A 230,686-nucleotide genomic window follows, 5' to 3' on the forward strand; every position below is an offset into this window, starting at 1 on the left:
TCTTTTTATTCCTATATAAAACAAATACTTATTTTTTTTAAAAGTTGGCATTATGCCTGCAAAGATAACCTGGAGTTTATCTGAACTCATGTTTAAAAAACTTTGAGGTGGATTATGAAAACTAACAGATTAGCTTTAATTGTCGGGGTTAGTGCCGCAGTAATGGCGTCATCGGTCTCTGCAAGCGAATTACGTGGCGATGTAGACGTGTTGTTACAAATAGGTCAAGGCTGTGCAATAAACGGTGTTGTAAATGCAGGAGCAGGAGTGAATAAGTTCGGTACAGTTGATTTTGGCGAGCAAAGTAATTTAGCGCTGTTTGTTGATGCTGAATCGACAAGATCAGGGGGAGCTGGCGGATTAGAACTGACTTGCAATACGAATTTAGCTTATGCAGTCTCGCTAGATGATGGAGTGAACGCTCAGGCGGGGCAACGTCGGGTGACCAGAGGTGGTCTGGATTTTGTGCGATACGAACTGTATCAAGACGCTGCACGTTCAGTGCGTTGGGGGCAAGGTCCGCAGGCTAGAGCTTTGACTGGTACCGGAGCTGCTCAGCCCTTAACTATTTACGGTCGTGTTTTAGCAGGACAAGCAACTCCAGCTGCCGGTAACTATATTGATACTGTGCGTATGACTATTTCATGGTGATGTTATAGGTACCTGAACAGAAACACTGTTCAGGTACCTCTCTTCATCGACCTGAGGAAAAAGTCATGCATGCAAAAATTTTGATCGGTCTGTTAAGTTTGTCACACAGCTTTTTGTATGGTGAACAAGTACAGGACGTAAGCGAAATAAGCATCCAGATATCTCAGGGGTGTGTGTTGGATAACGGTAGTGGCGGCAATACTTTTGGCACGATAAATTTTGGTGAGCACACTACACTGTCAAACGGTGTAGAAGCTACCTCAAGCCCTGGTAATGGTTCTATAGGGTTTCGTTGCTCTCCGAATTTAAGTTTTAGAGTTGAGCTGGGCAATGGCCAAAACGGTACTAATAGCTTTAGCAGAAAGCTCGTTAATTCAGCAACCAACGAATTCGTTCCATACCAGCTATACCAAGATGCAGGTCGCAGTGTTGTTTGGGATAACACCAATGCCGTAACAGGTACTGCCACTGGTCATCAACAATGGTTGCCCATTTATGGAGCTATATCTGCTCAAACGAACACTCCTTCAGCTGGAATATATCGGGATAAGATCGAAGTATTGATGATTTTTTAAGGAGCGGCATTATGAAAACTATGCGTATGCTTGTCTTTGGTTCTCTCATCTTGATTAGTAGCCTTGGAAATACTGCCGAGCTACAGATCTCTCCGGTAAATATTGATATTCCATCCGGTGAAAAGTCTGCATTATTGACGTTACAAAATAACAGCGAGAAAACGATCAAAATTCAAGCTAGGGTCAGACCTTGGGAGGGGGATGAGGACATTAAGCAACCCCGAAACATCGTATTAAGTCCTTCATCTTTAACTATCCTGCCTGGCAAACAACAGGTTGTAAGAGTAGTTAATGTTGGACCTGCCAGTAATCCTGACCGAGAGCAACTATATCGGGTCTTCTTAGACGAGATCCCTGATTTAGAGCAACCACCAGAGAAGGGTTTAATACTACAGGTTCGATACTCTTTACCCCTATTTATTGGCGGGCCTGACTTATCGACTAGTCGAACAGATGATAGTGAAAAATTAATCAGTATTTGGCAACAGTCTTTAAGTTACAAATTTGATGTGATGACCAAGCAATTAGTATTCAACAACCGTGCTGCTGGACATGCAAGAATATCCAAAGTCAGAATTATTAACACGGAAGGAAAAGAAACTGCAGTCTTTGCTGGGTTACTGGGTTACGTTTTAGCACGCAGTGAGGCTGCTTTTTCAGTCGCTGAAATTCCGATAGCCGATGGTTCGCAATTACACGCTGAAGTCAATGGTGTATCTCTAGAGGTCCCCGCTGACGGGAGGTAAGTATGCGTAACTTAAAACTTTTTGCGCTTTTCCCAACTGTATTCTTTAGTGCGTCCATAAGTGCTGAAACCTTATTTTTAGATGTATTTTTAAATGGGGTCAAAGTTAAAGAGTTAGTACAGTTTGAACATGAACAGCAGCATTTTTGGAGCGAAGAAAATATTTTCTCAGAGACAAGCTTATCTGATTATGCTGAAGGTCTAAGCGGCCGTATCGATTATTGCGCACTGAGTTCAATTCAGTGTGAATATGATATCTACTCACAGCGATTATATCTAACTGCCGAGTTAGGGTTATTTCCAGCACAGCGTATTGTTGCTCTTACCAAGAATCAACTCTCGCCAACCAAGTCATATGGCGCATTATTGAATTATGACACCTACGTACGTGATTTCAGTGGTGGAGCTCAAACAGCAGATGTACTTCAGCAGTGGCGTGGTTTTGGTAACTTTGGCATTGTTGAAACAACTGCAAATTATCGAAAATATTTCGGTAGTGATGTAAGTCGAATCATGAATGAAGGCTTTGTGCGTTATGACAGTTTTTGGCAATACAATGATGAGGCAAACATGCGTTTTTTGCGTGTTGGTGACATGATTAGTGGGTCTAGTAGCTGGGCACGTCAGGTTCGAATGGGGGGCGTGAAGTTTTCACGTCGCTTTGAGTTGGATCCACAATTTGTGCGCTATCCCTATCCTGAGTTTGCCGGTAGTGCAGTACTGCCATCCGATGTAGAGATCTTTGTTAATAATGCAAGACTTTTTGCTGGACAGGTCGCTCCCGGCCCCTTTGTATTAGATAGTGAACCCTCAATTACAGGTTTAGCAACAGCCACAATTGTTACAACTGATCTGAACGGGCAAGCCGTAAGTCAAGAAGTTGAGTTTTATATTGCCCCTGATTTGCTACGCAAGGGTATATTTGATTATGACCTTAATTTAGGCGTGTTAAGGCAGGGATTCGGCATTAGTTCGTTCGACTATGGCAGCAGTACAGTAGGCATTGCAGATTTTAGATATGGTTTATCCGATGCTCTAACATTGGGAACACATATAGAGTTTGGTTCTGGTGTATACAATATTGGTAGTGGAACAGACTTTAATTTAGCAAATTTAGGGGTCATATCACTTGCCGCAGCTTATGGTGAAAGTAAACAAGATAGTGGCTGGTTAGGTTTATTCGGTTATCGTTTTCAGACTCGTAATTGGGGGGTAGCATTTAAGTACAAACAACAACAACAAACTTATCAGGACATTGGCACAACTCAGCAAGTGCAACAAAATAAACGCGAGATACAAGCCAACGCCGCATACTCATTCAATAATGGTATTTCGATGGGTACGGGTTATTTCATTCTAGAACCATTTGAAGGGGAGAAACGTCGTTTACTTTCAGTGTTTTACAACCAATCTTTTGAATCGGCATCGCTATCTGCATCATTAAATTGGGATGCTGAGTTATCGGCGACAAGTTTTGGTATAAGTTTGTCTGTCCCTCTGGGCAGTCGTTACCGTGCTAATGTGAATGCGCAAAGAGATACCACGGGCAAAATAAATACGTTAGTCACGGCTAGTCAAGCTCGCGCCAGCAACCAAGGGTTGCGTTGGGTAGCAAGCACTGTTGTCGGTGCTAGTGACTACTCAGCTAGCGGAAGCTGGAAGGGCAGAACTGCTGAATATTCAGGGGGAGTTTATGATATAGGAGAAAGCAAAGGTTACTATGCACAAGCCTCTGGTGCGGTAGTATGGTCTGACAATACCCTGTTATTAGGAAACCGCATCGCTGATTCTTTTGCCATCGTCTCAACAGGAGGGTTAGCCAATGTTCCTGTTGTCGTAGAAAATCAGTTAGTCGGTGAGTCAGATAGTAACGGCTTACTGCTAGTCACTGGTCTTGCTTCTTACAACCCCGTCAATATAAGTATTAACACCAAACCACTCCCTCTTGATACGAATGTTGTGAATGACCGTGTCACTGTTGTGACAGCCTCTGGCCATGGGGCTAGAGTTAATTTTGAACTTTATCAAACTCATGCAGCGATTATTATTGTGCATGACATAAAAGGGAAACCTTTACCTGTAGGCACAACTGTTATGCTGAATAATGAAGAGGTTCCATATTTTGTTGGCTGGGATGGCGAGTTATATCTGGAAAAACTGCAAAAAACGAATACCGTGACCTTAAAAAATGGGAAGTTTAGCTGCGTTGTCGAATTTAATTTTGACGTTATACCAGATGATATTCCGGTATTGGGCCCTTTTGTCTGTAGTACTCAGGAGAATTAATATGTCTACTAAATGTCTAATTGCAGTTACATTTTGTGTACTATTGGCGAGTTTTCAACTTCATGCAGGTTGCGTCGTAGGCGGAAAGTCGGCACAGAGTTTAGGTACTTTCCCATCTGCACAAATTGCAACATCATCACTATCAACAAGTTTTAGCTCAAATTTCAGTTGCAGTGGATTCGTTAACTTACTTGATTTCAGTCGAATTGATGCGACTTTAGTAGCCGCTAACTTTCAGTTGCAAAACGTTAACGGTAACACTATCCCTTATGTGTTGTATACGGATGCAGCCAGAACTAGCCCCTTCGTACTAAATAGTACAAAAAACTTTGGCTCCTTTAATCTTATTGATTTATTAGGGTTATTTGGTGCCGATGGCACAATTCCTTTATATTTAAATACTGCTGTTGCTAATGTAGCGGTGGGAACCTATACCGATACTATTGCTATCTTGTGGAGTTGGGATTACTGCTCTGGTATAGGTTTACTTGGTATTTGCATTGGCCGTGATACTGGTAGTGAAACCATTCTAGTCAATGTACAGCTTACTGTTTCGGCTAGCTGCAGTGTCCACACAACAGATGTATCACTTGGCAGTCTATCGTATTTGGGGACTGTGAGCAGTGCCATACTACCGCTAGATATCAATTGCACAAAACAACTTAGCTATCAATATTATGTTGATGCTGGCGACAACTTCTCAAACGGCCTACGTCATATGGCATTAAATACCAATATTATTCCTTATGTAATTAAGACAAGTGACGGCAGTACCTTCGTAGGCCCAGATATTGACCAAAGTATTTCTGGACTTGGAAGTGGTCAGGCACAGGGAGTTCAGCTTTTGGTGTCTACCATTCAAGAAGACAGGTTCCCGGTTCCTGGCCTGTATCGGGATCAAGTTAGAGTTATAGTTAAGTTTTAACGGGCTTTTATTACAACCTTACTAGCTTGGCTGAACGTGCTGATGAGGTCACAATACATTCGACAATTTAAGCTAGTGTGACAGTTTAGACTTGTAACGAAGTCAGTCTGTCACCAGGCTTTCATTTTACGATAAATAGTTGATGCACTGACACCAAGATAAGCAGCAGCCAAAGGTATATTGCCGTCACATAGGCTAATAGCTGATAAAATAGTATTTTTTTCAACCACCCATAAAGGAACGATATCATGGTGTGATGGTGGGGTCTTGGAATCTTGCTTGTTCATGGTTTTGGACAAGGCAACAGTAGGCATAACAGATTGATTCTGCCCCAAGTTGCCAGGCAACATTGATGATGTAACCATGTCGGCATCATGGATCACAACAATATTTTCAATAGTGTTTTGTAGCTCGCGGATATTGCCTGGCCAGTCATAATTCAAAAAAAATTGCTCAACTTCTGGCGAATATTGTTGGAACGATTTACCATTTTCGGCAGCCTTTTTTTGTAACAGGTGCTTTGCCAATAACAAAACATCATTACCTCGCTCACGTAACGGTGGCAGCTGTACCGGGATCACATTTAGTCGGTAATATAAATCCTCTCTAAACCTTCCCTCACCTACTTCGGCTGCAGGGTTACGGTTAGTGGCACAGACAATACGTACATCACTTTGTTGTAATTCATTGCTACCGACCTTGCAAAAGGTACCAGTTTGTAAGAAGCGCAGTAATTTTGCCTGTAATGGTAACTCCATCTCACATATTTCATCTAAAAATAGTGTACCGCCATTCGCTACTTCAACTGCACCTTTTCGCTCGGTCAGGGCGCCACTGAATGCACCTTTAACATGACCAAAAAACTCTGATTCAAACAGTTCTGTCGGGATTGCAGCGCAGTTTATGGCGATAAAAGGTCCCTTGCTCCGAGCTCCTGAATTATGTAAAGTTTGTGCGCACACCTCTTTGCCTGTCCCACTTTCACCCGTAATAAACACGCTTGCTTTGCTACGAGATGCACTGTTTAACAAACGAAACACTGTTTGCATTGCCAGAGATTCACCAATAACATCCTGTTGTAGTAACAGTGAAATTTCATTGTGGTTGAGCGCTTTTATCTGGTTTTCTTTGAGTTGATTATTCGCATTTATTACTGATGTCACCAAACGCTCTGCGGTAAAGGGTTTTTCAATAAAATCAAAGCCTCCCAAGCGCATGGCCTCAACCGCGATATCAATAGAGCTATTGGACGTTATAATCACAACTTGTGCAGATATACTTTGCTTTTTTACGAACTTCAACACTTCCAACCCACTGATATCCGGAAGCTTTACGTCTTGAACAATAACATCTGGCATAGTGTGTTTAATTGCAACTAAGGCAGAATAACCATCAATAAAGTGCTGTGTATTGAAACCAGCTTTTTCTAACTGCTTACAATACAAAGCGCCGCTGGACTGGCTATCTTCGACTACATAAACGAGTGTGTCTTTGTTTAATTTACTCATGCAAGTTATTCCTTATCGCCGGCTCTGCGAAACGGTCCTGATACAGCAGCAAAGTTTGGTGACCAATTTTAATCAAATTATCTGTGAGTTGAAGACGCTGTGTGGGTGTTAACAAGGGGGCTTCATGCAACTCATTGGAAATAAATGCTAGTCTGCTTGCACCATACAAAGCCGCTGAATTTTTTAAAATATGTACAGCATCAATAATATCTAACGTCTGCTGCTGTTCAGTTGCTATTCTGATTTTTTGGAGTAATTGTTGAAGTTCGCGGATAAATACATGCGTTAATTGCCAACATATATCTGAGCCTACATCATCACTCATCGCCTGAATTGTGCCTTCATCGAGTAAAGGGATCGTGAGTAGTTCGATATCCGTCATAACGCTTTCCTTTGAACTGTTATTTTTATCTTTTCATCCCAATCCAAAATAGACTGAGGCATCTTTGATGCATTACTGATAAATTAGCGTAAAAACCCAGCTAAAGTTTGTCATTTGATAATTTAGTTTGCACCTTGCATAGCAAATTGCAAATTAAATGCCCGTTTTATGATGCCCACATTTTAAGGCTGTTAGTTAGTGTATCTGGTTTACCCAATAGATATCCCTGCACAACATCGCAACCAAGTTGGCCTAGTATCTGCAGTTGAGTTTCTGTCTGAACCCCCTCGGCAATAATGTGCAAGCCTAATCGTTGCGCCATCGCAATAACGGCACTACATAGGGTGAAATCATCATCATTATTTGCTATGCCTTCGACAAAGCTTCGATCGATTTTTAGCCCATCAATATTAAATTTTCGAAGCAAGCTCAGTGACGCAAAACCAGTACCAAAATCGTCCAACCATATGTTTACTCCTTCATGTTTAAAAGCATCAAAAGCCTTGGCAATTTGTTGTGGATTGTTGATTAACGCAGTTTCGGTCAGTTCTAGTTTTAACGCCGAGGGAGGGATAGCAAATTTATGAAGTAGTGACATAATCAGTTCAAATATGTCGCTGTGCAATAATTGTACGGGCGAGACGTTTAACGATAGGCAAATATCACCAAGACCGTGGTTTAGTATACATTTCATATCCAATAGCGCTTGATGGATAATCCAGTTACCTAGTTCTAGTATTTGCCCTGTATGTTCGGCACAGGGTATAAACCTATCCGGTGGAATCACGCCAAATTCGGGTGACTGGCAACGAACCAGAGACTCAAAGCCAACAACTTTACCTGTGTTCACAGATATCAAGGGTTGATAGACCATACTGAAATGTTTGTTTTGTAGTGCTTGGTTTATGATTTTACTAATGCTATCCCAATCGGAGGTTTCCCTATCAGGACAAAATACGATTTGCTGTGTTGACATGATAACAGGCTCCTAAATGGGCTATGAAATTATCCGTAGTCCAAGCTGGAGCATTTAACGAGCCAACTTTTTACTTTGCATTATTTTTACAATGAGCAATGTAGGGCTTATCTTAAGAGATTACGTCCAATGATAATCTTTTTTGCTAAGCTTTTGTAACTTACTCATCCCTGCATGTCATTTGGTGACTATCCTTGTAATAAAGCTTATTAGCGTTAGGAAATATCATGATGATCTGGCTGTTTCTTTTGTTTTCTATTGTTATGTGTTTTTTTGCTTGGGGTATTTGGTTAAAAAAGCGTACATCTTTAACTCTGGTTGCTGGTTCTCATAACGACGTTTCAGATACGGTAACTGCAATTGAACATGCTCTACTGCAATCGAATCTTTCAGCTATTGTGGCGATCAATACACATGACAGGATTATAGAGTTCAATCCCAGCGCAGAGCGGTTGTTTAAGCTCAAGCGTCAACATGTATTAGGCTTAGCTATGGCTGAAATTATTATCCCTGAGCGGTACCGGCAGATGCATTATGCTGGTATGAAGCGCTATCAGGAGTCAGGTAGTGGTCCAGTTCTGAGAAAACGTATTGAAGTCAGTGCGTTAAATGCTGATCATGACGAGTTTCCAATAGAGATGGAAATTACGCCAGTTGAAAGTGCCAATGGCACTATTTTTGTTGCGGTAATAAACGATATTTCCGAGCGCGAAAATAGCAGAAAGAAAATTGTTGACACGTTAAAACAAGCAGAAGAGGCAAACAGAGCAAAATCAAGGTTTTTAACCTCTGTCAGTCATGAAATCCGCACACCATTACATGCAATACTCAGTTTGATTGAGTGTTTACAGCACACCGCATTAAGTGATCTGCAGCTGAAATACGTCTCTACTGCTCAGCAGGCTGGAGATAGACTACTCAACATGGTCAATGACATCCTTGATCTTGGACAGATTGAGGCAGGTAAACGCGAGGTACACTTGTCATGGTGTCGTCCTAAAGCAATACTTGAAGAGCATCTGGATATTTACAGACAAAGCTTGTCCGAAAAAGGCTTAGAAGTATACTTAATTGAGTCCGATGTGCCTCGCGCAATCAATACAGATATCACTATGTTGCGGCAAATTTTGAGTAACTTGCTGAGTAATGCTTGTAAGTATACTGAAGTTGGTGGAGTGACTGTTCAGAGTTGGAGTCTGCAAGAGACTCTTCACAACGAGACAAAAACCTGGTGGTGCTGTGAGGTCACAGATACAGGTAAAGGCTTAACAGCGGAACAGATCAAAGCGCTATTTCAGGAGTTCACTCGTTTCCATCAAGATGGCTCTTCCTCAGGTACGGGCGTAGGACTCATGATAAGTCGTTTATTGGCACAGCAGTTGGGTGGAGAATTGACTGTGCAAAGTACCAAAGATGTTGGAACAACCTTTAGATTGGCTCTGCCAATTACAGGGGATAGGCCAAAACGACAGTTTAAGCAGCTACAGCAATTATCGATTTTCCTGTATTCAAATAACCCGCGATGGCTGAGTTGCTTTATGCAGCAATTGGCGAACTTAGGGGTAGCGCAGCAACATATAATCACGAAGCACGAATTTCAGCACCTGCCAGACCATGCAATTGTGATTGTGGATACGCAACCCAATAGTGCTGAGTTGCCTTTTGACCCATTACAACTTAGCGCTGAAGAGCAGCGACTTTGTATAATCAGCGCCGGAGATGATTTGACATCGGCTCTTGCTGCATGCCCACGCCATTTTGCTTTTATAAGTCAGCCTTACCGCCGTCAGGATATCATTGCTGCGCTGCGGGCTGCGCGTTCACAGCGAAAACAAGCCTTTGTTTTAGAGCGAGCCACTAAACCTCTACTTATGTTATCACCACCTCAACATAACCGGGCCTTCCAAATCCTTTTGGTTGACGATAGTGAAGTAAACCGTTTAACAATCAGCACTTTCCTGGGTTTAGAAGGTATTCGAGTCACTGAAGCTGCAAATGGAGAAGATGCAGTAAATATTTTACGGAATGCACACTTTGATCTCATCCTAATGGATATGCGAATGCCCGTTATGGATGGCATACAAGCAACACAGATTATCCGCAACGAGCAACTTGCTATCGGAACTCCCATTATAGCGTTAACTGCCCATGTCCAAGAAAACGAGAATCAACGATGCATCACTGCTGGCATGCAAGATTTTTTAACAAAACCAATAGGTAAATCAATGTTAATTAAGCGGGTAATGCACTGGCTAGCCAAACCTTCTGCAGATGACAGTAGTTTCAACTCAGAAAATACTTCGCAGATAATGGGAGTACTTCTTGAAGAGAGTATTTTAAGACGTTTGCAGCATGATTTACCTGTAGAAAAGTTTCAGAGCCTATTGGACATATTTTTATCTGGCATAGAAAAGCAAATTTCCCAAGTTCAAGTCTTTCTTCGCGATCAGAACTATGAACAGATTGAAATTTTAGCGCATGCGATGAAAAGCAGCGCTTATGCATTTGGAGCGACAAGACTGTCTTATTTGGCAAAGTGCATTGAAGAGGCATGCCAGCGACAACAGCTCACGTTGCTAAAGCAGTATTGTATGTTCATAGATAATGCACGCCAAGAGACGGAGACCGAATTTAAACGAAAAGGTTACTCTCGTGCCAGTGAAACCCAGCGTTAGAAGCACTGCAAATGTTTAGAAAAGCCGTTAAGCTGCGTTCTCGGACTCAGTAAGTAGGCTAAACCAAAACACAGCTCCACTATTCTTTCCGGCTCGATAGCCGATATTTCCTTGCATTGATTCGACCAGCCCCTTGCTGATCGCCAATCCTAGTCCTGAGCCTTCAAAAGCTCGATTTGTTGCACCGTCTTGTTGACTGAATTGAGTGAATAAATAAGGTAAAAATTCTGTTTTAATACCTGGGCCCTGATCCTCTATGGATATGATAACGACTTTATCTTCACGTTTTACATCCACCCTGACTAGAGTATTGGGTGAAGAAAACTTAATGGCGTTAGATAACAAATTTGAGATGACTTGCATAAAACGCAGTTGGTCGACCAAGACCTTAATTGGCTGTTTCGGGATACTCAACTTCAGGGAGATCCGTTTGTCTGGCAGATAAAGTTGATTTTCTGCAATCGCCTCTTCAAGTAAGGGCTGTAATAATAAAGATTGCATGTTAACTGACAGCTTGTTTGTTTTTAGTTTTGAAAAGTCCAATACCTCAGTGACCAGGCTTTTTAGCCTGTTCGCGTTGTTGACCGTTATGCCTATCAGTTTTTTCGCTTTTTCAGGAATCTCACCCAACTTACCTGAGCTTAATAAATGCAGACTCCCCAGAATAGAAGTCAGTGGTGTCCTCAGTTCATGACTGATTGTCGCAATAAAGTCGTTCTGCAGTTTTTCATAGTTCTTTCGCTTGCTGATATCGCTGATTAGCAAAATAAACTGCATGTTACCCAAGACCAGGGATGAATTAAGTTGTCTGATTTGCAGCTGAACATCAATGTTTTCGCCAGTATCTCTGAGCAACTGAGTTTCGAATGTCGCGGGCAATAAAGTGGATTGTGAAGAATCAGAGTCAGTGCGAAGTACTTCATGAATGCTCTGGTCAGAAGCCAGATCCTGACTAAAAAAATTCAACACTGATTTATTCACTAAATCTGAAACCGGTTGTGCAAATAAGATCTCAGCTCCAGAATTGGCAAAACAAATGTCGCCATGTTTTGATATAGCTAAAATAGCAACGTCCTGGGCGCCATCAAGCACGGTTTGAAGCATATATTTGTTAGCTTCAGTTTCTTTTATAAGGAGCTGCATCTGCTGTCTGGCATGGATTAACTCTTGTTCAAAGCTTGCCCTTTGCTCCGCCGGAAGAATAACCCAGCGATAACAGCATTGTTGCTCAAAAGTACCCTCTTGAACGTTAAGTAACACTGGCAAAGGTGCGAGCGGCTCTCGCTTAATTTTCAGATAGAGCTCGCTCACAGCTCCGTTTTTTCGTAACAAAGGCCATAAATGTGTTTGCAGAAAGATGTTGGCTGCAGGTGGAAAAAGTTGCTCAATTTGAAGATGGTGAGTCTGATCTGAAATAGAAAAAGTAGCTAACGCATATTGGTTAATAAATAAAATCGCTCCATGCAGGTCTGTCACCACAACAGAACATGGCAAAGCATCCAGCTCAGTTGACCCACTCAAGAGTTTAACTCCGTCTCGAGGTACTGATTGATAGCATCAATCACTAAATGCGGATGACTCATATGAGCAGCGTGACCAGATACATCCAAGACTTGTAAGCGACTATCTTTAATCTGTTGCTGGACATAGCGACCAACTTCCAGAGGAGCAAGCAGGTCGTGCTGATGCTGCAAAATAAGACTCGGGACAGTTAGTTTGGCAAAATCCGCTCTATTGTCCGCAAAAAAAGTTGCTTGTGCGAAGTGCCGGGTGATCACCGGATCGGTGGAACAAAAACTATCGGAGAGCTGGCCTGATACTTTTGGATCGTTTTCCGCGCCAGCCACTATAGGGCCCAAATAACTCGCCCAGCCTAAGTAATTCTGGTCCATCAATTCAAGCAGACCGTCAAGATCTGCTTTGTCAAAACCCCCATGATAATCCGGTGGCATATTCATAAAACAAGGAGATGGCCCAAGCAGAATCATTTTATGAAAGAGCCCTGGTTTTGCGTTCGCTGCCAGAATTCCTATGCTACAACTGACAGAATGCCCAATGAAAATGACATCACGTTCAAGTTTTAACGCATCGCATATTTCGAGCAGGTCCTGAGCATAACCATCGAGAGTTGAGTAGCGTTTAAAACTATAGTTATTAATTTCTGACTGACCGCTACCCACAAAATCAAATACAATCTGGCAGGTGTTTTCCCTAAAAGCGGGGGTAATTGCTTCCCACATCGTTTGACTGCAGCCAAATCCGTGTGCGTAGATGAGTACAGGCTTGTTCATATCTCCGATGATCTGAACGTTATTACGGCGCAAAATGGTCATACAAAACTCCGGATTTCACTGAAATATGGCTCTGTGCAATCTAAGCTGACGTGTCAGTTTAATGAACTGAGGCAATCTTTTCTCTCACTATTTGGCTTAATTGATTAAGCTATTATCAAATATATCGTTTTTTTTGATTTTAGGCTAAGACTTCATCACATAAATATGGGTTGAAGTGGTCGATGTCATTTACTTAGAAGAGATTAAGTCAATGCTTGCACTAAAGCTTTAAACAAAGCTATTGTGCATTAAATAAGTTCATTGTCTTTAGAGACTTTGCCGCAGGTGAGCAATTTAAGGAGCGAGATCGACCATGGAGTCATTTACAAACCGCACACCCAAGTTCTGGACTTACTTAATATGTTCTCTATTTGCATCAGTGATTATTAGTGCGGCATTCGTTACTAATGCGTTGCGCAATACTCAGTATCAAAGCCGATATGATCATATATATGCTGAAGAACTCAATACTCTGGAAAAAACTAAAGCAGAATTAATGCAACAGGCATTAATGACGGCGCAACTTGTAGAGAAAAATCGGTTGGTTACAGAGTTATTGGTTCAGGCCTCCATTTCTTATCAGAATTCTGCGCTTGAGCAAGAGTTGCGTCCTATCAGAGAACAACTACATCAGATTGTTACTCCCTATTGGCAATACCTTCATCAGCATGGCGTAAAGCAACTGCACTTTCATTTGGCGCCTCAGGCATTTACTTTATACCGAGCACACAAACCAGAGTTTCATAGTGATGTGTTGGCTGATGTTCGGCCTTTAGTCGTTGAAGTATTGAAAACAGGACAAGCTTTTAGCGGATTGGAGATTGGTCGTAACGGTTTGGGCTTAAGAGCTGTTGTACCTATGAGCCAAAATAATAAAGTGATTGCAGCCATCGAGGTTGGCTATGGTCTATCAGGCACTTTAAGTTCAAAGCAAAGCTCCCTGCCTGGTAAAAGCTCTCAAAACTCTGGTATGGCATTTATCATTAATAAAACCTTACTTGAGGTCTTGACTGACGATCAGCGAGCTAAATTCAGTGCAGGCAGCACGTTGTTCTGGAGTACTGAAGATAGCGCCTTACAAGAAACAGCGCTTCTTCAGCATATCCCGGAAAAGGTCAACAGCTCTGCCTTTTTATCAGTTCAACAAGACGGCAGGACTTTCCTTTTAACGTTGATGCCGTGGCCTGAATTTAAACAATCCGGCTCTGAAGCAGGCGTTGTATTGGTGAATTGGTTAGATATCACGTCTATGCAGCGTGAAAAATCACGTAATGATTGGATTCTCAACATAATCTGGCTTATTGCACTTTTGATGGGGCTGGCATCTGTATATACGATCAGCACTAAACTGCAAAAAAGTACTGCCCGGTTCATGGAGCATAGACAAAAAGAGCTGTTGTGGTCAGAGAAAAAACTAAGGGCTTTGTTTGATTTGTCGCCCGACTCTATTTTACTCAATAGATTATCTGACGGTGTTTATCTGGAAGCAAACCCGGCTATGGAAAAACTAACCGGATACAACTTTGAGGAACTTCAACAACTCAGCTACTTTGATTTGACACCAGAAGCTTTTGCCCCCCAAGAACAAGAACAATTGCGCCTGCTCAATGAAACAGGTCGATATGGCCCTTACCGTAAACAATACCGTCATAAGAACGGCCATCTTGTTGATATAGAGCTTCGCGGCGTTAAATTTGTCAGTCCGTCTGGTGAAGAAATGATTTGGTCTACCATTACTGATTTGACAGAAACCTTAAAATTGGATCGTTTAAAGCAGGATTTTATCTCTACCGTTAGCCATGAGTTGCGAACTCCGTTGACCTCGATCAATGGTTCATTGGATTTACTCCTCAGTGGTGCCGCAGGTGAATTACCAGCAAAAGCCGAGAAACTTCTGGGGATAGCAGTTAAAAACAACAAAAGATTGATTGCATTAGTCAATGACTTATTGGATATGGAAAAGCTTTCTCAAGGCAAACTTGCATTTCATGCTGAGTTTGTTAGCAGTTCGTTGTTGCTACACAGTGCACTAGAGCATAATCAGCCCTTTGCTCAGCAGCATAAAGTAGAATTGAAACTAGGACACGTAGATGATGTTCTTCTACATATAGACCCTGCAAGGATACAGCAAGTGTTAGCAAATCTGATTTCTAACGCTGCCAAGTTTTCTCCCCAAGGCTCCATCGTATCTGTCTATAGCGTGTTAAAGCCACAGGTATTGCGTATCGCCGTAGCTGATCAGGGACGTGGCCTGACTGCAGAGCAGATTTCACGGCTTTTCCAGCGTTTCTCTCAATTAGATAATGGTAATAACAGAGAAACGACAGGCTCAGGACTTGGTCTTGCCATTAGTCGGGATATCATATCGCAAAGCAACGGACAGATAGGCGTAGACTCCGAATATGGTGCAGGCAGTACATTTTGGATTGAATTACCTCTGGTAGATAAGGCAGAACAACCGATTCTTACCAAAAAAATTCTGGTCGTTGAAGATGATGCTGATACTGCTTTTACCATTCAGGAATTACTTGCTACGAATGGCTACACTGCAGATGTTGCCCATACACTGGAGCAAGCCTGGCTATTATTACAACAACGCACCTATGATCTTATTACTTTGGATCTGAACTTAAATGGCGAAAGTGGCAGTGACTTTTTTCTACGATTACGAGACTCTTCAGACTACGCGCATCTGCCTGTTCTGGTGATTTCTGCTTATATCCATCAGGGAAAGTTGGCACTTAATGCGATAGCAAATACGGTAGATTGGTTGGAGAAGCCTGTTAATTCAGAAGTACTGTGCCAGAAAATAGAGTACTTACTATCCTTGGGCAACTCATCGGGTTCGGCTTCACGTATTCTTCATGTTGAAGATGATGAAGACATTGTATCTATTTTGAAAATGCAACTGGAACCCATCTATCATTACCATCATGCAGCCAGCCTCGCAGAAGCACGATTAAAGCTCAGAACAAATCAGTATGATCTGGTGTTATTGGATATAGGATTACCTGATGGAGAGGGCTGGCAGCTGTTTCCGGATCTGGAGCTATTGCATGGAAAAGTTCCTGTGATTATTTTCTCAGCTCAGGATATTAGCGTGAATCAACGAAATCAGGCGACAGCGGTGTTTGGCAAAACCAAAGTACAGCCTTCGGCATTAGTTGAGCATATAGCGCAGATGCTAAATGCTGGACAACCTTGAAGTGGAGACCTTATGCAATTAGAAAAAGTGTTACATGTCGAAGATGATGAATCAATTCGAATGATTGTCGAAATGGCCTTGGTCGATTTATCTGGCTTGACTTTGGTCAGCTGCGAAAGTGGATTTGATGCTCTTGCCCAAGCTTCGCATTTTGAACCAGATCTGGTGTTGTTGGATGCGATGATGCCTGGGATGGATGGCCTTCAAACCTTGATTGAGCTCAGAAAACTGCCGGGCTATGCCAAGGTTCCTGTCGTGTTTATGACTGCACGTATTCAACAAGCTGAAAAGCAACAATATATAGATGCTGGCGCTGTTGCTGTGATAGAAAAACCTTTTGAAGCTACTCAGCTTGGCGATCAACTGGACGCTATTTATCAAGGTCTTGTTATGTCTGAATAACTATTTGTACGAGATTTTTTCATGCAAGTTGCAGCGCTGCCGTTTACGGAATAAGAAAGATGTGTGGTGCTCCTTTCATAGGATTCATGAAGGCAGTACAGCTATTAACAGATGGTAAGCTCATAGCAAGGATTTGTTTTAATAATAGTTAGCACGTTACTTTTTGAATGTCGTTTCAGGCAATTTGCGACTATATTCGATAAGCAACAGGCTAGCCATACAGCAATACTTTTTCCATTACTTCCAGTGTGTTGCTGCGCTATCTGCTGATAAATACAAGGAATAGGCATTGAATAAGCAGGCTGAAGTTTTATTGAAATACCGATGGTCTTTGCTGGTCTTGCTGGTTGGCATCACGCTTAGTGTGTTACTGGGATACCAAACCCGGAGCAACAATATGCTGCGTATTAATCAGGCTATGCAAGGGGCGCTTGCTCTCGTCTCAGAGGACATCTTAACCAAAGTAAAGCTATACCAGTATGGTTTACGCGGTGCCAGAGGTTCAGTATTAACAGCAGGTGAGCATGGCATCAGTCGGGCACTATTTTACCGCTATAGTTTAACGCGTGATGTTGATCTCGAATTCCCCGGCGCTCGAGGTTTTGGTTTTATTCGCAGGGTGCCTGTCAGTGAGACACCGCAGTTTTTAGCAAATGCGCGTGCAGACGGCTGGCCTGAGTTTAGTATCAGGGAACTATCGCCGAACTCAAAAGAGCGCTATGTGATTCAGTACATTGAGCCTGTTGAACGAAATAAAGCTGCAGTGGGTTTGGACATCGCCTCAGAGCATAATAGATACGCTGCCGCAACATCGGCAATGCTGAGTGGTGAAGTCAGATTAACCGGTCCCATTACTCTGGTACAGGCATCAGGTTTACCACAACAATCATTTTTAATACTGATGCCTCTGTACCGCAGCGTGAAAACACCAGAGACTGCGGTAGAGAGGGAAAAACAAGCTTTTGGCTGGAGTTATGCTCCCCTGATCATGAACGAGGTATTAGCTCATGTCAGAGTGGATGCCAATCAATTTATACTTAGCCTGGACGATGTGACTGAACCAGAAACTCCGGTTCGTTTTTTTAATAATGCTGTGGATACAATGGGCTTGTACCCTGTAAATGCTGTACAAACTATCTATGGACGTAGCTGGCGCTTTAATATGGCGGCTCAACCTGCACTTATTCAAAGCATGCATTTACAATCCCCTGTTAAAGTAGGTTTATTCGGCACCATGGCTTCTTTGCTACTGGCGCTGCTTGCTTTTTTAGTTGAGACTAATCGAAAAAATAGAGAACGATTTTTTGTGCAACAAGCTAAAGAGCTTGAACTGCGAAAGTCTAAATATTTAGCAGAGGCGGCAAATAGCGCTAAGTCGATGTTTTTAGCCAATATGAGTCATGAAATCCGAACACCGATGAACGCGGTACTAGGGATGCTGCAGTTGATCAAATCTACAGAACTCTCGACTCAGCAACACGAGTACACCAGTAAAGCGCAGATCGCAGCCAAATCCTTGCTGAATTTAATTAACGATATTCTTGATTACTCCAAGATTGAGGCCGGTAAACTCGAACTGGAGCAACAACCATTTAACACCGAATCATTGCTTAGAGAACTTGATGTGGTGTTATCTCCCAGTTTAGGCAAAAAAAATATTGAGTTGCTGTTTGATATTGACAGTGCTTTACCAACTGCTGTAGCAGGCGACAGGCTAAGATTGCAACAAGTGTTAGTAAACCTGACCAGCAATGCGATTAAGTTTACAACTGAGGGGGAAGTGGTTCTTCAATTAACGCTGTTGCAATTACAAGACAAAAAAGCGCGGGTCCGTTTTAGTGTTCGTGACACCGGTATTGGTATTAGTTCATCTCAGCAGCAGCGTATTTTTGAAGGATTTACTCAAGCCGAAGCCTCAACAACCCGTCAGTATGGCGGCACAGGTCTTGGTCTGGTGATCAGCAAGCGTATTGTTGAGTTGATGGGGGGAGAGTTGCAGTTGCAAAGTGAGCTAGGCAAAGGCAGTCGTTTTTGGTTTGACCTGGAGTTTAATGTCGCCACTGAAGTTGAGGACGAACGTCTCGCCTCTATCGGTGCTGATACTACCGTATTAATTGTTGATGACAATGCTGCTGCTTTGGAGATATTGCAAAAAACAGTAGAGCAACTTGGTGCCCGTGTCATGGTAGCGAGTTCAGGTGAAGAGGCGTTGGACTGTGTTGAGTATTGTTTTGCAACAAATCAAACTCTGCATGTGGTATTGATGGATTATCGAATGCCAGGCATGAATGGCCTAGAAGTGGCACAGTGCATCAAAGCAAAATCCGATGCAAGCAATTTGCCTGTGGTGATTATGGTCAGTGCCTTTGGCCGCGACGAAATTATGAAAGCGCAAACTACAGAAGTGCTTCCTTATGCGGCTTATCTGACGAAGCCAGTCACATCACAGCAAGTTGGCTTGCTTATTGAACGAGCCATCTCTGGAGATATACTAAAACCCTCTTTGCGAGTAACGCCAGAGCTAAGTGCATCTCCTTTACAAGGCCTGCGTTTATTATTGGTGGAAGACAATGAATTTAATCGTGTAGTGGCTTCTGAGCTGCTGGAACACGAAGGCGCTGCAGTGGATATGGCCGTCGGTGGGCAGGAAGGTATTGATGCAGTTATTAAAGGGAATATCAGTTACGACCTGGTATTGATGGATGTTCAGATGCCTGTCATTGATGGCTTAGAGGCCACACGTCAAATCCGTGCTGATGCGCGCTTTGCATCACTGCCTATTATCGCTATGACAGCTAATGTTTATACATCTGATCAAGAAGACTGCATTAATGCTGGAATGAACTGGCATTTAGCCAAGCCTTTTGATTTAGATAAAGTCATTGAAACTATTTTATTTTTTACCAACAAGAACCTTGATAAAGATACTCATCTTCTTCTTTTATCCGATGAATCAACGGAGCAGCCGGTTCATTCGGCAAGGCTTTCTGGTGATGCGGCAGATAGTAATAGTGTTGATAATGAACGTCAGAAAGCTCCATCCGAAACGGTTAACCTTGCTCAGCCTGAATTGCAAGAAATTCATTTTGAGAAAAAAAATCTTGACGTGTTGCTTAAGCCTTTTGGTGGGAAAGAGGCATTCTTCAGACGGTTAATCCATGTATTCGAAGCAAACTTTACCAGCCAGCTTGTCAGTCTGCAGGAAAAAATCAAACAAAACGATCACCACGAAGTTCTGGCTATCTTGCATGCCATCAAAGGAACCTCAGGCACTATAGGTCTTGCAACTGTATATCAGGTCATTTGCCTGCTTGAAACTCAGCTTAAACAATATTTTAACTCAGAAGAATTCGAACTTAGCCCTCTTTATTCTGAACTTCCAGAGCGCTTAGACTTTATTGCACGGCAGGAGTTGTCAGATATTCATCAGCTGCTTGCAAAAAAGGAGGCTAAAACTTCTGAAGCTGCTTTACCCCCAGCTTACGATAAAGATGACTTAGTACAAATGCTCGAGACACTCAGGCCATATTTGCAGACTGCTAATATGGAAGTGTTAACTTTGTCTCAGCAGCTGAAAGAAAAACTTGTTGGTCACGAGCAATGGCTCAGTATGACAAAAGACCTTTTTGACACGATAGAACAGTTAAATTTCGAGCTGGCTGTACGTGAGTTAAATAGATTAAGCAAATGATGGCAAACGAAACGTCATTACAGTGAACAGATATATAAGCCAAAGTAGACAAGAATAAACAGGCTGGGCTATGCAATTAGAAAAGATTATGCACGTATTTGAAGCTAATCAGCTTGGCGATCAATGGACGTTATTTATCAACGCTTCTATGCGCTCGCATAACTATTAACACTGGAGTCGTTCATGCAAATACCCGAGTTGCCCTTTACAGAACAAGAAAGACTTTTGACGCTGCAATTAACAGGGTTGCTCGACACTGAGTCAGAGCCTCGTTTCGATCGACTCACACGCCTGGCACAAATGACCTTGGGTACGGAAATTGTGCTTATTTCTCTGGTTGATGCAGAACGTCAATGGTTTAAATCTAAACAAGGGCTGGATGCCTGTGAAACGACAAGGGATATTTCATTTTGTGGCCATGCAATTTTAGTTGATGGTATTTTCGAAATTCCAGATACCCTGGCTGATGTTCGTTTTGCAGATAATCCTTTGGTTTTAGGTGCTCCCTTCATTCGGTTTTATGCTGGAGTGCCTCTGTTAAGACGTGGTCATGCAATAGGAACACTTTGTTTCATTGATAGTCGCCCCCGCCACTTTTCAGACAAAGAAAGAGAGATCGCGGCGGAGTTCGCCAAAGTAGTAGAGCAGGAAATTCAGGACAGGCTTCAGCAAGAAGCGCATCAGCAGTTGGCTGCAAGCGAGTTAATGTACCGCTCAGTGTTAGAAGGAACAAGGATAGGCACTTGGCAATGGAACGTGCAGACAGGAGAAACCCTGTTTAACCAGCGCTGGGCTGAAATTGTTGGGTATGTACTGGCCGAACTGGAACCTGTTTCAATCAATACCTGGCTAAATCTGGCACACCCTGATGATTTACCCGGATCTGCCCAACAGCTGCAGGCTCACTTTGATGGGGATACTGCGTTTTATGATTTTAAGTGCCGGATGAAACACAAAAACGGCCATTATGTGTGGGTACATGACAGAGGTCGGGTCATCTCATGGACTGCAGATGGTAAGCCACTGATGATGTACGGCACTCATGCGGATATCACTGAACAAAAAAATAGTGAGCTCGCTTTAGTGCAAAGTAGAGACCAGTTTCAGACCCTAGTCTCTAATATTCCGGGCATTACGTATCGATGTCAGGTCGATGAAAGCTGGACTATGTTGTTTATGAGTTCTCACATCGATCCGCTCTCCGGCTATCCGGCCTCTGACTTTATTAACAATGCAGTGCGTAGCTATGCCAGTGTGATCCACCCGGATGATAGGGACTGGTTGGAAGAGAGCGTTGCAAAAGCTCTGAACAATAAAAAAAGTTGGGTACTAAATTATCGTATCTTACATGCTGATGGTTCAGTTCGCTGGGTAGAGGAAAGAGGTGCAGCTGAGTATGATGATGCAGGTAAGGCACTATTCCTCGACGGCTTTATTCTTGATGTTAGTAAAGAAAATAAGCTTCAGGAGCAGCTAGTAAAGCTAACCCAGCAATTGCCGGGCGTTGTCTATCAATTTCAGTTATGGCCAGATGGCCGCACAGCGTTCCCTTACGCCAGTGCCGCTATTGAATACATCTACGGACTAAAAGCCGAAGATGTCATTCACGATGCATCTCCAGCTTTCGCTAAGATATATCCGGACGATTTACCTTCCGTAGCAAAAAGTATCGAAGATTCACGTCTTGGTATGACTCTCTGGCAACATGAATATCGGGTATTCAAAAAAGATGCTTCTCTGATGTGGCTATCAGGCAGAGCAACGCCAGAGTTACAGTTGGATGGCAGTACCTTATGGCACGGTTACATTCAGGATATAACTCAATCGAAAGAATACTACCTTGAGCTTGAAGCGCTGAATAAGCAATTGCGGTTTACACAGCAGTGCCTTGAGCTTGCCAGCGACCAAGCAAAAATTGGTTATTGGCGGGCTTCGCTGAAAAACGGATCGCTATGGTGGTCTCCCATTATTTATCAAATATTTGGTTTTGACCCTAATGAAACCACACCCAGCGTTACATTGTTTAGAAGCACCTTACACCCTGATGATGTGGCTAAAGTGGAACAAAGTGAACAACGTGCAAAAGAAACAGGTATTCATAACGTGGTACATCGAATTGTGCGCCCAGATGGTGAAATTCGCTGGGTACATGAGCTGGCTCAACTGCTTCCTGAGGAAAAAGACCCTGATTTGACATTGATAGGTTCAGTGCAAGACATCACTGAGCGTATGAAGTTACAACAAATAAAAGACGAATTTATCTCCACGGTAAGTCATGAACTTCGTACGCCCCTTACCTCAATCCATGGCGCATTAAATTTACTGACGTCCTCTAACTTAGTGCAACTTCCACCAAAAGCCGAGAAGTTATTAGGAATTGCAAGTAGCAACTGTCAGCAGTTAAGTCGCTTGATTAATGACTTATTGGATATTGAAAAACTAGTGGCTGGAAAAATGTTGTTCGATATAAAGCGAATAGAGCTTTGGCCAGTTCTGCAAAAAGCGCTAGATAATCATCAACCTTATGCTGCACAGCAAAATATTCGTTTGCTATTAACAATTGGTACAAATGCAAAGCACATTGTGATCTCTATTGATGAACACCGATTGATGCAGGTATTAACCAATTTACTTTCAAACGCAGTGAAATTTTCGCCTTTAGGGGGCGATGTTGTCTTGTCTGCTAAACGCATTGCAGATGAAGTAGAAATCTCAGTGCAAGATAGTGGCCCCGGTATTTCTGAAGACTTTAAACACAAAATTTTTCAGCGTTTTTCTCAAGCCGACGCCAGCAGCGCCAAGATGAAGGGGGGGACAGGTTTGGGGTTAGCGCTTTGCAAGGAAATAGTCGAAGCTATGCATGGCTCTATAGGTTTTGAGTCCGAGTCTGGTTGTGGCGCAAGATTTTATATCAGCTTCCCATTAAGACATTGATAGTCTAGCCTGATACTACAAGTTCGAAGGAGTAAAGAATTTGCCCACTAATAAATCGCCCGAACAACTTCAACAAGCAATGGAAAAACTACAAACGAGGTTTTTGTCTAAATTACGTTTAAAGGCAGAACTATTTGCTGATATATCTCAGCAGTTGGAATCAGGTATTCTCACTACTTTCCCAGAACTTATTAGTGAAGCTCATCAGTTAGCTGGCTCCTGTGGTACTTTTCAGTTTAATCATCTGGGCATACTGGCCCGACACATTGAAACCATAGCTTTGAGTGTTGATGCTTCAGAGAAACTGCAGGGGGACAGGCTCAAAAGTTTGATTGACTCGTTGAAACTTTTTGTTAACGAGGTTGAACAGGTTCTAATAGGACCCAGAAACTTCTCAGCGAATCTTTTACCCGAACTCGAGTTGTTACAAGACGTGTGGTTAGTTCTCAACCCTTCGGCTTTGCGCGATGAACTATGTGCTCAGTTAAGCGCCTTTGGTTACCCAGTCAAAATTTTTTCAACTTTTGGGGAATGCATTGAAGCGCTAAGGATCCAAACGCCAGCTTTATTGTTTTCTGAAGCAGTGTTAGCTGACCAGCTTTTGTTTGACCAAAAAGAACTCATCGGAATTATGAACGAGCAAAAACGCTGTCTCATGGTTTATTCTGCAACAGACAGTTTTGATTTAAGGATCAACGCGGTCAGACATAAGACGCATGGCTATTTTGTCTCGCCTCTGGATATCCCAAGTATGATGCAGAGAATTACCCGGCTCTTTGATGACAGTACATTTTCAGATAAGAAAGTGAGTATTCTCGATGATGACCTTTTACTCGCTGAGCATTACAGCTGGGTGCTTGAATCTGCAGGTATTGAAGTTCAGGTGATCCGGGACTCAAGATTAGTCATACCGGAGTTACTGTCTTTTAAGCCAGATGTTCTATTACTTGATATGCATATGCCGGAGTTTTCTGGCGCTGAAATTTCAGGTGTCATCAGGCAGTACGAGTCTTTAAGTAGCCTTCATATTGCATTTTTATCTGCTGAGCGTGATATTCAATTGCAGTTACAGGCTTTGTCTTACGGTGCTGATGATTTTATTACTAAACCAATCTCAAATGAACACTTAATTACCGCCGTTAAGTTAAGGCTTGCGAGAAACAGAGATATTAAGTCGTTAATCGAGCGGGATAGCCTGACAGGTTTGGTTAAACACGGCAGTATAAAAGACGCTGCATTGATTGAGTTTGATCGGATGCGGCGTTCTGGTGAGCACTTTTGTATAGCGATGATTGATTTGGACCATTTTAAAAGTGTGAATGACTCTTATGGCCATGCTATTGGTGATGTTGTGATAGGGACTATTGCGACCTTACTTCGAAAGAGACTTCGACGTAGTGACAAGGCTGGGCGTTATGGCGGTGAGGAGTTTATGGTCGTATTGCCTAAATGCAGAGCTAACGACGCTAAGTTGCTCATAGAATCTATTTTACGTTCTTTTAGGGATATTCATTTCAGTGCAGGGCAGCAATCCTTCTCCTGCACATTCTCTGCAGGTATCGCCTGTAGTTCAACAGGCTATGCAGATGCGGATATGATGATGAAAGCCTCCGATCAAATGCTCTACAACGCCAAACGCAGCGGTAGGAATCGAGTGTGCGTTAATACTGAAGGCGAGTAATAGAATAGCAGCACATCATTTACATAAAGTTATTTAATGACATCTAATGATTCAAACTAGGCAGTTATGCAATCTAAACCAGAATTCATTGTATGATTGTTATTCGCTCAAAGCAGAAAACAGTTTAATGAATAAACTGGGTCATTCAATGCAGATGACATGTTATCTACCTAAATATCCTCGGATCAAATTCAAACTCTAGTTTCTCTGCCGCTGCCAGTATCTCGCTTAGCGCCTGATGCTTTGGATTGACGATATAATTGTGATCGCGGGGTGATATGGAGGAGGGGACTTGTAGCGCGGCGTAGTCTGGATCTTGCTGGTTCAGAAACTCGTCGCCAATCAGTTGTGTGCTTTCGTTTGCGGGAATAGTCCGCCAGTTGGCTGGTAAATCTTCCTGCTCTAACTTCGCAATCAACTGCTCTGGCATATCAATAGCGTACAAGTCGTAAAGCTGGATCACGGCCGGGTCTCTGGTTAAGTGGACAAATACTTCCAAAACACAAAGCGATTCGGAGCCCGCAAAGTACAAAGCTTCTGTGCCTTTGCTGTTCCAGCGGCCACCATAAAGTTTCGCGCCTGCCGGGCTAAAAGGTGCTTCAGCGAATTTTTTCTGCGTCAGCCTGTAAAGCTTCATCAGGAAAATACACCATGTTCCACCCGGCCAATCAGGTCTTTGACTATCTCGAAGTCGACTGTGGTGGATACCATGTCTAAAGGTCTTTTACCGTCTAAACCATAAACACTGCTTTTCATCCACTCAAGCGCACGTTCTTCATCATTAAATAGCTCGGTGGCCAGTTTCATCAGCATGGCGAGGCGATACATGGCATCACTTTCCTGAGTGCTGAAACGTTCGCTATTTTTTAGTCTGCGCTTGATGGTACTGACTGGGATATGAGTGATCTGGTGGAACTCGGTTTGCGACAATCCAGCTTTGGCGACCAGGTTACGATACACCACAGGCTTAAAGCCCTGATGTACAGCCTCAGTGCGAACTGTTTTAGCGTCTTCGATGCCAAGGCTAAACCAGAAGTTTGTTTTATGGTTTTGTGTTGGCTTAAAACTTTTAAGTTCGATGGCAGACATCAGCAGTTACCTTCGCTTTGTTTATCTTGGTTTTATTTGGTTGGTCCAAATGGTCTATTCATTGTGGTTCATATGAGCCATTATTGCAACTTCAGCACAGCCGTTGTGAAGTTACCATCATTCTGAATTTGCATAAATCGAACGATTCGACTATTTTGAACGATAACTTGTTCATTTTTGGAGCCAGCCGTGATTTCTTTAACTGCAAACGAAGCGAAAACTAAGTTTGGTACTATGTTGCTTACTGCCCAATCCGAGCCCGTAGAGATAGTGAAAAACGGTACTTCTGTTGCATTTGTAATTTCAGCCAAAGAATATAAAAAGCTGGAAGATATGAAAATGGAACTGGTCAAAGCTCGTTTTCAGAATATCAGTGAAGAAGATCTGCAGGATGGTCAAAGCTTTTTTGACGAATTGGATTCTGGAAAATATGACTGATGGCAAAAACTCCGTTTTTACTTCGTGGCCATGCCAGAGCTGATTTGGTGGCTATACGTAAATACACAATTGAAACTTGGGGCAATGACCAGTGGTTGAGCTACAAAAAAATTCTGCTGCAAAAGCTGCAAAGCCTTGCCGATCATCCGGAAATAGGAATTCAATTAAAAGACGTTGCTGACAATGCCTATAGGTTTCTGCTAAAAGATCAGGTCGTGTACTACCTGAAGCGAAAATCAGATGTGGTTATTGTCTGCATACTGTCCAATAGCATGGCCCCTGAGCAGCACTTATTGCGCCAGCAGGAATTAACTCAGGATTAAGTTCTATTTTCTTAAAATTTTACCTCTTGGTCTATTCTCCCTACATTTCCAACAAAACCCAATAGGCGTATGCAACTCACTGTGGCAAAATCAGTTTTATAGCTAAAACAGCAAACTAATAAAGACTAACGGAGTACTGTCGCATTGGCACTTGAGCCTGGTTTTTTAGTGATCCATTCCAATCAGCTGGAGCAGCTGCGTGCGCTTCTGGTTCAGTTTTGTCAGCGTTATCCGCTCTCTCCCTTGGAGCTTGAGCAGGTGCTGGTGCAGAGTAATGGTATAGCTCAGTGGCTGAAACTAGCCTTTGCTGCGTCCCCCGATGAAGCCGATCCTTTTGCTCGTGGTTTGGGTATAGCTGCCGCTATGCAGGTGCAGTTGCCGGGCCGTTTTATCTGGAGCATGTATCAGTTGGCGCTGCCAGAGCAGCAACTGCCTGATTTATCGGTCTTTAGTAAAGACAGTTTACGCTGGCGTATTTTCCGTTTATTGCCCGAATTAGTAGCGCAAGATGAATTTGAGCTGCTGCGCCGTTTTATCAGTGACGATAACGATCAACAAAAACGCTCACAGCTGGCATTGAAACTGGCGGATTTGTTTGACCAGTATCAGGTGTACCGTGCCGACTGGCTGGCCGATTGGGCCAAAGGGCTGTATCGCTTAGCGCAAATGGATGGCGATGCGAAAGTGATGCCGGATGATCAGCTGTGGCAAGCCAAACTCTGGCAGGCGATTTTGGCGGAGCTGCCAGCAGAGCAGCAGCAACAAAGCCGGTTTTCTTTGCATCAGCTTTTTTACAGCAAGTAAAAAGCTGGAAAAAAGCGCCAAAGAATTTACCACGCCGGGTCATTATTTTTGGCATCTCGTCTTTGCCGCAACAAATGCTGGAAGTCTTGTCGGCTCTCGCACCTTATTGTCAGATTTTATTAGCGGTACTCAACCCTTGTCAGTTGTATTGGGCCGATATTATTGCCGAAAAAGACAAAGTCAAAGCTGCGCAAAGACGTCAGCCGGAAAAGGCAGGTTTTTTACCTTTTGCCAGTGCCGAGCAGTTATCCGGTCAGGCGCAGCCTTTGCTGGCTGCATGGGGTAAACAGGGGCGCGACTATATTCGCCTCTTAGATCAGTTTGACGAAACTGCCGCTCATAAAGAGTTATTTGCCCATCAAAAAGTCGATTTATTTGAATCGCCCAACACCAATCATTTATTAGGTCAGTTGCAGGACGATATTTTGCAGCTGCGGTCCATCACAGAAACCCAAAGCCAATGGCCAGCTTTAACGGCGCAAGCGGCGCGCAGTATTAGTTTTCAAAAAGCCCATAGCCCACTTCGCGAAGTGGAAATTCTGCATGATCATCTGCTGCAGCTCTTTGCCGAAAACCCAGAGCTTGGCGCTAAAGATGTGATGGTGATGGTGCCGGATATTAATTTGTATGCGCCTTTGATTGAAGCCGTATTTGGCAAAGTGCCTATGGGCGATTTGCGCTATATCCCTTACAGTATTTCCGATCAAAACAGCAAAAAGCAGCAGCCGTTATTGCAGGCGTTAGAAGTACTGTTAAGCCCGGAGCAGCAACGATTAAACGCCAGTACCGTCTTCGATATGCTGGATATCAGCGCTTTGCAGCAAAGGTTTGGTTTAAAAGCCGCCGCTTTACCCAAGATTAAACAGTGGATTGAAGGGGCTGGTATTCGTTGGGGGCTGGATCAGCAGCATCGTCAGCAACTGGGCTTACAGCATGGGTTTGAGCAAAACAGCTGGCTCTTTGGTATTCGCCGTATGCTGCTGGGTTATGTGGCGGGCGATACAGCGCCATGGCAAGGTATAGCGCCTTATGCTGATGTGGCAGGACTCGAAGCCGCCGAACTTGGCCCTGTGTTGGTGCTGCTGCAAAAAATTGACGAGCTATGGCAACAACTTGTGCTAAAACGCAGCCCGGCCGATTGGCATTTACTCTTTACTCAGCTGCTACAAGACTTTTTTGCGCCCGACGAGCTGGAAAGTCAGCAGTTAGTTCAACAGTTACAGCAGCAACTGCAAAGCTGGCTCGACAACACCACAGGCGCTGAACTTGAAGAAGAATTAACTTTACAAATTGCCCGTCAGGCTTTGTTAGAACCCATGCAGGCCGGCGGTTTGCAGCAGAAATTTTTCAGTGGTCGCGTCAATTTCGCCACTTTGCTGCCGATGCGCTCTATTCCTTTTGCGGTGATTTGTTTGCTAGGCATGAACGATGGCGCTTATCCACGGGCGCAACAGCGGCAGGACTTTGATTTAATGGCGCTGGATTATCGCAGTGGCGACCGCTCGCGCCGTGATGATGACCGCTATTTATTACTCGAAGCTTTATTGTCGGCCCGCCAGCAGTTTTATATCAGCTGGGTAGGTTTTAGTGTGTTTGATAACAGCGCCCGCGCGCCTTCAGTGTTGGTTAGTCAGCTGCGTGATCATTTGTCTACAGGATGGTCTATGGCCGATGGTTCTGATCTTTTAGAGCAAATCACTGTCGAGCATCCGTTGCAGCCTTTTAGCCGTCGTTATCGTGAAGCAGGATCTGACCTTGTGAGCTATCAGCAGGAATGGGCCAGCTTGCATCAAAAAGCCGCTGTGGCAGAGCCGGGCGAGGCGCTTGAAAAGCTTGACGATTTGCACTGGACCTTAAAACAAGCCAGCGATTTTATGCGTGAGCCGGTGCGGTTCTTTTTTAATGAACGCTTAAAAGTACTACTGGAACTACCGGAACTGGCCAGTATTAACGATGAAGTCTTTGCTTTGGAGCCGCTCGAGCGCTGGCAAATGCAGCAGCAGTTGGTGGCGGAGCTAAAACGCAGCGTTGAACAAGATGGGCAGTGGCAACCACAGGCGGAGCAACAGCTGGAGTTATTCCGCTTGCAAGGCCGTTTGGCTGTGGGTTCTGGCGCTGTGTTAATGCAACAGGATTTGGTAGCAGGGCTGGACGAGCTGGCCTCTGGCTATCAGCAGTTTTTAGCCGCTTATCCAACTGCGGACACCAGTTTTTATTCACTACGTTTTGTTTGTCAACACGGCGAGCTGGCTGAGCAGTTAACAGGTTTTAGGCGAAGTGCGGACAACGCAGCTTTGGCTTATGCCGAGTTGTTGCCGACTGCCTTAATTAAAGACCGCAGCCTTGTCTGGCGCAATTTAATAGCGCCTTATTTGAAGCTGCTTTTGTGCTGTGCCAGCGGTGTGTCTGTGACTATTTATTTACTCTCCAGAGTGGGACAGTTAGTGCTGCACCCTATTGAAAAACAACAAGCAGAACAGCAGCTCAGTCAGATTTTGCAACTGATGCAACAGGGCTTATCAGCGCCTTTAGCGCTGGAGTTTAATGTTGGAATCGAACTTGTGAAACAGCTGGAAAAAGGTGCGGCTTTGAATGATGACAAGCTGCTGTCGAAGCTGGAGCGTTTGTATACAGGCGATGACTTCAACGCAGGCGCTCTGCAACGTAGCCCTTATTTGCAGCGTGCTTTTGCCCAGTTTGATGCGCTTTGGCAAAACGGTCAGTTAGAGAAAAATGCCAGTGCTTTATACGGGCCATTACTCGCCGTCAACTACAGCGAGGTGTCGGTATGAATACCTCTATAACACCAGCTATCGCCAATCTGGATTTATTGTCCTTTCCGTTATCTGGCAGTCAGTTGATTGAAGCGAGTGCTGGTACTGGCAAAACCTTTACCATAGCGGCTTTGTATTTGCGTTTGGTGTTGGGCCATGGTTGCGATAAAGCCTTATTACCGCCTGATATTCTGGTGGTGACTTTTACCGAAGCTGCAACCCAGGAATTAACCGAGCGTATAGGCCAGCGTTTAGCCGACGCCGCCCGTTACTTTCGTGAGCAAGCTGAAGAGGCGGATCCGTTTTTACAAAGCCTGCGCAGCGAATTTACCAAAGAGCAGTGGCCACATTGTGCCTATCAGTTAGAGCTGGCGGTGCAGTATCTGGATGAAGCTGCTATTTCGACTATTCACGGCTGGTGTAATAAAGTGCTGGCCGAATTCGCGCTGTCCAGCGGTTATTTGTTTGAACAAAATCTGGTGACAGACGTCGAGCAGTTGCAGCTGGATGTGATCCGCGATTACTGGCGAAATTTTTATTACCCCTTGCCGGAAGAGCATATAGCGACTGTCTGCCAACAGCTGCAAAACCCTGAAATTTTGCGCAAAAAAATTCTGCCGCTGATAAGCCACCTGTCGTTATTTACCGAACCTGCAACACCCGCTGTGTTATTGCCTGAAGTCAAAACACAACGTAAGCAAAAGCTGGCAGAGTTAAAAGCACCCTGGAATAACTGGGTCAGCGAAATCCGCATTTTGCTGCATGGGGCTATAGAGCGTAAAGAAGTGGATGGCCGCAAATTGCAGGCGCGTTATCTTGATAGCTGGTTAGCCAAATTAGTGGCCTGGATAAGTGACCCTGAGATGGTCGATCCGGATTTACAAACAGGCCAAAGCCGCTTAACGCCAGAAGGTTTGGCTGAGGCCTTTAAAGGCCCAGTGCCGCACCATCCGGCTTTTGAGGCGATGGCAAAACTGGCCGATGAACTGGCGGCTTTACCGGATCCACAGCAGGATTTAGTACTGCATGCCGCCTTTTGGTTTGCGCGGCGTTTTCATCAGTTGCAGCTAGAGCGCTCAGAACTGGGTTTTGATGAGTTATTAAGCCGCTTGCAGCAGGCGCTGCAAAAAGACCAGGGGGGTTTATTGGCTGAGCGGCTAAGGCGTAAATTCCCGCTGGCCTTGATAGATGAATTTCAGGACACCGATCCTGTGCAGTATCAGTTATTTGATGCCATTTATCAGCTGGACCAAAACAGAACAGATTGTGGCATTTTATTGATAGGCGACCCAAAACAAGCCATTTACGCCTTTCGCGGTGCGGACATTTATAGTTATTTAGCCGCCAAACAAGCTACAGCAGGCAGGCATTTTCAGCTGCCGAAAAACTTCCGTTCTACCCATGCGATGGTCAGCGCGGTTAATCACTTATTTAGCTATGCCGAACAGCGCGCTTTAGGCGCTTTTGTACTGGGACGGCCTGATTTATTAAGTTTTTATCCGGTAGAGGCGCAAGGGCGCAAAGAAAGGTTTGTTGCAGAGCAACAGCCTGTCACGGCGCTTGAGTTTTGTATTAAAGAGTCACCGGATGGTAAAGCCTTTAGCAAAGGGGCTTGTCTCTTAGAAATGGCGCAGGCCTGTGCTGAGCAAATCGCTATGTTTTTAACGGGTAGCGCTGGTTTTGTGCTGGATGACGAATTCACGCCTCTTAAAACCAGCGATATAGCGGTGCTGGTGAATAACCAGCAGGAAGCCAATGCCATTAAAAAAGCTTTGGCAGAGCGCGCTTTGGCTTCGGTGTATTTATCCGACAAAGGCGCTGTATTTGAAAGCCCGGTGGCGCTGGATTTATTGCTGTGGCTGCGCGCCTGCGCTGAGCCACAACGTGAGGCTTTAGTGCGCTCTGCTTTATCGAGCTGGAGCTTGTCGTTAAGTTATAGCGAGCTTGAGCAACTGCTGCAGGATGAGCTGTTGTGGGAGCAGCAACTGGCGCGTTTTTCCAGTTATCAGCAACTCTGGCAACAGCAAGGTGTGCTGGTGATGTTATGGCAGCTGATGCGTGATTTTGGCGTGGCTGAGTTTTTACAGCAGCAAGCCTCAGGCGAGCGGCTACTGACCGATATTCTGCATTTGGCGGAGCTTTTGCAACAACGCTCTATGGAGCTGGAAGGTCCGGCGGCGCTTATTCGTTATTTGGCTGAGCATTTGGCGGGGCAAGGCGATTTAGCAGCTGAGCAGCAAAAACTGCGTCTGGAAAGCGATGAAGCTCTGATTAAAATTGTCACCATTCACAAATCCAAAGGCCTGGAATACCCGCTGGTATTTTTGCCTTTTATCGCTTTAGCCCGCGCTGTGGATGCAGACAAAGGCCCTGTCACTTACCATCAGGATGATGAGCTGACTGTGGTGCTGCAAGCGAACGAGCAGCAAGCCCAACAAGCAGAGCGGGAACGCTTAGCCGAAGATATGCGCAAGCTTTATGTGGCCTTAACCCGAGCCCGGCATTATTGCTGGGTAGGGCTGATGCCGGTGAAAGAACAAAGTGCTATAGGTTACTTGTTATCTGATGATGCGCTGGTGTCGTCTGTGGCTTTGCAGGAACAGTTATCGCCATTACTGAAACAGCCTGATATTGGTTTGGCAACCAACTTATCAGAGCAGCGGACTCAAGTCGCAGTGCTTGATCAGGCAAGCGAGCTATTGCCTTATGCCCAAATGACCCGTTCAGTGAAAGAGCTGTGGTGGATAGCCAGTTACAGCGCTTTGCTGGAGCAACATCAGCACGACAGTAAAGCGGCTGAGTTATTTCAGGAATTGCAGCAGGAGCTGGCGCCAGAGCAAGTGCAGGATGATGCTGAGCCAACAGAAGCCAAAGTCATGACTTTGGCTCAGGGTTTTGTGCGCGGCAGTCAGGCCGGTACTTTTTTACATGATATGTTGGAGTGGGGCGCAACCCAGGGATTTGATCTATTGGCGCAGCGGCCGGAGTTATGGCAACAAGGACTACTCCCATTAATGCAGAAATATGGCCTGTTGCAGCAATTGCCAGAGCAGAGATGGCAAATCCGGTATTGGGCAGAGCAACAAGCACCTTATCCTGAAACTAAGCATTTGGCCGAAGCCTTAGTGCCATTACAGTGTTGGCTGACAGAGCTTATTCAAACACCGCTGTGGCAGAACAACAGCGCCAGTTTAAGCAGTCTTACACAAGGCAGCTACCGGGCTGAACTTGAGTTCTGGCTTGCGGTACAGCACTGCAGCAGTGCGCAGTTGGACGCTTTAGTGCAGCAGTATTTGTGGCCTGAATTATCACGGCCAGCGCTTCGAACCACCCAGTTGCAGGGCATGCTGAAAGGTTTTATCGACTTAACTTTAGAGCAGGATGGCAGATACTGGGTGCTGGATTATAAATCGAATTATATAGCCGATGGGCACTACGACAGTCCTGCTTTAATACAACAAATGCTGGCACACCGCTACGATCTGCAGGCCGCTTTGTATGCCGTGGCTATCCATCGTTTATTGCAAAGCCGCTTGGCGGACTATAAGCCACAAGAACATTTAGGTGGCGCTTTGTATTGGTTCCTGCGTGGTGGTGAGGCAGCAAACAAAGGTGTGCTTGCTGTGGATATTCCGCTGGAGCTGGTGAACAAGCTGGATGCTCTTTTACAAGGGCAATTGGTGGCTAAGGAGCTAGCCCATGTCTGATTCAGAATTATTGGAACTGCAGATGCAGGGCAAAGAATGGCGGGCTTTGGATAAAGCACTGGTGACCTTTTTTCGGGAGCAACAAAAGCTGCCCGCAGCGCTGGCGCTACTGATTGGCCAGTGCAGCTTTGCGCTTGCTCAAGGCCATTTGTGTTTACCACTGAAACGTATGCCGCAACAGTCTGAACAAGACTGGCAGGCGTTGATGGCGTTGTATCCGGATTTATTTCAGCTGAGTGAAGATAACAATCAGCCTTTTGTTTATGCCAATAACGCTTTGTACATGAGGCGTTATTTTAGTTATCAGCAGCAAATAGCGCTTTATCTGGAGCAAAGCAATGAGCGTAGCCAAAAGCTTAGACAGGCTATCAATCCGGCTCTGCTGAACCAGTTACTGGAGCCGTTATTTCCTGCAGCGGCGGCCACAAGCGCTGCACCTGACTGGCAACGTTTGTCCTGCGCTATAGCGGCTAGCAGCAGTTTTAGTGTGATCACAGGCGGCCCTGGTACTGGCAAAACCACCACAGTGGTTAAGTTGCTATTGGTATTGCAGCAGTTGCAGCAGCAACAAGGCGCAGCGCCTTTGACCATTCAACTGACAGCACCCACAGGCAAAGCTGCAGTGCGGCTTCGAAGTTCTATTCGTAACACCTTAGATAAGCTGCCAGCATCGGCAGAAATCAAAAGCCAGGTGCCAACCGATGTCTCTACGTTGCATAAACTATTAGGCGCGCGCGCGCAAAGCCGGCAGTTTAAACAAAATGCGCTTGAGCCTTTGGCGCTGGATCTATTAGTCGTAGATGAAGCCTCTATGCTGGATGTGGAGTTGATGGCGGCTTTATTGTCGGCTTTACCAGCTCATGCGCGGCTGATTTTATTAGGCGATAAAGACCAGCTGGCTTCAGTAGAAGCAGGCGCTTTAATGGCCGAGCTGTGTCAATGGGCAGAGCAGGGGCATTATTGGCCTGCAACGGTCGACTGGCTTAATCAGCTGTCCTCTGCAGCTGTTCCAGAGCCACTCATCAGCCAACAAGGCAAAGCGCTGGAGCAGCAAATTGGTATGCTTCGAGTCAGCCATCGTTTTGACCCACAAAGCGGCATCGCCAAACTAGCCACTGCAGTGAATAACGGTCAGAGTGCAGAAGTGACCGCTATTTGCCAGGCTGATTATGCCGATCTGCAGTATCTGGAGGCGGCTGAAGTCAGACAACTGAAGCAATTTGTCTTAACTGGACAGGTCAAATCACAGATCAAGGATGCAGCAGGTTTTAGTTTTTATCTGCAGACAGTAGCGCAAAGCCCAGCTTTGGATGCTTCAGAGCAGGTGATAGAAAACTGGGCACAGCAAGTGCTAACTGATTTTTCCGCATTCCAATTGCTGTGTGCTGTGCGACAAGGGCCTTTGGGCGTAGAGCAGGTCAATCTGAGTGTAGAGAAAATGCTGCATCAGGCCGGGTTAATTCAGCAGACTAGTCAGCAAAGCAGCCAGTGGTACGCCGGACGACCAGTGATGGTGACGCAAAACGATTATGCGCTGGGGCTGATGAATGGCGATGTCGGTATTTGTTTACTGCGGCCTTATCAGGGTAAATTGATGTTAGCTGTAGCTTTTGCATCAGAAGACAGCAGTAAAATGGTGCGTTGGGTGTTGCCAAGCCGGTTACAGCAGGTCGAAACCGCTTATGCTATTACTGTACATAAATCTCAGGGCTCAGAGTTCCGCCATGCAGTGCTGGTATTACCGGATCACTTCAGCCCTGTATTAACCCGTGAGCTGATTTACACCGGCATCACCAGAGCTGCGAAATTGTTTAGCCTGGTCTGTGGCAAAGCCGATTTGCTTCGTCAGGCGGTAGAGCAAAAAGTGCAGCGTCATGGTGCAGTAAGGCTTTAAGAGTGTTCCTGCCGGATTTGTTGCAACAACTGGTTAAGTTGCTCTGCTGGCCAAGAGTTGTCCTTCAGCGCTTTTTCAGTACTTGCAGCTAAAGCACTGATATGGGTAAAGCCAAAGCAGGCCGAAGTGCCTTTAATTTTGTGCAGCAAGGCCATTGTAGCTGTAAGATTGCCCTGCTGCACCAGTTGCTCCAGCTCCAGCGCTACGCCTGGTAGGGTGTCTTTGTACTGGCTGGTCAATTCATCTAGTTGCTGCTGCACATTGGTCTGAGCCCGTACAGCGTTTTTAGTCGGCAAGAATTCTGCAATTTTGTCGTATAGCACCTGGGCTTGTACAGGTTTTGTCAACACGGCCTGGCAACCCGCCTCCAGACAGAGTCGGCGTTGCTCTGCCTGTACATCGGCGGTCAGTGCCAGGATTGGCATCTGATAGCTTGGCGTCTGAGTTCACGTGACGCCGTCAGACCATCCATCACAGGCATGTGCATATCCATCAGTATTAAATCAAATGGCTGTGTTGCTACTTTGTGTAGTGCATCCAGACCATGCATTGCGGTTTGCAGTTGTAATCCTGTAGCGCCAAGTAAAGTGCTAAACAATAAACGTAAATCAGCCACATCATCTACTATCAGCACAGTACCCGTCAGTTCTGGGACCTGCTGCTGGACCTGCAGCTTGCTACTTTGCTGCACTGGCGCTTTGAGCAGCAATTCGGCCTGCACCGGCAGAGGGATCCGCAGGAAAAACTGGCTACCTTGCTGCGGCGTACTCCGTAGCTCCAGTTGATAGCCCATTAAATCGGCCAGTTGCTTGCAGATATATAGCCCGAGGCCTGTGCCACCAAACTGCCTGCTAATGCCTGGGTCGCCTTGTTCAAAAGCTGAAAACAACTTTTGCTGCATTTCCGCGCCGATACCGGGCCCGGTATCGGCGATGCACAAGTGCAGCTGGCCTTGTTTCATTTCGGCAGAAAGTCGTACTTCGCCTTGCTGGGTAAATTTTAATGCGTTACCAAGCAGATTCATCAGAATTTGCTTCAGGCGCAGCGGATCGCTGTACAAAGTTTTAGGCAAGGGATAGCGGCTTTGCAAACTAAAATTCAGCCCTTTGGTTTGTGCCGCGGGCAACATGCTTTGATGTAATTCGTTCAGTAGCGATTGTAATTCAAAGTGCTGTAATTCCAGTGGCAGTTTGCCTTCCTCCATTTTGGCTGCATCCAGAATGTCATTAACTATTTGCAGTAAAAACCTGCTCTGGCTGTCTATGGTTTGTAGCTGAGTCTGTAGCTGAGCTTCATGGGGTCTGGTGAGCACCTGTTGAATAAAACCCAGAATAATAGTCAGAGGTGTGCGCAGTTCGTGGCTCATATTGGCTAAAAAACGGGTTTTTGCTAATGCCAGTTGCTGGGCTTTGTCGCGTTCTATCGACAGTTCAGCTGTGCGCTCAGCGACACGTTGTTCCAGCTGCTGGCTCAAATTGGTTTTTTCTTCCAAAGCAGATTGCAAGGCTTGGTGACCAGCCTGCAGACGGCTTTGCAATGAAGTAAAACTGCCAAGTAACTGTTCAAATTCTAATGCCGAGTTGTCGAGTCGTTGCTTGGGTGAGCCTGAAGAGCCCAATTCCATGCTTTCAATAGTTTGGATTAATTGTTGTAGAGCTAGGGTGTAGCCTGAGGCAAAACGTTTACTACTGCGTGATAAAATTTCAATACCTGCCAACATAGCTAGCAGTGAAATTAAAGTCAGAAGCTGGTAATAAAATGCCAAATGACTGTGATCCCAAAACAGTAACAAAGTCCAGTTGGTGCCTTCAACCGAGCTATTCAGCCTGATTTTTCCTCCGGATTGATTAAAATGCAGATGATTTTCACGATGAAAAGGTGAATGTGTAAGGTAGGGCTTGGATTCAGCCAGCTCTACTGTCGTCAGATCGGTTTTTTGTCCTATTTCGTTTTGATCAGCTAATCCCCAGATTTTAACCCCTTTACCATCCGTCAGGAGCAGTTGCAGCTGCGGATCCTTTTGGGATACCTCCAGAGCTGTGGTGAGCCTTTGCAGTGCGACTGAAAGCTCCAATACGCCATCAAATTCTTGCTGTTGATACAAGGGCATACTCAGAGCGAATAAAAGATCCTTACCCAATCTTTGTCCCTGGAATACGTCACTAATATAGGGTAAGCCGGTTTGCTGTGGTTTGAGGAAATAGTCGCGATGGGTGACTGAGTATCCTTTGATATCCTGATCAATCTGTTCTTTAAAAAAAGCTGTGACTTTACCGTACTTATCTGTGCGCAGCGCCGAGATAAATTCAGTCTGGCTTCTGACTAATTGCCGCAGGCTTGTTTCATCACCAACCAGGCGGGCATAACCAGAGGCCAGATTTAATTCGGCCTGATAAGAGGATAGTCTTTGTTTTAATTGATTGCTGATTTGTTGTTGCTGCCTGGTCAACTCAGAGACCTGAGCTGATAAATTCAGCACCACAGAGCCATGTAGTAGTACACAAATCATCAGTGCCCATGGAATGGCAGCTATTAGCGCAATACGGCTGGCAAGTTGAGTTTTTAGTGGCAGTTGGCTTTGAATAGCAAGGCTTGCTGCTTGAGTTTTAAATAACCGGGCGCAGCGTTTCAGTACCAATAAAGTGCAGCTTAATATCACGGCGCTGGAGAGGACCCAAGTCCAGGGTTGTGGTTCGGAAGGAACCAGAGACAACAGCGCCGAAGTACAAAAAAAATACAGCACTATAGCGGCTGCTCTTTTGCGCCTGGTATTGGCTAGGGGGGAAAACACCAGAAGCTGTAGCAAGGAGCATAACCAATAGACCGGCGCACTCAACGGCAGTAAGACCAGACCAGCAGAAGATAGACCCCAGATCAGTCCAAGACGTTGCATCACTACAATAAAAGCTAAATTACCGAGCAATAAAGGGGTATTGAGAGGCAATTCCAGTGCCAGTAAATTAGCTGCAATGCCAAACAGACTTAATCCGGCGGCATAAAACAGTTGGCGTAGAAAGGACGGCTCAGAATGGCGTTCATTCCTGTCGTGAATCAAAATCCATTCCATTCGAAAAATATGATACCCAGATACTAGAAGATCCTAAGCTGTAATTCACGGTCTGTTGTTAAATTATTTTCAGAGAAATACCAGTTTTTGCGGTTATCTCATCCGCTTATGTTGTATTAGGGGTGACAAGAGTGAACCAGATGCTGATAATAAGCTTCTTGTCTAAATTTCCGGGCTAAAAACCTGAATTATGGTGTGCAAATGGATTTTATAATTTTACTCAAGGCTTTATTGTTGGGGATAGTGGAAGGCTTAACTGAGTTTCTGCCGGTTTCCAGTACAGGGCATTTGATTGTTGTTGGTGATTTAATTAACTTTTACAATGAAGGTAAAGTTTTTGAAGTTGCCATCCAGCTTGGTGCCATTTTGGCCATAGTTTTTGAATATCGCCAGCGTTTTATCAATGTTGCCACTGGTATTACGCACGACAAAAAAGCACAAAATTTTGTTCTGAATTTATTTATCGCTTTTCTGCCAGCCGCTGTAGTCGGCTTGTTGTTTATTAAATACATCAAACTCTATCTGTTTAACCCTATTACGGTCGCCACTATGCTAGTGCTGGGCGGCTTAGTGATTTTGTATGCGGAGCGCAGAACTCATCAGGTGAAAATTCATGATGTCGACCACATCGGCTGGAAAGATGCGTTAAAAGTGGGTTGTGCTCAGATTATCTCGATGATCCCAGGTACTTCACGTTCTGGCGCCACTATCATCGGTGGCCTGTTTTTCGGTTTTGATCGTAAAGTTGCAGCTGAATTTTCGTTCTTCCTGGCTGTGCCTACTATGTTTGCGGCCACCTTTTACGATATTTACAAACACCGCGATGTACTGAATTTTGATCAAATGCCAATGTTTGTCGTAGGTTTTGTTGCTGCTTTTATCAGCGCTCTGATAGCGGTCAGGACTTTTGTCCGTTTTGTCTCTAACCACAGTTATGAGATTTTTGCCTGGTATCGGATAGCTTTTGGAGCCTTTATTCTGGCTAGCTGGCAGTTCGGTTGGGTTAGTTGGTCTTAATACTTGCTTGCAGCTCTGTCCATGCCGGATAGAGCTGCAGCGATTCCACTATATGTCTTTCATCTTCATCCAACTCATAATCTTTATGCTGTGCTGCTTTGTGAGCAAGCCAATGCACTACACCCGGTAATGAGCTGCAATCTGATAGTTCCTCAGGCAAAATAACGGCCTGAACCAGTGTTTGTTCAAAGCCCCACAAGGTCAGTAAATAAGCGGAAATCATTGAAAAGTGACAGGAGTCTTCATCAGCCATAGAAGGTTGTTGCAGATGTTCTGCCATCCAGCCCAGACAATCAAAGAGGGATACTAAAAAAGCATAGTCTTGTATCTCAGTGCCAAGATTTGCCTCTTTGCATAGATAGCGCGCAAGGCAAGCCTGATGAAAAGCTTGTTCAGTTATTCGTTGGTATGGCGTTGTACTGATATGGCTTTGGTAAGCCACACCGCTTTTGAGTGCCAACACCACAGATTTAACCATATCAAGCCCAAGCCTGTTGATGGCCTCAGTCAAAGAAAGAGTGGGGCGGGAAAAACCGAGAAAAGCGGAATTGGCTAACTGCAGCAGCCTACTGCTAACGACAGGATCGTGACTGACGAGTTCCGCCAGATCTCTGAGCTGGAATTCGTCTTTGTGCAGCATGGCTTCTATTTTTTTGTATAAAGGTGGTAACACAGGCAAAACAGAAAGACGCCCCAGGTAAGCACGCTCAGCTGCAGAGAAGTTCAGCACACGCAATCGCTCTGCACAGGAAAAGACCTGCTGTAGTTGCTCGTCCGTAAAAGGCTTAGCTAAAAAAAAATGGATAAGGGCTGTGTCCTGTACCAATAAATCCGCAGAGTTGTCTGCTGTCAGTATGCACCGCAACGCGATAGGGCTAAGTTGTTGTACTTGCTGAAGTACTTGTTCACCTTGAATGCCCGGCATCAATCTGTCTGTGAAGACTACATCAGGCATGAGGCCTTTTGATAAAAGTTCTGTTAGCTGATAGGGATCCTGTAAGGTTTCGACAGCCCAGTTCGGTAAAATACGACTCAGTGTACGTCTCAGCGCCCTTAACAGCAATTCGTCATCATCAATCAGCAGCACCACAAAGTCTTTATCAGGCATCTTTTTACTCTCCTGCAAAGGGCTGTTGTTTTAGCATAGCCACAAAGTCTTTTTTTGTCAGAGGTTTACTGTAGTAATAACCCTGAATAAGGTCACAATCCATTAGTTTGAGCAGTTGCTGTTGTTCTTGCGTTTCTATACCTTCGGCAGTAACCACCAGGTTCAGATCATGGGCCATACGGATAATATTCCTGACCATACCTTGGCTTTGCAAGTCGCTGCTCAGTTCAGTGATCAGAGAGCGGTCTAATTTCACTTCATCTATCGGCAGTTTAGTCAGGTATGCAAGCGACGAGTAGCCAGTACCAAAATCATCCATCGAAATACGGACACCTATCTGATGCAACTGCGACAAGACAGTATAACTTAACTGCAAATCTTCCATCAGATAAGTTTCGGTGACCTCCAGCTCAATTTGCTCCGGTTTAATCTGATAACGGCTCAGTAGTTGTTGCAGTTCTGCACCGAAACCTGGCTCTTGTAACTGTCTGCCTGAGACATTGATACTAAGCCGTTCCAATTCCAGACCCTGGTGGTAAAAGTCTGCTAAGGTACTCAGGGATTGCTCTATTACCCAAAGTCCGATACGGATGATTTGTCCATCGCGTTCAGCAATAGGGATAAATAGTGCAGGAGAGATACTGCCCATCTTTGGATGATTCCAGCGCAGTAACACTTCTGCCTGGCGGATTTTTCCATCGGTCAGACTGATTTTGGGTTGAAAATTAAGGCTAAAACCGTTGTTGTCTATATTGCTGTACAGCGCATTACTAATTTCAAATTGCTGTTTTTTGCTGTCCAGGATCGCCTGTTCAAAGCGCATATAAAAATGATGTTGATTATTTCTGTTAGTCCGGCAGGCTAAGTTGGCATATTTCAGCAGTTTTTCAGGCGTTATGGTATCAATGGGCGCTATGGCATAACCCAGATTAAAGTTCAGCTGCACTAACCTGTCGTCATGCATCAAGGGGTTATCAAAAACAGACAAAGACTCACTGATTTGTAGCTGTATCGCCATTTCGTCTGCGCAGTGGCTGTAAATCAGCGCAAATTTATCGCCTGACAAATACACCAGATGCTGGCCGGGCTCGAGCTGCTGCTGTAACAGATTGGCGACCTTGTTGATCAATAAATCCGTCTTGTAATAACCCAGAGCATCGTTGATCAGGCTGAAATTATCTATGTCCAGCACAGCTGCTGCGGTCAAACCTCGTTGCTCTGCAATGTAGCGGTCCAGCAATTGACAGGCTTGCTGGTGGTTCAACAAGTTACTTAGGTTGGATAAATCAGAACTAAATTGTGGCAGAGGTTCTAAACGTTCCAGCTTCAATAACAGCTGGTTTGGCATGGATGATCTGTGGCTTAACTCTATTTCATGATGCTGGTGATCCAGACAGAGCAAAGTCGTTTGCTGGTGTATCAAAAACTGAGCCAATTGTTCAGTAGGGAGCTCGAGCAAGAAATTGACTAGGGGTTGCTGATAGAGACTATTCCCATCCAGTTGCCAAAGTTTTGTCAAGGCTGCGTTGACGCGAAGAATCTGACCTTGTGGATCCACTTCTAGCAAGGCATCCTGACTACTAATCAATAACTGTGTATGCAGATCAGGCTGAGCGCGCCTCTTGTATTCCAGCTCCGCCAGTTGGATTTCGGCCAGCAACAGATGGTCTGTCCATGGTTTTTGTAAAAACTTGTAAGCAATACCGGAGTTCAGACTTTCTACCACGGCATCAAAATCGGCATAGGCACTTAAAATCAGCCCTACTACCTGAGGCGAATGCTTCTTCACAGCTTTGAGTAGCTCATTACCGCACATTAAAGGCATGCGAAAGTCGGATAAAATGATCTGCACAGTATTGTCAGCCAACAAAGCCAGAGCCTGAGCACCGCTGCTGGCGGTGATGACCTGATAACCAGCTCTGCTGATTAAGCGCTCCAGGCTGCGCAAGACTGCAGCTTCATCATCAACGATCAATATTTTGCTTTGCATCTGTTGCCCCCGCAGCTTTTAAGTGATGAGCTGCTGAATTGCTTCAACTAAGTTGGTATTGTCAAAAGGTTTACTCAGGGTGGCGTCCGCGCCGATGGTGATAGCTTTATCCAGATCACTTTGCGCTAAGCCTGAGATCACCAGAATTTTTGTTTTAGTTAACTCCGGATCTTCACGAATATATTTCAGTACTTCGAAACCATCCATGCCTGGCATCTGCAAATCTAAAGTCATTACTGCGGGTTTGTATTGCACCAGCAGTAATCCAGCTTGAAATCCATCTGCAGCTAACATGACGTCAAATCCGCTTTGTTGCAATACCCTGAATATAGCTTTCCTGTAAGAGGCTTCGTCATCCACCACTAAGATTCGGGTAGCTGCCGTTAAGGAGGCAGGGATTGGAATTTTTTGCTGATTTAAAAAGCAAATAAAGTCTTCCAGTACTACTCTGTAGTTACCTCGGCCTGGCAGCTTAAAACCTTTTAGTTGTCCTGAAGCAATCCAGCGGCTGACTGTTCGCTGGTGCACGTCACAATACAAGGCTATCTCACCCGGTGTCAGAGTTTTCATCTGTTTAATTCGACCTTATTCTTGCACTCTGACCAAACCTAGCATAAGTTTAAGACAAATGCGACAAAGAAGACAAATGAGATATTTATTTCAACGGGGAATTCATTATGACGACGTCAGAACTCTCAGTTAGCCTTCAGACTAATACCGAACCCAAAGCTTCTATACTTTGTGTCGACGATGAAATCAGTATATTAAAATCACTACAACGTTTACTGATGGCGTCAGGTTTTGATGTGGTTACCGCAACAGGCGGGGAGCAGGGGCTATTGCTGCTTGAGAAACAAGAGTTTGCCGTCATTATCAGCGATATGCGAATGCCTGGTATGACAGGCGCTGAATTTCTCCACCTTGTCGCTGAGCGTTGTCCGGATAGCCAACGTCTGGTGCTGACAGGTTATGCCGATATAGATTCAACCATAATGGCAATCAATCAGGGCCAAATCCAGCGCTATATCCAAAAACCCTGGCGCAATGAAGAGTTGATAGTTCAGGTTCGAGAGTCGGCGGAGAAATATGGCTTAGTCAAACAAAACAAAGAGTTGCAGCGCAGGCTAAGTACTCAGAACCATAAACTGAAAGAGTTAAATCTTCAGTTGGAGCAACATGTACAGAAACGTACCGCGCAACTAAGGCAAGTGTTAAAACAGATGGAGCAAGACCATCAGTCTGTGCTGGATTTGTTGTTTAACTTCATCAGTGTCAATCCACATTTGAACGGCCACTTTGCGCAGCACATTGCCAGGACCTGCCATTTGTTGTGTTCGCATTTACAACTGGATCCAAAAGAACAAAAACAAATTGTGATGGCAGGGCTTTTATCTCAGCTAGGTTTGCTTGGTATGGATACTGAGCTTTACAGCAAACCATTTCGTAATCTGGATGGTAATGAACGCCAGCAGTTTTATACTCATCCGGCTATGGCCCAATTAATGTTATTACCAGCAAGCCATTTGGCCCTGATGTCAGACGTTATTTACCACCAATATGAACGCTACAACGGCTCGGGCGTGCCAGATCATTTAGTTGGTACTGATATACCGCTAGGGTCACGTATTCTTGCCCTTGCTCGTGATTTCTGGCTGATGATTGATAAACAGGAAGGACAACAGGACAGTGCTTTTGCCAATGCAATACAGCAATTAAAAATGCAACAAGGTAGCTTTTACGATCCTGTACTGCTGAATATCCTGGCATCCTTGCCTGTTGAGAAGCTGGCCGGTGCAGAAATTATTGCATCCTCGCATGTTCAGGTCTCTACCGACGAACTCAAAGTTGGTATGGTATTGGAGAGGCCTTTGTATAACGAAAGCAGGATTTTATTACTGCCTCAAGGTCACGTTTTCACGGGGGCCAGTATCGCTAAATTGTGTCAGATTGAAGCTAAACGTGAGAAAAAATGGACACTTTTGGTGTCTGCGGCTAAAGCTACAGCAGAGTAAAGTTCATGTTTGAAATCAAAACGGCGCAAAGTAACGCCAGCTCAGCGGAAGCCCTATGGCTGGATTTACAGCAGCAATTAGCCGGACAAGACTATCAGTTTGGCTTTGTGATGGGGCACCATAGTCGTATTCCCTTGCTTGCTGATTTACCTATGTGTAATTACGCTGCACATTGGATAGGTGGTAGCTCTTGTTTTGGAGTGATTACAGAGCACGGCGTGTTTTTAAAACAGGACAGTGTTGCTGTATTGATGATCCGTGATGAAGATGGTCATTACGGCAGCGCCAGTGCTGTCATAGAGCATCAGGATATAGCCAAAGCGACACAACAAGCCCTGACTCAGGCGTTGCAAAAAGCCGGGCGACCTTATCAGGTCCCTGAGTTAGTCTGGTGTATGCAGCCACCAGGTACTGAAGAGGCGGTACTGGGGCAAATCGAGAAGTTGCTTGGAAAAAAAGTGCCTGTGTACGGCGGTAGCAGTGCGGACGACGATGTGTCTGGACTTTGGGTGCAATACGATGGTCAAGCTATTTATCAGCAGGCCGTGGTCATTGCAGTGTTGTATCCTTCAGTCGCTATCAGTCATTTTTTCCACTCTGGTTATATTCCAACTCAACACAAAGGTATTGTCACTAAGGCACAGGGGCGCTTGTTGCATGAGATTGACAACAAACCTGCGGTAGATGTTTACAGCAGTTGGTTAAACAAAAAAATCACTGCTAACTATATGCAGGAGACCACTCTGACTCCTCTTGGCTCCGTTATTGAGCAAGACCAGCTGGATTTACCTTTGTATATGCTAAGTTTACCTATAGATTTTCATTCGGATGGCACCATAGAACTTTTTGCAGAAGTCGAGGAAGGCAAAGAACTATGTTTGATGAGCAGTGAAACGCCTCGGTTATTGAGCAGGACAGGGACTATGTGTGATTGTGCGCGGTCCGTCTTACCGCAGCAGAAGGTCAGTGGCGGTATCATTATTTTTTGCGGTGCATGTTTACTCAGTATCAAAGAGCAGATGGGGTTAGTCTATGAAAATGTCTGTACTTCGCTGGATGGTGCTCCGTTTCTGATCGCATTTACTTTTGGTGAGCAAGGTTATGCTGTGGATCAGACCAACAGGCATGGTAATTTGATGTACGCTACTGTGTTATTCGGAGAGGACGATGCCGACTGTTGAAAAGCTTAGGGAAAAAGTACTGGAGCTGACCTTTGAGCGCGACAATGCTTTACTGCATGTCAGACTGAATCAATTGCTGCAAAAAGGTCTGGATGCTATTTTAAGCTCTGATACTCTGGAAGATACCTTCAGTAAGTTTTTTGGTGTGATGGCAGAGGGAATACAGTTTGACAGCGCTGTGTTATTGAGACTTGAACCTGCTCATTTCACTTTGTTGGCTAGACAAAACTCGCCTGACTGGCCCGAACAAGCGGATATTGGTAGTGACACTTTACTTGCAGCCTTATACGGCCGCCATTCCGTTGCAGTATTTAATTTGCTGGCGCTGCCGGTTTGGGGTGAGCAAATCAGTCATTGGTGGCCAGCTATTCATTCGGCTTTGTTACAGCGGATCCAGACCAGGGATCAGCAATTTTTATTGATACTGGGCTCACATTCTGTGGCTGCATTTGGTCCATCTGAGGAGAAAATCGCCAGCCAGTTTATTAGCTTTGTTGCCAGTACTATTGCCAGTGTTGAAAACAAAAAGCTTTACATGGCATCTGTGTCACTGAAAGAGAAGCAACAACGTATAGAACAAAGTTTGCTGCAATCCGAAAAAATGGCATCTCTGGGGCAATTGGCCGCCGGTGTAGCACATGAGCTAAATAACCCGATAGGTTTTTTGCTTAGTAATATCAATATGTTTCAGACCTATTTATCTATTTTTAAAGCCTTGCTGGGTAACCATCAACTGCTTGATGACCAGAATCAGAGTGAAGAGGTCAAGCAACAGGCCAGGCGAGAACTGCAAGAGCTCTATCAAAAGGAAGATGTCGCATTTTTGCTTGAGGACAGCGATACGCTGATTGCTGATTCATTGGAAGGGGCGATACGGGTAAGAGATATAGTGCAAAGTCTGAGGCGTTTTTCTCACCCTGATACCGATCAAATTGAGCTGGTGGATTTAAATGAAAGTGTCGAATCGACCATCAAAATTATTGGTGGGGAATTTAAACATGCGTTACGTCTTAATAAACAACTTTCCTCAGGTCCTTTGCTAGTCATGGGGAAATCAAATCAGATAAGCCAGGTTCTTCTGAACATTATGATAAATGCCAGACAGGCTATTCATCATGATCATGGTGAGCTACGCATTAGCTCTGGGGTGCGGGAGAGCGAAGCTTGGGTTGCGATTGAGGACAATGGCTGCGGTATCGAGCCTGTGCATATTAACAGACTATTTGAGCCCTTTTTTACGACAAAAGATGTAGGTAAAGGCACTGGTCTTGGCCTATCGCTTTGCCACAGCATTATGGTGCAGCACAGTGGTCATATTGAAGTGCAGAGTGAAGTAGGCAACTACAGTCGCTTTACTTTATATTTTCCATTGGCTGGTCCTGCTGATCATCGGTATTAAACTCTGGTATTTTATGTAAGGGTAAAGTGATCACAAACTCAGCGCCCTGGCCAGGGGGGGAGCTGACACTAATGTTGCCCTTGTGCTTCTGAATAATACTATAAGACAACGAAAGGCCAAGTCCTGTGCCTGTGCCAACTGCTTTGGTGGTAAAAAAGGGTTCAAATATTTTTTTCAGATGCTGCGGTGCTATACCTGTGCCTGAGTCTCTGACGCTTACCTTTGCTGCATCATTTTCAGTGAAAATCCGAATATAAATGTCACCCGGTTGCGCCATGGCCTGGGCTGCGTTGAGTAACAAGTTCATAAACACCTGATTAATTTGCATCGACTGGCAATACACTAAAGGCATGTCTGGCTGATAATCTTTATGCACTGTGGCTTTGTATTTCAATTCATTGTTGATAATACGCAGGGTGCTTTCCATACCATCGATCAGACTGGTTTCTTTCCATTCTGAGCTGTCGACATGCGAAAACTCTCTCAGGCTTTTGACTATGGACATGACTCTGGCTGAGCCTTCGAGAGATTCAGCTATTAAATCTGGCATATCCTGCAGTAAAAAGTTTAGGTTGTGTTGAGTCTGGTAGTTCTGATAACTGGTTTTTAGTTCCGCTGATGCACTTTGTTGTAGCAGTTTACCTGCAAAGTCCAATGCAGCCACTAAGGTCTGACTATAGTGCTGCAAGGTCTCCAGATTCGATGAAATAAAGCCTATAGGGTTATTTATTTCATGCGCGACTCCTGCTGCAAGTTGACCTATGGCCGCCATTTTTTCGGCTTGTAGTAGTTGATTGTGTGCTTCTTCCAGCCTGTCTATTAACTTGGCCTGAGCTGCATGTTCTAGTTCCAACTGTTGTAGGGCTGTTTTTAAAGCCATTGAATAGGAGGCGGCTGCTGTTGCATCCGTTACGGCCAAAAATATGTGCTGAACTTCTCCATCGTCAGAAAAGATCGGCACTATCTGCATATTTTGATACATCAGGCCTTCATCACCTGTCACTGGCCTTGAGCTTTTTAGCTGAAAAATATGTGGATGCTGTTCCCAGTAGGTAAAACTAATATTCTTTAACAGCAGAACAGAATCTAATTTACGTTTCAAAAATTTTGCTTTGAGCGGAAACAAGTCCAGCAGATTTTTGCCAACAAGTTCTGCCGCCGGCATCTTGAGTCTATCCGCAAAAAAATCATTCCATATCACGATATGGTAATCTGGTGTGAGTAGGCAGGCTCCTACGGGGAGTTGCTGGATCAAACGTAATGCGAGTTGCTCATCAGACATATAATACCCCGTCTGCGACTTATTGAAGTAACAAATCCAATTGAGTTGTTAAAGGACCAACTGAATCCTGTTGCAGGCAAAATAGCACTCTGGATTGAAAGTCCGTGTTAGTTAAAACAAAACTCACTTCAATCAGTAACGCCTGCTGCCAGTGTAACTGTCCTGCAGACCAGGTGTGCAAAGTGAGCAAAGTGGGGGCTGCCAGATGAGTTTTAAAACCAAGCTGCGTTGTGAGCCCTTGTAAGCAAGCTCCTGCAAGTATATTGGTTAATTCCAGAACAAGCTCCTGAATATCTTGCTCTCCCAAAGGTGAGTCATAGTGCATAAGTTCTCCCAAGGCGTCGCAACCTGAATCACTGATCAGAGAGATCATTTCACCGTTTAATTCCCCCCAGAAAGACTGTTGGGCCAGATGTTGTTGTGCAGTCAACAAGGTGACAAAATCTTCAGAATTCGTTTGGGTAATATGAGGGATTGAAAGTTGGACATGAGTTTCAATTAACCTTGCCAGCGAATCCGCAGCTTGCCCCATGGATATGTTGACTATTTCTTGCAAAGCATCACGCTGAATCTCTGATAAGAAGTCTGTGCTCATATCAATCCAAGCTCTTTGAGAGTGGCAGCAAGTAGTTGTCCGTCCAGAGGTTTTTTCAGAAAACGAAAAGCGCCCAAAGCACTTACCATTGCCTGAGCTTCTGGCTGAATGTCTGCACTAATCACAATCACAACGGCTTTTTCGTGGTGCTCTTTAATATGTGATAAGACTTGATAGCCATCCATTTCGGGCATTTGTAAGTCAAGAAAAAGCACTTCAGCTAAACCTGACTCTACGGCAACTATTGCTTCTTTGCCATTTTTGGCCTCGTGAACAACTACATCCCAACCCGGTGGCAGGGCTCTTTGAATCGTTTTTCGGGATAACGCGGAATCGTCCGCGATAGTGATGGGGATTGGCATATAAAACTCCTCGGCCTTTTTTATTTAGCGTAGTCCGAAAAGTGAAAATTTGAAAATATTGATAGTAGTATTTTGAATAAAATAAAAGTAGTAAGCTGATATCATAGTTAAAAAGCAAAACCACCTGCTTTGGAAGGCGGTTTCGCTTTTTATATTCCGTTAAACTTCCGTCTAACGGCCGAGATACTTATCCAGAGTTTTATACAAGCCCTGCCACATGGTCTGGTTTTTCTGCTTCAGTTTGGCAGCGTTCTCGGCCAGTCTAGGTTTAATTTCTGCTTTTTCAGAGAGCAACTGGCTGATTTTTTGTGTCAGACTGACAGCAGAAAGTTTTTCCAGACAGTAATCTGCCATACCAAAATCAGACATCATGGCGTGGTACTTATGACTCCAGCTGGTGGCGATACAAGGCACACCCTGACTCAGTGCATTAATAGCTCCGTGGAAACGTGAGCTGATAGCGACAGAACTTTGGCCGATAAAAGCTTTCACGGCTAATGGATCTTCAATCTGAATAATCTCACAAGGCGCTAAGCGAGCAATTTCCTGACACAGCAGCTGATCTTCTTTGCCTTCATGATTGACCAGTACTACGGCGTAACCTAATTCCACCAACTGATTGGCCGCAGCAGCAAAAGCTTCGACATAGTTAGTGCGCTCCGCTTCAGCGTTAGCGTGGTTAAACTTGGATACTACTTTGCTATTAGGAATAAGAGCAGCAAATTTGCCTTCAATTTCAGGCAGAGCTGCAGTGCTGTGGCCTTTCAAACCTACGGTAAAATCAGGAGTTAACTTCACAGTATCCGGCAGATTGGCTTCACAGCTTTGTAAATGGCTGAACGATACCGGATCGCGCACATAAATCAGTGCAGCGCTGTGAATAATGTCGCGCATGGCTGCTTTACTTTCTTCGCTGCTAAAAGGACCAAAAGCCTGAGGCATAAAGACGAAAGGCTTGCCCGCTTCTTTAAAACGTTTGACTTCCCGGGCCGTATTTTGCAGAAACTTCAAAGGCCACTGATCGCCATAGGCAAAACCGCTGGCTTCTAAAATCACGTCCACATCACGCTCTGTGACCATGCCGTAGCGTTTCATCAGATTACGGACTGAGCCTGGTAACTTGCCAAACCATGGAGTTAAATCCAGCGCTTTACGGCGGAAGGATACTTTTTGCCATGCGCCTAATAAAGCACGTTCACGGTAGGGCAGGTTAGGGCCTGGCGATAACACCAACTCTGTGTTATTTAAGGTTTTTAAGCCTTGCAAACAGGCCAATAGCATCAGGTAGGCGCCTTTATTGCGGAACTGCACCCCTTTGATTTCAACTAATAAGGCTTTGGATTCAGACATAAGTTAATAACTCCGTAGCGGTTTTCTTCTCGGAGTGAGGGATCAAGGCCTGTGGATCAGGATAACCCACAGCAATCAGCATCACGACTCGTTCGAAAGGTTGTAATTTCAGTAAGCGGCCAATTTTGGCTTCGTAGTTTTCTATATCAGGCCAGTTGATAGAACAAGAGGCCAGTCCCATAGTTTCCAGCGCCAACATCAATTGCATATTGGCGAGGCTGGCGTCGATATAAATCACATGGCGATCGCGCTCAAAAGGATAAGCGCTTAAATCACCAACCACAGCAAGCAGAGCAGGAATGCCATTGGCGTAACCTACAGTACCCATAGGCAGGTTAGCTAACTTATTCAGCATTTCACCTTCTGTGGCGGCAATGTAGCGAAATGGCTGACGGTTACAGGCACTGGGTGCCTGAGCAGCTGCGGCAACCGCTTGTTCTAAAACAGCTTTAGGCACACTTTGTGGCAAAAAGGTACGGACTGAACAGCGCTGCTGGCACAAGATTAAAAACTGTTCGTAGCTGATATCAGCGCGAGGTCTTTGTTCGTAGGGTGCTGGTGCTGAAGGGCGGCTTTGTGCTAAACGTGGGGTGATCTGGGCTTTTAAGGCGGCAAAAGTAACAGGTTGGCTGGCACCATCTGGCCATTGTGTCACAGAGAAGTAGCTATCCATTACATCGTGACAATATTTCAGCAGCACTAAATCTAAGGCCTGGTGATCGGCCAGCAGGTTTTGTAATGCAGTTAAAGTTTCGTCAATATAGTCCAGCGCAAACAACGACTTGCGTGGCACCATGCTTAAACCTTTTTCCAGCCGGTGAATATTACGGCGTAAAATTACGGTCGCAATACTGCTGCTTTCTTCGTGCAGGTGATAATGATGCCGGCCCGCTGCTGTGGCATGTTGCTCACGGCGAAAATGCGGGTTAAAAAATGCGTAATACAGCGTTGCTGCCAGACGGCTTTTGGCTGCGTAAGGTAACAAGACCTTGTCGAGCTTTTGCCTGATTTGTTGGAGTTGTTTTTTCATACCGTCTCTTTCTCTACCACCATACCGGAGGCTTTAACCTTCATCAGTTGCCATAACTGACGACGGGTTCTGCCGGAAAAAAATAAAAAGAAAAATGAAGCGTAGGCATAAGAAATAAGCGTTGCCCAGGCTGCACCATCAATACCCATAATCGGAATTAGCCACCAGTTCAACAGCACATTTAATACGGCGCCTATGCCATGACTGGCTAAAGATAAAGGCTCCTGACCTGTGATAATTAAATGTTGTCCAATCAGGTAGCGGATAAAAATAAACACACCGGCCCAGATATGAATTTGTAGTACTGAAATACCTGCCTGAAACTTGTCACCAAAAATCAGCGGTACCAGAGGTGGCGCTACGATGAATATCACCACAGCAATGCTTAATGCCATCGCTAAAAAGTAACCACAATATTTGCGTAGCAACACCAGATAGCCTGACCAACTGCTCTGATGACTTTTCAGTAATTCAGGATAATACCGCACAGCTAAGGTCGCTGGTATGACATACCAGAGTTCGGAAATACGGCTGACCGCGGCATACACGCCCGCAGCTTCTATATCAATCATACGTTCGATCATAATCAGATCAATACGCAAATACACCACAGATAAAATGCCTGAAACCCATAACCAGCTGGAACGGCGTAATAACTCTTTACCCTGTTGCCAGTTAAACCAGGCTGGTGTCAGACGACCATGCTGTTCTGTTGGGACGGCCCGACTTTTGTTATGGCCTTTATAAATCTGGTACTGCAACACACCGACGGCGGCAAACTCCAGACCTACTACCCAAAACAAAGCACCAATGCCCATGCCATACCAAAGCACCGCCAATTTGGCGATCAGACCTAAAATCCCTAATCCCAATTTGCTGTAGGCGAGGGTACGGAAATGGCCTAAGTAATTCTGGTGGTATTCAAATAAAATAAAAGCGTTAAACAGCTGGCCGACAAAAAGCACCGCAGCACCTAGCTGATAAGGTGCAAACTCTGAGGGTAAATACCAGCTAAAACCAATAAACATCAGAGCGGCAAACACAAAGCCTGCGATCAGCCGAAGCCAGGTTGCAGTAAATAAAATTTGCTGACCAGTGCGCAGGTCGGGGGCTGATTGCACTGACTTTTGCACCAGATTGTTTAAGCCTAAATTGGCTAAGGGCGCTAAAAATGCACTCCAGGTCATCACAATAGAATAATAACCTGTGGCTTCAGGACCTAGCATCCGTGCCACTATGATGGTGATTAACGCACCGGCCGCCAGTTTAACCAGACGTTCACCTAATAAAGCAACGGCTTTAGCTTTGGCGACTTTGACTAAAAACTTAACCACGTCGTTTCGCTTTGTAACGTTTTATAGCACGAGTAATGCGCCAAATATGCTGCAAAGTGTATGAATAAACACTGAACACTATCAGGAACAAAATTAACATAATTAAATCAGGCACCATCAGGTATTCCCCAACCACACCAATAGTTGCCAACGACTGGAGAAGCTGCTGATGACGACCAGTGCCTGACGGGAATTTAAACCAAGGCGCAGGAAGATATGATGCAAATGTTCACGGTCGGCTAAAAAAGGTGACTGACCCTTACGGATACGGCGTAGCATAATAGCCACCATATCCATCAGCGGCACAGCAATAACCCACAGGGCTGTGATAGGGCGAAAACTGGCGGTGTCGCTTTGAGTGCCTATGATCAGTAACCAAATCACGGTTAAACCAATCAGCATACTGCCGGCATCGCCCATAAAAATTTTGCCTTTGCCTTTCCCTACCACGTCGAGGTTAAACAGCAAATAAGGAATCAGCGCGAACACCAGCACCATTGGCAAGACCGCGTGTTCCAGTTGTCCACCCATGCCCATCATCAAGGTGACGGAGACAAAAGTAACACCACTGAGCATGCCTGCCAGACCGTCTATGCCGTCAATCATGTTAAACGCGTTAATAGCGGCAATCACAGCTATCAGTGTAACGGGGATGCCTATATAGCCCAATGTGACATCGCCCAGTGCAAACAGATTACCTAAATTGCCCAGATGCAGTTGCAAGCCATACACCATGGCAGAGCCTATCAACAGCTGCACACAAAGCCGTAATTTGACGCTTAAATCCATAAAGTCATCAAATACTCCTAAAATCACAATAGTGCCGCCGCAGAGCAGGTAGTAATAGTGAATATTATCTGGTAAACCAAACCAGGCCAGGGTCAGGCCCACACCAGTGAAGATTGAGATACCACCAATCAGCGGTACTGAACCCACGTGTTGTTTGCGACCCGCTGGCTTGTCCACTAAACCCACTTTGACCGATAAAGGGATTAAAATAAAAATAGCAGTGAGCGTAAGAACAAAGGTGGTAATAAACAGCTGCAGATGTTCTGTCATGTGATTTCCATCGGGTTTTTGGCCTGAATTAATACCAAGGGGCACAAACGAAATTGGCCTGATTATAGGTGAAGAAATCAGGGCTGACTACGGCGTGTGGGAGATAAAATTGAAAGGAATAACGACTTTGTCTGAAAATAATGCTCTAATTGATATTTATGCCACACTTGTTGTCTCTCAGTTAGGTTTTGATTGATTTTTATGCTGTGAATCAAGATGTTGGCATTTCTTATTTATCTAAGAGTCGTTATTGTTTCTGGTCTTTTATAAGGCTTGACTCTCGTTGTTGAAGCAGGATATTTGTTGTGACTAAAGCCGTATTGATTATCACCAATATGGGCCCAAAGCCCTCTGCGCCTTTTCAGGGGCAGTTTGTCAAAAATCAGATGCTGGCGCTGAAAAAGCGTCAGGCTTTATCTTATTTCTATATGAGCTGGCATAACGACAGTCTGCTCAACCGTCTGCTGAAATACCCGGTGCTGTTCTTGCAGTTTTTCTGGTCTTATATTCTCAGCTTTAAAAGCTTTGATGTGATTCACGTGCACTTTTTCTATCCGACCATTTGGCTGGCGCTGATGTATAAATACCTGCGTAAACCTTCGGTTAAGATTGTTGTCACCTGCCATGGCAGTGATATTTATCATTATCAGCCTTTTGGTGCTCTGTATCGCTGGTGTTGTGGAGCTGTAGACCAATGGATTTTTACCAGTCAGAAACTTCAAACTAAAGCCTACACCTCAAAGCCGAACGCTATCGTGCTGTCCGCAGGGATAGCTCAGATCTATGCAGATGCAATGCAATTAAGCAGGGCTGATAAAGATATTGATCTTTTGTATGTCGGGGCCCTGGATAAAAATAAAGGCATGGACAGATTAATAGCCCTGTTGCCGGATTTAACAGATAAACAAATTTGTGTGATAGGTGCAGGTCCATATCAGACGCAATTTGAACAATTAACTCAGAATTACCCGAATTTACAGCTTGAAGCGGGTCAGAGTGCTGAGCGGCTTAAAGCCTTTTATCAGCGCAGCAAATGTTTTTTAAGCTTGTCGCGCAATGAGTCTTTTGGTTTGGTGATGACCGAAGCTATGGCCTGTTATACCCCTGTGATTGCCACTTTAACTGATGGCTCGGCAGAGCAATTGGGAGCCGATTCATTCTGGGTGCTGGAGCAAACAGACGAGGCTCATTTACTGCAACAGTTCAGACAAAAAATTCAGCAGCTATTAAGTTTGTCAGACTCAGACTACACCGCATTGCAGCAGCTAGGTCGTCAGTACGCAAAAGACTGTCTGGTAGACGATGTAGCGGCAAAAATACATGGCTTGTATCAGGCGTTAGCGCCTGAGTAACGACGATAGGAAAAGGTGAATCTAAAGATGGCGATACAACCTGAAGTGGTACAGGTAGGTGGCATTGGGGTCATGGCGTTTGGCAATATGGCTGAACTGGTCAATTATGTCATACAGGATGACGGTACGGTGTTTTCTGGTTCTGCGATAGCGATGAATCCCGAGAAGGTGATAGCGGCCAGCAAAAACCCTGAATTGATGGCCATTCTGAATAAAGCCGATATTCGTTATGCTGATGGGATGGGGGTCGTCAAGGTGATGCGGCGCAAATTGGGCCGTAAAGTAGAGCGTATCCCGGGTTGTGAGTTATGGCAGGCCTTGATGGCAAAAGCGGCTGTGACTAAAACTCCAGTATTTCTGGTTGGCGCTAAACCGCAGGTGATGGCTGAAACTGTAGAAAAACTAACAGCAATGGGTGTCAATATAGTGGATTCCCAGGACGGTTATTTTAAAGATGAAAACGAGCTGATTCGCCGTATTGCGCAAAGTGGGGCACGTATCGTTACAGTGGCAATGGGCTCACCCAAGCAGGAGTTGTTTATAGGTAAATGTCAGAAGCAGTTACCTGACGCCTACTACATGGGCGTGGGTGGTACCTATGATGTATTTACCGGCCATGTGCAACGGGCTCCGGCTCTGTGGTGCAAATTACATTTAGAGTGGGCCTACCGGTTGTTATCGCAGCCATCCCGTATTGGTCGTCAGACGAATCTGCTGACCTACGCCTGGTTATATGTAACCAACAAGCTCTGATAAAAACGATTAAAAACAGAGAGAAGCATAGTGCAGCAACAGTCCGATTTACCTTTGATCAGCGTCTATATGCCCACTTTTAACAGAGTGGATATGGTGCAGCGCGCTATCAGCTCCGTGCTGGCGCAGGATTATCCTCATTTTGAACTTTTGGTGGTGGATGATGCCTCCACAGACGCAACCTGGGACACCTTAAACAAGGTGTATGCCGATGAACCCCGTGTACGTTTGTTCCGGCAAGAAAAAGGACAGGGCGCTTGTGCGGCACGTAATTTGGCGATAGCCGAAGCCAAAGGTGAGTTTGTCACCGGCCTGGACGATGACGATGAGTTTCTACCCAACAGGCTGAGTTCCCTGTATCACGCCTATGATGACCAGTATGCCTTTGTCTGCTCCAGCTATTTTTGGGATTACGGCACTATACGTAAACAGCTGTATCCTGATGCTGCTGTGGTGGGGCTGAATGAGCTGTTGGACGTGCACTGTTTATCCAATCAGGTGCTGGTCAAACGCAGCCGTATGCTGGCACAAGGCGGCTTTGATATAGCTCTTGCGGCGTTTCAGGATTATGACATGTGGATCCGTCTGGTAGCTGCATACGGTAAAGCCTTACGGTTGGCTGAAGCAACGTACGTGGTGCATGTAGGGCATGAACTGGGCCGTATTACTACCTCACCTAAACGTTTGGCCGCGCAAAGTTATTTTGTCGAAAAACATCTGCCACTGATGAATGAGCGCAACAAGCAGAACCAGCAGTTTTATCGGCTGGTGATGGAGCAGCAGCAGCTTTCTTTGCCTCGCTTATTGTTTTTCTGTCGTTACGGTTTATGGTCGACTAAAATCCGCTATTACCTGAAACAAAAGCTGCAGTGGGCTATTAAGTTTCGTCAGCAATTGTTGAGCAAAGGCGTTAAAGGATTATTTTCGAAAAAATGAATCAGACTTTGGTAACTCAAGCTAATTTTGTCAGCCTGAGCGCTTTATTGTTTAAGCGTTTTTGGTTATTGCTGGTCGCTGCTTCAGTGTTTGGTGCAGCTGCTTTGTATGTGTTTCAGCTCAGTGCGACAGAGCGTTATCAGGCTACAGCTGTGGTGACCTTAACGGATTGGCAAACAGAGCGTTTAACCAGACGTGATGATCCGGCTGATAAAAATCCCGCGAACGTAGGCGGTGCTTCTGCAGATGAAATGTCCAGAGCCTTAGTCTTGTTAAACGATGCGGATTTTTTCCAATCTTTATCGCATTCAGCCAATGCAGAGCAATTGAGTGTTGAACATAAAAGACGGGGGAATCTGGTGACCTTAAAATGGAACAGCAGCTCAGCGCAAAGTGCTGCAGCTGAATTGACCTCGGTGCTCACGCAGTGGGACAAGCTGTGGCGTATGCAGTTTCTCCAGCAAAAACAGCAGCAATTACAGAATTTACAGCAACTCAAGAGCAGTGAGCTGGTAAAACAGCAGCAACATCAGCTGCAATTTGAAGTGGAGTATGCTCAACAGGCTGAACCTTTTGCATTAAAGCAACTGCAAAGTCCTAAAGCTCCGGAGTCTAGTCTGCGTCCTGCGTTATGGTTGATGTTGGTCTTTGGCGCGTTGTTGGGGTTTAGCTGTGCTTTTATTCTGTTGATGTTATGGCGGCTTTAATGCGGCTTTCGAGTTATTTTCAGCAGGTACAGGCGCTGGATAAGCTTATCCTGTTGCTGTGCAGTTGTTATCTGTTGATTGACGCCTGTAACGGTTTTTTATTAAATCAGTTTGGTCGCAGTTTTGGTTTATCTGCCTTGTATAAAGTGCTGATGTTAGTTCTGATGCTGGTATCATTAAGTTGGCGCAGCGGTAAAACCTTTTTACTCTTTCCTGCACTTTTTATCCTGTTATTACCCGGAGCTTTTTATAGTTGGTTGCACCTTGGAGGATCCTTAGCCCCAGACCTTGGGCTGATCCTGAAACTAATTTCGCCTCTGATTGCGTTTTATTATTTGTTGAGTCTTTCTCAATTAGATAAACACTTTGCACTGAAATTTCTGCATCAGGTTTTTGTGGTCAACTACCTGATTGTGCTGGTGAATTTTATTTTTGGCGCTTTTGGCTATGGCTACACTTCTTATTTACCGCAACAGCATTTATCTCAGGTCGATTTAGGCAGCAAAGGATTTTTTAACGCCGCCAACGAGCTTTCCGTGGTACTGCTGGTGTTATCCGCCTGGTTGTTGCAGTACTACTGGCAACAGCACAAGCTGATTTTTCTGGCTGTAGCTGCTACTTCAATCTGGTGTGCCAGCTTAATGCTCACCAAAACCGGTATGCTGGGGACTCTGATCCTAGTGCTGTTTATTCCGCTGATGCCCTGGTTTATCCGTTTAAACTGGAACCGTCTTGCTCTGGCGACCTTGCTGCTAGTGGTTGTTGCGGCTTTGGTCATTTGGCAAGCGCCGTTGTTGTTAGGTCAGCTAGGTCTGGCGGAAAAATTACAGCATGTTTATCAGCAACAAGGTCTATTGGGCGTCCTGCTGTCGTCGCGCGATAAATATGCAGCCGAAATCTGGCAACTGGTTAGTTTTTACTACAGCGATGTGCATCGTTTGTTCGGTGTAGGTTTAATTGGGGTGTCTGAGCATCTGTGGAAATTTTGGGCTGAGTCTGATCCTTTTGATTTATATATTTTTTATGGTGTAGCAGGTTTAATGTTTTTCAGCTGGGTCTTTATAGGTTTTATTGCTCAGAATTTAAAATTGTGCAGACTTTATTCTTCTGAGCTCGCAGCCACGTTGGTGCTGTTGAATCTGTTATTGCTGATGGTGGCCTGTATTGCTGGCCATGTGATTAGCTCAGGTATGCTGTGGCCGGTCTGGGGTTTATTAACGCGGCCGCTTTGATCCATGGGCAGTCTCAAGCTACACCTAAAAAGACGGAGCTTGCGCATGTTACGCAGTGATTTTGCCCGCAAGCTGTTGAACAACAGTCTGGCTCATGGCCTGAACTTTGGGTCACGCTGGTTACTCAATCTGGTGGTGGCCCGGCAACTGCTGGCCAACGATTTTGGTGTATTCAGTTATGTCTACATGCTGGCAAATCTGTTTTTCCCGACCATAGCTTTTGGCGTTAGTTTTTACCTGATCCATTACTCAGCCAAACAGCAGCAAATCAGTTTGTTGTTTAACAGTCTGGTTTTGAGCTTTATCGTATTTTTGGTGTTGTGTCTGGGCGTCGTTGGCATTGACTACTGGATCAACGACACTGTGCCTTATTACCTGTATCTGCTTAGTTTATTGATTGGTTTAGTTTGGGCCGTTAGTCAGGCGATATTTTGTTACCTTAAAGGTCGGCAGCAGTTTTTTGTCGAGGTAAAATCTCAATTTGTTGGCGCCTTAAGTTTACTGGTGGTGGTGGCTTTACTGTTTGCCGGTGTGATGACACAACTGGATGCCATGCTTGAGGCTGTGCTGATGGCCAGTATGGTGCCTGTGCTGATGGGGCTGAACGTGCTTTGGCCTGAGATCAAAACAGGAATAGGCGCTTATTTACGTAATTTTTCCAGTTACTTTGGCTGGCAGGATATCAGGCATAGATTGCATTTTGCCTTACATGATGTGTTTGCCATCATTATGACCAATATTCCTTTTATTTTTCTGGCCTTGTTTAGCACCTTACTGGCACTTGGGCAGTTCAGAAAGTTGTTTATTTTGTTTATGCCGATCACGTTATTGCCGGTGATTTTTTCTCAGGTATTTTTAAGCCGGTTAAGCCGCTTGACGGAACTTGCCGACAAACTGAAGTTTTTCCGCAAAGTCTTTGTGTTTACTTTACCAGTGTTGTCTTTACCTTATTTGCTGATGTGGCCGCTGGGCGATTGGTTGTATCACATCTCCTTTAACGAAGCTTTGGACCCTGCTCATTTGTTGATGTTGCATCTGGTACTGGCAACCTTGTGGATCACCTTGCTAAAAACTTATTTTGAAGTACTGCTGACGTCCTTGGGAGCGAATCACTACAAAGCTATGTTAGTGACTTTAGCTGTAGTGTTAACAGCTTTAGGCTATTGTTGGTTTAACTATAGTCTGACGGTAGAGATAACAGCCTGGTTGTTTTTAACCGGCAATCTGCTTATTACCTCTATGCTGGTGGTCACTTGTCTGTGGCAAATCAAACGCCAAAAAACTGCGTTGCCCCCACAGTTATAAAAAAGCCAGTCTGATACCAGACTGGCTGTTTCAATCGAATCGGCTTAGTGTGCTGAGCGCAGTGGGCCGACCACGTTAATCAGGCTGTTCTTGCTAAAGTCCAAATCGCCGAAGCCTTTGTGGTTTACCAGAATGACGATGATGTCAGCCTTTAAACCTTGTTCCACAGATACCAATTCAACATTAGACGCCAGTTTATTGGTTTTTTCTACGTTCGGCTCAACGGCATAAATCTTACCCTGATAAGCGGCTGCTAAATCGTTGACTATATGTAATGCCGGGCTTTCACGTAAATCGTCGATATCCGGTTTAAAGGCCAAACCAAAACAGGCAACCGAAGGCTTATGCAGAGCGTGGTTTGCCACTGTAGATAATATCTTCTGCAGTACCCATTGAGGTTTAAAGTCGTTGACTTCGCGGGCTGTACGAATGAGTTTGGCTTGCTCTGGCGCTGAGTGCACGATAAACCAGGGATCCACGGCAATACAGTGACCACCTACACCGGCGCCTGGTGTCAGAATATTTACGCGAGGGTGGCGATTGGCCATTTTAATCAGTTCCCAGACGTTAATCTTCAGCTCGTCACATATCAGCGATAACTCGTTGGCAAAAGCGATATTGACGTCACGGAAAGCGTTCTCCGTCAGTTTAGACATCTCTGCGGTACGGGCATCGGAGACTAAACATTCACCTGTAACGAAGGTTTGATATAAGGCTTTGGCTTTTTCAGAACAGGCTGGAGTTAAACCACCCACAATACGGTCGTTGGCAATCAACTCGTACACAACGCGACCTGGCAGCACACGCTCAGGGCAATAAGCCACATGAATGTCAGGTTGTGAAGAATCAGTAGGCACAGTTAAATCAGGACGGGCTTCACGGATCCATTGGCAGATTTTTTCTGTGGTACCGACCGGACTGGTCGATTCCAGCACCACTAAATTACCTTTGGCCAGCACTGGCGCAATAGATTTCACTGCCGCTTCCACATAAGTTAAATCAGGTGACAGATCATCAAAAAAGGGCGTAGGCACCGCGATCATAAAGGCGTCAGCAGCTACAGGGCTGGTTTGAGCTGATAAATAACCGCCTGTCACCGCGGCATGCACCAGCATATCCAGTTCAGGTTCGACAATATGAATTTTACCCTGATTGATGGTATCGACTGCGTGTTGATTCACGTCTATACCAATCACGCGCAATTTGCGTGATGCCAACATAGCGGCCGTCGGCAGGCCTATATACCCTAAACCAATCACTGATACCGTTTTAAACATAACGAACTCCATTAACCTTGTTGGCTATTTCTTTGCTGACATCTTATCACAGCACGCAAGAAAGCTTAGATGACAGATAGCTGCTGTTGAAGAAAATTTTTAATAAAATAACAGTGTTAGCTGAATGGCTGCTTAGTGACTCTGTGGTATCGTGGCTAACAGTTGCTGATAGAGTTCAGTGGAAGGAATCAAAGTGAAAGATTTTTTAGAACCCTTTTTATACCCACAGAATCTATTTCTCTGGTTGTTTTTTTTCGCCTGCCTGTACTACCGCCGTAAAGGCTTATGGTTGCTGCTGATTTGGTTTTATTTAACTGGCAATACGTTGCTGGCTAATCAGGTGCGTGACTGGTACAACACGCAAATCAGTACGGCAGAACTGCCTGCTAATTTTAGTGGTGACTATGTGCTTTTAGGCTGTGGCGGCAATGAACACAGCTTACCGGATTGTGCCAGCAATCGAATTAACCAGTTGGCTTTGATGATTAATGCACAGCAGCGGCCTGTGAATGTCTATATGACGACCTTGTACTGTGCGCCTTACGAAGCGCTGTTAAAACAAAAAACCGAATATGCGGCTATCCAGTGTTTTGATGGTGGGCCAACCACCTATCACGAGTTTGGTTCTTTAGAGCAAAAGCTAGATAAAACCAAAAACTATCTGTTTATCAGTAGTGACTATCATGCGCTTCGGGTGAAAAAATTATCACAAATGCATCAACTGAATGCGCAGGTGTATGCCGCTTCCAGTGCGACCTTCAGACCAGTTAATTGTGGTTGGAACTGCTTATTGACGGTGAATTTATCAAACTATGATTTGTTTTCGAAGCTAGCAGCGGAGACGGCCAGTTTGCAGGTGTACTGGTTGACCAAAGACTGGACCGATTGGTATACCCCGCGTTCTTGACGAGAGCTGCGGTAAGGATTTCGACGAATGCAAGGGCGACCATAAAGGTCGCCCCTAGATTTAATTACTGTGGGTATAGATAAGAAATGTGGTTAACGGGCGTTACGGATGATTTCCTGTGCCATTAAATCTGCCACTTCGTTAGTCGGTTTTTGCTGTGCATCAGCGCGTTCAAAGATAGTGATCAGCGTTTGGTAAATCTGGTTTACTTTGGCGGTAGACTCTTCAGCGTTGTAACCCTGCTCACGCATTTCCATTGCGACGTTGATGATACCACCGGCATTAATGACGTAATCCGGAGCGTACAAGATACCTTTTTGACGCAACAGTTCGCCGTGACGGCTTTCTTTGAGTTGGTTATTGGCGCAACCTGCAATAATTTTGCATTTCAGCTGAGCAATAGTGATGTCGTTGATAGTGGCACCTAAAGCGCAAGGTGCGTAGATGTCAGCATCAACTGCATAGATTTCATCTAAGCCCACAGCTGTGGCATTAAACTGAGCGACAGCGCGACTGACGGCGTCCTGATTGATATCTGTCACAATAAGTTTGGCACCTTCTTTGTGCAGGTATTCACACAGATAAAAACCAACACTGCCTAACCCTTGTACCGCAACCGTCAGGCCAGTTAAATTATCACTACCAAACTTGTGTTTCGCTGCAGCCTTAACTCCTCGGTAAGTTCCAAGAGCAGTAAACGGGCCTGGGTTACCGCTTAAGCCTTCTAAGCCAGCCACATAAGGAGTTTCTTTGTTGACCATCATAATGTCGCCAGTGGTGATATTGACATCTTCCGCGCTGACATAACGGCCACTTAACGAATGCACAAACTGGCCAAACTTACGGAACAGAGCTTCAGATTTGATTTTTTTCGCATCACCAATAATCACGGCCTTACCACCGCCTAAAGGCAGGCCTGCCATGGCATTTTTATAGGTCATACCGCGGGATAAACGTAATACGTCGACTAAGGCATCTTCATCAGCGACATAATCCCACATACGGCAGCCACCTGTTGCTGGACCTAAGGCTGTGCTGTGAATAGCAATAATGGCTTTTAAACCAGTGCTTTCATCACTACAGAATACAACTTGCTCATGGTTATCAAATTCAGGATGGTTAAATACAGCCACGACTTGTTCTCCGTTGATATAACTCACCATGCCACAGAGGGCAGGGCGTAAGGGCTTTTTTGCGCCGCGGAATGTACCACTTCACTGCAGCTTTCGCCATCGATCTGTAAAAACAAAATCTGGTAAGACCAGGTGATTGTCGACAATTTCAGCCAGCTCTTGATTGTGTGGATTGAGTCACATAAAGTATCGCCACTTGGAGAGAGGGAAAAGAACAATGGCAGAACAATTAACAGCAGAACAGCAGGAACAGGCAGCAAGCGAGTGGGTTCGTACTCAGTTCCAAAAAGCAAACCAGTATCTGGCCGAGAAAGGCATATTACCAGACAATGTCGCAGTGTCTGAATCTCGTTATTTAACACCATTAATGGCGGTATGGAAGATTACAGCTCAGGATCGTAAGCAATACTGGGTAATAAGTGGTGATTTACCTACAGATCATATGGCCATATCCGCAGCCCAAGATGCGCGCGAAGCTGTACGGGCTTTTTCTTTACAATGGCAGTTGAAAGCTGAGCAAATCATGAATTCAGGTGCTATCGATCAAACGAAGAAGGATTTTGCTAATCTGCTGGTCCATCGTGCTCACGGTTTATATGATTTATTTGATAAAGAAGAACTTTGGGTTAAGCAAGCTTAAGCGAGTAAACAGTATATAAATCTTTACAATGCTTCAGGCTGCATTTTGAATGGTCACAGATAGAGTGCGATACAAAATCTGAGCACAAAAAAACCGCCATTGAAGCTGGCGGTTTTTTATTGGACCAAAGACTTGGTTTATTCCGTAAAATACCAATAGCCTTTGTTAATGAGCAACGTGATCAACTGTAAGCGACCCTGATCGGCAGCAAAATGCTGGCAATCCTGCTGACTGAGGCTGACTTGGTCTGTCAATTTTTTAACGGTTTCAAGTTCAATCGCAGGCACTAAAAAACGGTCGCCATTGATAAAAAGTTGAATATCTTCAGCGGTATTTGCCTGGTAATACAAAGTGCGCAGGCCGCCTAATTTGGCCAGCACAGAGCCTTCTTCCAAATACTCAGCTATCTCATCGGCTTCATAATGTGGATCGGGTTCTGTAGCGTCCAATTCATGTTTGGCATGACTGATATAACTGCCGAACCACTGCGCTGCGAAGTCTTTGTCATCCACTAACTGGCGCAACAACGTTTGCACCTGAGTTAAATCCTGGTCGCTGATAGCACCCACAGAATCAGGCACCTGACGAGATGGATCCGTAAAGCGTTTGCCTGTGATGTCCTGGTCAATCAGGTGATCGGCCAAGCCTGTCAGTAAATCTTTTTGCGCAGGTGCCCGGAAACCGACCGAGTAGTTCAGTGACGGGTCCAACGAGATACCATCGTGTGGGCAACCTGGTGGAATATATAAAATATCGCCAGGTTCAGTGATCACATCAATACAGTCGATAAAAGGCGTGACCTGCAATAAACGTGGGTGGGGGCAATGCTGTTTTAAGCTGCTGTCCGGCATACCGACACGCCAGTGACGTTTGCCCTGACCCTGGATAATAAATACATCGTATTGGTCCAGATGCGGGCCTACGCCACCACCTGCGGTAGAAAAACTCACCATCAAATCATCAATACGCCAGTTCGGAATAAAGCGAAAGGGCTCTATCAACGCAGCAGACTGCGGGTGCCAGTGATCCACCGCTTGAACTAATAAAGTCCAGCCTTCTTCACCTAAATGACTGAAATCTTCAAAAGGACCAGTCTCCATATCCCAGACTGCGTTTTTATTGCTGACAATACGGGATTCAATTTCTTCTTCACCGGCAAGGCCAGCCAGCTCGTCCGGGCTGATCGGGTCGATAAAGTTTTTAAACCCCGCTTTGATAAGCAAAGGTTTTTTCTGCCAGTACTCCGCTAAAAACTGTGCCGGAGTTAATTCATTTAAAAATAATTGGTACATAGTTCTGGTTCACCATAAAAACAGGGCGATAAAATCGCCCTGTTGAAGTATCTGAAGCTTTGGCACTACCCTAAGTCATTGGAATTGCAGGGAGGCGACAAGTGCGCGAGTCCCCATGAGCATAGTAGTCCTATGTGATTGGGGCGAGGCACGCAGTCAACAAAGCTGCAGCTTCAAGGACGACGGGTAGTTTAGTCTAACAAGTCGACAAGTTCGATAGCCGCACCCAAGTAGTTATCAGGACGCAGCGCTTTTAATTCTGCTTTTACTTCTGCAGGCAGCTCTAATTTATCGATAAAAGCAGCTAAGTCTGCTGGCGTGATACGTTTGCCGCGGGTCAGCTCTTTCAGCTTTTCATACGGCTGTTCAATGCCATATTTGCGCATCACTGTTTGTACCGGCTCTGCCAGTAATTCCCAGTTCTGATCCAATTCACTTAGCAGATTAGCTTCGTTGACTTCCAGTTTGCTGATGCCCTTTAAGCTCGCGTGATAAGCAATAACCGTATACGCAAAACCTACACCTAAGTTACGCAGCACAGTCGAATCTGTTAAGTCACGCTGCCAGCGTGATACAGGAAGCTTAGAGGATAAATGCTGGAATATGGCGTTGGCCAGACCCAGGTTACCTTCTGAGTTTTCAAAGTCGATTGGGTTGACTTTATGTGGCATAGTGGACGAGCCAATTTCGCCGGCAATAGTGCGCTGCTTAAAGTGACCTAAAGCAATATAACCCCAAACGTCACGGTCAAAGTCGAGCAGAATAGTGTTAAAACGCGCAATAGCGTCAAACAGCTCAGCAATGTAATCATGCGGCTCAATTTGAGTGGTGTAAGGGTTCCAGCTTAAACCTAAGCTTGTGACGAATTCTTCAGCAAACTGATGCCAGTTTAGGTTCGGGTAGGCTGATAAATGCGCATTGTAGTTGCCGACAGCGCCGTTGATTTTACCCAACAGTTCCACTTTGGCAATTTGCTCACGCTGACGCTTTAAACGCATGTACACGTTCGCCATCTCTTTACCTAAGGTAGTTGGAGAGGCTGGCTGACCGTGAGTTCTGGCCATCATAGGAATGGCTTTGTACTTTTGCGCTAAAGTTTTGATTTCACTTAATAACTGATCGCAAAGTGGCAACAGCACTTCATCACGTGCTGCACCTAACATCAAACCGTGCGACAGGTTATTGATATCTTCAGAGGTACAGGCGAAGTGAATAAATTCACTGACCGCTGCTAATTCAGCATGGCTCGCTACTTTTTCTTTTAATAAATACTCAACCGCTTTGACGTCGTGGTTGGTGGTGCGCTCAATATCTTTGACACGCTGCGCATCAGCAAGGCTGAAATTGTCGACAATTGAGTTGAGCAGCGCGTTGGCACTGTCTGATAAAGTCGGAACTTCAGTGATAGCTGCTGTGGCTGCTAATTTTTGCAACCAACGCACTTCCACAGTCACCCGGAATTTGATTAAACCATATTCACTAAAAAACTCACGCAGCTCGCTGGCTTTTGAGCCATAGCGACCATCTACAGGGGAGATGGCGGTTAATGCTGATAATTCCATTAGGTGCTCCTATGAATGGGTGGGGGCAATAGTCTGTAAAACGGATTTGGCTTCGTTCAGCAGTGCTTTGCGTTTGAAAATAAAATGCAAACGACTACCACCGGCCTGACGCCATAACACCACAGCGCGGATAGCGGCCAATAATAAAGCGCGAACTTTATGCTGCACCAGTGGTTGTTTCAGCAATTCTGGCTGACCAGCGACCTGAATTCGGGTGCCTAAAGAGCTGATGCATTCGACATAAATATCAGCCAGATTAGCAATGATGTTTTCATCGGTAATAGCAAAATGCTGCAGTTGCTGCTCTAAGCGGGATAAGCGTTTACCCAGGTTATCCAGATTATCGCGGTTTTTTGTCAGCTTACGCTCCAGTGCAATGACGGACACCACATAACGGGTCAGTTCGACATCTTTGCGCTGATTGTCACCTAACTGATCGACCAGGCACTGATAACCAGTTTTGAGGTTCGCGATATCCTTACCATAAATATCCAAAGGTTCAGCCGGCGATAAATTAGCGATACTGGCTAAACACAACTGCAAATCAGGCAGAGCTACATCATTGCTGCGTGTGACCTGCTGTAAAAGCTTGAGTGCCTGGCACATACCGGCCAGAGCAAGGGTTTGAGTCTGAATACTGTGTTGCATAAGTTACTGTATGGCCGAATTAATAATGCCACCACCCAAACAAATCTCGTCGCTGTAAAACACAGCAGACTGACCTGGGGTCACGGCTTTTTGAGGCTGATCAAATACCACAACCACAGTGCCATCTGGCATAGGGGTCAGGGTACATGGAATATCGGTCTGACGATAACGGGTTTTCACCGTACAGCGCAGCATCTGCTGCGGGCCTATGCGATCCACCCAGTGCAGTTGATTTGCCACTAAGCCTTTGGAGAACATACTCGGATGGTCATGACCCTGAGCGACAATAAGACGGTTATTGACCAAATCTTTTGCCACGACATACCAGGCTGATCATCACCATCTTTTAAGCCACCAATACGTAAACCTTTACGCTGACCTAAAGTGTGATACATCAGGCCGTCGTGCTGGCCAATTTTATCGCCGTCTACTGTGTAGATATCACCAGGCTGGGCTGGCAGATACTTTTGCAGGAAATCTTTAAATTTACGCTCGCCGATAAAACAAATGCCTGTGCTGTCTTTTTTATCGTGCGTAATTAAGCCTTGTTCTTCGGCAATAGCCCGTACCAGAGGTTTTTCCAGATGACCGACAGGGAACAGGGTTTGCGCCACATGTTCTTCACCTATGGTATAGAGGAAATAGCTTTGGTCTTTATTGGTATCCAGGCCCCGCAATAATTGCCAGTGGCCTTCGACTTCACGGCGCTGCACATAATGGCCTGTAGCGATAAAGTCGGCACCTAAAGCTTCGGCGGCAAACTCAAGGAAAGCTTTAAACTTAATTTCCTTGTTGCACATAATATCCGGGTTCGGCGTACGGCCAGCTTTGTATTCCTCGAGGAAATATTCAAATACATTGTCCCAGTACTCAGCGGCAAAGTTCACTTTATGCAGTTTGATACCCAGCTTGTCACAGACGGCCTGAGCATCTTTTAAATCTTCAGCAGCAGCGCAGTATTCGCTGTCGTCATCTTCTTCCCAGTTCTTCATAAACAGGCCTTCGACCTGATAGCCTTGCTGCATCAGCAGGTAGGCGGACACTGAGGAATCAACACCACCGGACATACCGACAATGACTTTTTTGCTGCTGTTATCTGACATTACACCGCACTTTTTAATGGCTGGATGGGAACGGGCGCGGATTATAGCACCAAATTCTTTGCCAAAAAATGTTAATCAAAGCGAATGTGTGATGGCATTTCTAATCTGACACAGTGGTAACAACTGCTTTTGTTCAAACTGGGAGATGGCATCCAACACGAGTTGACTGCGGGCGGGCAGGACATGGCTGCGTAATTCTTCCAGACTTAACCAGTGCAGTGCCAGAATATCAGTGTCTTGTGGCTGATACAGCGCTGGTAATTCATCAGGCGTAAATACAAAATTGACCCGCACATAAAAATGACCATTCGCCGCTTTAAGCTGAGATATCCCCAACCAAGCACTGGGTTCCAGATTCAAGCCTGTTTCTTCCTGCAATTCGCGTTTCACCGCACTGATTAAATCCTCATTTTCTTCAACATGGCCAGCCGGCTGATTTAATACCAAACGATCAGAGCTTTTGTCTTTTTCTTCCACCAATAAATAACGACCCTGAAAATACAGCACTGCTGCGACAGTTAAATGCAATAAAGGACGGGACATAAACAACAGGCTCCTGATATGAAAAGATCAAATAAAAACACGGCGAAAAAACAGCAAAGTCATCTATTTATGCCATATATGGACAAAAAAACCGATCTTTTGTTGTAATTGCAGCAAAACGCCCATAAATCGTTACAGTTGCTCAAGTGGTCGGGCCGCGGAACTGTGTTTTCTGTCTGACATTTCAGTAATATAAAGCGCGACAGGATGTGAGCAGCTACTACTTCTGTCTTAAAGCGCATGTCACTGACTAGGCTCTTAGAATGAGCGCTGTTATACTCGGGCACCACGAGTAACTGTAACGTTTTAAACAGCACAGGCACGTCAACGAGGATGTGGCTGGCTAACAACTCAATTTTTGCTGTAAATTCAGGAAACGATATGACCACCTCAAAAATTATCTACACTATTACGGACGAAGCCCCGGCACTGGCCACTTATTCTTTTTTACCTGTAGTTGAGGCTTTTGCCAAAACTGCAGATATCGAAATAGAAACTCAGGATATTTCTCTCTCTGGCCGTATTCTTGCCTTGTTCCCTGAATTTCTGACCGAAGCACAGCGTCAACCTGATGCTTTAACAGGTTTAGGCGAGCTGGCAAATACACCTGAAGCCAATATCATCAAGCTGCCAAATATCAGTGCTTCTATTCCACAGTTAGTGGCAGCTATTAAAGAACTGCAAGCTAAAGGCTACAAACTGCCTGATTACTCGGAAGATCCAAAAACAGCGGAAGAAAAAGAAGCCCGCAGCCGTTACGACAAAGTCAAAGGCAGCGCGGTCAACCCTGTACTGCGTGAAGGTAACTCTGACCGTCGTGCTCCTGCTTCTGTTAAACAATATGCCCGTAAAAACCCACATTCTATGGGCGCCTGGAGCAAAGAGTCGAAATCTCACGTGGCTCATATGAGCGCAGGTGATTTCTACGGCAGCGAAAAGTCAGTGACTATTAAAGACGCTGGTCAGGTGCGTATTGAGCATGTAGCCGCTGATGGCAGCGTGACTGTACTGAAAGAAAAAACTTCAGTAAAAGCCGGTGAAATCATTGATGCTTCTGCCATGAGCAAAAAAGCATTACGTGATTTTATCGCCGCTGAAATTGCTGATGCCAAAGCCAAAGATGTATTGCTGTCCGTGCATTTAAAAGCCACCATGATGAAAGTGTCTGATCCTATTATGTTTGGTCACGTGGTCACTGTATTCTTCAAAGACGTGTTTGAAAAACACGCCGCCACTTTCGCTGAATTAGGTGTCGATGCTAACAACGGTTTAGGGGATGTTTACGCAAAAATTGCCAAGCTGCCAGCCGATAAAAAAGCGGAGATTGAAGCCGATATCAAAGCTGTGTATGCCAAACAACCAGCTCTGGCCATGGTAAATTCTGATAAAGGCATCACCAACCTGCATGTACCAAGCGATGTCATTATCGACGCTTCTATGCCTGCCGCTATCCGTTCTTCTGGCCAAATGTGGGGCCCGGACGGCAAATTAAAAGACACCAAAGCTATTATTCCTGACCGTTGTTATGCTGGTGTGTATCAGGAAACCATCAATTTCTGCCGTGAACACGGTGCTTTTGACCCTCGTACTATGGGCTCAGTACCAAACGTCGGTTTAATGGCGCAAAAAGCCGAAGAATACGGCTCACACGACAAGACCTTCGAAATTAAAGCTGATGGTCAGGTGCGTGTTGTAGATGCTGCAGGCACAGTGCTTATTCAGCATAACGTTGAGCAAGGCGATATCTGGCGTATGTGTCAGGCCAAAGATGCTCCAATCCAGGATTGGGTGAAACTGGCGGTCAACCGTGCCCGTTTAAGCAAAACTCCTGCGGTATTCTGGTTAGACAAAAACCGTGCTCATGACGCTCAGCTGATTGCAAAAGTAGAACGTTACTTAAAAGATCACGACACCATCGGTTTAGATATTCAGATCATGTCGCCGGAAGAGGCCACCCGTCATACCTTAAAACGTATCAAAGCAGGTCTGGATACCATTTCTGTCACAGGCAACGTGTTACGTGATTACTTGACCGACTTATTCCCAATTCTGGAATTAGGTACCAGCGCGAAGATGCTATCTATCGTGCCTCTGATGAATGGCGGCGGTTTGTTTGAAACGGGCGCTGGTGGTTCTGCTCCTAAGCACGTTGAACAGTTTGTTGAAGAAAACCACTTACGTTGGGATTCGTTAGGTGAATTCCTGGCTCTGGCTGCCTCTCTGGAGCATTTAAGTCAGGTTACGGGCAATGCCAAAGCCCAGGTTCTGGCAGATGCGTTAGACCAGGCCACAGCTAAGTTCCTTGATAACGATAAATCTCCAACCCGTAAACTGGGTCAGTTGGATAACCGTGGCAGTCACTTCTATCTGGCATTCTACTGGGCTGAAGCTCTGGCCGCACAAAGCAAAGACGCAGCCTTAGCGGCCCGATTTGCGCCGCTGGCCAAAGCTTTGACAGAGAACGAAGCCAAAATTGTGCAGGAGTTAAATTCCGTGCAAGGCAAAGCGGTAGATATAGGCGGTTACTACAAGCCAGACGACGCATTAGCGTCTAAAGCCATGCGCCCAAGCGACACCTTTAATCAGGCATTAGCTGCACTGTAATTTCGGACAATCATCCTATGTAAATAAAGGCGCTTTGTGCGCCTTTTTACGTAGATATTCCTCAAAGTAATTGATGTTGCCGCTAGGCGGCAAACGCGCGAGACCCCAGGAGCACAGTTGTCCTATGTGCATTTGGATTGATGCGAGAACTCGCATGTCATGTCTGGTGAGTATTTTCAAGATAACAGGGGCGAGGAGTGCGGCCAACAACGCTGCCGCATCAAGTACGAAAGGGAAAAAAACATCTGGAATGTTTTTCACTCACATCATCCATGATGTTCGCCTTCGGCAGCTAAAGCTGTGCAAAACGGCTATCCTGCCGTTTTGTTAACAACGTGAAGCGTTGGCCCGAACGGGTGAGCGCCAGGGATGGCAGCGAATAAAGAAAAATGCCGGCTTATGCCGGCATTTCATATGGATAGTGAGCTTTAGAACCTTATTCAGGTTTATGGCCTTCTGGCAGTGCAATATTTACTGCATGTAACCCTTTTGGGCCCTCAGACAGGTCAAACACCACATCCTGGCCGGCCTTCAGCGTACGGTAGCCATCCATGTTAATGGTTGAATAATGGGCGAAGATATCTTCGTCACGACCATCTTCACGAATAAACCCAAATCCTTTGGCATTATTGAACCATTTCACTTTACCGGTAGCCATACTACTTCCTTCTCTAAGTTAGCTAAATTCTGTATTCTAAGACGGAGCAACAGGGAGCTGCGGGCAGACTCCACCATTTACTGTAGATAATTTGTGCAGCTAGTCAAGTTTTTTACACCCTTGTAAAGCGGCGTTGCAGGTACTATCTATAAGATAAGGCATACAGAGTGGCCGCAAAGCCTGTAGTGGCTTTGGGTCCGGTGAAAAAATTCATCAATGCAATTTTGATGCTTTGAACAGGCGTGGCTATAGTTTATGAGCGGTTATAAAGAAAACAACGTAATAGATCACGGAGTGGTGGAGAAAACCCGGCAACAGGTGAAACCTCCTTCCATGTATAAAGTCATACTTCATAACGACGATTACACCCCGATGGATTTTGTCATTGATGTGTTAACCCGGTTTTTTAATATGCAGTATGAAAAAGCCAGTGAAATTATGTTGAAAGTACATAATGAAGGTATGGCGGTTTGTGGCGTGTTCACAGCCGAGGTTGCGGAGACCAAAGTTCAGCAAGTGTCCATTTATGCGAAAGAGCACGAACATCCATTGTTATGCACTATGGAGCGGGCTTAACGCCAAACAACTGCTGTTGTAACTCAGGTGGATTAGGAGTGATGTTGTATGTTGAACAAAGATCTTGAGTTAACCTTAAATCTGGCGTTTCGGTTTGCGCGGGAAAAACGTCATGAGTACATGACGGTGGAACATTTATTATTAGCGCTGCTGGACAATCCGGCAGCAGGGGAAGCATTAAAGTCCTGCGGTGCCAATATAGACCGCCTGCGGCTTGACCTGTCGCATTTTATTGATTCAACCACCCCCTTATTGCCAGAAGATGACACAGACCGTGATACGCAGCCTACGCTCGGATTTCAGCGTGTGCTGCAACGTGCCGTGTTCCATGTGCAGTCCTCGGGCAAGTCAGAAGTCACGGGCGCTAACGTACTGGTCGCTATTTTCAGTGAGCAGGAATCTCAGGCTGTGTATTTGCTGAAGAAAATCGATATCAGTCGGTTGGATATCGTTAACTATATTTCGCACGGCGTGATTAAAACCGAAAAAATCGAGCAGCAGGACGAGCAGCAAGATGAAAACGGTGATGTGCAGATTGAAGAAAATAAATATCTGGAAAGCTTCACCGCCAATCTGAATATTCTAGCCAAAAATGGCCAAATTGATCCTTTGGTTGGCCGTGATATGGAGCTGGAACGTACTATTCAGGTGTTGTGCCGCCGTAAGAAAAACAACCCGTTACTAGTGGGTGAAGCTGGCGTCGGTAAAACTGCTATTGCCGAAGGTCTGGCCTATCGTATTGTCAATAATCAGGTGCCCGAAGTCATTGCCAATGCCACTATTTATTCGCTGGATATGGGCTCTTTACTGGCGGGTACCAAATACCGGGGTGACTTTGAGAAACGCTTAAAATCCTTGCTGAAAGAAATCGAAAACGAAAAAGATGCAGTGCTGTTTATTGATGAAATTCATACCGTCATCGGCGCAGGTGCGGCATCCGGTGGTGTGATGGATGCTTCTAACTTAATTAAGCCGCTGTTATCCAGTGGTCGTTTGCGCTGTATCGGCTCTACCACTTATCAGGAATTCAAGAACATCTTTGAAAAAGACACAGCGCTGGTGCGCCGTTTCCAGAAAATTGATGTAGTAGAACCTAGTGTGGATGACACTACGCAAATTCTGCTGGGTTTAAAAGAACGTTACGAAGCTCACCATGGCGTGCGTTATACCCAAAAAGCGCTACGTGCAGCAGCTGAGTTGTCTGCGAAATACATTAACGAGCGGCATTTGCCGGATAAAGCCATAGACGTGATTGACGAAGCTGGAGCCAGCCAGCGTTTATTGCCTGTATCTAAACGTAAAAAAGTCATTAATGTGCCGGAAATCGAACACATTATTGCCAAGATGGCGCGTATTCCTGAGAAGTCAGTGTCAGCCTCTGATAAAGATGTGCTGGCGAACTTAGACCGCAACTTAAAAATGGTGGTCTTTGGTCAGGATGAACCTATTGAAGTGTTAACTTCGGCTATTCGGTTATCCCGCTCAGGTTTGGGCAACGAGGAAAAACCTATAGGGAACTTCTTATTTGCAGGCCCAACAGGGGTAGGTAAAACTGAAGTCACGAAGCAACTGGCCAAAATTATGGGCGTGGAATTACTGCGTTTTGATATGTCCGAGTATATGGAGCGTCATGCGGTCAGCCGCCTTATTGGTGCGCCTCCTGGTTATGTCGGTTTTGATCAGGGCGGTTTACTGACCGATGCTGTGTCCAAACACCCGTACTCCGTCGTGCTTTTGGATGAAATCGAAAAAGCGCACACCGATATCTACAACATTTTGTTGCAGGTGATGGATCACGGTACGTTAACTGACAACAGCGGCCGCAAAGTCGATTTTCGGAATGTGATTTTGGTGATGACCACCAATGCCGGTGTGCAGGAGACGGTGCGTAAAACCATAGGCTTTAAACAGCAAGATCACAGCCATGATGCGTTAGCCGAAATTAACCGGACTTTTAGTCCTGAGTTCAGAAACCGTCTGGATGGCATCATTTGGTTTAAACATTTATCCCGCGACATTATTCTGCAAATTGTCGATAAGTTTGTCTGTGACCTGCAGGTGCAGCTGGATAAAAAACAAGTGTCGATGGAACTCAGTGGTGCCGCCCGTCAATGGCTGGCCGATAAAGGTTACGATCAGGCGATGGGGGCTCGCCCTATGGCGCGGGTGATCCAGGAGCAACTGAAAAAACCTTTAGCCAACGAAATATTGTTTGGACGACTGGCGCATGGCGGTGATGTGCGGATTGATCTGAAAGGCGACGAGCTGGAGTTTGATTACAACGAAGAAGAAATACTAGCTTAAGACAGCATCACGTAGTGAGAATACGAAAAAACCCGGCTTGGCCGGGTTTTTCTTTATGAAGCAAATAGCATTTTAATGCTATCTGGTTCCGTCAAATCTTAACGTTGACGGAACACGATGCGACCTTTGGTCAGATCGTAAGGAGTTAATTCAACAGTGACTTTGTCACCTGTCAGAATGCGAATGTAGTTTTTACGCATTTTGCCTGAAATATGGGCAATAACTACGTGGCCGTTTTCTAACTCGACCTTAAACATGGTATTTGGCAGGGTATCTAAGATAGTCCCTTGCATTTCAATTACGTCTTCTTTCGCCATTCAGCGTGCCAGCCTCTTATTTAAATTCATTAGTTCAAAAAACTGCCGCAGATTTTGCCGAAAAAGGGCGGATAAGTAAAGCAACATAGACAGATTTAGCGAAATGAGAGCCATTCTCCGGCTATAAAGCGTTGTTGTGGTAAAAATTTTGCCTTGTAACTCATTTTTTGACACTGCTGGATGTAATAGCCCAGATACACAAAACGGATGTTTTCTATTTTGGCCAGCTCAACTAAGGTCAGGATAGCTAAAGTGCCAAAAGCCAGTGCATGATCTGTCTGATAAAAAGTGTACACAGCGGAGAATGCATCGGCTGTGCAGTCGACTACTGTGACTGCCACCAGTTGATCGCCCAGATATTGCTCTAAAAATTGTATTTTCAACCAGGTGGCTTGCCACAAATAAGCCATTTGTTCCGGACTGGTCGGGGACATGGATCCGTCGGCATGTTTACTGTCGATATAAGACTGGTAGAGCGCATAATATTTTGCTGTGCAGCTGCTCTTGTCTTCAGTCTGTACCCACTGATAACGCCAGTCACTGCGTTTTGCTTTATTCCAAAGCCGACGTTGACTGTTGTTGAATTGGAATTCCTCGGCTATTAGCCTGACCGACTGACAATGCTGGCAGCCTTCACAATAGGTGGTATAAATTTGTTCACCGCTACGTCTGAAATTTAATGTCAAAAGTTGCTGGTAAAATTCTGGATTTAAAGGCTCATCCGGCAGCGTAAAAAGCAGGCGCTCCTGGCGGTCGGGCAGATAATTGCATGGTTGTTGCTGACTGACCCCAAGCTTTAAGCCCGACATTTTAAAACTCCAACTTTAGATCTTGCGCTTTCCAGCTACCGGCAGGGCAAAACAGGGCTTTGTGATTTGCCAGCAGCGTCAGATAGGTTCTGCGAGACAAAGGTTCTGCTCCTAACTGCTGTAAAAAAGGATTCATCATCTGACAATCAATATAGCCTGTGGCAAAAGTCGATAAATGCTGCTGTAGGGCGACAAGCGCGACTTTTGCTGTATTTGGCTGAGTATTGAACATGGATTCGCCACAAAATAGCTGACCGACCATCACACCGTAACAGCCACCAACCAGCTCACCTTCAGACCAGACTTCGATACTGTGGGCATGACCTTGTTGATGCAAAGCTACATAAGCCTGTTGAATATCCGGTACTATCCAGGTGCCTTGTTGTGAGGGGCGTGGTGCGCTGCAAGCTTTAATGACCGCAGAAAACGCCTTGTTTACGCTGATGTCAAAACTGCTGTGATGCAGCACCTTGCGCAACGTACGGTTAGGCTTTAATGCTCCGGGCATAAAGATGGCGCGTTGTGACGGGCTCCACCATAACAGCGGATCTCCGGGGCTAAACCAGGGAAAAATGCCACTGTGGTAGGCTTTGAGTAAACGTTCTGGTGACAAATCACCGCCCATAGCTAATAACCCGTCCGGCTCAGTCAAAGCCTGACTGACCGGAGGGAATTCAAGCGAGCTGTTGGATAACTCAGGTAAATAAATCACCACTATTTACCCTTTATAAGTCCGCGTGAAATTACTTGGCCAAAGCGTCTAAGTAACGTTCTGCATCTAAAGCGGCCATGCAACCCGTACCCGCCGAGGTAATAGCCTGACGGTAAATGTGATCCGACACGTCACCAGCAGCAAACACACCTTCAATGCTGGTTTGAGTCGCATTACCTTCAGTGCCACTTTGCACTTTCAGGTAACCACCATTCATCTCCAGCTGACCAGCAAAAATATCGGTGTTTGGTTTATGACCTATCGCAATAAAGACACCAGCAACAGCGACATCTTCAGTCGGCTGGCCATTGGTAGATTTTAAACGCATGCCGTTCACGCCCATATCATCGCCCAGAATTTCTTCCAGCTCACGGTGCGTGTGCAGAATAATATTGCCCGAGGCGACTTTCGCCATTAAACGGTCCACCAGAATTTTTTCCGCTTTGAAGGTATCGCGACGGTGCACTAAATGCACTTCTGAGGCGATATTGGCTAAATATAGCGCTTCTTCGACTGCTGTATTGCCACCACCTACCACTGCAACTTTTTGATTGCGGTAAAAGAAACCATCACAAGTGGCGCAGGCAGACACACCACGGCCGTTGTAGGTTTGCTCTGACGGCAGACCTAAGTACTTGGCTGAAGCGCCTGTGGCGATAATCAGGGCGTCACAGCTGTACTGGCCGTTGTCACCGGTCAGAACAAACGGACGTTGCTGTAAGTTCACTGTGTGAATATGGTCAAACAGAATTTCAGTGTTGAAGGTTTCTGCATGTGCTTTCATGCGATCCATCAGCGCTGGGCCTGTTAAACCGTGCGGGTCACCCGGCCAGTTTTCTACTTCAGTTGTTGTGGTTAACTGACCGCCCGCCTGCATACCGGTCAACAGCACCGGATTCAAATTAGCGCGCGCAGCATAAACAGCCGCAGTGTAGCCCGCAGGGCCAGAACCTAAAATCAATAAACGGCTGTGTTTAATAGTAGACATGCATTACTCCGGCATTTTTCTGTGGTGTATTCAGTTGAATCCTTAATGGGGCCGATTTTATGGCATTGCAATAGCGAGATAAAGCACAACTGCATTTTTTCCAATTCGGGATCTGGTAAGGATGCCATGCTATGGTATTGTTTGTTTACACCTATTTGCTGTTGTCCTTTTGCCGAGGTTTAAATTGCACTTTATTTCCCTGTTCTTGGTTATCGCAGAGACCTGAATACATGATGAGCAGGTTGTTGCATTTTCTGTTTATGTTGTGGCTGTTGTGCTGCAGTTTTATCTCGTTCGCACAAACGCACTTTACCCGCCTGAGCGTCGATGACGGCTTACCCAATGCCAGTATTTACCGGATAGTGCAGGATAAGGACGGTTATATCTGGTTGGGGTCAACCAACACGGGCTTATTGCGATACAACGGTTATGAATTGGAAGCTTTTGATGTACTGCCGGCCTCGGTCAGTAACAATATGCTGGTGCCCGATATTGATGCGCTCCTGATGGATCACAAGGATCAGTTGTGGATTGGCACCTGGGGGATGGGGTTGAGTAAAGTAGACACCCGAACAGGTGAAATCTCGCATTATTCTGACCGGCCTGAAAGTGCCTTCGTATTAACCAGTAATTATATTCAGAGCTTATTACTGGATAAGTCTGGTGTGTTGTGGATTGGCACCAATAAAGGGCTGCAACGATTGCTACCTGACGGAACTTTTCAACTGGTAGGTCAAGCCGATTCGGCTCAGCCGCTGATCAACCAACGGATCTGGGCGCTGGCTCAAACCGAAGATGATACCGTCTGGATTGCAACGGGCAGTGGCCTTCATCAGTGGACAAAACAAGACGGACTCAGTGAGCCTTATCAGGCGTTTGGTCAACACAGTGTCAACAATGAAATACGTACTTTGTTTGCCCAAGGGAACAAGGTGTGGGTAGGAGGGCGTAGCTCACTATTTCAGTTTGATCCTGCTTCATCTGAGTTTAAGAGCATTCCTTTTTTTGATAACGCCGTTAGTCCTATTATTAATGTGCTGGAAACCGATCAGCAAGGTAACTTACTGGTGGGCACCTTTGATGGTATTTATAAAGTCTCATTAACCTCAGGTGTCTTTGAATCTTTTGCCGATGGTAGACAGTTACTTCAAGGCATCAATGTGCGCTCTTTACTGGTTGATCGCAGTGGGTTGTTGTGGGTCGGCAGCCGGGAAAAGGGGTTATTTTATGGCAGACATCAGCCCTCGGCCTTTAGTGACTTAACCCAGTGGGGGCCTGCAGCGGCTACTTTAGCAAAACAGCAACTGACGGCTGTAAAGGTGGAAGATAACTTTTTATGGCTGGGTAGCTCCGATCAGTTTCATCAAATCAACAGAAAAACAGGTGCTGTGTTATCTCTGGCAATGCCTGCCCGAGTGAATGCTATCACCAGATCCACTCAGGGAGAGCTTTACATAGGTTCAGATAACGGTTTATGGCAATTTGATGAGGATACACAACAGCTGGTGCAGCTGGACTCGGGGCAAAGTCTCCAAGGTACTCCATGGCAAAACGTACGGGATCTGGTGAGTTTACCAGATGGCAGCTTGTATCTTGGCTTATGGCAAAACGGTCTGATGCGCTGGGATCCGGCAGGCAATCATCAGTTCTGGTTAGAGGACATGGCGCAGCAAAAAGTAGGTGACGCCGTGCAGGTGGTGCAGGAAATCCAGGGCAAAATCTGGGTTGGTACCCGTTATTCCGGTCTCTTTGTGCTTGACCCTTCCAGTGCTCAATTGCAGTCGTTAGCAAACTTAATTCCTGTGGCACAAGCTCTTGATATTCAATGCATAGCGCAAGGGCCTGACGACACAGTGCTGCTGTGCAGTCGCAGTGGGCTGGTCAGTCTTGATCCAAAGAACCCTGGTATCTCAGGTTTGGGAGATAGTATTTCCGCTGCTAAAGCAGAATTGTTGGGAGCTTATACCGATGCGCAGAAAAACATCTGGTTGCTTTCAGCTCAGGGGGTGAGTTTAAAACCTTACCAGCAAGAACGCCTGATCACCTTTACTGAGCAGGATGGTTTGAATAATAAGGAAATGATTTTTAAAGCATTTTCGGTATCTAAACGCGGGAACTTGTACTTGGGGACTGCAGGTGGTTTGTCTATTGTTCATGCTGAATTGTTGTGGCTGAATCAGCATAAAAGTACAACCCAAGTATCAGGGATATGGATTGATCAGAAAAAACTCAAACTAGGCATTATGCAAGGCTACAGCTCTGAAATTGAATTAAAACCTGGCGAAAGCATTAGTCTGGAATTGGCAAGCCTTGATTACCATGACCCGAAACGTAATCAGTTTATTTACCAATTGGCTGGTGTAGATACTGACTGGCAATACAGTACTGGCTACACAAAAGTGAATTACAGCCAGTTAGAACCCGGAACTTATCAGTTCAAAGCCTTGGGTTCAAATCAACATGCGTTGTTTTCCGATAAGCCCTATCTGCTTACTATTGAAGTATTGCCCTTGTGGTGGCAACGAGGCTGGGTGATAGCAGGGCTTGGGTTGTTGCTCCTGCTGCTGCTACTCGGAGGCCACGCTTACCGACTACGCCATATGCGACAAATTAATAAGCTGTTGCAGCACTCAGTGCAGGAAAGAGCATACAACCAGACTGTCCTGGAAACCATGGTGGAAGAGCGGACTAAAGCCTTGCAGGATAGCTCTGCCACTTTGTCTCTACGGACCAGGCAGTTAGAAGTGAGTTTGTCGCAGTTGGCTGAAAATAACAGAGAACTCAAACGGCTGAATACCTTAAAAGATGAGTTTATTTCAACCGTCAGTCACGAGCTACGCACGCCTTTAACTTCTATTCGTGGTGCTGTGGGTTTGCTTGCGAAAAAAGTGGTAGCCGAGGGCTCTGAGCATTACGAGCAATTGTTACAAACCGCGCTCGGTAATAGCGAACGTTTGTCTCAACTGATTAATGATTTATTGGATCTACAGAAGTTTGAGTCCGGTAATTTTAGCTTATCCTTTGCGGCAACTGACATGAAGCAACTGGTGTTACAGGCATTGGATAGTATTGCCCCTTATGCGGCCAGGTATCAGGTGAGTTTTCAGACTGAGTTGGCAGAGTGTCAGGTGGTGGCTGATCAAACCAGAATACGGCAAGTAGTGGATAACCTATTATCAAACGCCATTAAGTTTTCCACTTCGGGACAGACAGTGGCGGTGAAGTTAACTGAGCTGGTCGGGCGTATTCGTTTTGAAGTACAGGATCAGGGGTGTGGTATTCCTCAAAATTTCCGCAGCCGTGTTTTCGAAAAATTCTCTCAGGCAGACGGCTCTACCAGCCGCAAAGCCGAAGGCACAGGGCTTGGGTTAAATATCTGTAAGACCATTATCAGTGCGCACCATGGCGATATTGGTTTTGAAAGTGAACCCGACCATGGCGCATTATTTTGGTTTGAATTGCCCGTTGCACAAGCTTAAACCTGACGTTGGGGTAATACATACCAATACACCGCCAGAAAATGGCAAGTGCTGCCAGCAAGCACAAACAAGTGCCAGATCAGGTGGTGCATAAACAAGGTTTTTTGCACATAAAACAGCACGCCACCTGAGTAAAACAAGCCTCCTGCCAGTAACCACCACAAACCAGCCACGGGGACATGGCTCAACATAGGATCAATAGCGATCAGTACTATCCAGCCCATGACCAGATACAAAGCGATAGAAAGTTTTTGATACTTAGCACCGGTAAAGAGTTTTAACAGTACTCCGGCACAGGCAATGCTCCACACCAGCGTAAATAACCACCAGCCCCAGTTGTCTCTTAAACTGACAAGCGTAAAAGGGGTGTAGGTTCCGGCGATCAGAACAAAAATGGCGGAATGATCGAGTTTTCGAAGCCATAATTTATGTTTCAGATCCTGCACTGAGTGGTACACAGTCGAGCTGCCGTATAACAAAATTAAACTTAACCCAAAAACCCAACTGCTGACCTGACGCCAAAAATCGGTATTCGCCGTGAGCTCCAACATCAGATATAACCCCAGCAGGCTGGCTAAAACTCCAAGACCATGACTAATGGCATGACTTAACTCTTCTGATGCACTGTATTTGGTGGCTGCTTTCATATTCTGCTTTATCTGGACTGACCTCAAAGCACTATGGTAACACCGGGCCGATCAAAGCAACCAGTGCAATTCGTTATTTTCATTGGATAAAGGTAAACTAGCCGCCTTTGTATTTTTACAGTGAACAGTAGTTTTTATGGCTGTGCTTTTAGTGGTCGGTTATGTCTGGCCTGAACCTAATTCTTCTGCCGCGGGCAGCCGGATGCTGTCGTTGCTTTCTATGTTTCGCGAGCAGGACTGGACTATTATTTTTGCCAGTCCAGCGGAGAAAAGCCCACACCGTTTTGATTTAAGCCAGTGGCATATCGCTGAAGAGCAAATTCAGTTAAACGACAGTAGTTTTGACGAGCAACTCAAAGAGTGGCAACCCGACATAGTGATGTTTGACCGTTTTATGCTCGAAGAGCAGTTCGGTTGGCGGGTCGAGCAACAATGCCCGAACGCTTTACGGCTGTTGGATACTGAAGATCTGCATTTTTTACGTTTAGCCCGCCAGCACGCTTTTAAAGCGGGCAGGGCAGTGACACTGCAGGATTTGCACTCTGAACAGGCGCAGCGTGAAATCGCCGCTATTTATCGCTCTGATCTGACGTTGATTATTTCAGAAGCCGAAATACAGTTATTAACTGAGCATTTCAAAGTGCCGGCTGAGCTTTTGTGTTACAGCCCATTTTGGTTGGAAACTAAAGCCATTGAAGATTTACCACGATTCGAACAGCGCCAGCATTTTGTTTCTATTGGTAATTTTCGCCATGAGCCAAACTGGCAGGCGGTACTGTGGCTCAAACAGCAGATTTGGCCTTTGATCCGCAAACAACTGCCCAAAGCTGAACTGCATATTTATGGCGCTTATCCGCCACCTAAAGCCACACAGTTGCATCAGCCGAAAGAAGGGTTTCTTGTCAAAGGCTGTGCAGAAAATGCGGCAGAAGTGGTTAAACATGCCAGAGTTTTATTGGCGCCTTTACCTTTTGGGGCTGGTTTAAAAGGTAAGTTTATTGATGCAATGGCGCAGGGCACACCTAATGTCACCACAGCTGTAGGCGCTGAAGGCATGGTGCATCAAGGGCAATGGGCCGGGCTTTTGGCTGAAACTGCACAAGAAATAGCAGATGCGGCCGTGCTGTTGTATCAGGATGAGCAGTTATGGCAGCACAAACAGCAGCAAGGTTTTGTTATTTTGGCAGAACGTTTTGCCAGCCATCAGCATCAGCCCTGCGTCTGGCAGCAAGTGATGGATGTGCAGCAACAGCTGTCACAGCACAGATTAACCAACTTCACCGGCGCTATGCTCAGACATCATCAGCATCGCAGCACGCAATTTATGGCGCAGTGGATTGAAGCAAAAACTAAACTGGCAGAGCTGAAACAAAGCTCTGCCACGCAGGAGACAAAAGATGAGTGAAATCAGCCGTCAGGCGCTAATTCAACTGCTTGATCAGGAGCTACAAAGTGGTCTTATTAAGGACTATTGCCCTAATGGCTTGCAGGTTGAGGGCAAAAGCCAGATTAAAAAGATTGTCGCGGGTGTCACCGCCTCTCAGGCCTTGCTCGATGCAGCTGTGGCCGCTGGTGCTGATGCCATTATGGTGCATCATGGTTATTTCTGGAAAAACGAAGACTATGCCATTACTGGTATTAAAAAACGCCGCTTACAAAGCTTGCTCAAGCATGACATCAGCCTGATCGCCTACCATTTGCCTTTGGATGTGCATCCGCTGCTTGGCAATAACGCTCAGCTTGCGTTAAAGCTGGGGTTAACCAGTTGGCAGGCTGTGCCCGGTGTCAGTCCATCAGGTGTACTGATGCGTGGCACTTTAGCAAATCCTATGACCAGTCAGCAGATTGCAGACAGGCTGCATCTGGAGCTTAACCGCTTACCTCTGCTGCATGCAGTCTTGGATAAAGCAGTGACTGAACTGGCCTGGTGCACGGGCGGCGGCCAATCTTATATCGATCAGGCTTATGCTGCTGGTGCAGAGCTTTTTATCAGCGGTGAAGTGTCGGAGCAGACTATTCACAGCTCACGTGAGCTTGGCATCGATTTTATTGCCGCAGGCATCACGCCACAGAACGCTATGGCATTAAAGCGCTGGCTGAATTTGTGCAGCAGCGTACTGGTGTTGTCTGTGAATTTATTGATATCGATAATCCGGCTTAGGGCTATAAGTAGTGAGTAATTTGTGGTGAGTAAAAAACAGCAGGACCGTAATTTTGACGGCATAGCGGGCAAATTTCAGAAGAATATTTATCAGACTACCAAAGGCCGTTTGCGTCAGGCGGTATTGCTGCGTGATTTTGCTGAATGCGCCGATTTAGCCACACCAAGCCGCATTCTGGATGTAGGTGCAGGACAGGGCCAATTGGCGCTGGCGTTGGCGCAGCAAGGCCATCAGGTGACTTTAACTGACTTGTCGCAGGATATGCTGGATATGGCGCTTGAGGATGCAAAAGAGCGCGGTGTAGACACACAAATCCAGTGTCATCCGTTGGCGTTACAGCAGTTATCAGAGCAACAATGGCCCGCTTTTCCTGTGGTGCTTTGTCATGCTGTCCTGGAGTGGTTGCATGAACCTGCTGAAGCTATCAAACAGCTGCGTGCTTTGGTGCAAACAGGCGGGCTGGTGTCGTTGATGTTTTATAACAAAGATGCCAAACGCCTGAGCAATATTATTTATGGCAATTTTAACTATGTGCTGCGCGATTTAGCCTTTAAGAAAAAAGTCAGTTTAAGTCCACAAAATCCGCTGCAGCCAGAGGATGTCTATCGTTGGTGCAAAGAGGCAGGCTTTATCATTGAAGGCAAAACCGGCGTGCGTTGTTTTCATGATTATCTGCGTGACCGCTCCGAGCAGGAAACTGAATTCGATAAGCTGTTACAGGTCGAACTGCAGTACAACAGGCAAGAACCTTATGCCTCAATAGGGCGTTATCAGCACTTGTTGCTTCGCGCTGTATAACGAAAGCCTAAGACGGGGTTAGATCAGGTTGTTAATAATCTGAGCTAACCCCGTTTTTATTTGCTGAAAATTTAAAGTAAAAAAACAGTTGCAGTGTGGAATAAAGCTGTTATGATTGATTTCGTAATGCGAACCGTTATCATTTGCAAAATGCGTAATCAAGTGGGAAGTCTGCGCCCTGCCAGGAAGGCAGCTTGATTTCGTAGGCGGGTAATTGTTGTGTTACATGTTGTGACCCTATGACAACAGCGATGTTGTCGAACTCCGAAGTCTTTGCCCATCCAAAGACCACGTTCTGGCCCGGCCTTATAAGCCGGGCATTTTTTAATTTATGAACCGGACGCGCAGTTCTACTGCTTTAATCAAATTCAAACTTATAAAGAACATCCACCGCGCTATCCAGGCCTTGCACGGCCTCCAGATAAAGGTTCTTCATCAACTCGTACCTTAAGGTAAATTCACCTAAAGAGTTAAATATACCGACGCCATATTTTAATTGCAGTTTGGGTGATAAATAGCCGCTGACGGTAACCTGAGAATCATCCCCTGTGCCTGCTGTATCGAGTGTGAATTGCTCAAAACCAAAAGCTTTGCCTAACTGACTGACCATGCCATTACTGTTAGCTATGCCCAGACCTATCAAGCCACTGGTTAAAGGGTTACTTCTACTATCACCACTGCCGGACAAATCCCGGCCCATCAACAGATAAGATAAAGCGTTCGCCTGAGGTTTGGAGGGTTCAGAAAATATCACCACTGAAGCTTGATCGGCAGGGCCGTTTACTCTGATACCTGCTATCACATCATCTTCAGTGGAAGAGGGGTTGCGAATGGCCTCAATATTTAAAAATGGCTGATCGGCAGGACCATTAAATATCAGTTTGCCTTTACGGATCAGCAAATCCTGGCCGTAAGAGCGGAAGGTTCCATCCAGAATATTCACTTCGCCTTTTAAGCGTTGTTGTGGACCATTCTGGCTAAACAACAACTGACCTTTGAGCCGACTCTTTAAACCAAAAGCCTGCAAATTGACCTGATCGCCTAAAATCAGTCGCATTTCGGTGACTAGTTTGACTGCACTGGTTGTAGCACCACGCCTTACTTCTAGCTCCTTGTTTAGCAGAATTTCATCATCCGAAACTTGTACCGCATTTTGTGGCAAGTCGTCTATGGCTAGATCGGCTCTGGGGATCTGAATCGTACCTTGCACCGCAACGACTTGATTCTGTGCCAGTACCGTCATCTCTGGATTGATATAGACTATGCCCTGCGGCAGATTCAGCGGCAGTTGTTGCCCGCTTAACGCTAAACGAGCCTGATAGTTGGCCAAGTTAAACCAGTCAGCATAGCCTGACAATTGTGCTTTACCTTCACCACTTTGGATCTCTGCCGTCAGCAGGGCTTTTTGTTGTAAAAAGTCCAGCTGCAGATGGCCTTGCTCTATATCCAGCGGGGCATTATGACCTTGCAGTTTCATCTCACTGACTTTGATCTGCCCCGATAATAAAGGCCGGCCTAAAGTACCGCTGGCACGGACCTGGCCATCCAGAGTGGCAAAAAATTCACTTTGTTCTGGTAATAAGGTGCGTAAAAAACTCAGATCCAGTCGGGTTAACGTCAGCTCTGCTTCCAGCTTTTTGTCTGCTGCAGTGAAGTCGGGCAGGGAGGCTGAACCTTTGAGTGAACGGTCATCACTAAACTGTATTTGCCAGTTCGTGGACAGCTTTTTAGGGGTCAGTACCAGTGCCGCATCCCAGCTTTGCCACGGCAGTTGTAAAGGATTGACATCGGTTTGTTGCCATTTTCCCGCTGTGCCTGTTAATTTTACTGTTGCATTCAGACCTTGTTTTTTACTCCAGCTCAACTGCAGATTTGCATCGGCTTCGCCCGTCAATCGTTGTGATTCGCCAATAAAAGGTTCCAGCAAAGCCAGCTGAAACTGTTGCAACCGTACCGCCAGGTCACCCTGGCTGCTGCTGATATTGCTGGCTTTTTCCAGGCAGAGTCTACCTGGCTCTGATGACCAGCAATGAGCTGGCACACTGAGTTGCTGTTTTGGCCAATCCAGCGTCATCAGTATCGTGTCGGTTAAAGCCCAATGGCCAACAGGAGTCTGCAATTGAGTTTGTTGCAGCTCTATGTGCCACTGCTGTTTAGGCTTTGCCGTGGCTGCAGCCTGTAGCTGTGCTTTGTAGTCGGCACCGTCCAGCTGGATTACCAAATCGCTGCTGTTTTTATTGCCCGTCAGCAGCAACTGGGCTGAATTCAGTGGTTGTCCTGACAGCGTGCCTTTACCCAAGGTCAGTTCCAGTTGATGATCCAGATTATTGCTGTTGATCAATGCATTCAGGCTGATGTTTTGCAGACGCATTAGCTTTTTATAGCGCAGCTTCTCACCCTGCAGCTTGATATCCAGAGCCGGGTGTTGTTGTGGGCCTGTGACCTTGGCATCGGCCATTAGGCTGCCTTGAGCGCCCTGAATGGAGCTTGCCAGATCGGCAACCTCCACAGACAAGGCCATTTGCCATTTGTCTGTCACTTGGCCTTCAGCGGTCACTTTATTGGAGCCATGCTGCAGCACCAGTGTCTTACTGCTTAATTGCTCAACGGTCAGCTCTTTACCTTTGGCCTGTAATTGACCCGATAAAGACAGCGGTTGCTGCCGCACCTGCCCCTGAATGGCTAAAGTTGGCAGTTCAAGCTGCCATTGTTGCTGGTGGTAACTGGCTTTGAGTTTGATATCGCCACTGAGTTGGCCCGGATAATCTTTTAGCCATGGCTCCAACTGCATTTGATCAAGCGACAGAGCTGCATCCAGCGCCAGTTCTTTGGTTAAATCCAAAGCACCTGTACTGCTCAGATTACCCCGCGCGGAATTCAGCGTGAATCCAGACCAGCTCAACACCGGGGCTTGCCAGTGTGCATTGAACTGCAATTGACTATCGGGCAACTGAGGAAGTTGTTGCTGGCTTTGTAAAGTGAGTTTCAAATCCGCTAATGAACCTTCCGCATCAATCAGCAGTTGCTGCATTTTGTACAAAGGTTCGCCTTGCAGTGGCCACTGCAGGCTGCGGGCCTTTAAGTGCAGTTGTATCGGCAGTCCAGCGGTCAGAGGGGCCACTTCCACTTTGGCTGTAGCTTGCTGAGTGCCTGTCAGTTCAAGGCCTAGCTGCAATTGGTCCAACGAACCGGCTATGCTGCTATTGAGTACTAAGCCAGAGCTTTGGGCTCTGACAAAGCCCTGCAATGCAAAGGGAGTGGAATTGGTCAGACTCAGTTGTGCTTGCGCATTAATAGCGTTGTCTTGCAAATCCGGCTGGATTATCCACAGCTCTGTCAGTTTAAACTCGGTGAGTTCAAACTGATCCGGATTGGCTTCCAGTGAAAAACTAAGCTGCTCTGCCGAAAGTTGCTGTGCACCTGTGACTTTAGGCTGTTGTAATGTGAGCTTTTTTACGCTCAGCCACAGCGGCAATTCAAGGCGCGTCAGTTGTGGCACCTGATAATGCCACCAGGCCGCACTGTTGGTGGTTGCGGTACTGGCTTTTGTTGTGCTGGTTGAAGTGCTGTTTTGTGCTAAAGACTCTGGCAGATGCAGCTGCAATTGATCCAATAGCGTATCGCCCAGCGATAGGTGCTGACCAGCTAATTTCAGCTCTGTACTCAAGCTATTGAGGCTAAGCTGCAGTTCACCTTGTTGTACCCTCAAATCAGTGATCTGTAGTTGCTTAATACGGACTTTGGGTAGTTCCAGTACTGTATCAGCTTGCTCTGGTGCAGTTTCTGCTAGGGTAGACGAACTAAGTACCAGGTTCACACCTTGTGCTGTTGCGCTGTCCAGACAAATCTCAAACCGGCCTAAACAATACCAGCTCACTTTAGCTGCAAGGCTGTTGATCTGAAGTGTTACACCGTCCTGCTGAAACTGCAGTCCAGTCAGTGTAAAACCTTCGGCCAGCGTGCCACTGATTTGGGCTATTTGAACTGGGCTGTCGTCCGGTAACAAACGGTTCAGCAGTTGCAGAGGTTTGTTGGTATAAAACAGCACAATCAGGCTGAGCAACAGCACTAAACTGGAGCTTAAAAGGAATTTCTTCCAACTAAAAGCTGAGCTGACATTTTTTACATCAGGCATGGTAGTGCGCTCTTCGCTGCCATTGATACTCATAATTCCGGCCCCAAACTAAAATGCAACTGCAGGGCCTGATCGGAGGGCACATCCAACCCCCATGCAATATCAATACGAATAGGGCCAACAGGGGAGGCCCAGCGCACACCTAAACCTACACCACGGTAAATATCGGCTTTGTCATTCCAGGCACTACCGGCGTCAAAAAATGCTGCGGCCCACCAGTTACCTGACACTCTGTGCTGGTATTCAAGTGCGGCTGTCGCCAGATAACGTGCTCCTAACAAATTGCCTTCAGTATCGACTGGAGAAATGGATTCGTAGGAGTAACCACGAATACTGTTATCTCCACCTGCAAAAAAACGTAACGAAGGGGGAAGTTCGGTGATGGCTTCCATTAATACGGCACCTGCATCTACCCGTACCAGATAACGTTGATCATCGGAGAAAGAGCCTATCCAGCCAACCCGACTACGCACACGGACAAAACTACTGTCGGAGCCCCAGGCGGGATCTGAAACTTCAGTGCCAATTAAATATCGACTGGCTTCAGCGGGCATACTGCCACCACTGTCCCAACTGCGGCTGAAACTAATACCCGGCATAATCAAATTTGCACTGCCAGAGTCTGTGCCCTGCACATAATCTTCATATAACCAGCGTATTGACGCTGTTCTGTACCACGCATCCTCCAGCAGCCAGTGTCGTTCCAGCGAGGTATTGTATTCCTGACTGCGAGTATCTTCTAAGTCTTTATTTTTTACACCGAAATTGAGTTTATAAAAATCTTCAGTGACGTTTTTCTTCGGCCATTTATACCCGACTTCCACTGTTTGTTCAGGAGCAGATAAGGCCATTTTACTCGACAAACTGTGACCTCTGTCATTCAACCACGGCTTGTTCCAATTCAGTTTAATACGAGGCCCCAGATCGGTGGAGTAACCCAGACCTGTCTCTACGATATTACGGATCTGAGGCTCTACCTTGACCTGTACCGCCAGATGTTGATCAACAGTTTCCGGATCGTCCACTGTGACGTCTATGCTGCGAAACCAGTTGGTTTCAGCCAGACTTTGGTTGAGCTCACCCAGTTGACTGGACTGATAATACTCGCCGGGTTTGAACGGCAGCATGGAATGCAAGCGCTCCTCACGAATTTGGCTGCCTTCGAATGTCACCTCACCAAAGTGATAACGTGGGCCTGAGTCAAACTGAATATGAATAAAGCCCTGAAGCAAGCGCGGGGCGACGGATAGTTCTTGTTTGACAAATTTCGCCTGAAAATAGCCCCGGCGTAGCGCTAGCGAGTTCAGCTGATTTTTGATTTCTTCATAGCGGCCATGATGCACTCTGTGATTCACTTTTGGCCCTATCTGTTTGACTAATTTGCCAAATTCAGGGTCTGTGGCAGCTTCGCCAGTAATCTCTACTTTAACTGATTTGAGCCGTACAGCCTCGCCCGGTGTAATGGTCAGTCGTAGTTTTTGTTTATTTTCCTTACCGACCAGACTGGGTTCGATGCTCATGCGGTAATAACCGACGGCGCGACCCGCGAGTTTGACATCCTCTATAACTTTGGTTTGAAAACGTCTGGAACCCAGGTTGTTTTTTGCAGGCAGCCTGTCTAGGTACAGTTCAATATTATCGGCAAGGGAGCCTGAAACGCCCTTGAGTTCAATTTGGGGATGCGCTGCGGCGGCAGAGGCGGCAAACAGAGCCAGAGTGGCCAGAGTCCTGTACAACAAAATGCGAACTATCCTTCGTGTTAGAACCGGGTCAGTGGCACCCGGTTGTGTTCTAAGAGTATAACAGTCACACGAAGTTCAGTACGTTTTCAACAGCTTCCCAGACCAGTTGCTTGTTTTTTATTCTTTCACGCTCGCAAACAAAAAGGTTTTCATCAGCAAACACCCTTTTGTTTTTTTACCCTAGATCCGAATGCCTGGCTCATATACCCCGCAAGCTGCACTTTTTGCTGATTGCCTTTGTATTCATTACTGATTTATCTGGCGTTCGGACCTGGTCAGTCGATCTGCCTGTGAATTAAGAGCGGATTTCCCCGTCACTCGGGCCTAACAGAGCAAAAATCTGACCTGATTGAACCTCAAAACTAATACGGCTGACCGCTTTGACAGTGCAGTAACTTTTTTCTATCTGGTATGGATAAATCCTTATCAAGCGGCGCCTGCACGCTAGTGGCTCACGCATATCAATGCCATCGCTTTTGTCAAAAGAGTGACGTGTAACCATTTATTAAGCGAAACGCGACGTTTTTTGTCAGCACTTTGTCATCTGCCTACAGTACACTGAACAGCAGGACGGGTAATGGTGATATGGACGGATGAAGATAAGCATGGCTCATACCATAGTGTTGCTGCCTGGGTTGGATGGAACCGGGATTTTATATCAGCAACTGGCGCAGCAGTTAGCTCCTGAGTATGAACTTCAGGTGATCGCTTACCCTCTGGATCAGCTGTTGGATTACTCCGAGCTACTTGACTTTATCCGGCCGCAATTGCCGGAGCATCCTTTTGTGGTGTTGGCTGAATCTTTTTCCGGACCTTTAGGGATTTTGCTGGCTGCAGAGCAGCCACACAATTTAACAGCTCTGGTGTTGTGTGCCACGTTTGGCCGCAATCCTTTACCCGCGTTCAAAGGTTTGATTCATGCGGTGGACAAACTGCCGTGGAACGAGCTGGTTCATCATTGGACAGCCTTGTGGTTACAAGGGCGTTATGCCAGTGCAGAGTTATCTGCGTTGCTGGAAAAAGCCCTGACTATGGTGTCAGAGCCGGTAATTAAATACAGGGCTAAACAAGTGTTGCAGGTGGATGTACTGAAAGAATTTGCGACTTTAACTTTGCCACTGATGTATTTGCAGGCAAGGCAAGACAGGTTGATTTGGGCTTTTAATGCGAAAGCCTTGTTACAGTTGCAACCTGATATGCAACTGATCCGTTTGGATGCACCACATTTTTTATTGCAGGCTATACCAGAGCAGGCTGCGGCACAGTTGAAGCAGTTTATTCAACATCAGCTCAATCCCAGACAAGCCACTGAAGATGCGGTTCTGGCATAAAAGTTTTGATTTACAGAGAGATAAAACCTGTACTGACTCTGCCAAGCTGGGTAAAGCAAATCAATGAAATCCTTGTGCACTGACTCCGGTAGGATCAGAACAACGGAGTCAGCAGAACCTCTGTTTTTACGGCAGTTCAGGGATAAAAAACCAGTCAAATACTAATTCGTCGGTGTTTTGTCCGCCTGTGCAGTCAGTAAAAACAAGATCTTATCCATATTCAGCTTTTCATACGGCATTAAACGTTCAGGTTTACCTTCACGCCTGATAGACAAATGGCCTGCCGTAAAGGCCAGCACCGCAGAAGACGTGGTAATGGTATTGCCTTCGACTTTGTAATGGCAGTGGGCCAGATCTAAAAAAGCTAAAATACGATTCCGGATACTGATCATCATGGATTGAGCTCCTGTGTAGCGCTTTTTAATAATATTCCCTTGTGGTGAATTACTTCTCTCACTCCGGGAGGAGTTCTCATGCACAGGCTCAGACAAAAGCACCGTCGGCTTTGTTCCGCCGCTTGGTAAAAAAGTTTGAAAATAACGATGAATCTCGGCTGAATTCAGTTGAATGGTGTAAATATTGCGATTGATTAAATAAAGCCCTTAGTTTATTAATATGCCTGTAACATGATTAACCTCTAATGTTTACCCGTTAAAATTATAAATAACTCAAAAGTGAACTCCATGAGCATAAAAAACCTATGTGCTGTTGCCGTTGCGCTGGCACTCAGTCCACAACTGCACGCCGAATTACTGATTTCCGAATATGTTGAAGGGTCTTCCAATAACAAAGCCGTAGAACTGGTGAATCTGGGCAGTCAGACTGTTGATTTAAGCCAGTACAAACTGCAGATGTTTTTTAATGGCAACACCACTGCCGCTACCACTATAAATTTAACCGGCAATCTGGCACCCGGTGCTGTCTATGTGATTGCCAACAGTAATTCTGTTGCTGCACTGAAAGACAAAGCCCAGTTGCTCAATAGCTCATCCTGGTACAATGGTGATGATGCGCTGGTGTTGTCCAAAGGCGATCAGGTCATTGATTCTTTTGGTCAGGTTGGCTTTGATCCGGGCAGTGCGTGGAATAGCGGTGGTGTTTCGAGTATTGATAAAAGCTTAAGACGTAAAGCGTCAGTCACTACAGGGGATATCACAACCACTGATGTATTTGACCCTTCATTGCAATACGATCAGTTTGCACAGGATGATTTCAGCGACATTGGCAGCTACAAGGGTTCAGGTTCAGGCACACCGCAAGAGCCTGTTTATGTGCATGGCCAATGTGGTGATGCAACCACGCTGATTTCCGCCATTCAGGGCGAGACAGATGTATCTCCTTTGAAAGGTCAGACTGTGTCAGTCGAAGCCGTAGTGACTGCCAGTTTCCAGGACAGCTCCGGTTTAAAAGGTTTCTTTATTCAGGAAGAAGCTGCCGATCAGGATCAGAATGCGACCACCTCTGAAGCTGTGTTTGTCTATGATAACCTGTCTGGCAAAGCCGCAGTAGTTGGCGACAAGGTTCGGGTTAGTGCTTTGGTTGAAGAGTCTTTTGGTCAGACGCAACTGGCAAAACTGGTGGATTTAACCTCTTGTGGCGCAGGTGAAGCTGTAGCTGCGGTACCTGTTACTTTACCTGTCGCCAGTTTAAGCCAATTTGAAGCCCTTGAAGGCATGAAAGTGCGTTTAGCAGAGCCTCTGGTAGTGACAGACAACTATGGTTTAGGCCGTTACAATGAGCTTGGCTTGTCGTCTGAGCGTTTGTATCAGCCGACACAAATTGCATTGCCGGGTGATGCGGCTAAAGCTGTGATGGCAGCCAACAGCCTGAATAAACTGGTACTGGACGACGGATCTAACCTGCAAAATAAAGATACTTTGTATCCTGCTCCGGGTTTATCCGCCAGCAATACAGTGCGGGTTGGTGATGAAGTTTTACCTTTTGATGCAGTGCTGGGTTACGGTTTCAGTAAATACCGGGTTCACCCATTAACTGAACCTGTATTTGTCAGCAGCAATCCACGCACAGAACAACCTGCGATCAGCAAAGGCGATTATCGTATAGCCAGCATCAATGTGCTGAACTACTTCAATGGTGATGGCGCAGGCAATGGTTTCCCGACCTCGCGCGGTGCTTCTACAGCTGTTGAATTTGCCAAACAACGCGACAAAATTATTACCGCCATCTCGGCGATGAACGCCGATTTGGTCGGTTTACTGGAAATTGAAAACGACGGCTTTTCCGAGCAATCGGCCATTGCCGATTTAGTGCGCGGTTTAAATGCAAAAGCCGGTGCTGATGTCTGGGCTTTTGTTGATTTTAGCGTTACGAAAGTGGGCACCGATGAAATCACTTCTGCGATGATTTATCGCAAAGACAAAGTCGTACAGGCAGGCACAGCCGCTATTGGCAATGCGGCTCCTTTTGATTACGGCAACAGACCTTTAATCAGCCAGAGCTTTAAACTGCAGCAATCCGGTGAACTGCTGAATTTGACTGTGGTGCACTTAAAGTCCAAAGGCAGCTGCCCGAGTAATAAAGCTGATCTGGCGAACATCGACTCAGGTGATGGTCAGGGCTGCTGGAATGGTTTACGTCTGCAGGCTGCAACAGCCATGGGCAACTGGCTGGCCAGTTACCCAACAGGTATAGAAACAGACAACAGCGTGATTGTGGGTGACTTTAATGCCTATATGCAGGAAGACCCAATCCGCGCGATGAATGACTCAGGTTATGTGCAGGTCAGTCAGCAGGTGCATGGCAATAAAGTCAGCTCTTACTTGTTTAATGGCGAATCGGGCACACTGGATCATGTATTTGCCGCAGGTGACATTAAAAACCGTGTCGCTGAAGTGACTGAGTGGGCTATCAACGCTGATGAACCTGTGATCCTGGATTACAACGAAGAGTTTAAATCTGAAGTTGCCAAAGCCAACTTCTATGCGCCAGGCCCATTCCGCTCTTCGGATCACGATCCTTTGGTGATGTCGGTGTATTTTGCCAAGCCAGTTGTGCAAGACCAGTTTTTCCTGCTGGATGAGCAAGCCGCCGCTGGCACTGTGGTAGGCCAGATTGTGACCAGCTCTGCGGTAACTATTACCGGTTACCCGTTATCAGGTGAGCAGGCCGACTTATTCAGTGTCAATGCCAACGGCCAGTTAGTGGTAGCAGCCGGCGCCGAACTGGATTTTGAAAGCCGTCAGGTGCTGCGTTTTGAACTGACCGCAGAAACTGAAACAGGTCTGCTATCTGAACCTGCCCGCATTGAAGTGCAACTGAATGATTTACCTGAGTTGCCTGTGATTCGCTTAGAAGGCTTGCCCACTGTGATTTCCGACAGTATTCGTCCCGGTACTGTGCTGGCGACAGTCAAGGCTGAAGCGACAGGCAACAACGCCAGTATTCAAAGCCTGGAGCTGATTGACAACAACAAATACCTGATCTTTAACAAGGGTCAACTGACCCTGAAAAAGAAATTGAACGCTAAACATCAGCCTGAACTTAAATTCAGCATCAAAGCGACAGACTCTTTGGGCGTCAGCACTACTGTCCATTACGTTATTGAAGTAAAAGACAGCAAAGGTAATGCGGTAGTACAGTGGGTGATTTCGGTGATTAACGCTGTATTGGGGTGGTTATTTGGTTAATTCCTGTCTGAATCAGACTTGCGTCTAGTGAGACAGCCACCTGCGGGTGGCTGTTTTTTTGAATGCTCATCTGGGTTATTTTGTGTTACAAGGAATCTAACAGGTTAGCCAGAGTCTGGTTAACCCAGATCTAACGCGTTCATGCAGCTCAACTGCTTAGTAAAAGGAAAATTATCAGGTGAAACCACAGTATTGGGTAGCTCTTGTGAGTGTAGTTATGTTGCTTGCCGGATGTTCTTCAACTCCCCATAAGCGCTCTGAGGCGAGGGCCGTGTTTAAGGCCTGCGTGCATCCGGATCAAAGCAAACAATTCAGTTATCGCAAAGGTCGTCCTATGCAGATAGAGCAAAAAGTGATGATGCAGCGTATGGCAGAGGAGCGCTCTATGCAAAGACGAACCAGGCCTATCAATATAGACAGATATGACAAAGAACCGGGCGAAGGACCTTTGTACGACGAACTGGCTGAACTGATGGAAACAAAACAGTTTTGCAAAGAAGGCTATTTTGAACTCGACAGCAGTTTTGAGCATGGTTACGAGCGAATTATTGGCGAATGTAACGACAGCGCCACAGAGCAAGAGATGCAAAAACTGCCAGCTTGTGGGCCAGAGGACAGGCTTTAATACAAGAGTGAATGCACTGTGGCTCTCGGGTTCCTTTGCATTGACCTGAGCCACCAGATTTACTTTAACCAGAATGAAAAGTGAAATGCAAAAAAGAGGTGAACAGATTCACCCTGTCACATCAGTTGCCCCTAAGCATTTGCCGTTCGTCGCAAACGTGCTCCATTCTGATATCTTTGACCTTTACTTGAGTTAAATCAATATCAAAGACCTGATCAGTGATCATAATCAGGCTTTGGAGTGCTAGTAATCTGTTGATAAACCTCTGGTTCCATACGTCAGTGCCTATATCTGGTCCGGTCTATGTTTTTAACGCTAAAAGTGATAAAAATGATATTAAAGTTGTGCGCATCATGGTATAAATGATAAAAATGCTAAGTTAGGGGCTTTAATTTATGAACTTCAATAGTATTCGCGTGAAAAGCAGTATTCCAACCCTATTGATGGCGATCACTGTGCTTGTTGTGATCACGCTTTTTAGTTATCTCAATTCATTGCAGCGACGTGCGTTGAGCATCGAGGACGAAAATTTTTTGCCGGCCGTATCTACGGTACTTAATGCTGATCGGGATTTGTATCAGGCGAAGTTAGCCTTAGCAATCTTAAAAAGCGGTAATACCAAAGAGGGGGATGCTGCAAAAGCAGACTTCGATGAGAATGCACTTCAGGTCCAACAGCGTTTTAACGAATATTTGGGATTTTTGTCTGACTATCCAGAGATCGCAGTAAAATTTGCAGATTTTGAAAAGAATTATCAAAGCTGGCGGCAAAGCGCCGTGGTTCTTTTTAATGCGCAGACTGAGCTTGAATTCAATTCGTTGTTATCAGTGGAAGATGGCAAATTCGCAGAATTGAGGAAAATACTGAATCTGGCAGGCGAAGTCGCTTTGGAACTGTCAGAGCAGGAACAAGCCAAGTTAGATGCGCAAATACAATGGTTTACCAACATAACATACGGCTTTGCTTTCATATTGTTGCTGATTTCCAGCTGGTTTAGTTATAAAGGCCCACGCGATCTGACCCGACAAATTAATGCACTGACTCAGCGTCTTGGTGAAATAGCGAGCGGTGATGGTGACTTAACGGCGCGTCTTCAGATCAGCAGTAAAGACGAATTTGCCGATTTAGCTGTGCAGTTCAATAGTTTTATTGCCAATCAATGCGACATGATTGCGGCTATTTTGCAGCAGGCCCGTCAACTTAGTCAGTTAACTACCCAGTTGTCTGATTCAGCAGTAAAAACCAATGCCATTACCTCGTCGTTGAATATTGCCTCTGATTCTATTGTCAGTGCTGTGCACGAGATGACATTAGCCAATAAAGAAATGGCACAAGTAGCCACAGAAACAGCTCAGGAGTCAGATCAGGCACGTAAAAGTGCAGGCCTTGGTCTGGAGGTTGTAGCCAAAGTGACTCATAGCATGGATAAATTAACTGCTGATGTAGATGCTGCTTTGGGATTCTCCACCGATCTGGAAAAAAGCTCGGGCACTATCAGTTCTGTACTTGAAGTGATCCGTAGTATTGCCGAGCAGACCAATTTACTGGCATTAAATGCGGCAATAGAGGCTGCTCGTGCAGGCGAACAGGGCCGAGGTTTTGCGGTGGTGGCAGATGAAGTGAGAACTCTTGCGTCAAGAACCCAACAAAGTACCAATCATATTCAGGAGATTATTGTCCAGTTACAAAACCGGGTGTCTGAGTCGACTCATGCCATCACGAGCGGTAAGCAAAATGCCGATTTGACTGTGGAGAATTTTGGGCAGGCTGAGCAAGTGTTCCATCTGATTATGCAATCTTCAGTGCAAGTCAACGATATGGCTATTCGTACCGCAGCAGCAACAGAAGAGCAGGCTGTGGTATCGGAAGAGATCACTAAGAACTTATACGCATTACACGACCAGGCCAGCGCAGCTGGTGATGTAGCCAAAGAAAACAATAAATTATCGGCGGAGATCCGGCAGTTATCTGACGTACTTTTTAATCTGGTGGGTAAGTTTAAAATCAGCTGAGTGATCCGGCTAAAGATGCTTCAAAGCCTGCGGCAGAAAGGTTGCAGGCTTTTTTCTGCAATAAAGCAACTGACGTTTTTAAGAGTCAAAGATTGCGGTTCACAACCCAGCTGATCACCATAACGAGGGCTCAGCAAGTTGCTAACACTTTGAGTTTGATTGGCTGGGCAACGCAAAGCCGACACTGTTTAGCCAGTCTAAAGCGTCTTGCTGATGGGTGAACATCTTTTTTGGGCTCGTATCGCTTGCTTGGTTTATCAGTTTATCTAATTGATGTTCCCTGAGGTGGCTCGGCTGAAAGACATAAGCTGTATACTTCAACTGATGCGATACACACCAGCTCATCAGATCTTTCATTACTTTTTCAAAATCCGGTGTGCCTAGTTGCCACTGGTCCAAAAAGACCATCCGTGCCCATGGTTGGCCATTCATGGATAGCGCCAGATCTTTTAACTGAGTTGCGTAATCCGCTGCAGTATCCGCTCCATGCACCGTATACCTTTGCAACTATCAGCTGATTTTCCCGCCAGAGTGTAAAATGTCCGTGGTAATTCATTCTTTGCATTTCTTCCTTGGTAAGCGCTCTGTTCTGAATACTCACTATGGAACAGGTCGTCCGATCCAACAAGGGACAATTTTGCCGCAAAGTGGCGAGATCGGGCAAAACTGAGATAAGCTGGCTATTTACCGCTTGTTTTCGGGGATAGTATGCAATTATCTGATGTGGTTATTCTTGCTGGTGCCCGCACTGCTATTGGTAGTTTTGCTGGTGCGCTTTCGTCCTTAAGCCCTGTACAGCTGGGAACTGCTGCAGCTAAAGCGGCCATAGAGCGCAGTGGTGTGGCTGCTGCGCAAATCGATCATGCTGTCTTTGGTCATATTATTACCACAGGTCCTGAAGATGCTTATCTAGCCCGTCATATTGCGCTGAATTCTGCTATGCCTGTCAGCAGCGCGGCTTTTAATGTCAATCGTTTATGTGGTTCGGCGCTGCAAGCTGTGATTTCTGCTGCTCAGCTTATTCAGTTGGGGCAGAGCCAAATCGCTTTAGCAGGTGGCGCTGAGAGTATGAGCAATGGCGCTTATTTGTTGCCTGCGGTGCGTAAGGGCTTGCGCTTGGGTCATGCTGCGGTTACAGATTTAACTTTAGGTATTTTGTCCGACCCCTTTGGTACTGGTCATATGGGCCTGACGGCCGAAACTATTGCTACTCAGTATGGCTTTAGCCGGGCAGAGCTGGATAGTTTTGCTGCAGAAAGCCAGCGCCGAGCTGCGTATGCCCAGCAACAAGGTTATTTTGACCAGCAAATTACGCCGGTTTTAGTGCAATCGCGCCAGTCTGAACTTTGGATCGATAAGGATGAACACCTAAGGCCGCAGACTACGGTCGAGAGCTTAAGTACTCTTAAAGCTGCGTTTAAAAAAGACGGACTAGTGACCGCGGGCAATGCTTCAGGTTTAAATGACGGTGCCGCAGCTTTGGTGCTCACCAGTTTGCGTGAGGCGAATCGTCTTGGTGCAAGGCCGCAGGCCCGCATCGTTGGTTATAGTTTTGCCGGTGTTGAACCTGCCTTGATGGGATTAGGGCCGATACCTGCGGTACAGAAACTACTGACACAGACGGGTATAGCGTTGAGTGATATTGATGTGATTGAATCCAATGAAGCTTTTGCGTCGCAAGCGATGGCTGTCAGTCAGACTCTTGGTTTTGACCCTGCTACAGTAAATCCAAACGGTGGCGCTATAGCTTTAGGGCATCCGGTTGGCGCGACGGGTGCCATATTGGTGGTGAAAGCTTTGGCAGAATTACAAAGAACCGCAGGGCGTTATGGCCTTGTCACCATGTGTATTGGCGGGGGACAGGGCATAGCGCTGTTGATTGAGCGGCTTCATTAGTCGCCAGCAACAGAACTTGATCCTGGTCACAATCAAAGGTTGTAAAAAGGGTTAACCTGATCTGGTGTTTAATTAAAATTGGACTTTTATGCGTTGCCACTCAGCCGAACAAGCTCTTTCACTGATCCAAAATGGTGAAACCATTTGGTGCCACTCTATGGCCGCAACCCCTTATGCCATGCTCAATAGTCTGGCTAAAGTTGCGCTTGATAAGCAGAATTTAACTTTGCTTAGTTTACATACCGAGCATAGCGATGTACTAGCAGCTCCTGAGCTACAAGGGCATTTACGTCAGCGGGTATTTTTTGTTGGCCGCCCCAGCCGTCCCGCGGTGAATGCAGGATTGGCCGATTATGTGCCGGCTTTTTTGTCGGAAATACCCAAGTTGTTCCGAAGCGGAGAACAACAGCTTGATACCGCCATTATTCAGGTGTCACCACCGGATAAACATGGCTTGTGCAGCCTGGGGATTTCAGTGGAAGCGACCAGAGCTGCGTTACAATCGGCGAAAAAAATCATCGCGCAAATTAATCCCAATATGCCGCGCACTCACGGCGACTCTTTTGTGCATCTGTCTGACTTTGCTGCTTATGTTGAACTGGAAAGTCAAATTCCTTTGCATCTGCCCGCGGTACAGGATCCGATCACAGCGCAAATAGGCCGTCATGTTGCGACTTTAGTTCGGGACGGCGATTGCCTGCAGATGGGCATAGGCGCAATTCCGGATGCGACTTTGGCTTGCCTTGGCGACCGGCAGCATTTAGGGATTCACACCGAGATGTTTTCCGATGGTGTATTGCCGCTGCTGGAAAAAGGCGTGTTCACCAATCGCAATAAGAAAAAACATCCGGGCAAAATAGTGACGACCTTTGCGATGGGCAGCCAGGCCTTATACGACTTTGTTGATGACAATCCGGAAGTGGTATTTTTGGATGTAGCTTACACCAATGACACCGCTGTGATCCGGCAAAACCTGCAGGTGATGGCTATAAACAGTGCCTTGCAGGTCGATTTGTCAGGTCAGGTCTGTGCTGATTCGCTTGGAACTCGCATTTATTCCGGCGTAGGTGGTCAGATGGATTTTGTTCGTGGTGCGGCTCTATCAGAAGGCGGACGCTCCGTGATTGCATTACCGGCTACAGCGGCTGGAGGCACAGTGTCCCGTATCAGTTCCCTGTTAGCTCCAGGTGCAGGCGTAGTTACCACCCGTGCTCATGTGCATTATGTGGTGACTGAATATGGTGTGGCGAATTTGCGTGCACGTAGTTTAACCGAACGAGCCAAAGCTTTAATTGAGATAGCAGCGCCACAATTTCGTGAGCAGTTGGCAAAAGCCGCTTATGGCGATTGGGGTTTGCTGGTTTAACTTTTAATTTAACATCGAGCCTGAACAAAAACTGCAGCCTTTTAATGAGTCTTGGTTTGGGTCTGCTAGCGGCTCTGTGTTACCTTTTGCTTTGACACTCAGCTTTGATAACTCGAAGACTGACCATGAACAACTTTAGGGATTATCAGATGAACTATAACAAAATCATGCTGGCGTTAAGCCTTGGCGGTGCTTTGGCTTTAACGGCCTGTAAGCCTGCGCCAGAGCAGAAGACAGAACAACAGACTGCAGCAGTCACAGAGCAAGCTGCTCCTGCCGGATCAGCAACAGCCTTAGTTTCAGGCTTTGAAAAACGCCTGGATATTTACCGTACTGTAGATTTAACCGCAGATTTATCCGCTGTATCAGCCCAGCATAAACAAATGCTGGGTAAATTAATTGAAGCTGCAGAAATCATGGACCAGTTATTCTGGAAACAGGCTTTTTCAGAGGATAAACAAAGCTTTTTAGGCAAAATTACCGATGCCAAAACCAAAGCTTTTGCCGATGTAAACTATGGCCCATGGGACAGATTGCAAGGCGATGAGGTGTTTTTAACAGGCTATGCCGCTAAGCCTCTGGGCGCGCAATTTTATCCTGCGGATATGAGCAAAGAAGAGTTTGAAAAAGCCGACTTTGCCGACAAAAACGGCCTGTATTCGATAGTGCAGCGCGACAAAGACGGCAAATTAGTGGCCGTGCCTTATTCACAAGTCTACAAAACTGAATTGACAGCAGCAGCGGATTTATTAAAACAAGCCGCGGCTTTATCGGAAGATAAAGACTTCGCTAACTACTTGACGATGCGCGCTGAAGCCTTAATGACGGATAAGTACCAAGCCTCAGACTTTGCCTGGATGGCGATGAAAACCAACCCTATTGATTTGGTGATAGGTCCTATTGAAACCTATGAAGATCAATTATTTGGTTACCGCGCTGCTTTTGAAGCTTATGTATTGGTGAAAGATTTAGCCTGGAGTGAGCGTTTGGCTAAATATGCGGCCACTTTGCCAGCATTGCAAAAAGGCTTGCCTGTACCTGAGCAATACAAAACTGAAAGCCCGGGATCGGATGCCGACTTAAATGCTTATGACGTGATTTATTACGCTGGTCATTCCAACTCAGGTGGCAAAACTATCGCTATTAACCTGCCCAACGACGAGCAGGTACAACTGGAAAAAGGCACCCGCCGTTTGCAGTTAAAAAATGCGATGCAAGCCAAGTTTGAACATATTATGTCGCCTATTGCCGACTTACTGATCGCGCCATCACAGCGTCAGCATGTGACTTTTGATGCCTTTTTTAACAACGTCATGTTCCACGAAGTGGCGCATGGTTTAGGTATTAAAAATACCATCAACGGGAAAGGTACTGTGCGTCAGAGCTTAAAAGAGCTGTCGGGTGGGCTGGAAGAAGGCAAAGCCGATATTTTAGGCTTGTATATGATTTCCCAGCTGTCAGAGCAGGGGTTATTGCCTGACGCCAAAATGGAAGATTTTTATACCACCTTTATGGCCGGTATTTTCCGCTCAGTACGTTTTGGTGCTTCAAGCGCCCATGGCAAAGCCAATATGGTGTGTTTTAACTATTTTGCCGAGCAAGGCGCTTTTGTCCGTAATGACGATGGCACCTATCAGGTGGATTACGTCAAAATGAAACAGGCGATGACGTCGTTGTCACAACTCATCCTGACGTTACAAGGGGATGGTAACTACGAAGGTGTAGCGTCTTTGATGGCGGATAAAGGCGTGATTAAACAGCAATTAGCCGATGATTTAGCCCGACTGACTACGGCTAATATCCCGGTGGATATTATCTTTAATCAGGGTAAAGGCGTATTGGGTTTGTAGCATAACAGGGTCAGAGCTTAGGCTCTGACCCTCTATGTTTTGCGGTGAACAGCATCAAAAGTGCTGAATTATTTAAAATTTATGGGGCAATTTCCATAAACAATAATCCTCTAATTAGCCATCTATCCTACTGAGTTCCCCATTTATCCCGTTTTTCCTGTTCAAATTTGGCCTGAGCTTTGTGCTGCGTTACCCTAGATAAGCGTTCTATACCCAAAGTAATGTTTGTCCTGGACAGACACAACAGCTTAGTCAACTCCGCTGTTGCTGGTACTTAGGTATTTCTTCTCACTACTTACCAAAGGTTATTCAATGGTTAAGCCCACACTTCTGGCTCTGTCTATTGCAGCGGCCTGTCCTTCTATTGTGTATGCAACGGATAGTTTAAATACTGCAGAGCAGCAGGACTTAGCGACACAACTACAACAACTGAAACTTCAGGTTGAGGCTTTGGAAAGCCGTTTAGCCAAAAAGTCTGAACAAGAAGCTGAAGACAACGATCAGCAAAACATAGCAGCAGCCGAAGCTGAAAAACCGGACGCTGAAACAGCGGCAGATGGTATTGAGGTGGGTGGCGCAGTACGCACCAATTTCAGTTACACCTCCTATGATGAAGGCAATAAAAACCGCGGTGGTGATTTTGACTTCGACCTGCTGCGCTTGGATTTTCGTGGCACAGTCGGGGATGTCAGCTTAAATGCCGAAATCCGTTTTTTTGATTACATGACAGCCGTAAAAAAAGCTTATGTGGCTTATCAACTGGACGAGCTGTGGCAAGCCCAGTTGGGGATTACACAGGTGCCTTTTGGCAACTGGCCTTACAACTCCAATAACTACTTTTTTAGCAGCAATTATTACCTGGGTTTAGAAGACGACCACGATTTGGGCCTGCTGTTTAAACGCCAGCTTTCTGATCAGTGGCAATTGGATATCGGCTTTTTCAAAAATGATGAACTCGGTGGCATAGATGGTTATGTCTCAGATAAAACCGACCGCTATTCCTACGATATAGTGGGCGCTCGCGGAGCGGCCGAAGATATTTACGGCGAACCTATTCAGGCGCTTGCTGAAACCAATACCCTGGTCAGTCGTTTTGGTTATCACCTGACGCAAGGTCAGTTAACTACTGAACTTGGTTTTTCCGTCTTGTCCGGCAAGCTGCACGATGGTGTGCGTAATGCCGGTGATTCCCAAGCCTATGCCTTACATCTGAATAGCCGTTATCAGCGCTGGCAGCTACAACTGCAACATAGCCAATATCAGTATGATCTGGATGGTATAGAGCGCATTGCTGTAGGGGCTTATGGTTTTTATGACTCTATAGCAGCAGAAGCAAAATCAGCTACAGTCAATCTGGCTTACGATTTGCCAGTGCAATGGGGCCCTGTGACTGATGTGCAGTTTTATAACAACTACAGTTTGGTGTATGACAAATCCGATCAAAGCCGCACTACTTTGATGAATGTCACTGGTTTTTCTCTTGCAGCAGGTTCACTTTTTACCTACATCGATTATGTGCATGCCCGCAACCAGCCTTTTGTCGGCGGCAGTATGGCCGGCGACAGTGTGGAGGAGGAACAACGTTTTAATATCAATATTGGCTATTACTTTTAGCCGGTCTTTTTCCTGACATTTTAACCGCGAAGCCCGCAATAACTGTTCACTCAAAAGGGGAGCAGTGTAGGCGAACACTAAAACTACAGCAGGTACAGAATGAACGAACAAAAAGATCCAATGATCCCTGATGGCAAGGTGAATGCCATCGACACCGACTACCAGGTCGGGCAAGACAATATACTGGTAAAACTTGGCCCCTTTGGTCTGGATATTCATAACAGAGTATTTTTGATTTCAGGCCTGAGCATTGTGGCTTTTGTCATTATTACCTTGTTATTCCAAAACCAGACAGCCCCGGTATTTTCTGCCATGCGTGGCTGGCTGACCAGCAATCTGGACTGGTTTTTTATCAGTGCGGCTAATATTTTTGTGCTGCTTTGTCTGGCGCTAATTGTGTCGCCTTTGGGCAAAGTCCGGCTGGGAGGAACAAAAGCCAAACCTGATTACAGCTATCTCGGCTGGTTTTCGATGCTATTTGCCGCCGGTATGGGCATAGGGCTGATGTTTTATGGCGTGTCAGAACCTTTGTCGCATTTTAGCAGCGCGTTAAGCGGGCCTGTACTGGAAAATGGCAGCCGCACCGACTGGGCGCCACTTGCTGGTGCTACCGGCGACTCGGTCGAAGCGGCACGTTTGGGTATGGCAGCTACTATTTACCACTGGGCGCTACATCCATGGGCTATTTACGCCATTCTTGCCCTAGGCTTGGCACTATTTTCTTTTAATAAAGGTTTGCCACTGACCATCAGGTCGGTGTTTTATCCTTTGTTAGGGGAAAGAGTTTGGGGCTGGCCGGGCCATTGCATTGATATTCTTGCGGTATTTGCCACCTTATTTGGTTTGGCTACGTCTCTGGGTTTAGGTTCTGCTCAGGCTGCTGCCGGTTTGCACTTGTTGTTTGGTGTGCCAGAAGGCCAGACCACGCAGATAGTGCTGGTGGTGGTGATTACGCTGATTGCGTTAGTCTCCGTGGTAGCAGGGCTGGATGCGGGTGTAAAACGTTTATCTGAAATCAATATGGCACTGGCTGCTTTGTTATTGCTGGCGGTGATTGTGCTTGGGCCAACGCTAGTGATTCTAAGTGGCGTACTGGATAATCTGGGTGCTTATTTGCAGCATTTACCTGCGCTTGCCAACCCGGTCGGACGCGAAGATACCAACTTCTTGCAAGGCTGGACGGCCTTTTATTGGGCTTGGTGGATCAGCTGGTCGCCTTTTGTCGGCATGTTTATTGCCCGTGTATCCAGAGGCCGTACTGTGCGTGAGTTTTTAATTTCAGTGCTGCTGGTGCCTTCCTTTGCTTGTGTGCTGTGGATGACTGTGTTTGGTTCTACCGCTATCCATCAACTAGTACAGGATAGTTATCAGGCTGCTGCTTCGGCTGAATTGCCACTGCAATTGTTCCAGATGCTGCAGGCGTTGCCGCTGGCTAATATCACCTCCTTTATTGCCATAGTGCTGGTGGTGGTGTTTTTTGTCACCTCCTCTGATTCTGGTTCGCTGGTGATCGATACCATAGCGGCAGGAGGGAAAGTCGACGTGCCTGTGGCTCAGCGCGTGTTCTGGTGTACCTTCGAAGGACTGGTCGCTATCGCACTGGTGCTGGGAGGCGGTTTAGTGGCCTTACAAGCCATGGCGGTATCGACCGGCTTTCCTTTTGCTTTGGTGTTATTAGCCTCTTGTGTGTCTGTTGTGATAGGGCTGAGATCAGAACCTCGTGGTTAACAACTCAAGAAGGGGGAGGGCTTAGCCTCCCCATTGAAGTTTTAAGGCAAGCGGATGCAAATAGAACAAGTAGAGATCCTGAATTTTTTAAAACGCTTTAGCCCTTTTAAAGAGTTGTCGGATGATTTATTGCAGCACACTGCGATGCAGGTGGATATTGGCTATTTTAAAGCCGGTACGCCTATTTTGCGTTTTGGTGAGCCGCTGCAAGCTTTGCATCTGGTTCGTAGTGGTGCCGTTGAAACTTACAGACGCAATGGCGTGTTGTACAACAGACTCAGTGAAGGCGGTATTTTTGCAGAGCAAGGTTTGCTGCGTGATAAAAGCGTGATTTTCCCTGCGACAGCTATCGAAGATAGCCTGATCTATTTTATTCCCGCTGAGTGTTTTGACCTGCTGTATCAATCCGATGAAGTCTTTGCCGACTATGTCGAGATAGGCGACACCCAACGGAAAAAAGGCGGGGTCTTAGCCGACAAAAGCAGTAATGATTTAATGAGCTCTGAGGTGCGGCAGTTAATTAGCAGGCCTGCTGTGACTTTAGCCGCAGATGCCACAGTGCAGCAGGCTGCCCAGTTGATGCAGCAAGAATCTGTATCGTCTTTGTTGATTGTCTCCGATGACTCTGCGGATGCGGCTTTGGTCGGCATAGTCACAGACCGTGATCTACGCAACAGACTGATAGCTGTAGGATTGGATTATCAGCAACCTGTATCCGTCATCATGACGACAGAACTGGTGTGTATTGAATCAAACCAGTTTGTGTTTGAGGCCATGTTAGTGATGCTGCGCCACAATGTGCATCATTTACCTGTATTGGCTGGCGGCAAGGTACTTGGCATTATCACTATCGCCGATGTGATCCGCTATGAGTCACAAAACAGCCTCTATATTGTCAGTAGTATTTTCCGCCAGCAGACCGTGGCTGAGCTACAAAGCCTGAGCACTGAATTAGCCTCCTGTTTTGTCCGTATGGTCAATGAAGATGCCAACTCCAGAATGATTGGTGCTGCTATGGCGGTGACGGGCCGTAGTTTTAAACAACGTTTACTGGAGCTGGCAGAGCAACAATTGGGACCACCTCCTGTGCCTTATTGTTTTCTGGCGTTGGGCTCTATGGCACGGGATGAACAGCTGATAGTGACGGATCAGGACAACGCCTTAGTGCTGCACAATGACTATGACCCAGAGCTACATCAGGATTATTTTGCTGCGTTGGCGCAGTTTGTTTGTGATGGTTTAGCCGCTTGTGGTTACAGCTACTGCAGCGGCGATATTATGGCGACCAACAGTCAATGGCGACAGCCGCTGCGGGTCTGGCAGCAGTATTTCACCGACTGGATTGAACAACCTGATGCGCAGCGATTGCTCAACAGCGGTATATTTTTTGACTTAGAAGGGGTCTGGGGCCAGGTGCACTGGGGCGATCAACTAAATCAACAAATCAGACGCCAGGTCAAAGCCAATCCGGATTTTTTAGCCTGTATGGCCAGAAATGCCATCAGCCGGACGCCACCTTTAGGTTTCTTTAAGGATTTTGTGCTGGAAAATGATGGCCAGCAAAATAACTCACTGGACATTAAGCGCAGAGGCACAGCACCTTTGGCCGACCTGGTCCGAGTGCATGCATTATCTATTGGCTGCACTGCCACTAATACCTACGAGCGATTGTTGGCAGTCAAAGCGGCGGGCATATTACCTAAGGGCAGGGCGGATGACTTGCTAGATGCGCTGGAGCTGATAGCTATGGTACGAATTCGTCAACAAGCCAAAGCGATACAAGCGGGCAGAGTGGCGGATAACAAAGTTAAACCTGAAGAACTCTCTGCATTTGAGCGTAAGACCTTAAAAGAAGCCTTTCAGATTCTAAGCTACGCGCAAAAGTTTCTGAAGTTTCGCTACGCCGGCGGGCGACAGTAACAGAGGTGTCATGTTTTATCTGAAAAAGCAGGAACTAACCACAGATCCACTGCAACTGCTAAGCAAAAACTGGCAAAAAACCATGCAACAATTGGAGTTATCCGCCAAGGATGCCAGATTAAGGGCTTTTTATCAGGCTGGCGCTGTAGCTGCTGGTACTGCGTTGCAGGAGCTCTCTTTTGTTGCTCTGGATTTTGAAACCACAGGCCTGGACCCGGTGCGTGACGGCATTGTTAGTATAGGCTTGGTGCCGCTGACGTTAGAGAGAATTCAGAGCAGCAAGGCGCAAAGTTATCTGGTCAAACCCAGAATACAGCTCAAAGACAGTTCGGTGATAGTGCACGGTATTACCGATAGCGTCATAGCGCAGGCACCTGATCTAGAGCAGTATATTGAACCTTTATTGCAGGCGTTAGCCGGAAAAGTGGTGCTGGTGCATCATCTGCCTATAGAGCGCGCTTTTTTGTATCATGGATTAATGAGCCGGATAAAAGAAGGTGTCGTATTTCCAATGATTGATACATTGGCGTTAGAACGGGGTTTTACACAGTCTGGATTAAAAGGCAGGTGGCGAAGTATGACAGCACAAGCTAAGCCATCATTAAGACTCGCAGACTGCCGGCGGCGTTATCAGCTACCTGCTTATCAACCTCATCATGCGGTGACAGACGCCATGGGCTGTGCTGAATTATTTCAGGCTCAGGTGGCACGGCATCTTTCGGCATCAACTCCAGTGGGCAAACTCTGGAGTTGATGCCGTTCTAACCTGTTGGTGCTACTGAGGTTGATAAGGCAAAGAAGAGTGGTGCAGTACTATGCGTAATTTACCATCTGCATCTTTTTTAAAGCCCCAGCTTTTATCTACCGTAGTGACTTTGCCATTTTTATCCGTCAGCATCACATGACCCGTGGTTAACGCCATATCACCATTGATATAAACCGCGGCGTTTTTATAGTCATAGGCTGTCCAGCCTTTGAGTGCAAAACCTGTGTCTGCAGGAAAGTTTTTGTCATCGCCAACAAAATAGGCTAGTGCTCCCTGATAAGTGGTACGGAAAGTTTGTCTACCTGTGGCCAGGGTTGGCTTAAATAACACAGGAGTGATGTTGTAACCATAAGCCGTGTCCAGCACAGTTTTTGCGGTAATTTTTGCTTTTTCAAGTCCGGATTTTTCGTAATCAGAGCTGATCTGGATCAGTGCTTGCCCCCAGGCGTCCTGAGCCGCCTTTAATTCGGCTTCCGTGATGGCTGTGTTGGCATAAGCCAGTGGAGCGTACCAGGCTACAAAAGTCAGTCCAAGTATGCTGGTTATTTTAAGGTTCATATTTTTTTCCTTGCTGTATTCAATCATTGGTCTGGGTTCAGTATCTGCCAGTCAACAGAGTAATTTGCTGCATCTACCATGAAGTTTGCCTGCACTGAAGATTAAAAACAGATGAACAAAGCAGTCTTTAGCTCTAACTTGCATTACTCTGTTTGCATCAATGAGCATGGAACCGGAGGGGTTGTGTTTCGAAGTAAACTGTATCTTGCGTTTTTTTTGTTGCTGGCAATCACCTTGGTGCAGGCAGGCCTTGCGATATGGGCTTCCGGTGTGGCCAGTTATCATGTAGAGCGCAGTCGGGTAGCCAATCAGATGTTGGCTGAATTTATTACACTTGGAGCTGACAAGCAGCGGCTTAAAGTCTGGCTGGCCCAGTCGTTGCTAACGAAAGACAGCACTGTAGAGCAACGGGATCAATACCTTGGGCAAATGCAGCAAAGTCTGGCTGATTTAAATACCTTGTTGCAGCATGATCAGCGGTTGTCGGAACATCCGGATGACTTTGCTGCTATAAGCCAGCAGCTAAAGTCCCTGTCTATTCTTGAGACGAACGTCGCAGCTTTGGAACAAAGTTTAAAGAATAAACAAGTCCGACCCGAGCGCGAAGCGCAAATATGGCGGTTGTTGATCCAAACTTTCGATAATCTGGAAGGGCTGGACTTGAAGCATCTGATTGCTGACTCTATTGAATTACAACGCCAGCGCTCAGAGCAAGCCGAAGAAAAAGCGGCAACAGCATTGCAACAGGTCAAAGTTCTGGTCGTGGTTGTGTCTTTGTTTGGCGTGGCTTGTGCTGTCAGTCTTGCACTTGTGTTATCCAGAGCTTTGTATCAGCCAGTGCAGCAGTTACTGACAGGCACTTCAGCTCTGGCTGATGGCCAACTAAATTACCGTTTGCCAGAGCAGGGACCGGCTGAGTTCAGCATGCTTGCCCGAAGCTTTAATCTGATGGCTACAGGTTTGGAGCGGGCCAGACAACAAGAAGAAGATCATACCCGCAGAGTGGAGCTTGAGGTCGCAGAGCGCACGGCTCAATTGCGACACGCACTTGAACAGTTACAGCATGCAGAACAGCAACAGCAACGTTTTTTGGCTGATGTTAGTCATGAGTTGCGTACTCCTGCGACAGCGATTCGGGGGGAAGCCGAAATTAGTCTGCGTGGCGCTGATAAAACCGCTGATTTTTACAAGGACAGCTTGCTGCGCATCGCTCAAACCAGTGTGCAGTTGTCCAGTCGTATTGATGATCTACTGATGCTGGTGCGAGGTGCACAACAACTACAGTTGCGGCCCCGGACTCTGACCCTTGGCGAGTTATGGCAACAGATCACTGTATTAGCCCGGCAGTTGTCTGCTAGTCAGTCAGTGCAGATCCAGTGTGCAGAATTGCCTGCTAACGCAGCCACAGCGTTGTTGTGGCTTGATCTGGATAAGTTGCTGCAGGCATTACAAATTATCCTCGACAATGCAGTGCGGTACAGCAGTACAGGGCAGCAGGTTGAATTAAGTGTTGTAGTGGCAGAGCAATGTGTTATTCGGGTGCAGGACCATGGTATAGGTATTTTGCCTGGTGATTTACCTCATGTATTTGACCGCTATTTCAGAGCAGATAATGCCCGCCAGCTCAGACCTGACGGACTGGGGATAGGTTTATCATTGTGTCAGACCTTAGTACAAAGCCAGCATGCAGAGCTGACAGTGAGCAGTGATGATCAACAAGGTACTTGTGTCAGAATTATTTTACCTTTAGTTGAAGAGGACAACGCATGCATATCCTGATCGTGGAAGATGAAAAAAAAGTGGCAGACTTTCTGATCAGGGGACTGAAAGCCGAAGGTTATTTTGTCGATTGGGTTGGCGATGGCAGTGAGGCTTTACCTGCATTACTGGCGCAACAACCACAGTTGGTTGTTCTGGATCGGATGCTGCCCAAAATGGATGGTTTACAAATCTGTCGGTTAATACGTTCCCAACAGTTATCGGTAAAGGTACTGATGTTATCGGCTTTGGCTGAAGTCTCTGACAGGGTGGATGGTTTAAAAGCTGGGGCTGATGACTACCTGGTGAAACCTTTTGCTTTTGAAGAATTATTAGCAAGGATTGAGGCGTTATCTAAACGTAATCCTTTTGCTGCGGTTCGGCGCCAACTGACAGTAGGTGATTTGGAATTAGATTTGGATTCTATGCAGGCCAGACGACAAGGCCAACTACTGCAGCTGACCGCCAAAGAGCTGGCTGTGCTCGAGCTACTGATGTCCAGTCCACAAAAAGTATTTAGTCGCGAGCGGGTGCTTTCAACGGTATGGGGTATTAATGAAGACCCGTTGACTAACGTGGTGGATGTTTATGTCAGGCGTTTACGAAAAAAAGTCGATGAGCCTTTTGGCCAAAGTTATATCAGAACGTTAAGAGGCATAGGGTACTATTTATCAGACGAAAGCTGACGTCATCTGACTATCAGCTCAACCGCTTTCTATGCTAAAACGGCTGAGCTGAAGTTGTGTTTAGGATCAGGCAGGTTCTGTTTCTGTCGAAACTTGTTGTTCAATTTCACCCGCTACCGGAATTTTTTCACATAAAATCCAGTCTTTTTCATCGACCCAGTTTTGCGCGCCACCAGCTACAGTACGGATAGGCACTATATAGCGGCACGAAGTCTGAGGTTTTACCGAAGCGAAAATTGGCACAAAACCAAAGTTCAGTGCGGTTTCAATCAGGGCCTGCTGGTTATGTGGGTCAATATCGGCTGCTTCGTCGATATAAATTGGAATACGGTATTTACCGCGTTCGCGTTCAGCCAGCAACTGGCGGATAAATAACATACCGCACAATAACTTGATGGTAATACGGGTACCGTTGGAGCCCGCCGAGTCAATTTTGTCGAAAAACTCCACTTCACCGGCGCGGTTTATTACTTTAAAACGGATATCAAACAAGTCCGATAAAGTTAAACCCCCTTTTTCGCTGGCCGCCTGAATTAAATAGTCTTTCGCAGCCTGCACTTCACGTTCGTTGCTACTGGCGTTTGGCGCTAATAAATCCAGTGTATCGCCTTGCTGGTAGGCTTCTGAGGTGGTCAGGATAGTGTCGATATGGCCAACCAATAAAGCGCGGTCAACAATTTCAATTTTAAAATCCTGTAAGTTGGAAATCTGATGACGCCAGATGCCGCGGTTAAAGCTATTCAGCTCCCGGTGCAGACGGTTTAAGTCATCGCGTAAGCCTTTGAGTGTGGAGGCGACTTCAGTCAGCGCAACCCGGGCACGACGTTCAATGGCTTCGCGCTCCTTGTCCAGGTGATGGAAAGCGCTGATAAGTTTCTGGAACTTCAGCTCTTCGTCCGTCTCGACTTCAAACTTGGTAATACCGGCGTTAAATATAAACAAGTAGGTATTTTTGATATTCACATCAATCAGTTTCAGCTCATTACACTGCTTATTAAAGTCGCGTAATACGTCGGCTAAGTTGTCAAAATCCAGAGTCACTTCAATAGGATAAGGCGTTACTTTGCCAGAGTAGAAATCGAGCTGGAAGTCGATACGCTCTTTTTTCTCCTGCTCAATTCGCTCCGCCTGACGCTTAATTTGTTCCTGCTTATTAGAAACTAAGTTGCGACGGTCGGACAGGGTAGAGGCCTTGTGCTGTACTTCAGCCAACTGTTCCTGCAGCTTGTCTTCTTCAATTTCAAGCTCTGATTGCAGCGCCTGTTGCTCGTCACTGATGTCCAGCATTTGCTGGTAGCGGCCAAACTTTTTGATGTCTTCTTCAGCTTGTAATAGATCCTGATACAAACGGTCTTTTTCGCGGGTTTTACCGGCCAAATCGCCAGCAACAGCTAGCTGCTGCTCCAGCGTATGTAAAGTTTGCTGCAGTGCATCAATTTGCTCTTTTAGCTGGATTTTGTTCTCTAAACTGTTTTGCTCAACAGGTTGCAGGTGATGCAGGTCTATCACTACACCAGGTAAATGCAGTTTGCCTTGTTTAAAGCAATCGGCGATTTTTTCCAGCTGCTCTGAAAACAACGCATCGTCCAGAATTTCAATATCACCGCCACCTGTGGTGGATAGCGACAACAAATCCGGGTTTAAAATGCGGGTGATTTGCTGAACTTCCGGCAAGCTTAAATCTTCGCGTAAGCGGGAGTACAGGTTAAATTCGAGGTTCTTCAGCTGTAGCTTTAAGCTTTGCAGCTGTTTGGCACTTTGGCTTTTCTGATGCGCCAAAGTGGTGGCATTGACCTGGCTGGCGCCTTGTAAGCTATGACTTAACTGCTCGTAGGCAGCGCGGATATTGCTTAAATTGGTCTGCAAAGTGGCTTCATTACTTAAGCTGAATTTTTGATGCAACGCATCAAATTCGCCAAACCACTGTTGCAGTTGCTGCTGACGACCTGACAGTTCTTTAATTTGGCCAACATACAAACGTTGACGTTCTTCCAGTTGGCTTTTCTCAGCCAAAAGACCAGTCAACTGCTCGTTCAGAAGCTCTTGCTGATCGTCAAAGTAGCTATGAAATTCAGTTAAAGCCACATCCAGCTTAGGGGCATAAGTCGCTAAACGACCTTTTAATACTGAGCGGTTGTCGAGCAGGCTTTCAAGGGCTGTGACGGCTTCCTGCTGGTTTTCCAAGGCTTTAAGTTCACGTCTGTCTTTATTGACCTTTTCAAAGGCGTTGTGCCAGACCTGATAAAAATCGACCTTAGGGTCGCCTAAATGCCGGGCAAAGACAGGCAATAACAGCCGTTTGACATCCTGCGCTGTTAAGCGGTGCAGGTTTAGAATGCGACGGAAAATGTCTTTGTAGACGGGCGCATCCGACACGTTAGCCAGTGGGATCATCCGAAGGTTAATGCGACTGTCAAAAGGCGTAGCGCCACCCGTCAGCATAGCATTGAGTTCAGACTGTTTTAATTCAATAGGATCAAAACCTAAGCTGCGTAAATGATGGTCCAGCTTGTTGTAACGCACATAACTTTTGCCATCTAAATAATGGTTTAAGTCCAGTTTGCCTTTGTAGCAAAAATACTGAAACGCATAACCTGCAATTTTACCGCGGCCTGCTACACCAATGACGACAGGGCCGTCTGGCAAATTGGCTTCGAGCAGTATGTAGCTTTGGTCAGTGCCGAAATAAAACTTACGGGTTTCGTCTAAGTCGTGGCCGTCCCATTCTGTTAAACGCAAATCGTTAATCAGTGGGAACTGCAGGGCGTTAATCACCGAACTTTTACCCGTATTATTCGGGGCGCAAATAGAGGATGAATCATCCAGCGGGATCACACATTTGGCGTAGCCCGCTGTATTCAGTAGCGCCAGTTTGGTTAAGCCATATAGTTCTTGTTTTTGTTGCTCAGACATCTGCGTTCTCCTCTGTGACTGCGCTGTGATCCACATCCATTAACGCATCTAAATAACGATACACAGGGGATAATAATTTGATCTGATCGCCGCTTGGCCGTGCCAGGCCATAACGTAATAAGCGGTTGGCAATTTCACGTTTCATGTCGGTGACTGAGAATATTTCCAATTGTTCGAATAAGTGGTATTGCTGCTGCAGCAACTGGCCCCAGATTTCTGTGGTGATTTCATGTTCAAACAAGGCGCGCAACGGGTCCTGACCTTTGTCGGCATAAAACTCGACCAAAGCAAATAAGGTCAACGCAAACAGACGGGAAATTTTACCCATGCTGGCGGTGGCGTCGTCGACTTCAAAATAAAAGAAACCACGACTGTCGCGTTTTAATGTATTGCCTAAAGCGCCAAACAAGGCGGTATAGGAGTCTTCCTGCAGATCCAGTTCCTGCCATAAGGCAAAATCCTGTTCGCTGATATGGTAACCGTTCGACAGCTTTTTGCTGATTTCAGCCAGTTGGGTCAGTTCATCTAAATTTAATTGCATTTATAAAGTCCCGGCTTCGCTGCTTTGAAAAGGATGTAAGGTCAGCTTGTAGCCATTGAGTGTCAATTCTGTGTGGTGTTCGCTGTGTTCTAACGTCAGCTCATCTGAGCGTGAAAGCTCCTGATACAGGAAAAGCAGTTCATCCACTGGTAGTTCAGGGTAGCTCTCAGCCAGCCAGCGACTTAAATCCGGTAGTTTTTTCAGTGTTTTAGCTTTGTGCACTACGTCTTTAAGTTCAGGTACCTGCATCAGCATGCTGTGATTGCTGAGAATTTCTTCCGGTAGCTGATAAGCATCATGTTCGTACTGACACAGCTCCGCCATATAGCTGGTGATTTGATTAGCAGAGCCTAAAGAGAAACGCTGGCTGTCAGAGCTGATGGCTGGTACTAAAGGTTCTAACGTCAGATCTATGCCTTTTTTACGCATCTGTCCTAATAAGAAACTGGCGTTACGGGACAGCAATGTATTGCGGCGCAGCTCATCCCTAAGCGGCATCAGCAAGTCAGCACAGCGGCTTAAACTTTCACGGCCGACCTGGTTCATTTCAATCAATCGGGTGCGCAGCTGAATGAGTGTTTCTTTTTCAGTGTTCAGTGTGCCTGTGACTTCGATAATTTGCAGCAACTCGCTGAGCATAACCTCAACAGCTGAGACGGTAAGCTGGAAAGGGCCATTGATATCGACCAATGCCAAAACAGGATCGATGTAGTCATCAAAAGCATCCATCACAGCAGCATAACGCCGCGCTAAACTCAACTTGCCTTCATCTGCTTTGGCGCGTTCTACTAAAGACAAAATGGCGCTTTCATTCTGGCCAAAATGTTTTAGTACTTCACGGATACGTTCGTCCATGACACGGGAAAAACGACGCAGCTCACTGCTATCACGGCTTTGGGCAGCCTCCTGCATACGTTTGGATAAACGTTTCAGCTCCAGAATACGGCTTTCAATATCGGTCGCAAGGCCTAATTGCTGCTCCTGCATCAGTTGCTGAGCAAACTCCAGCACGGAGCGATTTAGCTCCAACTGACTGGATTTAGCCAGCGGGATCAGAATTTCCAGTTGCAAAAAACGTTGTGCTTCACGGAACACCTGTTCACTACTCATGCCATTGTTGTGGCGCAGGATCAGATGCTGTACATCCTGAAAACTGAAGTTACCGCTGATACTTCGTTCAACCAACTGCTCAATGACAGTCCAGTGCTCATCTAAGCAGCGGATAATTTTACGTGGCGCTATCATTTGTCCTTTCTTTTCATGCTGATCATAAATATTTCACAAATGTGACTTTGGTAGGGTAGTGGCATCTGGCGCGGACTGGTAGAATACCGCCCCGCAAATTCCTTCCTTTTCCACAACTTTAAAGCTGGTACTACATCATGGTAAGCGCAGTAATTTTGGCTCTGGTGGCAATAGCCTTTGTGATGATCGTTATAGAGGATATTATCCACGTAAACAAGGCAAAAACGACACTTTTTTTCGGTACTCTTTGCTGGATCCTTGCTTTTATCTTTCCAATGCACGGTGCTACAAGCAGCGAAATCAGCGAGCAGCTGAATCATAACTTACTAGAAATCGCTACGTTGTGGCTGTTTTTAATGTCAACTATGACTTTTGTTGCATATCTCAATAGCAAAGGCTTTATTTCTCAGGTCGTTCAGCGCTTATTGCCAGCTGAATTATCAGAGCGTCGCCTGATGTTTATTATCGCGGTATTCGCTTTTATCTTCTCGTCTTTTGCCGATAACGTGACTGCCACGCTAGTGGCTATTGCGGTGATTAGCAGTATCAAGCTGGAAGTGAAAAAACGTATTCAGTACGCCACTTTGATTATTTTTGCAGTGAATAGTGGCGGCGTGTCATTGATTACAGGTGATGTGACGACGCTGATGTTCTTTTTAGCGGGTAAAGTCACTATTGCTAACCTGCTGCTGCTGATCTTGCCTTCGCTCTTTGCTGTCGCTGTGCTGGCGATTTTATTATCCCGCAAAATGAAAGGTCGTATCGTGCTGGACAAATCACCTAAGTCGATTGAAAAAGCGGATGTGATTATCGCCGCCATTTTTGCATCCACTATAGGCTCTACACTGCTGTTTAATATTCTGTTTCAGATCCCACCTGTACTGACTTTCCTGTTTGGTTTAGGTGTGATGTTTCTGGCCGCTCAGTATCTGCTGCGTAAGAAAACCGGCGTCAATATTTTAAGTTATATCCGCGAAGTCGAGTTTGATACCTTACTGTTTTTCTTAGGTGTTTTATTGTTGGTTGGCATTATGAAAGAAATCGGTGTGCTGACCAATATCACCCATCTGTATCAGTATTTAGAGCCTGTACAAGCCAACTACCTGATGGGCTTAATGTCAGCTCTGATTGATAACGTGCCTTTAACTGCGGCTTTATTAAAAGCAGATTTAACCATGACGACTGCTGAATGGCTGACATTGACGTACGCGACTGGGGTAGGTGGTTCTATTTTGATCATAGGTTCAGCCGCCGGTATTATTGCCATGAGTAAAGTAAAAGAGCTGACCTTTGGCACTTACTTTAAAATGGCGGGTTACCTGCTTGGCTGTTACAGCCTGGGTTATGTTGGCGTCTATTTTGTTGGGCAGACCTTCTTATCCTGAGCAACAACACAGCCTTAAGCTGTTGCCGTTTTTTGTAATTGAATTAAAGAAAACGGCAAAGACGGCTAAACGGCTATTGCCTTTTGTAAGAAAGTCACTTAAGCTCAGCGCCGTCAATCATACGTGATTATGAGATACCTGACGTAATTGGAACTGTGACGCAGCAATGTAGGGGCGGGGTTTATCCCCGCCCGTCTCGCTAACAAAGCTGCAGCTTCAAGAACGTCGGGTATAGACCAGAAGAGGAGCGTTAACCAGGTAGAACATCTCAGGCTGCTACAAGCCGCAGGATGTTTGAGGGGGATTAACGCCGAGGATCAGATGCTGTAGCGGCAGATGATTCGGTTGTTAAGGCTGAATCCTTACGACTGTCACCTGTTTTTTGTGGTGGAGAGCTTCTGGCCTTTGTGTGTCTGTGATCAGTTGTTTGCAGCATCGAGCCTGCATCACAACTTTATTTACTGCCTGCAAATGCCATGCTCTGCCTTATGACTTTTTGAATAAGGAGAGACTCGAATGTCTAATCAACTTATCGTCGCCAAATTTGGCGGAACTTCAGTGGCCGATTTTCCGGCTATGTCCCGTTGTGCTGATATTGTGTTAGCCGATCCGAATATCCGTCTGGTGGCTGTCAGTGCCAGTTCAGGTGTGACTAACTTATTGGTCGATATCACCAAACAAACCGAAGTTCAGGCCCGTTACACCTCCTATGAGGGCATAGAGCGTATTACGCTGGCTGTACTGAATGCTTTGCAGCAACCTGAAGCTGTGGCTGCACAAATCAACACCCTGCTGGATGATTTACGTAATCTGATTGAAACCGGTGGCGCTGTGTATTCTGGTGCGCACAAAGATCTGATCCAGTCTTTTGGTGAGCGTTTAAGTTCGGTGTTATTTACTCAGGTGTTAGTGGAACGCGGCGCAGCAGCAGAGTGTTTTGATGTGCGCCGTGTGCTTCGTACCGATAGTCGTTTTGGTAAAGGTGAGCCGCAAATTCACCTGATTGCTGAATTAGCGCAAAGCCATTTGCAGCCTTTGCTGTCAGAACAGATAGTAGTGACCCAAGGTTTTATTGGTGCTGATGAAGCAGGGCAAACTACGACTCTAGGCCGTGGCGGCTCTGATTACAGTGCAGCCTTGTTAGGTGAAGCTTTAAACGCGCACATTGTACAAATCTGGACTGATGTGGTGGGTATTTTCACCACAGATCCACGCCTGACCTCAGATGCCCGTTGTATCAATGAAATCAGTTTTGATGAAGCGGCTGAAATGGCCACTTTTGGCGCCAAAGTATTGCATCCTGCGACCTTAATTCCGGCGATGCGTCGCAATATCAAAGTTTTTGTCGGCTCCAGCCGCGAACCAGAAGCCGGTGGTACCTGGATTGCAAAATCGGTTGAACATAAACCAGCCTATCGCGCTATAGCTTTGCGTAAATCCCAGACGCTGATCACAGTAAAAAGCCCGGAAATGCTGCATGCGGCAGGCTTTTTAGCCCGGGTTTTTGATATTTTAAGCCGTCACCAGATCTCAGTCGATTTAGTGACGACGTCGGAAATTTCGGTGGCTTTAACGCTGGACGAGTCTTCAGGGAGTGCTTTTAATTCTGCGATTGAACCTGCACTGGATGAGCTCAAAGCATTCTGTGAAGTAACGGTAGAGCAGGGCTTAAGTCTGGTGGCTGTGATAGGCAATCATCTGCATAGCACCAAAGGCGTAACGGGTGAGCTGTTTAGTGCATTGGAGCAAATTAATATGCGGCTGATTTGTCATGGTGCTTCGCGCCATAACCTGTGCTTTTTAGTACAGGATGCGTCAGCTGCTTCAGTAGTAAAAGAGTTACATCAGAAGTTATTTAACTAAAAATCAGAATGGGGTCAAATCACATTGTTAACAATGATTTGACCCCAATTTAAATTAAACAAACAGCTGCTTCATATCCTGATAAATCACAGTAAATTCAGGAGAGCGGTAGAAATCTACACCTGTAATTAAACCGCGATCCGCAAAAGGTTTTAATGCCAGACGAGGTTCTGTTTTATCTTTGCAATGGCCTTTTTGAATAGTGGCTATTCGGATAAAGTCGAGATAATTCACTTTATCAGTATGTGGCAATTTGGTGTTCCATTGTTCAGCTACTTCTACCAGCTCGTCCGGGAATTCCCATTTACGTAAAATGCTGCCACCTATACCGCCAGCTAAATCTGTGATGCAGCCTGCGATAAAGTCTTTGTCACCAAACTGATCCATATGTTTTTCGGCTTCAGTCAAAATAGGCAAAGCGCCGATGTTATGAATTAAACCAGCTAAAGTCATAGTGTCAAAATTCACCGGGCTGACTTTTAAGTTGCTGTTGTAAAGCTGCATAGCTGCAAGCGCTACGGCCGCTACTTCTAAGGTGTCTTGCCATACTTTGCTCATCATGCCTTTAATTAAACTTGAATGAGAAACAAACAATTGCTCTACCGCCATAGCAGTCACTATGTTTTTGATATAACGTAAACCAATACGTGTCACTGCCTGATGCAGGGAATTGACATGAACAGAGCGGCCTAAAAAGGCGCTGTTAGCGATTTTCATCATACGTGCTGACATGGCAGGGTCGTGCGAGATAATGTCTGCCATCTGGTTTAAATTCACATTTGGATCTTCCGCCATTTTACGAATTCGTAAGGCAATTTCAGGAAGACTTGGCAGCACCAAGGTATCATTCTGGATTTTTTCAACCAGCAAGCTTAATAACGCGTTTTCGTTTGACATAAACTGCAACCCTGTGACAAAAAAGGAGAACTAACTGTGTGGTGTCTTTTATTTTGTTGTAGACGAACAGCTTTATTAGTAGCGAATTTTATTGGCTTTGCCCAGTAGTAAAGCAAAAGAATTTTTCATTTCGTCCATATTCCGGGAATTATTCAGCGTCTTTACCCTGAATTTGAAACAACTTGTCACGGATTTGCCAAAATCGACCGTCCTTGCGCGCTATGATAGCCTCTGGCGGTTGAAATCTATGGGCTTGTTGCAGCACTTTACTGACCGTGGTTTCCGTAAAAGGTCTGTGTCTGTCTACCAGGTGAGGTGGTACAAACAAAGTTAAAAACTTTTGTTTTTGCGCTTTGGTCTGCAAGCTCCAGTATTCGGAAATTTCGGCGCCTTCAGCGGAAAAGTAACTCACTTTGAGTGAGGTTTTACCTTCTTTACTCTGATGGCTTTGCAGCTGCATTCGTGTGACATATAGTACCAATGCGTCTTTTAAGCTTAAGGCTTCTTTGAGTTTCTTATCCGGGTCGACCAGCACCAGGCCGCAGTCACCGCAGTTGCGGGCTGCAATATCATTTTCAGCGCCACAGTCCGGGCAAAACTTGGCTTTAAAGCGATAACCGCAGGCTTGAGGTTTGGCGTTTTCATCCTCCTTGTAGCCCTGACAGCGACGGCCATAGTGTTCCACTACTAAGCCTCTATCCTCTGTTTTTCCCCAGAAATTATTAAAAAAGCCACAGAGTGGGCAAGGCACTGTCACCAGCTCTGTGCCGGGGGCTGGCCGCAGCTCACCGATATCGGGCTGCTCCAGATTAAAGCGGTTCCCGGCATAATCCAAAACCAGACAGTCAGTTTTTCCTGGGCTTAATCGAAGCCCCCGACCAACAATTTGCTGATACAAAGTGACAGATTCAGTAGGGCGTAAAATAGCGATTAAGTCGATATGGGGCGCATCAAAACCAGTCGTTAATACAGCCACATTGACCAGGTACTTCAGTTGTTTTTGTTTAAAGCTATGGATCAGCGCATCCCGCTCTTTTTGTGGGGTGTCGCCTAATATCAGCGCAGTTTCTGCGCCAGGCAAATAACCTAAAATCTCGCGGGCATGGGCTGTGGTCGCGGCAAAAATCATCACGCCAGTGCGGTTTTTCGCATGTTGTATCACTTGCTGAATGATTTGTGGGGTAGCGCGCTGCTGCTGATGAATACGTAAATCCAGATCAGCTTCTTTAAAATAGCCACTTGCTGTCGGTTTTAAACCGGCGAAGTCGTAACTTAATATAGGCGCATCCATCAGTACGGCTGGAGTTAAATAACCTTCGCCTAATAAAAAACGGATAGGTAAATCAAAAATGCAGTATTTAAAAAAGCGGGGGTCTTCGGTACGAATAAGGCCCCGGCTATGGTACTGGTAAATCCAGCCGGAACCTAACCTGTATGGAGTCGCCGTTAACCCCAGCACTTTCAAATCCGGATTTTGTGTTTGTAACGCGCGAATCACTTTTAAGTAACTGCTGTCCTCGTCATCACCCACTCGGTGGCATTCGTCTATCACCAATAAGCTGTACTGTTCAGTAAATTCAGCCAGGTTGCGCGCTACTGACTGCACTGAGGCAAACACTACTTTGGCTGCAGTTTCTTTGCGGCCGAGGCTGGCAGAAAAAATGGCGGCTTCTAAACCATAACTTTGGTATTTGGCATGGTTTTGTTCCACCAGTTCTTTGACATGAGCCAATACCAACACCCGACCACGTGCCAGGCGGGCCAATTCAGCTATCACCAAACTTTTGCCTGCGCCCGTAGGCAATACCAGCACTGCAGCATCAGTTTTTTGGCGAAAATGCACTAAGACAGCTTTAACAGCCTGTTGTTGATAGTCTCTAAGTTGCAGCATTACAGAGATTTACGCAGAAAGAAGGGGCCAGTTACAGCCCCTTGGTGACTTAAGCTGATGATTACTGAATACCGTGGTTGGAAAAAACAGTAGCACGGTCAGCTAAAAAGGTAATTTTGATATTTTTTTCATCATCACCCCAGCGGCAGCTCTTTGTGCCGATCGCTTCGTCACAATGAGTCGCGGCTCCTAATATACCGGACACTTCGTCGTAGGTCATACCAGCTTTGACTTGATTGTAATTGTCTTGAGTCAGTTTGCTACAAGCTCCCAGCAGGCTGAGTGCAGCTAACAAAACCATGATTTTTTTCATAACAGATTCCTTGTGTTATTTAATTGTCTAAAGTGTTGCCGTCCCTGTTGATTCGGGCGGAGTAAAACGTTTCACCTGAATAATCACACCTAAACGTGGATGATCCAAATAATGAATTTGGCCTAAAGTTAAGCGCGCACTTTGTTTAATGGCAATTTGGGCTGGCTGAGCGGCGTCGTCACTCTGGCGCAAATAAAAAGTACCATCAAACTGGATAAAGCGACCCAAACGTAGTTGAACTAAAGAATCAAATTGCCACGGGCTGTACCATAATTGCAAGCCACTTTGACCTTGTTGCACAGCCGCTAACTGTTGCTGTACTTGCTGCATCAAATCAATGTTTTGTTCAGTTTGGGTCTCTGTTTCATTCTGGTATATACCTGCATACCAACGACTGCGGCTGTTGCGGCCTGACACTAAAGGCTGGCGCCATGCTGTATGCAACAGAAGCTGTTTACCCGCTTCGCGTTGTAATTGATAGGCCAGGTTTTTCAGTTGTAACCCATCTGAGCCTACCAGATAGGCCCCCTCTTTAGCCTGACCATCACCGGTAAAGGTGGCTGGAATTTGCGCAGGTGCAGGTAACTGTAAGGCTAGCTCTTCTGTTGTTAATGGCCTGCTGATTAACTGGCCATCTGCATCCCACTGTTCCATCTGACAATTCTGAACGTTCAGTTGATACAAAGATGCAGCTACAGCTGCGGTGTCTGATTGCACATCAAGAGCGTCAGGCTCAGCAGTTACGGCTTGCTTATTTTGCTGATGTTCACTTAATAGTTGCTGAATTTGTTGCTGTACAGTCGCAGAAACTGCGGGAGAGGCTGTGCTTGACGTGACAGAATTAGCAGTACAAGCAGGTATGGCTTTAATTAAATCAGCCAATGCGGGTTGCACCAGTGGACGCATTAAGTCCATAGCATTGCTGGTTTTAAGCTCTTGAGTTGGTGCGTCAAACTGCTCTTTTAAACTTTTATCCGCACTTCGACTAAAAGCGATCAGTTCAATTTCATACCAGCTATTGGCAAAGGCTGTGCTTGTGGTGAATAAAGCCACTAACGTCAGTCCCAGCGATGTTAAACGCAGAGGTTTCATGATGCTCCTGTCTGATGTTTAGCAAAGTCATCCAGCATAAAGCTGACAAAGGCGAATCTGCTATTGGTATCAGGTAATTCTTTGATAAATTTCAGTTTATTGCCACCTTCGAGCTTAAAGACTTTCGACTGAGTCTGAATAAGCTGAATAATGTAAGATGGGTTTACTGAGGTCCGTTCGGCGAATTCTAGCACACCACCTTTGCTGTTGGCTTCCAGTCGTTTAATTCCAAGCTGTTGCGCCTGCATTTTTAACTCTGTAATTTTGACCAGATTTTTCGCAGCATCCGGTAATAAGCCAAAACGGTCGATCAATTCCACTTGCACATCATCCAGTTCCTGTTCATCGCGACAGGAGGCTAGGCGTTTGTAAAAAGATAATCGTAAACTAACATCCGGTATATACGAATCTGGCAGCAGGGCAGGCAGTTTCATATCCAGCTCAGTTTGTTGGGTTAGAAGTGCATCCAGGCTCGGCTCTTTACCCGCTTTTAACGCTTCTACCGCTTGCTCCAGCATTTCCATATACAAACTAAAGCCAACAGATTCAATTTGGCCACTTTGCTCATCACCTAAAAGCTCACCGGCTCCACGAATTTCCATATCCTGACTGGCGAGTGCAAAACCAGCACCTAAATCTTCTAAGGCGGAAATGGCTTCGAGGCGTTTTTCAGCATCTTTGGTTAAGCGTTTTGGTGGCGGCGTCAGTAAATAAGCATAAGCCTGATGGTGCGAGCGACCGACCCGGCCTCTAAGCTGGTGCAACTGCGCCAGACCAAAGTTATCTGCTCTGTTGATAATAATGGTATTGGCGGTGGGCACGTCTATGCCCGTTTCGATAATGGTCGAACACAGCAACAGGTTAAAACGCTGATGGTAAAAATCAGCCATGATTTGCTCCAGCTCGCGCTCCCGCATCTGGCCATGGGCTATACCAATTAAAGCTTCCGGCAGCAATAAGGCTAAGTCAGCTGCAGCTTTTTCTATGGTCGCCACGTCATTGTGTAGGAAATACACCTGACCACCACGGGATATTTCCCTAAGCACAGCTTCACGTATTAAGCCTTCTTCATGCTCACGTACAAAAGTTTTTACGGCCAGACGTTTGGCTGGTGGCGTGGCGATAATGGATAAATCGCGCATACCAGACATCGACATATTTAAAGTACGCGGAATAGGGGTAGCCGTTAAGGTCAGGATATCGATGTTGGCCCGCAAGGCTTTGATTTTATCTTTTTGCCTCACGCCAAAACGGTGTTCTTCATCAACAATCAGCAGGCCCAAGTCTTTGAACTTGATATCGTCCTGTAATAATTTGTGAGTCCCGATCAGGATATCGACTTTGCCTTGTTCGGTCTCTTCCAAAATGGCTTTTTGTTCTTTGGCGCTGATAAAACGCGACAACACTGCGACTTTAACCGGCCAGTTGGCGAAACGATCACGGAAGTTTTCAAAATGTTGTTGTGCCAATAGCGTGGTGGGCACTAACACCGCTACTTGTTTATTGTCATTGACTGCAACAAAAGCTGCGCGCATCGCGACTTCTGTTTTACCAAAACCTACATCACCACAGACTAATCTGTCCATGGCGCGCTCGGCCTGCATATCGGCCAGCACTGCGGCTATCGCATCGAGCTGATCCACTGTCTCCTGATAAGGGAAACCATCGGCAAAGATGTCGTATTGCTCAGCGTCCAGTTTGAAGCCATAGCCGGTCTGAGCTGCGCGCTGGGCATACACATCCAACAATTCTGCGGCCACATCCCGCACTTTTTCTGCGGCTTTACGCCGGGCTTTTTCCCAGCTGTCGTTGCCAAGCTTGTGCAGCGGTGCGTTGTCTTGATCCGAACCTGTATAACGGCTGATTAAATGCAAAGACGACACAGGCACGTACAACTTACTGCCACCTGCGTACTCAATGGTGACGAACTCTGCACTAATGCCTGCAGCATCCAACACCTGCAAACCCTGATAACGACCTATACCATGTTGTAAATGCACCACAGGTTGACCCACAGACAACTCGGCCAGATTACGGATGATAGTGTCGCCAGAGATTTGTTGACTGTGTTTGCGTTTGCGTCTTTGGGTAACTTTTTGACCAAATAATTCGTTTTCACTGACTAAAGCTAAAGGCTCTTCACCTGTTTTGATCTTGGCTGCTTTCGCAGGTAAAGAGCTGGCTTGCAGCAAGCAGCCTTGCGCTAACGAGCCAATGACTATGCCCAAATCAACCTGATCAGTTAAAAACTCTTCGACACAAGCAAATTGCTGCAATCGAATTTGATTGCGTTGCATCAGCTGCAACAAGCTTTCGCGCCGGCCCTCAGATTCTACGAAAAACAGCACTCGCCCTTGCTGTTTCTTGATATCAATAATAAATTGCTGCAGCTTTTCCAGTGGATTTTTCAGCTGGTGATTGACCGTCAGCTCAGGCAAATCAGCCACAGCAGCGTTGGATTGTCCAGCGCGTTCCGGCAGTTCAGCCCGACTTAAACGCAAGCGCGGCCACTGCTTTAGCTCTGCAAAAAATTCATCAACCGCTAAATACAATTCCTGCGGTTTTAAAATAGGCTTGAGTAAATCTATCGCTCTGTCCTGATAACGACGTTGTAAGTCGTGCCAGAAACGCGCTGCCGCAGCTTCCAAATCACCCACAGCCAGCATCACGGTTTGTTTGGGTAACATCGAAAATAACGGTACTGTTTGTTCTGCAAACAACGGCAGGTAATATTCAATACCAGCAGGCATCAGGCCTTGGCTGACTTGCATATAGAGTGATTCTTTTTCGCTACGCGCCGGAAAGCGTTCACGATAACGAATACGGAAACGTTCTATCGCTGCTTTATCCTGCGGGAACTCGTGGGCAGGCAGCAGTTCAATTTCATGAACTTGCTGCACAGTGCGCTGATTATCCGGATCAAAGAGGCGAATACCGTCAATTTCATCGTCTAAAAAGTCAATCCGATACGGCAGGGTGCTGCCCATTGGATACAGATCGAGCAAGGATCCTCGCACCGAAAACTCGCCATGTTCCATCACCTGATCCACAGCACGATAACCCACAGCGGCCAATTGCTGACGCAGTGCTGTTAAATCCAGCTGCTGGCCTTTTTTCAGTACCAGACTGTATTGCTGTAAATAGCTGGCATCAGTTAAACGCAGTAAGGCCGTATTCAGCGGCACTATCACTATGCCATGCTGTAAACGTGGCAAGCTGTACAGGGTTTTTATGCGCTGAGAAATAATATCCTGATGGGGTGAAAATACATCATAAGGCAAGGTTTCCCAGTCAGGGAAAGTCCAAACCTCAGCAGCATGTTCATGGAAAAAAACCATCAACTCCTGCTCCAAACGCAGTGCAGTGGTGGTGTCCGGCACTATGACGACATAAAGACCTTTCTGACGCTGATACAGCTGATAAATAGCCCAGGGCAAGGCAGCGCCGGATAGACGGCCCCATTGTTTTACATCGTTGCTGGAGGTAGGGGCTGGTAATGCTTCAATACGGATCATCAGGGAAATTCTTTACTCGTTATAAAAAGACCGCATGTTAGTACGGCCTGTTGGTTTATTTAGTTTCAACATTGCTCAATCTACACCCAAAGTAATTGGAGTTGCACAGAGGCGACAAGAGTGCGAGACCCTAGGAGCATAGTTTACCTATGTGACCAGGGCGAGAGCACGCAGTCAACAAAGCTGCAGCTTCACGTACGATGGGTATTTTACTGCTGTTGAGTCTGCTGCGCTTGCTGCTGACGCAATTCAGCTTTGCGTTTCAGTTGTCTGGATTGTTCATGCAAGCTGGCTCTGACCACCATGTCTCTGTCTTCATCGCGTATGCGGCGAAATAAAATTTTCACCAGATACTGCGGTGGCTGTCCAGGTTCTGCTTCTTGCTGTTCAGTCACTTGAATGACCTGACCCAAGCAATACAAAGCACCGTCGTTGTTATCTAAAAACAGTTTTACTTCGTAAATTTGGTCTTGTTTTATCACCTCATTCGTCCACACCTGAACACCAGAACCGCCATAACTGAAGGTATGAAAACGTTGTTTGGGGTCGTCTTGCGAGCGCAACACATAATGAGTCAGTGCATCCAGTTTACGGGCTTGTTGCTGTAAATACAGTGCTAAGTCGCTGGATAAATCTTTTATTGCATTCAAAGTGCGAATCGAGGAGTTGTTTAACTGGCTTAGTTCACTGGTCATTTTAAACGCATCAGGGATAAGGCGTAAAAAGCCATCCTGATCCGGCAGCGGCCCGGAAAATGGCACTAAATTGACAGTCGTCTGATGTTCAATCTGAAAGTAATCCGCAAATTCGTCTGCTAATTCTGCGGCTAGGGTTGTATTGCCAGGCTGTTGCATAAGGATACCTCGGGTAGCAAGCTTGTAACCTTAACGGATAATCACTATTATCGCAGCAATTTCTTCATCAACCCAAGTGGAAGTCTGTGAAAAGCCTGCAATTCCCCCTGAGTGTCCGTATCGGTTTGCGTTATAGCCAAAGCCGGAAAGGTCATGGCTTTTTATCCTTTATTACGCTGTTTTCTGTCACAGGTATTTTTTTAGGGGTAATGGCACTGACTATTGTCAGCTCGGTCATGAACGGTTTTGAAGCTGAACTAAAAAAACGCATCCTTGGTGTGATCCCGCATTTAATAGTACAAAGCGAAGCCACTCAGCAGGTGGATATAGCAGCTTTACAGCAACAATATCGACAAATTCTGCAGGCTACGCCTTATTTGCAGCTTGAAGCCTTAGCACAAAGCCCGGGTCAACTGACGGCTGTTTTATTGCAAGGTATTGAACCTACCCAAATCCCCGCCTTTTTACAGCAGTCTTTGGTCGCCGGTGCTTGGTCTGATTTAACAAAACAGCCTTATTCAGTGATCCTGGGGGCAGGTCTTGCCGATGAGCTAAAGGTTGGACCTGGTCAGCAAATCCGTTTATTACTGGCCGAAGGTGGCAGTTTTACGCCTATGGGCTGGTTGCCACGCCAGCGACTCTTTACGGTAGCAGGCTTAATTAATACCGGCTCTGAAGTGGATAATGGCGTGGCTTTGGTGCATTTACCTGATTTAAAACGTCTTGGCAGCAAAGCCAAAGATGCACCGCTGTGGCGTTTAAGTTTAACAGAGCCCTTTGCCGCACCTGCTTTAGCCAACGAAATATCGAACTTTCCTGCCGTCGCTAAAGTGACAGACTGGCGCGACAGTCATGGCAAATTATTCTCTGCAGTGGCAATGGAAAAAGCCATGATGTGGCTGATGTTATTGCTGATAGTGGCCGTAGCTGCTTTTAATATTGTCTCAGCGCTGGTGATGATGGTGACGGAAAAACAGCGGGAAGTAGCCATTTTAAAAACTCAGGGCATGACAGATACTCAGCTTTTTACTGTCTTTGCCGTGCAAGGTATGAATAACGGCCTGCTCGGTACATTAACTGGTGCTTTGGCAGGTATTGTTATTGCGTGGCAACTGAACGGTATTTTGTCACTGTTGGGCATTAGTGTGGTCGCTGGCGTAGCTTTGCCGGTGGATATTCAGCCCGTGCAAATTTTCTTTATCGTAGTCTGTGCTTTAGTACTGACGGCATTGGCCGTGGTCTATCCAGCCTGGCGTGCGGTGCAAGTGCAACCGGCAGAGGTTCTTCGCGATGAATAGTTTCCTCGTCGTACTTGAAGCTGCAGCTTTGTTGACGGCGCGCTTTCGCCCCGGTCACATAGGTGAACTATGCTCCCGGAGGCTCAATCACTTGTCGCCGCGCTGCAACTCCAATTACTTAGAGGACACCTCGTCATTGGGTTCAGCAGCTTTGTTGCCTGCGCGCTTTCGCTCAAACACCGGTTTATCTACAAGACGGGCGGGTACAAGACCCGCCCCTACAGTGTCGTCGCGCTGTACTTTCAATTTTTTGGATAGGATCTAATGACCAGTATTTTAACGGCCCGTCAAATCAGCAAAAGTTACACAGATGGTGCTAATGTCACGCCTGTGTTGCATCAGGTCAGTCTTGAAGTAAAAGCCGGCGATATGCTGGCTATCGTCGGTAGCTCTGGCTCTGGCAAAAGCACCTTGTTGCATATACTGGGTACTTTGGACCAGCCAGACAGCGGTGAAATGGTGCTTTTGGGGCAATCTGTCGCTAAGTTATCGGCCAATGCCAAAGCTAAACTGCGTAATGAAAAACTGGGTTTTATTTATCAGTTTCACCATCTGTTGATGGATTTTACTGCGCTGGAAAATGTGGCTATGCCATTACTTATTCGTGGTGAATCCAATGAAAAGGCAGAGCAAAAAGCGACAGCTATGTTAACTCGTGTCGGTCTTGCGCATCGTATCAAACACAGACCTGCTGAACTCAGTGGTGGTGAACGTCAGCGTGTGGCTATAGCCAGGGCATTAGTTGGGGAACCTGCGCTGGTGCTGGCGGATGAGCCTACGGGTAATCTGGATCATCAAACCGCTGAGAGTATTTATAAGCTACTGCGTGAATTAAACCGGGAGCTGAAAACCAGTTTTATTGTGGTGACTCATGATTTGGCGCTGGCGAAGAAACTGGATCAACAGTATTGGATGCGGGATGGTCATTTAGGTAAAACGATGGATGGCTTACCTCATGGCTAGTTTGTCCTGGCAACTGGCACAGCGTTATCGCAAAAGCCGTAACAGCAACGCTTTTATTCGTTTTATCGCGGCATCTTCCACTATAGGCATAGGTCTGGGAGTTGCTATTCTTATTCTGGCCTTGTCAGTGATGAATGGCTTTGAGCTGGCATTAAAAGACAAGCTGTTGTCTGTGATCCCTCATGTTGAGTTGCAGGCGGTGTCTGACCCCATTGCCAACTGGCAGAAGAAAATCAGGCCCTTGCAACAGCATCCCGGCGTGGTGGCTGGTGCTCCTTACATCAAGACCAATACCATGATCCGTAGCGGCGCTAAGGTCAAAGCGGCCAATTTACGCGGTATTGATTTGCAGTTGGAGCAAGGCATCAGCGCGTTAGGCTCTTTTGTGGTGGCTGGGGATTTAAGCCACATCAGCGAATATCAGATTGTTTTGGGCAAAGGCATAGCGGACGAAGTGCAAGCGAAAGTAGGGGATGAAGTACAACTGATGCTGCCGCAAGTGACAGCAGACGGTAAGCTCGCCAGCCATAAGCATGTCAGCTTAACACTAGTCGCTATCGTCAGTATTGGCGGTCAGCTGGATTATCAGCAAGCCTGGGTTGATATTCATGCTTTAGGACAGTGGCTGAATTACCCACCAGGTGCAGTGCAGGGCTTTGCTTTTAAAATTGCTGATATTTTTAAAGCGCCCACTTTGTCACGTGAGCTTGGCAATATGGCCACTGATTATGTCTACATGCTGGATTGGTTCCGTACTCAGGGCCATTTGTACAATGATATTCAGATGGTACGCAGTATTTTGTATCTGGTGTTAGTGCTGGTATTGGCTGTGGCCTGTTTTAATATTGTTGCCACTTTAGTGATGGCGGTACGGGAAAAACAAGGTGATATCGCTATTTTACTGACCATGGGTATGCCGAGGCGTCGCATTGTTAAGGCGTTTATGTGGCTTGGCTGGCTAAACGGTTTAACCGGGACTTTGGTCGGTGGTGCCGTGGGGCTAGTATTGGCCTGGCAAATAGAGCCGCTGTTTCGTTTAATCACCAGCTTAACCGGCTTTAGCTTGCTCGATTCCAGCATCTACTTTGTCGATTATGTACCTTCTCATATTGAGCCGGTGCAAGTGGTGATGACCATAGGCATAGCCTTGGTTATGAGCTTGCTGGCCACTATTTATCCTGCGCTTAGCGCCAGTAAAGTACAGCCTGCTTTTGTCTTAGGACAACGCTAGCTGATAAACAACGTCAGAGTCAGTCGGATTCAATCTGACTCTGACGTTGTTGAATACGATCCTTCCAGGCTTTTTTCGCCGACAAGCACCAAAAGTAATCCACCAGTACATAACCTAAGGCGGACAAGGTAGAGCCCACAATAAGGCTGCCGAGCAAGAAGGGTTTACCTATGGTATCCAGACTATCGAGCAACCAGCTTAAACTTACCTGAGCTTCTACATGATGACCAGGATGACCTAAAATCAGCGCTCCTAACTGATAGCAGACAAAAAATATCGGCCCCATGGTCAATGGATTGGTCAGCCAGACCAAAGCGGCTGACAAGGGTAAGTTGACTCTGAACAAAATGGCCAAAGCAGCGGCTAGTACCATCTGAAATGGCATAGGGATCAGTGCAACAAACAAACCTACTGCAAAAGCACCACGGGCTGAGCGGCGGTTAAAATGCCACAAATTGTTGTCATGCAACAAAGTGCCAAAGATCTTTAGCGAAGGGTGTTGCTTGATTTTTTCTGTATCTGGTAGATATTTCTTAATTAGATTCTTTGCCATTACAACTCATTAATGAATAATTAACGTGAACCGTTTTTTCATTGGCGTGATCAGCGGATGCCTATTGTCATTATTTTTACCAATAGTGCCAGAGCTTTTGTGGCTTATTTTCCTGCTGTGCTTGATCCTGATCTGCATTTACTATCGTTTGTTGTTTTTCACTGGTCTTTGTTGCGCTTTAAGCCTTTGGTTGTGGCAGGTACAGCAGCATCAATCGCATACTGAACTGTTACTTCACTTGTCCGAACCATGGCTCAAAGGTCAAGTTGTCAGTATCAGACAACAGGATCAGGACTTCAGCAGATTTTTATGGCAAATCAATGAAGGGCCACAGCAAGGTTACTTAGTAAGAATGCGCTGGCAGCATGCACCAGAGCTGTTGGGGCAGGGGCAAGACTGGTGGCTGAAGGTACGCTGCAAAGCCGTAAGGGCGCCAGCCAATCCTGGTTCAGTGCATATTGAAGCCAATGCTTATGTGCTGGGTATTATTGGTAATTGTGTGGTGAAAGATGGACTGTTACTTAATGCAGACTGGGATCATCGTCAGCAGTTGTATCAGCGCTTGCAGCAAAAAATTGGCGACCTGCCATCTTTTTCACTGATCACAGCTTTTACTCTAGGTGAACGGCCTTTTAGTGACGAGTTGTGGTTGGGGTTACAAGCCACAGCCTTAGGTCATTTAATTTCGATATCCGGTTTTCATATTGGTCTGCTGTTTGGCTGGGTCTATGGCTTGATGTTGTGCTTCGCCAAAATGCATATCCAGCTGCTGTGGTGCAGAAAAGCAGCACCTTTTGTCGCTCTCTTCGCTGCATGGTATTACAGCTTATTGGCAGGTTTTGCCATCCCTACGTTACGAGCTTTACTCGCTTTGGCTTTGACTGTGTATTTGCTGCAGCAGCACAGGCGCTTAAGTTATAGCCAAAGCTGGCTTTTGGTCTGCGGGCTTTTGTTGTTAATTAATCCTTTATGGGTGATGAGCATTAGTTTTTGGCTGACGCTTTATGCGGTGGCTTTAATTTTTTTATTTGTCTGGAGTTATCCGCTGACCGATCGTAGCGACTGGGGCGTCATCAAGCATGCTTTAAAATTTCAGGCGGTAATGACGCTGTTAATGAGTGCGCCTACTTTATTATTTTTTCATGGTATAGCGCCTCTGGCGTTGCTGTCGAATCTGATTTTTGTGCCCTGGTGCTCGCTTTTGGTGATCCCTTATCTGCTGATTGCTTTACTACTGGAGCTGATTTTGCCTGCAGAAGTACTCTGGCACTGGCAACTGGCGGATCTGTTGTTATCTCCTTTACAGCAGTGGCTGATGGCAGGAGCTTCTATGGATTATTGGTGGTTACTACCGGCGCAAACGGTATTTTCTGCCCTTTGTATCGCCTTGTTATTGCTCGCGTTATTTTTTCTGCCCGCTGCTGCACCAAACTACAGAATGGCGCTGCTGTTATTGCCTTTTATTTTTTTGTTGTGGCCCAAAGCAGCGCACTGGCAATTGCATGTTATTGATGTCGGGCAGGGCACGGCCGTGCTGTTGCAAAAAGGCGATAGAGGCTTGTTGTACGATGTTGGGCCTGTGTATGGCAGTTTTAATGCCACCGAAGCTTATGTGTTGCCTTATTTGCATTATCAGGGGGTACGGCAACTGGATTATTTAGTGTTAAGCCATGCCGATACTGATCACACAGGCGCTTTTGCTGAAGTGTTAAAGTCTTATCCCGGAGTACAATTGATTGCTGACTTTGACACAGGCTTCCCGCAGCGTCCTTGTTTATCTTTGCCTGCTTATTATCTGGATGCAAAGCTGTGGTCTTTTCGAAGTCAATTCCAGACAGAGGAAGGTAATAACAGCTCTTGTGTGCTGGCAATAATAACAGCCGGATGGCAAACCTTGTTGACTGGCGACATAGCACATAGCGTCGAAGCTGAGTTATTAATTGCTCAGCCCAACTTAAAGGCCGATTTGTTGTTGCTGGGGCATCATGGCAGTAAAAGCTCCAGTCAGTTGAATTTCTTAAGCAGCATACAACCACTATTGGCGCTGAACAGTGCCGCTGCCAATAATGCCTACGGTCACCCCAGTGCAGAGGTGTTGGGGCGACTGGCATTGCTGCAAATTCCACTACTCAATACTGCAGATCAAGGCGCTGTGCGGATTGAAATGACTGAGCAACAGCTCCATATCTGGCCCTATCGGCAGCAGCCTTTGCCATTTTGGCTGCAAAAGCAGTGAACAATTGCTGAAAGCGCCTGCACAACAAGGTAGAATGGCGACGGTTTTCTTATTCTTTGGGGTTAAATTTGTCTTCACAAACAACGGGTTCAATTAGTACCTTTAAGCGCCTGATGCGTTATTTAAAACCCTACAAAGCGGGGTTTGCTCTGGCGATGTTTGGTATGGCGGGTTACGCCTGTGTCGATATTTATTTTATTTCTCAGTTTTCCAGCTTTATTGACCGTGGGATCACCCAAAAAGATACGGCTTATTTAGCCTGGGCTCCGGTTTTTGTCGTCGGTATGTTTTTCCTGCGTGGTGTGTTTCATTTTATCTCCAGCTACTGCCTGAACTGGGCTGGTACTCATATCGTCAAAGACTTACGCCAGCAACTGTTCCGTCAGATGATTGCTTTGCCTGTCAGTTACCATGACAAACACTCGACGGGCGAGCTGATTTCAAAAATCACCTACGATGCTGAACAAATTAAGCAAGCGTCCAGCAAAGCCTTAGTTGTGCTTATTCATGAAGGTGTGTTTGTTTTAGGTTGTTTAGGCCTGATGTTTTACAACAGCTGGCAGCTATCCTTGATTTTTTTAGTCATAGCACCTGTGATTGCCGTCATAGTAGCGCAGGTATCGAAACGTTTTCGTAAAATCAGCAGTAATATGCAAAATGCGATGGGTGATGTCACCACCAGTTCAGAGCAGATGCTGAACGGCCATAAAGTGATTTTATCTTTTGGCGCAGGCGATTTAGAAAACAACAGATTTAAAGCCGTGAATAACCGCAACCGGCAGCTGGATGTAAAGATGGAAGCGACGCGCGCTATCAGCGTTTCGCTGATCCAGCTGATTGCTTCTTTTGCTTTGGCTTTTGTGATTTATTTAGCCAGTTTCCCGGCTATGCTGGACACCTTAACGCCTGGTACTTTCAGTGAGATGATCACGGCCATGATGTTGCTGTTAAAACCGCTAAAACAACTGACCACAGTCAATAGTGATTTTCAGCGCGGTATGGCAGCAGCGGCTAACGTCTTTATTGTTTTGGATGAAAAACCAGAGCAGGACACTGGAACCATTGAACTGAAACAGGTGACAGGTGCTATTGCAATTAAAGACTTAAGCTTTCACTACCCTGGCCATGAAAAACAAGTGCTAAAGCAGATCAATATCAACGTTGAACCTGGTCAGACAGTGGCTTTAGTCGGTCGCTCTGGCAGCGGTAAAACCACTATTTCCAGCTTATTGCCACGTTTTTATGAAATTGAGCAAGGTGAAATTTTACTCGATGGCATTAACACCAAAGACTGCACGCTGGATTCATTGCGCTCACAAATGGCTGTGGTATCGCAGCATGTGGTGCTGTTTAACGACACCATCGCCAATAATATTGCTTATGGTTATCGTGGTGAATTAAGTCCTGAACGTTTACTGGAAGTGGCAGAAAAAGCTCATGTGATGGAATTTGTGCAGCAGATGCCGGAAGGGCTAGATACTGAAATTGGTGAAAACGGTGTGACTTTATCCGGTGGTCAACGCCAGCGTATTGCTATAGCCCGGGCTTTGTTACGTCAGGCTCCTGTGCTGATTCTGGATGAAGCGACTTCTGCGCTGGATACAGAATCAGAGCGTAAAATTCAGGGCGCATTGGATGAATTGTTTAAAGGCCGCACCAGTATTGTTATAGCGCACCGCTTGTCCACCATTGAAAATGCCGACCAGATATTGGTGATGGATCAGGGCCAGATTGTCGAGCAGGGCAACCATCAGTCCTTGCTGGCACAAAATGGCTACTATGCTCAGCTGTATAAAATGCAATTTAGCGAAGTCGGATGAACTGGTGGGAGAAAGGCTGGTATCGCCAGCACTCTTTTACATTACTGTTCTGGCCACTGAGTCTGCTCTATCGGCTGGTCGCTGTGATCCGCCGTTTTGGCTATCAGCGCGGCTGGTTTGTATCTTTTTCTGTAGAAAAACCCGTTGTTATTGTCGGTAATATCTCAGTCGGTGGCACAGGTAAAACGCCTTTCACTTTGTGGCTTTGTAAGTTTTTAGCAGAGCAGGGCTTTACTCCTGGTATTGTCAGCCGGGGTTATGGTGCCCGTATCACAGCGCCTGTGCGCGTTACTTCGTTGCATTTGGCCGCAGATGTTGGCGATGAACCTTTGCTTTTGGCGAGCAAAAGTCATTGTCCTGTAGTGGTCTGTCCGGACAGAGTGGCAGCAGCGCACTATCTGCTGGGGACTACAGACTGCGATATAGTGATTAGCGACGATGGTCTGCAGCATTATAGGTTACAGCGCGATTTAGAACTGGTGCTGATCGACGGCCAACGAGGTTTGGGCAATCAGCAGCTATTGCCCGCAGGGCCTTTGCGCGAACCTGTATCGCGTTTACAAAGCGTCGATGCGGTTATTGTGAATAGCGGTGACTTTGAGTCGGCGCAATATAAAATGCTGTTAAAGCCTGTTAAGCCTCTGGCATTAGATGGTCAAAGCCAATGGCCAGAACGAGCTCAGGCTGTGACTTTAGTAGCAGCCATAGGCAATCCACAACGTTTTGTTGATACGGTAAAGAACTTTGGTATTGAGGTGAAAGCCACCGTCTTTTTCCGTGATCATTTTGCTTTTGATGAACAGAGTCTGGCTAATATCGAAGGCCCGGTATTAATGACAGAAAAAGATGCGGTGAAATGCCGTGCTTTTGCTAAACCCAATTGGTATTACCTGCCGGTCGAGGCCGACCTGTCGGACGAATTTAAATTCTGGCTGCAGCACCAACTGCGTCAATGGAGAGAAGACTAATGGCTTTAAATATCGCCTTACTGGACATCATTGCTTGTCCTTTGTGTAAAAACAAATTGAAACTGGATAAAGAAAAGCAGGAACTGATTTGCACAGCAGATCGTTTGGCTTATCCGGTCAAACAACATATTCCGGTGTTATTAACCTCTGAAGCTCGTTCTATAAGTCTGGAAGAGGCTGAGCAATGGCGTTAGTACAGGCGGCGTCAGCAAAAACTGGGTTTCTGGTCGTTATTCCGGCCCGTTACGCCAGTAGCCGTTTGCCAGGCAAACCTCTGGCTGACATTGCAGGTCAGAGCATGATTGAACGGGTGTACCGTCAGGCTATTAAAAGTGGTGCACAGCGGGTGGTGATTGCAACTGACGATGCACGTGTGAAACAGGAATGCGAAGGCTTTGGCGCTGAAGTTTGTATGACCAGTCCGGCCCATAACTCCGGCACTGAACGTCTGGCCGAAGTGGTGTCTTTATTGGATCTGGCGGACGATACAGTGGTGGTGAATGTACAAGGCGACGAGCCTTTTATTCCGCCCGCTATTATCCGTCAGGTCGCACAGAACCTCGCGAGTCAAAGCAAAGCCCGTATGGCCACTTTATCTGTGCCTATCGAGCATAGCGACGAAGTACACAATCCTAATGTGGTGAAAGTACAAAGCGATAAACATGGTTATGCACTCTATTTCAGCCGCTCTGTGATCCCATTTGACAGAGATAAAGCTTTTACAACACAACTGGCTGATATCTATCGTCGTCATATAGGTATTTATGCTTACCGTGCTGGTTTTATTAAAGAGTACGTTAGTTGGCCGGCATCTCAGTTAGAGCAGATTGAATGCTTGGAGCAGCTGAGAGTCTTGTGGCAAGGCGAAGCTATACATGTGGCTACTGCGTTTGAAGTTCCTGCTGTGGGCGTGGATACGCCAGAGGATTTAGAACGTGCCCGCCTGGTTGCGGCTACTCTGTAAATGACATTAAAACTGGTTTTTGAGCACACCGATTTTCTGGTGCTGGATAAACCATCCGGTATCAGTTTTCATTCCGAGTTTGAACCCGGTGTTGTCGCTTTAGCTGAAGCCCAGTTTGGGCTGAAGTTGTATGCTGTGCATCGGTTGGATAAAGGCACATCAGGTTTATTGCTGCTGGCTAAAAGCAGTGAAGCGGCAGCGAAGTTGGCTGAATTGTTTCAAAGCCAACAGATCCAAAAGTTTTATTTAGCGCTGACCGATCAAAAACCAAAGAAAAAACAAGGCTGGGTTAAAGGTGATATGGTGCAGGCGCGCCGTTCGGCCTGGAAGCTGATCAGCACTTTAAGCAATCCTGCTATCAGCTATTTTGTCTCGGCTTTTTACGAGGTGGCAGGGCGCAGAGTTTTTTTGGTCAAGCCTTTTACCGGTAAAACTCATCAGGTGCGGGTGGCTTTAAAAAGTGTCAGCGCTGCTATTTTGGGTGATGCGTTGTATCAGGGGACAGCTGCAGATCGTCTCTACCTGCACGCTTATGCACTGTATTTTAGCTGGGATGGTGCGCAAATTAAGCTGGTGTTGCCACCCTCTGCTGGCACAGAATTTTTATCGTCACCCTTGTTACAGCATCTGAATCAGCACTGGGCAGAACCTGTATTACTGGATTGGCCTTCTTATCAAAAACCAACTACGTCTAAAGTTGTTGAGTAAAAGAGTAATTTACGTGTCCGATTATTTATTACGTTTTGCCGGCATAGGCCGTTTGTATGGTACCAAAGCATTGGACGCCTTTCAGAGTGCCCATGTTTGTGTGGTGGGCATTGGTGGTGTCGGTAGCTGGGCTGCTGAAGCTTTGGCTCGCTCTGGCATAGGCGAAATAACTCTGATTGATTTAGATGATATTTGTATCAGCAACACCAACAGGCAGCTGCATGCTTTATCCGATAGCATAGGCAAAGATAAAGTAGCGGTAATGGCTGAACGTATTCAAGCCATTAACCCGGATTGCAAAGTGCACCAGGTCGAAGATTTTGTTAGTCATGACAATTTATTTGAGCTGATGAGCACCGATTTTGACTATGTGGTGGACTGCATCGATTCCATCAAAGCCAAAGTGGCGCTGATAGCGCACTGCAAACGCAATAAAATTGCCATAGTCACAGTGGGTGGTGCTGGCGGGCAGGTGGATCCTACTCAAATTCAGCTGGCCGATTTAAGCCAGACGGTCTACGACCCTTTGTTATCCAAAGTGCGTAATACCTTGCGTCGTGACTACAACTACAGCCGCAATACCAAAAGACGTTTTGGCATAGATGCGGTGTATTCAACTGAGCAATTGGTGTATCCAAAAGGCGATGGTACTGTCTGTCAGACTAAACCAGAATTGGATGGCCCAATGCGCTTAGATTGCAGTGGTGGTTTTGGTGCAGTTACTGTAGTGACAGGCTCTTTTGCTTTTGTGGCTGTCTCCCGTGTTTTGAAAAAACTTGCTGAGAAAGCCAATAAAGCCTGACGCTTAAATTTGGGTGTGGGTCAGAGCGAGGCCTTGACCCGATTCAATACAGCTAGCAAACCATTACTGCGGGACTGACTGATATTTTGTTGCAGCTGTAATTCGCTCAGTAATAATTCAGGCTTCGCGTGCGCTAACTCTTCCGATGTCAGTCCATTCAACTGCACTAACAGCAGAATAATCAGCCCCTTCACAATACGGGCATCGCTGTCAAAAGCCCAAAAGTGCTGATTTGTCGTTGGATCCTGATAATGCAGCAGCCAGGCTTTGCTCTCACAACCTTGTACTAAAAATTCATCTCTGTGCCACTCGCTGTCAAAAGTAGGTAATTCTTTGCCTAGCGTCATTAAAATCCGGTATTTACTTTGCCAGTCTTTCAACTGGCGCAACTGTGGCAGTTGGTTAACGTAAATTTTTTTTAGCGCAGTAGCGGTTTCTGTAAAGATATCTGGTCGGATCATTCGGCAAGTAACTCCACTGCTGTAGCTAAAGCGGTCAAAGTTCGGTCAATTTCGTCGAAACTGTTGTAACAGGCGAATGAGAAACGTACAGAACCCTTGACATTTAATGCCTGAAACAACGGCATAGCACAGTGAGTTCCGGCCCGAACTGCGATATTTTGCTGGTCGAGTAAGGTGGCGAGGTCGGCAGGGTGCTCATTTTTCAGGATGAGCGCCACAATTCCTGCGTTAGTTGTCGGACCAGATAACAGCTCCAGAGCAGAAATTTGCTGACAACCGGCATAAAACCGTTGCACCAGCGCTGATTTGTGCTGCTGAAATGCGGTCAAATCCTGCTGTTGTAGCCATAAAATAGCAGCAGCAAGACCAATAGCGCCCGCCATGTTGGGCGTTCCAGCCTCTAATCTGTAAGGTAAATCGTTCCAGCTGCTGCTCGAAAAACTGACAGTTTTAATCATTTCACCACCGCCCAACAGTGGCCGCAGCAGCTCTAAATATTGTGTTTTGCCATATAAAACGCCAATGCCTGTTGGGCCATACAACTTGTGACCAGAGAACAGATAAAAATCTACATCCAGCGCCTGCACGTCGACCTTCTCCCAGACAATGCCCTGGGCGCCGTCCAGCACCACTAGAGCGCCTGCTTCCTTAGCCAGACGCACTATGTCGGCTATCGGCTGAATATGGCCCAGCGCATTAGAGACATGGCTGATGCTAACGACCTTAGGTTTAAGCTTTAATAATTCGCTAAAAGCAGCGAGGTCAAATCTATGGTCAGCTGTTAAAGGCACCACATCCAGCTGCACACCAAAAGGCAGAGCATGGATATGCCAGGGCACAATATTGGCGTGATGTTCCATAGATGAAATTAATACCCGATCGCCGGACTGCAACACTGGCCCCATCAGGCCAAATACCAGTTGATTAAAACCTGCTGTAGTGCCGCTGGTCCAGATGATTTCATGCGAAAAACGGGCTTTTAGAAACTGAGCTACCGTGGTTCTGGCCGCTTCAAAAGCCGCTGTGGCTTGTTGGCTTAAGCCATGGGCAGAGCGATGAACATTACTGTTATGCTGGCTGTAAAAGGTATTCATAGCATCAAGCACGGCTTGAGGTTTATGCAAAGTGGCGGCGTTATCCAGATAGATCCAATCAGGATGTGCGCTAAAAAACGGGAATTGTTGACGTAAAGAGAGTAGATCGAAGTTCACGATGGCCAACCGAACAGAAAAAACGAGGCCGGATCATAACATCCGGCCTCATGAGCTGGTTAGGCTTTTTTATAATCGCGTTTGGTGTAGCCGGTGTACAACTGACGCGGACGACCAATTTTGTGGCCCTTGTCGGACAGCATTTCGTCCCAGTGAGAGATCCAGCCTACAGTACGTGACATAGCGAAAATCACTGTAAACATGCTGGTTGGAATACCAATGGCTTTTAGAATGATGCCTGAGTAGAAATCAACGTTTGGATAGAGTTTCTTCTCGATGAAGTACGGGTCTGACAGCGCAATACGCTCCAGCTCCATCGCCACATCCAGCAGAGGATCCTTGATGTTCAGCTCTTTTAATACTTCGTGGCAGGTTTCACGCATCACTTTGGCACGAGGGTCAAAGTTTTTGTAAACGCGGTGACCAAAGCCCATCAGACGGAAACTGTCGTTTTTGTCTTTAGCACGAGCCACAAACTCAGGAATACGCTCTACAGAGCCGATTTCCTGCAACATTTTTAAGCAGGCTTCGTTAGCGCCACCGTGGGCAGGGCCCCATAAAGAAGCTACGCCAGCAGCGATACAAGCGTACGGATTAGCGCCTGAAGAGCCAGCTAAACGCACTGTGGAGGTAGATGCGTTTTGCTCATGGTCTGCGTGCAGCATAAAAATACGGTCCATAGCTTTAGCAAGAATTGGACTGACTTTGTAATCTTCAGCTGGCACAGAGAACATCATATGCAGGAAGTTTTCTGCATAAGTTAAGTCATTGCGTGGATACACAAAAGGCTGACCCACAGTGTATTTATACGCCATGGCAGAGATAGTAGGTAACTTGGCAATTAAGCGATGAGCACTGCGTTTACGCTGCTCCGGGTCGTTAATATCCAGGTCTGAATGGTAAAAAGACGACAGCGCGCCAACCACGCCACAGAGCATGGCCATAGGGTGAGCGTCAACGCGGAAGCCCTGGAAAAATGAGGCAATTTTTTCATGCACCATGGTGTGGCGCGTGATGGTATGCACAAACTCTTCGTACTTAGCTTTCGTCGGCAATTCGCCTTCCAATAACAGGTAGCAGGTTTCCAGATAATCTGAATGTTCTGCCAATTGTTCTATTGGGTAACCCCGGTGTAACAACACGCCATTGTCACCATCGATATAGGTGATTTTTGATTCGCACGAACCCGTAGCCATAAAGCCCGGATCGAAGGTGAAGTATCCTTGCTGACCTAAAGCACGAACATCAATAACATCAGTGCCTGCAGTGCCAGAATAGATAGGAAGTTCAAATGGTGCCTGTCCTTCGATCTGCACGACAGCTTTTTTATCTGCCATTGGATTTCTCCTGTTGTTTTAATTGGGTTAAACCTTCATTGCACCTATTCTAACGTCAAGTGCTGCCTAAAAGTCAATTTTAATGCGTGATTGGATAATAAGTATTCGACTCTGGTCGTATTGTCATCAAAGTGGAATGCTGTACTCTCTGTCTACGCAGAAATTCGATAACCAAATCAAACATAAATTGTAATCCGAAGTAGTGAATTATATACTGTCGCGGGTTTTAAACCTGTTCAGCGTTTGATCGATAAAAAAACAGGCTGAACCACAACGAGCTGTAGCCTGTATATCCATTGGGCGTTGACTGATTATTCAGCAACACATAATGACAACAAAGCTCTATAAAGAGCGTCGATGGGCAAGAAACTGTGAAAAAGCAAAGACCTGTAAATCTAGACCTTACAACAATATCTTTTCCTGCTCCTGCGTTAGCGTCGATCCTGCACCGCGTAACTGGCGTAGCCATGTTTTTCGCTCTGGTGTTTGTGATCTGGGCTTGGGCAGTCTCTTTGTCTTCTGCGGAAGGCTTTGAGCAAGTGAAATTGGTATTACAATCCTTCATCGCCAAGTTTATCGCTTGGGGTACTATCACAGTTTTGCTGTATCACATGATTGGTGGCATTCGTCATTTGATTATGGACATGGGGCACTGGGAAGAACTTCAATCCGGTAAAACCAGCGCAGTCGTGACTATCGTACTGTGGATTGTATTAGCTGTTTTAGCAGGAGTTTGGTTATGGTTCTGAATCAAGCCAGTTTAAAGCGCGACGGTGTCCAGGACTACGTCTCGTTACGTGCCACAGCAGTCATTCTGACGCTGTACACTCTGTTTATTCTGGGATTTTTCCTGGTTACTCCTGAAGTAACCTACGATGTCTGGAAAGCGCTGTTTTCCAGTCTACTGATGAAAGCTTTCACTTTATTAACCTTAGTTTGTATCGCAGTGCACACCAAAATCGGTCTGTGGCAGGTATTAACTGACTACGTCAAAAACGCAGCGTTGCGTGGCGTGTTGCAGTTCCTGTTATACACCTTAGCTTTTGGCTATGTCGCTGTTGGTCTCTTTGTTCTGTGGGGTGTTTAAGTGAATATTCCAGTACGCGAATTTGATGCCGTAGTAATAGGCGCAGGTGGTGCGGGTATGCGCGCCGCTCTGCAAATTACTGAATCAGGTTTAACCTGTGCTTTGTTATCCAAAGTATTCCCAACCCGTTCTCACACTGTATCTGCGCAAGGTGGTATCACTGTTGCGTTAGGTAACTCTCACCCGGACAACTGGGAATGGCACATGTTTGATACCGTCAAAGGTTCCGATTATATCGGTGATCAGGACGCTATCGAATACATGTGTAAAACTGGTCCTGAAGCCATTACTGAATTGGAAAACATGGGCTTACCTTTCTCTCGTTTTGAGAACGGCCGTGTCTATCAGCGTCCTTTTGGTGGTCAGTCGAAAAACTTTGGTGGCGAACAGGCCGCTCGTACCGCAGCTGCAGCTGACCGTACTGGTCATGCCTTATTGCACCTGTTGTACCAACAAAACGTAAAAAACAAAACTCAGGTATTTTCTGAGTGGTACGCCTTAGATCTGGTGAAAAACCAGGATGGTGCCGTGGTGGGTTGTACTGCCATTGAAATTGAAACCGGTCAAATTGTTTACTTCAAATCCCGTGCTGTTGTTCTGGCAACAGGTGGTGCAGGTCGTATTTACGCCTCCACTACAAACGCTCACATCAACACTGGTGACGGTGTAGGTATGGCTTTACGTGCCGGTGTGCCACTGCAGGATATGGAAATGTGGCAATTCCACCCGACAGGTATTGCAGGCGCCGGTACGCTGGTGACTGAAGGTTGTCGTGGTGAGGGCGGTTACTTATTGAACAAAGACGGCGAGCGTTTCATGGAGCGTTATGCACCAAACGCCAAAGACTTAGCGGGTCGCGACGTTGTAGCTCGTTCTATGATGACTGAAATCCGTGAAGGCCGTGGTTGTGATGGTCCATGGGGTCCACACATCAAGCTAAAACTTGACCACTTAGGTGCGGAAGTTTTAGAAAGCCGTTTACCAGGTGTCTGTGAATTGTCGAAGACGTTCGCGCACGTTGACCCGGTGAAAGAGCCAATTCCTGTAATTCCAACCTGTCACTATATGATGGGTGGTATTCCTACTAACGTACATGGTCAGGTTATTCATCCAAAAGCGGACGGTTCTGAGTCTGTAGTTCCAGGCTTATTCGCTTGTGGTGAAATCGCTTGTGTGTCTGTACACGGTGCGAACCGCTTAGGTGGTAACTCCTTATTAGACTTAGTGGTGTTCGGCCGCGCTACAGGTTTACACTTGGGTGAAGCTCTGGCTGCGACCACTGAACAGCGCGCTGCATCCGATTCCGATCTGCAAGCTGCGTTAGCCCGTACTCAACGTTGGGAAGAAACGAAGCCAGGTCAGGGTGAAGATCCGGTTCAAATCAAAAAAGACTTACAGCAATGTATGCAACTGAACTTCTCGGTATTCCGTGAAGGTGCTGCTATGGCTGAAGGTTTAGCAGAGCTGAAAGAAATCCGTGAGCGTCTGAAATATGCACGTCTGGATGACAAGAGCTCAGACTTCAATACCATGCGTATTGAATGTTTAGAACTGGACAACCTGATGGAAACCGCGTTTCTACTGCAGTTGCTGCCAACTACAGAACGGAGAGCCGTGGTGCCCACGCTCGTTTTGACTTCCCGGACCGTGACGACGAAAACTGGTTATGCCACAGCGTCTACACGCCAGATACTGAATCAATGTTTAAGCGTAAAGTGAATATGGAACCTAAGTTCCGTGACGCTTTCCCGCCTAAAGCACGTACGTACTAAGAGGGATGCAGAATGAAGAAGTTAGTATTCTCTGTCTATCGTTACAACCCTGACGTTGATAAAGCGCCACGTATGCAAGACTATACTCTGGATAATCCAGAGGGTCGTGACATGATGGTGTTAGACGCACTGTTGAAATTAAAAGAACAAGACCCAACCTTATCATTCCGTCGCAGCTGCCGTGAAGGGGTTTGTGGTTCAGATGGTCTGAACATGAATGGTAAAAATGGTCTGGCTTGTATCACCCCATTGTCTGCATTGGGCAAAGGCAAAGGCGGCAAGCTGGTGATCCGTCCATTACCAGGTTTACCTGTAGTGCGTGACTTAGTGGTCGATATGACTCAGTTCTACACTCAGTATGAAAAGGTCAAACCTTACCTGATCAATGACGAGTTACCGCCAGCAGGTGAATACCTGCAATCGCCTGAAGATCGCGAAAAGTTAGACGGCCTGTACGAATGTATTTTGTGCGCCTGCTGTTCAACTTCTTGCCCTTCATTCTGGTGGAATCCGGATAAATTTATCGGACCAGCTGGTTTGTTACACGCCTACCGCTTCTTAGCTGACAGCCGTGATACTGCCACTGAACAGCGTTTAAACGATTTAGACGATGCATTCAGCGTGTTCCGCTGCCACGGCATCATGAACTGTGTCAACGTATGTCCTAAAGGTTTGAACCCGACCAAAGCTATAGGTCAGATCAAATCTATGCTGTTAAACCGGGCGCTGTAAGCGCCCTTTGTCAGAGCGAAACAGCCCTGATTGGTATAAAATGAAGCGCGCTCATATGTATGGGGCGCTTTTTGCTAATTTTTTCCAGGTGCTTCGAATAAGGGAAACTAAATGCACGAAGGTGTAATGAAGGCGTGGTTAGAGTCTTCTCATTTAGGCGGTGGTAACATGGCCTATGTAGATGAGCTCTATGAATCCTACTTAGCTGAACCTACCAGCGTCAGTGATGAGTGGCGTGAGTTTTTTGCCAGTCTGCCAAAAATTGACGGCGTAGAACTCGAATCCCGTCACAGCGACATTCGCCAGCAATTCGCTGAACTCGCCAAAAACAAACACCGTGAAGTTATTACGGTGAATGCAGGTGGTTCAGATCAGCGCCAGGTGAAAGTTCTGCAATTAATCAATGCCTTCCGTTTCCGTGGTCATCAGCATGCAAACCTCGACCCGCTGAACCTGTGGAAGCAGCCGCGAGTGCGTGATTTGGAGTTGTCCTACCACGATCTGACTCAGGCTGATTTTGATACCGAATTTAATGTCGGCTCTTTTGCTGGTGGCGAAACCAGTATGAAGTTAGGCGACTTATACAAAGCGCTGGAATCCACGTATTGTGGTTCTATCGGTGCAGAGTATATGCATATAGTGTCGACGGACGAAAAACGTTGGATCCAACAACGTTTAGAAGGCCAACAGGCCTCACGTGCGCTTGGCAAAGAAGAAAAAACCAAACTGTTGCAAGGCTTGGTGGCCGCAGACGGTCTGGAAAAATACCTGGCTTCTAAATTCCCTGGCGCCAAGCGTTTTGGTTTAGAAGGTGGCGACGCATGATACCAATGCTCAAAGCCATGATCCATCGTGCAGGCGAGCAGGGCGCTAAAGACTGTATTATCGGTATGGCGCACCGTGGTCGTTTAAACACCCTGATCAACGTACTGGGCAAAAACCCAAGCAAGTTGTTTGATGAGTTCGCCGGTAAATACGAAGTAGTCGGCGCAGGCGATGTGAAATACCATATGGGTTTCTCATCTGACTTCGAAACTAAAGGTGGCAATGTCCATTTAGCGTTAGCTTTCAACCCGTCGCACTTAGAAATCGTGAACCCTGTAGTAATGGGCTCTGTCCGCGCCCGTTTAGACCGCCGCGGTAGCACAGACGGTACCTTGGCTCTGCCTATCACCATTCACGGTGACTCTGCTTTTGCTGGTCAGGGCGTGGTTGCAGAAACCTTTAATATCTCTCAGACCCGTGCTTTCAAAGTGGGTGGTTCTATCCGTCTGGTCATCAACAACCAGGTTGGTTTCACTACCTCTAACCCAGAAGACACGCGTTCTACGCCATACTGTACTGATATCGCCAAGATGGTTCAGGCACCGATTTTCCACGTCAATGGGGATGATCCGGAAGCTGTGATTTTTGTCGCTCAGTTGGCTGTAGACTACCGCAATACGTTCAAACGTGATGTGGTGATCGACTTGGTTTGTTACCGTCGTAACGGTCACAACGAAGCGGACGAGCCAAATGCGACTCAGCCGCTGATGTACCAGAAAATCAAAAAACACCCAACGCCACGTGAGTTGTACGCCCAGAAGCTGATTGCTGAAGGTGTGGTGACTGCTGAACAAGTGCAGCTGATGGTTGATAGCTACCGCGATGCCTTAGATAAAGGCGACTGCGTAGTTGAAGAATGGCGTCCTATGACTGAAGTTGCAGTCGACTGGACTCCGTACATCGGCCACGACTGGACTGCAGCTTACGATGCCAGCATGACAGTACCAACTTTAGTCACTTTAGGTGAAAAAGCTATTGCTGTGCCTGAATCTCATGCGTTGCAGCGTCAGGTTGGCAAAGTCTATGAAGACCGAGCGTTAATGCTTAAAGGCGAGAAAAAAATCGACTGGGGTTTTGCTGAAATTCTGGCGTACGCTTCTATTGTGGAAGCTGGCAGTCGTATCCGTATCGTCGGTCAGGATTCAGGCCGTGGTACTTTTTTCCACCGCCATGCGGTACTGCACAATCAGAACGATGCAAGCACCTATACACCACTGGAACATATCAGCGACTCACAAGGTCCATTCCAAGTGTACGACTCAGCTTTGTCTGAAGAAGCGGTATTAGCCTTTGAATACGGTTATGCCACAGCTGAACCTCGTGCTTTAGTGATTTGGGAAGGCCAGTTTGGCGACTTCGCCAACGGCGCTCAGGTGGTGATTGACCAGTTCTTAAGCTCAGGCGAGCAGAAGTGGGGCCGTTTATGTGGTCTGACATTATTGTTGCCTCATGGCTACGAAGGTCAGGGCCCTGAGCACTCCTCAGCCCGTTTAGAGCGTTTCCTGCAACTCTGTGCTGATCACAATATGCAGGTGGTGGTTCCAACTACTCCGGCTCAGGTGTATGCCATGATCCGCCGTCAGATGGTGCGCCCAATGCGTCGTCCTCTGATTGTGATGTCACCTAAATCATTGTTACGCCATCCGTTAGCTACTTCTTCCTTAGAAGAAATCGCATCTGGTGTATTCCAGAACGCTATAGGTGAGATTGATCCAATTAAGCCAGCTGATGTGAAGCGTGTGGTGATGTGTAGCGGTAAAGTTTACTACGATCTGTTGGAAGAGCGTCGTAAACGCAACATCACCGACATAGCTATAGTTCGGATTGAACAGTTGTATCCTTTCCCAGCGGAAGAAATGGCAACTATCATGAAAGACTACCAGCATGTAAAAGATTTTGTCTGGTGTCAGGAAGAACCTCAAAACCAGGGCGCCTGGTACTGCAGTCAACACCATTTCTGGTCTTCCATACCAGCAACTGGAAAACTGACGTATGCCGGCCGCGAAGCGTCGTCTTCACCTGCGGTAGGTTACTTGTCTGTTCACAACAAACAGCAACAGGCTTTAGTCAACGCAGCTTTAACTATTGCTTAAAAATTAAGGCGCAGCATCAGCTGCGCTCTTTTGTATTCTGTCAGTGCGGCCGTAAGGCGCTCTGATTTTAGTTTTAGTAACGAAACAAAACCCAATTTTAAAAAAGGTGACAAAGTGGAAATTAAAGTCCCGGTACTACCAGAATCAGTTGCAGACGCAACAATCGCCACCTGGCATGTAAAAACAGGTGAAGCCGTTAGCCGTGATCAAGTCCTGGTTGACATTGAAACCGATAAAGTTGTTTTAGAAGTTGTTGCTCAGGCTGATGGCGTGATGGGCGAAATCGTCCACGCTGAAGGTGCGACTGTATTGGCTGAACAAGTGATTGGTCACATGAACGCTGGCGCTGCTGCTCCTGCCGCCGCACCTGCTGCCAAAGCTGACGCTGCTCCGGCCGCTGCTGCTCCTGCTGCTGAATCAGATGAGGTGTTAACTCCATCTGTTCGTCGCCTCATTGCTGAAAAAGGCTTAGACGCTGCTAAAATCCAGGGTTCTGGTAAAAATGGCCGTGTGACGAAAGAAGATGTAGAGAAATTCCTGGCCGGCGCACCTGCTGCTCCAGCTAAAGCTGCTGTTGCTGCACCAGCTCCGGTACAAGGTGATCGTTCACAAAAACGTGTACCTATGACACGTTTACGCAAAACTATCGCGAACCGTCTGCTCGAAGCGAAAAATTCTACCGCCATGTTAACGACCTTCAACGAAGTGAACATGAAGCCAATTATGGATCTGCGTAAGCAGTACCAGGACGTGTTCGAGAAAAAACACGGCATCCGTTTAGGTTTTATGTCTTTCTACGTCAAAGCTGTGACAGAAGCGCTGAAACGTTTCCCTGAAGTGAACGCTGCTATCGATGGCGATGACATCGTGTATCATAATTTCTTCGACGTCAGCATCGCAGTGTCTACACCTCGTGGCCTGGTGACACCAGTTCTGCGTGACTGTGACAAAATGAATTTGGCTGAAATCGAAAAAGCCATCAAAGATTTAGCCATCAAAGGCCGTGACGGTAAGTTGTCTATGGACGACTTAACAGGCGGTAACTTCACTATCACCAACGGTGGTGTGTTTGGTTCTCTGATGTCTACTCCAATCATCAACCCACCACAGTCTGCTATTCTTGGCATGCACAAGATCCAGGACCGTGTGATGGTGGTGGACGGCAAGATGGAAATTCTGCCAATGATGTACTTAGCACTGTCATACGACCACCGTATCATCGATGGTAAAGAGTCAGTCGGCTTCCTGGTGACCATTAAAGAGTTACTGGAAGATCCAACCCGTATTCTGCTGGATATCTGATATCTGGAAAAAGTAACTAAAAATGCTGTTGTTTTCGGGCGACAGCATTTTTTATCAGACTGATTGGCACTATAATACGCGCCGATCTAAAGGTCAGGTCGCACCATCGGTGTGGCCTTCAATGTCAAAATGAACGGAAAATAGCCATGAATTTGCACGAGTATCAGGGTAAACAACTGTTTGCCCAATATGGTTTGCCTGTATCCAAAGGCATCGCCGCAGCAACTGTTGAAGAAGCGGTAGAAGCTGCAGATAAAATCGGCGGCGACATGTTTGTTGTCAAGGCTCAGGTTCACGCTGGTGGTCGCGGTAAAGCGGGCGGTGTGAAGCTGGTGAAAAGCAAAGAAGATATCCGCGCTTTCGCTGAAAAATGGCTTGGAAAGAATCTGGTGACTTACCAGACAGACGAAAAAGGTCAGCCTGTAAGTCGTATTCTGGTTGAAACCTGTACTGACATCGCTAAAGAGTTGTATTTAGGTGCTGTAGTAGACCGTTCTTCACGTCGTATCGTGTTTATGGCTTCTACTGAAGGTGGCGTGGAAATCGAAACTGTTGCCCACGAAACGCCGGAAAAAATTCTGAAAGCTGCAATCGATCCACTGGTTGGCGCTCAGCCATTCCAAGGTCGTGAATTAGCCTTCAAATTAGGCCTGGAAGGCAAGCAAGTGAACCAGTTCGTGAAAATTTTCATGGGTCTGGCTCAACTGTTTAAAGATAAAGATTTAGCTCTGCTGGAAGTGAACCCTCTGGTTATTACTCCTGCTGGCGATCTGCACTGCTTAGACGCCAAACTGGTGATCGATGGCAACGCACTGTACCGTCACCCAGAATTAAAAGCCATGCAAGACCCTTCACAGGAAGATCCTCGTGAAGCTCACGCTGCGTCGTGGGAACTGAACTATGTAGCTTTAGGTGGTGACATCGGCTGTATGGTGAACGGTGCCGGTTTAGCTATGGGTACTATGGACATCGTTAAATTACACGGTGGCCAACCAGCTAACTTCCTGGACGTTGGCGGCGGCGCGACTAAAGAGCGTGTGGTTGAAGCCTTCAAAATTATCCTGTCTGATGACGCTGTGAAAGCCGTATTCATCAACATCTTCGGTGGTATCGTTCGTTGCGATATGATTGCTGAAGGTGTAATTGGCGCAGTGAAAGAAGTTGGCGTTAAAGTACCAGTAGTCGTTCGTCTGCAAGGTAACAACGCTGAACTGGGTGCTAAGGTGCTGGGTGAAAGCGGCCTGAACATTATCGCTGACACAGACCTGACAAGCGCTGCACAAAAAGTTGTAGCTGCTGCAGCGGCTAAGGCATAAGGGGTAATCCATGAGCGTTTTAATTAATAAAGATACCAAAGTAATTTGTCAGGGCTTCACTGGTGCTCAGGGTACTTTCCACTCTGAACAAGCCATTGCTTACGGCACTAAAATGGTGGGTGGTGTGACTCCTGGTAAAGGTGGTCAAACTCACTTAGGTTTACCAGTATTCAATACAGTCAAAGAAGCGGTAGAAGCCACTGGCGCAGAAGCATCGGTGATCTATGTACCAGCTGCGTTCTGTAAAGATTCTATCCTGGAAGCGGCAAACGGTGGCATCAAGCTGATCGTTTGTATCACTGAAGGTATTCCAACTCTGGATATGCTGGATGCCAAAGTAAAATGTGACGAATTAGGCGTACGCTTAATCGGCCCTAACTGCCCAGGCGTGATCACTCCAGGCGAATGTAAAATTGGTATTATGCCGGGCCACATTCACTTACCAGGTAAAGTAGGTATTGTTTCACGTTCAGGCACTCTGACCTATGAAGCAGTAAAACAAACGACTGATTACGGTTTCGGCCAGTCTACTTGTGTAGGTATTGGTGGTGACCCAATCCCAGGTTCTAACTTCATCGACATCCTGAAATTATTCCAGGAAGACCCACAGACTGAAGCCATCGTCATGATCGGTGAAATCGGTGGTTCAGCTGAAGAAGAAGCTGCTGCTTACATCAAAAAACACGTGACTAAGCCAGTTGTGTCTTACATCGCCGGTGTAACTGCACCAGCTGGTAAGCGCATGGGCCACGCAGGCGCCATCATCTCTGGTGGTAAAGGTACAGCTGACGAGAAGTTCGCTGCACTGGAAGACGCTGGCGTGAAAACCGTGAAAAGCTTAGCTGATATCGGTAAAGCACTGAAAGAACTGACTGGCTGGTAATCCAACCTTTAGTCATCTCAGTTAAGAAACCCGTCCTTGTGACGGGTTTTTTTATTCGCAGCCATCCATGGCGCTCACCCTCCGGGCCAAAGCTTCGCATTGTTCAAAATTGCTCCTGGCAATTTTGTATACCAATTTTCTGCTTGTGGGATTTATTGTTGGGGGGGGCCTTGTACCACCTCTCCTAAAATTTAAATCTAATCCAAAATCACTTTGGTGGTCGCCCTTTAAACAATCACAGGTGTTTATAGGTTTCGCTGAAAAAATAATTGAAATAGAGGTACATAGGCGCTAGTTTGGTACTCAGTGGAGAAGTCGGGCCAAGGTCTCGGGCGTTAGTTTCTGATCAAAGCCCCTGCGTTTTTTTGGAGAGTTTACAAATGGTCACCATACCCGAACGAGATTGGAAAATAATCCGGGATCTAAAGCCTGAGCTGCTGAACTTAGCCTGTGAACAAATTTTCCATCACATTGAAAAGCTATCAGCGGGCAGAGCAGGGCAACCGCATCAAACCTAGCTGGAGCTCTACACATTCATTCAGAGAGAAGACGACAAAATTGCCAAAATGTTTGACGACCTGAAGCGCAGCAACGCCTTTTTTAAAATTGCCGCGCTTCGGCAATATGCTGTGTTGACTGATGCACTGATGGAGTTGTTTACTGAGTAAACTCAAACCATAGTGAAAGACCTGTGCCAGTTTAGGAGGTAAGTTAATATTTTTACGAAAAAAGCCTACCGCTGGGCTTGAGCTTGGTTCATATACAAATGAGTGAGAGTACATTGTGTCAGAGTAAAAATACTGGCACAGAAGAGTTCTCCGGTTTAAAAGTTGGTGATCAATGAATAAATTTACAGCTGACAGCGACGCGTTAAAACGTCGGATCCGTTATCTGAAAACACCAGTTTATCTGCTGTTAGCACTTTGGCTTTTTCTGATTTATTACAAACCCGAACTTATCAACAACAGCACTATCCTAGGGTTAATGAGTGGTCTGGCAGTGTTTATGTTTTTTGATGCTTTTCTGCGTCATTATCAGTATGCGCTTGATCTGCATGGTACTGAGCAGTTGATCTTCAGTCAGAGTGGATTTGAGTTTATACAAAAGAGTACGGGTTATAGCTTTGTAAAGAAAAACGAGGATATTGTCTCTGTCGACTATAGGCGATTTCTTGGAGCTCCGAGAATAAGAGTTAACTTTAAAAACAATGAATTGTATGACTTTAAGTGGTTTTTGCATTCAGAGCTTCTATACAAGGAATTGCAAAAAAGACAAGGCGACAGCTCTCATCGCTCTGCTTCGTTGCGTTAAGGTAAAGGGGTCTGAATAGATGAAAAGCGAGTTTGTAATTACAAACCAGATGTAGACATCTCCAACTGAGCGACTGCTTATGGGCTCTCGTCTTTCGTCAAACTTACCTGCCTGGCGCAAAAACTCAGCAAACAAGACGGTCAGGGTGCTTGTCTATATATCAACAGCAACCTTAACTAACATGTTTAATAATTTATTTGTATTAGAATAAGCTAATCTTGTTATTTCCTTTGGTTATATTTATATATATTATTTGCATAAGCGTGTAGCCACAATCGGGCAATCCTTAGGGAGTACAAGATGAGTCAAATACATGTAGAGGCCTTTTTAGACAAAGACAGTGAAACGTTCAGTTATGTCGTCAGTGATATTGCTTCAAAGCATGCTGTTATTATCGACCCTGTACTGGATTTTGATTACAAATCTGGCCGAACCGCCACACAAAGCGCAGCAGTTATTCTGTCTTATATTCAGCAGCAGCATCTGATGGTGGACTGGGTGTTAGAAACTCATGCGCATGCCGACCATTTATCTGCCGCACCCTATTTCAAACAGCAGCTGGGTGCTCAGATTGGTATAGGCGCACAGATCACGCAGGTGCAAACTATCTTTAAACAGGTGTTCAATCTGGAAAAAGAGTTTTTGCCCAACGGTGCACAATTTGACCGGTTATTCCATGATGGTGAGATTATTCAAGTCGGAACTATGCAAATCCGGGTCATACATACTCCGGGTCATACGCCGGCTGATTTAGCTTATCTGGTTAATGAAGAAGCCGCTTTTGTTGGTGATACCCTCTTTATGCCGGATGTGGGCACGTCACGATGTGATTTCCCTGGCGGCAGTGCATCGACTTTATTCCATTCCATCAGCAGGTTATTGGCACTACCTGCTGAAACCAAAATTTATGTTTGCCACGACTATCCAACGAAAGGGCGTGAGCATCACTATCAAACTACAGTAGGTGCTCAGCGTCAGCATAACATCCATGTACGTGATGGTGTCACTGAAGCGCAATTTGTCGCCATGCGAGAAGCTCGTGATGCAACGCTTGCCATGCCAAGGCTGATCCTACCCTCTATACAGGTCAATATCCGTGCGGGTCATATGCCACCTGCGGACGAGCAGGGCAAGGTGTATTTAAAGTTACCTATCAATCAGTTGTGAGCCTAATCGGGGCTGGATGGTTTAAGCATAACGAGGTGATAGTATGATACACGCAATATTAGGTGCTCTATTTATTGGATTGAGTTTAGGGATTTTTGGCTCAGGCGGTTCTATCCTGACCGTACCTGTTCTGATGTATCTGGTGGATATGCCCGCAAATTTGGCCATAGCGTCGTCTTTGCTGATCGTGGCTGGGATCAGTTTATTCGGCAGTATTCCGAATATCTGGAATAAAAGGGTATCCTGGCCTCACGTACTGCTGTTTGGCGTTCCCGGTATGCTGGGTACTTATGGTGGCGCCTGGTTGGGTACCTTAGTCGACAGTGTGGTTCAACTCTCTGTTTTTGTGCTACTGATGCTTGTTGCTGCCGTCATGATGTGGCGGAGTAATAACGCAGAGCAGAGCGCTGGCGAGATCAAGTTTTTAAAAGTAGCTCTGGACGGTCTTATTGTTGGTGTGATCACTGGTTTTGTTGGTGTGGGCGGCGGCTTTCTGATTGTACCAGCGCTGGTTCTGCTAGGTGGTGTGCCCATGGTGCTTGCTATTGGCACCAGCTTACTGATCATCACGCTTAAATCTTTCGTAGGTTTTGCCAAGTACTACGAAGTGCTCACTGCTCAGCAGTTTTCATTCGACTGGACAGTGATGGGCATTATGGTCGTGGGTGGGGTTGTCGGTAGTCTGTTTGGGTCATGGCTAGGTCACACACTGCCGAAAGAAAAACTGCAAAAAGCGTTTTCAGTATTCCTGATCGTGATGGCATCAGTGGTACTTACTCAATCCATTTTGAATTAATGAAGGTTCTCTGTATGAAAAGTTCGCAGCAATTAGTCAATGAGGCGAAAGCCAGAATAAAGGAAGTATCGGTACAGCAGTTGAGGTCTGCTTTGCAGGACCATCACACTGTATTGATCGATGTACGTGAACCTGATGAATATGCGCAGGGCTCAATTGACCGTTCGGTAAACTATCCGCGTGGTGTGTTGGAGATGCGCATCCATCAGCACCCGAGCGTCAGTGCACATTGCGATACTATGGCAGCACTGGAACAATTAGCTGCAAAGCCGGTGTATTTGATCTGCCGCTCTGGCGCCCGTTCCGCTTTGGCTGCCGACTCTTTAAGACAGATGGGATTTAGTCAGGCTATTTCTGTCGCCGGAGGTTTTCAGGCATGGCTGGATGCCAATTTTCCTATCCAACCTTAATACGCAGCAAAAAACCAAGCTCAGGCCAATCTTCTTTTTACAACTCATCATTTCCTTAAGTTTTCTTTAAGCTTCATCCGCCACACTGCATGCTAAATCGGTATGCAGGAGTGCGCTTATGTTGTCTTCTTATCAGTTCGACCCCTCTGTTGCGGTCAGATTGCCTGTGCAATCGGAAAACGACGCCAAGGCGCTTTTGCAGTTGGTGAAGGTTTCAGATGTGCAGCGTGCTTCCATTGAGCAGTTTATTGCCTCAGGTTTTGCCAAAGCGTATCAGGCTGATGTGCATAGTTTTATGCCCAATCTTTTGGGGGTAAGCCGGGCAGGTGAATGGCAGGCTGTGCTTGGACTTCGCTGTGCAGCCACACCCACAGCACAGGGCAGCGTTAAGACACATTTATTTATTGAGCATTATTTGCTAGCAGCTGTTGAACAAGTACTGGCAGAGCAGGGTATCCATGCAGAACGTTCTCAACTGATTGAAATTGGTCATTTATATGCCATTAACAGACAAAGTTTATTGCAGTTGTTTGTCTTAATGGCTTATGCACTCGATCAACTGAATTACCGGTATTTGTTATGTGCAGCGACCACACAAGTGCGCAGCATTTTAAGTCGTCATGGTATTGAGCTGACAGAGCTTGGCGAAGCGAAAGCTGAAGCTTTAGGCGAAGATGCGGCCAGTTGGGGCAGTTACTACGATACTAACCCAAAAGTTTGTGTAATGGATTTAGCTGCGGTGACTGGCCTTATTCACAGCGATGAAAAATTAACAGCGCTGGCCCATCAACACTGGCCACAGCTGCATCAGTTAGTCGCACGTTTACCGGAAGGAGACTGCTAATGCGTTTTGAATTACCAACAACAGCGGTACTGCGTGACTTAGCCAGTGGTGTGGCGTATTCACAGCTTCAAATCAAACAGCAGATGGCTTTATGGCAGGAATTATTGTTGGGGTATGGTGCACAGCGTATCGCTTTGGCGGCCAATAGTTCTGCGCAGTGGGCTTTACTCGATTTAGCTTGTCTGGACGCAAATTTACTCTTGGTGCCGCTACCCACTTATTTATCTGAAAGTCAGTGTGCTCATGTGATGGCGCAGCTGGAGCCTGATGTCTATATCACGGATCAGGAACAACTCTCGTCAGAATTTACCTTGCTGGAGCAAGTCGGGGATTTATTGTTGTATCGCCGTGAGCTAAAAAGTTCTGGTGCAGCTATTCCATCGACTTGCCAGAAAATTACTTTTACTTCGGGCTCTACAGGCCAGCCCAAGGGCGTGTGTTTGTCAGCCCAAAGTCAGTTCGATGTCGCCTTTAGTCTGCTGGAGCGCATCAACCAAAACGCACCTAAACATTTGTGTTTATTGCCGTTAAGCACCTTGCTGGAAAATATTGCCGGTATTTACGCACCTTTATTAGCGGGTGGCGAAGTGTTAATAGCGCCTGACTCCTTACGTGGCTTCAATGGTAGTCAATTAAGCAATCCGCAGGCCTTGCTAACCCTTATCAGCGGCACAACACCAAAAAGTCTGATCCTCGTGCCTGAGCTGCTCCAACTATTGGTGATGGCGCGCGCTCAGGGCTGGCAAGCTCCGGCATCACTGGAGTTTATTGCCGTTGGTGGTGCTCACGTATCTGCAGCACTTTTGCAACAGGCTGCACGTCTTGGTTTACCTGTGTATCAGGGTTATGGCTTAAGCGAATGTGCGTCAGTGGTAGCTTTATCTGCTGTGGATGCCCGTCAGAGTTGTGCTTCAGAGCTTGAATTAGTCGGCTTGCCCCTGGCGCATCGTGATATTGAGATTATTAATGGCGAAATAGTCGTGAAACAGCCATTCCTGGGTTATTTAGGCGATGCAGAATCAGCAAGTGACAAAGTCTTTACCGGCGATTTAGGCGAGCTGGATGCACAAGGCCGGTTACGTATTTTAGGCCGTCGCAAAAACTTACTGATCTCAAGCCTGGGTCGAAATATTTCACCCGAATGGCCTGAGGCCTTATTAACTCAAAGCGGTTTAATTCGTCAGGCGGTGTTGGTGGGCGATGCTCAGCCTTATTGTGCTGCCTTGTTGTACGTAGCGGATACCAAAGCGCTAGCACAGGTGCCAGCTTATCTGGCGCAGGTGAACCAGCAGTTACCCGATTACGCGCAAATTAAAGCCTATCAGTTGTTAACTCAACCTTTGTCTGTGGCCGATGGCACCTTGACCGCCAATGGCCGGCCACGCCGAGCTGAGGTATTTAAGAAATACCAAAGCGAAATCAATAATTTATTTGTTTCTCATCATGTTATTGGAGAGTCCTATGAGTTTTTATCAAACGCTGGTTAATGCAACCCAGGCAGAGCGTGCTTATTTACTGGAAGCTCCGATGATCCGTCGTACTTTCGCAGGCGACTTTACTCTGGATCATTATGTAGCTTTTTTAAATCAGGCGTACCACCACGTTAAACATACAGTACCGTTGTTGATGTCGGTTGGGGCTTTATTACCTGAATCGAAAGAGTGGCTGCGTGAAGCCGTAGCTGAATATATTGAAGAGGAATTAGGGCATCAGGAATGGGTATTAAACGACATTGCCGCTTGTGGTTATGACAAAGAGCAGGCCAGACGCAGCACTCCGGCTTTTGCTACTGAGCTGATGGTGTCTTATGCCTACGACTCGGTGCGCCGGGTGAATCCATTGTGCTTCTTTGGCATGGTGCTGGTGTTGGAAGGCACCTCCATTGCTTTAGCAGAGCAGGCGGCGAGTAAAATTGCCGGCACCTTACAGTTGCCACGTAAAGCCTTTAGCTACCTGAATTCGCATGGCGCTTTGGATCAGGACCATATCAAGTTCTTCGAAAGCCTGATGGACAAGATCACCGATCCAACCGATCAGGCGCTGATTATCCACAGTGCAAAACGCTTTTTTCACTTATACGGTGATGTATTTCGTAGCCTGGAGCAACCTCATGGTCTGACTAAAAAAGTTGTGCCAGAGGAGGCGACCGTATGAGCTTGCTGGCAGGCAAAACTGTGCTGCTGACAGGGGCGACGGGTGGCATTGGGGCTGAAGTTGCCAGGCAGTTAAGCGGCGAGGGCGCGCGGTTGATTTTAACTGGCCGCTCAGTTGAAAAACTGCGCGCCCTACAAAACCAACTGGCTGCTGAAACTTTAATTTACCCTTGTGATTTAACCAGCACTGCAGAGCAACAAGGCTTGCTGCAATTTTGCCAGCAGCATGGCGGCATTGATGTGCTGATTAATAACGCGGGGATTAGTCAGTTTGGATTGTGTCAGCAACAGCAGTTTAGCGATTTGGTCAGTATTAATCTGTTGGTGCCTATGCAGCTTTGTCAGCTGTTTCTGCCGATGTTGCATCAGCACAAAGGCCAAATTCTCAACGTGGGTTCGGCCTTTGGCAGCATAGGCCATCCCGGCTTTACCGGCTACTGCGCGACCAAGTTTGGCTTGCGTGGTTTTACTGAAGCCTTACAGCGAGAGTTAGCTGAGAGTGGCGTACAGGTGAAGTACTTCGCGCCAAGAGCCACAGAAACCAGTATTAATTCCAGCGATGTAGTGCAGCTGAATCAGCAGCTTGGCAATAGTATGGATAGTCCAACCTGGGTGGCAGCACAGTTGGTAAAACAACTGACATCGAATCAGCTTCGCCGTTTTCTCGGCTGGCCTGAACGGATTTTTGTTCGCCTGAACGGAGTATTCCCGGCTCTGGTCGATATGGGATTAAAAAGTAAACTCACATTAATTGAATTATTTGCAGTGGGCAAAAACCACTAAAGAGGTAAAGATGAACAGATTATCGAAAAAATTAGCCTTGGTCCCTGTATTTTTGTTAGCTTTTGCTACACAGGCCGATGTATTGCAGGATATTAAACCTTTACAGGACCGCTGGGCTGAAGTGAATTACAGCATGAGCGAAGAGCAAAAAGAACAAGCCTTTCCGGAGCTGGTCAAGCAAGCCAACGCCGTAGTGGCGGCCAATCCGGACAAAGCAGAAGCGCTGATCTGGCGTGGTATTATCAAATCCAGTTATGCCGGTGTAAAAGGCGGCTTGGGTGCTATGTCACTGGCTGAAGAGTCCAAAGCGGACCTTGAGGCCGCGCTTAAAATTGATAGCCAGGCTTTACAAGGTTCGGCTTACACCAGTTTAGGTGTGTTGTACTACAAAGTCCCAGGCTGGCCTATCGGCTTTGGTAGCGATAAAAATGCCAAAAAAATGTTGGAAAAAGCGCTGAGTATTAATCCTCAAGGTATTGATCCTAATTATTTTTATGCAGAATTTTTAACGGAAGAGCGCGACTACAAAGCCGCTATGAGTTACATTGAAAAGGCAAAGCAGGCAGCTCCGCGTCCGGATCGTATGAGTGCGGATCAGGGTAGGTTGCAGGAAATCGCTGCACTGGAAGCTAAAGTAGCGAAAAAGCTTAAACGTTAATCTGCATTGAAAAACCGGGGCGGGGCTTGGCCCCGCACGTATTTAGGTTCGAACACAGCGCTGCCAAAGTAATTGATGTTGCAGCGAGGCGGCAGGTAAAGCAGTCTCCATCAACATAGAGCGACTATGTGATTGGGGCGAGAGCGCGCAGCCAACAAAGCTGCGGCTTCAAGTACAAAGGCGGGAGAGCTATGAGACTATTGCTGGTCGAAGATGATCTGGACTTAGCCAAAGGCCTGGTGCTGGCCTTGTCCGGTCAGGGCTTTGCTGTCAATCATGTAAGTCTGGGTCAACATGCCTTAAGCAGCATTAAAGCCAAAGATTGCGATGCTGTGATCCTGGATTTAGGTCTGCCCGATATGGACGGTTTGGATGTACTGAAACAAAGCCGTCAAAAAGACACTCATTTGCCGGTCTTGGTGCTGACGGCCCGCGATGGAGTGGATGATCGTATTCGTGGCCTGGATTTAGGCGCAGATGACTACCTGGTGAAGCCTTTTGCCATGGCTGAGCTCTTTGCCCGTTTGCGTGTGATAGAGCGTCGTCTGGGCACTGCAGCCACTCACCTGATTAAGTTGCAGCAAGTCGAGTTGGATACCAGCGCGCATCTGGTAAGAGTTGAAGGTGAATCGGTAGGCTTGTCACGCCGCGAATATATGCTGCTAAAAGAGCTGATGGAGTCAGCTGGCCGGATTAAAACCCGCGAGCAGCTTGAAGCCAGTTTGTATGCCTGGGGTGAGGAAGTCGCCAGCAACGCGCTTGAAGTACATATCTCTAATTTGCGGAAAAAACTGCCGAAAGATTTTATTAAAACTCTACGAGGCGTAGGGTACAGTGTGAGTGCGGCCTGACGCTATGAGGTCACTACGCCGCTATTTAGTCACAGTGCTGATTGCGCTTTTTACGTTGATAAGCTTTGTTGCTGCGTTACAAAGCTATAAACAAAGCGTGAGCCGCGCCGAAGCTTTGTTTGATCAGGATTTACAGGTGCTGGCGTCCAGTTTATCGCAGCAGTATCAGGCAGATTCAGCGCAAGAGTTAGGTCTGGCGTTGCAAGTCTGGCAGCAAGGTAAGCTGGTGTATCGTAGCGCTTTGGCCCCTGAACGTACGATGTCGGACGCTGAAGGTTTTAGTGAGCATAATTTTGGTGGTAAAAGGTGGCGGGTATTTCGTCAAACCCCCAATGATGTGCTTACAGTGATAGTGGCGCAACCCCTGCAACAACGGCAGCAATTGGCTGATGAAGTGATCACGGCCTCTATTTATCCTGTTGTGCTGAGTTTGCCGCTACAAGCCGTATTGATTTGGTTAGTGGTGAGTAAAGCCTTATCACCAATTCAACGTTTTTCTGCTCAGCTGTCGTCAAAAAAAGCTAATGATTTAAGTCCGGTAGAGCTGGAGCAGGTTCCGGCGGAGCTGGATCAGATGCTGAAAACCACTAATCAGTTATTTGCCCGTTTAGCCGATGCCTTTGAGCGGGAAAAACGGTTTGCCTCTGATGTAGCGCACGAGCTGCGTACTCCTTTAAGCGTATTACAAGTCAACCTGCACAATGCATCGCAGCAGTGGCAGCGTAGTGGTATCAGCGATCCTGAAGGTTCGATGTTGGCTTTACAGTCTGGTGTTGAGCGGATGAGCGCGCTGATTGAACAGATTATGCTTTTGAACCGCACCAATCCTGAGCATTTTCAGGCTAGGACAGAACAGTTGGATTTGGCAGGTTTATGCCGTCAGGTGGTGGCCGATTGGTATCCACAAATTGATAATAAACAGCAACAAATAGAACTGCTGGGGCTGGAGCATTTGTCACTGAAAGGCGACGCTTTTGCCTTGCGTTTGCTGGTCAGCAATCTGGTGGGCAATGCCAGTAAATACACTCAGACTGGCGGTACTATTCAACTGGAGTTATCTGCTACACAGGACAAAGCTGTGTTGGTGGTGCAGGATAATGGCCCAGGCATAGCGCCGCAAGAATACAGCAGAGTCTTTGATCGTTTCTATCGGGTCGGAGGTGACAGGCATCAATCCGGTACTACAGGTTCAGGGTTGGGGCTTGCGATAGTGCGGGACATCGTGATTTTGCATCAAGGTCAAATTCGGCTTGGGCCTTCGGATTTTAGTAGTGGACTAAAAGTGACAGTGGAGCTGCCGCTTTGAAAAACAAAGAGTTAAAAAGAAGATCCTTGAAAAAAATAAGGATAAGGCCTTATCTGTTGCCGCTTTATTCTTACTGACTTTGCCTGCTGTGGCGGAGCAACATGTATTTGAGCTGAAGATTAAAGATCATCTGTTTCAACCATCTGTGCTTTACGTGCCCGCAGGTGAGAAGGTAAAGCTTATGGTGCTGAATCAGGATCCGTCGCCTGAAGAGTTTGAAAGTTTCAGCTTAAATCGCGAAAAAGTCATTTTAGGTAAAGGTAAAGCAACTTTATTTGTCGGGCCTTTGAAACCCGGAGAATACCAGTTTTTTGGCGAATACAATCCAGACAGCGCACAAGGGGTACTGATCGCTCTGCCCGAAGCCGAGTGGCAACAGCATAAGGCAAATCATGCTTATTAATACGGTACTGATGTTTTTACGCGAGCTATTACCGCTTTGTATACTGCTGGCCACTTTACTGGTGTGGCACAGAGTTCTTTGGCGTCAGTTTGCTTTGTATTTTGCCTTGCCCTCGTTGCTGCTACTCAGCGTTGTCAGCCTGAAAATGGTCTGGATCTCCGAGCAACTGGACGGTTTAGGACTGGAGCTGTTGTACAGCTTGTTTTATCTGAGCTGTTTTATCTTGCTTTGTGTCTCAGCCCTCAAAGATCAGTACGCACTATGGACTTCAGCTTTGGCTGCTGCGTGTTTATTCAGTATCAGTGGCAGTAACTTATTGTTATATATTTGGCTACCGACACAGACTGAAAATACCCCCGCTGATTTGTTGTTAGGTGCGGCTTTAGGTGTTGGTATTGGTGCCAGCATCGCTGTGCTTTGGTACTACCTTTTAACTGAACTAAAGCAATGGCGCAGCAGCAGTTTTGCCTTGTTGTTGTCCTTGTCTGGTGCCAGGCAGGTGATGATGGCATCGGCTCTGTTGATCCAATCTGACTGGTTGGTCGCCGGGCCGCAGCTCTGGCAAACCGAGCAGTGGTTGTCGGAGCAGTCCGAATTAGGTTTCTTTTTGCAGGCACTGATGGGTTATGAAGCGACACCCAGCCTGTCGCAAATCCTGTTGTATCTGTTGTGTTTTGTTATGTTGTTCTGGTGTTGCAGCTTGATGGAGAGAAAAAGATGAAGCTTTACAGCAAAGAGGCCGTAGTAAAAGCTTTGTGTTTTGTTTGTTTGGCCACTGGTACACAAGCATGGGCTGATGGCAGGGTGGTGGATAAGGTGTATCACCCTTATGTACAGCCGCTGGAGCGTGAGTTTGAATACCGCTATTTTTATCAGCGGCAGGCCGATCATCCGGACAACAATACCATGGGCCAGAAACTAGGTTATGGCTTTTCACTCTCTGAACGCACTGCGCTTGAAATTTACGCTATCGCCGACCGGGTCCACGACCAAGACTACAAGTTATCGGGATACGAGTTGGAACTGCGTTGGATGCTGACCGAACAAGGCCAGTACAGCGCGGATTGGGGTATGCTGTTTGAGCTGGAACGGCAAAATAACCAGGACAATTACGAGTTCACCAGCGGCCTTTTAATGGAAAAAGAATTCGGCCCAACCAGTCTGACATTAAATGCGTTGGCTGTGTATGAGTGGGGCCAAACCCTGAACGCCGAATGGGAGGGGGAGTTCCGTGCTCAGTATCGCTACCGCTGGTTACCCGCAGTGCAACCAGCCATTGAATTGTACGCCGGTGAAAACTACAAAGGTGCAGGTCCAAGCCTAATGGGGGTGCATAAGTTTGATAAACAAGAGCAGCTGAAATGGGAGCTGGCAGTCATAGTGGCTATCGACAACCAAACTGTCGATCGTACCTTACGTTTTGCGCTGGAATATGAGTTTTAGTGTTCAGTCGATACTGGCCACTGCGCCACTGACTTATTTCAATGCAAGCTTAAACCAATCCAGTTGGCTTTCAGAGACGGATTTTGCCTGCCCCAGCATATTTAAAAGACTGAGTAAATCCTGATTTTCTTCGGTATCGAGTAATTTCTTTACTCCCAGGCTCCAGCGGGAGAAGTCACGTTCCGCTATTTCTTTACGCAATAACAAACGCACGTTGTTATGGCGAGGATCATTGCAAATAGTGTTGTATAAGCTATTAATAGCGTTAAGTTCACCTTCCATATATTGTAGAAAATAACGATCGTTAAAAAGCAGAGCGCCGGTGATGTTCAGTTTTTGATTGTTACTCTCTGCTTGTAATTTGATATCGTTAATCACCTGATCACCATCGGCTCTGTAACGCTCGCTGATATACACCAATTGGTATAAATTCGCTTCAGCATTTTTAGTGATCATAGTACTGCTACTCCAGGCAAAATTAATCTCTGTTTCAGGGGACGTGATTGAAGCTGAACGGTATAAAAGTGCATGCCGGCCTGAAGTGGCTTTTTACTGTGCTTAGCGTCGTTTTATCTCCGTTCGTGATCAGTCTGTACGTGCGGCCTATCAGGCGTCAAGTTTTTGCTTTAAATACTCAGTGACTCACCGCTGACAACAGCTGTTCAGTGGTGCGCTGAGGTTATTTCTCTTAAGTTTGCCTTAAGTATCCACTTTTATGCTGGCTTTAATTAAAACTACAAGCCTGCCTCTATTTATGATTACTGCTGAAAAATCGTCTTTCTGGTCCAATTTGTTTTGTTTAGGCCCTTTTCGTTATTTGATCCGCACTGCAGTTTTGGCTCTGGTGCTGTTGAGTTTGAGCAGACTGGCTTTGGTGTTATGGCAATACGAAAGAGTGGAAGGCACGGACCTGATTTTCCAAGTGCTGCTGCAGGGGATACGTGCTGATATTATTGTCGTGTCTTTGCTGCTGGTGCTGCCCGTGCTGCTGATCCCTTTGGCGTTGGTGCGTGGGCTGAGCAAAATCTGGTTTCAATTCAGTTATGTGTGGTGCTTACTGGCTCTGGTGCTATTGGTATTTATGGAGCTGGCGACCCCTGCCTTTATTTTGCAATATGATGTGCGGCCAAACCGGCTTTTTGTAGAGTATTTGAAATACCCGAAAGAGGTGCTTTCGACTTTATGGTATGGTTTTCGCTTGCCTTTAGTTTTTGGTCTGGTTGCGACTCAAGCTTTAACCTGGTTAATGCGGCAGGTATTTCGTTCAGGAAAATGCAGCCTCAACCGTTGGTCTTTATTTAAAACTCTTGGGCTTTGGTGTCTGGCGCTGGTACTGCTTTTTGCTGGTATTCGTTCGACCACAGATCACAGACCCGCTAATCCGGCCATATTCGCTATCACATCGGACTCTATGGTCAATTCGCTGGTGTTAAGTTCCGGTTATTCAGTGCTGTATGCTTTGTATAACCTGAAGCATGAAGCGCGCTCCAGTGATATTTATGGCAAATTGCCGATAGAACAGATGCTGAAACAAAGTCTGGACTGGCCCTGGTTGAAATCTTACCAATTTAACAATCCACACTACCCAACCGCCCATTGGCAACAGGCGGTGATGAAGCGTGAAAAGCCACTGAATCTGGTAATCGTACTGCAGGAAAGTCTGGGCGCTACTTTTGTAAAGTCTTTAGGTGGTTTGGCCGTCACGCCTGAACTTGAACAATTAAAGCAACAAGGCATCTGGTTTGAAAATTTGTATGCCACAGGCACCCGTTCTGTGCGTGGTATTGAAGCTGTCGTAGCTGGGTTTCCGCCGACACCGGCTCAAAGCACAGTGAAGTTATCTAATAGCCAGCAACATTTCACTACGCTTGCGTCCATCCTGAAAGCTCAGGGCTATCAGACCCAGTTTATTTATGGTGGTGAAGCGCATTTTGACAATATGCGCAGCTTTTTTACCGGCAATGGTGTGGATCAGATTGTCGATCAAAGCCAGATGCAAAACCCGGTATTTACTGGCAGTTGGGGCGCCAGTGATGAAGATTTGTTTAACACAGCGGATCAGCAGTTAACGGCTTTACATCGACAAAACAAGCCATTTTTTAGCCTGATTTTTACCTCGAGCAATCATGAGCCTTTTGAGTTTCCGGATGGCCGCATCGAGTTAAACGAAGAGCCAAAAGCTCGTGTCAATAACGCGGTGAAATACGCCGACTGGGCTATGGGGCAGTTTTTCAGAAAGGCCAAACAAAGCGATTATTGGCAAGATACCTTGTTTTTGATAGTGGCCGATCATGACAACAGAGTGTATGGCAACAACCTGATCCCGGTCGAAAAGTTCCATATTCCGGGGCTGATTTTAGGTGCTGATACAAAACCAGAGCTGCTGACCTCCCTTGCCAGTCAGATTGATCTGGCGCCCACCTTATTATCTATGATGGGTATATCCAGTTGCCATACCATGACAGGCCGTGATTTTACGCTGGACCGAAAGAGTCCGGGCCGCGCTTTGCTGCAGTTTGAAAACTATTTCGCCTTGATGCAGCAAGGACCACAGCAGCCAGAATTAGTGATCCTAAAACCTAACGGTGAAACCGTTGCCGGGTTGTATCAGCCCCAACAGAAAAAACTAAATTTAAGCGATCAGGCTGTGTCGCTTGCAGATAAAAACACTGCTCTGGCTTTAGTGCTGTTGCCTTCCTATTTATACAGAGAGCAGAAAAACTCCAGTTCCGCTCATTGCGGGCAACACGGCTCCAATCGAATGAAAACGGCGGAATGATCCGGCCGTTTTTTATGCTTTAAGTATGTCTTAAGTTTTGAGCTTTAGTTTGAAGGCTACAACAGCAGTGACTGACCCGGAGTAGACATTTTGCCTCTTTTAACTTCTTCTTATGCTGGCACTTTAATAAAAACAACAATAAAAACAGTGCTGCTGCCTTTGCTTATTTTGGGCCTGATGTTTTATTTGTGTTACCAGTTGAAACTGGATTTTGTAGTGGCCGACTGGTTGTATCAACTGCAAGGGAGCCGTTGGGTTTTACAGCAACATTGGCTGATGCAGACGATTTTACATGACAGAGTGCGGGATTTAAATCTGATGCTGGTCGTGGCGTTGAGTTGCTACGGAGTATGGCTGTGCTTTGCCGGACAATCTGCTGTGCTGCGCCGTGCTGTGGCGACTTTGTTGTGTTCACTACTCAGTTGTTTTGCTGTGGTTTCCTTACTGAAGCATGTTTTACCTATGGAATGCCCATGGGATCTGCAGCAGTTTGGCGGAGATCTGCCATTTTATGGTCTGTTGGAGCCAAGACCTGAGGGCACACCCATTCATCTGTGTTTTCCGGCTGGGCATGCCAGCATAGGCTTTGCCTGGCTTGGGCTTTATTATTTTTTCCTCGATGTTAAGCCGCAGTGGGCCTCCAACGCTTTGATTGGTGCTGCGGTGACAGGCTTGCTTCTGGGGGCAGTACAACAAAGCCGGGGCGCTCATTTTTTCTCTCATGATATTGCTACCGCCGCTATTTGCTGGGCACTTTGCAGTGTCATTTATTATAGCCGGCGACAAAGACTGAGTTTTGATACTTCGGGTATATCTGCTGGAGGGCGCCAGAATGGCTGAGTCCTTGATTTCTGCGTTACCGACGGCGAGCGTACATCAAAGTGCGGTTCAGGTACAAAAGCTCTGGCATCCGTTATGGTTTGCGCTGATTTCTGCGCTTGGTATGACGTTGCTGCTCAATGGGCCTTTTTTGTCCGGTATTCAGGCTAAAGTTCCAGGTCAGTTTAAATTGCAGCTCAGTTTGATTTTATTGTTATTTTTACTGAGTTTTTTACTGTCTGTTTTAGCGAGTTTCAGAGCAATTCAAAAACCTGTGATGCTGCTGTTGTTTGCCGCTGGGGCTGTGAGTTATCACTTTATTACCAGCTTTGGCATAGTGATTGACACTTCTATGCTACAAAACGCTATGGAAACTGATGCAGCAGAGGCGAGGGGATTGCTCAGTATTACTATGCTATGGACTGTCTGCACTGTGATGTTGTTTCCGTTGCTGTGTAGTAGTCTGATCAAAGTTCGGGTGATGCCATTGCGGCAGTTTTTGCTGCATTGGTTGTTTTGTCTGGTGCTGATTTTCGTTGCGCTTTTTAGTCTGGCTGCGTCCGCTTATTCAGATCTTGCGCCTTTTTTCCGTAATTTCAGGGATATTAAACATCTGGCTTTGCCTGTCAGTCCTGTATCAGCCGCGGTATCCTTTTCCGGTTCCTGGTTAAAAAGCCGTTTCCCTGAACAATTTATACAGCTCGGTACTGATGCTGTGCAACCTGTTGCTGCGAAAACAGCTAAACCTCGATTGGTCGTGCTGGTTCTGGGAGAAACGGCGCGAGCTGATCATTTTCAGCTCAATGGATATCACAGAGCCACTAACCCCGGATTATCTGCCTTACCTCTGTATAGTTTTCACGATGTCAGCTCTTGCGGCACAGCCACGGCGCATTCTGTACCTTGTATGTTTTCCGCTATGGGGCGCGATAAATATGTCGAGTCTGTAGCAAAAAACTCCAGTAATGTGCTGGATATACTTAAGCGCAGTGGTATAGCTGTCAGCTGGTTTGATAACAATTCGGGCTGCAAAACGGTGTGTGACAGAGTACCTTCGGAGTTTTTATTTAACGACAGCACCAATCCACTCTGTAAAGACGGGCAATGTCAGGACGAGATTTTAGTACAGGCATTGCAAGCTCAGCTCACTAAACAATACAGCTCAGATCGGCTGATTGTGTTGCACCAGTTGGGCAGTCATGGCCCCGAGTATTTCAAACGTAGCTCTGATAGCCAAAAGCTCTTTTTACCAGAATGTACCAACAAACAACTGCAATTGTGTCAGCAAGCTGAAATTATCAATGCCTATGACAACAGCATTGTGGCGACTGACGAGCTGCTTAGTCGTATTATCCAAACCTTACAGGACCAGCAGGGCTATCAGACGGCGATGCTGTATCTGTCTGATCACGGTGAATCGCTGGGTGAAAACGGTGTTTATTTGCATGGTTTACCTTACTGGATGGCGCCTGATGCCCAGACCAAAGTACCTATGTTGTGGTGGATGTCGGATACTTATGCCAGTACTCAGCAGTTAAAAGCTGAATGCATGGCGCAAAGAACAACACAAAAGCTCAGCCATGACAATTTGTTCCATAGTTTGTTGGGCATTTTTCAAATTAGCAGCAAAATTCATCGACAAAGTCTGGATGTATTTCGCCCCTGCTGAGCCGGAAAATCTATCTTTTAGTCATAATCAGCTTCAGGTAATCTGGTGGTGGATGCCGATGAAAGGAAACAGCATGAACCGTACATTATTTATCAACTTAGCTGCGACCGATTTAAAAGCCTCCACCGACTTTTATTTGCAGCTGGGTTTTGGTTTTCATCCGCAGTTTAGTGACAATACAGCCAGTTGCATTGTGCTCGGCGATCACTTGTACCTGATGTTGCTCAGCAAAGAGAAGTTTGTTTCTTTTAGCCCGAATCCTTTAATTAACAGCCATCAGCAAACCCAAGTGCTGAACTGCTTAAGTTGCCACAGCAAAGCTGAAGCGGATGAATTGGTGCAAAAGGCGGTTGATGCGGGTGGCAGAACTTATAACCAGCCCCAGGATCATGACTTTATGTATGCGCATGGTTTTCAGGATTTGGATGGTCATGTCTGGGAACTGTTGTATATGGAAATGCTGCAAGCTTCTGTTTGAAACTCGCTTCTTGCGCTCAGTTGAGTATATAATCCGACTATATTTTATGTCTCCAAACTGACACCTTTGCTGTCGGTGCATTTAGATAAGGATTTGAATTTTATGGCGGACGTTGAACATCGCCCCACTAACTTTATTCGTCAGATCATCGATGCCGATCTGGCTTCAGGTAAACACAACACCACTGTTACCCGTTTCCCGCCAGAGCCGAATGGTTATCTGCACATAGGTCATGCCAAATCGATTTGTCTGAACTTTGGTATAGCGCAGGATTACAACGGTCAGTGTAACTTGCGTTTTGACGACACCAATCCTGAAAAAGAAGACATCGACTTTGTAAATTCAATTCAGCAAGACGTGCAATGGTTAGGCTTTCACTGGTCTGGTCATGTGCGTTATTCCTCCGATTACTTTGATACCTTATATGGTTATGCGGTGGAGCTGATTAACAAAGGTTTGGCTTATGTTTGTTTTTTAAATGCTGAACAAATGCGTGAATACCGTGGCAATTTAACTCAGCCTGGTAAAAATAGCCCAACCCGTGACACTTCACCTGCAGAAAATCTGGCCTTGTTTGAAAAAATGCGAGCCGGTGGTTTTAAAGAAGGCGAGTGTTCGCTGCGCGCTAAAATTGATATGAGCTCAGCTTTTATCTGTATGCGCGACCCGGTGATTTACCGCGTTAAGTTTGCTCACCACCATCAAACCGGTGACAAGTGGTGCATTTACCCTATGTACGACTTCACCCACTGTATTTCCGATGCGCTGGAAGGCATTACCCATTCGTTATGTACGCTGGAGTTCCAGGACAACCGTCGTTTATACGACTGGATTTTGGATAACATCACTATTGATTGTCATCCACAGCAAATTGAATTCTCCCGTCTGAACCTTGAGTATCAGGTGATGAGTAAACGTAAGCTACATACGCTGGTCGAGGGTGGTCATGTTGCAGGTTGGGATGACCCTCGTATGCCTACTATTGCAGGTTTACGTCGCCGTGGTTTTACGCCAGCGTCACTGCGTGAATTTGCTAAACGTATTGGTGTCACCAAACAAGACAATATGATTGAAATCAGTGCGTTGGACTCTTGTATTCGTGAAGATCTGGACGCCAATGCACCTCGGGCTATGGCGGTGATTGATCCGTTAAAAGTCACCATCAGCAACTACAACGGTGCCGATGTGGAATGGCTAGAGGTTCATAACCATCCAAAAGAAGAAAGCATGGGCAGCCGTAAAGTACCCTTTGGTCGTACTTTGTATATAGACCGTGCCGACTTCCGTGAAGAAGCCAATAAAAAGTACAAACGTATGGTGACAGGGGGCGAAGTACGCTTACGTGGCGCTTATGTGATTCGTGCTGATGAAGTGATTAAAAACGAAGCCGGCGATATTGTTGAACTGATTTGTTCGTACGATCCGGAGACTTTAGGTGTGAATCCAGCCGATGGCCGTAAAGTGCGTGGTGTGATTCACTGGGTAGAAGCGTCACAAGCTGTGCCTGCTGAATTCCGTATTTACGACAAGTTATTCACAGTGGCAAACCCTGCTGCTGAAGAAGACTTTTTAGCTGTGATTAACCCGGCCTCACTTACAGTGAAAACAGGTTGGGTTGAGCCAAGCTTAAAAACAGCTGAAGCAGAAAAAGCTTTCCAGTTTGAGCGGGAAGGGTATTACTGTGCCGACAACAAAGATTCAACGCCAGATCATTTAGTCTTTAACCGCACCGTAGCGCTGCGCGACACCTTCTTCGAAGATTAAAGCCTTTAATTCGGGTTAGAGTAAAATTAAACCTACTGGTCTAATTTTACTCAGCCCCGATTTCTTCTAGACTCTAAGCAGTTCATTTTTCAGGATATGCCTGATGTACAGATCGCGCTTTTATCTGCTGCTTTGTCTGGCGTTTTTTCCCTTAAACTCGTTGTCTGCTGACATTGTGCGTTATCCAGCCATCGAAGATTCAGCTGATAAACGTTCAAACTATCCTATTGCTTTACTTGAACTTGCTTTAAAAAAAGCCGGCAGTACTGCCACTTTGCAAAGTACTTCTGCGCGAGTGTCCAAAAGCCGGGCTTTGCATTTATTGGAAACCGGCCTTGAAGTGGATGTAGTCTGGACCATGACATCTATTGAGCGTGAAAAACGCTTTTTACCTATACGTATCCCCATTTACAAAGGCCTGGGTAGCTACAGGTTGTTACTGATCAGAGGTAAAGATCAGGCAAAGTTCAGCGCTTTAAAAGATGACGCTGCACTGAAACAGCTCATGCTGTCGCAGGTGCATGACTGGGTAGACACCGATGTTTTGCGTCAGAACAAATTTAAAGTGCTGAACGCTTCCAGCTATCAGAGTTTGTTTCAGATGTTGCTACACAAAAGAGTGGATGCGGTGCCACGCAGTGTGCTGGAAATAGAAGCTGAGCAGCAAATTTTTGCAGCGCAAGGGCTAGATATTGAAACCGATTGGCTGCTGCATTATCCGGGGGCTGTGTATTTTTTTGTGTCGAATAAAAATCCGCAACTGGCAGAAAAAATTGAGTCGGGTTTACGCAAGGCACTCAAAGATGGCAGCTTTGATCTATTGTTCCAAAAACACTTTGTCAGTCAGTTAAAAACAATGAGGTTGTCAGAGCGTAAACTGGTTGAACTTCAAAACCCATTGTTACCTCCGGAAACGCCGCTGAGGGAGTCAGTCCTCTGGTACAAGCCGAATTAACTATTTTTTTGTTGTATTACTAGCCTGATCTGCTTTAGATTCAACGCATTAACCTCTTGCGATCCGGAGTCGAAGTGGACGTTTTTTTCGCCGTACTGTTTTTTGCCTTTTCTACCACCATCACCCCAGGTCCGAACAACATCATGATGTTGTCCTCCGGCGTGAACTATGGTGTTAAAGCCAGCCTGCCGCATTTTTTCGGTATTTGTTTTGGTTTCCCGTTGATGGTGTTGTTGGTTGGTTTAGGTTTTGGCGTGGTATTTGAACGTTTTCCCCAGCTGCATCTCTGGATCAAAATCATAGGTGTGTTGTATTTACTGTGGCTGGCCTGGAAAATTGGTTCCAGCACGCCCAGCAGTATTGAAGGCTCAGACGCTAAACCTTTTAGTTTTTTGCAAGCTGCTTTATTTCAGTGGGTCAATGGCAAAGCCTGGATCATGGCCTCCGGTGCTGTGGCAGCTTTTACGACTGTCTCCGGCAACGCCTGGTGGGATGTGACTCAAATCACGACCGCCTTTTTACTGGTCAGTTTCCCTTGTGTGGGAGTCTGGTTAACCTGTGGCGCTTTGCTTCGTTCAGTACTCAATCAACCTTTGTATCAGCGTGTTTTTAACTGGGCTATGGCACTTTTATTGGTGGTATCGGTAGGGCCTGTGCTGGCTGAGCTTTATGCACAGTGGATGCTGTAAATGTTGATTATTCAGAGTTTATCTTTTTGTTATCGCTTAAGTTTTTAGTCTACACTTCGCTTGTTATCACTGGCTCAGTGCTGTTGTTATTAAATTGCTAAGGACTTTGACGATGAAAAAATTACTGGTAGTGCTGTTGTTACTGTGCGGGCCAACGGCTCTGGCTGAAAGTCTATGGATTGATGTGCGTACCGCTGAAGAATACAGGGCTGGGCATTTAGAAGGCGCTGTTCATATTCCTTTTGATGAAATTGAACAAAAAATTACGGCTATCGGTGCTGATAAAACCCAGGACATTCAGTTGTACTGCCGCAGTGGTCGCCGTTCAGGTATTGCATTAGAGACCCTCCGGCGCATGGGATACAACAATGTGACGAATGCCGGTGCTTATGAGCAGTTAAAACAAAAACAGGTTCAATCTAACGAATAACTTCGATTGGTTTTGTTTGATCAACCGGGCGTTTTAATTCAGTTTTAAAAGCCACAAAACTGGCACGTAACGAGCTTAAGGTCAGTTGTTTTACCAGCCATTCAGGTAATTCACCACCAGGGTCAGCACTGCCCTGATACTGCAGCTCAAACCCCTGATCTTTGGCGGTTAAAGTCCAGACTGCTTTCACGTCCCGAATTCTCACATAGTTTTTAGTTTCTGCTACTAAATCTGAGCAATCGGTGATTTGGATTTGTTGCTCTTTTTCCTTTTTGATGACATCGGCACAGGTCACCATATCCCGTGGGCTGACGGGCCAGACTGCTTTAAAGCGGGTATAGACCTTCCAGTGACGCTCTGTACTGCCATCCAACAAACTGGCGCTCTCACTTTGTTTCAGCCAGCGCCTGACGGATTTGGTATCTTTGAGTAACAATAAAAAACGCTCTGGATTGCCGGGATAAAAAGCACTGGCTTTGACTTCCAGCTTCGGGTTATATCGGTAACTCAAACTAATGCCGGCTTTAGTTTTTAAAGAAATCCATGCCGACTCCGACGCTCCGGAGGGCAGTGCCAGCAAAGAGATCACCACAGCGAATAAAAAATACATAACCACCTGACTTTTTCGTTAAGATACAAGCTTATACGAAACACAACGCCCTTGGGTAAGATGAAAAGCAGTAGTGAAGAAAAAATAGCGCTGGAACATCAGGCTGCCAGAATTTTTATGCGGCTTTACCAGCACAAGTTTGGTGTCAAAATGCAGCACATCTGGCATAACGAACCGGCGAAGCCTGACGTATCCTGTTATCTGGAGCAACAGCGGTTGGATCTGGAAATAGCTCACTTGTATGGCAGTGAGGCTGAGGCTATGAAAATTCTTGGCCGTGAACTCAAAGGGGGTACACAGGAGGCATTGCAGTCTCTTCGCCAATGTCCGCTGGCTGATCGTTTATTGCTGGCACTGGATAAGCTTATCAGTAATAAAGCGCAAAAAAGTTATGACTCAGAAAGGGTCTGGTTGGTGATCCGTAATGCACACCCAGACTGGCATGCACAGGAACTGGAACAGACCCCTCATTTATTAAAAATTCCAGCCCAACATCCGTTTGAACAAATCTGGTTAGTGGCGGATATGACAGGGCAAGCAGGGCTGGTGCCTTTATTTCCCGTTCCCACAGAGCTGTCACAAGCATGAAATTGCTTAATAAGGCGCAGCAAGTGGCAGAGCGGCTTTATGTCTGGCGTTTTGGTCTGGTCTTCCTGGGTCTTTATGCACTTAGTTTTGGGGTCTATTACCTGCTGCAAGGCCCTTCAGTCGCGTTTGAAGTTGCTCTGTTGTTATCTGTGGTGTTACTCGGCTGGGTGTTACTGGCCTGGCTGGCTTTGTTGCTATTCAGACAATTACCGGACTGGCAAACACCACAGAGTTTTTGGCAAAAACTAAAACAAAGCGCACATAAATTATGGTATCAGCTCTTGCTTTGGGGCTGTCTGCTGCTTAGTATCGCCACCCTGTATTTAATGGCAAAAGCGTTAAAAGCGTTACTGAGCCAACTGATCTGAAAGGTAAAGCATGCGCTGCGATTTGTTCTGCTCTGTGGTCGATAACTTTGGTGACATTGGCATTTGCTGGCGTTTAGCCAGGCAATTACAGAATGAACACCAATGGCAGGTGACCTTATGGGTTGATGACTTAGCCAGCTTTCAGAAAATCTGTCACAGCGTAAACCCAAGCCTTGCCAGTCAGTGGCAACATGATGTAATGGTCAGGCATTGGACTGCGGTATTGCCAACGCTTACAGAGTCAGATAAACCGGATTTGGTGATAGAAGCGTTAGCCTGCACTATTCCGCCATCTTATTTACAGTGGATGGCTTCTTTTACTGACAAAGCTTTATGGCTGAATCTGGAATACCTGTCGGCGGAAGACTGGGTACATGGCTGTCATGCCTTGCCTTCGCCTCATCCTTATTTACCGCTGCAAAAGTATTTCTTTTTCCCGGGTTTTACTGAGCAAACAGGTGGCTTATTAAGAGAGCAGGGGCGGGTTGATTCTTTGACCAAACTGCGAGACTCAACTGAACTACAGCAAGAGTTTTGGCAACAGCTCGGCCTTGTGGACGCCATGAATTATCAGCAAAAAATATCTTTATTTGCTTACAGTCAGTCGCAGATCCGTCCCTGGCTTGAGCTATTAGCCAGGTCAGCACAAAGTACCTTGTTGCTGGTGCCTCAAGGCCAACTGGCGACAGATTTAACCCAACTTTACTCCGAACTAAAAACAGGCCGTTTTGATGATAAGTCGTTAAGTATCCGCATTTTAGATTTTATGCCACAGCCTATGTACGACCAATTGCTGGCGTGCTGCGATATTAATTTTGTCCGGGGTGAAGACTCGGTGATCCGCGCTCACTGGGCTGGGCGGCCTTTTATCTGGCAAATTTACCGGCAGGAAGAGCAGGCCCACTTAATCAAACTACAGGCCTTTTTGGACAAGTACTTGCAGCACGCACCACCACAACAAAAAGCCTGTATAGAAAAGCTGCATATGGCTTGGAATCTGGAGCAGGATATCAGTGCAGAATTCAGTTTATTTAGTAATTTTAGTGAGCAAATTCAGGTACATAACAAAAAATGGCAGGAATATTTAACACAACAGCAAGATCTTGCCAGCAACCTCGTGCGTTTTGCCGAAAATAAATTTATAATGTCGCGCAATTTTTCCTAACAAGAAGATATTTCAATTATGATGAAGACTGCTCAAGAAGTACGCGCTGGCCAGGTGATCATGGTCAACAACGAGCCAATGGTTGTTCAGAAAGCTGAATTTAACAAATCTGGCCGTAACGCTGCTGTTGTAAAAATGAAAATGAAAGGTCTGTTAACTGGTGGCGGTCTTGAGACTGTATACCGTGCTGACGACAAGTTTGAACAAGTTATGTTAGACACCAAAGAAGTAACTTATTCTTACTACGCAGATCCAATGTATGTATTCATGGATGCTGAGTACAACCAGTACGAGATCGAAGCTGAAAACATGACTGAAGCTCTGAAGTATCTGGTTCCTGATATGCAGTGTTCAGTCGTATTCTACGGCGAGCGCGCTATCTCTGTTGACTTGCCTCCATTCGTAGTACGTGAAGTGGTTTACTCCGAACCAGCTGCACGTGGCGATACCTCAGGTAAAGTGATGAAGCCAGCTAAGCTGGACACAGGTTTCGAATTAATGGTTCCTGCTTTCGTTGAAATCGGCGACAAGATTGAAATCGACACCCGTACTGACGAATACCGCAGCCGCGCTAAGTAATTAGTTCGTTGCCGGCCAAGGGGTCAGAGTCATTGATGTGCTGATAGCGGATTAATGACTCTGACCCCTTTGTTTTTGTGTTGTTATTTTTCTGACCCACTTCTTTGTTAAGGAATTCTGATGAGCATTATTTCAACCCGTATTGATGGCCTTGAACTGCGTTTGGCGACTGAAGCTGATGTGCCCGCTATTTTAAGTTTTATTCAACAGCTGGCTGACTATGAAAAGCTGTCAGATCAGGTGGTAGCGACTGAACAAAAGCTACGTGATACCTTATTTGCAGATAAAGCTTATGCTGAAGTGGTGCTGGCGAATTATCAGGGAAAAGACGTAGGTTTTGCGCTGTTTTTCCATAACTATTCTACCTTTTTGGCCAAACCAGGAATTTATCTGGAAGACTTATTTGTTGAGCCTGCTTGCCGTGGCGTGGGTGTCGGTAAAGCCTTGATTACTTATCTGGCGAAGCTGGCGGTCGAACGCGATTGTGGCCGTCTGGAATGGTCTGTTTTGGACTGGAATCAGCCTGCTATCGACTTCTATCAGTCGTTGGGGGCTGTGATGCTGCACGACTGGCGCATTAATAGAGTGACTGGTGCCACCTTAGCGCAGATGGCTGAGCTGTTTCCGGCTTAAAGCGGATGATCCGGATACAATAAATAGGGCCTGCGTTGCTGCCTGAATTTTTGCAGATCCGCCTGCCAGCTCTGGCGGATTTGTGCTTCGCTCCAGCCTTGTTCTATCTGTTGTCTGAGCTTACTCGTACCAGATAACTTATCCATAAAATCCGGCGAGTTAAATAGCTTCAGCTGATGTTTGGCAAAAAGCGCCTGTGCCTGAATTAAATAACTTAAATCTAGGCCTCCCGCTTTTACTTTACGCAAATCTTGTCCTAACACCAGTTTGTTTTTCAAGGGTGGGTTTAATGCTGCGCTAGCTTTAGCGACAGGGCTAAAAGCAAAAGGGCCTAAAGGCGGATTGGTGTAACCCAGCACCTGAAATGGAAAGTCAGTGCCACGGCCGATACTTAAAGGCGTGGCTTCAAAAAATCCTAAAGAGGGATATAAAACCACTGCCTGAGCATTCGGCAGATTGGGGCTTGGCCGCACCGGCAAATCATATGGTATGTCCCGCTGATAGTTTTTTATCGGTAATACGAAAAGCTTTAATTGCTCCGCTTTGTTAATCCAAGCTTCACCTTTAATCATCAGCGCCAGCTCGCCCAGCGTCATACCGTGTAAAAGTGGGATAGGGTGCATCCCTACAAAAGACTGGTAGTGGTTTTCAAGCACAGGCCCGTCAACATAAGCACCATTCGGATTGGGTCTGTCCAGTACCAGCAGAGGAATATCCTGCTCTGCTGCGGCTTCCATCACATAATGCAAAGTGGATAAATAGGTGTAATACCGTACCCCCACATCCTGTAAATCAAAAATAAGCAGGTTGATGCCTTTTAACGCTTCAACCTTTGGTTTTTTATGTTGGCCATACAATGACACTACTGCTACACCAGTATCCGGATCTATGCTGTTGTCTACTTTGGCTCCTGCATCGGCGGTACCACGAAAACCATGTTCGGGTGAGAATACCGTTTTGACCTGAAGGCCTTGTTGCAGTAAAAGCTCCAACAGATGAGTATCGCCCACAAGCGAGCTTTGATTCGCTACCAAAGCTATGTGTTTGGCTTTTAGCTCAACAGGGGAGATATCAGGCTGATTAACTAGCTGCTCGGCACCAGTTTGCAGTGCTTCGTCTTGAGCAAAACAGGTGGCGGCGAAACAAAGTAACAACAGAGTCATACGCATCAGGCGGGCACTCCATTTAGTTCTGTTTTTGCAACGGAGCCACTGGTTTTTCCCAGCTGGCAAATAATAAAAGAGCAGGCAAAACCTATACAGAGTTGCCAGCTAAAGGCTAAATCAAACTGCCAGTCTGGTGGTAAATAGTAGCTTTGCAGATATGGCTGCATCAGCAGGATGATGACAAAGCCGCCAATTAATGCAGCTAAAACGGATGTCGGGCTGCCTCGCTGACTAAAGAGTGCACTGGCATAGACTCCAAGCAGACCACTGTAGCTAAAGACCATCACACCCAACGCAAAGGTCAGCAAAGGCATGTCGCTGCTTTGTTGCCAGTAAAAACACAGCAGCGCCATCAAGGCTAAAGCTATGGCGCAAAGCAACATAGACACACGCGCAGCACGAACATAGTGCTGCTCTGTTTTCGCTTGTCGTTGTCGCTGCCAGGGCTTATACAAGTCCTGAATAATCACAGACGCCATAGAGTTTAAGCCAGATGTCAGAGTAGACACAGCGGCAGCTATTACGCCTACTGTGACTAAACCACGCAAACCAGCCGGCATTTCATGCAAGACGTAATACAAAAACACAGTGATAGTTTCGCCGCTGAATTGACTGCTTTGCATCACGGCGCCAGAACCCGCCATCAAGTCGGGCCTTTGGTAAAAGATATGCAGCAAAAAACCAATCAGCATAAAGACCAGCGTGACAGGCACCACCAATACCACCGACCAGATAATGGCTAACGAACCCTGACGGGCATTTTTGCAGGTTAAAGCCCGTTGGGTTAAATCCTGGTCCAAGCCAAAAGAAGCGATATAAAGTAAAAACAAGCCAGTGACACTGGAGTAGATGTTAAAGGCTCCGGCGGAACTGAAATCCCAGTTGGTATCTATCAAGGTTAGTTTACTTGCTGCATTGTGCGGTGGACGATCTAAAGCCTGCCAAACGCTTGAAAAATCGGCCGGAATTGAGCTCCATAAATACAACAGCACCAGAACAGCAGCTCCGACATAAACAAAACACTGCAAAGCATCGCCATAAATTACAGATTTAATACCACCGAAAACGGAATATAGCACTGACACCAGACAAAGCAGGACGATGGAGTAAATGACATGCTGCAAGGCTATATCGGTAAATAGAATCATCGACACTGCGATAGCTGCCATATAAAGCCTGGCACCGTTGGCAAAAATACGGCCAAACAAATACATCAAGCCAGCTTGTTTTTTTGCTCTGCTGCCAAAGCGTAACTCAAGCAACTCATAGACAGTGCTGACTTTGTAGCGGTAAAAACGTGGAATTAAAAAATAACCGACAAAAAACGCCGCCATTAAAGCACCAAAAGTGCTGGCAAGGTAGGTCAGGTTGCTGCGATAGCCACTATCAGGGCCACCTAAAAAAGTAGCCGCAGATTGTGCTGTAGCCAGAACTGATATGGCTGCCAGCCAGGTCGGTATGTTATTGCTGCCAACAAAATACTCCTGACTATTTTTTGCGCCACCACGATTAATCCACCAGCCGGTTAGGGTCAGCAGCACAAAATACAAAACGAACATCAGCCAGTCTAAAGCAACAAAAGTGGAGGTCATGGTTTCTCTGAAGGCTAATGGATTAGTTTTAATTGCCATTGGAACGTATTCAAAATCTGTTGGCAAGGATTGATTTCAGCAGCGCATATCAGTTAGAAAACTGTACGATTAATGCACGAAATTAACAGTTTGCGTTCTGTTTTAAAGCCGACTCTGGGATAGTTAAGTGATTATGCAAACCGTTACATTGATAAAAGTAAAAAACTAGTTGGATTTATGCCGCATCATTGAATAAAATGATAAAAGTGAAACGTTGTGATATTTTTTTAATCATAGCGTTGTATTAAATCATCTTAGTCAGGCGTCAGAAACTGTATCGTTTTAGCCCGGGTGCGACCGGACTAAATATTTCGTAGCAAACAAATAGGGATGTTGGTTACGAAAACAGGGTGTATACCCTTATTCTCGATGAATGTCCTGGAATAGCAGAGACCTTTTCTTTACTGGGTTTGCGGGGCCACTCCTTGTGACAGGCTTTTTTTTGATTTTAAAAAGCCTTTCCAGTGACACAAAACTTTACAGGCTAAACTATTTTATTACGTAATACTTTGATCAAGGTCGCCTTTAGTAAAGGTAACCACAAACCACAAAGGAACTTTTATGTCGGTACAACGCAAATTTATGTTAACACTCACCGGCCTGGTTTTACTGGCGATGCTGGGCTCCATAGTGGTGATTTCGTTTTCTAAATATCAGCAGATAGAAAGTTCTGTTAACACAGATAAAGCGCGCTTAAACCGCGAAATTACGAATATCTTAACTGTTACTGATGCCCTGTTAAGTCAGCAGGTGCAAAGTAGCATGAAGCTGTTTCGCAAACGTATTGCCGATCTTGGGCCTGTATCGCAGGGCGAAACTTTATCTTTTGGCTCACAACAGGTGCCTGATTTATTGTTGGGAACTGAAGGACAGGGCAATAAGTACCAATTGGTGGACGATCTGACTGCTATTATGGGCGGCACAGCGACTCTCTTTAGCCGCACAGGTGATGATTTTGTCAGGATCTCCACAAATGTCATTACAGACACGGGCAGGGCAACAGGTACTTTATTGGCACCCACGGGGGCTGCAATGGCTGCTATCCGTCAAGGCAATGCTTTTTATGGTTCAGTGGATATTTTAGGCAACCCTTTTGTTACGGCTTATGAACCTCTGGTCAACGCACAAGGCGAGGTGGTGGGGATAGGTTATGTGGGCTACAAAGCCGATTTAGAAGCTTTGCGTCAGTTGCTGGCGTCCAGCCGTTTACTGAATTCAGGTTTCGTTGCTTTGCTCGACAGAAACGGCGCTATCCGTGCTCAGTCCAGCCATATCAAAGCAGAAGAGCTGGAGCAGATTGTAAAAACGAAAAATCCGGAGTGGACTATTCAGACAGAGCAGTTTGCGCCCTGGGGTTATCAGATAGTCTTGGCGTATTCGAACGACGAACTCAGCGCCGAAGTACGTGATGAAGTCATAAAGACCTCGTTGATTATCGTCATAGCAGCGATAGTTCTATTACTGGTGGTGTACTGGTTAACCCATAGCATCGTCGTGACCCGGGTCAACGATACTATTAGAGCTATTAAAGCTATTACCGAAGGTGAAGGTGATTTAACCCGCCGTTTTTCCAACTACAGCAGTGACGAATTTGGTGAAATGGCGCGCTGTTTTGACCAGTTACTTGAGCAATTACGCTTAACTATAGTAGAGCTGAGCTCTATGACTCATGGTCTGGTGCAGGCTTCGGTAGAACTGGCTCATGTGGCAGAAGAATCCAGTGCCGAGGTGGTGAAACAAACTGTTGATTTGGAAGTCACCGCATCCTCTGTGCATGAGCTGGCGACAACCGCCTCTGTGGTGGCTCATAACGCCGAGCAAGCAGAACAAGCCAGTGTTGAAGCCTCACGTTTGACGCAAGGTGCAATGAAGACACTGGAAGCGTCAGTGAAAAATGCCGCTCAGCAGTTATTGGATTCACAAGAGTCTCAGCGCTCTATTGCTACTTTATCAGCCTCCAGTGCTGAAATCGGTAAAGTACTTGAAGTCATTAACACTATAGCCGAACAAACCAACCTGCTGGCGCTGAATGCCGCGATTGAAGCCGCACGGGCCGGTGAGCAAGGCCGTGGTTTTAGTGTCGTGGCCGATGAAGTACGTTTATTAGCTGGCCGTACTCAGTCCTCCACGGGTGAAATTAAACGAATGATTGAACAGTTACAACAAGGTGTAAACGCAGTACAAAGCTTAAACTCAACGGCTCAGGCGACGGTCAAAGATAACGAGATCAAAGCTGCTGAAGCCAGTCAGGCTATGGATTTAGTGCTTAAAGCCATAGAGGAAATTAATCACCTGAATAGCCAAATCAGTACTGCAGCGGCTGAGCAACGTGATGTAGCTGATGGTGTGAGCCAAAAAACCAACCATATTCATTCTGCAGCACAACAGAATGCGGTGCACAGTGCCACAACCAAAGATTCCAGTCAGGGCTTAAAGCGCATCGCTGAGAATTTTAGTGCTGTATTATCGAAGTTTAAGGTGTAAACCCGGTAACTCAGGTTGAAAAGCAGGCTGGACCTGCTTTTTGTCCGCTCTAGTCAGACAGAGTCAATTGGTCACAGACTGCATTGTGATCCAGTCAATCAAGCTATCCAGGACCACTCGGCCACGGCTGGCCTTAGGGTGGTTGATAAAACTGGCGACCACCCAGGTGCGGCCACTTTGGTCTGTGGCAAAACCTGCGAGTGCCGTTACATTACGCAAAGTACCGGTTTTTAAACGGGCTTTGCCTTTGGCCGGGCTCTCAGTAAAACGGCGTTTTAAGGTGCCATCCATACCTGCAACTGGCATGCTGCTGATAAGTTCCGGCTGATACTGACTCTGGTAAGCATGCTGCAGTAGTGCCGCCATGAGTTCTGGACTAATGCGTTCAGTGCGGGATAACCCCGAACCATTCTCCAGCACCAGGCTGCTGTGATCCAGTTCGATACTGCTAAGAAAACTGCGAACCTGTAACTCTGAGCGGTCAGCCGTCCGTTCAGTTGGGGCGTTAATTTGTTGGGCGCCTAAGGCTAAATACAGCTGGCGGGTGAGGGCATTGTCAGAGCTTTTATTAATGTCTCGTAAGACCTCGGCTAAAGCTCGGCTTTGATGTTCTGCCAGCAGCACTGTGGCCTCAGTTGCGCCTTGTTCCAGCACTGGGACTCGTGTTTGTCCTGAAATCTGTTGCCATAACTGCTGTACCAGTAAACGACTGAGATCCGGGCGGTTGAGCAACTGCAAATAATCCCTTTTCTGACAATGTTTCGGAAACTCTCCCTGCAATATCAGTTGTAACCTGTCGGGTTGGCGTTTAAAGACTAAATGATGGGGATGTGGATACCAATCTGCACAGAGGCTGTTGGTTAGCACAACCTGGTTGGTTATGAGCTCCAGATCTTGTAGTGCAGGATAAAACTGGCCTGTGACACTATCAGCAGTGGACTGCAATTGGATGCCCAGCATATTCCGTTGTAAAAACAAAGCATCGGGCAGCAGGTTATAGTATTCCCGTGGCGTTTCATCAAAAGGCAAAGCAGTTAGCTCAGGACGTGAAGGATTAAACCAGCTGCGGTCAATCTGAATAGCGGGAATTTGGCGTATGCCCTGATCATAAGCCTGTTGTAGCAACGACCAGAGTTCCTGCACGTTAAAGTCCATATCCCCCAAACCCTTCAGCACCAAAGGCTGTTGCATCTTTTGCGCTGGTGCTTCGTAAGAGCGTAACTGAGTTTTCGCACGGTAGACCGGACCCAATTGCTCCAGTGCGACAATACTGGTGACGAGTTTCATGGTGGAAGCGGGTTGCATGGCTTTGTCTGACTGATAACTGAGTGGTGTTGCAGAACTATCCAGTGGGTAGGCGATAAAAGCCAGTGCGTCTGTGGGCAGTTGAGCTTGTTGTAATTGTGCAGACAGTTGAGTCATTAGCTGGTGTTGTTTTGTGTGCAGGGAGGCTGTACTACTGCAGGCACTAAGTCCTGCAGTGATCAGCAACACTAAGCCAGAGGCAGACTGGCGCAAAGAGGGCATAACAGCTCCTTTTAATTCACCACAAAGTCAAAATAGCTGTTTGGGTAGCGTTCGTTGTGCAGCGTAAAATGCCACCACTCCAGCTCGTAAGAGGTAAAGCCTTGTCGCTGCATTAAATCTTTTAATAACAATCGGTTGGCTTTTTGTTCTGTGGTAATAGCTGTACTGTTTAAATGAGACACAGGGTCAAATAAATCATAAGTACCACCCATATCTACAGGGCGCCACTGACCCGCAGCGTTTTTTCGCAGTAAAGTTAAATCCACAGTGGAGGCACGGCTATGCCCCGAGTGTGCAGCAATATAACCCTGATGTAAGTCTGCTTTATTCAGACGAGGATAATAGGCTGCTTTGGTTTTTTGATCTGAAGCATCTGCTACCCAACTGATAAAATAATTGGATGCGCGTTGAGGCCGGTAACAATCCAGTAATTGCAACTGATAACCCAAAAGAGCGGCTTGTATCGCAACTTGCGCTACAGCTTGCGCGGCTTTTTGCTGCAAATAGCAGTGATTCGCCTGATAACCAGGCACTGGTGTTGCTGTGAAATTATCAGGACCAGCATAGGCCATGTTCACCTGTATTTGCTGAGTGAGAGTCGTGACATTCACAATATCAGCAGGTTTATCAGGTTCAATCCGGATCTCGCCTTGAGACTTCACTACCGCTGAGCTTATTGGTTTGGCTTGTGGCTGCGTTTTTTGTGGCTCTGTGGCAGCACAGGATAGTAACAAAATGCAGCTCAGAGCGACTGTGGCTTGTGTTTTCATCGACTGTACTTCCCGTATAAATCCATAGCTTGTTTGCGCTTTAGCCGCCAATCATCACCCAGCCGCTGATTAAAAAGGCGATCAGTGCCAGCACGCCACAAAACAGCGCATAAGGCAGCTGAGTTTTTACATGCTCTAATAAATCACAGCCTGATGCGACTGCACTGACTACTGTGGTATCTGAGATGGGGGAGCAGTGATCGCCCCAAATACCACCACTTAAAATAGCAGCCAGAATGAGCGAAGGCGGTAATCCGAGCATCTCGACCAAAGGCATACCTATAGGAATTAAAATGGCAAATGTTCCCCATGAAGTGCCAGTGGTAAAAGAGATAATGGCTCCAGCGATAAAAAGCAGGGCCGGAATTAACACCAAAGGAGTGGACTCTTTGACAAAAGAAGCAACATAAATCCCAGTGCCTAAATCCTTCATCGCGCTGCCTAAAGCCAAAGATAACAGTACTATGCTGACTAAAGGCAAGAGTTCTCCCATACCTCTAAAACCTATAGTCACCAGTTGCTGATGGTTAAATTTTCGAGTCAGAGCCATCAGGCCATAAGCCACTACACAAGCCAGAGTAGTGGCATAAAGTGCAGCCTTAGCACCCGAGCCTTCGACTAAACTGCCATTTCCTGTCCACAGCATAAAGCCGACCATACCGGCAATCAGAGTCAGTAAAGGCACTAACATCAACGACACACTACTTGCTGGAGTATCAATATCGCTATGGCTGGCGACTGTATTGAGCTCAAGTTCGGCTTGTTTCATCGGACCATAAACTTTGTCGGTGTAGATGGTGTAAAACACCATCATCAGGGTAAACAAAGCATAAAAATTCAGTGGAATAGTGCCAATGAGCACGGAGACAGCAGATTCAGGTAAGGTATAAGTACTTAACAGCCCCAACACATAAGCACCCCAGCCGTTGAGCAAAATTAAAATACAAATAGGAGCACTGGTACTGTCGACTATATAAGCCAGGCGGGCACGACTCATTTTAAATTTATCGTACAAACCACGCGACACTATACCTGCGGTTAACGCACTCAAATTAGACTCGATAAACACCAGAATACCTATGCCGTAGCTGATAAAACCAGCCTGACGTTTAGTGCGGGCAATTCCTTTGCGGATGAACCAGTTGACCATAGCAGAGACACCACCCGAATCGCGCATATAGGCCATCAGGGCACCAATCAGCAGGGAGAACAATAAAATTCTGCTGTTATCGGCTGAAGAAGTGACAGAGATTATGCGTTCTAAACTTTGCACCGGGCCATACAACAAAGCACCAAAGACGCTTAGTTCAGGCTGTTTTAAATACAATAAAACTTCAGCACAGGCTACGGCTAAAATAAGTGCCAGTATCACTTCCTTACGCCAAATCACTACAGCTATCGCCAGAATGGCAGGTAATAAACTTAAACTATCGGGCACTGGGACTTCCCTAACTATAAATTTCAGCAATTGATGCTGTTTATACTGTAGCAAATAGCTGCCGCTTTCCAGTTAGGTTGGACTCTTTATTTGGTTAGTTGGCTGATTTTTATTCAGAATTTGACGCTGTGCAGCTTCTAAAAGGGTGTAGCGGATTAAAAGGCAAAAAAATTAGCTAATGCATGCAGAGTGCACTAGCTAATTCGCTGTAAGCACAGCTGTTGGTTTGGGCTATCTCCACAGCTGTATTCACAAAACTTGGCAATAAAAAGTAGCTTATTTAAAGGTTAAACCACCAGCATCGACGCTTTGTACACCTTTGACATTCTCTGCCAGTTGCACCGCCAGTGCTTTTTCTGAGCCACTATCGACCAGACCATTGAGTGTTACTACACCTTTATTAGTATTGACAGAAATATCAGAGCTATCGACATTGTTTGAATACATAAAAGTGGATTTTACTTTGGTCGTGATCCAGCTGTCAGCTATAGCTGTGCCAGGCTTTGATTTTTTATCCTGGTTTGCCTGCACTATCAGCTTGTTATCAACTGACATCACGCCCCTTGTGGTCATGGCCAGGTTTTCAGCCAGATCAATGGCAGCTTTGTCCTCAGCTGTTCCCGTTAAAGTCACCATACCTTTTCTAGTGGTGACCTTGGTGGTGCTGCTGTCGACATAACGGCTCCATGTGAGTTTAGATTTCACAGCGGCCGTAATACTGGCATCGTCGATGATCTCGGCATAACTGGACTCAGCTTTACGCTCAGGTTTTTTGTAGTCCTCGTCGGTGATCATGAGGTTGTCGACTTTGCTGATCCCTTTGACGCTTTCAGCAATTTCAGTGGCTAACTCTTTATTGGCGTCGCTTTCCACTCTACCGCTGATCGTAGCTTTATCTCCCTCAACAGTGACAACAATATCATCATGACGCAGATAAGGACTGAGCTGATAAGTGGTCAGAATTTGACTTTCCAGGCGGGCATTTTTTAAGCCCTGACTGCTTTTATCAGCCTGTGCCATCGCAGGAACAGACAAAGCACTTAGTATTAATGCCAGCACGGCTGGATATTTTTTCTTGATCAATTTCATGTTGCTCTCCCTTGTTGAATTAATTGCGATTGTCGATAAAGTTTCTCACTTGCTTATCGGCATCTGAGCGGCTGATGGAATATCGTGTTTGCACCAGTTCTGCTAACTTCTCCGGTTCGCCTGCAGATTTTTTCAGCTCGCTTTCAGACAGTTTGCTCCAGACTTTGTGCGCCGCACCTATACGTTTTTGCCAGGCTTCGTCTGATGTCTTTGTTTGTGCATGAGCAGGGACACCTTTGCCAGCACTTTGTTGTGGGGTTGCAACTTTAGATGCTGTGGACATTTTTGAGTCTTTTACATCTTTTGTTGTAGTCGTTGAAACAGGTGTGAAACCTACTATAGAGCTGATTTTAGATGTTTTATCTTTAGATGTAGTCATTAGTATTCTCCTTGACCTGCATGGTTTAGCGGAAGTGCAAAGCATACAGGGGATGACGCCTGACTAAAGTAGAGTGATCGCCAAGTCAGTTCAGTGCGCTGCCGCGCTAAACTGAAAAATGGTTATTTAATGCGCATATCATCTTTGACAGAAGTCACACCAGATATGCCACGAGCCAGCGCAACAGCTCGGTCTGCGTCAGCGCGGGAATTAATAAAACCACTTAATTGCACAACGCCTTTAAAGGTTTCAACATTAATCTCTGCCACTTTTAAGCCTTTTTCGCCCAAAAATGCAGATTTTACTTTTGCAGTGATCACCGTATCGTCGACATATTCTCCTGTGCCTTCAGAGGTACGGGTTGAAGCGCAGCCGATGCCTGATACCGCGGCAACGGCCAGCAATGTAGCAAGCACTAATGGTTTAATGGTCATAAGTATTCTCCGATAAATGCAGCTCAACACAGGCGCCGAAATGGACCTGACTCATGAGCGGCGGGGGATTAATAATAAGCAACAGACCTAAGTAATCAGCATCCAGCCTAGCCAGGCTGGTACACTAAATTGCTCTGTTTGTTTAACTGACAGTTCGAGTGAGCCAATTTCTGCAGTCTGGCAGCTCTTGGTGTAACTAAAACTCTGATAAGCCAATGAGGCAATTCCAAAAAGGAGCAGCGCAATTATTTTCAGTGGTTTCATCAGATACCCCTTAATCAGAGTCGGCGTCTTTGCAGCACTCGTAGCACGATAATCACCAGTGCTACCACCAGTAATAAGTGCAAGGCGCCGCCTAACGAGTAGGATGACACCATACCTAGGAGCCATAAGATCACCAGTATTGCGACAATAGTTTCTAACATAGAGGTACTCCAAATCGATGGGAAAGTCTTTACTTTGGGCCCGGTGCGGTAGGCGGTCTGTGCGTTAGCGTACTTATAGAAAAAAGCCCCGAACCAAAATTCAGGGCTTTACTATTTAACCAGACAGGGTCCTCAGAGGATTTTGTTGCTGTAATAGCTATAGATCAATTCTCGCCACGTGCTGTCAGCCATATCAGGCCAGTTGTCCTTATCAAAGCCTGGAGCGTTTTCTAAGCGATCTTTTTCTATATCCAGCGTAAAACGTTTGTTTTCGGTATCCAGGATCAGAGCGCTCCATGGCACTGCGAATAATTTTTCGCCCATGCCTAAAAATGATCCGAAAGATAACACCGCATAGCTGATTTTTCCGCCACTCATATCCAGCATAATTTCTTTGATATCACCGACTTTTTCATCGCGATGATTATAGACATCATTACCGAGCAGAGTTTCTGCGCCCATCAGGCCCGGGCCTGGACCCATATTGCCGTTCGCGTGCATGCTACTGTTTTTATAAATACCATACTGGTCTTTATCGTTGTAATTCATAGATAACTCCTTGAGGCTTTCGCCTGGGCTGCCGGCGCAGCAGCACAATACCGGACCATGAGTCTGGCCCATTCGTTAGCATGGTTCAGTTCGTCAACGAACAGAGTCTGAGTTTGATGATGTTAGGCCTGATAAAAAAGTTCGCTGTTTATCAAGCAAATTGCCATAACAGCTACAGCTGGCTTTTTCCAGTGCAGATCGATTTAAAATATGGATTTGGCCTCTGTGGTAGTCGATGATCTTTTTCTCAAGCAATGAACCCGCTGCTTCAGTAACGCTGCTGCGCCTTACCCCTAACATAAAAGCTAAATACTGGTGCGTCAGAAAAAATTGATCCCCTTCGGCTCTGTCGTGTGTCATCAGAAGCCAGCGTGCTAAACGTGGTTCAGTTTCATGGTAGTGATTACAACAGACTAAGCGGGTGAGCTGAAGAACATAAAAGGCCAGATACTGTTGCAACAGGTGTTGTAACCTGACACAGCGTTGTAGTTCAGCGATAAAAATTTGGTGCTCAATTTTTAGCGCCAAACCTTGCCCCTGCACTATGGCTTGAACTGGAGAGGTCTCCACTCCAATAGAGACTAAAGCTCCCAATATGCCTTCGTTACCAATCAGACCGACTTCCAGGCGCTGATTTTGCTGCACCGAGGTTAAAATTGAAATGTAACCAGATAAAGGCAGATAGACAAAACCACAGTTTTTTCCTTCTTCACACAGCACCTGTCCAAATTGCAATTCGGCAATTTTGCTATGCCGCATCACGGCTTGTCGTTCTTTATCAGAGAGTTGTTGCAAAAGTTTATTTTGCGCCAGAACTTGATGCATCAGAGGGAGCCTTATTCCGAGCTATTGGGCTGGCAGTCTGTGTTATTGCTTTGAAGCCTTCTGTTCGTCATAGCACTAAACGTTCAGGTCAGAGTGATGGCGCACAGATCACTCTTCTCAGATTTTGGTAGCCTGAGTTTTTAATTGAGTAGGTCGATAGCATGAAAACGGACGCACAAATACAGAATGATGTCATGGCTGAATTGTCCTGGGACGCCGCAGTGCAGGCAAAACAAATTGGTGTAGGTATTAAGGATGGTATTATTATTTTGACTGGAGAAGTGGAATCTTTTGCCGAGAAGTTAAGTGCACAAGGTGCAGCGTTAAGAGTTAAAGGTGTTCGTGCTGTAGTCGTAGAACTGGATGTGCGTTTACCCGGGTATAGCCAGAAAACAGATATAGAGATTGCCAAAACGGTTGAACAGGTATTGACCTGGTCTGCTCAACGCGCTTTGCACGACTTGGTAGTTATTGTAGAGAAAGGGTGGGTGACGTTAACTGGTGAGGTCACCTGGAATTATCAACGACGCCTTGCCGATACGATAGTTCGGAGTTTGATGGGGGTACGTGGGGTCACTAATTCAATTGAGCTTAAACCATTACTTACTCTGTCTGATGTAAAATCTCAAATCAATAATGCGCTAAAGCGTCATGTGTTACTCAACAACTGTAAACTTGATATTTCAGCTCATCAAGATACGGTGGTAATCAAAGGACAGGTTCACAGTCTTGCAGAACATACAATGGTATTGCAATCAGTCTGGAGTGCTCCAGGTGTACGCGCTATTGTAGACCAGATGGAGGTTGTATGAAAAAGAGGAGCGATGTTGAACCGGTTTTCAGGCCGGTTGTCTTACATGAACCAGTGTTTTTGTCACTCGGTACATCGTTATTACTAGAACTTCGTCGCAAATTAAAGCGGACAGTCAAGACTGAGCGGCCCAACGTGCTTTGAGGCACATTATATAAACTGATTAAACTTTAGTTGAGCCTTTTGTCCATGGTAATAAACGATCAGACTCTTTGCGGACGACTGCATAACATTCACAGCTTAAGCTTTCTAGCTTAGCGCGGCTGAGAACCTGAATATGACCTCTGTGGTACTCGATCACTCCTAAGCGTTGTAAGCGACCGGCTGCATCTGTCACGCCTTCACGTCGCACGCCCAACATGTTCGCTATCAGCTCCTGGGTCATCACCAGTTCATTGCCCTCGAGTCGGTCGAGCGATAATAACAACCAGCGGCAAAGTTGCTGTTCAATCGAATGATGGCGATTGCAAACCGCAGTTTGTGCCATTTGGGTGATCAGGGCCTGAGTGTAACGCAGCAGGGTATGTAGCAGAGCACCGTGACGATTAAATTCATCCTTTAGGCGCTGGCCTAGTAAACGGTAGGCCTGACCTGCGCTTTGCACTATGGCTCGGCTGGTGGTGCTCTCACCGCCCATAAAAAGTGCAATACCTATCAGGCCTTCATTGCCGACAACTGAAATCTCTGCAGAAGCTCCACTTTCCATCACATAGAGTAAAGAGACGATAGAGTTAGTAGGAAAATAGACATAACGTAAAGTATCGCCGGATTCATACAAAACTTTACCAAGCGGTAACTCAATTAACTCCATGTGGGGGAACAATCTTTCCTGAACGTCAGCGGGCAAAGCCGCTAGCAAATGGTTTTGTCGAGAACCTTTTATATCTGGCATCTAAAACTCCATGTCTAGATTTAGGATCAATATTGATCGGTATTAGCATCCACTGTTTTCACATTGGAGTCTGTACGCCATCGAACATAGAGCGATGCCTTCAATCTGAAGTCTTTTTATAAATTAACAGAGCTTGGTTATTTTGACCTTTGAGTTCTTTTTTTTAGCCAGTACTGGGCTAAGTTAAGGCAAAAGACCAGAGTAAGGCTGTTCCTTTGCCTTGTAGTTTATTTGTTAACAACACTGAACTGGGCGCCAAGTCAGCCAGTTTTTGTTGCAGTAACTTCATACATAAACTACGTGGAAACTGGTCGTTATCTTGTTGCTGAGATCCGAACTGCTGATGTATGAGGTAACGTTGTTGAGCCATTTTTTGTTGCAATAACAAAATTTGAATTGCTATAGGTAAAGGTTTGTCTGCGCTCATAGCTCACGCCTCAATAGCTTCATATCGATAATAAACTCCTGGATACTGCAGCTAAATGCACTTTGGTTTTTCTTTCCGAGGTGCTGGAGCAGAAAAAAACAAGCTGCAGCTAAAAAGGTAAATACAAAAGGTAAAGTCCAGATAAAGAAGGTAAAGCTTTCATTGTTTCGATTCAAATAAAGTACTGCAAAACCCGCAAACAAGAATGCCAGAAATACAAAAACTACACTTAGCGTACCGTAGAGCATCACCCATTGTATACGGCGTTTTTCCTGCTGCCATTCCAGATTCAGTAACTGACCATGTAAACTCAGTTGTGTCATCAACTGAGGGCTAGCTTTGTCCAGTAACCATAACCAGCGGGCAGGATTAAAACCTACAGATCCTGCACTGGCATTTTCTGCTTCAGGTGTCGACATGTGAACTCCATTCAAAAAACCGACCTCAAAGGGCCGGTGTAGATCCTATTATTTGGAACCTGAACCGCTGTAGCGGGCAACAAAAACACCCAGTACGAAGCTGACAGCTGCACAGGCTGCAATAGACTGCCATGGTTGTTGATGCACATAACGGTCTGTGACTTCAGCAGAATGGCGTGCTTTAGCGGCAAAGTTTTGACCTATATCTTCCACTGATGCTTTGGCTGTAGCGACACGCTCAGTCAGCTTTTTCTTTGCTTGTTCAAACTCCGCTCCTGTTAATGAAGTGGTGGTTTTCAGTAAGTCTTCGATATCGGCAATGAAGTTATGGAATTCATTGGTTAAAGCTGGGGCCTTCTGACTAGAGTTTGGAGCTGTACCATCGGTATGAGTTGGCATAAGTACATCCTTTTATGTGGGTGGCAATCTGTTCCTTGAAAAATCTGACCTTCAAATCCTTTTGCTCAGAGTGAAGGGTCAGACTATAGCACCTCAATAGCCTTGTATGTGGGTCATAGCACAAAGTGGTTAATTAACTTTTTTTAAATCTTTAATCTTATCTTTTTACAAAAACAAGCAAAGTATATGAGCGCCAGCGCACCGAACACTTTGATCGGAGAGTCCACTATGCAACAACAGGCAGACTCGTATTGGCTGAGTTTCGGCAAGGGTTCTGCTGTGTTGTTTTTTTGACTATTGATCAGGGAGTTATCATGTATATATCCACCTATCTGTCGGACCTGTACCCACAGATCCGTAAAAATCTGCTGCTGTTAAGCCTGAGTGGTTTGCTGGCATCTTGTGCTTCTGCGCCCGTGGCTCCTGTTAGCCAGATACAGGCGGCGGAGCAAGCGATAGCTGCGGCCGAGCGCATTACTGCAAGTGATTATGCGTTACCAGAGTTATTAGAAGCCAGAGCCGATTTAGTTTCTGCCCGTGCTGCGGTTCAGAAGGAAGATATGCTGTCAGCCCGTCATTATGCCGAGTTATCCCGGGCAGGTGCTGAGTTGGCGTCTGCTCGTGCCGGAGAGGGAAAAGTCCGGGCTGTGATTGACGATATGCAAAAAAATATCGATGTGTTGAAGCAAGAAATGCAACGTAAAACAGGACAAATGCAATGAAAATTTTAACGGGTAAAAGCCAAATATCGGTGCTTATTGCTGGTGTAATGACATTAAGCGCCTGTAGCTCAGCCGTAGTGAAACCAGAGGGTTCTTTTGCTGTAAGGCAAAAACTGACTGCATTGCAGGCTGATCCTAACTTGAGCAATAGAGCTGTGTTGCCGGTACAGCAAGCTGAAGCGGCAGTGTTAGCCGCAGAGCAACCGACCAAAGATTTAGTTCTTGCCCGCTACAGAGTGAAACTGGCAGATAAAAAAGTTGAAATTGCCAAAGCTGTGGCCCAAACGAATTACCTGGATGAGCAATACAAAACGCTGGGCGAACAACAGGCAGATGCTCGTCTGGATTCCAGAACTCAGGAGGCTGATTCAGCCCGTTATGATGCGAAGTTAGCGAGACAAGATGCGACAACTGCAGAAGCTGAATCAGAACGTGCTAAACAGCAGGCTTTGGAATTACAGCAACAAATCGCAGACCTGAATGCAAAAGAAACCGAAAGAGGTTGGGTTGTGACTTTAGGGGATGTGCTGTTTGACACAGGCCGTGCTGAACTCAAAGAGGGGTCGCTGAATAATTTGTCAAAGCTTTCTGCCTTTTTAAATCGTTATCAGGACCGAAAGGTACAGATTGAAGGTCATACCGATAGCGTTGGCAGTTCAGATTCAAATCAGGGCTTGTCAGAGCGTCGGGCTAATTCAGTGCGACGCTATCTGGAAAGTCAGGGGATTGCATCGGACCGTCTAAGCGTTACAGGACTGGGTGAGAACTCACCTGTTACTGGTAATGATTCACCTGCCAGTCGTCAACAAAACCGTAGGGTTGAGGTCATTATTGCCAATACTGCCTCAGCACCAACGAGTCCGTAGTAAAGCAATGGGAGGGTTTTGATGAAAACTGCAACCAGACAAAAAAGCCCAGCAGCGATATCCGCTGCCGGGGATCGGATTGCACAGGAACAATTCTGGTTTAGGCATTTAGATGAGGCACAGAAGTGTTGGAATAAATTATCCAGAGAACAATTGTTGCATTCTGAGGGTATGCCTCACCGGCTTAGTCGCTTATTGCAGGAACATTATGATTTATCAAGGGAGCAGGCTGAGCATCAGATCCTCTGCTTTAAAGACAGCTGCCAGCACCTCCCTGAAGTAGCTCAGTTAAACACTAGTCAGGATATAAATTAAATAGTTTTATCTACCTATGTGCGTTATCGCACGAGCAGCTTGTTTTTGCACAGGACGATGAGTTAGCCGCGCTTGATGAATGCTACGAACTATAAGGAGGCCCATGATGAGCACGTTAATTACCGATCATAAATTATTACGTCAACATGCCCGAAAACACGTTGAAGCAGGTGCTGTAACTCAGGGCTATCAAGCCGGCCGAAGTGATGTTGTTCGCATGCTCAATGCTGCTTTGGCCTCAGAGTTGATTTGCGTGTTGCGCTATCGTAGTCATTATTTTATAGCCAAAGGCATCCATGCCTGCACAGTGGCGGCTGAGTTTTTAGAGCACTCTAATGAAGAATTACAGCACGTTGATTGGCTGGCTGAGCGTATAGTTCAGTTAGGAGGTGAACCGGATTTTTCACCGCAGGGTGTCATAGAGAGAGGACAATCTGTATTTGGTATAGCTGTGAATTTGTATGAAATGATTAAAGAGAATCTGGTTGAAGAGCGCGTAGCCATCGATCATTACAAAGAGTTGCTATTGTTTATCGGTGATGATGACCCGACCAGCAGCGCCCTTATACAAAACATTCTGCAAACCGAAGAACAGCACGCCAATGAACTTGCCAGTTTATTATGGGGACTGCCTGAGCAACACAACTGAATAATAGCGAGAAAGGAAGGGAATCAATGAAAACAGATCAACAACTGACATTGGATATCCAGGCTGAACTGAAGTGGGATAGCGCTGTGCAGACGGACAAGCTTCAGGTTTTAGTGCATGGTGGCATAGTGACTTTATCGGGGAAGGTGTCCTCACTGGCTGAGCTTTGGCATGTGCAATGCGCCGTTCAACGGGTTTATGGCGTGCAGTCACTAGACAATCAACTGGTGGTTGCATTACCCCATCAGCATGTTTATCAGGATGCAGACTTAACCAGGGTCGCGGAATCTGTATTGCAATGGTCCAGTCATATCCCGGCTCATTGCATAGAGTTAACTGTTGCTATGGGATGGATCAACTTAACAGGGGAAGTGGCTTTTGATTATCAGCGTCGTGCAGCTACTCAGGCTTTACGTTATCTGGCTGGTGTGCGAGGCGTGACCAATCAGATTCGGTTGATTCCGAAAAATCTTGCCAGGACTGTTAAAAAAGATATAGAGACAGCTCTTGCGCGACAAAGTCAGGGTATGGACGTCGCTATCCAGGTTGAAGTGATTGAATCTGATGTTGTTCTGACAGGCACAGTTAATAGTTGGGCTGAACATGATAAAGCGTTAGTCTCTGTCTGGAGTACGCCTGGTGTGTCTCATATAACCGATCATATCTACGTCTTATAACTCTGGTTTCGCAATAAGTCCTTGTTACGGCATCTTGCCAAAATTTAAATCATAAGTCATTGATATAATTTTCTTTTGGGCCGTTACAACTTGTTACCCTTTTGGCAGGACTGAAACTTCTGACTGTTTTATAGTGGCTTTAATAAAAAAGTATCTATGCTTGCTTGAACTATCGGATGGGTTGGGACCATGAAAACTATAAAACTAACATTAATCACCTTATGTGTTGTCAGCGCTTTAGCGGCTTGTTCTAAGCCTGAAGTAGCCAAAGTGCAAGATGACAGCGCAAAACCATTACAACTCGTGGGGCAGGATTTACTCACCTTAGCGGAAAGTAATTTAGCGCGTGGTCCTGTGATTTCAGGGTCGTTACAACCCGTGGTGAAAGCTGAACTCAACGCAGAAGTTTCCGGCATCGTCATGCAGGTATTCAAAGACAATGGTGATCTGGTCAAAGCCGGTGATGTATTGGTGAAGCTGGACCAAACGACCTACCGCGACAAATTACTATCAGCCCAGGAAGCCGAACGTTCGGCGATAGTAACGCTGGAGCAATCCAATCGCCAACTTAAACGCATGCAGTCTTTGTCCAAACAGAGTTTAGTGACCCAAGAAGGCTTAGAAGCTGCGGAAAACAAAGCAAACCAGGCTCAGTCTGATTTAGCCTCTGCCCGGGCTCGTTTAGTGGAAGCGCGTCAGCAGATGGAGAAAACTGAAGTCAAAGCACCATTTTCGGGTGTAGTGGCAACCCGCAAAGTTTCTGCCGGTGATACAGCTCAGGTTGGCAAGGGGTTGATGGTGCTGATTGACCCTGCCAGTATTCGGTTTGAGGGCTATGTGGCCGCTGACCGTGTGGGGCAAGTCAAAGTAGGCAATAAAGTGACCTTTAAAGTAAATGGTTATAGCGGTCAGTTTTTCACTGGCACTGTCGAGCGCATTAATCCGTTGGCCAATGAAAGTACCCGTCAGGTTCAATTGTTAGTCAGTATGGATTTGAAAGAGCAGTCACTGGTTGCAGGTTTGTATGCCGAGGGGCATGTTGAGGTGCAAAACAGCGATGCCTTGATGGTGCCAGAGTCGGCGTTGATCCGTGAGGGCGATAAACACTTTGTCTGGCAGTTTGCCAACAACGAACTGAAAAAGACCGAAGTAGAAGTGGGTGATAAGGATGAACGCTGGGGAACTCAACAGGTTTTGTCCGGTATCAACTCTGGTGCTCAGATTTTGCGTCATCCACAAGGTGCGTTAACTGACGGCGTTAAAGCCGAGCTGGCTGCCGCAGCCTTGGCCGTGGAAGAGCAAACCTCAGCTAAAGTCAGCACAGGAAATTAAACCATGTTTTTATCTGATTTTAGTATCAAGCGCCCTATGGTGGTGGTGGCCGTCACTCTGGCTATGATGATATTTGGTTATTTTGCGATGACCAATTTGAAAACTAACCAATTCCCTGATGTTCAGCCTCCTGTACTGGTGATGACCATTCCTTATCCTGGCGCTTCGCCTGAAACTGTTGAGCGTGAAGTGTTAAACCGGGTGGAAGACTCGATGGCTACCATCACCGGGATGAGGGAGCTACGCTCATATGCCCGTGAGTCCAATGCGGTGATAGTGGCAATTTTTGAGTTTGATAAAGACCTGATTGAAGCCTCGCAGGAAATGCGGGATGCAGTGGCCGTAGTACGGGACAAACTGCCGACGGAGATGAAGGAGCCTTTTCTGCGTCGTGAAGATCCGAATGCTTTCCCTATTATGTCGCTGGCTTTATCGTCCAAATCAATGGATCCGATAGAACTGTCGCAACTGGCTGAACACCAAATCGCCCGCGAAATACGAGCTGTGCCTGGTGTAGCGCTGGTCAATCTGGAAGGGGAAAAAGAACGTGAAATGACAGTGTTCTTGAACTCCAATGCGATGCGTGAAGCCAATGTGTCAGCAATGGATGTGGTCAATGCCTTGCGTGCACAAAACGTGGCTGCACCAGTAGGCCGGGTTGTGAACGGTATGGAAGAGCAGGGTATTCGTATCCAGGGCCGTCTGCGCGATGTGCGTGAATTTGAACAAATGGTCGTCAAACGCAACGGCGATCAAGCCATTCGTTTAGAGCAAGTTGCAGAGGTGGTGGATGGCGCCGCAGAGCAGCGCCGTTTGTCTATCTTTAATGGTACGCCTTCTTTGGGAATAGACGTGATTAAAGCCCGTGACGCTTCCACTATCAGTGTGACGGACGATATCAAAGCAAAAATTGAAGAGTTAAAGAAAACCTTACCTGCCGATTTTGAATTAGTGGTGGTACGTGACTCAGGTGAAGACGTAGCGGCCAGTATGCGCAACGTGACAGAAGCACTGTCTATGGGCGCTTTACTGACTATTGTCACCGTTTTTGTGTTTTTAAACTCCTGGCGTTCGACACTTATTACCTCATTGGCTCTGCCAACCTCAGTGTTAGCCTCTTTTATCGCGGTCTGGGCCTGTGGCTTTACGCTGAATTTTATGTCGCTGTTAGGCTTGTCACTGGCGATTGGTATTCTGATTGATGATGCTATTGTTGTGCGGGAAAACATTGTCCGCCATATGGAAATGGGCAAAGACAATATGACAGCCGCCCGTGATGGCACCAAAGAAATTGGAATGGCGGTTATCGCTACCACTATGTCTATTGTGGCTGTATTTATTCCTATCGCCTTTTTGGATGGTATTACCGGGCAGTGGTTTAAGCCTTTTGGTTTAACTGTGGCTTGTTCTGTGTTGGTGTCTTTGTTTATCTCCTTTACGCTGGATCCGATGATGTCCGCCTATTGGCACGATCCGGACCATGATAAAAATGCCAAACGCCGAGGTCTTGGCAAAGTATTACAGCGTTTTAATAGTTGGTTTGATCATCAGGCTGAACGTTACTCCAGATTAATAGGCTGGGCGTTAAAACACCGTAAGTCGATGTGGTTGCTGGCTTTTGGCTCTTTCTTTGGCGCTATTTACCTGCAAGGTGCTCATGGTGGCTCAGGTTTCCTGCCTGAAACTGACGATGGTGGTGTGGTGATTTCAGTGCGTGCGCCTTCAGAAGCCAGTATCGAGTACACCAGTATAAAAGCAGAGCAGGCGGCAGCTATTGCGCGCCAGTTGCCTGAACAGTTATATACCCAAACCACTGTAGGAACTCAGGGCAATATTACCCGGGCTCAAATCTTTGTCCGGTTGAAAAAAGAATATGAACGTGACCGTAGTTCCCGTGAAGTTGCGGCGGAATTACGTGCCAAGGTGCAGCAACTGGTGGGGGCTGAATACACTGTCTCCGCTGATTTAAATGGCGGTGGTGGCGGTAAAGCGTTGCAAATTCAGTTCCGTGGGCCGGATAGCAGAGTGTTGGAAGCTCTGGTGATGGATTACATGGAAAAGTTGAAAACTGTGCCTGGTGCTGTGGATGTTGGCTTGTCGACTCAGGATCCTAAACCTGAACTTCAAATTGAGTTTAACCGTGGTTTGGCGTCCAGCTTGGGGTTGTCGATGAGTGATGCGGCCAGTGCCTTACGTCTGGCATTTGCTGGTGCTGAAATTGGCGATTGGATAGACCCTACAGGGGAAACCCGTAACGTTTATGTTCGTATTAAACCGGAAGAACGAATGACAGTGCAGGATTTGGAACGCTTGCCGCTGTTATCCAATCGCACCGGCGCTATGATCCCATTGGAACAAATAGCCACAGTGACAGTAGGCAAAGGGCCTGCAGTGATTGAGCACTTAGACCGCGAGAGTATGATGGCTGTTGGTGCCAACGTACAAGGTCGCAGTTTTGGTGAAGTAGATGCCGACGCGAAAAAACTACTGAAAACTATTCCATTCCCGCCTGGTTATGATGTGGTATCCGGTGGGCAGAGCCGTGATCAGGAAGAAGTCTTCGGCAGCATTTTTGGAGCTTTGGGTTTAGCTGTGATGTTGATGTATCTGATTTTAGTGGTGCAGTTCCACAGCTTCCTGGCACCAGTCTCTATTATGATGTCTTTGCCCTTATCTCTGATCGGTGTGGTGTTGTCCTTGTTGATAGCCGGTGCAACCTTAAACCTGATGAGTTTAATAGGCGTGGTGATGTTGATGGGGATAGTCGTGAAAAACGGTATTTTGCTGATTGATTGTGCCCGTAAAAAAGAAAGTGAAGGTTTTGGGCTGGAAGAGGCATTAATTGCTGCTGGTCGTGAGCGTCTACGTCCAATTCTGATGACCACTTTTGCTTTAGTTGCAGGTATGTTACCTGTGGCTATTGGTATAGGTGAGGGCGCTGCGTTCTACAAACCTTTGGGGATTTCAGTGATAGGTGGGGTATTGACCTCTACTGTGCTGACTTTATTGGTGGTACCCACTTTCTATGACAGTCTGGAAACCTTTAAACGTAAAGTGAAGGCCAGATTCAGCCGCAACAGAAAACCAGCCGTAACCAGTTATGGCGAACCATTGACCTCAAAATAAACTCGGGCTGATCGCATGAAAAGAGCACTTCGGTGCTCTTTTTTATGTTTTACATCAATGCAAAACATCCCGACCAGACCGCTTCGTCCTGCGGGCAATTTCTTATGTTTAACCAGGTAAATTGTGCTTTTGTCACAGAGGGTTGGGAAAGATCACTAAATCCGCTAGTATGGATTTATTCCATCCTTTTGCTTCAGATGACGATGAATAGCCTTAGCCCTTATCAGTTACGTCAACAGATCCGAACAGGCCTGCTTAGTGGCCAGACCAGTGGTTTAGCGTCCGGTTATGTGCAGTGCAATATGGCGATTTTGCCACAGAGCTGGGCGGCGGAGTTTTTGCTGTTTTGCCAGCGCAATCCTAAAGCCTGCCCTTTAGTGGCGGTATCTGAACCCGGTCAATTTTTACTGCCTGAATTGGGAAAGGACATTGACCTTCGGACAGATTTACCTGGCTATCGGATTTTCCGCCATGGCAAGCTGACAGACGAAGTGCAGAATATTAGCGCTTTATGGCAAGAAGATTTAGTTAGTTTTCTGATTGGTTGCTCGTTTTCCTTTGAGGACGCGTTAATTGCTGCAGGGCTGGAGATCCGCCATATTAGCGAAGGCAAAAATGTCCCTATGTACAATACCAATCTGCCATGTGTCCCTGCCGGGCGCTTTTCCGGCACTATGGTGGTCAGTATGAGACCGATGAAGCCTGCTGATGCGATACGTGCTATTCAGATTTGTAGCCGTTTTCCTGCAGTGCACGGCGCTCCGGTGCATTTTGGCGCTCCGGAAGCTATTGGTATTTTTGATCTCCGATCACCGGATTATGGCGATGCTGTAAGCATTCAGCAGGACGAAGTGCCGGTATTTTGGGCCTGCGGTGTTACACCGCAAGCTGTGATCGCCCAGGCAAAACCTGAATTTTGTATCACCCACAGTCCGGGCCATATGCTGGTGACGGATCTGCTGAACACTTCTTTAGCGAGTTTTTAATGCACACCTTGCTCAAATTAAATTGTGACTTAGGCGAAAGTTTTGGTGCCTGGCACATGGGACTGGATTCAGAGGTCATGCCTTTGATTGATCAGGCCAATATTGCCTGTGGTTTTCATGCCGGTGATCCGACAGTACTGGTTCGTACCTTAACTTTAGCAAAACAGCATCAGGTCGAAATTGGCGCTCACCCCAGTTATGACGATAGGCAGGGGTTTGGTCGTCGCTCCATCAAAATGCAGGCAGAGGAGCTGAAGCATTTGCTGTGGTATCAGATTGCTGCCGTGGATGGCGTGGCAAAAAGCCTTGGGCTGGAGCTTAGTTATGTGAAACCTCATGGTGCTTTGTATAACGATATGATGGCAAGCCCAGCCTTGCTTGATACTGTGATGCGGACTGTAGCCAGTTATCATAAACCTTTAAAGCTGATGCTATTGGCGAGCACTTTCGCACCGGAGCACAGACAACTGGCAAAAGGCTATCAGTTAGAGTTGTTATTCGAAGCTTTTGCCGACAGGCGCTACAAAACAGATGGCTCTTTAACGCCTCGTAGTCAGGCGGGCAGTGTGCTGGAGCATCACTCTGCGCTGGAGCAAGTACAGCTGTTACTGCAAAATGGCGCTGTTGTCAGTGATACCGGAGAGAAAGTCGCTCTTGTTGCTGATACTTTATGTGTGCATGGCGATAATCCAGAGGCCGTTGTATTAGTCAAATCCATTCGCCAGTTGCTGAGGGACAGATGATCCAACTGGAGCTGGCGGGTGAAAACGCGCTGATTTTGTATTTACCAGCAGAAATATCAGAAAGAAACCTGCGTCAGTTGCAGCAGGTGCAACACCAGGTCCGTTTGTTATTGCATGAACAGCTGCAGGAATTATTGCCCTCTTATGCATCCTTACTCATTGTATTAAAACCTGAACATCGGGGGCTGTTGGTCATTAAAACCTTACTAGAGCAGCAGCTTAAGGTCCACAACAGCATTTGTGAACAATCAGGTCAGCTAGTCGTGTTGCCAGTGTATTATCATCCGGCCTGGGACTTGGCTGCGGTAGCAGAGCGGGCAGGTTTGAGCACAACACAAGTGATTGATGTACATCAGTCAGTGGAATACAGAGTCTATGCCATAGGTTTTGCGCCCGGTTTTGCTTATTTGGGGGAGCTGGATGAACGTCTTGCGACACCGCGTTTAGTGAGTCCCCGTCCTAAAGTTCCCAAAGGTGCGGTGGCTATCGCGGACAGACAAACTGCGGTTTATCCGGCTGAATCACCGGGTGGCTGGAATATTCTGGGGTTATGTCCAAAGGCCTTATTCAAACCAGAGTATGCCGGAACCGCCGAAGCATTGATGCCGTTTGCGGTAGGCGACAGAGTACGTTTTCAATCAATAAGCCGAAATGAATTTTTGGCTTTAGGTGGCCAATTGCCGCAGGAATTGTGCTGATGTCTGCTTTTGTGGTGGTAAATCCTGGCGTGCTTGCGACTTTGCAGGATCAGGGGCGTTTTGGTTATGCCCATTTAGGTTTAACTCAGGGTGGACCAGCAGATGCGGTCAGCTACCGTAGTGCCGATCTGTTGCTGCAAAACCCACATCCAAGCTGCCAGATCGAAATCTCAGTCGGTAGTTTGACCGTAGTTGCTTTGGCTGACACAGTGTTTTGTGTGACCGGCGCTCACATGCCGCTGAGGGTGAATGGCCAGTCTAAGGCCTTGTGGCGAAGTCATCGAATTAAAAAAGACGATGTGATTGAGTTAGGCTTTGCCAAATCCGGGTTGAGGTGTTATCTGGCGGTAGCGGGAGGATTTCAGCTACCAAAACACTTTGGCAGCAACAGCACTGTCCTGCGGGAAAAAGTCGGAGGTATTGCCGGGGCCGCATTACAACAAGGTCAGTTTTTACCTGTACGCCCGGCCTACAGATCTTTACTTTGGTCCTTGCCGGAAAAGTTTTGGCCGGATTTCTCAGCTTCGCTCGAACTGGGTTTAGTGCCAGGGTATCAACAGCACTGGTTTGACAATTCACAGTGGCAGCAGCTATGCAACACTGAGTATCAGGTGTCTGGCTTGTATGACCGCATGGGCTATCGATTACAGGGCGAACCGCTATTGTACCAGCCTAAATCTTTGTTATCTGAGGGCATTTGTTATGGCGCTGTGCAACTACCACCGGATGGCTTGCCTATAGTGCTGCTAAATGACCGGCAAACTCTGGGAGGCTACCCCAAGCCTGGCGTGATACTCGCCCGGGATGCCGCCGCTTTGGCTCAGCGCCGACAGGGTCAGAGGATTAGCTTTTATACAGTGGAACCGAAAAAGCTTCTGTCTTATCAGCATGAACAACAAAACTATTGGGCTCAGTTGGCTATGGAATTACGGAGTTAAGGTCAATGGATTTACTCAGGCTCAGTGCTGATATAGAGCAGATGATGGTCAGACAAAATCTGCGTGGCATGGCCACTTTATCGGCGCATTTACCAGCAGGTAGTTATCTGCGGGTAGCTCAACTCATCGTCGGTTGCAAAGGCTTAGTACTGATAGGTACTGGCTTTCCGGTCGCCGATAGCTTTGAAACTGACGGCCCTGTTGGTGCTCTGGTGTTATACAAGGTACTGGAAAAACTGGGGGCCACCCCCTTACTCTGTTGTGGAGATCCGTTATTTTCGGCGTTAAAAGACGGTTATTCCTGCTTACAATTACCGGTAAACAGTGCAGATGCTGCATCTTTTGCCCAGCAGTTTTTGCAGCAACACCATCCTGAACTAATTATTTCCATAGAAAGACCAGGTTTGGCCGCCGATGGTCGCTATTACAATATGAGAGGACAGGATATCTCGCACGTTGCGCCAATTTTGATGTATTTTTTCAACAGGCCTGTTGTCCAGCTATAGCAATAGGTGATGGTGGCAATGAAATAGGGATGGGGAAGCTTTATCAGGCGGTATCGCAGCTGGCTATCACACCATCAGTCACTGGCAGTGATGAATTATTACTGGCCGACGTATCTAACTGGGCTGCTTATGGGGTACTGGCACTAGTGTCAAAACTAAAAGATGCAGAGACGGGTTGTGGCTGGCTGCTCGACTGTCAGCCTAAAGAACTCTTAGCATATTTAGTTGAGCGCGGTGCTATTGATGGCGTGACAGGCCTTGCCTGTCAGACTGAGGATAGTTTGCCGCCTGCCCATGCAGAGTTATTAATTGCTGACTTACAGCGTCTTTGTTTTCCAGAATAATAAAACAGACAGGATAAAACAGATGAGTGTGGTGTATTTAAACGGACAATTTATGCCGGCGGCTGAGGCAAAAATTTCTCCTATGGACAGAGGTTTTTTATTTGGTGATGGCATCTATGAGGTGATCCCGTCTTATGGTGGGCGTTGCGTGGGGTTTGCTGCTCATATCCAGCGTTTACAAACAGGTCTGGCAGCTTTAGATATTCAGTGTGCGATGACAGTGCGGGATTGGCAGCAGCTGGTGCAGCAGTTAATCCAGTCCAATGGTGGGGGCAATCTTGGGATTTACCTGCACGTAAGTCGTGGAACTGATACAAAGAGAGCTCATGCCTATCCAAAAGCTATTGCTGCTACTATTTTTGCTTATGCCTTTGAGATAAGCGCAGAACCTCTGGCAGATACAGAGACTGCACCTTGTTACAAAGTGATCACAGCTGAGGATTTACGCTGGCAGCGTTGTCATATCAAGTCTACCGCTTTACTGGGCAATGTGATGCATCACCAGCAGGCAGCTGCTTTGGGGGTGAACGAGTGTATTCTGTTCGATGAGCATGGATTTTTAACCGAAGGCAGCTCAACCAATGTATTTATTGTTAAAGATGCGGTAGTCATCACGCCGCCTCTAAGTCACAAGATACTACCCGGCATTACGCGTCAGCTATTACTGAGTATTTTACGTCAGCATAGCAAACTGACCGTAGAAGAACGGCCTGTCAGTAAACATGAGCTGCTGATTGCTGATGAGGTCTGGTTAACCAGCTCCAGCAAAGAAGTGGCAGCAGTGGTCGAGGTGGATGGTCTGCGGATTGGAAATCAAAGGCCTGGGCCTGTCTGGAAGTTAGCTCAGTCTTTGTTTTCTCAGTATAAATATGAGTATTAGTGCGTAATTAACTGAAAAAAATTGAGTTTTTTTTATTTTGTCGCCTAGACTTTTATGGAAATAAAGCTCGTCTCTAAAAATCAATCACAGGAAAGACACAAATGTTTTTAAGGAATTATAACATTGGCGCCCGCTTATTTGCTGGGTTCGCGGTATTGGGTTTGTTGGTGGTATTACAAGGCAGCATGGCACTGATGAATATGGCGCAAATGCGAACTGTATCAGCAGATATAGAAGAGGACACTATCCCTAGTTTAGATAGTCTGGCTGCGCTGAATTTGAGTATGATGAGAGTCCGGATCTTTACTTTTCGTTTAATGTTAGCCGAGACAGACCAACAAAAAGCAGATTATCATGCTGCATTAGAGAGGGTCAGAACTGAAGTTACAGAAAATCAGAAAATATATGAAAATTTGATTTCTATGGATGAAGAGCGTTCTGTATATCAACAGTTTAACAGTGCGCAACAAGGTTACTTTACAAGCCAGGCTCGCTTATTGCAGGCGCTTGATTCGGGTAATAAAACGGAAGCAATCCGGATCAGTAATGAAGAGTTAACAGGTCATTCAGATAAAATGACTAAAGCTTTACTGCAATTGGCGCAGCTCAACAGAGAGCATTCTACACAACAGACAGCACTTTCCACTGAAAACTATGAGACCAGTAAAATTTTTGTGATTCTCGCTATCCTTGTTGGTATTAGCGTCAGTATTTTTATTGCGCTGTGGATGACTCGCAGTATTACCGCTCCTATGAATGAGGCGGTTACTGTGGCAGAAACTGTTGCCTCAGGCGATTTAACGCAGAAAATCGCAGTCAGTGGTGCAGATGAAGCTAGTCGTTTGATGGCCGCACTACAAAAAATGCAGCAAAATTTGCGGGATGCGATGAGCCATATTTCTAATTCCTCGGATCAGTTGGCTTCCGCTGCTGAGGAGTTAAATTCGGTCACCGAAGACTCATCGCGAGGTTTACAGCAGCAAAATGACGAAATTCAGCAAGCCGCAACTGCTATTACTGAGATGAGTTCTGCTGTCGATGAGGTAGCACAGACTGCAGTACAAACCTCTGAGCAGTCGACAGAATCCGCCAAGATGGCGGTACAGGGCCAACAGCAAGTCGATGAAACCGTAAAAGCCATCCGCGATATGAATCAGGATGTGGCGTTAACGTCGGATTTGATCCAGGGTCTGGCTGTGCAGTCTCAGGACATTGGTAAGGTTCTGGACGTCATCCGGGCTATTGCCGAACAAACAAACTTACTGGCATTAAACGCTGCTATTGAAGCGGCGCGAGCGGGGGATGCTGGTCGTGGTTTTGCTGTCGTAGCTGATGAGGTGCGTGCGCTGGCGCATCGTACTCAAACTTCAACCCGTGAAATTGAAGAGATGATCGCGAAAATCCGCAGCGGTACAGGGGATGCGGTCAGTGCAATGAAACATAGCAGCGACAAAGCTGGCCATGCGTTAACCGTAGCGCAGGCTGCAGGTGAGGCTTTGAGTATTATTACCCAGCGTATTAATAAAATAAGCGACAGTAATCTGGTGATAGCCAGCGCGGCGGAAGAACAAGCTAAAGTAGCGCGTGAAATAGACCGCAATATTGTCAATATCAGCGACCTAGCCGCACAAACTGCTGCAGGTGCCAACCAAACCAGCGCCTCAGCTCATGAATTGTCGCGCCTTGCCGTGGATTTAAATGCGTTGGTAACCCGCTTTAAAGTCTGATGTTTCTGATTGAAAGAACGAAGCCGCCTTTTCAGGCGGCTGTTAGGTGCGTTGGATAACAGATTCAAAATCTATAGGCATAGGATAAGGCAATAAAATCAGACCCGGATTAGGTTTTTGCAGTCCAGCATTGGAGTAATGCATATAACGCAGTGCCAGTTGAGCTTGACTTTGCACCTGCCAGATCAATCCTATGCGGTCTTCAAATTGATAATGAGAGCCTAAATCTTTGCCAGCAAAACGTTGTTTATTGAGCAAACTAAAACCTATACCAAATTCCCAAAACAAGGCTCTGTCATAGAAGGTACTGAATTGTTTCACCAGCACTGGAGACAAGGCGAGCGCAAGGTTACTTTCATATTCGGGCTCCTCGCCGTAACGCCACAGATTTGCGCTGACTTCCATATATAGGCGGGCATCGCCTACGACAGGTATGTGAGACAGATACCACTCAGAGGGCCTATAGCCCAAACGCAAACCTAAAACTTTGCCTTCGCCTTTGACGATATCAATAGCTGCTACTTGTGCCTGAGCTTGCAGACCCAGCAATAGCATAACTAAAACCAATAAAATTTTTTGCATCAAGACTCCTGCTGTATTCCGTAGTGACGCCTGTGGTTTTTGCAGAAGGGGCCACTTTAGATAACGACCTAAAACTTCATAGCTATTACCTAATCTTCAGCACTTTGATTTTGTAGGTGACTACATGTAAATAGTGATGGACTGGCTAATAAATATGCATTGTGTAACGAGCGGTACATAAGTGAGGGTTAAAAAAAGGATATCAAGAGTGCTGTGGAAATATTTAGGGAAAAAACGCAGTTTAATAAGCACTGTGGATTAGCCGATAAAAGCAGAGAAGAAGTTGACCTTTGGCTATGGGCTGATTAACCTTGCGGTTTGTTAGCTCCTAGACAGGCAATTTCAGCATGGCCAATTCATCAGACCAAATCCCAACCCCTTTGGATGCTCAAAGCCAAAAAGCTTTGCATCTGGATCAGCAGCTTTGTTTTGCTTTATATTCCACCTCGCTGGCGATGACGAAGGTCTACAAGCCTTTGCTGGATAAATTGGGTCTGACCTATCCGCAGTACTTAATTATGCTGATTTTGTGGCAAAACGATGGTTTGGCGTTAAAAGAAGTGGGCGAGCAACTGCAAATAGACTCAGGTGCTTTAACTCCTGTAATTAAGCGGATGGAAGCTATGGGTTTATTGATCCGAAGCCGTAATCCGCAAAATGAACGGACTCTGGAAATTCGTTTAACCAAAGCGGGCTGGGCTATGCGGGTGCAGGCAGCTGAAGTGAATCGTACTGTAGGTGTCAGTTGTGGTATGGCTGAACCAGAGATCCATGCATTACGCCAGGAGTTAGTGCAGTTACGAGCACAGTTAAGCAAGAAACTTTGAATCACAGTAAAACACTAGTGTTCGCAGAAGGGCCTTGATGGCCCTTTTTTAATGCCGCCTATTTCATTTAATGACCACTTTAAATCATTTAAAAACAATCACATAAGAGCTATCAGTAAAATAATCAGAAAATAAACTTGCGAAATAACAGTTATTGCAATAACATTATAGCAAGTCGGGTCGAACAGCTGGTTTAACGGCAATAAAACGACCGGATACAGCAGGTAGAAAAAAGTTTTTAAGCAGTACAGATTAGGTCCGTAAGGACTGGCAGTAACGATAGTAAAACCGGGTGAATTCACCCATTTTTTTAAAATAAACAATTATCGCGATAATATATCGCAAACAAATGAACTTAACAGAGGAATACATCATGCAAGTACTTTACAAAGCAATAGCAACTTCAACTTCAGGTCGTGACGGTCGTTCAGTATCTTCAGACGGCGTATTGGATGTGAAATTAAGTACTCCTAAAGAATTAGGTGGCGCAGGTGGTGCAGCGACGAACCCTGAGCAGTTATTTGCCGCTGGTTACTCAGCTTGTTTCTTAGGTGCCATTAAATATGTCGCTTCACAACAAAAAGTGCTGGTGAGTAACGAATCCAAAATCACGGCTGAGGTGGGTATTGGCCAAATCCCGGGTGGTTTTGGTCTGGATATTGAGCTGCAAATCAGTCTGCCAGGTGTAAGCCAGGAAGTAGCGCAAGACTTAGTGACTAAGGCTCATCAGGTCTGTCCATACTCCAACGCAACCCGCGGCAATATTGATGTGCGTTTAGTGATTGTCAGCTAACAGCGAAGTACACTACCAAAGAAACTGAATTTTTTTAAACACTATCATATCGCGATAACAGTTAGATGGATAAGCATCCTGTTATCGCCACCCCATAACCGCTGTGGCGAGGAGATGAACATGAACACATTTCGTAAAATTGTAGGTTTAACAGTCATTGCTTTAGGTATCAACAGTGCATTTGCCGCTGGTGGTCCTGCTCTTGATGTACAGGTAGAACAACAAACTCAGGGCTTTTTAAATGCTCTGGCTCAGGGCGGCGGTACACCTTTAGAGCAACTGTCGCCTAAAGATGCCCGCGCTGTATTAACGGGCGCTCAGGCTGGTGCCACATTACCAGCTGCTGATGTCAGTGAAAAAACCATTAGGATTGATGGCAAGCCATTAAAACTGGTGGTGGTGCGTCCTGCAGGCAGCAAAGGTGTATTACCTGCTTTTATGTTCTTCCACGGCGGTGGCTGGGTGTTAGGGGATTTCCCAACGCACGAGCGTTTAATCCGTGATTTAGTCAGCCGCTCTGGTGCAGCTGCTGTGTATGTGGATTACACGCCATCACCGGAAGCCAAGTACCCAACAGCGATTAACCAGGCTTATGCCGCAACCAAATGGGTGGCAGAGCATGGCAAAGAGCTGAACATCGACAGCTCACGTTTAGCGGTCGCCGGTAACAGTGTCGGTGGCAATATGGCGGCAGTGGTAGCTCTAAAAGCTAAAGAAGCGGGTACTCCAGCACTTAAATTCCAGTTGCTGTTATGGCCTGTGACAGACGCGAACTTTGACAATAGCTCATACAACCAGTTTGCAGACGGCTACTTCCTGAGCAAAAACATGATGCGGTGGTTTTGGGATAATTACACCACGAATCCTGCAGAGCGTAACGAGATTTATGCCTCACCACTGCGTGCCAGCATAGAGCAGTTAAAAGGTTTACCGCCAGCTCTGGTACAAACCGCCGCTTTAGATGTACTGCGTGACGAGGGGGAAGCTTATGCCAACAAGCTGGATGCGGCAGGTGTGACAGTGACATCAGTGCGCTACAACGGCATGATCCACGACTTTGGTTTACTGAATGTACTCTCTGATGTACCTGGTACACAAGCCGCATTGGACCAAGCCGGTCAGGCGCTGAAAACACATCTGAACTAAGTGAGTTTCTGACTGTAGCTTAAAGGATCAGAGCTTTGGCTCTGATCCTTATTTTGGTAACACCAGCCATATTTTGCCGTAATGGCGCAAGCTGTCGCTGCGCTGCTGAGCTTCAGCACCAATGCCCTGATACACATCAATCCGGCCCGGGGTTTTAATAGCCGCGCCTTTATCCTGTGCCAGCATTAATCTGAACTCATGGCCTGTTAATTCACCTTTGCCGTCCAGCACCGGCACCTGCGCCAGTACTACCGAACCTAAAGGAATAAAAGCCGGGTCTACCGCTATAGAGTGTAATGGCGTTAAAGGCACATTGGCGGCACCTACGGGTTTGTCCAAACCCTTGGAGAAAAAAGTATAACTGGGGTTTCGACTCATCAATTCGCGTTGTCTGTGTGGATGTTTAGCCAGCCATTCTTTAATAGCTGAAGCAGAGATGGTATCTGCTGTGTATTCACCCATTTCAATCAGTACTTTGCCTAAACTGCGGTACGAATGGCCGTTACCACCACCGTAGCTTAATAAATGCTGCTGACCATATTCATCTTCGACTACGCCTGAGCCTTGTACCTGCATAAAAAAATTATCGACCAGGCTGTTGCTGTAAAACAGTTCCAGTCCTTGACCCGCCAGCGCTTGTTCGAAGTCAATTTGCTCGCGATTAGGATAGTTTGTTAACCCTGCAGGTTTACGATAAATAGGGTATTTGTATTCTGCATTCGCTGTGGTCCGTACTTTAAACACCGGCACGTAGTAACCGGTAAACTGCACATTGCCTTTGCTATCTTCACCTGAGAGTTGGTGCAGTGCAAAAGCTTTACCTCCTTGAGCCGTGGGGTGCTCCGCCCATTGCAGTAAATCATGGATGCTTTGCTGCAACTGGCTTTGAGTGATGGTTAAACCCGGCAAATTATGCTGCTGTGCTACTGACTTTTTGTTCAGGTACTTCAATTGCTCTTCAAGACCGGATAACAACTCCGGTGTCAGCCACTGAGCTTTTAATGCTGCGCCTTGCTGCAACTGATAGGTGCCACTCAATAGTTTGGCTTTTTTATCCAGCCCATTGTTATCAAACTGATTAGATTGATGAATGCCGGACGTTTGACTGCAGGCAGACAAAACTAAGCTGGCGATACCAAACCACAAAAGGTGTTGTTTCATAACTAACTAAAATTCAGAAAAATAAGATGTGGCGGCACTCTATGTCACTGTCGGTTCACTGACAACAGTCAGGCCATAATTTTTCGGTGGACTCTGGCTAAAAACAAGTATTTGATAAAAACGCTAATGCTAGTATCATCGATCGAATCGACAGATAGCTTTTGGTCTGGTTAGACGGATAATTGCATGAAACTATTAAAAGTACTGATTTTGATGCTGGTCACTTCAGGGAGCTGTGTCGTTGCGAAACCGCTTGACCCCACACCGGCTGATCTTAAATTTGTGCTTTATTACCCTCAGGTGCCGCCTTATATGTATCAGGACGAAACTACTCAAAAGGTGGTTGGTTTGGTTCCTGAGATATTGCAGGACTTTTTTCAGCAGCAAAATATTGCTGTGCACTATGTGTCAGATAACAGAACCCGGGCTGAGCATCGACTCTACCAAGGTGAAGTAGACGCTATTTTATTAGCGAAAGAGTGGACACAACATCCAGAAAAATTATTGTTTTCTGAGCCTTTACTGGAACACAAAGATTATTTACTGGCCCGCCATCCTATAGCGGCGCAGGCTCAATTGCCTGAGTTGATTAAGGGCAAAACGGTGTGCACCCGCCAGTATTATATCTATGAAGCCTTAGAGCCTTATTTTAGTAGTAATGAGACGGCACGGGTTGATTCCTCCAGTGAGCTCACTCAGCTGAAAATGTTGCTTAATGGTCGTTGTGATTTTGCCTTTATCAACGAGCATGTCGCGAATTGGTTATTACATCACCACTTTCCCGATGAGGCGCTGTATCGCTCTGCACTAGGTTTTAATGCTGTGGCTCTGACGGTAGCATTTCACCCTCGCTGGAAGCCGAAACTAGCTGCCTTTAACCTTTACCTGCAAGAACAACGGCAGCAAGGCACCATAGAGCAATGGCTAAAGTTTTATGTCACAAAGTCCAGGATCTGGAACTGATGTTTACAGAACTGTCTGTTGAACTTGCCAGTTGAAGCTGTCAAAAACTGCGTTAGATCAAAGCCATATAATCTTATTTCGTCCATACTCCGTAAGGTATACAGCCAAGTAACGTCAAGGGGCAGAACACCTTGATGCAACAATGACAAAAACGGAGTAACAAGATGGGAAATTTAGACAGACGTAATTTTTTAAAACTATCGGCTTCTACCTTAGTAGGTATTACCTTAGGTGGCACAGCATTGCATGCATTGGCGCAGGAGCAAGTAAAAGCGGATGACCCACTGGCAGTAGCAATGAAATATGTCGATAAGTCTACTGTCGCCGGAGCTAATTGTGCCAACTGTATGCAAGTGCAGGGCAAAGACGGCGATGCGTTAAGGGGATGTAACATTTTCCCCGGCAAATTGGTCAGTGCTGAAGGCTGGTGTGCAGCCTGGGCGAAAAAAGCCTGAGTTTAGTTTTAGTCAGGAATAGCAATTGATAGAAAAAGCCAGTTTTTTGAACACTGGCTTTTTATTGTTTCGCTGACTGTGATTAGGTTAAAAACGATAGCCAACGGACAAACGCACCATACGAGGCTCCAGCGGGTGAAAGTGTCTGTCTTCAACAGCTGTGGCTTCGTTTTCCAAACGGGATTGATAAAAATACACCATATCTGCCACTTTCCTGTTGGTTAGATTCAGCAATTCAGCACCAAATTCCCAGTGTTGCCATTGGTAGGACAAGTCAGCATTCAATACCGTACTGCTGCGAGCTTGTTGTTGGTTGTAGCTGTCGAGTGTTCTGTTGCCAAAATGGCGTAAACGCAGATTGGCATGCAGTCCTGTATCGTCATGGTAGTTGATGGCAATACTGGCAACGGCGGGCAGGGCTCCTTCAATAAACCGGCCTTCTTCTGCACTGTTACTTTTATACCTGCTGCGACTGGTGGCAAGTTCCAGATCCAAAGTCCAGATAGGGCTTATCCAGTAATACCAAGCTAGCTCTGCGCCGGTTCTGTGGGATGCTCTGTTCGGTTCTGTACCTCCGGCATCACCTATATAAACCAGCTCGGAATCAAGCTGCAAGGCCCAAACAGCGACCGAAATTTGCCATTGCTTCGATTGGAGATAACGCCAGCCGAGTTCTGCACCTTCAGAGCGAACCCAAAGTGGAACGGCACTGGCCGATTCCCCAGTGACAGGATCTGTGGTGATGGTTGCGCCTCTTGCATCATTAGAATGCATGCCTTGTCCAACAGAAAAATCCCATTGCTGAGTTTCGTCGCTTTGGTAAAGCAGCCCAAGTTTCACAGAGCTGATGCCTTGTGATGCGCGTCCACTGTTTTCCTGGCGAAGAAGGCTTTCTACTTTGGCAGACATCCAGTCATAACGAAGTCCAAGCTCTGCTTGCCAGTCGGGGTTTAACTGCAGTTGCTGCTGATGAAACACAGACCAGGACTGCTGTTGCACCTGATCCATTCTCACCGCCTGATGTTGTATCTGGTTTTCAGTGAGCGACAAACCAAGTTGATCAATATCGTCATAACGGCTTTGCAGACCGAATTGATGGATCCAGTCTAAAGACCCTAGTTTTAGTTGCAGCTCTTGGCTAAGTTCACCACCAAACAGTTGCCTTTGATCACTTTGTTCAAACTGGTCACCTTTGAGTGGATCATTGAGAAAGTAACTAAAATTCGACCAGAGCTGCAATTCACTCTGGATCCAATAGCCACTGGCTTTAAAATTCTGCTGTTGCCAGTGCCCAGAGATGCTCTGCCTTTTACTAATGCCTCCGGAACTTGGGTCTATCACCCCCAACCTGTCGATCAGCCCCTGATCGATGGCCCGCTGTGGGATTTGATCCGCTGCATTCCAGCTATTGTCATACAGCATAAAAGTTAGTTGTTGTGCTGAGTTGTGTTGTTGTGTGCTGTAACGACTGACCAGATTCATTTTTTTTACTTGTTCATCGACACCTTGCCAGGGACCTGCATAACCTTGCAGCTCGACTGCATTCAGCCAGTCTGCAGCGTCGTAACTTGCGCTGCCACTGGCTAAAAGTCTCTGGTACTTATGCTGGCCCAGACTCAGTCGAAGCAGTTCTGGGCCTTGATTTTTTAATTCAAAATCAGCTGCGCCTGCATTGGCAAAATCACCATCCTGTGCCTTATAGTTGCCTTTACGATAGCGAATATGCTCGACAAGCTCGGGGATCAGGAAATTCAGATCTGAATAGCCCTGGCCATGGCCATGACTTCGCATATTGACAGGCATACCATCGACTGAAGTTGCAAAGTCGGTGCCGTGATCCAGATTAAAACCCCGTAAAAAATACTGATTGGCTTTGCCACTGCCACTGTGTTGTGTGACGACCATACCTGGCACAAACTCCAGCATATCACCGGGTCTTAGCAGGGCCCGTTGTTCAATGTCTACGCCGTGCACATGGCCTTCTGAGGCATTAATGGTGGACCCATGCTGGTGTTGATTACCCCGAACTAAAATCAGTTCAGGTTCTGTTGCACTGGTCTGCTCCTGCGCTATGACCAGAGCAGAACAAAGCGACAGCGTGCAGCTTAACATCTGTTGAGATTTGTTCATCAGGGAGCAACTTTGGTTAGGTCCAGGGCAGGGCTCTGATGCGAGACAACCCATTGTTTGTCTTGCCAGCTTACCAGCAGTTTATGATCATGCAACTCGCTAAACAGCTGATAATGCAATGAACTTTGTTGCGCGTTACAGGTGCTGACTAAGGGCAAACTTAAGTAATAGGTTTGGTTTTTTTCCACAGCTGTCCATGCATTGGCCTCAGTTTCCAACACGCAGCGGTTGTTTTGTTTGCTCTTTACATACAGATGTTGCTGCAGATAGCTAAAGATCTGTGTTTTATTTTTTTGGATATCACTCCAGCGTATATCCTGATCAGCAGGCCAGTTTAATGCTTGTTGTAAGTCGACAATACTCAGTTCCAGTCTGGCGGATAAGCCTGCCTCTGTGTTATGTAGTTGCATAAAGGCGGTGCTTAAACTGTGTGCAGAGACAGAGCAACTTAAACATAAACTTATGACTAAAAGCCAATTCATGGTTGTTCTCCTGTTTGGACTGAGGGGGAGGTGTCTTGTTGCGACTGCTTAAGCGCCAGAGTGAATAACTGCTGATCATCCGGCTCTTGTGCTTGCTGGACATTTAGTCCGGCGTAGTACAAGGCTTTCTTTGGGTCAGGGGCGAGTCGCAGATAATAATGAGCCAGGTCAGCGCTGTGCAGCGTGTCCTGACGCTGTTCCCGCAGTGAAACCCTTTGTTGCATCAGGACTTGATACTCTTGTCCTTCGGCCAGTTGTTGTTCCGCTAAAGCCAGGCGCAGCAGAAGGGCGTCTTCGAGCTGTTGGTGTTGATGTAGGTGCTGTAATTTCTGATACACCAAAGTTGCATCCTGCTTCAGCGTTAAATCGGCCCATTTCACCCAGAGTGGCAAAGGTGCAAGCTCAGATTGTGATGCGAATAACAGCTGCTCTAACCAGGCTCGTGCTTGCTTGGGTTGGTGTAAGGCTTCCGCTTGCTCAGCCAGCACGGCAATCAGCCACTGTTGTTGCGCCAGTGGGATACTTTGCTGTTGCCTTGCCAGTAGTTGCAAAGCCTTATAACTATCCTGAGTTTTGCCTTGACGTCCTGCAACTTCCAAACTGCACAAGGACAATAAAAACAGCTCTTGTTGCCCCAGCAACTTTTTGCATTCAGCCAGCGCCGCGGCAGTATTATTTTGTACCAGATAAATCCGGTTTTTCATTAACAAAGCATTGATATCGTCAGGCTGCAGCTTTTGGGCTTTTGCCAGATAATTCAGCGCATCCTCAAACTGATGTTGCTGCTGTGAAATATCTGCTAAAGCCAGCCAATAGGCGGCAGAAGAGGGGCTGTGAGCTTTTTTTAATAGCTGCTGCGCCTTGTCAAAGTAACGGCTCCAGCCCGGCTGACGAGCCAGTTGCAGGTAGGCTTGTGCCAGTGTTACCTGATCCTCAGCTGACTGAGATTGTGAGGACTGCTGTTCCACATGTCTCACCCAAGTGGGCAACACAACGCGACTTTTGCTCTGCAGCATCAATCCGCCTTCAGCAGATGCTGCAAAAGTGATAGTGGGTAAGGCTGTTGTACCTGCCATTAAAAGAAAAACCATTGTAATGCATGCTATTTTTTGTAACATCATCTGCTCCATAACAGCCCCGGTCAGACCGGGGCTTGCTTATTTCAGTCCATTGTTACTGAAACACTTCAGCGTAATCCGCTGTATCTTCAGTGTCCTGAGTAAAATCCCGCCCATTGGTCGATAAGGCCATATCAGTTTCCTGTTGAGCAAAAGCGGCTTTGCTGTATTGCAGGAAAGAGACTGTGGCCCTGTTGACTTCTAAGCGGATTGTCGCGCTTGCGGTGAGCTCTCCATCTGTTACACGTGCGACAAAACTATCGCTACCTGTATATTCAGCCTTGGGTTGGTAAACAAAATCACCATTGCTGTTCAGTATCAGGCTGCCATTGACTGGCTGAGAGTCGATGCTATAGCTCAGCATATCTCCGTCAGGATCAGTAGCTATCAGTTTATCCATCACTTGTGTCTCTGTTTCTGTGGCAAAACTGGCTTCGGCAAATAGGGGGGCCGAGTTTTTTTTGTCCTCAGACCCACAGGCGGATAACAGCGCTAGAGGGAAAAGCCATATTAATTTACGCATCATCAAGCTCCTTCTCAGTTAGGTGAACCAGCCAGTGGTGCACGTAAATAGGGAAAGCTGCTGTCCATCATGCTGGCATCCAGCGGAGCACCATCAGTGAAAGGCACATTACCTACTGGTGCATCTGCAGGTTTGCAGAGTCCCAGATTAGTTGGGGTACTATTGACTGGAATATCATGACACAAAGCTCCCATCATGACCCTCAACGCAATATCGACTACATCATCACCAGGGCGACGGCCATTAGGGAAACCTGCCAAATCGTTGCCTGCAACACCAAAAGCAGATTGGTTAGCTGCTGGTGTAGCTGCAATGGCGGTGTTTAAGCGCAGCATTTCAGACGGTGTGACTGTGCTTAACTGATTCACACCAGGCACACCTGTTAAAAATGCCGTCACTAAGTCGTTGCGTGGAAAATTGGTGGGTGCTAGATCCTCAATGCTGGTGCCCAGCGTCGCATTGACAGCGTCTTTAAACAGCACATTCAGCAGGGCTGGTAAGCTAGGATGAGTGACATAGTCAGCAAATTGACCATCGTCTTTCGGGTGACTGGTTGAAAATTTATCTTTATCCGCTACACCTATGACCAGCTCGTTGACCAGCGGGTTACTTAAACGCGAGACTTGCACTAAAGCGCCGCCATTGACTTCAGTATTATCAAACGTCGGATTGGGGTTTAAGATCCTCGCTTGCGGCAGACTGGCTGTGGTCCAGGCGCCAATTACACCGTTACCAGTTCCTGTGACGCAAGAAGTAGGCAGTTCCAATGCCAGTGTGGTGACATTTTTACCACGTAAATCATCATTGGCAGCGTTTTGCGTAATGCCACCAGGGAAGCCAGCAGCATCACCTGCACCAGGGGCACTGTCGCCTTCGACCGGAACATAATTCACTAAATCAAAGGTTTCGCCGAGGTTCACAACAAAAGGATCTTTGCGCTGTCCGACAAACACTCGGGCCTTGGCGTCACAGCCAGGCAAGCTGGTTTCGTACATATATTGGTTCGCATAACTTTGGTAAGCTGCGCTGTTACCAAAGGTTTTTTCGCCAATATAGTCGTATGGCTTGATAAAACTACCGTCAGCAGATCCGGAACTTAAAGCTGTTTTCGTGCCACTTTGCTGCGGTCCAGTGACCAGACTCAATTGATAGGTTTCTATAAAATTTAATGCCGCAGAGTTCCCTGCACTGATAGCACCGACATTTTTCAGCGGTACGGCCACCATTTTTTGGTTATCTGCCGGGCCTATAGGAAGTTTTACTCCCATGTTGTCATTGGCTAGTTGCTGACTAAAGCGGAACTGGAAGGTTAGATCTTCTACCGCATCCCCAGTGTTGTCTATGTGGATGCTATAAACAGCCGCAGGGTCGAGCGCAAAGTAATTTGGGCCGCCTTGCGGGTCTTGCAGCGGAATGTAGTTTGCCAGCACTGTGACATAACCCGAACGACCTGCCTCATAGCTGTTAAACAAATAAAAGTCAGTCGAATCGAGTGTAGGCAGGCGGGTAATATTTGGAGCCTCCCGGTGACTGGATGCCTGAGCCATACCAGATAAGGCAATAGCGACGGCGAGACTGACAGTAGTTATGGTCTTTTGTAGTTTCATCATGGTGTTCCTCTGTTGATGTTGCAGAGGGAGTAACGACAAAGTGTTTTTTTTGGATGCAGCAAAAAGAAAATAAATAAATTATTTTTTCACGCCTTTTTAGCGGCAGAGAAAAACAGGACAAAGAGGCATAAAAAAACGGAACCTAATGGCTCCGTTTTAATTCAATCACACAATTCATCACTCAGGTTAGAGTGTCATCAATTCGCTGGTATGCAGCACAGCTCCGGTCGGCTGTCCTGTAGGTGAGCCGCCTTTAGGTTCTAAACTAACCGCAAGGACAGCTACCACTAAACCTGTAGCAGCTTCTGGCCATGGATAACTAACTTTGCCGCTTTGTGGCAATAATCCCAACGAGATAGGGGACTGACCAGAGGTCGGTAGCATCCAGAGTTCATAATCATGCGCAGGATCGGCAGGCACCGCAGCACTGGCTTGCAGTACCACTGTGTCACCTTGTTTTGAAACTAACCACAATGCTTTTGCCTCTTTGGTTTGGATCACAGCCAGCTCCACTGGTGCTGTAGCCGGAGGTGGCAGCAATAACACCAGAGCTAGGCTGGCAGCAGCGGCCACAGCCACCCAATTTGCCGGATGCAACCAACTACCTTTAGGCTTGAGTTGCACCACATCTGCTTTTTGCCAGCCGAGGCGTTGTTGCAGTTTTTGCCATAGACTTTCATCGGGTTCTACCGCAGTCAGGGACTCTGCCAGTGGATTCAGATGTTGTTCCCAGCGCCATACTGACTCACGTGCCTGCTGCTGTTGCATCAATAGCCGCTGAAATCTTTGTCTGGCTTTTCCCCTCATGCCCCCCAACACATAGTTAACACTTAAGGCGTCCAGCCGTTCTTGCTGTAAATAATTCATGCTTCAAGACACCTCTTTAAGCGGGCCAAGCCCCGTCTGATCCAGCTTTTAACCGAACCTAAAGGTGCGCCGGTATGGCTGGTAATTTCGTGATGTGTCAGGCCGTTTACAAAAGCCAGATAAATAGACTGACGGTGTTCAGCCTCCAATTCAGACATACAGTCATCCAGTTTAACCCTCTCCCTGGGCAGGCTGACAGACTCCTCCTCTATATCGTCCGCTCTCCAGTCCGGGTCCAACTCTATATGCTCGGCTTTAAATTGTCGGGTTTTAATCAGGTCCAATGCCCGGTAACGGGTGATACTGATCATCCAGGTCATCACTGTGCCTTTGTCAGTATGATAATCTGCCGCATTGTGCCAGATGCGGACAAAGGCATCCTGCAACACATCTTCTGCCCAATCCCGGCGTCTGAGCAATTGCAAGCTTACGGCAAAAAGTTTTCCTGACGTTGCTTTGTAGAGTTGTGCAAAGGCGCTTTTATCGCCCTGAGCAGTGGCCTGTAGCCATTGGATCAACTGTTCCTGTGGTCCCATCTATTATTTTTCCACTCCGTTACTTTTACATCTTTAGCAGCTACGAAGGTTACAGAGCTTTGGATGCGCTCTGGTGAAACTTTTTTGTTGCAGCTAAGATAGCGGCCAAGTTAAATAACAAGGTCCTTTTATGGCCTCCTGGGTAACCGCCTTTTTAGATTCTGCAGTAGGTCGTTGGTGTGGCGTGCCACAGGCTACTTTGCTACAAAGACCAGACGGGGAAACCCAGTATTTTACAGGGAGTTTGCTGCTGTGTGGCAAAGCCTCTGAGTATAGTGTCTTGTTGCGTCAACAGTTAAGTGACTTGGCAGCTGTGAGCCTGGAAGATAAAGCACAGCCGCTGCAGGCATTGATATTTGATGCGACACAACTACAAAGTACCTCCGAGTTGGATATGCTGTGGCAGCAGTTAACTCCTCTGTTGCCACGGTTAACTAAAAATGGCCGCTTAATTGTACTGGCCCGCGCAATAGATGATGTATCCAGTGCAGATGCCGCTGCAGCCGCTGCTGCTTTATCGGGGTTTACCCGTTCGATAGCTAAAGAGCTGGGACGTTTTGGCACCACAGCAAATCTGTTAACAGTGCACAAAGATGTGCTACAGGAACTGCTACCCGTCGTGGAGTTTTTCCTGTCCAGGGCCTCAGCTTATGTCACAGGGCAAGTATTGCCTGTCTCTGTGGCACCTGTCACGGTAGTAAACCGCCAGCAACAACCTCTACAGGGGAAAACCGCGCTAGTGACTGGGGCTGCCCGTGGTATCGGCGCTGCTATAGCTAAAACGCTTACGGAGCAGGGCGCTACCGTGATTGGATTGGATATTCCACAAGCTGCACAAGCACTCACGGACTTAATGCAGCAGTTAGCCGGTAAAGCTTTGCTACTGGATATCAGTCAAACCCAAAGCGCTGAAACCTTAAGTGACTGGCTGACACAACAAGGGATCCAACTGGATATTCTGGTGCATAACGCTGGCATTACCCGGGATAAGTTGTTTCATCGTATGACTGAAGTACAGTGGACGCAGACGCTGGATATTAACCTGCGTGCGGTGCAGCGGATCAACACACTTTTACTCGAACGGAATCAGATACAACACAATGGTCGTGTGCTGCTGTTGTCGTCCATGAATGGCCTGGCAGGCCAGAAAGGCCAGACCAACTATGCCAGTTCAAAAGCTGCGTTAATCGGATACTGTCAGTTTATGGCAAAACAATCAGTCAAGGGCATCACCTTTAATGCCATAGCTCCTGGTTTTATTGAGACCCAAATGACAGCCGCCATGCCAGTGATGGTGAGGGAAGTAGGGCGCAGAATGAACTCATTGCATCAGGCGGGTTTACCTGACGATGTCGCTTTGGCCGTGGCTTTTTTCGCCAGACCTGATGCGTCAGGTTTAAATGGCTCTGTACTTAGAGTCTGCGGTCAATGCTTTATCGGTGCCTGAGATAGTTGCCGCGCCACCTATACAGGCTTTGGCCCAGACATCAGGCAGCAGCCAGGCTTTTTTCCACGGCATAAATTGCTCGGCCGGCATGGGGCGCGCTATACCGTAGCCCTGTGCATGAGTACAGCCTAATTGCAGCAAAAGCTCACCATGTTCTGTGGTTTCCACACCTTCTGCGACAATTTCACGTTTAAACTCATTGGCAAGCACAATAATGCCTTTGAGGATGGCCAAATCGTCCGGGTCGACCAACATATCACGGACAAAGCTCTGATCGATTTTTAACACTTTTGCTGGCAAACGTTTTAAGTAAGTTAAAGAAGAGTAGCCCGTGCCAAAGTCGTCCAAAGCAAAACTGACACCGCTGCGGATACAGGCCTGCATCACGGCCTGTACATGGGTTAAATCATTCAGCGCGCTGGTTTCCAGAATCTCCAGCTGTAGTAACGATGCCGGCACGTCTGAATAAAAATGCAGCAATAACTGCAGACGATTGACAAAGTCCAGTTGTTGTAAATGATAGGCTGAAATATTGACGCTTACGGGGATAGTCATACCCTGATGTTGCCATTCAGCCAGTTGCCGTAATGCCTCTTCAATCACCCAATAACCTAACTCCACACCCAGACTGTGCTGCTCTATAGCGGGTAGAAACAGGGCTGGAGCCACCATCCCTTTTTGAGGATGCAACCAGCGGATCAGAGCTTCTGCTCCTATCACTTCTCCTGTGTGCATATTGACCTTTGGCTGATAAAACAACCTGAATTGCTTTTGCGCCAGAGCTTGACGAATATCCAGTATAGTTTCCTGATGCCCACGCAAACTACGGGCGTAGTCGGTATCAAAGACGTGACAGCGGTTTTTGCCATCCTGTTTGGCCTGATACATCGCATGATCCGCTTGTCGTATCAATTGCTCAGCTTCTGTTGTATCGGCCTGGGGATAAAAGGTCAGACCTATACTGGCGGAAACCGAGAGCATCCATTCATCGATTTTTACAGGTTTAGCCACGACATCCAGCAATTGCTGGATCTTTTGCATGCCTGCTTTTTTATCGCTAAGTTGTGGCAATAACACCACAAATTCATCACCGCCAATACGAGCCAATAGCTCATCTTTGGTCAATTGAGCTTGTAAACGTTCAGACAAAGCAATTAAAAACTGATCCCCTGTCTCATGGCCATGGCGATCATTAATTTCTTTAAATCCATCCAAATCCAGATAGGCGATAGCGAGCAGTTGATCGGCGCTGGTTTTTTTCAGTAATGACTGTAGCTGTTGAGTTAAAGCACTGCGATTTGAGAGGCCGGTCAAGCCATCATAAAGCGCTATCTTTTCCAGATACTGTTGTTGTTGGTACTGGTTCGTGATGTCGGAAAACAAACCCACATAATGTTGCAATTGACCTTTATCATCCAGCACAGCGCTTAGGGTTAAGCTTTGGAAATAATCTTCGCCTGATGCTTTTCTGCTCCACAGCTCTCCGGACCAAAAGCCCTGTTGCTGCAGACTTTGCCATAATGCGTTAAAGCTTTGTTCATCCTGATGTTCTGACTGCAGCAAGCGTGGCGTACAGCCTATCGCTTGTTTGGCACTGTAGCCTGTGATCTCAGTAAAGGCCTGATTGACGTCTATCATCACACCCAAGGGGTCGGTGATCATAATGCCTTCACGGGCGTGGGTGAATACGCTGGCAGATAAGCGCAGTTTATTGGCTGCTGTATGTTCCAGCGTAATATCGCGCGATAAGCCCACTGTACCAACATACTCACCTTCGACTAAAACAGGTGCTTTATAGGTTTCGAACCAATGCTGTTCAACTCCGACTTTACGCTGGGTTTGGATCAACTGGGGCTGGCCTGATGACAGCACTTGTTTATCATGTACGACGTGGCTTAAGGCACGTTGTGCGTCAAATAATTGCGCGTCAGTTTTGCCTGTTAAATCATTGATATCTTTGCCGGTGAATTCTTCTGCGAATTTGCGGTTCACCTCAAGGTAGCGGCCGTGGATGTCTTTTAACCAGACGACAAAAGGGATGCTGTCAATCAGGGTGCGCTGATACTGTTCTTTTTGTTGTAATCTGTGGATCAGGCTCTGACGTTCTTGAATCGAACTGTTTAGGCGAAGTTGAGTCGCGCCGAGCCAACTCATAATACTGCCGGGTTTTGCCTTTCGCAGTTCAGTACTTTGTAGCACTTCTCCCCGACCCATAGCTTTAATTTGCTCGTAAAGGTGACTGACAGAAGCGCCTAGAATGCTGTTATGAACCCGTTTAATATCCCACAGTGCATAAAACAGCAGTAAACCAGACAAAATAAACAGGATGCGCATCGTCAAGGCGTAAAACATGGCATCTTCGACTTCGTCAGCGGTGCGTTCATCCACCAGACTGTAGACGGTGGCAACGGGTTGCATTATGGCTTTCTTCCCTGTGTTATAGTTCTGGTCAAACACAGCAAGCAAGGCTTGTTCTTTATTTTTTGCTTTTTGAACAGCATCAATCTCTGGCCGTTCCAGCAGCCGCATAGCTTTAATTTCGTTGAGTGCCAGCGCATCAGATTGAATTTTGGCTTGCTGCAACGCAGCGAGTTCCGTTGGTGTGAATCCAGCATTTTTAGCTAAATCAAGCAGCGCTATCCGCGAGCCTGCGGGTCTGGGTCTTTGATTGTCGTCATCAACCAAATCCCAGTACACTTGATGGTAGTTGATTGGACGAGCGGCCTGACCATTGCGAATGGCAATAATTTCGTCAAAGTGATTTTTATAACGGTATTCACCTGTGGCTATATAACTTCTGGCCATTCGGCTTAAATCGTCTGAAGACTGACGCAATTCACCTATCACTTTTAATGAGAAGACCCGCTGCTCATTGGCTGCATCAATACGCTTTTCTGCATAGACATAAGCGATAAAAATAGCACTAAAGGCGAGCAGTAATAACAACGCGGCCCAAAACCTTAATGTAAGTTCAGAAGTTGTATAACGCCTTACCTGCACAAAAACTCCTGCTCTTGCTCTGTTCAGTTGAAGTAGGTTTTGAAACTATTGATAGTCTGTCTGTCAATAGTTAGTGAGCCGGATCACGAAAGCAAGCTGATCTATTCTATTTTTGCTGTTTTATTTCCAGAAATTTAGAAAAAATGACCAAATAATGCTAACACTTTGTTTTTTCAGTGAACCTCTATTAGTCTTATCAGGTCAATAAACATACTGTTTGAAATAAAGCTGAGGCTTGTGTGATGGATAAGTACCAGACTTTTTATCAGCCGGATACAGAGCTATCTAATCTTATACAAAGTATTGAGGTCCAGTTAGCCGATTGGGTTTGCGCTCTATCTCAGGCTTCAGTGCTGCAACTGGAGACTTTAAAGCTCAAATCCATTCAGGCTAGCCTGGCACTTGATCATAATTCTCTGTCTTTTATTCAGTTGCAAGAGTTGGCTGCAGGCAAAAGGGTTGTGGCTTTAGTGCAGGATATTCGGCAGGCAAAAAATGCTTTGGCGTTGTATCAACAATTGGATAGCTTTCGGCCTTATCAGAGCGTGGATCTGCGTAAAGCCCATGCAGCTTTTATGCTCAATGTTACATCGGATGCAGGTCAGTACCGTCAGCAGGGGGCTGGAGTTTATGAGGACCATAAACTAGTTCATATGCCGCCAGCGCCCTCTGTGGTTGCAGCTCAGGTCGAAGAGCTTATTACTTCGTTGCAACAGTACCCGCTTCATCCTTTATTGCTATCTTGCCTGATGCATTTTCAACTGGCCTCTATTCATCCGTTTTCAGATGGCAATGGTCGCTTATGTCGTTTGTGGCAACAGTTGGTTTTAATGCAGTGGCACGCATCCTTTTGTTATTTGCCTTTTACGGTAATGCTGAAAGAAAAGTCCCGCGATTATTACAAAAGCCTGAGACAAGCGAACCCCAAACACGACGCGAGCAGTTTTATACTCTTTATGCTGCGGTGTATCCAGGAGTCCTTAGCCACTGAACTACAACTGATGCAGAGCCATCAACCAGCTATGGGTTTACCTGAGCAGCCGTTCATCGAGTTGTCTCAGTTTATGCAGCTAAAAGCACAAAAAGTAAAAACGAAAACTTCAGGCCCTTGGTATAAAACTGAAGATCAAATTTTGAAAAAGCTGAAAAAAGATAATAGGCTCAGTGCCAAAACTATAGCGGATGAACTGGGTTTAAGTTCCAGAGCTATTGAAAAGCAATTGGCGAAGCTCAAAGCTGAAGGTAGGTTGGTGCGCACTGGCCCTGCCAAAGGTGGGCGCTGGCAAGTGGTAGCCTGACTGAGTTTGGCTGGTTTTGAGCTCTGAATGCTTTTGTATTGTCCACTGATAGCATTTTTTTTACCTTTGGTCGGTTTTGTCATCTGACTGCCTGAAAGGCTCAGTACACTAGCATTTTTGAGTCTGGCTTAGGGTTGTCTGATGCTTAATTTCTTTATGGTGTTGTGTTTTGTCTTTATTTGTCCAGACCTTAACGCTTCTCCTGTTAAACAACAACCGGCAAATAGCTTATTACTGATCTCTATCGACGGTTTTGCTCAGGACTATCTGCACCGGTATAAAGCACCAACTTTGCATCGACTGGCGCAAAACGGAGTCACTGCGGTAGCTATGCAGCCTTCATTTCCGACTAAAACTTTCCCTAATCATTACAGCATAGCCACAGGTTTATATCCTGCTCATCACGGTATAGTGGAAAACAATATTTATGATACGGATTTTGACGCTGTGTTTCGCATGAGTAAACCTGAAGAGGTAAAGAATGCGCGCTGGTGGCTGGGTGAACCAGTCTGGGTTACAGCGGAAAAACAAGGTGTAAAAACCGGTACCTATTTTTTTCCTGGCTCTGAGGCGGCCATTAAAGGTGTGAGGCCCGGTTTATGGCAGGCTTATGATGGTTCCGTCAGTAACATCGACAGAGTAAAATCTGTGTTGGCCTGGCTGGATTTGCCAGAAGAGAAACGCCCTCAGTTTTTGACTTTATACTTCAGCTCAGTGGATGATGCAGGTCATGCGTATGGACCTGATTCTGAGCAAGTAGCTGAAGCGATAACGGACGTCGATCAGGCACTTGCGGTGTTAGTCGCAGGTCTTGAACAAAGAGGTTTGATGAGCACCATCAATTTGATGTTGGTTTCAGACCACGGCATGGCCAAAGTACCGCAGCAGCAGGTGATTGAATTGGATCAACTGTTTGATGAAAAGAAAGCTGCTCTTATTTTATGGACTCCTGAAATAGTCTCGATTTTTCCTAAAGCTGGTGAATTAGAA

The 230,686-nt window shown here is 46.3% G+C and carries 190 protein-coding genes, 6 pseudogenes and 1 riboswitch (1 of these 197 cut by a window edge); of the genes and pseudogenes, 119 read left to right on the forward strand and 77 right to left on the reverse strand.

The genetic code is table 11. The features are described 5' to 3' along the window. Window positions 1-114 precede the first annotated feature (114 nt). The 5 genes from WH43_RS11930 to WH43_RS11950 all read left to right on the forward strand — a co-directional run bounded on the left by WH43_RS11930 (window position 115) and on the right by WH43_RS11950 (window position 5,182). The gene (locus WH43_RS11930; RefSeq protein ID WP_053424830.1) at window positions 115-651 is read left to right on the forward strand and encodes a Csu type fimbrial protein; all 537 of its coding nucleotides are present in this window, start codon (window positions 115-117) and stop codon (window positions 649-651) included. 65 nt (window positions 652-716) lie between these two features. Further along, window positions 717-1,226, forward strand: coding sequence for a Csu type fimbrial protein (locus WH43_RS11935; RefSeq protein ID WP_053424831.1), 510 nt, complete (start codon window positions 717-719; stop codon window positions 1,224-1,226). 11 nt (window positions 1,227-1,237) lie between these two features. Further along, window positions 1,238-1,972 (forward strand): fimbrial biogenesis chaperone, encoded by a 735-nt coding sequence (locus WH43_RS11940; protein ID WP_053424832.1) that lies wholly within the window; start codon window positions 1,238-1,240, stop codon window positions 1,970-1,972. A gap of 2 nt (window positions 1,973-1,974) precedes the next feature. Continuing rightward, complete coding sequence (locus WH43_RS11945; RefSeq protein ID WP_053424833.1) at window positions 1,975-4,257, forward strand: fimbria/pilus outer membrane usher protein; 2,283 nt, start codon at window positions 1,975-1,977, stop codon at window positions 4,255-4,257. Between the two features lies 1 nt (window position 4,258). Beyond that, window positions 4,259-5,182 (forward strand): spore coat protein U domain-containing protein, encoded by a 924-nt coding sequence (locus WH43_RS11950; protein ID WP_053424834.1) that lies wholly within the window; start codon window positions 4,259-4,261, stop codon window positions 5,180-5,182. Window positions 5,183-5,292: 110 nt separating this feature from the next. Here WH43_RS11950 and WH43_RS11955 read toward each other — a convergent pair whose 3' ends face one another. The 3 genes from WH43_RS11955 to WH43_RS11965 all read right to left on the reverse strand — a co-directional run bounded on the left by WH43_RS11955 (window position 5,293) and on the right by WH43_RS11965 (window position 8,048). Further along, on the reverse strand, window positions 5,293-6,690 hold the full coding sequence (locus WH43_RS11955) for a sigma-54-dependent transcriptional regulator (RefSeq protein WP_053424835.1): 1,398 nt from the start codon (window positions 6,688-6,690) through the stop codon (window positions 5,293-5,295). Continuing rightward, the gene (locus WH43_RS11960; protein ID WP_053424836.1) at window positions 6,683-7,072 is read right to left on the reverse strand and encodes an Hpt domain-containing protein; all 390 of its coding nucleotides are present in this window, start codon (window positions 7,070-7,072) and stop codon (window positions 6,683-6,685) included. Before WH43_RS11960 ends, WH43_RS11955 begins: the two co-directional genes overlap by 8 nt. A gap of 166 nt (window positions 7,073-7,238) precedes the next feature. Continuing rightward, window positions 7,239-8,048, reverse strand: coding sequence for a putative bifunctional diguanylate cyclase/phosphodiesterase (locus tag WH43_RS11965; RefSeq protein WP_082335766.1), 810 nt, complete (start codon window positions 8,046-8,048; stop codon window positions 7,239-7,241). Between the two features lie 227 nt (window positions 8,049-8,275). Here WH43_RS11965 and WH43_RS11970 point away from each other — a divergent pair, with 227 nt between their 5' ends. Continuing rightward, complete coding sequence (locus WH43_RS11970) at window positions 8,276-10,723, forward strand: response regulator (protein ID WP_053424837.1); 2,448 nt, start codon at window positions 8,276-8,278, stop codon at window positions 10,721-10,723. A gap of 27 nt (window positions 10,724-10,750) precedes the next feature. Here WH43_RS11970 and WH43_RS11975 read toward each other — a convergent pair whose 3' ends face one another. Both WH43_RS11975 and WH43_RS11980 read right to left on the reverse strand, forming a co-directional pair. Beyond that, window positions 10,751-12,244, reverse strand: a complete 1,494-nt coding sequence (locus WH43_RS11975) for a sensor histidine kinase (protein WP_053424838.1) — start codon at window positions 12,242-12,244, stop codon at window positions 10,751-10,753. Further along, entirely contained in the window at window positions 12,241-13,056 is an 816-nt protein-coding gene (locus tag WH43_RS11980; protein WP_053424839.1) for an alpha/beta fold hydrolase, read from the reverse strand. The genes WH43_RS11975 and WH43_RS11980 overlap by 4 nt, the downstream gene beginning before the upstream one ends. Window positions 13,057-13,369: 313 nt before the next feature. Between WH43_RS11980 and WH43_RS11985 the strand changes: the two genes are divergently transcribed. The 5 genes from WH43_RS11985 (at window position 13,370) to WH43_RS12005 (ending at window position 24,969) form a co-directional block, all read left to right on the forward strand. Further along, window positions 13,370-16,261, forward strand: coding sequence for a response regulator (locus WH43_RS11985; protein ID WP_053424840.1), 2,892 nt, complete (start codon window positions 13,370-13,372; stop codon window positions 16,259-16,261). A 12-nt stretch (window positions 16,262-16,273) separates the two neighbouring features. After that, window positions 16,274-16,663, forward strand: a complete 390-nt coding sequence (locus tag WH43_RS11990; RefSeq protein WP_053424841.1) for a response regulator — start codon at window positions 16,274-16,276, stop codon at window positions 16,661-16,663. A 289-nt stretch (window positions 16,664-16,952) separates the two neighbouring features. Then, window positions 16,953-20,354 carry a CHASE domain-containing hybrid sensor histidine kinase/response regulator family protein gene (locus tag WH43_RS11995; RefSeq protein ID WP_053424842.1) on the forward strand — a complete coding sequence of 1,134 codons (3,402 nt, stop codon included), beginning with the start codon at window positions 16,953-16,955 and terminating at the stop codon, window positions 20,352-20,354. Window positions 20,355-20,537: 183 nt separating this feature from the next. Next, on the forward strand, window positions 20,538-23,288 hold the full coding sequence (locus tag WH43_RS12000; RefSeq protein WP_053424843.1) for a PAS domain-containing protein: 2,751 nt from the start codon (window positions 20,538-20,540) through the stop codon (window positions 23,286-23,288). A 40-nt stretch (window positions 23,289-23,328) separates the two neighbouring features. Next, window positions 23,329-24,969 (forward strand): diguanylate cyclase, encoded by a 1,641-nt coding sequence (locus WH43_RS12005; protein WP_053424844.1) that lies wholly within the window; start codon window positions 23,329-23,331, stop codon window positions 24,967-24,969. Between the two features lie 166 nt (window positions 24,970-25,135). On the opposite strand, the gene WH43_RS12010 is transcribed toward WH43_RS12005, so the two are convergent. Together WH43_RS12010 and WH43_RS12015 are read right to left on the reverse strand one after the other, a co-directional pair. Next, window positions 25,136-25,606, reverse strand: coding sequence for an RES family NAD+ phosphorylase (locus WH43_RS12010; protein WP_053424845.1), 471 nt, complete (start codon window positions 25,604-25,606; stop codon window positions 25,136-25,138). Next, window positions 25,606-26,058, reverse strand: coding sequence for an Xre family toxin-antitoxin system antitoxin (locus WH43_RS12015; protein ID WP_053424846.1), 453 nt, complete (start codon window positions 26,056-26,058; stop codon window positions 25,606-25,608). The genes WH43_RS12010 and WH43_RS12015 overlap by 1 nt, the downstream gene beginning before the upstream one ends. Window positions 26,059-26,247: 189 nt before the next feature. On the opposite strand from WH43_RS12015, the gene WH43_RS12020 reads away from it, so the two are divergent. The 5 genes and pseudogenes from WH43_RS12020 (at window position 26,248) to recD (ending at window position 35,998) form a co-directional block, all read left to right on the forward strand. Continuing rightward, complete coding sequence (locus WH43_RS12020; protein ID WP_053424847.1) at window positions 26,248-26,496, forward strand: type II toxin-antitoxin system prevent-host-death family antitoxin; 249 nt, start codon at window positions 26,248-26,250, stop codon at window positions 26,494-26,496. Next, window positions 26,496-26,819: a type II toxin-antitoxin system RelE/ParE family toxin gene (locus tag WH43_RS12025; RefSeq protein WP_053424848.1), complete on the forward strand. Its 324-nt coding sequence runs from the start codon at window positions 26,496-26,498 to the stop codon at window positions 26,817-26,819. Before WH43_RS12020 ends, WH43_RS12025 begins: the two co-directional genes overlap by 1 nt. A 168-nt stretch (window positions 26,820-26,987) precedes the next feature. Then, a pseudogene (gene recC, locus WH43_RS12035) lies at window positions 26,988-30,415 on the forward strand (exodeoxyribonuclease V subunit gamma). Further along, the gene (gene recB / locus WH43_RS12040; protein ID WP_053424851.1) at window positions 30,412-34,104 is read left to right on the forward strand and encodes an exodeoxyribonuclease V subunit beta; all 3,693 of its coding nucleotides are present in this window, start codon (window positions 30,412-30,414) and stop codon (window positions 34,102-34,104) included. The pseudogene recC and the gene recB overlap by 4 nt, the downstream one beginning before the upstream one ends. Then, window positions 34,097-35,998, forward strand: coding sequence for an exodeoxyribonuclease V subunit alpha (recD, locus tag WH43_RS12045; protein WP_053424852.1), 1,902 nt, complete (start codon window positions 34,097-34,099; stop codon window positions 35,996-35,998). Before recB ends, recD begins: the two co-directional genes overlap by 8 nt. On the opposite strand, the gene WH43_RS12050 is transcribed toward recD, so the two are convergent. Beyond that, a complete protein-coding gene (locus WH43_RS12050; protein ID WP_053424853.1) occupies window positions 35,995-36,423 on the reverse strand; it encodes an Hpt domain-containing response regulator in 429 nt (142 codons plus the stop codon). The two genes, recD and WH43_RS12050, sit on opposite strands and share 4 nt — an antisense overlap. After that, the gene (locus WH43_RS12055; protein WP_286049707.1) at window positions 36,405-39,053 is read right to left on the reverse strand and encodes an ATP-binding protein; all 2,649 of its coding nucleotides are present in this window, start codon (window positions 39,051-39,053) and stop codon (window positions 36,405-36,407) included. Before WH43_RS12055 ends, WH43_RS12050 begins: the two co-directional genes overlap by 19 nt. Window positions 39,054-39,266: 213 nt before the next feature. Between WH43_RS12055 and WH43_RS12060 the strand changes: the two genes are divergently transcribed. Beyond that, a complete protein-coding gene (locus WH43_RS12060) occupies window positions 39,267-40,082 on the forward strand; it encodes an undecaprenyl-diphosphate phosphatase (protein WP_053424855.1) in 816 nt (271 codons plus the stop codon). Here WH43_RS12060 and WH43_RS12065 read toward each other — a convergent pair. Genes WH43_RS12065 through WH43_RS12075 form a run of 3 tightly spaced genes read right to left on the reverse strand, consistent with a single transcriptional unit; the run spans window position 40,069 to window position 43,750 of the window. After that, window positions 40,069-41,190 (reverse strand): HDOD domain-containing protein, encoded by a 1,122-nt coding sequence (locus WH43_RS12065; RefSeq protein WP_053424856.1) that lies wholly within the window; start codon window positions 41,188-41,190, stop codon window positions 40,069-40,071. The two genes, WH43_RS12060 and WH43_RS12065, sit on opposite strands and share 14 nt — an antisense overlap. A gap of 4 nt (window positions 41,191-41,194) precedes the next feature. Then, entirely contained in the window at window positions 41,195-43,180 is a 1,986-nt protein-coding gene (locus tag WH43_RS12070; protein WP_053424857.1) for an EAL domain-containing response regulator, read from the reverse strand. Window positions 43,181-43,198: 18 nt separating this feature from the next. After that, window positions 43,199-43,750, reverse strand: coding sequence for a response regulator (locus WH43_RS12075; protein ID WP_053424858.1), 552 nt, complete (start codon window positions 43,748-43,750; stop codon window positions 43,199-43,201). A 107-nt stretch (window positions 43,751-43,857) separates the two neighbouring features. Here WH43_RS12075 and nosR point away from each other — a divergent pair, with 107 nt between their 5' ends. Genes nosR through WH43_RS12090 form a run of 3 tightly spaced genes read left to right on the forward strand, consistent with a single transcriptional unit; the run spans window position 43,858 to window position 47,772 of the window. Beyond that, window positions 43,858-45,192 carry a response regulator c-di-GMP phosphodiesterase, NosR family gene (gene nosR / locus WH43_RS12080; protein ID WP_053424859.1) on the forward strand — a complete coding sequence of 445 codons (1,335 nt, stop codon included), beginning with the start codon at window positions 43,858-43,860 and terminating at the stop codon, window positions 45,190-45,192. Between the two features lie 5 nt (window positions 45,193-45,197). Beyond that, a complete protein-coding gene (locus tag WH43_RS12085) occupies window positions 45,198-46,373 on the forward strand; it encodes an FIST signal transduction protein (RefSeq protein ID WP_053424860.1) in 1,176 nt (391 codons plus the stop codon). Continuing rightward, window positions 46,360-47,772 carry a sensor histidine kinase gene (locus WH43_RS12090; RefSeq protein WP_053424861.1) on the forward strand — a complete coding sequence of 471 codons (1,413 nt, stop codon included), beginning with the start codon at window positions 46,360-46,362 and terminating at the stop codon, window positions 47,770-47,772. Before WH43_RS12085 ends, WH43_RS12090 begins: the two co-directional genes overlap by 14 nt. On the opposite strand, the gene WH43_RS12095 is transcribed toward WH43_RS12090, so the two are convergent. The 7 genes from WH43_RS12095 to wecA form a co-directional block, all read right to left on the reverse strand. Continuing rightward, complete coding sequence (locus WH43_RS12095) at window positions 47,726-49,054, reverse strand: sensor histidine kinase (RefSeq protein ID WP_053424862.1); 1,329 nt, start codon at window positions 49,052-49,054, stop codon at window positions 47,726-47,728. The two genes, WH43_RS12090 and WH43_RS12095, sit on opposite strands and share 47 nt — an antisense overlap. Window positions 49,055-49,073: 19 nt before the next feature. Continuing rightward, on the reverse strand, window positions 49,074-49,649 hold the full coding sequence (locus tag WH43_RS12100) for a chemotaxis protein CheC (RefSeq protein ID WP_053424863.1): 576 nt from the start codon (window positions 49,647-49,649) through the stop codon (window positions 49,074-49,076). Continuing rightward, entirely contained in the window at window positions 49,646-50,011 is a 366-nt protein-coding gene (locus tag WH43_RS12105) for a response regulator (RefSeq protein ID WP_053424864.1), read from the reverse strand. The genes WH43_RS12100 and WH43_RS12105 overlap by 4 nt, the downstream gene beginning before the upstream one ends. 171 nt (window positions 50,012-50,182) lie before the next feature. Further along, window positions 50,183-51,361, reverse strand: coding sequence for a polysaccharide pyruvyl transferase family protein (locus WH43_RS12110; RefSeq protein ID WP_053424865.1), 1,179 nt, complete (start codon window positions 51,359-51,361; stop codon window positions 50,183-50,185). Then, on the reverse strand, window positions 51,354-52,391 hold the full coding sequence (locus WH43_RS12115; RefSeq protein WP_053424866.1) for a nitroreductase family protein: 1,038 nt from the start codon (window positions 52,389-52,391) through the stop codon (window positions 51,354-51,356). Before WH43_RS12115 ends, WH43_RS12110 begins: the two co-directional genes overlap by 8 nt. Further along, on the reverse strand, window positions 52,388-53,725 hold the full coding sequence (locus WH43_RS12120; protein WP_053424867.1) for a flippase: 1,338 nt from the start codon (window positions 53,723-53,725) through the stop codon (window positions 52,388-52,390). Before WH43_RS12120 ends, WH43_RS12115 begins: the two co-directional genes overlap by 4 nt. Window positions 53,726-53,842: 117 nt before the next feature. Then, on the reverse strand, window positions 53,843-54,784 hold the full coding sequence (gene wecA / locus WH43_RS12125) for a UDP-N-acetylglucosamine--undecaprenyl-phosphate N-acetylglucosaminephosphotransferase (RefSeq protein ID WP_286049708.1): 942 nt from the start codon (window positions 54,782-54,784) through the stop codon (window positions 53,843-53,845). A 305-nt stretch (window positions 54,785-55,089) separates the two neighbouring features. On the opposite strand from wecA, the gene WH43_RS12130 reads away from it, so the two are divergent. Genes WH43_RS12130 through WH43_RS12155 form a run of 6 tightly spaced genes read left to right on the forward strand, consistent with a single transcriptional unit; the run spans window position 55,090 to window position 61,069 of the window. Next, entirely contained in the window at window positions 55,090-56,136 is a 1,047-nt protein-coding gene (locus WH43_RS12130) for a glycosyltransferase family 4 protein (RefSeq protein WP_286049709.1), read from the forward strand. Between the two features lie 27 nt (window positions 56,137-56,163). Next, a complete protein-coding gene (locus WH43_RS12135) occupies window positions 56,164-56,889 on the forward strand; it encodes a WecB/TagA/CpsF family glycosyltransferase (RefSeq protein WP_053424868.1) in 726 nt (241 codons plus the stop codon). 30 nt (window positions 56,890-56,919) lie between these two features. Next, complete coding sequence (locus tag WH43_RS12140; protein WP_286049710.1) at window positions 56,920-57,825, forward strand: glycosyltransferase; 906 nt, start codon at window positions 56,920-56,922, stop codon at window positions 57,823-57,825. After that, window positions 57,822-58,532, forward strand: a complete 711-nt coding sequence (locus WH43_RS12145) for a Wzz/FepE/Etk N-terminal domain-containing protein (RefSeq protein ID WP_053424869.1) — start codon at window positions 57,822-57,824, stop codon at window positions 58,530-58,532. Before WH43_RS12140 ends, WH43_RS12145 begins: the two co-directional genes overlap by 4 nt. After that, window positions 58,532-59,764, forward strand: coding sequence for an O-antigen ligase family protein (locus tag WH43_RS12150; RefSeq protein ID WP_053424870.1), 1,233 nt, complete (start codon window positions 58,532-58,534; stop codon window positions 59,762-59,764). The genes WH43_RS12145 and WH43_RS12150 overlap by 1 nt, the downstream gene beginning before the upstream one ends. A 45-nt stretch (window positions 59,765-59,809) precedes the next feature. Beyond that, a complete protein-coding gene (locus tag WH43_RS12155) occupies window positions 59,810-61,069 on the forward strand; it encodes a lipopolysaccharide biosynthesis protein (protein WP_053424871.1) in 1,260 nt (419 codons plus the stop codon). A gap of 44 nt (window positions 61,070-61,113) precedes the next feature. On the opposite strand, the gene wecC is transcribed toward WH43_RS12155, so the two are convergent. Beyond that, window positions 61,114-62,346, reverse strand: coding sequence for a UDP-N-acetyl-D-mannosamine dehydrogenase (gene wecC / locus WH43_RS12160; RefSeq protein ID WP_053424872.1), 1,233 nt, complete (start codon window positions 62,344-62,346; stop codon window positions 61,114-61,116). A 193-nt stretch (window positions 62,347-62,539) separates the two neighbouring features. Here wecC and WH43_RS12165 point away from each other — a divergent pair, with 193 nt between their 5' ends. Then, a complete protein-coding gene (locus tag WH43_RS12165) occupies window positions 62,540-63,253 on the forward strand; it encodes a hypothetical protein (RefSeq protein ID WP_053424873.1) in 714 nt (237 codons plus the stop codon). 92 nt (window positions 63,254-63,345) lie between these two features. Here WH43_RS12165 and WH43_RS12170 read toward each other — a convergent pair whose 3' ends face one another. After that, window positions 63,346-64,386, reverse strand: a complete 1,041-nt coding sequence (locus tag WH43_RS12170) for a Leu/Phe/Val dehydrogenase (protein ID WP_053425024.1) — start codon at window positions 64,384-64,386, stop codon at window positions 63,346-63,348. A 217-nt stretch (window positions 64,387-64,603) separates the two neighbouring features. Here WH43_RS12170 and WH43_RS12175 point away from each other — a divergent pair, with 217 nt between their 5' ends. After that, window positions 64,604-65,026 (forward strand): DUF4826 family protein, encoded by a 423-nt coding sequence (locus WH43_RS12175; protein WP_053424874.1) that lies wholly within the window; start codon window positions 64,604-64,606, stop codon window positions 65,024-65,026. Between the two features lie 137 nt (window positions 65,027-65,163). Here WH43_RS12175 and WH43_RS12180 read toward each other — a convergent pair whose 3' ends face one another. The 5 genes and pseudogenes from WH43_RS12180 to WH43_RS12200 form a co-directional block, all read right to left on the reverse strand. Next, a complete protein-coding gene (locus WH43_RS12180; protein ID WP_053424875.1) occupies window positions 65,164-66,318 on the reverse strand; it encodes a ribosomal protein uL16 3-hydroxylase in 1,155 nt (384 codons plus the stop codon). 191 nt (window positions 66,319-66,509) lie between these two features. Continuing rightward, window positions 66,510-67,880 (reverse strand): adenylosuccinate lyase, encoded by a 1,371-nt coding sequence (purB, locus tag WH43_RS12185; RefSeq protein ID WP_053424876.1) that lies wholly within the window; start codon window positions 67,878-67,880, stop codon window positions 66,510-66,512. 9 nt (window positions 67,881-67,889) lie between these two features. After that, a complete protein-coding gene (hflD, locus tag WH43_RS12190; RefSeq protein ID WP_053424877.1) occupies window positions 67,890-68,528 on the reverse strand; it encodes a high frequency lysogenization protein HflD in 639 nt (212 codons plus the stop codon). Window positions 68,529-68,531: 3 nt separating this feature from the next. Beyond that, a pseudogene (mnmA, locus tag WH43_RS12195) lies at window positions 68,532-69,631 on the reverse strand (tRNA 2-thiouridine(34) synthase MnmA). Between the two features lie 75 nt (window positions 69,632-69,706). Further along, complete coding sequence (locus WH43_RS12200; RefSeq protein ID WP_053424878.1) at window positions 69,707-70,174, reverse strand: NUDIX domain-containing protein; 468 nt, start codon at window positions 70,172-70,174, stop codon at window positions 69,707-69,709. A 381-nt stretch (window positions 70,175-70,555) separates the two neighbouring features. Between WH43_RS12200 and WH43_RS12205 the strand changes: the two genes are divergently transcribed. Continuing rightward, window positions 70,556-72,778, forward strand: a complete 2,223-nt coding sequence (locus tag WH43_RS12205) for an NADP-dependent isocitrate dehydrogenase (protein WP_053425025.1) — start codon at window positions 70,556-70,558, stop codon at window positions 72,776-72,778. Between the two features lie 436 nt (window positions 72,779-73,214). On the opposite strand, the gene cspD is transcribed toward WH43_RS12205, so the two are convergent. After that, on the reverse strand, window positions 73,215-73,436 hold the full coding sequence (gene cspD / locus WH43_RS12215) for a cold shock domain-containing protein CspD (protein WP_046518730.1): 222 nt from the start codon (window positions 73,434-73,436) through the stop codon (window positions 73,215-73,217). A 255-nt stretch (window positions 73,437-73,691) separates the two neighbouring features. Here cspD and clpS point away from each other — a divergent pair, with 255 nt between their 5' ends. Next, window positions 73,692-74,012, forward strand: coding sequence for an ATP-dependent Clp protease adapter ClpS (gene clpS / locus WH43_RS12220; RefSeq protein ID WP_053424880.1), 321 nt, complete (start codon window positions 73,692-73,694; stop codon window positions 74,010-74,012). Between the two features lie 48 nt (window positions 74,013-74,060). Next, window positions 74,061-76,316, forward strand: coding sequence for an ATP-dependent Clp protease ATP-binding subunit ClpA (gene clpA, locus WH43_RS12225; RefSeq protein WP_053424881.1), 2,256 nt, complete (start codon window positions 74,061-74,063; stop codon window positions 76,314-76,316). Between the two features lie 98 nt (window positions 76,317-76,414). On the opposite strand, the gene infA is transcribed toward clpA, so the two are convergent. The 4 genes from infA to trxB all read right to left on the reverse strand — a co-directional run bounded on the left by infA (window position 76,415) and on the right by trxB (window position 79,142). Beyond that, on the reverse strand, window positions 76,415-76,633 hold the full coding sequence (gene infA / locus WH43_RS12230) for a translation initiation factor IF-1 (protein WP_008610216.1): 219 nt from the start codon (window positions 76,631-76,633) through the stop codon (window positions 76,415-76,417). A 95-nt stretch (window positions 76,634-76,728) separates the two neighbouring features. Continuing rightward, entirely contained in the window at window positions 76,729-77,442 is a 714-nt protein-coding gene (locus tag WH43_RS12235; RefSeq protein WP_053424882.1) for an arginyltransferase, read from the reverse strand. Window position 77,443: 1 nt separating this feature from the next. Next, on the reverse strand, window positions 77,444-78,157 hold the full coding sequence (gene aat, locus WH43_RS12240; RefSeq protein WP_053424883.1) for a leucyl/phenylalanyl-tRNA--protein transferase: 714 nt from the start codon (window positions 78,155-78,157) through the stop codon (window positions 77,444-77,446). Window positions 78,158-78,185: 28 nt separating this feature from the next. Beyond that, window positions 78,186-79,142 carry a thioredoxin-disulfide reductase gene (gene trxB, locus WH43_RS12245; protein ID WP_053424884.1) on the reverse strand — a complete coding sequence of 319 codons (957 nt, stop codon included), beginning with the start codon at window positions 79,140-79,142 and terminating at the stop codon, window positions 78,186-78,188. Between the two features lie 230 nt (window positions 79,143-79,372). On the opposite strand from trxB, the gene WH43_RS12250 reads away from it, so the two are divergent. Then, window positions 79,373-82,621 carry a sensor histidine kinase gene (locus WH43_RS12250; RefSeq protein WP_286049712.1) on the forward strand — a complete coding sequence of 1,083 codons (3,249 nt, stop codon included), beginning with the start codon at window positions 79,373-79,375 and terminating at the stop codon, window positions 82,619-82,621. Here the strand turns inward: WH43_RS12250 and trhA are convergent. After that, window positions 82,618-83,268, reverse strand: a complete 651-nt coding sequence (gene trhA / locus WH43_RS12255; RefSeq protein ID WP_053424886.1) for a PAQR family membrane homeostasis protein TrhA — start codon at window positions 83,266-83,268, stop codon at window positions 82,618-82,620. The two genes, WH43_RS12250 and trhA, sit on opposite strands and share 4 nt — an antisense overlap. A gap of 136 nt (window positions 83,269-83,404) precedes the next feature. Here trhA and WH43_RS12260 point away from each other — a divergent pair, with 136 nt between their 5' ends. From WH43_RS12260 to WH43_RS12270, 3 genes and pseudogenes are all read left to right on the forward strand, one after another. Further along, on the forward strand, window positions 83,405-84,673 hold the full coding sequence (locus tag WH43_RS12260) for a glycosyltransferase (RefSeq protein WP_053424887.1): 1,269 nt from the start codon (window positions 83,405-83,407) through the stop codon (window positions 84,671-84,673). Next, window positions 84,666-85,429: pseudogene (locus WH43_RS12265) on the forward strand (Nif3-like dinuclear metal center hexameric protein). Before WH43_RS12260 ends, WH43_RS12265 begins: the two are co-directional and overlap by 8 nt. 22 nt (window positions 85,430-85,451) lie before the next feature. Next, window positions 85,452-86,228, forward strand: a complete 777-nt coding sequence (locus WH43_RS12270; protein ID WP_286049713.1) for a methyltransferase domain-containing protein — start codon at window positions 85,452-85,454, stop codon at window positions 86,226-86,228. A gap of 358 nt (window positions 86,229-86,586) precedes the next feature. Here WH43_RS12270 and tamB read toward each other — a convergent pair whose 3' ends face one another. Both tamB and tamA read right to left on the reverse strand, forming a co-directional pair. Further along, on the reverse strand, window positions 86,587-90,396 hold the full coding sequence (gene tamB / locus WH43_RS12275; RefSeq protein WP_053424888.1) for an autotransporter assembly complex protein TamB: 3,810 nt from the start codon (window positions 90,394-90,396) through the stop codon (window positions 86,587-86,589). Next, complete coding sequence (gene tamA, locus WH43_RS12280) at window positions 90,393-92,102, reverse strand: autotransporter assembly complex protein TamA (protein ID WP_082335768.1); 1,710 nt, start codon at window positions 92,100-92,102, stop codon at window positions 90,393-90,395. The genes tamB and tamA overlap by 4 nt, the downstream gene beginning before the upstream one ends. A 596-nt stretch (window positions 92,103-92,698) precedes the next feature. Here tamA and WH43_RS12290 point away from each other — a divergent pair. Further along, a complete protein-coding gene (locus tag WH43_RS12290; protein ID WP_152342841.1) occupies window positions 92,699-93,436 on the forward strand; it encodes an alpha/beta fold hydrolase in 738 nt (245 codons plus the stop codon). A gap of 161 nt (window positions 93,437-93,597) precedes the next feature. Here the strand turns inward: WH43_RS12290 and WH43_RS12295 are convergent, their stop codons facing one another. Continuing rightward, a complete protein-coding gene (locus WH43_RS12295) occupies window positions 93,598-93,831 on the reverse strand; it encodes a hypothetical protein (protein WP_053424891.1) in 234 nt (77 codons plus the stop codon). Window positions 93,832-94,119: 288 nt separating this feature from the next. Here WH43_RS12295 and WH43_RS12300 point away from each other — a divergent pair, with 288 nt between their 5' ends. The 3 genes from WH43_RS12300 (at window position 94,120) to WH43_RS12310 (ending at window position 99,720) form a co-directional block, all read left to right on the forward strand. Then, the gene (locus WH43_RS12300; protein WP_053424892.1) at window positions 94,120-97,083 is read left to right on the forward strand and encodes an ExeM/NucH family extracellular endonuclease; all 2,964 of its coding nucleotides are present in this window, start codon (window positions 94,120-94,122) and stop codon (window positions 97,081-97,083) included. Between the two features lie 271 nt (window positions 97,084-97,354). Further along, window positions 97,355-97,708, forward strand: a complete 354-nt coding sequence (locus WH43_RS12305) for a hypothetical protein (RefSeq protein ID WP_053424893.1) — start codon at window positions 97,355-97,357, stop codon at window positions 97,706-97,708. A 395-nt stretch (window positions 97,709-98,103) separates the two neighbouring features. After that, the gene (locus WH43_RS12310; protein ID WP_053424894.1) at window positions 98,104-99,720 is read left to right on the forward strand and encodes a methyl-accepting chemotaxis protein; all 1,617 of its coding nucleotides are present in this window, start codon (window positions 98,104-98,106) and stop codon (window positions 99,718-99,720) included. Window positions 99,721-99,861: 141 nt separating this feature from the next. Here the strand turns inward: WH43_RS12310 and WH43_RS12315 are convergent, their stop codons facing one another. Beyond that, on the reverse strand, window positions 99,862-100,152 hold the full coding sequence (locus WH43_RS12315; RefSeq protein WP_152342842.1) for a hypothetical protein: 291 nt from the start codon (window positions 100,150-100,152) through the stop codon (window positions 99,862-99,864). Between the two features lie 276 nt (window positions 100,153-100,428). Here WH43_RS12315 and bktB point away from each other — a divergent pair, with 276 nt between their 5' ends. The 7 genes from bktB to WH43_RS12350 all read left to right on the forward strand — a co-directional run bounded on the left by bktB (window position 100,429) and on the right by WH43_RS12350 (window position 110,848). Beyond that, window positions 100,429-101,616 carry a beta-ketothiolase BktB gene (gene bktB / locus WH43_RS12320; protein ID WP_053424896.1) on the forward strand — a complete coding sequence of 396 codons (1,188 nt, stop codon included), beginning with the start codon at window positions 100,429-100,431 and terminating at the stop codon, window positions 101,614-101,616. A gap of 88 nt (window positions 101,617-101,704) precedes the next feature. Then, a complete protein-coding gene (locus WH43_RS12325; protein ID WP_053424897.1) occupies window positions 101,705-102,982 on the forward strand; it encodes an acetyl-CoA hydrolase/transferase family protein in 1,278 nt (425 codons plus the stop codon). A gap of 149 nt (window positions 102,983-103,131) precedes the next feature. Next, window positions 103,132-104,832: a DUF8614 domain-containing protein gene (locus WH43_RS12330; protein ID WP_053424898.1), complete on the forward strand. Its 1,701-nt coding sequence runs from the start codon at window positions 103,132-103,134 to the stop codon at window positions 104,830-104,832. A gap of 312 nt (window positions 104,833-105,144) precedes the next feature. After that, the gene (locus tag WH43_RS12335; RefSeq protein WP_053424899.1) at window positions 105,145-106,446 is read left to right on the forward strand and encodes a putative porin; all 1,302 of its coding nucleotides are present in this window, start codon (window positions 105,145-105,147) and stop codon (window positions 106,444-106,446) included. Window positions 106,447-106,545: 99 nt separating this feature from the next. Continuing rightward, a complete protein-coding gene (locus tag WH43_RS12340) occupies window positions 106,546-108,174 on the forward strand; it encodes a BCCT family transporter (RefSeq protein WP_053424900.1) in 1,629 nt (542 codons plus the stop codon). Between the two features lie 54 nt (window positions 108,175-108,228). After that, window positions 108,229-110,094 (forward strand): DUF294 nucleotidyltransferase-like domain-containing protein, encoded by a 1,866-nt coding sequence (locus tag WH43_RS12345; protein ID WP_053424901.1) that lies wholly within the window; start codon window positions 108,229-108,231, stop codon window positions 110,092-110,094. 10 nt (window positions 110,095-110,104) lie between these two features. Beyond that, window positions 110,105-110,848 (forward strand): 3'-5' exonuclease, encoded by a 744-nt coding sequence (locus tag WH43_RS12350; RefSeq protein WP_053424902.1) that lies wholly within the window; start codon window positions 110,105-110,107, stop codon window positions 110,846-110,848. Between the two features lie 21 nt (window positions 110,849-110,869). On the opposite strand, the gene WH43_RS12355 is transcribed toward WH43_RS12350, so the two are convergent. After that, window positions 110,870-111,418: a metal-independent carbonic anhydrase family protein gene (locus tag WH43_RS12355; protein WP_152342843.1), complete on the reverse strand. Its 549-nt coding sequence runs from the start codon at window positions 111,416-111,418 to the stop codon at window positions 110,870-110,872. A 183-nt stretch (window positions 111,419-111,601) separates the two neighbouring features. Between WH43_RS12355 and WH43_RS12360 the strand changes: the two genes are divergently transcribed. Further along, window positions 111,602-113,197: a sensor histidine kinase gene (locus WH43_RS12360; protein ID WP_053424903.1), complete on the forward strand. Its 1,596-nt coding sequence runs from the start codon at window positions 111,602-111,604 to the stop codon at window positions 113,195-113,197. Continuing rightward, window positions 113,185-113,862, forward strand: a complete 678-nt coding sequence (locus tag WH43_RS12365) for a response regulator transcription factor (RefSeq protein ID WP_053424904.1) — start codon at window positions 113,185-113,187, stop codon at window positions 113,860-113,862. Before WH43_RS12360 ends, WH43_RS12365 begins: the two co-directional genes overlap by 13 nt. 66 nt (window positions 113,863-113,928) lie before the next feature. Here WH43_RS12365 and WH43_RS12370 read toward each other — a convergent pair whose 3' ends face one another. The 3 genes from WH43_RS12370 to WH43_RS12380 are packed head-to-tail and all read right to left on the reverse strand — an operon-like array spanning window position 113,929 to window position 118,561. Further along, entirely contained in the window at window positions 113,929-116,775 is a 2,847-nt protein-coding gene (locus WH43_RS12370; RefSeq protein WP_053424905.1) for an Mks condensin complex protein MksF, read from the reverse strand. Continuing rightward, the gene (locus WH43_RS12375; RefSeq protein WP_053424906.1) at window positions 116,768-117,316 is read right to left on the reverse strand and encodes a condensin complex protein MksE; all 549 of its coding nucleotides are present in this window, start codon (window positions 117,314-117,316) and stop codon (window positions 116,768-116,770) included. Before WH43_RS12375 ends, WH43_RS12370 begins: the two co-directional genes overlap by 8 nt. After that, window positions 117,317-118,561: an MksB family condensin complex protein gene (locus WH43_RS12380; protein ID WP_053424907.1), complete on the reverse strand. Its 1,245-nt coding sequence runs from the start codon at window positions 118,559-118,561 to the stop codon at window positions 117,317-117,319. It abuts the gene before it with no gap. A 137-nt stretch (window positions 118,562-118,698) separates the two neighbouring features. Here WH43_RS12380 and nhaD point away from each other — a divergent pair, with 137 nt between their 5' ends. Together nhaD and lysC are read left to right on the forward strand one after the other, a co-directional pair. Further along, window positions 118,699-119,946 carry a sodium:proton antiporter NhaD gene (gene nhaD / locus WH43_RS12385; RefSeq protein ID WP_053424908.1) on the forward strand — a complete coding sequence of 416 codons (1,248 nt, stop codon included), beginning with the start codon at window positions 118,699-118,701 and terminating at the stop codon, window positions 119,944-119,946. Between the two features lie 232 nt (window positions 119,947-120,178). Further along, window positions 120,179-120,352, forward strand: a riboswitch (Lysine riboswitch). A 110-nt stretch (window positions 120,353-120,462) separates the two neighbouring features. Further along, window positions 120,463-121,809, forward strand: coding sequence for a lysine-sensitive aspartokinase 3 (lysC, locus tag WH43_RS12390; protein WP_053424909.1), 1,347 nt, complete (start codon window positions 120,463-120,465; stop codon window positions 121,807-121,809). A gap of 54 nt (window positions 121,810-121,863) precedes the next feature. On the opposite strand, the gene WH43_RS12395 is transcribed toward lysC, so the two are convergent. The 6 genes from WH43_RS12395 to WH43_RS12420 all read right to left on the reverse strand — a co-directional run bounded on the left by WH43_RS12395 (window position 121,864) and on the right by WH43_RS12420 (window position 130,371). After that, window positions 121,864-122,706: an HDOD domain-containing protein gene (locus WH43_RS12395; RefSeq protein ID WP_053424910.1), complete on the reverse strand. Its 843-nt coding sequence runs from the start codon at window positions 122,704-122,706 to the stop codon at window positions 121,864-121,866. 148 nt (window positions 122,707-122,854) lie between these two features. Beyond that, window positions 122,855-124,597: a DNA repair helicase RadD gene (gene radD, locus WH43_RS12400; protein ID WP_053424911.1), complete on the reverse strand. Its 1,743-nt coding sequence runs from the start codon at window positions 124,595-124,597 to the stop codon at window positions 122,855-122,857. A 61-nt stretch (window positions 124,598-124,658) separates the two neighbouring features. Next, window positions 124,659-124,910, reverse strand: a complete 252-nt coding sequence (locus WH43_RS12405; RefSeq protein ID WP_053424912.1) for a hypothetical protein — start codon at window positions 124,908-124,910, stop codon at window positions 124,659-124,661. Between the two features lie 27 nt (window positions 124,911-124,937). Then, the gene (locus WH43_RS12410) at window positions 124,938-126,002 is read right to left on the reverse strand and encodes a CsiV family protein (RefSeq protein WP_053424913.1); all 1,065 of its coding nucleotides are present in this window, start codon (window positions 126,000-126,002) and stop codon (window positions 124,938-124,940) included. After that, window positions 125,999-129,517, reverse strand: a complete 3,519-nt coding sequence (mfd, locus tag WH43_RS12415) for a transcription-repair coupling factor (RefSeq protein WP_053424914.1) — start codon at window positions 129,515-129,517, stop codon at window positions 125,999-126,001. The genes WH43_RS12410 and mfd overlap by 4 nt, the downstream gene beginning before the upstream one ends. Before the next feature lie 209 nt (window positions 129,518-129,726). Beyond that, window positions 129,727-130,371, reverse strand: coding sequence for a hypothetical protein (locus tag WH43_RS12420; RefSeq protein ID WP_053424915.1), 645 nt, complete (start codon window positions 130,369-130,371; stop codon window positions 129,727-129,729). Window positions 130,372-130,457: 86 nt separating this feature from the next. Here WH43_RS12420 and WH43_RS12425 point away from each other — a divergent pair, with 86 nt between their 5' ends. From WH43_RS12425 to WH43_RS12435, 3 genes are all read left to right on the forward strand, one after another. Then, window positions 130,458-131,669, forward strand: coding sequence for a lipoprotein-releasing ABC transporter permease subunit (locus WH43_RS12425; RefSeq protein WP_053424916.1), 1,212 nt, complete (start codon window positions 130,458-130,460; stop codon window positions 131,667-131,669). A gap of 264 nt (window positions 131,670-131,933) precedes the next feature. Further along, window positions 131,934-132,632 carry a lipoprotein-releasing ABC transporter ATP-binding protein LolD gene (lolD, locus tag WH43_RS12430; protein ID WP_053424917.1) on the forward strand — a complete coding sequence of 233 codons (699 nt, stop codon included), beginning with the start codon at window positions 131,934-131,936 and terminating at the stop codon, window positions 132,630-132,632. After that, on the forward strand, window positions 132,625-133,863 hold the full coding sequence (locus WH43_RS12435) for a lipoprotein-releasing ABC transporter permease subunit (protein ID WP_053424918.1): 1,239 nt from the start codon (window positions 132,625-132,627) through the stop codon (window positions 133,861-133,863). The genes lolD and WH43_RS12435 overlap by 8 nt, the downstream gene beginning before the upstream one ends. A gap of 19 nt (window positions 133,864-133,882) precedes the next feature. On the opposite strand, the gene WH43_RS12440 is transcribed toward WH43_RS12435, so the two are convergent. Next, complete coding sequence (locus WH43_RS12440) at window positions 133,883-134,416, reverse strand: DUF2062 domain-containing protein (protein ID WP_053424919.1); 534 nt, start codon at window positions 134,414-134,416, stop codon at window positions 133,883-133,885. A 64-nt stretch (window positions 134,417-134,480) separates the two neighbouring features. Here WH43_RS12440 and WH43_RS12445 point away from each other — a divergent pair, with 64 nt between their 5' ends. From WH43_RS12445 to tcdA, 7 genes are all read left to right on the forward strand, one after another. Continuing rightward, window positions 134,481-136,652, forward strand: coding sequence for a DNA internalization-related competence protein ComEC/Rec2 (locus WH43_RS12445; RefSeq protein WP_286049716.1), 2,172 nt, complete (start codon window positions 134,481-134,483; stop codon window positions 136,650-136,652). Window positions 136,653-136,720: 68 nt separating this feature from the next. Next, on the forward strand, window positions 136,721-138,472 hold the full coding sequence (gene msbA, locus WH43_RS12450) for a lipid A export permease/ATP-binding protein MsbA (protein WP_286049717.1): 1,752 nt from the start codon (window positions 136,721-136,723) through the stop codon (window positions 138,470-138,472). Beyond that, on the forward strand, window positions 138,469-139,440 hold the full coding sequence (gene lpxK, locus WH43_RS12455) for a tetraacyldisaccharide 4'-kinase (RefSeq protein WP_053424922.1): 972 nt from the start codon (window positions 138,469-138,471) through the stop codon (window positions 139,438-139,440). Before msbA ends, lpxK begins: the two co-directional genes overlap by 4 nt. Beyond that, the gene (locus WH43_RS12460; RefSeq protein WP_053424923.1) at window positions 139,440-139,634 is read left to right on the forward strand and encodes a Trm112 family protein; all 195 of its coding nucleotides are present in this window, start codon (window positions 139,440-139,442) and stop codon (window positions 139,632-139,634) included. Before lpxK ends, WH43_RS12460 begins: the two co-directional genes overlap by 1 nt. Further along, on the forward strand, window positions 139,625-140,404 hold the full coding sequence (kdsB, locus tag WH43_RS12465) for a 3-deoxy-manno-octulosonate cytidylyltransferase (protein ID WP_053424924.1): 780 nt from the start codon (window positions 139,625-139,627) through the stop codon (window positions 140,402-140,404). Before WH43_RS12460 ends, kdsB begins: the two co-directional genes overlap by 10 nt. Beyond that, window positions 140,405-141,112: a TIGR01621 family pseudouridine synthase gene (locus WH43_RS12470; protein ID WP_053424925.1), complete on the forward strand. Its 708-nt coding sequence runs from the start codon at window positions 140,405-140,407 to the stop codon at window positions 141,110-141,112. It begins immediately after the preceding gene. Window positions 141,113-141,125: 13 nt separating this feature from the next. Beyond that, a complete protein-coding gene (gene tcdA / locus WH43_RS12475; RefSeq protein WP_053424926.1) occupies window positions 141,126-141,914 on the forward strand; it encodes a tRNA cyclic N6-threonylcarbamoyladenosine(37) synthase TcdA in 789 nt (262 codons plus the stop codon). Between the two features lie 20 nt (window positions 141,915-141,934). Here tcdA and WH43_RS12480 read toward each other — a convergent pair whose 3' ends face one another. From WH43_RS12480 to gltA, 3 genes are read right to left on the reverse strand one after another with little or no spacing between them, the layout of a single operon-like run. Then, complete coding sequence (locus tag WH43_RS12480; RefSeq protein ID WP_053424927.1) at window positions 141,935-142,375, reverse strand: SufE family protein; 441 nt, start codon at window positions 142,373-142,375, stop codon at window positions 141,935-141,937. Beyond that, the gene (locus tag WH43_RS12485; RefSeq protein WP_152342845.1) at window positions 142,372-143,586 is read right to left on the reverse strand and encodes an aminotransferase class V-fold PLP-dependent enzyme; all 1,215 of its coding nucleotides are present in this window, start codon (window positions 143,584-143,586) and stop codon (window positions 142,372-142,374) included. The genes WH43_RS12480 and WH43_RS12485 overlap by 4 nt, the downstream gene beginning before the upstream one ends. Before the next feature lie 59 nt (window positions 143,587-143,645). Beyond that, window positions 143,646-144,923, reverse strand: a complete 1,278-nt coding sequence (gene gltA / locus WH43_RS12490) for a citrate synthase (protein ID WP_053424928.1) — start codon at window positions 144,921-144,923, stop codon at window positions 143,646-143,648. Between the two features lie 371 nt (window positions 144,924-145,294). On the opposite strand from gltA, the gene sdhC reads away from it, so the two are divergent. The 22 genes and pseudogenes from sdhC to WH43_RS12610 all read left to right on the forward strand — a co-directional run bounded on the left by sdhC (window position 145,295) and on the right by WH43_RS12610 (window position 167,058). Continuing rightward, window positions 145,295-145,672, forward strand: a complete 378-nt coding sequence (gene sdhC / locus WH43_RS12495) for a succinate dehydrogenase, cytochrome b556 subunit (RefSeq protein WP_082335770.1) — start codon at window positions 145,295-145,297, stop codon at window positions 145,670-145,672. Then, complete coding sequence (gene sdhD, locus WH43_RS12500; RefSeq protein WP_053424930.1) at window positions 145,663-146,010, forward strand: succinate dehydrogenase, hydrophobic membrane anchor protein; 348 nt, start codon at window positions 145,663-145,665, stop codon at window positions 146,008-146,010. Before sdhC ends, sdhD begins: the two co-directional genes overlap by 10 nt. Beyond that, window positions 146,011-147,782: pseudogene (sdhA, locus tag WH43_RS12505) on the forward strand (succinate dehydrogenase flavoprotein subunit). 12 nt (window positions 147,783-147,794) lie between these two features. Beyond that, the gene (locus WH43_RS12510) at window positions 147,795-148,514 is read left to right on the forward strand and encodes a succinate dehydrogenase iron-sulfur subunit (protein ID WP_046518779.1); all 720 of its coding nucleotides are present in this window, start codon (window positions 147,795-147,797) and stop codon (window positions 148,512-148,514) included. A 111-nt stretch (window positions 148,515-148,625) separates the two neighbouring features. Then, window positions 148,626-151,432, forward strand: a pseudogene (locus WH43_RS12515) (2-oxoglutarate dehydrogenase E1 component). A gap of 114 nt (window positions 151,433-151,546) precedes the next feature. Then, window positions 151,547-152,734: a 2-oxoglutarate dehydrogenase complex dihydrolipoyllysine-residue succinyltransferase gene (odhB, locus tag WH43_RS12520; protein WP_053425030.1), complete on the forward strand. Its 1,188-nt coding sequence runs from the start codon at window positions 151,547-151,549 to the stop codon at window positions 152,732-152,734. Window positions 152,735-152,880: 146 nt separating this feature from the next. After that, entirely contained in the window at window positions 152,881-154,050 is a 1,170-nt protein-coding gene (sucC, locus tag WH43_RS12525; protein WP_053424931.1) for an ADP-forming succinate--CoA ligase subunit beta, read from the forward strand. Window positions 154,051-154,060: 10 nt separating this feature from the next. After that, window positions 154,061-154,933 (forward strand): succinate--CoA ligase subunit alpha, encoded by an 873-nt coding sequence (gene sucD, locus WH43_RS12530; RefSeq protein WP_046518783.1) that lies wholly within the window; start codon window positions 154,061-154,063, stop codon window positions 154,931-154,933. 840 nt (window positions 154,934-155,773) lie between these two features. Beyond that, window positions 155,774-156,244, forward strand: a complete 471-nt coding sequence (locus tag WH43_RS12545) for a hypothetical protein (protein WP_053424934.1) — start codon at window positions 155,774-155,776, stop codon at window positions 156,242-156,244. A 300-nt stretch (window positions 156,245-156,544) separates the two neighbouring features. Next, a complete protein-coding gene (locus WH43_RS12550) occupies window positions 156,545-157,411 on the forward strand; it encodes an MBL fold metallo-hydrolase (RefSeq protein ID WP_053424935.1) in 867 nt (288 codons plus the stop codon). 43 nt (window positions 157,412-157,454) lie between these two features. Further along, the gene (locus tag WH43_RS12555; RefSeq protein WP_053424936.1) at window positions 157,455-158,207 is read left to right on the forward strand and encodes a sulfite exporter TauE/SafE family protein; all 753 of its coding nucleotides are present in this window, start codon (window positions 157,455-157,457) and stop codon (window positions 158,205-158,207) included. Between the two features lie 14 nt (window positions 158,208-158,221). Further along, window positions 158,222-158,617, forward strand: a complete 396-nt coding sequence (locus WH43_RS12560; protein WP_053424937.1) for a rhodanese-like domain-containing protein — start codon at window positions 158,222-158,224, stop codon at window positions 158,615-158,617. Window positions 158,618-158,735: 118 nt separating this feature from the next. Then, on the forward strand, window positions 158,736-159,461 hold the full coding sequence (locus WH43_RS12565; protein WP_053424938.1) for a thermostable hemolysin: 726 nt from the start codon (window positions 158,736-158,738) through the stop codon (window positions 159,459-159,461). Beyond that, on the forward strand, window positions 159,461-160,948 hold the full coding sequence (locus WH43_RS12570) for an AMP-binding protein (protein ID WP_053424939.1): 1,488 nt from the start codon (window positions 159,461-159,463) through the stop codon (window positions 160,946-160,948). Before WH43_RS12565 ends, WH43_RS12570 begins: the two co-directional genes overlap by 1 nt. After that, window positions 160,923-161,615, forward strand: a complete 693-nt coding sequence (locus tag WH43_RS12575; RefSeq protein WP_053424940.1) for an iron-containing redox enzyme family protein — start codon at window positions 160,923-160,925, stop codon at window positions 161,613-161,615. Before WH43_RS12570 ends, WH43_RS12575 begins: the two co-directional genes overlap by 26 nt. After that, window positions 161,612-162,397, forward strand: a complete 786-nt coding sequence (locus tag WH43_RS12580) for an SDR family oxidoreductase (protein WP_053424941.1) — start codon at window positions 161,612-161,614, stop codon at window positions 162,395-162,397. Before WH43_RS12575 ends, WH43_RS12580 begins: the two co-directional genes overlap by 4 nt. A 10-nt stretch (window positions 162,398-162,407) precedes the next feature. After that, window positions 162,408-163,055, forward strand: a complete 648-nt coding sequence (locus tag WH43_RS12585; protein ID WP_053424942.1) for a tetratricopeptide repeat protein — start codon at window positions 162,408-162,410, stop codon at window positions 163,053-163,055. 191 nt (window positions 163,056-163,246) lie between these two features. After that, a complete protein-coding gene (locus WH43_RS12590) occupies window positions 163,247-163,906 on the forward strand; it encodes a response regulator (RefSeq protein ID WP_053424943.1) in 660 nt (219 codons plus the stop codon). A 4-nt stretch (window positions 163,907-163,910) separates the two neighbouring features. Further along, window positions 163,911-165,212, forward strand: coding sequence for an ATP-binding protein (locus WH43_RS12595; protein WP_053424944.1), 1,302 nt, complete (start codon window positions 163,911-163,913; stop codon window positions 165,210-165,212). 22 nt (window positions 165,213-165,234) lie between these two features. Next, window positions 165,235-165,615 carry a cupredoxin domain-containing protein gene (locus WH43_RS12600; protein ID WP_053424945.1) on the forward strand — a complete coding sequence of 127 codons (381 nt, stop codon included), beginning with the start codon at window positions 165,235-165,237 and terminating at the stop codon, window positions 165,613-165,615. Continuing rightward, on the forward strand, window positions 165,605-166,336 hold the full coding sequence (locus WH43_RS12605; protein WP_053424946.1) for a hypothetical protein: 732 nt from the start codon (window positions 165,605-165,607) through the stop codon (window positions 166,334-166,336). Before WH43_RS12600 ends, WH43_RS12605 begins: the two co-directional genes overlap by 11 nt. After that, entirely contained in the window at window positions 166,333-167,058 is a 726-nt protein-coding gene (locus WH43_RS12610; RefSeq protein ID WP_053424947.1) for a hypothetical protein, read from the forward strand. The genes WH43_RS12605 and WH43_RS12610 overlap by 4 nt, the downstream gene beginning before the upstream one ends. 33 nt (window positions 167,059-167,091) lie before the next feature. On the opposite strand, the gene WH43_RS12615 is transcribed toward WH43_RS12610, so the two are convergent. Next, on the reverse strand, window positions 167,092-167,514 hold the full coding sequence (locus WH43_RS12615) for a BLUF domain-containing protein (protein WP_053424948.1): 423 nt from the start codon (window positions 167,512-167,514) through the stop codon (window positions 167,092-167,094). 298 nt (window positions 167,515-167,812) lie between these two features. On the opposite strand from WH43_RS12615, the gene WH43_RS12620 reads away from it, so the two are divergent. From WH43_RS12620 to WH43_RS12655, 8 genes are all read left to right on the forward strand, one after another. Continuing rightward, complete coding sequence (locus tag WH43_RS12620; protein ID WP_053425031.1) at window positions 167,813-169,837, forward strand: LTA synthase family protein; 2,025 nt, start codon at window positions 167,813-167,815, stop codon at window positions 169,835-169,837. A 90-nt stretch (window positions 169,838-169,927) separates the two neighbouring features. Then, entirely contained in the window at window positions 169,928-170,677 is a 750-nt protein-coding gene (locus WH43_RS12625) for a phosphatase PAP2 family protein (RefSeq protein ID WP_053424949.1), read from the forward strand. Continuing rightward, window positions 170,670-172,325, forward strand: a complete 1,656-nt coding sequence (locus WH43_RS12630) for a phosphoethanolamine transferase (protein ID WP_053424950.1) — start codon at window positions 170,670-170,672, stop codon at window positions 172,323-172,325. Before WH43_RS12625 ends, WH43_RS12630 begins: the two co-directional genes overlap by 8 nt. A 73-nt stretch (window positions 172,326-172,398) precedes the next feature. Further along, window positions 172,399-172,803, forward strand: coding sequence for a VOC family protein (locus WH43_RS12635; RefSeq protein WP_053425032.1), 405 nt, complete (start codon window positions 172,399-172,401; stop codon window positions 172,801-172,803). A 102-nt stretch (window positions 172,804-172,905) separates the two neighbouring features. Then, window positions 172,906-174,567 carry a glutamine--tRNA ligase gene (gene glnS, locus WH43_RS12640; protein WP_053424951.1) on the forward strand — a complete coding sequence of 554 codons (1,662 nt, stop codon included), beginning with the start codon at window positions 172,906-172,908 and terminating at the stop codon, window positions 174,565-174,567. Window positions 174,568-174,670: 103 nt separating this feature from the next. After that, on the forward strand, window positions 174,671-175,522 hold the full coding sequence (locus WH43_RS12645) for a substrate-binding periplasmic protein (protein WP_053424952.1): 852 nt from the start codon (window positions 174,671-174,673) through the stop codon (window positions 175,520-175,522). Between the two features lie 74 nt (window positions 175,523-175,596). Then, window positions 175,597-176,211 (forward strand): LysE family translocator, encoded by a 615-nt coding sequence (locus WH43_RS12650; protein WP_053424953.1) that lies wholly within the window; start codon window positions 175,597-175,599, stop codon window positions 176,209-176,211. Between the two features lie 112 nt (window positions 176,212-176,323). Next, window positions 176,324-176,641 (forward strand): rhodanese-like domain-containing protein, encoded by a 318-nt coding sequence (locus tag WH43_RS12655; RefSeq protein WP_053424954.1) that lies wholly within the window; start codon window positions 176,324-176,326, stop codon window positions 176,639-176,641. Here the strand turns inward: WH43_RS12655 and WH43_RS12660 are convergent. Beyond that, window positions 176,631-177,251, reverse strand: coding sequence for an START domain-containing protein (locus tag WH43_RS12660; protein WP_053424955.1), 621 nt, complete (start codon window positions 177,249-177,251; stop codon window positions 176,631-176,633). The genes WH43_RS12655 and WH43_RS12660 overlap by 11 nt on opposite strands. 60 nt (window positions 177,252-177,311) lie before the next feature. Here WH43_RS12660 and WH43_RS12665 point away from each other — a divergent pair, with 60 nt between their 5' ends. From WH43_RS12665 to WH43_RS12685, 5 genes are all read left to right on the forward strand, one after another. Continuing rightward, complete coding sequence (locus WH43_RS12665; protein WP_053424956.1) at window positions 177,312-177,839, forward strand: hypothetical protein; 528 nt, start codon at window positions 177,312-177,314, stop codon at window positions 177,837-177,839. Continuing rightward, on the forward strand, window positions 177,836-178,207 hold the full coding sequence (locus WH43_RS12670; protein ID WP_053424957.1) for a hypothetical protein: 372 nt from the start codon (window positions 177,836-177,838) through the stop codon (window positions 178,205-178,207). Before WH43_RS12665 ends, WH43_RS12670 begins: the two co-directional genes overlap by 4 nt. A 10-nt stretch (window positions 178,208-178,217) precedes the next feature. Next, the gene (gene earP / locus WH43_RS12675) at window positions 178,218-179,372 is read left to right on the forward strand and encodes an elongation factor P maturation arginine rhamnosyltransferase EarP (RefSeq protein WP_053424958.1); all 1,155 of its coding nucleotides are present in this window, start codon (window positions 178,218-178,220) and stop codon (window positions 179,370-179,372) included. An 18-nt stretch (window positions 179,373-179,390) separates the two neighbouring features. Beyond that, entirely contained in the window at window positions 179,391-179,951 is a 561-nt protein-coding gene (gene efp, locus WH43_RS12680) for an elongation factor P (protein WP_425543299.1), read from the forward strand. A gap of 120 nt (window positions 179,952-180,071) precedes the next feature. Next, window positions 180,072-180,584: a GNAT family N-acetyltransferase gene (locus WH43_RS12685; protein ID WP_053424959.1), complete on the forward strand. Its 513-nt coding sequence runs from the start codon at window positions 180,072-180,074 to the stop codon at window positions 180,582-180,584. Here the strand turns inward: WH43_RS12685 and WH43_RS12690 are convergent. Both WH43_RS12690 and WH43_RS12695 read right to left on the reverse strand, forming a co-directional pair. After that, window positions 180,581-181,753 (reverse strand): exo-beta-N-acetylmuramidase NamZ family protein, encoded by a 1,173-nt coding sequence (locus tag WH43_RS12690; RefSeq protein ID WP_053424960.1) that lies wholly within the window; start codon window positions 181,751-181,753, stop codon window positions 180,581-180,583. The genes WH43_RS12685 and WH43_RS12690 overlap by 4 nt on opposite strands. Further along, window positions 181,753-183,381, reverse strand: a complete 1,629-nt coding sequence (locus WH43_RS12695) for a sodium:solute symporter (RefSeq protein ID WP_286049723.1) — start codon at window positions 183,379-183,381, stop codon at window positions 181,753-181,755. The genes WH43_RS12690 and WH43_RS12695 overlap by 1 nt, the downstream gene beginning before the upstream one ends. A gap of 561 nt (window positions 183,382-183,942) precedes the next feature. Here WH43_RS12695 and WH43_RS12700 point away from each other — a divergent pair. Further along, window positions 183,943-185,865, forward strand: coding sequence for a methyl-accepting chemotaxis protein (locus WH43_RS12700; RefSeq protein WP_053424961.1), 1,923 nt, complete (start codon window positions 183,943-183,945; stop codon window positions 185,863-185,865). Window positions 185,866-185,928: 63 nt separating this feature from the next. Here the strand turns inward: WH43_RS12700 and dacB are convergent, their stop codons facing one another. The 9 genes from dacB to WH43_RS12740 form a co-directional block, all read right to left on the reverse strand. After that, window positions 185,929-187,392, reverse strand: a complete 1,464-nt coding sequence (gene dacB, locus WH43_RS12705; protein ID WP_053424962.1) for a D-alanyl-D-alanine carboxypeptidase/D-alanyl-D-alanine endopeptidase — start codon at window positions 187,390-187,392, stop codon at window positions 185,929-185,931. A gap of 11 nt (window positions 187,393-187,403) precedes the next feature. Beyond that, a complete protein-coding gene (locus WH43_RS12710) occupies window positions 187,404-188,162 on the reverse strand; it encodes a M15 family metallopeptidase (RefSeq protein WP_053425035.1) in 759 nt (252 codons plus the stop codon). A gap of 40 nt (window positions 188,163-188,202) precedes the next feature. Next, complete coding sequence (locus WH43_RS12715) at window positions 188,203-189,600, reverse strand: Na+/H+ antiporter NhaC family protein (RefSeq protein WP_053425036.1); 1,398 nt, start codon at window positions 189,598-189,600, stop codon at window positions 188,203-188,205. A 276-nt stretch (window positions 189,601-189,876) separates the two neighbouring features. After that, entirely contained in the window at window positions 189,877-190,689 is an 813-nt protein-coding gene (locus WH43_RS12720; protein ID WP_053424963.1) for a BON domain-containing protein, read from the reverse strand. A 19-nt stretch (window positions 190,690-190,708) separates the two neighbouring features. Then, window positions 190,709-191,068 carry a hypothetical protein gene (locus WH43_RS12725; RefSeq protein WP_152342846.1) on the reverse strand — a complete coding sequence of 120 codons (360 nt, stop codon included), beginning with the start codon at window positions 191,066-191,068 and terminating at the stop codon, window positions 190,709-190,711. 122 nt (window positions 191,069-191,190) lie between these two features. Beyond that, complete coding sequence (locus tag WH43_RS12730; RefSeq protein ID WP_053424965.1) at window positions 191,191-191,502, reverse strand: BON domain-containing protein; 312 nt, start codon at window positions 191,500-191,502, stop codon at window positions 191,191-191,193. Window positions 191,503-191,780: 278 nt separating this feature from the next. After that, window positions 191,781-191,927, reverse strand: a complete 147-nt coding sequence (locus tag WH43_RS20040) for a lmo0937 family membrane protein (protein ID WP_152342847.1) — start codon at window positions 191,925-191,927, stop codon at window positions 191,781-191,783. 132 nt (window positions 191,928-192,059) lie between these two features. Continuing rightward, a complete protein-coding gene (locus tag WH43_RS12735; protein ID WP_053424966.1) occupies window positions 192,060-192,476 on the reverse strand; it encodes a PRC-barrel domain-containing protein in 417 nt (138 codons plus the stop codon). A gap of 93 nt (window positions 192,477-192,569) precedes the next feature. Further along, a complete protein-coding gene (locus WH43_RS12740) occupies window positions 192,570-193,301 on the reverse strand; it encodes a Crp/Fnr family transcriptional regulator (RefSeq protein ID WP_053424967.1) in 732 nt (243 codons plus the stop codon). A gap of 161 nt (window positions 193,302-193,462) precedes the next feature. Between WH43_RS12740 and WH43_RS12745 the strand changes: the two genes are divergently transcribed. Further along, window positions 193,463-194,113: a BON domain-containing protein gene (locus WH43_RS12745; RefSeq protein WP_053424968.1), complete on the forward strand. Its 651-nt coding sequence runs from the start codon at window positions 193,463-193,465 to the stop codon at window positions 194,111-194,113. Between the two features lie 162 nt (window positions 194,114-194,275). On the opposite strand, the gene WH43_RS12750 is transcribed toward WH43_RS12745, so the two are convergent. The 4 genes from WH43_RS12750 to WH43_RS12765 form a co-directional block, all read right to left on the reverse strand. Next, the gene (locus tag WH43_RS12750; RefSeq protein WP_053424969.1) at window positions 194,276-195,004 is read right to left on the reverse strand and encodes a Crp/Fnr family transcriptional regulator; all 729 of its coding nucleotides are present in this window, start codon (window positions 195,002-195,004) and stop codon (window positions 194,276-194,278) included. A 178-nt stretch (window positions 195,005-195,182) separates the two neighbouring features. Beyond that, a complete protein-coding gene (locus WH43_RS12755) occupies window positions 195,183-195,431 on the reverse strand; it encodes a hypothetical protein (RefSeq protein WP_053424970.1) in 249 nt (82 codons plus the stop codon). After that, on the reverse strand, window positions 195,428-195,850 hold the full coding sequence (locus WH43_RS12760) for a phage holin family protein (protein WP_053424971.1): 423 nt from the start codon (window positions 195,848-195,850) through the stop codon (window positions 195,428-195,430). Before WH43_RS12760 ends, WH43_RS12755 begins: the two co-directional genes overlap by 4 nt. A 48-nt stretch (window positions 195,851-195,898) precedes the next feature. After that, a complete protein-coding gene (locus WH43_RS12765; RefSeq protein WP_053424972.1) occupies window positions 195,899-196,249 on the reverse strand; it encodes an ElaB/YgaM/YqjD family protein in 351 nt (116 codons plus the stop codon). A 314-nt stretch (window positions 196,250-196,563) separates the two neighbouring features. Here WH43_RS12765 and WH43_RS12770 point away from each other — a divergent pair, with 314 nt between their 5' ends. The 14 genes and pseudogenes from WH43_RS12770 to WH43_RS12835 all read left to right on the forward strand — a co-directional run bounded on the left by WH43_RS12770 (window position 196,564) and on the right by WH43_RS12835 (window position 210,758). Continuing rightward, entirely contained in the window at window positions 196,564-196,971 is a 408-nt protein-coding gene (locus WH43_RS12770) for a DUF4398 domain-containing protein (protein ID WP_053424973.1), read from the forward strand. After that, window positions 196,968-197,837 (forward strand): OmpA family protein, encoded by an 870-nt coding sequence (locus WH43_RS12775; RefSeq protein ID WP_053424974.1) that lies wholly within the window; start codon window positions 196,968-196,970, stop codon window positions 197,835-197,837. Before WH43_RS12770 ends, WH43_RS12775 begins: the two co-directional genes overlap by 4 nt. A gap of 21 nt (window positions 197,838-197,858) precedes the next feature. Continuing rightward, window positions 197,859-198,152, forward strand: coding sequence for a hypothetical protein (locus tag WH43_RS12780; protein ID WP_053424975.1), 294 nt, complete (start codon window positions 197,859-197,861; stop codon window positions 198,150-198,152). 103 nt (window positions 198,153-198,255) lie between these two features. Further along, complete coding sequence (locus tag WH43_RS12785) at window positions 198,256-198,801, forward strand: ferritin-like domain-containing protein (protein ID WP_286049725.1); 546 nt, start codon at window positions 198,256-198,258, stop codon at window positions 198,799-198,801. Between the two features lie 26 nt (window positions 198,802-198,827). Further along, window positions 198,828-199,478: a BON domain-containing protein gene (locus WH43_RS12790; protein ID WP_053424977.1), complete on the forward strand. Its 651-nt coding sequence runs from the start codon at window positions 198,828-198,830 to the stop codon at window positions 199,476-199,478. A gap of 189 nt (window positions 199,479-199,667) precedes the next feature. Beyond that, a complete protein-coding gene (locus WH43_RS12795; protein WP_053424978.1) occupies window positions 199,668-200,810 on the forward strand; it encodes an efflux RND transporter periplasmic adaptor subunit in 1,143 nt (380 codons plus the stop codon). Between the two features lie 3 nt (window positions 200,811-200,813). Further along, complete coding sequence (locus tag WH43_RS12800) at window positions 200,814-203,936, forward strand: efflux RND transporter permease subunit (protein ID WP_053424979.1); 3,123 nt, start codon at window positions 200,814-200,816, stop codon at window positions 203,934-203,936. Between the two features lie 203 nt (window positions 203,937-204,139). Beyond that, entirely contained in the window at window positions 204,140-204,922 is a 783-nt protein-coding gene (locus WH43_RS12805; protein WP_053424980.1) for a putative hydro-lyase, read from the forward strand. Next, window positions 204,922-205,665, forward strand: a complete 744-nt coding sequence (locus WH43_RS12810) for a 5-oxoprolinase subunit PxpA (RefSeq protein WP_053424981.1) — start codon at window positions 204,922-204,924, stop codon at window positions 205,663-205,665. The genes WH43_RS12805 and WH43_RS12810 overlap by 1 nt, the downstream gene beginning before the upstream one ends. Beyond that, window positions 205,662-206,363, forward strand: coding sequence for a 5-oxoprolinase subunit B family protein (locus WH43_RS12815; protein ID WP_053424982.1), 702 nt, complete (start codon window positions 205,662-205,664; stop codon window positions 206,361-206,363). The genes WH43_RS12810 and WH43_RS12815 overlap by 4 nt, the downstream gene beginning before the upstream one ends. Continuing rightward, on the forward strand, window positions 206,363-207,301 hold the full coding sequence (locus WH43_RS12820; protein WP_053424983.1) for a 5-oxoprolinase subunit C family protein: 939 nt from the start codon (window positions 206,363-206,365) through the stop codon (window positions 207,299-207,301). The genes WH43_RS12815 and WH43_RS12820 overlap by 1 nt, the downstream gene beginning before the upstream one ends. A 68-nt stretch (window positions 207,302-207,369) precedes the next feature. Further along, window positions 207,370-208,151: pseudogene (locus WH43_RS12825) on the forward strand (glutamate cyclase domain-containing protein). 22 nt (window positions 208,152-208,173) lie between these two features. Next, window positions 208,174-209,031, forward strand: a complete 858-nt coding sequence (locus WH43_RS12830) for a D-amino acid aminotransferase (protein WP_053424984.1) — start codon at window positions 208,174-208,176, stop codon at window positions 209,029-209,031. A gap of 101 nt (window positions 209,032-209,132) precedes the next feature. Then, complete coding sequence (locus tag WH43_RS12835) at window positions 209,133-210,758, forward strand: methyl-accepting chemotaxis protein (protein ID WP_053424985.1); 1,626 nt, start codon at window positions 209,133-209,135, stop codon at window positions 210,756-210,758. A gap of 42 nt (window positions 210,759-210,800) precedes the next feature. On the opposite strand, the gene WH43_RS12840 is transcribed toward WH43_RS12835, so the two are convergent. Beyond that, window positions 210,801-211,340, reverse strand: coding sequence for an acyloxyacyl hydrolase (locus WH43_RS12840; RefSeq protein WP_053424986.1), 540 nt, complete (start codon window positions 211,338-211,340; stop codon window positions 210,801-210,803). A gap of 347 nt (window positions 211,341-211,687) precedes the next feature. Between WH43_RS12840 and WH43_RS12845 the strand changes: the two genes are divergently transcribed. The 3 genes from WH43_RS12845 (at window position 211,688) to WH43_RS12855 (ending at window position 214,106) form a co-directional block, all read left to right on the forward strand. Then, on the forward strand, window positions 211,688-212,167 hold the full coding sequence (locus tag WH43_RS12845; RefSeq protein ID WP_053424987.1) for a MarR family winged helix-turn-helix transcriptional regulator: 480 nt from the start codon (window positions 211,688-211,690) through the stop codon (window positions 212,165-212,167). Between the two features lie 373 nt (window positions 212,168-212,540). After that, on the forward strand, window positions 212,541-212,960 hold the full coding sequence (locus WH43_RS12850; RefSeq protein WP_053424988.1) for an organic hydroperoxide resistance protein: 420 nt from the start codon (window positions 212,541-212,543) through the stop codon (window positions 212,958-212,960). Between the two features lie 120 nt (window positions 212,961-213,080). Beyond that, on the forward strand, window positions 213,081-214,106 hold the full coding sequence (locus tag WH43_RS12855) for an alpha/beta hydrolase (RefSeq protein ID WP_053424989.1): 1,026 nt from the start codon (window positions 213,081-213,083) through the stop codon (window positions 214,104-214,106). A 48-nt stretch (window positions 214,107-214,154) separates the two neighbouring features. Here WH43_RS12855 and mltA read toward each other — a convergent pair whose 3' ends face one another. After that, window positions 214,155-215,267: a murein transglycosylase A gene (gene mltA / locus WH43_RS12860; RefSeq protein WP_053424990.1), complete on the reverse strand. Its 1,113-nt coding sequence runs from the start codon at window positions 215,265-215,267 to the stop codon at window positions 214,155-214,157. A 186-nt stretch (window positions 215,268-215,453) separates the two neighbouring features. Here mltA and WH43_RS12865 point away from each other — a divergent pair, with 186 nt between their 5' ends. Beyond that, window positions 215,454-216,230, forward strand: a complete 777-nt coding sequence (locus WH43_RS12865; RefSeq protein WP_053424991.1) for a substrate-binding periplasmic protein — start codon at window positions 215,454-215,456, stop codon at window positions 216,228-216,230. A 164-nt stretch (window positions 216,231-216,394) separates the two neighbouring features. Beyond that, on the forward strand, window positions 216,395-216,685 hold the full coding sequence (locus WH43_RS12870; RefSeq protein WP_053424992.1) for a high-potential iron-sulfur protein: 291 nt from the start codon (window positions 216,395-216,397) through the stop codon (window positions 216,683-216,685). An 87-nt stretch (window positions 216,686-216,772) separates the two neighbouring features. Here WH43_RS12870 and WH43_RS12875 read toward each other — a convergent pair whose 3' ends face one another. From WH43_RS12875 to WH43_RS12905, 7 genes are all read right to left on the reverse strand, one after another. Further along, the gene (locus tag WH43_RS12875) at window positions 216,773-218,815 is read right to left on the reverse strand and encodes a TonB-dependent receptor (RefSeq protein WP_286049726.1); all 2,043 of its coding nucleotides are present in this window, start codon (window positions 218,813-218,815) and stop codon (window positions 216,773-216,775) included. Beyond that, window positions 218,815-219,297 (reverse strand): hypothetical protein, encoded by a 483-nt coding sequence (locus WH43_RS12880; RefSeq protein WP_053424993.1) that lies wholly within the window; start codon window positions 219,295-219,297, stop codon window positions 218,815-218,817. Before WH43_RS12880 ends, WH43_RS12875 begins: the two co-directional genes overlap by 1 nt. After that, window positions 219,294-220,373 carry a tetratricopeptide repeat protein gene (locus WH43_RS12885; protein ID WP_152342848.1) on the reverse strand — a complete coding sequence of 360 codons (1,080 nt, stop codon included), beginning with the start codon at window positions 220,371-220,373 and terminating at the stop codon, window positions 219,294-219,296. Before WH43_RS12885 ends, WH43_RS12880 begins: the two co-directional genes overlap by 4 nt. Window positions 220,374-220,470: 97 nt before the next feature. Next, on the reverse strand, window positions 220,471-220,938 hold the full coding sequence (locus tag WH43_RS12890) for an Ig-like domain-containing protein (RefSeq protein WP_053424995.1): 468 nt from the start codon (window positions 220,936-220,938) through the stop codon (window positions 220,471-220,473). A gap of 14 nt (window positions 220,939-220,952) precedes the next feature. Further along, window positions 220,953-222,548, reverse strand: a complete 1,596-nt coding sequence (locus WH43_RS12895; protein ID WP_053424996.1) for a DUF4331 domain-containing protein — start codon at window positions 222,546-222,548, stop codon at window positions 220,953-220,955. A gap of 186 nt (window positions 222,549-222,734) precedes the next feature. Then, window positions 222,735-223,415 (reverse strand): anti-sigma factor, encoded by a 681-nt coding sequence (locus WH43_RS12900; RefSeq protein WP_053424997.1) that lies wholly within the window; start codon window positions 223,413-223,415, stop codon window positions 222,735-222,737. Continuing rightward, window positions 223,412-223,951: a sigma-70 family RNA polymerase sigma factor gene (locus WH43_RS12905; RefSeq protein ID WP_053424998.1), complete on the reverse strand. Its 540-nt coding sequence runs from the start codon at window positions 223,949-223,951 to the stop codon at window positions 223,412-223,414. Before WH43_RS12905 ends, WH43_RS12900 begins: the two co-directional genes overlap by 4 nt. Before the next feature lie 130 nt (window positions 223,952-224,081). Between WH43_RS12905 and WH43_RS12910 the strand changes: the two genes are divergently transcribed. Continuing rightward, the gene (locus WH43_RS12910; RefSeq protein WP_053424999.1) at window positions 224,082-225,398 is read left to right on the forward strand and encodes a 3-oxoacyl-ACP reductase; all 1,317 of its coding nucleotides are present in this window, start codon (window positions 224,082-224,084) and stop codon (window positions 225,396-225,398) included. Here the strand turns inward: WH43_RS12910 and WH43_RS12915 are convergent. Further along, window positions 225,348-228,344, reverse strand: coding sequence for a sensor domain-containing protein (locus tag WH43_RS12915; protein WP_286049727.1), 2,997 nt, complete (start codon window positions 228,342-228,344; stop codon window positions 225,348-225,350). The two genes, WH43_RS12910 and WH43_RS12915, sit on opposite strands and share 51 nt — an antisense overlap. Window positions 228,345-228,640: 296 nt before the next feature. Between WH43_RS12915 and WH43_RS12920 the strand changes: the two genes are divergently transcribed. Next, a complete protein-coding gene (locus WH43_RS12920) occupies window positions 228,641-229,696 on the forward strand; it encodes a Fic family protein (RefSeq protein ID WP_053425001.1) in 1,056 nt (351 codons plus the stop codon). A gap of 141 nt (window positions 229,697-229,837) precedes the next feature. After that, window positions 229,838-230,686 carry the 5' portion of an alkaline phosphatase family protein gene (locus tag WH43_RS12925; protein WP_053425002.1) on the forward strand. It continues 423 nt past the right edge of the window, so 849 of the gene's 1,272 nt are visible here — the first part of the coding sequence; it begins with the start codon at window positions 229,838-229,840; its stop codon lies off the right edge, out of view.

Origin of the sequence: Rheinheimera sp. KL1, from assembly GCF_001275035.1 — a bacterium.
Taxonomy (GTDB): domain Bacteria; phylum Pseudomonadota; class Gammaproteobacteria; order Enterobacterales; family Alteromonadaceae; genus Pararheinheimera; species Pararheinheimera tangshanensis.

Coding starts and splice junctions, on each gene's coding strand:
- WH43_RS11930 (WP_053424830.1), top strand. CDS start 115: ATGAAAACTAACAGATTAGCTTTAATTGTCGGGGTTAGTGCCGCAGTA.
- WH43_RS11935 (WP_053424831.1), top strand. CDS start 717: ATGCATGCAAAAATTTTGATCGGTCTGTTAAGTTTGTCACACAGCTTT.
- WH43_RS11940 (WP_053424832.1), top strand. CDS start 1,238: ATGAAAACTATGCGTATGCTTGTCTTTGGTTCTCTCATCTTGATTAGT.
- WH43_RS11945 (WP_053424833.1), top strand. CDS start 1,975: ATGCGTAACTTAAAACTTTTTGCGCTTTTCCCAACTGTATTCTTTAGT.
- WH43_RS11950 (WP_053424834.1), top strand. CDS start 4,259: ATGTCTACTAAATGTCTAATTGCAGTTACATTTTGTGTACTATTGGCG.
- WH43_RS11955 (WP_053424835.1), bottom strand. CDS start 6,690: ATGAGTAAATTAAACAAAGACACACTCGTTTATGTAGTCGAAGATAGC.
- WH43_RS11960 (WP_053424836.1), bottom strand. CDS start 7,072: ATGACGGATATCGAACTACTCACGATCCCTTTACTCGATGAAGGCACA.
- WH43_RS11965 (WP_082335766.1), bottom strand. CDS start 8,048: ATGTCAACACAGCAAATCGTATTTTGTCCTGATAGGGAAACCTCCGAT.
- WH43_RS11970 (WP_053424837.1), top strand. CDS start 8,276: ATGATGATCTGGCTGTTTCTTTTGTTTTCTATTGTTATGTGTTTTTTT.
- WH43_RS11980 (WP_053424839.1), bottom strand. CDS start 13,056: ATGACCATTTTGCGCCGTAATAACGTTCAGATCATCGGAGATATGAAC.
- WH43_RS11985 (WP_053424840.1), top strand. CDS start 13,370: ATGGAGTCATTTACAAACCGCACACCCAAGTTCTGGACTTACTTAATA.
- WH43_RS11990 (WP_053424841.1), top strand. CDS start 16,274: ATGCAATTAGAAAAAGTGTTACATGTCGAAGATGATGAATCAATTCGA.
- WH43_RS12000 (WP_053424843.1), top strand. CDS start 20,538: ATGCAAATACCCGAGTTGCCCTTTACAGAACAAGAAAGACTTTTGACG.
- WH43_RS12010 (WP_053424845.1), bottom strand. CDS start 25,606: ATGAAGCTTTACAGGCTGACGCAGAAAAAATTCGCTGAAGCACCTTTT.
- WH43_RS12015 (WP_053424846.1), bottom strand. CDS start 26,058: ATGTCTGCCATCGAACTTAAAAGTTTTAAGCCAACACAAAACCATAAA.
- WH43_RS12025 (WP_053424848.1), top strand. CDS start 26,496: ATGGCAAAAACTCCGTTTTTACTTCGTGGCCATGCCAGAGCTGATTTG.
- recB (WP_053424851.1), top strand. CDS start 30,412: ATGAATACCTCTATAACACCAGCTATCGCCAATCTGGATTTATTGTCC.
- recD (WP_053424852.1), top strand. CDS start 34,097: ATGTCTGATTCAGAATTATTGGAACTGCAGATGCAGGGCAAAGAATGG.
- WH43_RS12050 (WP_053424853.1), bottom strand. CDS start 36,423: ATGCCAATCCTGGCACTGACCGCCGATGTACAGGCAGAGCAACGCCGA.
- WH43_RS12060 (WP_053424855.1), top strand. CDS start 39,267: ATGGATTTTATAATTTTACTCAAGGCTTTATTGTTGGGGATAGTGGAA.
- WH43_RS12065 (WP_053424856.1), bottom strand. CDS start 41,190: ATGCCTGATAAAGACTTTGTGGTGCTGCTGATTGATGATGACGAATTG.
- WH43_RS12070 (WP_053424857.1), bottom strand. CDS start 43,180: ATGCAAAGCAAAATATTGATCGTTGATGATGAAGCTGCAGTCTTGCGC.
- WH43_RS12075 (WP_053424858.1), bottom strand. CDS start 43,750: ATGAAAACTCTGACACCGGGTGAGATAGCCTTGTATTGTGACGTGCAC.
- nosR (WP_053424859.1), top strand. CDS start 43,858: ATGACGACGTCAGAACTCTCAGTTAGCCTTCAGACTAATACCGAACCC.
- WH43_RS12085 (WP_053424860.1), top strand. CDS start 45,198: ATGTTTGAAATCAAAACGGCGCAAAGTAACGCCAGCTCAGCGGAAGCC.
- WH43_RS12090 (WP_053424861.1), top strand. CDS start 46,360: ATGCCGACTGTTGAAAAGCTTAGGGAAAAAGTACTGGAGCTGACCTTT.
- WH43_RS12095 (WP_053424862.1), bottom strand. CDS start 49,054: ATGTCTGATGAGCAACTCGCATTACGTTTGATCCAGCAACTCCCCGTA.
- WH43_RS12100 (WP_053424863.1), bottom strand. CDS start 49,649: ATGAGCACAGACTTCTTATCAGAGATTCAGCGTGATGCTTTGCAAGAA.
- WH43_RS12105 (WP_053424864.1), bottom strand. CDS start 50,011: ATGCCAATCCCCATCACTATCGCGGACGATTCCGCGTTATCCCGAAAA.
- WH43_RS12110 (WP_053424865.1), bottom strand. CDS start 51,361: ATGTCTGAATCCAAAGCCTTATTAGTTGAAATCAAAGGGGTGCAGTTC.
- WH43_RS12115 (WP_053424866.1), bottom strand. CDS start 52,391: ATGAAAAAACAACTCCAACAAATCAGGCAAAAGCTCGACAAGGTCTTG.
- wecA (WP_286049708.1), bottom strand. CDS start 54,784: ATGACAGAACATCTGCAGCTGTTTATTACCACCTTTGTTCTTACGCTC.
- WH43_RS12135 (WP_053424868.1), top strand. CDS start 56,164: ATGGCGATACAACCTGAAGTGGTACAGGTAGGTGGCATTGGGGTCATG.
- WH43_RS12145 (WP_053424869.1), top strand. CDS start 57,822: ATGAATCAGACTTTGGTAACTCAAGCTAATTTTGTCAGCCTGAGCGCT.
- WH43_RS12150 (WP_053424870.1), top strand. CDS start 58,532: ATGCGGCTTTCGAGTTATTTTCAGCAGGTACAGGCGCTGGATAAGCTT.
- WH43_RS12155 (WP_053424871.1), top strand. CDS start 59,810: ATGTTACGCAGTGATTTTGCCCGCAAGCTGTTGAACAACAGTCTGGCT.
- wecC (WP_053424872.1), bottom strand. CDS start 62,346: ATGTTTAAAACGGTATCAGTGATTGGTTTAGGGTATATAGGCCTGCCG.
- WH43_RS12175 (WP_053424874.1), top strand. CDS start 64,604: ATGGCAGAACAATTAACAGCAGAACAGCAGGAACAGGCAGCAAGCGAG.
- WH43_RS12180 (WP_053424875.1), bottom strand. CDS start 66,318: ATGTACCAATTATTTTTAAATGAATTAACTCCGGCACAGTTTTTAGCG.
- purB (WP_053424876.1), bottom strand. CDS start 67,880: ATGGAATTATCAGCATTAACCGCCATCTCCCCTGTAGATGGTCGCTAT.
- hflD (WP_053424877.1), bottom strand. CDS start 68,528: ATGCAACACAGTATTCAGACTCAAACCCTTGCTCTGGCCGGTATGTGC.
- WH43_RS12200 (WP_053424878.1), bottom strand. CDS start 70,174: ATGTCCCGTCCTTTATTGCATTTAACTGTCGCAGCAGTGCTGTATTTT.
- WH43_RS12205 (WP_053425025.1), top strand. CDS start 70,556: ATGACCACCTCAAAAATTATCTACACTATTACGGACGAAGCCCCGGCA.
- cspD (WP_046518730.1), bottom strand. CDS start 73,436: ATGGCTACCGGTAAAGTGAAATGGTTCAATAATGCCAAAGGATTTGGG.
- clpS (WP_053424880.1), top strand. CDS start 73,692: ATGAGCGGTTATAAAGAAAACAACGTAATAGATCACGGAGTGGTGGAG.
- clpA (WP_053424881.1), top strand. CDS start 74,061: ATGTTGAACAAAGATCTTGAGTTAACCTTAAATCTGGCGTTTCGGTTT.
- infA (WP_008610216.1), bottom strand. CDS start 76,633: ATGGCGAAAGAAGACGTAATTGAAATGCAAGGGACTATCTTAGATACC.
- WH43_RS12235 (WP_053424882.1), bottom strand. CDS start 77,442: ATGTCGGGCTTAAAGCTTGGGGTCAGTCAGCAACAACCATGCAATTAT.
- trxB (WP_053424884.1), bottom strand. CDS start 79,142: ATGTCTACTATTAAACACAGCCGTTTATTGATTTTAGGTTCTGGCCCT.
- WH43_RS12250 (WP_286049712.1), top strand. CDS start 79,373: ATGATGAGCAGGTTGTTGCATTTTCTGTTTATGTTGTGGCTGTTGTGC.
- trhA (WP_053424886.1), bottom strand. CDS start 83,268: ATGAAAGCAGCCACCAAATACAGTGCATCAGAAGAGTTAAGTCATGCC.
- WH43_RS12260 (WP_053424887.1), top strand. CDS start 83,405: ATGGCTGTGCTTTTAGTGGTCGGTTATGTCTGGCCTGAACCTAATTCT.
- tamB (WP_053424888.1), bottom strand. CDS start 90,396: ATGAGTATCAATGGCAGCGAAGAGCGCACTACCATGCCTGATGTAAAA.
- WH43_RS12290 (WP_152342841.1), top strand. CDS start 92,699: ATGAAGATAAGCATGGCTCATACCATAGTGTTGCTGCCTGGGTTGGAT.
- WH43_RS12295 (WP_053424891.1), bottom strand. CDS start 93,831: ATGATGATCAGTATCCGGAATCGTATTTTAGCTTTTTTAGATCTGGCC.
- WH43_RS12300 (WP_053424892.1), top strand. CDS start 94,120: ATGAGCATAAAAAACCTATGTGCTGTTGCCGTTGCGCTGGCACTCAGT.
- WH43_RS12310 (WP_053424894.1), top strand. CDS start 98,104: ATGAACTTCAATAGTATTCGCGTGAAAAGCAGTATTCCAACCCTATTG.
- WH43_RS12315 (WP_152342842.1), bottom strand. CDS start 100,152: ATGAATGGCCAACCATGGGCACGGATGGTCTTTTTGGACCAGTGGCAA.
- bktB (WP_053424896.1), top strand. CDS start 100,429: ATGCAATTATCTGATGTGGTTATTCTTGCTGGTGCCCGCACTGCTATT.
- WH43_RS12325 (WP_053424897.1), top strand. CDS start 101,705: ATGCGTTGCCACTCAGCCGAACAAGCTCTTTCACTGATCCAAAATGGT.
- WH43_RS12330 (WP_053424898.1), top strand. CDS start 103,132: ATGAACTATAACAAAATCATGCTGGCGTTAAGCCTTGGCGGTGCTTTG.
- WH43_RS12335 (WP_053424899.1), top strand. CDS start 105,145: ATGGTTAAGCCCACACTTCTGGCTCTGTCTATTGCAGCGGCCTGTCCT.
- WH43_RS12340 (WP_053424900.1), top strand. CDS start 106,546: ATGAACGAACAAAAAGATCCAATGATCCCTGATGGCAAGGTGAATGCC.
- WH43_RS12345 (WP_053424901.1), top strand. CDS start 108,229: ATGCAAATAGAACAAGTAGAGATCCTGAATTTTTTAAAACGCTTTAGC.
- WH43_RS12350 (WP_053424902.1), top strand. CDS start 110,105: ATGTTTTATCTGAAAAAGCAGGAACTAACCACAGATCCACTGCAACTG.
- WH43_RS12355 (WP_152342843.1), bottom strand. CDS start 111,418: ATGAACCTTAAAATAACCAGCATACTTGGACTGACTTTTGTAGCCTGG.
- WH43_RS12365 (WP_053424904.1), top strand. CDS start 113,185: ATGCATATCCTGATCGTGGAAGATGAAAAAAAAGTGGCAGACTTTCTG.
- WH43_RS12370 (WP_053424905.1), bottom strand. CDS start 116,775: ATGTCTGAGCAACAAAAACAAGAACTATATGGCTTAACCAAACTGGCG.
- WH43_RS12375 (WP_053424906.1), bottom strand. CDS start 117,316: ATGCAATTAAATTTAGATGAACTGACCCAACTGGCTGAAATCAGCAAA.
- WH43_RS12380 (WP_053424907.1), bottom strand. CDS start 118,561: ATGATAGCGCCACGTAAAATTATCCGCTGCTTAGATGAGCACTGGACT.
- nhaD (WP_053424908.1), top strand. CDS start 118,699: ATGGTAAGCGCAGTAATTTTGGCTCTGGTGGCAATAGCCTTTGTGATG.
- lysC (WP_053424909.1), top strand. CDS start 120,463: ATGTCTAATCAACTTATCGTCGCCAAATTTGGCGGAACTTCAGTGGCC.
- WH43_RS12395 (WP_053424910.1), bottom strand. CDS start 122,706: ATGTCAAACGAAAACGCGTTATTAAGCTTGCTGGTTGAAAAAATCCAG.
- radD (WP_053424911.1), bottom strand. CDS start 124,597: ATGCTGCAACTTAGAGACTATCAACAACAGGCTGTTAAAGCTGTCTTA.
- WH43_RS12405 (WP_053424912.1), bottom strand. CDS start 124,910: ATGAAAAAAATCATGGTTTTGTTAGCTGCACTCAGCCTGCTGGGAGCT.
- WH43_RS12410 (WP_053424913.1), bottom strand. CDS start 126,002: ATGAAACCTCTGCGTTTAACATCGCTGGGACTGACGTTAGTGGCTTTA.
- mfd (WP_053424914.1), bottom strand. CDS start 129,517: ATGATCCGTATTGAAGCATTACCAGCCCCTACCTCCAGCAACGATGTA.
- WH43_RS12420 (WP_053424915.1), bottom strand. CDS start 130,371: ATGCAACAGCCTGGCAATACAACCCTAGCCGCAGAATTAGCAGACGAA.
- lolD (WP_053424917.1), top strand. CDS start 131,934: ATGACCAGTATTTTAACGGCCCGTCAAATCAGCAAAAGTTACACAGAT.
- WH43_RS12435 (WP_053424918.1), top strand. CDS start 132,625: ATGGCTAGTTTGTCCTGGCAACTGGCACAGCGTTATCGCAAAAGCCGT.
- WH43_RS12440 (WP_053424919.1), bottom strand. CDS start 134,416: ATGGCAAAGAATCTAATTAAGAAATATCTACCAGATACAGAAAAAATC.
- lpxK (WP_053424922.1), top strand. CDS start 138,469: ATGAACTGGTGGGAGAAAGGCTGGTATCGCCAGCACTCTTTTACATTA.
- WH43_RS12460 (WP_053424923.1), top strand. CDS start 139,440: ATGGCTTTAAATATCGCCTTACTGGACATCATTGCTTGTCCTTTGTGT.
- kdsB (WP_053424924.1), top strand. CDS start 139,625: ATGGCGTTAGTACAGGCGGCGTCAGCAAAAACTGGGTTTCTGGTCGTT.
- WH43_RS12470 (WP_053424925.1), top strand. CDS start 140,405: ATGACATTAAAACTGGTTTTTGAGCACACCGATTTTCTGGTGCTGGAT.
- WH43_RS12480 (WP_053424927.1), bottom strand. CDS start 142,375: ATGATCCGACCAGATATCTTTACAGAAACCGCTACTGCGCTAAAAAAA.
- gltA (WP_053424928.1), bottom strand. CDS start 144,923: ATGGCAGATAAAAAAGCTGTCGTGCAGATCGAAGGACAGGCACCATTT.
- sdhD (WP_053424930.1), top strand. CDS start 145,663: ATGGTTCTGAATCAAGCCAGTTTAAAGCGCGACGGTGTCCAGGACTAC.
- WH43_RS12510 (WP_046518779.1), top strand. CDS start 147,795: ATGAAGAAGTTAGTATTCTCTGTCTATCGTTACAACCCTGACGTTGAT.
- sucC (WP_053424931.1), top strand. CDS start 152,881: ATGAATTTGCACGAGTATCAGGGTAAACAACTGTTTGCCCAATATGGT.
- sucD (WP_046518783.1), top strand. CDS start 154,061: ATGAGCGTTTTAATTAATAAAGATACCAAAGTAATTTGTCAGGGCTTC.
- WH43_RS12545 (WP_053424934.1), top strand. CDS start 155,774: ATGAATAAATTTACAGCTGACAGCGACGCGTTAAAACGTCGGATCCGT.
- WH43_RS12550 (WP_053424935.1), top strand. CDS start 156,545: ATGAGTCAAATACATGTAGAGGCCTTTTTAGACAAAGACAGTGAAACG.
- WH43_RS12555 (WP_053424936.1), top strand. CDS start 157,455: ATGATACACGCAATATTAGGTGCTCTATTTATTGGATTGAGTTTAGGG.
- WH43_RS12560 (WP_053424937.1), top strand. CDS start 158,222: ATGAAAAGTTCGCAGCAATTAGTCAATGAGGCGAAAGCCAGAATAAAG.
- WH43_RS12565 (WP_053424938.1), top strand. CDS start 158,736: ATGTTGTCTTCTTATCAGTTCGACCCCTCTGTTGCGGTCAGATTGCCT.
- WH43_RS12570 (WP_053424939.1), top strand. CDS start 159,461: ATGCGTTTTGAATTACCAACAACAGCGGTACTGCGTGACTTAGCCAGT.
- WH43_RS12575 (WP_053424940.1), top strand. CDS start 160,923: ATGAGTTTTTATCAAACGCTGGTTAATGCAACCCAGGCAGAGCGTGCT.
- WH43_RS12580 (WP_053424941.1), top strand. CDS start 161,612: ATGAGCTTGCTGGCAGGCAAAACTGTGCTGCTGACAGGGGCGACGGGT.
- WH43_RS12585 (WP_053424942.1), top strand. CDS start 162,408: ATGAACAGATTATCGAAAAAATTAGCCTTGGTCCCTGTATTTTTGTTA.
- WH43_RS12590 (WP_053424943.1), top strand. CDS start 163,247: ATGAGACTATTGCTGGTCGAAGATGATCTGGACTTAGCCAAAGGCCTG.
- WH43_RS12595 (WP_053424944.1), top strand. CDS start 163,911: ATGAGGTCACTACGCCGCTATTTAGTCACAGTGCTGATTGCGCTTTTT.
- WH43_RS12605 (WP_053424946.1), top strand. CDS start 165,605: ATGCTTATTAATACGGTACTGATGTTTTTACGCGAGCTATTACCGCTT.
- WH43_RS12610 (WP_053424947.1), top strand. CDS start 166,333: ATGAAGCTTTACAGCAAAGAGGCCGTAGTAAAAGCTTTGTGTTTTGTT.
- WH43_RS12615 (WP_053424948.1), bottom strand. CDS start 167,514: ATGATCACTAAAAATGCTGAAGCGAATTTATACCAATTGGTGTATATC.
- WH43_RS12620 (WP_053425031.1), top strand. CDS start 167,813: ATGATTACTGCTGAAAAATCGTCTTTCTGGTCCAATTTGTTTTGTTTA.
- WH43_RS12630 (WP_053424950.1), top strand. CDS start 170,670: ATGGCTGAGTCCTTGATTTCTGCGTTACCGACGGCGAGCGTACATCAA.
- WH43_RS12635 (WP_053425032.1), top strand. CDS start 172,399: ATGAACCGTACATTATTTATCAACTTAGCTGCGACCGATTTAAAAGCC.
- glnS (WP_053424951.1), top strand. CDS start 172,906: ATGGCGGACGTTGAACATCGCCCCACTAACTTTATTCGTCAGATCATC.
- WH43_RS12645 (WP_053424952.1), top strand. CDS start 174,671: ATGTACAGATCGCGCTTTTATCTGCTGCTTTGTCTGGCGTTTTTTCCC.
- WH43_RS12655 (WP_053424954.1), top strand. CDS start 176,324: ATGAAAAAATTACTGGTAGTGCTGTTGTTACTGTGCGGGCCAACGGCT.
- WH43_RS12660 (WP_053424955.1), bottom strand. CDS start 177,251: ATGTATTTTTTATTCGCTGTGGTGATCTCTTTGCTGGCACTGCCCTCC.
- WH43_RS12665 (WP_053424956.1), top strand. CDS start 177,312: ATGAAAAGCAGTAGTGAAGAAAAAATAGCGCTGGAACATCAGGCTGCC.
- WH43_RS12670 (WP_053424957.1), top strand. CDS start 177,836: ATGAAATTGCTTAATAAGGCGCAGCAAGTGGCAGAGCGGCTTTATGTC.
- earP (WP_053424958.1), top strand. CDS start 178,218: ATGCGCTGCGATTTGTTCTGCTCTGTGGTCGATAACTTTGGTGACATT.
- efp (WP_425543299.1), top strand. CDS start 179,391: ATGATGAAGACTGCTCAAGAAGTACGCGCTGGCCAGGTGATCATGGTC.
- WH43_RS12685 (WP_053424959.1), top strand. CDS start 180,072: ATGAGCATTATTTCAACCCGTATTGATGGCCTTGAACTGCGTTTGGCG.
- WH43_RS12690 (WP_053424960.1), bottom strand. CDS start 181,753: ATGCGTATGACTCTGTTGTTACTTTGTTTCGCCGCCACCTGTTTTGCT.
- WH43_RS12695 (WP_286049723.1), bottom strand. CDS start 183,381: ATGGCAATTAAAACTAATCCATTAGCCTTCAGAGAAACCATGACCTCC.
- WH43_RS12700 (WP_053424961.1), top strand. CDS start 183,943: ATGTCGGTACAACGCAAATTTATGTTAACACTCACCGGCCTGGTTTTA.
- dacB (WP_053424962.1), bottom strand. CDS start 187,392: ATGCCCTCTTTGCGCCAGTCTGCCTCTGGCTTAGTGTTGCTGATCACT.
- WH43_RS12710 (WP_053425035.1), bottom strand. CDS start 188,162: ATGAAAACACAAGCCACAGTCGCTCTGAGCTGCATTTTGTTACTATCC.
- WH43_RS12720 (WP_053424963.1), bottom strand. CDS start 190,689: ATGAAATTGATCAAGAAAAAATATCCAGCCGTGCTGGCATTAATACTA.
- WH43_RS12725 (WP_152342846.1), bottom strand. CDS start 191,068: ATGACTACATCTAAAGATAAAACATCTAAAATCAGCTCTATAGTAGGT.
- WH43_RS12730 (WP_053424965.1), bottom strand. CDS start 191,502: ATGACCATTAAACCATTAGTGCTTGCTACATTGCTGGCCGTTGCCGCG.
- WH43_RS20040 (WP_152342847.1), bottom strand. CDS start 191,927: ATGTTAGAAACTATTGTCGCAATACTGGTGATCTTATGGCTCCTAGGT.
- WH43_RS12735 (WP_053424966.1), bottom strand. CDS start 192,476: ATGAATTACAACGATAAAGACCAGTATGGTATTTATAAAAACAGTAGC.
- WH43_RS12740 (WP_053424967.1), bottom strand. CDS start 193,301: ATGCATCAAGTTCTGGCGCAAAATAAACTTTTGCAACAACTCTCTGAT.
- WH43_RS12745 (WP_053424968.1), top strand. CDS start 193,463: ATGAAAACGGACGCACAAATACAGAATGATGTCATGGCTGAATTGTCC.
- WH43_RS12750 (WP_053424969.1), bottom strand. CDS start 195,004: ATGCCAGATATAAAAGGTTCTCGACAAAACCATTTGCTAGCGGCTTTG.
- WH43_RS12755 (WP_053424970.1), bottom strand. CDS start 195,431: ATGAGCGCAGACAAACCTTTACCTATAGCAATTCAAATTTTGTTATTG.
- WH43_RS12760 (WP_053424971.1), bottom strand. CDS start 195,850: ATGTCGACACCTGAAGCAGAAAATGCCAGTGCAGGATCTGTAGGTTTT.
- WH43_RS12765 (WP_053424972.1), bottom strand. CDS start 196,249: ATGCCAACTCATACCGATGGTACAGCTCCAAACTCTAGTCAGAAGGCC.
- WH43_RS12770 (WP_053424973.1), top strand. CDS start 196,564: ATGTATATATCCACCTATCTGTCGGACCTGTACCCACAGATCCGTAAA.
- WH43_RS12775 (WP_053424974.1), top strand. CDS start 196,968: ATGAAAATTTTAACGGGTAAAAGCCAAATATCGGTGCTTATTGCTGGT.
- WH43_RS12780 (WP_053424975.1), top strand. CDS start 197,859: ATGAAAACTGCAACCAGACAAAAAAGCCCAGCAGCGATATCCGCTGCC.
- WH43_RS12785 (WP_286049725.1), top strand. CDS start 198,256: ATGATGAGCACGTTAATTACCGATCATAAATTATTACGTCAACATGCC.
- WH43_RS12790 (WP_053424977.1), top strand. CDS start 198,828: ATGAAAACAGATCAACAACTGACATTGGATATCCAGGCTGAACTGAAG.
- WH43_RS12795 (WP_053424978.1), top strand. CDS start 199,668: ATGAAAACTATAAAACTAACATTAATCACCTTATGTGTTGTCAGCGCT.
- WH43_RS12800 (WP_053424979.1), top strand. CDS start 200,814: ATGTTTTTATCTGATTTTAGTATCAAGCGCCCTATGGTGGTGGTGGCC.
- WH43_RS12805 (WP_053424980.1), top strand. CDS start 204,140: ATGAATAGCCTTAGCCCTTATCAGTTACGTCAACAGATCCGAACAGGC.
- WH43_RS12810 (WP_053424981.1), top strand. CDS start 204,922: ATGCACACCTTGCTCAAATTAAATTGTGACTTAGGCGAAAGTTTTGGT.
- WH43_RS12815 (WP_053424982.1), top strand. CDS start 205,662: ATGATCCAACTGGAGCTGGCGGGTGAAAACGCGCTGATTTTGTATTTA.
- WH43_RS12820 (WP_053424983.1), top strand. CDS start 206,363: ATGTCTGCTTTTGTGGTGGTAAATCCTGGCGTGCTTGCGACTTTGCAG.
- WH43_RS12830 (WP_053424984.1), top strand. CDS start 208,174: ATGAGTGTGGTGTATTTAAACGGACAATTTATGCCGGCGGCTGAGGCA.
- WH43_RS12835 (WP_053424985.1), top strand. CDS start 209,133: ATGTTTTTAAGGAATTATAACATTGGCGCCCGCTTATTTGCTGGGTTC.
- WH43_RS12840 (WP_053424986.1), bottom strand. CDS start 211,340: ATGCAAAAAATTTTATTGGTTTTAGTTATGCTATTGCTGGGTCTGCAA.
- WH43_RS12845 (WP_053424987.1), top strand. CDS start 211,688: ATGGCCAATTCATCAGACCAAATCCCAACCCCTTTGGATGCTCAAAGC.
- WH43_RS12850 (WP_053424988.1), top strand. CDS start 212,541: ATGCAAGTACTTTACAAAGCAATAGCAACTTCAACTTCAGGTCGTGAC.
- WH43_RS12855 (WP_053424989.1), top strand. CDS start 213,081: ATGAACACATTTCGTAAAATTGTAGGTTTAACAGTCATTGCTTTAGGT.
- mltA (WP_053424990.1), bottom strand. CDS start 215,267: ATGAAACAACACCTTTTGTGGTTTGGTATCGCCAGCTTAGTTTTGTCT.
- WH43_RS12865 (WP_053424991.1), top strand. CDS start 215,454: ATGAAACTATTAAAAGTACTGATTTTGATGCTGGTCACTTCAGGGAGC.
- WH43_RS12870 (WP_053424992.1), top strand. CDS start 216,395: ATGGGAAATTTAGACAGACGTAATTTTTTAAAACTATCGGCTTCTACC.
- WH43_RS12875 (WP_286049726.1), bottom strand. CDS start 218,815: ATGAACAAATCTCAACAGATGTTAAGCTGCACGCTGTCGCTTTGTTCT.
- WH43_RS12880 (WP_053424993.1), bottom strand. CDS start 219,297: ATGAATTGGCTTTTAGTCATAAGTTTATGTTTAAGTTGCTCTGTCTCT.
- WH43_RS12885 (WP_152342848.1), bottom strand. CDS start 220,373: ATGGCAGGTACAACAGCCTTACCCACTATCACTTTTGCAGCATCTGCT.
- WH43_RS12890 (WP_053424995.1), bottom strand. CDS start 220,938: ATGCGTAAATTAATATGGCTTTTCCCTCTAGCGCTGTTATCCGCCTGT.
- WH43_RS12895 (WP_053424996.1), bottom strand. CDS start 222,548: ATGATGAAACTACAAAAGACCATAACTACTGTCAGTCTCGCCGTCGCT.
- WH43_RS12900 (WP_053424997.1), bottom strand. CDS start 223,415: ATGAATTATTTACAGCAAGAACGGCTGGACGCCTTAAGTGTTAACTAT.
- WH43_RS12905 (WP_053424998.1), bottom strand. CDS start 223,951: ATGGGACCACAGGAACAGTTGATCCAATGGCTACAGGCCACTGCTCAG.
- WH43_RS12910 (WP_053424999.1), top strand. CDS start 224,082: ATGGCCTCCTGGGTAACCGCCTTTTTAGATTCTGCAGTAGGTCGTTGG.
- WH43_RS12920 (WP_053425001.1), top strand. CDS start 228,641: ATGGATAAGTACCAGACTTTTTATCAGCCGGATACAGAGCTATCTAAT.